This is a genomic window from Brevibacillus nitrificans (genome assembly GCF_003710965.1).
Classification (GTDB): Bacteria; Bacillota; Bacilli; order Brevibacillales; family Brevibacillaceae; genus Brevibacillus; species Brevibacillus centrosporus.
The window spans coordinates 230,686-461,371 of sequence record NZ_RHHU01000010.1 but is presented as its reverse complement, the minus strand read 5'-3'; the positions used below and the strand labels follow the sequence as shown (position 1 = coordinate 461,371).

The 230,686-nt window shown below is 50.2% G+C and carries 202 protein-coding genes, 1 tRNA gene, 4 pseudogenes and 2 other annotated features (2 of these 209 running past the window's edge); of the genes and pseudogenes, 50 read left to right on the top strand and 157 right to left on the bottom strand.

Features of this window, described 5'->3' with window-relative positions; genetic code table 11:
* The 4 genes from EDM59_RS15765 to EDM59_RS15750 form a co-directional block, all read right to left on the bottom strand.
* Positions 1 to 1,803, bottom strand: partial view of a glycoside hydrolase family 3 protein gene (locus EDM59_RS15765; protein WP_122924462.1) — the 5' portion only. It extends 324 nt beyond the left edge of the window; 1,803 of the gene's 2,127 nt are visible here — the first part of the coding sequence; it begins with the start codon at positions 1,801 to 1,803; the stop codon falls past the left edge of the window.
* Positions 1,804 to 1,817: 14 nt separating this feature from the next.
* Positions 1,818 to 3,518, bottom strand: coding sequence for a serine hydrolase domain-containing protein (locus EDM59_RS15760; RefSeq protein WP_122924461.1), 1,701 nt, complete (start codon positions 3,516 to 3,518; stop codon positions 1,818 to 1,820).
* A gap of 11 nt (positions 3,519 to 3,529) precedes the next feature.
* Complete coding sequence (locus tag EDM59_RS15755; protein WP_122924864.1) at positions 3,530 to 4,792, bottom strand: exo-beta-N-acetylmuramidase NamZ family protein; 1,263 nt, start codon at positions 4,790 to 4,792, stop codon at positions 3,530 to 3,532.
* 295 nt (positions 4,793 to 5,087) lie between these two features.
* On the bottom strand, positions 5,088 to 5,918 hold the full coding sequence (locus EDM59_RS15750) for a DUF92 domain-containing protein (RefSeq protein WP_122924460.1): 831 nt from the start codon (positions 5,916 to 5,918) through the stop codon (positions 5,088 to 5,090).
* A gap of 180 nt (positions 5,919 to 6,098) precedes the next feature.
* Between EDM59_RS15750 and EDM59_RS15745 the strand changes: the two genes are divergently transcribed.
* Complete coding sequence (locus tag EDM59_RS15745) at positions 6,099 to 6,575, top strand: GNAT family N-acetyltransferase (protein ID WP_122924459.1); 477 nt, start codon at positions 6,099 to 6,101, stop codon at positions 6,573 to 6,575.
* 88 nt (positions 6,576 to 6,663) lie between these two features.
* Here the strand turns inward: EDM59_RS15745 and EDM59_RS15740 are convergent, their stop codons facing one another.
* A complete protein-coding gene (locus EDM59_RS15740; protein ID WP_122924458.1) occupies positions 6,664 to 7,818 on the bottom strand; it encodes a S8 family peptidase in 1,155 nt (384 codons plus the stop codon).
* Between the two features lie 168 nt (positions 7,819 to 7,986).
* Positions 7,987 to 8,589: a class I SAM-dependent methyltransferase gene (locus EDM59_RS15735; RefSeq protein ID WP_122924457.1), complete on the bottom strand. Its 603-nt coding sequence runs from the start codon at positions 8,587 to 8,589 to the stop codon at positions 7,987 to 7,989.
* 196 nt (positions 8,590 to 8,785) lie between these two features.
* On the opposite strand from EDM59_RS15735, the gene EDM59_RS15730 reads away from it, so the two are divergent.
* A complete protein-coding gene (locus EDM59_RS15730; protein WP_122924456.1) occupies positions 8,786 to 9,163 on the top strand; it encodes a MoaF-related domain-containing protein in 378 nt (125 codons plus the stop codon).
* A gap of 216 nt (positions 9,164 to 9,379) precedes the next feature.
* A complete protein-coding gene (brnQ, locus tag EDM59_RS15725; RefSeq protein WP_122924455.1) occupies positions 9,380 to 10,750 on the top strand; it encodes a branched-chain amino acid transport system II carrier protein in 1,371 nt (456 codons plus the stop codon).
* A 197-nt stretch (positions 10,751 to 10,947) separates the two neighbouring features.
* Here the strand turns inward: brnQ and sigJ are convergent, their stop codons facing one another.
* Both sigJ and EDM59_RS15715 read right to left on the bottom strand, forming a co-directional pair.
* Positions 10,948 to 11,811, bottom strand: a complete 864-nt coding sequence (gene sigJ, locus EDM59_RS15720) for an RNA polymerase sigma factor SigJ (protein ID WP_122924863.1) — start codon at positions 11,809 to 11,811, stop codon at positions 10,948 to 10,950.
* Between the two features lie 58 nt (positions 11,812 to 11,869).
* Positions 11,870 to 13,057: an NAD(P)/FAD-dependent oxidoreductase gene (locus EDM59_RS15715; protein ID WP_122924454.1), complete on the bottom strand. Its 1,188-nt coding sequence runs from the start codon at positions 13,055 to 13,057 to the stop codon at positions 11,870 to 11,872.
* A gap of 173 nt (positions 13,058 to 13,230) precedes the next feature.
* Here EDM59_RS15715 and EDM59_RS15710 point away from each other — a divergent pair, with 173 nt between their 5' ends.
* Positions 13,231 to 14,163: a DMT family transporter gene (locus tag EDM59_RS15710; protein ID WP_183192928.1), complete on the top strand. Its 933-nt coding sequence runs from the start codon at positions 13,231 to 13,233 to the stop codon at positions 14,161 to 14,163.
* Positions 14,164 to 14,326: 163 nt separating this feature from the next.
* The gene (locus EDM59_RS15705) at positions 14,327 to 14,743 is read left to right on the top strand and encodes a VOC family protein (RefSeq protein ID WP_122924452.1); all 417 of its coding nucleotides are present in this window, start codon (positions 14,327 to 14,329) and stop codon (positions 14,741 to 14,743) included.
* 79 nt (positions 14,744 to 14,822) lie between these two features.
* Here EDM59_RS15705 and EDM59_RS15700 read toward each other — a convergent pair whose 3' ends face one another.
* The 7 genes and pseudogenes from EDM59_RS15700 to EDM59_RS15660 all read right to left on the bottom strand — a co-directional run bounded on the left by EDM59_RS15700 (position 14,823) and on the right by EDM59_RS15660 (position 22,315).
* Positions 14,823 to 15,248: an SRPBCC family protein gene (locus tag EDM59_RS15700; protein WP_122924451.1), complete on the bottom strand. Its 426-nt coding sequence runs from the start codon at positions 15,246 to 15,248 to the stop codon at positions 14,823 to 14,825.
* A gap of 65 nt (positions 15,249 to 15,313) precedes the next feature.
* Positions 15,314 to 16,270: a sigma-70 family RNA polymerase sigma factor gene (locus EDM59_RS15695; protein WP_246011072.1), complete on the bottom strand. Its 957-nt coding sequence runs from the start codon at positions 16,268 to 16,270 to the stop codon at positions 15,314 to 15,316.
* A 352-nt stretch (positions 16,271 to 16,622) separates the two neighbouring features.
* The gene (locus EDM59_RS15685) at positions 16,623 to 17,075 is read right to left on the bottom strand and encodes a VOC family protein (RefSeq protein WP_122924448.1); all 453 of its coding nucleotides are present in this window, start codon (positions 17,073 to 17,075) and stop codon (positions 16,623 to 16,625) included.
* Between the two features lie 161 nt (positions 17,076 to 17,236).
* Positions 17,237 to 18,349: a Ger(x)C family spore germination protein gene (locus EDM59_RS15680; protein ID WP_122924447.1), complete on the bottom strand. Its 1,113-nt coding sequence runs from the start codon at positions 18,347 to 18,349 to the stop codon at positions 17,237 to 17,239.
* 2 nt (positions 18,350 to 18,351) lie between these two features.
* Positions 18,352 to 19,391: pseudogene (locus tag EDM59_RS31430) on the bottom strand (GerAB/ArcD/ProY family transporter).
* Positions 19,392 to 19,420: 29 nt separating this feature from the next.
* Complete coding sequence (locus EDM59_RS15665; RefSeq protein ID WP_122924444.1) at positions 19,421 to 20,797, bottom strand: spore germination protein; 1,377 nt, start codon at positions 20,795 to 20,797, stop codon at positions 19,421 to 19,423.
* Positions 20,798 to 21,034: 237 nt separating this feature from the next.
* Positions 21,035 to 22,315 (bottom strand): MFS transporter, encoded by a 1,281-nt coding sequence (locus EDM59_RS15660; RefSeq protein ID WP_122924443.1) that lies wholly within the window; start codon positions 22,313 to 22,315, stop codon positions 21,035 to 21,037.
* Between the two features lie 316 nt (positions 22,316 to 22,631).
* Here EDM59_RS15660 and EDM59_RS15655 point away from each other — a divergent pair, with 316 nt between their 5' ends.
* Positions 22,632 to 23,255, top strand: coding sequence for a hypothetical protein (locus EDM59_RS15655; RefSeq protein ID WP_122924442.1), 624 nt, complete (start codon positions 22,632 to 22,634; stop codon positions 23,253 to 23,255).
* Between the two features lie 43 nt (positions 23,256 to 23,298).
* Here the strand turns inward: EDM59_RS15655 and EDM59_RS15650 are convergent, their stop codons facing one another.
* The 5 genes from EDM59_RS15650 to EDM59_RS15630 form a co-directional block, all read right to left on the bottom strand.
* The gene (locus EDM59_RS15650) at positions 23,299 to 24,663 is read right to left on the bottom strand and encodes a DJ-1/PfpI family protein (RefSeq protein WP_122924441.1); all 1,365 of its coding nucleotides are present in this window, start codon (positions 24,661 to 24,663) and stop codon (positions 23,299 to 23,301) included.
* A gap of 189 nt (positions 24,664 to 24,852) precedes the next feature.
* Positions 24,853 to 26,235, bottom strand: a complete 1,383-nt coding sequence (locus EDM59_RS15645) for a sensor histidine kinase (RefSeq protein ID WP_246011070.1) — start codon at positions 26,233 to 26,235, stop codon at positions 24,853 to 24,855.
* The gene (locus EDM59_RS15640; protein WP_122924440.1) at positions 26,204 to 26,884 is read right to left on the bottom strand and encodes a response regulator transcription factor; all 681 of its coding nucleotides are present in this window, start codon (positions 26,882 to 26,884) and stop codon (positions 26,204 to 26,206) included. Before EDM59_RS15640 ends, EDM59_RS15645 begins: the two co-directional genes overlap by 32 nt.
* Before the next feature lie 2 nt (positions 26,885 to 26,886).
* Positions 26,887 to 27,732 (bottom strand): hypothetical protein, encoded by an 846-nt coding sequence (locus EDM59_RS15635; RefSeq protein WP_122924439.1) that lies wholly within the window; start codon positions 27,730 to 27,732, stop codon positions 26,887 to 26,889.
* A gap of 234 nt (positions 27,733 to 27,966) precedes the next feature.
* On the bottom strand, positions 27,967 to 28,458 hold the full coding sequence (locus EDM59_RS15630; RefSeq protein ID WP_122924438.1) for a GNAT family N-acetyltransferase: 492 nt from the start codon (positions 28,456 to 28,458) through the stop codon (positions 27,967 to 27,969).
* A gap of 167 nt (positions 28,459 to 28,625) precedes the next feature.
* On the opposite strand from EDM59_RS15630, the gene EDM59_RS15625 reads away from it, so the two are divergent.
* Both EDM59_RS15625 and EDM59_RS15620 read left to right on the top strand, forming a co-directional pair.
* Positions 28,626 to 28,937, top strand: coding sequence for a class I SAM-dependent methyltransferase (locus tag EDM59_RS15625; RefSeq protein ID WP_122924437.1), 312 nt, complete (start codon positions 28,626 to 28,628; stop codon positions 28,935 to 28,937).
* 126 nt (positions 28,938 to 29,063) lie between these two features.
* Positions 29,064 to 29,480: a VOC family protein gene (locus EDM59_RS15620; protein ID WP_122924436.1), complete on the top strand. Its 417-nt coding sequence runs from the start codon at positions 29,064 to 29,066 to the stop codon at positions 29,478 to 29,480.
* A 77-nt stretch (positions 29,481 to 29,557) separates the two neighbouring features.
* Here EDM59_RS15620 and EDM59_RS15615 read toward each other — a convergent pair whose 3' ends face one another.
* The 5 genes from EDM59_RS15615 to EDM59_RS15595 form a co-directional block, all read right to left on the bottom strand.
* Positions 29,558 to 30,454, bottom strand: a complete 897-nt coding sequence (locus tag EDM59_RS15615) for a hydroxymethylglutaryl-CoA lyase (RefSeq protein WP_122924435.1) — start codon at positions 30,452 to 30,454, stop codon at positions 29,558 to 29,560.
* Positions 30,455 to 30,459: 5 nt separating this feature from the next.
* Positions 30,460 to 31,815: a tripartite tricarboxylate transporter permease gene (locus EDM59_RS15610; RefSeq protein WP_122924434.1), complete on the bottom strand. Its 1,356-nt coding sequence runs from the start codon at positions 31,813 to 31,815 to the stop codon at positions 30,460 to 30,462.
* On the bottom strand, positions 31,815 to 32,258 hold the full coding sequence (locus EDM59_RS15605) for a hypothetical protein (RefSeq protein ID WP_122924433.1): 444 nt from the start codon (positions 32,256 to 32,258) through the stop codon (positions 31,815 to 31,817). The genes EDM59_RS15610 and EDM59_RS15605 overlap by 1 nt, the downstream gene beginning before the upstream one ends.
* Positions 32,248 to 33,528: a hydroxymethylglutaryl-CoA reductase, degradative gene (locus tag EDM59_RS15600; RefSeq protein WP_122924432.1), complete on the bottom strand. Its 1,281-nt coding sequence runs from the start codon at positions 33,526 to 33,528 to the stop codon at positions 32,248 to 32,250. Before EDM59_RS15600 ends, EDM59_RS15605 begins: the two co-directional genes overlap by 11 nt.
* A 282-nt stretch (positions 33,529 to 33,810) precedes the next feature.
* Entirely contained in the window at positions 33,811 to 34,653 is an 843-nt protein-coding gene (locus EDM59_RS15595; RefSeq protein ID WP_122924861.1) for a helix-turn-helix transcriptional regulator, read from the bottom strand.
* Positions 34,654 to 34,800: 147 nt separating this feature from the next.
* Between EDM59_RS15595 and EDM59_RS15590 the strand changes: the two genes are divergently transcribed.
* Positions 34,801 to 36,150, top strand: coding sequence for an MFS transporter (locus EDM59_RS15590; protein ID WP_246011069.1), 1,350 nt, complete (start codon positions 34,801 to 34,803; stop codon positions 36,148 to 36,150).
* Positions 36,151 to 36,235: 85 nt separating this feature from the next.
* On the opposite strand, the gene EDM59_RS15585 is transcribed toward EDM59_RS15590, so the two are convergent.
* The 14 genes from EDM59_RS15585 to EDM59_RS30840 all read right to left on the bottom strand — a co-directional run bounded on the left by EDM59_RS15585 (position 36,236) and on the right by EDM59_RS30840 (position 50,124).
* On the bottom strand, positions 36,236 to 36,904 hold the full coding sequence (locus tag EDM59_RS15585) for a GntR family transcriptional regulator (RefSeq protein WP_122924430.1): 669 nt from the start codon (positions 36,902 to 36,904) through the stop codon (positions 36,236 to 36,238).
* A gap of 78 nt (positions 36,905 to 36,982) precedes the next feature.
* The gene (locus EDM59_RS15580) at positions 36,983 to 37,537 is read right to left on the bottom strand and encodes a Fe-S-containing hydro-lyase (protein WP_122924429.1); all 555 of its coding nucleotides are present in this window, start codon (positions 37,535 to 37,537) and stop codon (positions 36,983 to 36,985) included.
* 9 nt (positions 37,538 to 37,546) lie between these two features.
* The gene (locus EDM59_RS15575) at positions 37,547 to 38,389 is read right to left on the bottom strand and encodes a fumarate hydratase (RefSeq protein ID WP_122924428.1); all 843 of its coding nucleotides are present in this window, start codon (positions 38,387 to 38,389) and stop codon (positions 37,547 to 37,549) included.
* A gap of 5 nt (positions 38,390 to 38,394) precedes the next feature.
* Positions 38,395 to 39,144 (bottom strand): succinate dehydrogenase iron-sulfur subunit, encoded by a 750-nt coding sequence (sdhB, locus tag EDM59_RS15570; RefSeq protein WP_122924427.1) that lies wholly within the window; start codon positions 39,142 to 39,144, stop codon positions 38,395 to 38,397.
* The gene (gene sdhA, locus EDM59_RS15565; protein ID WP_122924426.1) at positions 39,141 to 40,925 is read right to left on the bottom strand and encodes a succinate dehydrogenase flavoprotein subunit; all 1,785 of its coding nucleotides are present in this window, start codon (positions 40,923 to 40,925) and stop codon (positions 39,141 to 39,143) included. Before sdhA ends, sdhB begins: the two co-directional genes overlap by 4 nt.
* 137 nt (positions 40,926 to 41,062) lie before the next feature.
* The gene (locus tag EDM59_RS15560) at positions 41,063 to 41,707 is read right to left on the bottom strand and encodes a succinate dehydrogenase/fumarate reductase transmembrane subunit (RefSeq protein ID WP_246011068.1); all 645 of its coding nucleotides are present in this window, start codon (positions 41,705 to 41,707) and stop codon (positions 41,063 to 41,065) included.
* Positions 41,704 to 43,062, bottom strand: a complete 1,359-nt coding sequence (locus EDM59_RS15555) for an MmgE/PrpD family protein (RefSeq protein ID WP_122924424.1) — start codon at positions 43,060 to 43,062, stop codon at positions 41,704 to 41,706. Before EDM59_RS15555 ends, EDM59_RS15560 begins: the two co-directional genes overlap by 4 nt.
* Positions 43,059 to 43,982: an HpcH/HpaI aldolase/citrate lyase family protein gene (locus tag EDM59_RS15550; RefSeq protein WP_122924423.1), complete on the bottom strand. Its 924-nt coding sequence runs from the start codon at positions 43,980 to 43,982 to the stop codon at positions 43,059 to 43,061. The genes EDM59_RS15555 and EDM59_RS15550 overlap by 4 nt, the downstream gene beginning before the upstream one ends.
* Positions 43,983 to 45,161 (bottom strand): CaiB/BaiF CoA transferase family protein, encoded by a 1,179-nt coding sequence (locus EDM59_RS15545; protein ID WP_122924422.1) that lies wholly within the window; start codon positions 45,159 to 45,161, stop codon positions 43,983 to 43,985. It abuts the gene before it with no gap.
* Between the two features lie 99 nt (positions 45,162 to 45,260).
* Positions 45,261 to 46,715 (bottom strand): aldehyde dehydrogenase family protein, encoded by a 1,455-nt coding sequence (locus EDM59_RS15540; protein WP_122924421.1) that lies wholly within the window; start codon positions 46,713 to 46,715, stop codon positions 45,261 to 45,263.
* A 27-nt stretch (positions 46,716 to 46,742) separates the two neighbouring features.
* A complete protein-coding gene (locus EDM59_RS15535; protein ID WP_122924420.1) occupies positions 46,743 to 47,831 on the bottom strand; it encodes a zinc-binding dehydrogenase in 1,089 nt (362 codons plus the stop codon).
* Between the two features lie 25 nt (positions 47,832 to 47,856).
* Positions 47,857 to 48,690 (bottom strand): AhlS family quorum-quenching N-acyl homoserine lactonase, encoded by an 834-nt coding sequence (ahlS, locus tag EDM59_RS15530; protein ID WP_122924419.1) that lies wholly within the window; start codon positions 48,688 to 48,690, stop codon positions 47,857 to 47,859.
* A 291-nt stretch (positions 48,691 to 48,981) separates the two neighbouring features.
* Positions 48,982 to 49,545, bottom strand: coding sequence for a helix-turn-helix domain-containing protein (locus tag EDM59_RS15525; protein WP_092266026.1), 564 nt, complete (start codon positions 49,543 to 49,545; stop codon positions 48,982 to 48,984).
* A gap of 75 nt (positions 49,546 to 49,620) precedes the next feature.
* On the bottom strand, positions 49,621 to 50,124 hold the full coding sequence (locus tag EDM59_RS30840; RefSeq protein ID WP_148040843.1) for a hypothetical protein: 504 nt from the start codon (positions 50,122 to 50,124) through the stop codon (positions 49,621 to 49,623).
* A gap of 227 nt (positions 50,125 to 50,351) precedes the next feature.
* Between EDM59_RS30840 and EDM59_RS15510 the strand changes: the two genes are divergently transcribed.
* Positions 50,352 to 50,810 carry an RrF2 family transcriptional regulator gene (locus EDM59_RS15510; RefSeq protein WP_122924416.1) on the top strand — a complete coding sequence of 153 codons (459 nt, stop codon included), beginning with the start codon at positions 50,352 to 50,354 and terminating at the stop codon, positions 50,808 to 50,810.
* Positions 50,811 to 50,864: 54 nt separating this feature from the next.
* Positions 50,865 to 51,833, top strand: coding sequence for an NAD(P)/FAD-dependent oxidoreductase (locus EDM59_RS15505; RefSeq protein WP_122924415.1), 969 nt, complete (start codon positions 50,865 to 50,867; stop codon positions 51,831 to 51,833).
* Here the strand turns inward: EDM59_RS15505 and EDM59_RS15500 are convergent.
* Entirely contained in the window at positions 51,805 to 52,836 is a 1,032-nt protein-coding gene (locus tag EDM59_RS15500) for a LacI family DNA-binding transcriptional regulator (RefSeq protein ID WP_122924860.1), read from the bottom strand. The two genes, EDM59_RS15505 and EDM59_RS15500, sit on opposite strands and share 29 nt — an antisense overlap.
* A 303-nt stretch (positions 52,837 to 53,139) precedes the next feature.
* On the opposite strand from EDM59_RS15500, the gene EDM59_RS15495 reads away from it, so the two are divergent.
* Complete coding sequence (locus EDM59_RS15495) at positions 53,140 to 54,192, top strand: 2,3-butanediol dehydrogenase (RefSeq protein WP_122924414.1); 1,053 nt, start codon at positions 53,140 to 53,142, stop codon at positions 54,190 to 54,192.
* A gap of 169 nt (positions 54,193 to 54,361) precedes the next feature.
* Here EDM59_RS15495 and EDM59_RS15490 read toward each other — a convergent pair whose 3' ends face one another.
* The 4 genes from EDM59_RS15490 to EDM59_RS15475 form a co-directional block, all read right to left on the bottom strand.
* On the bottom strand, positions 54,362 to 55,780 hold the full coding sequence (locus EDM59_RS15490; protein ID WP_425455991.1) for an NAD-dependent succinate-semialdehyde dehydrogenase: 1,419 nt from the start codon (positions 55,778 to 55,780) through the stop codon (positions 54,362 to 54,364).
* A 17-nt stretch (positions 55,781 to 55,797) separates the two neighbouring features.
* A complete protein-coding gene (locus EDM59_RS15485; RefSeq protein ID WP_122924413.1) occupies positions 55,798 to 57,198 on the bottom strand; it encodes a hypothetical protein in 1,401 nt (466 codons plus the stop codon).
* A 14-nt stretch (positions 57,199 to 57,212) separates the two neighbouring features.
* The gene (locus EDM59_RS15480) at positions 57,213 to 58,358 is read right to left on the bottom strand and encodes an iron-containing alcohol dehydrogenase (RefSeq protein WP_122924412.1); all 1,146 of its coding nucleotides are present in this window, start codon (positions 58,356 to 58,358) and stop codon (positions 57,213 to 57,215) included.
* A gap of 220 nt (positions 58,359 to 58,578) precedes the next feature.
* Complete coding sequence (locus EDM59_RS15475) at positions 58,579 to 60,183, bottom strand: sigma-54 interaction domain-containing protein (RefSeq protein WP_122924411.1); 1,605 nt, start codon at positions 60,181 to 60,183, stop codon at positions 58,579 to 58,581.
* 183 nt (positions 60,184 to 60,366) lie between these two features.
* Here EDM59_RS15475 and EDM59_RS15470 point away from each other — a divergent pair, with 183 nt between their 5' ends.
* Positions 60,367 to 60,873: a DinB family protein gene (locus EDM59_RS15470; RefSeq protein ID WP_122924410.1), complete on the top strand. Its 507-nt coding sequence runs from the start codon at positions 60,367 to 60,369 to the stop codon at positions 60,871 to 60,873.
* A gap of 93 nt (positions 60,874 to 60,966) precedes the next feature.
* Here the strand turns inward: EDM59_RS15470 and EDM59_RS15465 are convergent, their stop codons facing one another.
* From EDM59_RS15465 to EDM59_RS15395, 16 genes are all read right to left on the bottom strand, one after another.
* Complete coding sequence (locus tag EDM59_RS15465; protein ID WP_122924409.1) at positions 60,967 to 62,349, bottom strand: amino acid permease; 1,383 nt, start codon at positions 62,347 to 62,349, stop codon at positions 60,967 to 60,969.
* A gap of 165 nt (positions 62,350 to 62,514) precedes the next feature.
* Positions 62,515 to 64,395 (bottom strand): molecular chaperone HtpG, encoded by a 1,881-nt coding sequence (gene htpG, locus EDM59_RS15460; RefSeq protein WP_122924408.1) that lies wholly within the window; start codon positions 64,393 to 64,395, stop codon positions 62,515 to 62,517.
* Between the two features lie 144 nt (positions 64,396 to 64,539).
* Positions 64,540 to 64,710, bottom strand: a complete 171-nt coding sequence (locus tag EDM59_RS31070) for a hypothetical protein (protein ID WP_183192926.1) — start codon at positions 64,708 to 64,710, stop codon at positions 64,540 to 64,542.
* Positions 64,711 to 64,740: 30 nt separating this feature from the next.
* Complete coding sequence (locus tag EDM59_RS15455; RefSeq protein ID WP_122924407.1) at positions 64,741 to 64,941, bottom strand: hypothetical protein; 201 nt, start codon at positions 64,939 to 64,941, stop codon at positions 64,741 to 64,743.
* A 2-nt stretch (positions 64,942 to 64,943) separates the two neighbouring features.
* Positions 64,944 to 65,138, bottom strand: coding sequence for a hypothetical protein (locus tag EDM59_RS15450; RefSeq protein WP_246011067.1), 195 nt, complete (start codon positions 65,136 to 65,138; stop codon positions 64,944 to 64,946).
* Between the two features lie 98 nt (positions 65,139 to 65,236).
* Positions 65,237 to 65,950, bottom strand: coding sequence for a CTP synthase C-terminal region-related (seleno)protein (locus EDM59_RS15445; RefSeq protein ID WP_122924406.1), 714 nt, complete (start codon positions 65,948 to 65,950; stop codon positions 65,237 to 65,239).
* Positions 65,951 to 65,987: 37 nt separating this feature from the next.
* On the bottom strand, positions 65,988 to 67,160 hold the full coding sequence (locus tag EDM59_RS15440; RefSeq protein WP_122924405.1) for a PstS family phosphate ABC transporter substrate-binding protein: 1,173 nt from the start codon (positions 67,158 to 67,160) through the stop codon (positions 65,988 to 65,990).
* Between the two features lie 143 nt (positions 67,161 to 67,303).
* Positions 67,304 to 67,741 (bottom strand): SDR family NAD(P)-dependent oxidoreductase, encoded by a 438-nt coding sequence (locus EDM59_RS15435; RefSeq protein WP_122924404.1) that lies wholly within the window; start codon positions 67,739 to 67,741, stop codon positions 67,304 to 67,306.
* 366 nt (positions 67,742 to 68,107) lie between these two features.
* Complete coding sequence (locus EDM59_RS15430; RefSeq protein ID WP_122924403.1) at positions 68,108 to 69,664, bottom strand: 2-isopropylmalate synthase; 1,557 nt, start codon at positions 69,662 to 69,664, stop codon at positions 68,108 to 68,110.
* 174 nt (positions 69,665 to 69,838) lie between these two features.
* Positions 69,839 to 70,071: a binding site (T-box leader), on the bottom strand.
* Positions 70,072 to 70,165: 94 nt separating this feature from the next.
* Positions 70,166 to 70,567: a DoxX family protein gene (locus EDM59_RS15425; protein ID WP_092266513.1), complete on the bottom strand. Its 402-nt coding sequence runs from the start codon at positions 70,565 to 70,567 to the stop codon at positions 70,166 to 70,168.
* Between the two features lie 247 nt (positions 70,568 to 70,814).
* A complete protein-coding gene (locus EDM59_RS15420) occupies positions 70,815 to 71,855 on the bottom strand; it encodes a FecCD family ABC transporter permease (protein WP_122924402.1) in 1,041 nt (346 codons plus the stop codon).
* A complete protein-coding gene (locus EDM59_RS15415) occupies positions 71,852 to 72,877 on the bottom strand; it encodes a FecCD family ABC transporter permease (protein WP_122924401.1) in 1,026 nt (341 codons plus the stop codon). Before EDM59_RS15415 ends, EDM59_RS15420 begins: the two co-directional genes overlap by 4 nt.
* A gap of 85 nt (positions 72,878 to 72,962) precedes the next feature.
* A complete protein-coding gene (locus tag EDM59_RS15410) occupies positions 72,963 to 73,982 on the bottom strand; it encodes an ABC transporter substrate-binding protein (RefSeq protein WP_122924400.1) in 1,020 nt (339 codons plus the stop codon).
* A 41-nt stretch (positions 73,983 to 74,023) separates the two neighbouring features.
* Positions 74,024 to 75,229 carry an MFS transporter gene (locus EDM59_RS15405; RefSeq protein ID WP_246011066.1) on the bottom strand — a complete coding sequence of 402 codons (1,206 nt, stop codon included), beginning with the start codon at positions 75,227 to 75,229 and terminating at the stop codon, positions 74,024 to 74,026.
* Positions 75,230 to 75,255: 26 nt separating this feature from the next.
* Positions 75,256 to 76,029: an IucA/IucC family C-terminal-domain containing protein gene (locus EDM59_RS15400; RefSeq protein WP_122924399.1), complete on the bottom strand. Its 774-nt coding sequence runs from the start codon at positions 76,027 to 76,029 to the stop codon at positions 75,256 to 75,258.
* Positions 76,030 to 76,070: 41 nt separating this feature from the next.
* Positions 76,071 to 77,909 carry an AraC family transcriptional regulator gene (locus EDM59_RS15395; protein ID WP_122924398.1) on the bottom strand — a complete coding sequence of 613 codons (1,839 nt, stop codon included), beginning with the start codon at positions 77,907 to 77,909 and terminating at the stop codon, positions 76,071 to 76,073.
* A gap of 309 nt (positions 77,910 to 78,218) precedes the next feature.
* Between EDM59_RS15395 and EDM59_RS15390 the strand changes: the two genes are divergently transcribed.
* On the top strand, positions 78,219 to 78,821 hold the full coding sequence (locus EDM59_RS15390) for an NAD(P)H-binding protein (protein WP_246011065.1): 603 nt from the start codon (positions 78,219 to 78,221) through the stop codon (positions 78,819 to 78,821).
* A gap of 114 nt (positions 78,822 to 78,935) precedes the next feature.
* On the top strand, positions 78,936 to 79,058 hold the full coding sequence (locus EDM59_RS31595) for a hypothetical protein (RefSeq protein WP_281274565.1): 123 nt from the start codon (positions 78,936 to 78,938) through the stop codon (positions 79,056 to 79,058).
* A gap of 49 nt (positions 79,059 to 79,107) precedes the next feature.
* Here EDM59_RS31595 and EDM59_RS15385 read toward each other — a convergent pair whose 3' ends face one another.
* The 3 genes from EDM59_RS15385 to EDM59_RS15375 form a co-directional block, all read right to left on the bottom strand.
* Positions 79,108 to 79,347, bottom strand: a complete 240-nt coding sequence (locus tag EDM59_RS15385) for a DUF2798 domain-containing protein (RefSeq protein ID WP_122924397.1) — start codon at positions 79,345 to 79,347, stop codon at positions 79,108 to 79,110.
* Between the two features lie 423 nt (positions 79,348 to 79,770).
* A complete protein-coding gene (locus EDM59_RS15380; RefSeq protein ID WP_122924396.1) occupies positions 79,771 to 80,877 on the bottom strand; it encodes an NADH:flavin oxidoreductase in 1,107 nt (368 codons plus the stop codon).
* Positions 80,878 to 80,971: 94 nt separating this feature from the next.
* Positions 80,972 to 81,553: a TetR/AcrR family transcriptional regulator gene (locus EDM59_RS15375; RefSeq protein ID WP_122924395.1), complete on the bottom strand. Its 582-nt coding sequence runs from the start codon at positions 81,551 to 81,553 to the stop codon at positions 80,972 to 80,974.
* Between the two features lie 248 nt (positions 81,554 to 81,801).
* Between EDM59_RS15375 and EDM59_RS15370 the strand changes: the two genes are divergently transcribed.
* Both EDM59_RS15370 and EDM59_RS15365 read left to right on the top strand, forming a co-directional pair.
* Positions 81,802 to 84,921 carry a GNAT family N-acetyltransferase gene (locus EDM59_RS15370; protein WP_122924394.1) on the top strand — a complete coding sequence of 1,040 codons (3,120 nt, stop codon included), beginning with the start codon at positions 81,802 to 81,804 and terminating at the stop codon, positions 84,919 to 84,921.
* The gene (locus EDM59_RS15365; RefSeq protein ID WP_122924393.1) at positions 84,908 to 85,777 is read left to right on the top strand and encodes an amidohydrolase family protein; all 870 of its coding nucleotides are present in this window, start codon (positions 84,908 to 84,910) and stop codon (positions 85,775 to 85,777) included. Before EDM59_RS15370 ends, EDM59_RS15365 begins: the two co-directional genes overlap by 14 nt.
* 77 nt (positions 85,778 to 85,854) lie before the next feature.
* On the opposite strand, the gene tyrS is transcribed toward EDM59_RS15365, so the two are convergent.
* The 3 genes and pseudogenes from tyrS to EDM59_RS15345 all read right to left on the bottom strand — a co-directional run bounded on the left by tyrS (position 85,855) and on the right by EDM59_RS15345 (position 88,533).
* Positions 85,855 to 87,114 carry a tyrosine--tRNA ligase gene (tyrS, locus tag EDM59_RS15360; protein ID WP_122924392.1) on the bottom strand — a complete coding sequence of 420 codons (1,260 nt, stop codon included), beginning with the start codon at positions 87,112 to 87,114 and terminating at the stop codon, positions 85,855 to 85,857.
* An 895-nt stretch (positions 87,115 to 88,009) separates the two neighbouring features.
* Positions 88,010 to 88,352, bottom strand: a pseudogene (locus EDM59_RS15350) (RNA 2'-phosphotransferase).
* Positions 88,294 to 88,533, bottom strand: a complete 240-nt coding sequence (locus EDM59_RS15345) for an NADAR domain-containing protein (RefSeq protein WP_342769214.1) — start codon at positions 88,531 to 88,533, stop codon at positions 88,294 to 88,296. Before EDM59_RS15345 ends, EDM59_RS15350 begins: the two are co-directional and overlap by 59 nt.
* Before the next feature lie 186 nt (positions 88,534 to 88,719).
* Between EDM59_RS15345 and EDM59_RS15340 the strand changes: the two genes are divergently transcribed.
* The gene (locus EDM59_RS15340; RefSeq protein WP_122924389.1) at positions 88,720 to 89,241 is read left to right on the top strand and encodes an ECF transporter S component; all 522 of its coding nucleotides are present in this window, start codon (positions 88,720 to 88,722) and stop codon (positions 89,239 to 89,241) included.
* Between the two features lie 452 nt (positions 89,242 to 89,693).
* Here the strand turns inward: EDM59_RS15340 and EDM59_RS15335 are convergent, their stop codons facing one another.
* A complete protein-coding gene (locus EDM59_RS15335) occupies positions 89,694 to 90,500 on the bottom strand; it encodes a helix-turn-helix domain-containing protein (RefSeq protein ID WP_122924858.1) in 807 nt (268 codons plus the stop codon).
* A gap of 114 nt (positions 90,501 to 90,614) precedes the next feature.
* On the opposite strand from EDM59_RS15335, the gene EDM59_RS15330 reads away from it, so the two are divergent.
* The gene (locus tag EDM59_RS15330; protein WP_122924388.1) at positions 90,615 to 91,820 is read left to right on the top strand and encodes an MFS transporter; all 1,206 of its coding nucleotides are present in this window, start codon (positions 90,615 to 90,617) and stop codon (positions 91,818 to 91,820) included.
* Between the two features lie 64 nt (positions 91,821 to 91,884).
* Here EDM59_RS15330 and EDM59_RS15325 read toward each other — a convergent pair whose 3' ends face one another.
* Positions 91,885 to 92,388 carry a DUF6022 family protein gene (locus EDM59_RS15325; RefSeq protein WP_122924387.1) on the bottom strand — a complete coding sequence of 168 codons (504 nt, stop codon included), beginning with the start codon at positions 92,386 to 92,388 and terminating at the stop codon, positions 91,885 to 91,887.
* 162 nt (positions 92,389 to 92,550) lie between these two features.
* Here EDM59_RS15325 and EDM59_RS15320 point away from each other — a divergent pair, with 162 nt between their 5' ends.
* Positions 92,551 to 93,306 carry a MerR family DNA-binding transcriptional regulator gene (locus tag EDM59_RS15320; protein ID WP_246011063.1) on the top strand — a complete coding sequence of 252 codons (756 nt, stop codon included), beginning with the start codon at positions 92,551 to 92,553 and terminating at the stop codon, positions 93,304 to 93,306.
* Positions 93,307 to 93,365: 59 nt separating this feature from the next.
* On the opposite strand, the gene EDM59_RS15315 is transcribed toward EDM59_RS15320, so the two are convergent.
* The 8 genes from EDM59_RS15315 to EDM59_RS15275 all read right to left on the bottom strand — a co-directional run bounded on the left by EDM59_RS15315 (position 93,366) and on the right by EDM59_RS15275 (position 107,943).
* Entirely contained in the window at positions 93,366 to 94,181 is an 816-nt protein-coding gene (locus tag EDM59_RS15315; RefSeq protein ID WP_122924386.1) for an ABC transporter permease, read from the bottom strand.
* Positions 94,178 to 95,188 (bottom strand): ATP-binding cassette domain-containing protein, encoded by a 1,011-nt coding sequence (locus EDM59_RS15310; protein WP_122924385.1) that lies wholly within the window; start codon positions 95,186 to 95,188, stop codon positions 94,178 to 94,180. Before EDM59_RS15310 ends, EDM59_RS15315 begins: the two co-directional genes overlap by 4 nt.
* Positions 95,189 to 95,547: 359 nt before the next feature.
* Positions 95,548 to 95,982 (bottom strand): DoxX family protein, encoded by a 435-nt coding sequence (locus EDM59_RS15300; protein WP_122924383.1) that lies wholly within the window; start codon positions 95,980 to 95,982, stop codon positions 95,548 to 95,550.
* Positions 95,983 to 96,814: 832 nt separating this feature from the next.
* Positions 96,815 to 98,053 carry a DNA cytosine methyltransferase gene (locus tag EDM59_RS15295; protein WP_122924382.1) on the bottom strand — a complete coding sequence of 413 codons (1,239 nt, stop codon included), beginning with the start codon at positions 98,051 to 98,053 and terminating at the stop codon, positions 96,815 to 96,817.
* Positions 98,054 to 98,316: 263 nt separating this feature from the next.
* The gene (gene drmB / locus EDM59_RS15290; RefSeq protein ID WP_122924381.1) at positions 98,317 to 100,170 is read right to left on the bottom strand and encodes a DUF1998 domain-containing protein; all 1,854 of its coding nucleotides are present in this window, start codon (positions 100,168 to 100,170) and stop codon (positions 98,317 to 98,319) included.
* A gap of 2 nt (positions 100,171 to 100,172) precedes the next feature.
* Complete coding sequence (locus tag EDM59_RS15285) at positions 100,173 to 103,607, bottom strand: helicase-related protein (RefSeq protein WP_122924380.1); 3,435 nt, start codon at positions 103,605 to 103,607, stop codon at positions 100,173 to 100,175.
* Positions 103,604 to 105,364 carry an NERD domain-containing protein gene (locus EDM59_RS15280; protein ID WP_122924379.1) on the bottom strand — a complete coding sequence of 587 codons (1,761 nt, stop codon included), beginning with the start codon at positions 105,362 to 105,364 and terminating at the stop codon, positions 103,604 to 103,606. The genes EDM59_RS15285 and EDM59_RS15280 overlap by 4 nt, the downstream gene beginning before the upstream one ends.
* The gene (locus EDM59_RS15275; RefSeq protein WP_148040842.1) at positions 105,352 to 107,943 is read right to left on the bottom strand and encodes a DrmE family protein; all 2,592 of its coding nucleotides are present in this window, start codon (positions 107,941 to 107,943) and stop codon (positions 105,352 to 105,354) included. The genes EDM59_RS15280 and EDM59_RS15275 overlap by 13 nt, the downstream gene beginning before the upstream one ends.
* A 735-nt stretch (positions 107,944 to 108,678) precedes the next feature.
* On the opposite strand from EDM59_RS15275, the gene radC reads away from it, so the two are divergent.
* The 4 genes from radC (at position 108,679) to EDM59_RS15255 (ending at position 111,263) form a co-directional block, all read left to right on the top strand.
* A complete protein-coding gene (radC, locus tag EDM59_RS15270; RefSeq protein ID WP_122924377.1) occupies positions 108,679 to 109,287 on the top strand; it encodes a RadC family protein in 609 nt (202 codons plus the stop codon).
* A 138-nt stretch (positions 109,288 to 109,425) separates the two neighbouring features.
* On the top strand, positions 109,426 to 109,878 hold the full coding sequence (locus EDM59_RS15265; protein ID WP_122924376.1) for a helix-turn-helix domain-containing protein: 453 nt from the start codon (positions 109,426 to 109,428) through the stop codon (positions 109,876 to 109,878).
* On the top strand, positions 109,821 to 110,756 hold the full coding sequence (locus EDM59_RS15260) for a hypothetical protein (protein ID WP_148040841.1): 936 nt from the start codon (positions 109,821 to 109,823) through the stop codon (positions 110,754 to 110,756). The genes EDM59_RS15265 and EDM59_RS15260 overlap by 58 nt, the downstream gene beginning before the upstream one ends.
* A gap of 57 nt (positions 110,757 to 110,813) precedes the next feature.
* Positions 110,814 to 111,263, top strand: coding sequence for a hypothetical protein (locus tag EDM59_RS15255; RefSeq protein WP_183192924.1), 450 nt, complete (start codon positions 110,814 to 110,816; stop codon positions 111,261 to 111,263).
* A 93-nt stretch (positions 111,264 to 111,356) separates the two neighbouring features.
* On the opposite strand, the gene EDM59_RS15250 is transcribed toward EDM59_RS15255, so the two are convergent.
* Together EDM59_RS15250 and EDM59_RS15245 are read right to left on the bottom strand one after the other, a co-directional pair.
* Entirely contained in the window at positions 111,357 to 112,499 is a 1,143-nt protein-coding gene (locus EDM59_RS15250; protein ID WP_122924374.1) for a hypothetical protein, read from the bottom strand.
* A gap of 145 nt (positions 112,500 to 112,644) precedes the next feature.
* Positions 112,645 to 114,600, bottom strand: a complete 1,956-nt coding sequence (locus tag EDM59_RS15245) for a hypothetical protein (protein WP_122924373.1) — start codon at positions 114,598 to 114,600, stop codon at positions 112,645 to 112,647.
* Positions 114,601 to 115,005: 405 nt separating this feature from the next.
* Here EDM59_RS15245 and EDM59_RS15240 point away from each other — a divergent pair, with 405 nt between their 5' ends.
* Both EDM59_RS15240 and EDM59_RS15235 read left to right on the top strand, forming a co-directional pair.
* Positions 115,006 to 115,215, top strand: coding sequence for a helix-turn-helix domain-containing protein (locus tag EDM59_RS15240; RefSeq protein ID WP_122924372.1), 210 nt, complete (start codon positions 115,006 to 115,008; stop codon positions 115,213 to 115,215).
* Between the two features lie 134 nt (positions 115,216 to 115,349).
* Positions 115,350 to 116,465, top strand: a complete 1,116-nt coding sequence (locus tag EDM59_RS15235; protein ID WP_122924371.1) for a site-specific integrase — start codon at positions 115,350 to 115,352, stop codon at positions 116,463 to 116,465.
* Between the two features lie 228 nt (positions 116,466 to 116,693).
* Here the strand turns inward: EDM59_RS15235 and EDM59_RS15230 are convergent.
* A tRNA-Ala gene (locus EDM59_RS15230) sits at positions 116,694 to 116,769 on the bottom strand.
* A gap of 227 nt (positions 116,770 to 116,996) precedes the next feature.
* On the opposite strand from EDM59_RS15230, the gene EDM59_RS15225 reads away from it, so the two are divergent.
* A complete protein-coding gene (locus tag EDM59_RS15225) occupies positions 116,997 to 118,964 on the top strand; it encodes a methyl-accepting chemotaxis protein (RefSeq protein ID WP_122924370.1) in 1,968 nt (655 codons plus the stop codon).
* A 183-nt stretch (positions 118,965 to 119,147) separates the two neighbouring features.
* Here EDM59_RS15225 and EDM59_RS15220 read toward each other — a convergent pair whose 3' ends face one another.
* Positions 119,148 to 121,751, bottom strand: a complete 2,604-nt coding sequence (locus EDM59_RS15220; protein ID WP_122924369.1) for an Ig-like domain-containing protein — start codon at positions 121,749 to 121,751, stop codon at positions 119,148 to 119,150.
* 218 nt (positions 121,752 to 121,969) lie between these two features.
* Between EDM59_RS15220 and EDM59_RS15215 the strand changes: the two genes are divergently transcribed.
* Complete coding sequence (locus EDM59_RS15215; protein WP_246011061.1) at positions 121,970 to 122,587, top strand: YdcF family protein; 618 nt, start codon at positions 121,970 to 121,972, stop codon at positions 122,585 to 122,587.
* Here EDM59_RS15215 and dnaI read toward each other — a convergent pair.
* The 3 genes from dnaI to nrdR all read right to left on the bottom strand — a co-directional run bounded on the left by dnaI (position 122,576) and on the right by nrdR (position 125,606).
* A complete protein-coding gene (dnaI, locus tag EDM59_RS15210) occupies positions 122,576 to 123,514 on the bottom strand; it encodes a primosomal protein DnaI (protein WP_122924368.1) in 939 nt (312 codons plus the stop codon). The two genes, EDM59_RS15215 and dnaI, sit on opposite strands and share 12 nt — an antisense overlap.
* A gap of 7 nt (positions 123,515 to 123,521) precedes the next feature.
* Positions 123,522 to 124,976, bottom strand: coding sequence for a DnaD domain protein (locus EDM59_RS15205; protein WP_122924367.1), 1,455 nt, complete (start codon positions 124,974 to 124,976; stop codon positions 123,522 to 123,524).
* A gap of 144 nt (positions 124,977 to 125,120) precedes the next feature.
* Positions 125,121 to 125,606, bottom strand: coding sequence for a transcriptional regulator NrdR (nrdR, locus tag EDM59_RS15200; protein ID WP_092266087.1), 486 nt, complete (start codon positions 125,604 to 125,606; stop codon positions 125,121 to 125,123).
* A 138-nt stretch (positions 125,607 to 125,744) separates the two neighbouring features.
* On the opposite strand from nrdR, the gene EDM59_RS15195 reads away from it, so the two are divergent.
* Positions 125,745 to 126,875 (top strand): HD-GYP domain-containing protein, encoded by a 1,131-nt coding sequence (locus EDM59_RS15195; protein WP_122924366.1) that lies wholly within the window; start codon positions 125,745 to 125,747, stop codon positions 126,873 to 126,875.
* Positions 126,876 to 126,940: 65 nt separating this feature from the next.
* Here EDM59_RS15195 and EDM59_RS15190 read toward each other — a convergent pair whose 3' ends face one another.
* The 5 genes from EDM59_RS15190 to polA form a co-directional block, all read right to left on the bottom strand.
* Complete coding sequence (locus EDM59_RS15190; RefSeq protein ID WP_122924365.1) at positions 126,941 to 127,987, bottom strand: glyceraldehyde-3-phosphate dehydrogenase; 1,047 nt, start codon at positions 127,985 to 127,987, stop codon at positions 126,941 to 126,943.
* Between the two features lie 194 nt (positions 127,988 to 128,181).
* Positions 128,182 to 128,745 (bottom strand): lytic transglycosylase domain-containing protein, encoded by a 564-nt coding sequence (locus EDM59_RS15185; RefSeq protein WP_122924364.1) that lies wholly within the window; start codon positions 128,743 to 128,745, stop codon positions 128,182 to 128,184.
* On the bottom strand, positions 128,742 to 129,350 hold the full coding sequence (coaE, locus tag EDM59_RS15180) for a dephospho-CoA kinase (RefSeq protein ID WP_122924363.1): 609 nt from the start codon (positions 129,348 to 129,350) through the stop codon (positions 128,742 to 128,744). Before coaE ends, EDM59_RS15185 begins: the two co-directional genes overlap by 4 nt.
* 24 nt (positions 129,351 to 129,374) lie before the next feature.
* On the bottom strand, positions 129,375 to 130,202 hold the full coding sequence (mutM, locus tag EDM59_RS15175) for a DNA-formamidopyrimidine glycosylase (RefSeq protein ID WP_122924362.1): 828 nt from the start codon (positions 130,200 to 130,202) through the stop codon (positions 129,375 to 129,377).
* Between the two features lie 44 nt (positions 130,203 to 130,246).
* Positions 130,247 to 132,898, bottom strand: a complete 2,652-nt coding sequence (polA, locus tag EDM59_RS15170; RefSeq protein WP_122924361.1) for a DNA polymerase I — start codon at positions 132,896 to 132,898, stop codon at positions 130,247 to 130,249.
* A 150-nt stretch (positions 132,899 to 133,048) separates the two neighbouring features.
* Here polA and EDM59_RS15165 point away from each other — a divergent pair, with 150 nt between their 5' ends.
* On the top strand, positions 133,049 to 133,831 hold the full coding sequence (locus tag EDM59_RS15165; RefSeq protein ID WP_122924855.1) for a divergent polysaccharide deacetylase family protein: 783 nt from the start codon (positions 133,049 to 133,051) through the stop codon (positions 133,829 to 133,831).
* Here the strand turns inward: EDM59_RS15165 and EDM59_RS15160 are convergent.
* Positions 133,808 to 134,539, bottom strand: a complete 732-nt coding sequence (locus tag EDM59_RS15160; protein WP_122924360.1) for an N-acetylmuramoyl-L-alanine amidase family protein — start codon at positions 134,537 to 134,539, stop codon at positions 133,808 to 133,810. The genes EDM59_RS15165 and EDM59_RS15160 overlap by 24 nt on opposite strands.
* 126 nt (positions 134,540 to 134,665) lie before the next feature.
* Here EDM59_RS15160 and EDM59_RS15155 point away from each other — a divergent pair, with 126 nt between their 5' ends.
* Positions 134,666 to 135,610 carry a DMT family transporter gene (locus tag EDM59_RS15155; RefSeq protein ID WP_122924359.1) on the top strand — a complete coding sequence of 315 codons (945 nt, stop codon included), beginning with the start codon at positions 134,666 to 134,668 and terminating at the stop codon, positions 135,608 to 135,610.
* Positions 135,573 to 135,716: a hypothetical protein gene (locus EDM59_RS31065; protein ID WP_170184525.1), complete on the top strand. Its 144-nt coding sequence runs from the start codon at positions 135,573 to 135,575 to the stop codon at positions 135,714 to 135,716. Before EDM59_RS15155 ends, EDM59_RS31065 begins: the two co-directional genes overlap by 38 nt.
* A gap of 519 nt (positions 135,717 to 136,235) precedes the next feature.
* Here the strand turns inward: EDM59_RS31065 and EDM59_RS15150 are convergent.
* From EDM59_RS15150 to citZ, 13 genes are all read right to left on the bottom strand, one after another.
* On the bottom strand, positions 136,236 to 137,813 hold the full coding sequence (locus tag EDM59_RS15150) for a DHA2 family efflux MFS transporter permease subunit (RefSeq protein ID WP_122924358.1): 1,578 nt from the start codon (positions 137,811 to 137,813) through the stop codon (positions 136,236 to 136,238).
* Between the two features lie 13 nt (positions 137,814 to 137,826).
* Positions 137,827 to 139,050 (bottom strand): efflux RND transporter periplasmic adaptor subunit, encoded by a 1,224-nt coding sequence (locus tag EDM59_RS15145; protein ID WP_122924357.1) that lies wholly within the window; start codon positions 139,048 to 139,050, stop codon positions 137,827 to 137,829.
* A 4-nt stretch (positions 139,051 to 139,054) separates the two neighbouring features.
* Complete coding sequence (locus EDM59_RS15140) at positions 139,055 to 139,714, bottom strand: HlyD family secretion protein (protein WP_092266099.1); 660 nt, start codon at positions 139,712 to 139,714, stop codon at positions 139,055 to 139,057.
* Positions 139,715 to 139,723: 9 nt separating this feature from the next.
* Complete coding sequence (locus EDM59_RS15135; protein WP_122924356.1) at positions 139,724 to 140,152, bottom strand: MarR family winged helix-turn-helix transcriptional regulator; 429 nt, start codon at positions 140,150 to 140,152, stop codon at positions 139,724 to 139,726.
* Positions 140,153 to 140,372: 220 nt separating this feature from the next.
* Positions 140,373 to 141,329, bottom strand: coding sequence for a VanW family protein (locus EDM59_RS15130; RefSeq protein ID WP_122924355.1), 957 nt, complete (start codon positions 141,327 to 141,329; stop codon positions 140,373 to 140,375).
* An 88-nt stretch (positions 141,330 to 141,417) separates the two neighbouring features.
* A complete protein-coding gene (locus EDM59_RS15125; protein WP_122924854.1) occupies positions 141,418 to 142,503 on the bottom strand; it encodes a hypothetical protein in 1,086 nt (361 codons plus the stop codon).
* A 204-nt stretch (positions 142,504 to 142,707) separates the two neighbouring features.
* Complete coding sequence (gene phoU / locus EDM59_RS15120; protein ID WP_092266102.1) at positions 142,708 to 143,364, bottom strand: phosphate signaling complex protein PhoU; 657 nt, start codon at positions 143,362 to 143,364, stop codon at positions 142,708 to 142,710.
* A 124-nt stretch (positions 143,365 to 143,488) separates the two neighbouring features.
* On the bottom strand, positions 143,489 to 145,252 hold the full coding sequence (gene pnpS / locus EDM59_RS15115) for a two-component system histidine kinase PnpS (protein WP_122924354.1): 1,764 nt from the start codon (positions 145,250 to 145,252) through the stop codon (positions 143,489 to 143,491).
* A gap of 15 nt (positions 145,253 to 145,267) precedes the next feature.
* Entirely contained in the window at positions 145,268 to 145,963 is a 696-nt protein-coding gene (locus EDM59_RS15110) for a response regulator transcription factor (RefSeq protein WP_122924353.1), read from the bottom strand.
* A 149-nt stretch (positions 145,964 to 146,112) separates the two neighbouring features.
* Positions 146,113 to 146,883 (bottom strand): enoyl-CoA hydratase/isomerase family protein, encoded by a 771-nt coding sequence (locus tag EDM59_RS15105; RefSeq protein WP_122924352.1) that lies wholly within the window; start codon positions 146,881 to 146,883, stop codon positions 146,113 to 146,115.
* A gap of 189 nt (positions 146,884 to 147,072) precedes the next feature.
* Positions 147,073 to 148,011 carry a malate dehydrogenase gene (gene mdh / locus EDM59_RS15100; RefSeq protein ID WP_122924351.1) on the bottom strand — a complete coding sequence of 313 codons (939 nt, stop codon included), beginning with the start codon at positions 148,009 to 148,011 and terminating at the stop codon, positions 147,073 to 147,075.
* Between the two features lie 54 nt (positions 148,012 to 148,065).
* On the bottom strand, positions 148,066 to 149,349 hold the full coding sequence (gene icd, locus EDM59_RS15095) for an NADP-dependent isocitrate dehydrogenase (RefSeq protein WP_122924350.1): 1,284 nt from the start codon (positions 149,347 to 149,349) through the stop codon (positions 148,066 to 148,068).
* 156 nt (positions 149,350 to 149,505) lie between these two features.
* On the bottom strand, positions 149,506 to 150,618 hold the full coding sequence (citZ, locus tag EDM59_RS15090; RefSeq protein WP_122924349.1) for a citrate synthase: 1,113 nt from the start codon (positions 150,616 to 150,618) through the stop codon (positions 149,506 to 149,508).
* Between the two features lie 365 nt (positions 150,619 to 150,983).
* Between citZ and ytvI the strand changes: the two genes are divergently transcribed.
* Entirely contained in the window at positions 150,984 to 152,114 is a 1,131-nt protein-coding gene (gene ytvI / locus EDM59_RS15085; RefSeq protein ID WP_092266109.1) for a sporulation integral membrane protein YtvI, read from the top strand.
* Between the two features lie 57 nt (positions 152,115 to 152,171).
* On the opposite strand, the gene EDM59_RS15080 is transcribed toward ytvI, so the two are convergent.
* Positions 152,172 to 152,567: an FxsA family protein gene (locus EDM59_RS15080; RefSeq protein ID WP_122924348.1), complete on the bottom strand. Its 396-nt coding sequence runs from the start codon at positions 152,565 to 152,567 to the stop codon at positions 152,172 to 152,174.
* Between the two features lie 55 nt (positions 152,568 to 152,622).
* Positions 152,623 to 153,060 carry an acyl-CoA thioesterase gene (locus EDM59_RS15075; protein ID WP_122924347.1) on the bottom strand — a complete coding sequence of 146 codons (438 nt, stop codon included), beginning with the start codon at positions 153,058 to 153,060 and terminating at the stop codon, positions 152,623 to 152,625.
* A 139-nt stretch (positions 153,061 to 153,199) separates the two neighbouring features.
* Here EDM59_RS15075 and EDM59_RS15070 point away from each other — a divergent pair, with 139 nt between their 5' ends.
* Both EDM59_RS15070 and EDM59_RS15065 read left to right on the top strand, forming a co-directional pair.
* Positions 153,200 to 153,433 (top strand): hypothetical protein, encoded by a 234-nt coding sequence (locus tag EDM59_RS15070; protein ID WP_122924346.1) that lies wholly within the window; start codon positions 153,200 to 153,202, stop codon positions 153,431 to 153,433.
* A 12-nt stretch (positions 153,434 to 153,445) separates the two neighbouring features.
* Positions 153,446 to 154,552 (top strand): GerAB/ArcD/ProY family transporter, encoded by a 1,107-nt coding sequence (locus tag EDM59_RS15065; RefSeq protein ID WP_122924345.1) that lies wholly within the window; start codon positions 153,446 to 153,448, stop codon positions 154,550 to 154,552.
* 38 nt (positions 154,553 to 154,590) lie between these two features.
* Here the strand turns inward: EDM59_RS15065 and nrdJ are convergent, their stop codons facing one another.
* The 9 genes from nrdJ to EDM59_RS15020 all read right to left on the bottom strand — a co-directional run bounded on the left by nrdJ (position 154,591) and on the right by EDM59_RS15020 (position 168,056).
* Complete coding sequence (nrdJ, locus tag EDM59_RS15060) at positions 154,591 to 156,852, bottom strand: ribonucleoside-triphosphate reductase, adenosylcobalamin-dependent (RefSeq protein WP_122924344.1); 2,262 nt, start codon at positions 156,850 to 156,852, stop codon at positions 154,591 to 154,593.
* 466 nt (positions 156,853 to 157,318) lie between these two features.
* Positions 157,319 to 159,073 carry a pyruvate kinase gene (pyk, locus tag EDM59_RS15055; protein ID WP_122924343.1) on the bottom strand — a complete coding sequence of 585 codons (1,755 nt, stop codon included), beginning with the start codon at positions 159,071 to 159,073 and terminating at the stop codon, positions 157,319 to 157,321.
* Positions 159,074 to 159,112: 39 nt separating this feature from the next.
* Positions 159,113 to 160,072, bottom strand: coding sequence for a 6-phosphofructokinase (pfkA, locus tag EDM59_RS15050; protein ID WP_122924342.1), 960 nt, complete (start codon positions 160,070 to 160,072; stop codon positions 159,113 to 159,115).
* Between the two features lie 222 nt (positions 160,073 to 160,294).
* Positions 160,295 to 161,251, bottom strand: coding sequence for an acetyl-CoA carboxylase carboxyl transferase subunit alpha (accA, locus tag EDM59_RS15045; RefSeq protein ID WP_122924341.1), 957 nt, complete (start codon positions 161,249 to 161,251; stop codon positions 160,295 to 160,297).
* Positions 161,218 to 162,162, bottom strand: coding sequence for an acetyl-CoA carboxylase, carboxyltransferase subunit beta (gene accD / locus EDM59_RS15040; protein ID WP_122924340.1), 945 nt, complete (start codon positions 162,160 to 162,162; stop codon positions 161,218 to 161,220). The genes accA and accD overlap by 34 nt, the downstream gene beginning before the upstream one ends.
* A gap of 21 nt (positions 162,163 to 162,183) precedes the next feature.
* Positions 162,184 to 162,366, bottom strand: a complete 183-nt coding sequence (locus EDM59_RS15035) for a glutamate decarboxylase (protein ID WP_092266119.1) — start codon at positions 162,364 to 162,366, stop codon at positions 162,184 to 162,186.
* Positions 162,367 to 162,446: 80 nt separating this feature from the next.
* Complete coding sequence (locus tag EDM59_RS15030) at positions 162,447 to 163,118, bottom strand: FadR/GntR family transcriptional regulator (RefSeq protein WP_122924853.1); 672 nt, start codon at positions 163,116 to 163,118, stop codon at positions 162,447 to 162,449.
* A gap of 96 nt (positions 163,119 to 163,214) precedes the next feature.
* Entirely contained in the window at positions 163,215 to 164,459 is a 1,245-nt protein-coding gene (gene ystJ / locus EDM59_RS15025; RefSeq protein WP_122924339.1) for an NADP-dependent malic enzyme, read from the bottom strand.
* 171 nt (positions 164,460 to 164,630) lie between these two features.
* Positions 164,631 to 168,056: a DNA polymerase III subunit alpha gene (locus EDM59_RS15020; RefSeq protein WP_122924338.1), complete on the bottom strand. Its 3,426-nt coding sequence runs from the start codon at positions 168,054 to 168,056 to the stop codon at positions 164,631 to 164,633.
* A 182-nt stretch (positions 168,057 to 168,238) separates the two neighbouring features.
* On the opposite strand from EDM59_RS15020, the gene EDM59_RS15015 reads away from it, so the two are divergent.
* Positions 168,239 to 168,550 (top strand): YtpI family protein, encoded by a 312-nt coding sequence (locus EDM59_RS15015; RefSeq protein WP_122924852.1) that lies wholly within the window; start codon positions 168,239 to 168,241, stop codon positions 168,548 to 168,550.
* A gap of 186 nt (positions 168,551 to 168,736) precedes the next feature.
* Here the strand turns inward: EDM59_RS15015 and EDM59_RS15010 are convergent, their stop codons facing one another.
* Complete coding sequence (locus EDM59_RS15010; RefSeq protein ID WP_122924337.1) at positions 168,737 to 169,354, bottom strand: DUF2087 domain-containing protein; 618 nt, start codon at positions 169,352 to 169,354, stop codon at positions 168,737 to 168,739.
* A 202-nt stretch (positions 169,355 to 169,556) separates the two neighbouring features.
* Between EDM59_RS15010 and EDM59_RS31425 the strand changes: the two are divergent.
* Positions 169,557 to 169,652 (top strand): annotated as a pseudogene (locus EDM59_RS31425) (hypothetical protein); the annotation flags it as partial.
* A 49-nt stretch (positions 169,653 to 169,701) separates the two neighbouring features.
* Positions 169,702 to 169,833, top strand: a pseudogene (locus EDM59_RS15000) (aminopeptidase); the annotation flags it as partial.
* A 49-nt stretch (positions 169,834 to 169,882) separates the two neighbouring features.
* Here EDM59_RS15000 and EDM59_RS14995 read toward each other — a convergent pair.
* A complete protein-coding gene (locus EDM59_RS14995; protein WP_092266124.1) occupies positions 169,883 to 171,193 on the bottom strand; it encodes a DRTGG domain-containing protein in 1,311 nt (436 codons plus the stop codon).
* Positions 171,194 to 171,402: 209 nt separating this feature from the next.
* Entirely contained in the window at positions 171,403 to 172,560 is a 1,158-nt protein-coding gene (locus EDM59_RS14990; RefSeq protein ID WP_122924850.1) for a DUF445 domain-containing protein, read from the bottom strand.
* A 93-nt stretch (positions 172,561 to 172,653) separates the two neighbouring features.
* On the opposite strand from EDM59_RS14990, the gene EDM59_RS14985 reads away from it, so the two are divergent.
* From EDM59_RS14985 to EDM59_RS14960, 6 genes are all read left to right on the top strand, one after another.
* Positions 172,654 to 174,072 carry a YheC/YheD family endospore coat-associated protein gene (locus tag EDM59_RS14985; RefSeq protein ID WP_122924336.1) on the top strand — a complete coding sequence of 473 codons (1,419 nt, stop codon included), beginning with the start codon at positions 172,654 to 172,656 and terminating at the stop codon, positions 174,070 to 174,072.
* 5 nt (positions 174,073 to 174,077) lie between these two features.
* The gene (locus EDM59_RS14980) at positions 174,078 to 175,169 is read left to right on the top strand and encodes a YheC/YheD family endospore coat-associated protein (protein ID WP_122924335.1); all 1,092 of its coding nucleotides are present in this window, start codon (positions 174,078 to 174,080) and stop codon (positions 175,167 to 175,169) included.
* 2 nt (positions 175,170 to 175,171) lie between these two features.
* Positions 175,172 to 176,545 carry a YheC/YheD family endospore coat-associated protein gene (locus EDM59_RS14975; protein WP_122924334.1) on the top strand — a complete coding sequence of 458 codons (1,374 nt, stop codon included), beginning with the start codon at positions 175,172 to 175,174 and terminating at the stop codon, positions 176,543 to 176,545.
* Between the two features lie 42 nt (positions 176,546 to 176,587).
* Positions 176,588 to 177,898: a YheC/YheD family endospore coat-associated protein gene (locus EDM59_RS14970; protein ID WP_122924333.1), complete on the top strand. Its 1,311-nt coding sequence runs from the start codon at positions 176,588 to 176,590 to the stop codon at positions 177,896 to 177,898.
* A 5-nt stretch (positions 177,899 to 177,903) separates the two neighbouring features.
* Positions 177,904 to 178,380, top strand: coding sequence for a GNAT family N-acetyltransferase (locus EDM59_RS14965; RefSeq protein ID WP_092266129.1), 477 nt, complete (start codon positions 177,904 to 177,906; stop codon positions 178,378 to 178,380).
* 117 nt (positions 178,381 to 178,497) lie between these two features.
* The gene (locus EDM59_RS14960) at positions 178,498 to 179,349 is read left to right on the top strand and encodes a hypothetical protein (protein WP_122924332.1); all 852 of its coding nucleotides are present in this window, start codon (positions 178,498 to 178,500) and stop codon (positions 179,347 to 179,349) included.
* A 124-nt stretch (positions 179,350 to 179,473) separates the two neighbouring features.
* Here EDM59_RS14960 and EDM59_RS14955 read toward each other — a convergent pair whose 3' ends face one another.
* The 21 genes from EDM59_RS14955 to EDM59_RS14855 all read right to left on the bottom strand — a co-directional run bounded on the left by EDM59_RS14955 (position 179,474) and on the right by EDM59_RS14855 (position 203,938).
* A complete protein-coding gene (locus EDM59_RS14955; protein ID WP_122924331.1) occupies positions 179,474 to 179,989 on the bottom strand; it encodes a hypothetical protein in 516 nt (171 codons plus the stop codon).
* A gap of 78 nt (positions 179,990 to 180,067) precedes the next feature.
* Positions 180,068 to 181,753 carry a hypothetical protein gene (locus EDM59_RS14950; protein WP_122924330.1) on the bottom strand — a complete coding sequence of 562 codons (1,686 nt, stop codon included), beginning with the start codon at positions 181,751 to 181,753 and terminating at the stop codon, positions 180,068 to 180,070.
* 3 nt (positions 181,754 to 181,756) lie between these two features.
* Positions 181,757 to 182,686 (bottom strand): hypothetical protein, encoded by a 930-nt coding sequence (locus EDM59_RS14945; protein WP_122924329.1) that lies wholly within the window; start codon positions 182,684 to 182,686, stop codon positions 181,757 to 181,759.
* On the bottom strand, positions 182,680 to 183,750 hold the full coding sequence (glmU, locus tag EDM59_RS14940) for a bifunctional UDP-N-acetylglucosamine diphosphorylase/glucosamine-1-phosphate N-acetyltransferase GlmU (protein ID WP_122924328.1): 1,071 nt from the start codon (positions 183,748 to 183,750) through the stop codon (positions 182,680 to 182,682). The genes EDM59_RS14945 and glmU overlap by 7 nt, the downstream gene beginning before the upstream one ends.
* Entirely contained in the window at positions 183,747 to 183,953 is a 207-nt protein-coding gene (locus tag EDM59_RS14935; RefSeq protein ID WP_092266135.1) for a hypothetical protein, read from the bottom strand. Before EDM59_RS14935 ends, glmU begins: the two co-directional genes overlap by 4 nt.
* 49 nt (positions 183,954 to 184,002) lie before the next feature.
* Positions 184,003 to 185,835 carry a glutamine--fructose-6-phosphate transaminase (isomerizing) gene (gene glmS, locus EDM59_RS14930; RefSeq protein WP_122924327.1) on the bottom strand — a complete coding sequence of 611 codons (1,833 nt, stop codon included), beginning with the start codon at positions 185,833 to 185,835 and terminating at the stop codon, positions 184,003 to 184,005.
* Positions 185,836 to 185,885: 50 nt separating this feature from the next.
* The gene (locus tag EDM59_RS14925) at positions 185,886 to 187,247 is read right to left on the bottom strand and encodes a nucleotide sugar dehydrogenase (protein ID WP_122924326.1); all 1,362 of its coding nucleotides are present in this window, start codon (positions 187,245 to 187,247) and stop codon (positions 185,886 to 185,888) included.
* Positions 187,248 to 187,269: 22 nt separating this feature from the next.
* Positions 187,270 to 188,058 (bottom strand): response regulator transcription factor, encoded by a 789-nt coding sequence (locus EDM59_RS14920; RefSeq protein ID WP_122924325.1) that lies wholly within the window; start codon positions 188,056 to 188,058, stop codon positions 187,270 to 187,272.
* Entirely contained in the window at positions 188,055 to 189,497 is a 1,443-nt protein-coding gene (locus EDM59_RS14915) for a glycosyltransferase family 2 protein (protein ID WP_092266139.1), read from the bottom strand. Before EDM59_RS14915 ends, EDM59_RS14920 begins: the two co-directional genes overlap by 4 nt.
* Before the next feature lie 18 nt (positions 189,498 to 189,515).
* Positions 189,516 to 190,697: a HEAT repeat domain-containing protein gene (locus EDM59_RS14910; protein ID WP_122924324.1), complete on the bottom strand. Its 1,182-nt coding sequence runs from the start codon at positions 190,695 to 190,697 to the stop codon at positions 189,516 to 189,518.
* Positions 190,698 to 190,715: 18 nt separating this feature from the next.
* Positions 190,716 to 192,959, bottom strand: a complete 2,244-nt coding sequence (locus tag EDM59_RS14905; protein WP_122924323.1) for a hypothetical protein — start codon at positions 192,957 to 192,959, stop codon at positions 190,716 to 190,718.
* 499 nt (positions 192,960 to 193,458) lie between these two features.
* Positions 193,459 to 194,676 (bottom strand): sensor domain-containing diguanylate cyclase, encoded by a 1,218-nt coding sequence (locus EDM59_RS14900; protein WP_122924322.1) that lies wholly within the window; start codon positions 194,674 to 194,676, stop codon positions 193,459 to 193,461.
* A 24-nt stretch (positions 194,677 to 194,700) separates the two neighbouring features.
* Positions 194,701 to 195,027, bottom strand: coding sequence for a DUF3870 domain-containing protein (locus EDM59_RS14895; RefSeq protein WP_122924321.1), 327 nt, complete (start codon positions 195,025 to 195,027; stop codon positions 194,701 to 194,703).
* A gap of 40 nt (positions 195,028 to 195,067) precedes the next feature.
* A complete protein-coding gene (locus tag EDM59_RS14890) occupies positions 195,068 to 196,471 on the bottom strand; it encodes an ATP-binding protein (RefSeq protein WP_122924320.1) in 1,404 nt (467 codons plus the stop codon).
* Between the two features lie 432 nt (positions 196,472 to 196,903).
* Positions 196,904 to 197,827, bottom strand: a complete 924-nt coding sequence (gene murQ / locus EDM59_RS14885) for an N-acetylmuramic acid 6-phosphate etherase (RefSeq protein WP_122924319.1) — start codon at positions 197,825 to 197,827, stop codon at positions 196,904 to 196,906.
* A gap of 5 nt (positions 197,828 to 197,832) precedes the next feature.
* Positions 197,833 to 198,807 (bottom strand): N-acetylglucosamine kinase, encoded by a 975-nt coding sequence (locus EDM59_RS14880; protein ID WP_122924318.1) that lies wholly within the window; start codon positions 198,805 to 198,807, stop codon positions 197,833 to 197,835.
* The gene (locus tag EDM59_RS14875; protein WP_092266147.1) at positions 198,794 to 199,618 is read right to left on the bottom strand and encodes a carbohydrate ABC transporter permease; all 825 of its coding nucleotides are present in this window, start codon (positions 199,616 to 199,618) and stop codon (positions 198,794 to 198,796) included. Before EDM59_RS14875 ends, EDM59_RS14880 begins: the two co-directional genes overlap by 14 nt.
* 34 nt (positions 199,619 to 199,652) lie before the next feature.
* A complete protein-coding gene (locus EDM59_RS14870) occupies positions 199,653 to 200,600 on the bottom strand; it encodes a carbohydrate ABC transporter permease (RefSeq protein WP_122924317.1) in 948 nt (315 codons plus the stop codon).
* A 61-nt stretch (positions 200,601 to 200,661) separates the two neighbouring features.
* Positions 200,662 to 201,972, bottom strand: coding sequence for an ABC transporter substrate-binding protein (locus tag EDM59_RS14865; RefSeq protein WP_122924316.1), 1,311 nt, complete (start codon positions 201,970 to 201,972; stop codon positions 200,662 to 200,664).
* A gap of 54 nt (positions 201,973 to 202,026) precedes the next feature.
* Positions 202,027 to 203,064: a serine hydrolase domain-containing protein gene (locus EDM59_RS14860; RefSeq protein ID WP_122924315.1), complete on the bottom strand. Its 1,038-nt coding sequence runs from the start codon at positions 203,062 to 203,064 to the stop codon at positions 202,027 to 202,029.
* Positions 203,065 to 203,077: 13 nt separating this feature from the next.
* The gene (locus EDM59_RS14855; RefSeq protein ID WP_122924314.1) at positions 203,078 to 203,938 is read right to left on the bottom strand and encodes a MurR/RpiR family transcriptional regulator; all 861 of its coding nucleotides are present in this window, start codon (positions 203,936 to 203,938) and stop codon (positions 203,078 to 203,080) included.
* Positions 203,939 to 204,130: 192 nt separating this feature from the next.
* Here EDM59_RS14855 and EDM59_RS14850 point away from each other — a divergent pair, with 192 nt between their 5' ends.
* A complete protein-coding gene (locus tag EDM59_RS14850) occupies positions 204,131 to 205,432 on the top strand; it encodes an amidohydrolase (protein WP_122924313.1) in 1,302 nt (433 codons plus the stop codon).
* A gap of 238 nt (positions 205,433 to 205,670) precedes the next feature.
* Here EDM59_RS14850 and EDM59_RS14845 read toward each other — a convergent pair whose 3' ends face one another.
* Positions 205,671 to 206,366, bottom strand: a complete 696-nt coding sequence (locus EDM59_RS14845; RefSeq protein WP_122924312.1) for a metal-dependent hydrolase — start codon at positions 206,364 to 206,366, stop codon at positions 205,671 to 205,673.
* A 285-nt stretch (positions 206,367 to 206,651) separates the two neighbouring features.
* Positions 206,652 to 206,846: a DUF2642 domain-containing protein gene (locus tag EDM59_RS14840; protein ID WP_122924311.1), complete on the bottom strand. Its 195-nt coding sequence runs from the start codon at positions 206,844 to 206,846 to the stop codon at positions 206,652 to 206,654.
* A 248-nt stretch (positions 206,847 to 207,094) separates the two neighbouring features.
* Between EDM59_RS14840 and EDM59_RS14835 the strand changes: the two genes are divergently transcribed.
* Complete coding sequence (locus EDM59_RS14835) at positions 207,095 to 207,691, top strand: MerR family transcriptional regulator (RefSeq protein WP_122924310.1); 597 nt, start codon at positions 207,095 to 207,097, stop codon at positions 207,689 to 207,691.
* A gap of 66 nt (positions 207,692 to 207,757) precedes the next feature.
* On the opposite strand, the gene EDM59_RS14830 is transcribed toward EDM59_RS14835, so the two are convergent.
* The 3 genes from EDM59_RS14830 to EDM59_RS14820 form a co-directional block, all read right to left on the bottom strand.
* Positions 207,758 to 208,945 carry a M20 family metallopeptidase gene (locus tag EDM59_RS14830; protein ID WP_122924309.1) on the bottom strand — a complete coding sequence of 396 codons (1,188 nt, stop codon included), beginning with the start codon at positions 208,943 to 208,945 and terminating at the stop codon, positions 207,758 to 207,760.
* A 36-nt stretch (positions 208,946 to 208,981) separates the two neighbouring features.
* Positions 208,982 to 210,211 carry a Zn-dependent hydrolase gene (locus EDM59_RS14825; RefSeq protein ID WP_122924308.1) on the bottom strand — a complete coding sequence of 410 codons (1,230 nt, stop codon included), beginning with the start codon at positions 210,209 to 210,211 and terminating at the stop codon, positions 208,982 to 208,984.
* A 129-nt stretch (positions 210,212 to 210,340) separates the two neighbouring features.
* Positions 210,341 to 211,639: a helix-turn-helix domain-containing protein gene (locus tag EDM59_RS14820; protein ID WP_122924307.1), complete on the bottom strand. Its 1,299-nt coding sequence runs from the start codon at positions 211,637 to 211,639 to the stop codon at positions 210,341 to 210,343.
* A 177-nt stretch (positions 211,640 to 211,816) separates the two neighbouring features.
* Positions 211,817 to 212,081: a binding site (T-box leader), on the top strand.
* A 79-nt stretch (positions 212,082 to 212,160) separates the two neighbouring features.
* Here EDM59_RS14820 and trpS point away from each other — a divergent pair.
* Positions 212,161 to 213,150, top strand: a complete 990-nt coding sequence (trpS, locus tag EDM59_RS14815) for a tryptophan--tRNA ligase (RefSeq protein WP_122924306.1) — start codon at positions 212,161 to 212,163, stop codon at positions 213,148 to 213,150.
* Between the two features lie 69 nt (positions 213,151 to 213,219).
* Here trpS and EDM59_RS14810 read toward each other — a convergent pair whose 3' ends face one another.
* The 10 genes from EDM59_RS14810 to EDM59_RS14760 form a co-directional block, all read right to left on the bottom strand.
* On the bottom strand, positions 213,220 to 214,701 hold the full coding sequence (locus EDM59_RS14810; RefSeq protein WP_122924305.1) for a sodium:solute symporter family protein: 1,482 nt from the start codon (positions 214,699 to 214,701) through the stop codon (positions 213,220 to 213,222).
* Positions 214,698 to 214,901, bottom strand: coding sequence for a DUF3311 domain-containing protein (locus EDM59_RS14805; protein ID WP_122924304.1), 204 nt, complete (start codon positions 214,899 to 214,901; stop codon positions 214,698 to 214,700). The genes EDM59_RS14810 and EDM59_RS14805 overlap by 4 nt, the downstream gene beginning before the upstream one ends.
* Positions 214,902 to 214,996: 95 nt before the next feature.
* The gene (locus tag EDM59_RS14800) at positions 214,997 to 216,193 is read right to left on the bottom strand and encodes a Zn-dependent hydrolase (RefSeq protein WP_122924303.1); all 1,197 of its coding nucleotides are present in this window, start codon (positions 216,191 to 216,193) and stop codon (positions 214,997 to 214,999) included.
* Positions 216,190 to 217,569 carry an MmgE/PrpD family protein gene (locus EDM59_RS14795; protein WP_122924302.1) on the bottom strand — a complete coding sequence of 460 codons (1,380 nt, stop codon included), beginning with the start codon at positions 217,567 to 217,569 and terminating at the stop codon, positions 216,190 to 216,192. The genes EDM59_RS14800 and EDM59_RS14795 overlap by 4 nt, the downstream gene beginning before the upstream one ends.
* Positions 217,566 to 218,957 carry a dihydroorotase gene (locus EDM59_RS14790; protein WP_122924301.1) on the bottom strand — a complete coding sequence of 464 codons (1,392 nt, stop codon included), beginning with the start codon at positions 218,955 to 218,957 and terminating at the stop codon, positions 217,566 to 217,568. The genes EDM59_RS14795 and EDM59_RS14790 overlap by 4 nt, the downstream gene beginning before the upstream one ends.
* An 18-nt stretch (positions 218,958 to 218,975) precedes the next feature.
* Entirely contained in the window at positions 218,976 to 219,707 is a 732-nt protein-coding gene (locus EDM59_RS14785) for an IclR family transcriptional regulator (protein ID WP_183192923.1), read from the bottom strand.
* 217 nt (positions 219,708 to 219,924) lie between these two features.
* Positions 219,925 to 221,121, bottom strand: coding sequence for an MFS transporter (locus EDM59_RS14780; protein ID WP_122924299.1), 1,197 nt, complete (start codon positions 221,119 to 221,121; stop codon positions 219,925 to 219,927).
* 254 nt (positions 221,122 to 221,375) lie between these two features.
* A complete protein-coding gene (locus EDM59_RS14775; protein WP_122924298.1) occupies positions 221,376 to 222,056 on the bottom strand; it encodes a queuosine precursor transporter in 681 nt (226 codons plus the stop codon).
* A gap of 174 nt (positions 222,057 to 222,230) precedes the next feature.
* Positions 222,231 to 222,722 carry a ferritin-like domain-containing protein gene (locus EDM59_RS14770; RefSeq protein ID WP_092266170.1) on the bottom strand — a complete coding sequence of 164 codons (492 nt, stop codon included), beginning with the start codon at positions 222,720 to 222,722 and terminating at the stop codon, positions 222,231 to 222,233.
* A 336-nt stretch (positions 222,723 to 223,058) separates the two neighbouring features.
* Positions 223,059 to 223,805 carry a helix-turn-helix transcriptional regulator gene (locus EDM59_RS14760; protein WP_122924296.1) on the bottom strand — a complete coding sequence of 249 codons (747 nt, stop codon included), beginning with the start codon at positions 223,803 to 223,805 and terminating at the stop codon, positions 223,059 to 223,061.
* A gap of 145 nt (positions 223,806 to 223,950) precedes the next feature.
* On the opposite strand from EDM59_RS14760, the gene EDM59_RS14755 reads away from it, so the two are divergent.
* Positions 223,951 to 224,913, top strand: a complete 963-nt coding sequence (locus EDM59_RS14755) for a carbon-nitrogen hydrolase family protein (RefSeq protein ID WP_170184375.1) — start codon at positions 223,951 to 223,953, stop codon at positions 224,911 to 224,913.
* A 46-nt stretch (positions 224,914 to 224,959) separates the two neighbouring features.
* Here the strand turns inward: EDM59_RS14755 and EDM59_RS14750 are convergent, their stop codons facing one another.
* The gene (locus tag EDM59_RS14750; RefSeq protein WP_183192944.1) at positions 224,960 to 226,240 is read right to left on the bottom strand and encodes an NCS2 family permease; all 1,281 of its coding nucleotides are present in this window, start codon (positions 226,238 to 226,240) and stop codon (positions 224,960 to 224,962) included.
* A gap of 245 nt (positions 226,241 to 226,485) precedes the next feature.
* On the opposite strand from EDM59_RS14750, the gene EDM59_RS14745 reads away from it, so the two are divergent.
* Positions 226,486 to 227,355, top strand: coding sequence for a LysR family transcriptional regulator (locus EDM59_RS14745; protein WP_122924294.1), 870 nt, complete (start codon positions 226,486 to 226,488; stop codon positions 227,353 to 227,355).
* On the opposite strand, the gene EDM59_RS14740 is transcribed toward EDM59_RS14745, so the two are convergent.
* Positions 227,336 to 227,992 (bottom strand): FMN-binding negative transcriptional regulator, encoded by a 657-nt coding sequence (locus EDM59_RS14740; RefSeq protein ID WP_183192922.1) that lies wholly within the window; start codon positions 227,990 to 227,992, stop codon positions 227,336 to 227,338. The genes EDM59_RS14745 and EDM59_RS14740 overlap by 20 nt on opposite strands.
* A 114-nt stretch (positions 227,993 to 228,106) precedes the next feature.
* Between EDM59_RS14740 and EDM59_RS14735 the strand changes: the two genes are divergently transcribed.
* Positions 228,107 to 228,577, top strand: a complete 471-nt coding sequence (locus EDM59_RS14735) for an NUDIX hydrolase (RefSeq protein ID WP_122924849.1) — start codon at positions 228,107 to 228,109, stop codon at positions 228,575 to 228,577.
* Between the two features lie 118 nt (positions 228,578 to 228,695).
* Here the strand turns inward: EDM59_RS14735 and EDM59_RS14730 are convergent, their stop codons facing one another.
* The 3 genes in view from EDM59_RS14730 to EDM59_RS14720 are tightly spaced (at most 20 nt apart) and all read right to left on the bottom strand, a layout consistent with a single transcriptional unit that may run on beyond the window.
* Positions 228,696 to 229,451 carry an amino acid ABC transporter ATP-binding protein gene (locus EDM59_RS14730; protein ID WP_122924292.1) on the bottom strand — a complete coding sequence of 252 codons (756 nt, stop codon included), beginning with the start codon at positions 229,449 to 229,451 and terminating at the stop codon, positions 228,696 to 228,698.
* Positions 229,429 to 230,085, bottom strand: coding sequence for an amino acid ABC transporter permease (locus EDM59_RS14725; protein ID WP_122924291.1), 657 nt, complete (start codon positions 230,083 to 230,085; stop codon positions 229,429 to 229,431). Before EDM59_RS14725 ends, EDM59_RS14730 begins: the two co-directional genes overlap by 23 nt.
* A 20-nt stretch (positions 230,086 to 230,105) precedes the next feature.
* Positions 230,106 to 230,686, bottom strand: partial view of a substrate-binding periplasmic protein gene (locus tag EDM59_RS14720; RefSeq protein ID WP_122924290.1) — the 3' portion only. It continues 226 nt past the right edge of the window; only the last 581 of its 807 coding nucleotides appear in the window; the start codon falls outside the window, past its right edge — the gene reads right to left on this strand; it ends in the stop codon at positions 230,106 to 230,108.

Sequence of the window (230,686 nt, the reverse complement as noted above, 5' to 3'; positions counted from 1 at the left end):
ATAGGACCCGATGATCACAGCGTCTGCCTCTTCCACCAGCTTCGCTTGCTCATTGGTCAGTGCTTCGCCTGCGATTTGGATCGTCGCTGTATTGGCGTGGTGTTTTTTCACGGCGTCTGCCAGACTGTCGATGTAGGTCGTCCCTACCACCACGATCTTTTTGTCTTCCACGAGCTTAAGTGGGAGTGCGCCGCTGTTTTTGACCATCGTCACGGAGCGAGCTGCAGCTTCAGCCTCTACTTGCTTGTTTTCCGCAGAGCCGATGATCGCCTTGGCACGCTCGATTTGCGCGTCTGCACCTTCTGGGTTTTCTGCTTGAAAGATTCCCCGCTTCACTTTCAGCGTCAGGATGCGTTTGACGGAATGCTCAATCCGCTCTTCGCTGATCTCTCCCTTTTTCACGGCTTGGAGGACACCCGACGTCACCTCTTCCAAACCGATCGGCATCAGCACGATATCTACGCCCGCCTGCACGGCTCGAACAGCCGCATCAACCGGCCCAAAATGGTCAGCGATTGCCTGCATATTCATGGCATCCGTCGATACGACGCCATCGAAGCCGAGTTCTTCGCGAATCAAGCCTGTGATGACTTTGGGTGACAGCGTGGCAGGCAGCGCAATCTCCGTGCCGTCCTTTTTCGAGATTACTTTGGTGTCATCGATTTTCGGGAAGGTGACGTGCGCCGTCATGATGGCATCGACGCCCGCTTCCATTGCCTTTTTGAACGGATAGAGCTCCACTTTTGCCAAACGTTCTTTGTCATGAGGGACTTCCGGCAACCCCAGATGCGAGTCGACGGCTGTATCGCCGTGACCTGGAAAGTGCTTGGCGGTGGCGGCGATCCCGTTTTGCTGCAGTCCTTTTACGTAGGCAACACCCAAGTCGCTGACCAGCTGCGGGTCTTCCCCAAACGACCTGACCCCGATGACCGGGTTGTCCGGATTGTTGTTCACATCCATATCGGGAGCGAAGTTGGTGTTGATCCCGAGGGCAGCCAGCTCTTTGCCAATGACATCTCCCACTTGCAGAGCCAGCTCCTTCGAACGCGTAGCGCCTAGCGCCATGTTCCCCGGCATATCTGTCCCTTGCTGCAAACGGGTCACGATCCCACCCTCCTGGTCTATCGTTACCAAGAGACCGTATTTCTCTGCTGCCAGCTGATAATCATGGACAAGGCGAACAGTCTGCTCCGTGTTCACCACGTTTTCACGGAACAAAATCACGCCGCCGACCTTGTATTTTTTGACGAGTGCCTCGATTTCCGGCAGCATGTTTGTCACGTCCTTGCCGTTCCATTTGCGGAAATCAGGCATCATCATCTGCCCCACTTTTTCTTCCAGCGTCATACCCGAGATTGCTCTGTCAATGATCTGGTAACGCTCCCCTTTTTGTTTCACGACCGTTACCTTCTGCTCTTCCTTGTTTTTGTAATCGAAGGCGATCCGGTCTTCAAACTTGCCGTCGGTCACGGAGATGAAGGTTCTGCCGGGATGCTTGGCGAAGCTCACGATGCCCTTTTCATCGACGGCAGCCACATTTTTGTTGGAGGTTTTCCATTTCAAGCCTGCGGATGCTTTCTCAAAATGACCGTCTCGGTAAACATGGAGCGCTTGCAGCTGCAGGGTGTCTCCTGCTGCCATGCCCCCTTCTGCTTCAGGAGCGTTCAGACTGATGATCAGATCGACAACATCTGTCCTCTCTTCCGCATTCGTTTTCACAACACTCTGTGAATAGATGGCCTGACTGAGCAGCAAAGCAAGTACCATCAGAACCGCACTGATTTTCTTTCTCCCAACCCTCATGGCTTCATCTCCTCTTATTTTCCTTCACGGGACCATCCATCCGACAACCAGTCGAGATCGATTTCATGACCCGCTCCGTCCTTCACTTCCGGATCATGGACAAACCAGCCCCGTCCATTGACGGTCGCATCAGTCGCATAGCGAAAGCGGATTTGCTTCGTCCCGGAAGGCAGCTCCCACGAGACGTTTTCCCAGTCGCTATCTCCCGTTGCGGCAGGGCCTACCTCGGTCCAGTTCTTCCCGTCCTCAGATGCTTCGACGTAGCCGAAATCAGACTCGTTCTCCATACGGAACCAGGTATCAAAGCTGAGTGTCCCCCCGTCTTCCAGCTCTACCTCAGCGGTTAAGGTGTGTTCTTGTTCATCGCCGACACCTGCAAACCAGGCTCCGTCCTTCCACGGGATCTCAACGGGTATCGCCAAGGCAGCCTGACGGGCTACTCCCCTTCGGACGGGATTGGTGGAAACGGTATTGCGCGTAGGATGGACGCGGTTGGTGAGAACGATGCATATCGTTTCATTGTTGGGACTGACGACGATCGAGGTGCCTGTGTATCCGGTATGTCCCATCGTCCTGCTGTCGCTCAAGGCATCCATATACCAGCCTTGATACAGCTCCCAGCCAAGTCCATGATCATCTCCTGGGAACTCGGGAATCTGGTTTTCTGCCATCAGTTCGACCGATTCCTCGGAAAGAATTCGCTTCCCGCCGTACTTGCCACCGTTCAGCATCATCTGGGCAAAAACCGCCATGTCGCGAGCGGAGCTGAACACTCCCGCGTGACCTGCCACACCGTCCAGCGACCAGGCATTCTCATCGTGTACTTCTCCCCAGACCATCCCTCTTTGTGTCCATGGCTGGAATTCGGTTGCAGCGATCCGTTTTTTCAGGCGCTCTGCCGGATTGTACATCGTATCGGACATGTCCAGCGGCTCCGTAATATGCTCACGGACGTACGTATCCAAGCGCTGGCCTGTCAGCTTTTCCACCAACGCCCCCAGCGTGATCAGGTTCAAATCGCTGTAGACGTAGTTGCTTCCCGGGCGGTTGACGAGTGGATGACGCAAGACGATTTCCATTCTTTCCTCCCTGCTGTCTCCCATTTGGTACAGCGGGATGAACGGTTCAAATCCAGAGGTATGGGTCAACAGCTGTCGGATGGTCACTTCTTCCTTGCCGTTGTCCGCAAACTCGGGAAGGTAGTCAGCGACGGGATCATCCAGGTCGAACCGGCCTTTTTCGTACAGCTGCATGATCGCCGTGGAGGTGAAGAGCTTGCTGACAGATGCCATATCGAAAATGGTGTCCGTATCCATTCGTATAGGCCGATCCAACGGCGTTTTTTTATCATCGGCGTACTGTGCGGAGAAGCCGTACGCCTGCTCTTTTACGATGACTCCTCGGCGTGCAACGAGCACGACAGCGCCGGGCATCACGCCCTCTTCCATCGCCGTTTCGATGAGTGAATCGATCTCTTTTAGCGGCGCGGCGGTCATGCCAGCTGCGGAAGGCTTCCCCGGACGCAGCTTTCCGTTGCTTGTGCCAGGCTTATCCCATGGATGGGAGAGAGGGTGTTTGACTGGCTTGTTTTTTTTCTCCTTCTTCTCGATAGACGGGGCATCCCCATCCCCCCGTTTTGCGGCTGCTGCCGGAACAACCATCGCTCCCCAAGCCATACTCACACATAGACCGGCAATGGCAATCCTTTTTTTCATCGCAATCACTCCTAGTGGTAGAGCAGATACGCCTTGCGCAGCTGCTTGAATGCGTTCAGCTCAGCTTGCCAATCTGCGATGATGTCGTCCACAGATGCTCCTTCGTCGATCGCTTTGCGAACCTTGTCCGTTCCCATCAGCTTGTCGATCCAGTTGTCGCTGCGCCAAGCAAAATCATCCGGGTACAGCTCTTTCAATTCCACCATGATAGCAAGAGCTGTACGTATCGGGTCATACTTCTCGCGATCCGTCACGTAAATCTGCAGTCCGCCGACGTTGATACCGGCGTGCTTGGAGAAGGTAGGGTTGAAGTACGCTTCCCGAAAAGCTACGCCTGGCAGATTCAGACGATTCATTCGCTCCGCTATCTCCCACCCTTTTATGTACGGGGCACCGACCAGCTCGAACGGGCGCGTGGTTCCGCGGCCTTCGGAAAGATTGGTTCCTTCGAACAGGCAGTTGCCTGGATAGACCAGCGCAGTATCAGGAGTAGGCATGTTGGGCGACGGCAGCACCCAAGCCAGTCCCGTCTCGTCATACGGCATGTCCCGCTTCCAGCCCTTCATCTGGACGATTTGGAGATCCGCCTTTTTCCCGATCTCTTTGACCAGGAACTGCTCATTAAATAAAACAGCGAGCTCGCCCACCGTCATGCCATGGCGGACAGGAATCGGATAGATGCCTACGAATGACTCGTAAGCAGGATCGAGAACGCTTCCCTCTACCTTCTCTCCGCCAATCGGATTGGGCCGATCCAGCACGATGAATGGCTTGTCCTCCAAAGCTGCTGCCTTCATGGCGTAGGCCATCGTGGAAATGTACGTGTAGAAGCGTGAACCGACATCCTGGATATCGAACAGGATGACATCGACATCGCGGAACAACGGGGAGATTTCCTGCGGTGTTTTTCCGTACAGGTTATAAAACGGCAGCCCTGTTTTCGGATCTTCGTAGGTGCCAGGGACTGATCCCGCCTGCTCCGTTCCCCGGATCCCATGCTCCGGACCGTATACCGCCACCAGATTCACGTTCTTTGCGAGCAGCGCATCTACATCGTGCGTCAGATCCTGTGTTACTCCCGTCGGGTTCGTGATGAGCCCTACTTTCTTCCCTTTCAGCATTTCGGGCTTTTCAAGCAACAGCTCGATTCCCGTTTGGACAGCGGGACCACTCTTTTTTTCCTTGGCTAAACCAAGATCGGCAGCTCCTGCAGCAGTCAGCGTGCAGAACAAAATGAGTGACGACAAATAGCGAAGCCAGCGAGTCTTTTTCAAAGCACGATCACCTCCACTTTTCGTAGAATACAAGGGATGAACGGCCACTCCCTCCTCTCCTTACATAGTCGAGTCTGGTGCGCTCTCACAGAATCTGGAAGCATCTACCATCGATAATAAAGGTTTCATCCTGATTTTTCGCGGGAATCATTTACCAAATTTTCTAACAAATAAACCGTCATTCTCTTACTTTCCTAGTTCTTTCTATCTACCATGAATTGGAAATCACCACATAAAAAAACCGGAAGACCCAGCATCTCTTGACGCTGCAAAGTCTTTCCGGTTATTTGCCTGCTTAGACGAGTCCGAGCGCGAGTGCCAGCAAGATGGCCGAAACGCCGCCCGCAATCGAGCCTGCGACATTGACGGCATCGTTGTTCCAGCCAGTGCGACCTCGTGTCCGCACAGCTTGCCTGCCGCAGTGACGGTCCTGCTCGATATCGCGACCACACACATCGCAACGGTACATTTGCTGCCAGGTCGCACCAATCCATGAATCTGCCAGCGCCCCGATCATGCCTGCCAAACCGGCAATTCCGGTCCAGGCAAAAGGTCTTAGTCCACTCGCAGCCGTATCCGGAGCAAGTGGGGTCACCGCCAGCAGCAACCAGGCTACGGCACCGATAAAGAATCCACCCACCAGTGAAGCACCCATGCCGAGGCCAGAAACACCTCCCGACGTACCTGGCGGAACAGGGCGTCCTGTCTTGATTGAGATCGGCGGTGTCCGACTCAAGCCACCGATTTCGGTAGCCCACGTATCAGCCGTGACCGCCGCCATCACACCGAGAAAAGCATACCACCAAAGCGGATGGGGATACATCCCATTAGCCGCACACAGCAGCATCCCCAAACCTCCGTTGGCCAACACCTGTCCGGCATCGCGCCTCCCGCCCTTCTCATAGCCGCTCTCTGCCTCTTCTTTTGCATGCCTTTTCCATTTGGACAACAGGGTCGAAGAGACGAAAAAGGCGATCAGAGATCCGAACCAGACAGCGCTTCCCAGTGCGTACATCAACGTACCCACAATCACCGCCGCTGTAAAGCCGGAGCCGGACAGCGACCGCTTTGCATAGGCCATGCCCGCAATCCCGGCGCTGCATGCCAGTCCTATCAACCATTCCAAAATACGCCGCCCTCCTTTGCTATAAACTATTATACCTGAGCGCAAGAGACTAGGACCTTTCTTTCTGATCCTAATCTGACGCTGATTTTTACGAGAAGGGATCGCCTCATTTTTATGTATGACCTGCAGAGAGTATAAGCTAAAATAAACGTTAAAACCTTGGGCGAGGTGAGGGGAGACATGGATATTTCGATCCGAAGTGCACAGCCAGATGATTACGCGTCGTTATTGTCTTTGTTTTGGCAGGTTCATCATTTGCACGTTGTAGAGCGACCAGACCTATACAGAAAGAACGCGACTCCAGTCGGAGAAGAGTTGTTTCATAACCAGCTGAAGGATGATAAGCAGCAGATCTTTGTAGCTACCCTGGGAAATGAAATCGTCGGTGTCGTAGTTTTAAAGGAAGAAGAAATACCCGAAAATTCATTCGTGAATGCGAGAAAGATCTTACTGGTTGATAGCTTATGTGTGGCGGATTCGCATCGAAAAAAGGGCATCGGACGTAAACTGCTGCAATATGTTTTTGACTTTGGAAGAGGCTTGAAAGTAGATAGCATTGAATTGGGGGTAATCGAGGCGAATCAAAATGCGATCCATTTCTATCAGTCTATGGGAATGACAACGAAAAGCAGGAAAATGGAGTTTCGATTAGACTAAAAGCGGCGGCCATAGACTTTCCTATCCGGTCTGCGGTCGCCGCTGTTTCTTTCTTCTATTTACGCTGGCGCTAACTGGCGCAAGCGATTCAGGACCGCACAGCTCTGGCAGCATTCACTCGTCCAAATTTCCAGAAGGTACCCGTTCCCGGGATTGGATCTGAGGTCGTCTGAATGACGCTCTGGATTTGGACATTCGTTTTGCCCTGAGAAGCCAGCAGAGCAGCCAGGCCGGCGACGTGGGGGGAAGCCATAGAAGTGCCACTCAGATAAGCGTAGTAACTGCCGGGATAGGTGGACAAGATATTTTCTCCGGGAGCCGCCACATCCACCCAACGACCGTAGTTGGAAAATCCGGACTTCACGTCATTGGCATTGGTCGAGGCGACAGAAATGACATTTGGGTAGTTGGCCGGGTAGCTCGGTACGACCGACCCGTCATTTCCAGCGGCAGCCACGATGACAGCTCCACTCCTCCACGCATAATCGATAGCGGACTGAAGGGTAGAAGATGTTGCAGGAGAACCGAGGCTGAGGTTGATCACTTGCGCTCCCTGTGCGGCTGCAAAAATGATTCCCCTCGCTACGTTCAGGAGATCGCCACTGCCCGAATCGTCCAGCACACGTACCGGCAAGATCGAAGCGAGCGGACAGACACCTGCGATTCCGTAAGCGTTGTTGGTGACGGCAGAGGCAATGCCAGCCACATGCGTTCCATGGCCGTTTCCATCCATGGGATTAGCGTCATTGTTCACGTAATCGTAGCCTTGGCTGATTTTCGATTGCAGCTCCGGGTGATCCAACTGCACCCCTGTATCCACGACCGCAATTTTGACAGCCGCGCTGCCCTGCGTCACGTCCCATGCCGAAGGGGCTTGGATCGTTTGAGGGCCATATTGATAGCTTGCAAAGTAGGGATCGTTCGATGTCGCGAACGCCTTGAATCGATAGTTCGGTTCTGCAAATTCGATCTCGTCCAAGCCCTGATAATGCTTCCATATCCGCCGCATCTTACGCTTGGAGGTTAGGTGGTAGATCCCGAGCTCTTGTTCACTGCCGATCAACTCGCATTTGGCCTTTCGATGAATCTCTATCATCTGCTCTTCCGTGATCCCGTCATGAAAGCGAACAATCAGCTGGTTGGGCACGTGATCATGCCATTTCTGATCTTCCCTGCGATCCCAATACACATAGAGGGCGCCGAAGAGAGCAGCTGCGAACAGCAGGCCGATCCACAATCCCATATCGCATTCCTCCTTGTACAGAAAATAGTAACTCCTTCCTGTTTATGCGGGAGGAAATCTATGGGATTGGATGCTTACCCTTTTTCGAAAGAATTTCATACAAATGCACTATATTTTTACACGCTAAACATACGGCGAATGATGTTTTTCTCGGTCTCGCCTGCCCCCTTATTTTTGAGAATCAAGAATAAACATCGATGCATCTTGTCCCATGAATATTTTACTTCCACTATAAAAAGTTTTAGATTGAATTTTCTTGTATCCGATTTTACTCATCATCTCGGCTAGCTCTTCTTGGTGAAATCCGTTATGAACAAGATCGGAAACGACTTTCTCATTTTTATCAAAATCTACGATGAGTAAATGGCCTCCTTCCTTCAGAACATCAAACAATCTTGATAGAACGAATTCCACGTCCTTGATATGGAGGAGAACCTGGGCCATAAAAATATAGTCAGCTCGCAAATCCGATATCTCTTCCTTTTCAAAATCAAAGCATAGTGTAGCTACATTTTGCAGATGAGATGCTGAAATTTTTTGATTGATTTGATCGATCATGTTTTGTGAAGTATCCAGAAAAAGCATAGATTGAAATTCGTGCAGCAAATTCATTCCGACAAGACCAGTTCCACAGCCAAAATCAATCGCATTCTTCTTTTTCGCGTCAAGTACGTAGTCACGAATGGCATCAGATGATACCTTTGCCATATGAATTCTTTCCGCAGTATCGTATGTATTCGCGATCATTTCAAACTTATCCGTATTTCCCATTACTCCCTCTCCTATCTGTCTAGCTAAAATCCTTGCATCCAATCCAAATCTATCGAAGCACGAGCATTTCGTCTCCAGTCTTATTCACGTCTACTGTCTGAACCTGCTCGGCTGTGACTCCGTTGGCAGAATTAGGCCATCGCCTCAGAGCATTCACCTATTTTATACATATACTGCTCGGGAAGGAGGCGTTTGTATGCAGCATCCCGATCATCCCAACCTGCCGTATCAATATGATCGGCAGCTGAACCCTGTATATGCCGGGAAGACCTTTCGTTATGATTACGAAGATGGCAATGTGTTTATCATTCATTTCTTCGATCGCACTCATCGCCATGATCTAGGGGTTGCGGGTCCGCATAAAGGATTTAATGGCTATTATACATTCCATTACGTGGAGATCGCTCCTTGCGTTTACTTTATGTATTGGCTGGAGGAAGTCTACACGGTGAGCCAGGTTGCTGATTTTGACAGGATGCGGGTCTACACCCATTATACCTATGAGGAAAAGGGTACTCGCAAAAGCTTATTCCATTCCGGAACCATTACTGAACTTGACCGCTTCTCTTGGTGAACGCTCCCTGCTTTTCCTTTCAAAAAAGCTGCCGAATTCGCTTCGGCAGCTTTTTTTGTTCTCCTAAATACTGAAATTGTAATGTTTCCATAAAGGCACTATAATGAATGTCGTTATTCAGAAGCTGGACGTTCATTGACAGTAAAATTTGAATTTTTTGCAGTCAGCCGTACGGTGTTTCATAGCTTCCAGGTTCAGGCTGATAGGAGGATTTTTATGTTTCAAAAAGTGCCGTTTTCTTTTCTGGTGATTATCGGATTCATGTTGTTTGCCTTGTTTTTTGGAGCCGGTAATTTGATCTTCCCGCCTATGCTCGGTCAATTGGCAGGAACAAATGTCTGGCTAGCCAATGCAGGATTTCTAGTTACAGGCGTGGGATTGCCGCTCCTTTCGATCATAGCCTTTGTTTATTCTGGACAAGACGACTTACGTTCGTTAGCAAGTCGTGTTCATCCGCTCTTTGGTATGATCTTCACGGTTGTTCTTTACTTGGCTATCGGTCCCTTTTTCGCAATCCCTAGGTCCGGCAATGTATCTTTTGAGATCGGGGTCAAACCATTCCTATCTGACCAGGCAGGTTCAATCCCGCTCTTTCTATTTACCATCCTGTTTTTTACCACTGCATGTCTCTTATCTCTCAATCCTGTAAAAATCATCAGTGTGGTCGGGAAAATTTTAACCCCAATCAAATTGACGTTTATCGGATTTATTGTCATTACAGCCGTGATCCGTCCTATAGGAGCACTGCAGGCACCATCGGAAGAGTACACGAGTCATGTATTTTTCAAAGGCTTTCAAGAAGGCTATTTAACCTTGGATGCTCTCGTCGCTTTTGTTTTCGGGATCATTATCGTGAATGCCCTTAAGGAAAAAGGAGTTACGACCCAAAAACAGCTTTTGGCCACGTGTGCAAAGGCGACCTTGATCGCCGGCACGCTCCTCGTACTTTTTTATTCGGCTCTCTCCTATATGGGAGCTTCCAGCGTGGAAAAATTGGGTCATTTAGAAAACGGAGCCGAGGTTTTGGCTAAGGTTTCGAGCTATTATTTCGGTTCCTACGGTGCCATATTATTAGGCTTCATGATTACAGTGGCTTGCTTGACCACTAGTGTAGGGCTCATAACCGCTTGCTCGTCCTTTTTCCATCTATTGATTCCGACTGTCTCTTACAAAAAGTTTGCCGTTCTTTTATCGGTTTTCAGTACACTTGTCGCAAATATCGGACTAACACAGCTGATCAAGGTGTCCGTTCCGATCTTAATGACGATGTACCCGATTGCCATCTCCCTCTTATTCTTAACCTTTCTACACAAAGCCTTTCGTGGTTGGTCTGAGGTGTACCAAGGAAGCTTGCTTTTCACCTTGATCATCAGCTTGTTCGACGGGCTGAATGCGGCCGGCGTGCACATCGCCGTCATTGAAAGCTATTTCACTCAGTATCTTCCCTTGTATGAGGTAGGCTTAGGCTGGCTGCTTCCCTCTATCCTAGGCGGCTTGTGTGGATACCTGTTTCGCGCATTCCGCAAAAGCAGATCACCTCGCCCTCGGACGATCCGGTTGCAGGATGGAAAAACAGACCGATTGTGAATGCGATCAAAGCATGAGAGATCCCGTTGAACTTCGGGTATAGGCGACGCTTTAGCAGAAAAAACAGAACCCTCTGGACACTCGCGTCTAGGGGGTTCTGTTCACTCAAAACGTAATCCATCATGCCAATTTTGGATGGTTGATCAAACGGAAAGCGGATTGAGGTGCGCTTTGAAAAAACGGCTGTCGGCGGCTCTCTAAACCCGAGCAAGCTTCTCTGGATTTCGAACGGCATACATTCTCGCAAGCTTTCCGTGCCGGAGTTGTATCAGGATAGCGGCCAACGTTTCCTCTCCCGAACGAATGATGAATCCCGTCTCTCCGTTCAAAGTAGCCACTTCGAAGCGAAGCTTGCCCTGATAAATGGTCCCTTTGCCCTGGAATCCGTCGAGCAGGACTCGAACCACGTGATCGCGCGTCTGTACCGGATGCCGGAACGCCCTTACTTTTCCGCCTCCGTCAGCGACGAGCATGACATCCTCGGTCAACAGAGACAGCACATGATCGACGTTCCCTTGCTCGAGGGAGGTGAGGAATCGGTTGACCCATTCCAATTCGACTGTTTCAGCGGCGACCGCCTCCTGCTCCGTTATTTCCATCTTGTTTTTTGCCCGGCTCACCAGCTTGCGGCAATTCGCCTCTTGCTTGCCGAGCAGTTCCGCAATTTCCGAATAATCGAAGCCCAGGCCTTCACGCAGGACAAAAACCGCCCGCTCTGTCGGTGTCAGCCTTTCCAAAAGTACGAGCATGGCGTAGGACAAAAGATCGCGGCGGGCAACCGTCATCTCGAGCGTTTCTGTCTCCTGTGTCCGAACCGGCTCGGGAAGCCACGGACCGACGTACACTTCCCGCCTTTTCCGCGCGGACTTCTGCTGATTGAGGCAGTGATTGGTTATCATTTTGCACAAATACGCCTTCGGTTTCTCCAGACGTTCCAAATGTACGTCAAGCGACTTTATGAATACGTCCTGCACCGCATCTTCTGCGTCTGCCGCTGAGCCCGTCAGCTGATAAGCAAGCGTGAACAGCAGCGCCCTATATTGATCGTACAGTTCTTTCATTCGCCGCCCCACCTTCTCCCGTTTGTTGGAAACTGTTCCCTTTTCCATCTCTTCCTTACTATCGTAGCATGCTTCCTCCATCCCATGCCAGTTTCCTGAATTTCCAGGCAGGCTTTCCTGTAATCATCATCGTCAGTCCCCATTTGCGCCCCCACACCAATCCGCGATTTTCCCCCAAGCCGATGCAGTAGAAATCCAATGGTACTGATTTGTGTACGGGCGCGGGGCTGCCCTTTAGATCGGCCATCACGATTTTTCCCAGACGGTCTGCCTGCAGCACGCCTTCTCCGCACCTCATCTGATCTGCCTTGCCTGTGCGCGGATCCACAATTCTTGCGCAGTCCCCAATGCTGTATACGCCGGGCGCCCCTTTCACGCGATAGCATTCATCCACCAGCACTTGACCTTCAGGCGTAAGCGGCAAGCCCATGCGGAGAAGGGCCGGATTCGGGATCAGACCAATCGTCCAAATACATAGGCCAACCTCCAGGCTCTCGCCATTGCTGAGTGTCACCACACCCGCTTCTTCCCGCATCGCCTTGCAATTGTGAAGCACTTTTACTCCACACTCATGAAGAGTCTGCTCCAGCTTCCGACCAACTTTCTGCGGCGCTTCCAGGAACAGCCGCTCCTGCGCGTTCAGCAAATAGACAGCGGTATCCGATGGATTCAGCCCCACTGCCGCCGCTTCCTCCCGCATCGCAAGCGCCAGCTCGGCAGACGTCTCGATGCCGCTGATCCCCGCTCCCGCAACCACAACCGAGAGCAGCCGTTTACGTTCTTCCGGATTCGTCTCACCAGCAGCCTTGCGCAGGTTGGCATGCCAGCGCTCCCGGATGTCCGATGCAGATTGCGGGTCGGTCAAGGCGATGCCACCCTGCGCCGGATCCAGTCTCCGAACGATGCTGCCGACCGTCACAACTAAAAGGTCATAACGAATTTGTGCTTCCTTTTCTTGCGCATCCGTATAGGTAAGCTGTTTCTCACCACTATCTATAGAAGTAACTGTCCCTTGCACGAATTCGACTCCTTCGGCAGCCCAATGCGACCAGGGAACTGTAATCTCTTCCCCGCTCACTGCAGGACGGAACAACAACACCTTGCGTACATGCCCAGGCAGCTTATCGAACAAAACAAACCGAATCCGCCTTCCGTTCGCCATGCCCCGAGTCGTTTCCTTGATTGCTTTGAGCGCATGAAGCCCTGCATGGCCGCCTCCGATGATAATGCATGTCATGTCGTTCATTTCCCTCAGCCCCTTTACGTTTTACACATATAACAAGGTAGGCTTCGGATTTGTGACATCGGAAACGAAAATAAACCTTTTTCACGGACCCAAGGATATTTTTGTGGAAGGAAGAGGCTGGAGGACTTTATACTAAAGAAATCGGAATTTTCAACGAAAGGATGTCTGGGATTGTGCAAAACTACCTGAAATCCCAAAGTGCATTTGAAAATAGTCTCCATAAGTGGAGAAGAATCGCCCAAAGCATATGGAATTCCCACTGGACGGCGGACATCTCCCTGCTGCTTATTGCGATGATCTGGGGCTCCAATTACATGGTCATCAAGGGTGTCGTAGAAACGGTCCCCGTCTTCCAGCTGCTCTTTATCCGGTTCACGCTGACTGCCATTATCATGCTTCCTTTTACCTTCAAAGTGCTTCGTCATGCAGACCGTTCCGCCTGGACCAGCGGCATGATTCTCGGGCTGATCCTCGGCGCTACCTATTTCCTGGAGACTTTTGGCTTGACATCGACCTCGGCTTCCAATGCCGGCTTCATCATTGGGATGTACGTCGTTTTGGTCCCCGTCCTCGATCATTTGATTCATGGAAGGCTGCTGAAAATTTCGTTGGCGGGTGTCCTGCTTCTCTCGATCACGGGGACTACTCTCTTGACGATGAAGAACGGCTTTGACCCCAAAATCGGGGATGTGCTGGTGCTGGCTGCCGCATTCGGGTATGCGATACAGATGATCATGGCGAAGAAGTTGACAGCCGGAAAAACCATGGATTCACGTGCATTGACCGTCATTCAATTTTCCACAGTCGCGATTGTGTCCGGCTTGCTTTCGCTTTCCCAGCCCTCCTCCTGGAGCTATCTGACCCCATCCTTTTGGCTTGCGATCGGGTACCTGGTGGTGTTTGGAACCATGTTTGCCTACTACATTCAGTTGGTCATGATCCGTCGCACTTCTCCTTCTCGGGTGGCACTGTTGATGAGCAGCGAGCCAATGTTTGCCGCCATCTTTTCCATCCTGATCGCTGGCGAGCATCTCTCCGTCTGGCAGTTTATCGGAGGGTTGTGCATCATCACTGGGATTCTTTTGGGCAGGAGATTTCAGGAGTAGAGCTACTGTGGAATATGTCGGGTATCCCAACTCAATCCCAAGATATTTTTCAAAATTTACGCTTCCGCATCCATGAGACCGATGAATTCCCGGATCGGCTGTCGTCTATAGAAACGAAGGCATAAATGAACACAAACTAATTTGACGAAGAGGTGTTTTGAAAATGGCATTAACGTCCTCATTCACAAGCTTCAATCTGCCTGTAAAAAACGTAGAACAATCGAAAACGTTCTTCACCGGACTCGGATTCGAGCTCAACCCGCAATTCCCCGAGAACGAGAATGCGGTAGCCATCGTGATCGGCGACAACCTGCAGGTCATGCTGATCAATCAAGCATTCTTTCATACGCTCACGGAGAAGGAATCCGTCGATACGAGCAAGTATGCGCAGATGACGATCGCATTGGCCTTCGAGAGCCGGGAAAAGGTCGATGAAATCGTGAATACTGCGCTCTCCTTGGGCGGGAAATTGCACGCTGAACCTGAAGAGCATGGGTTCATGTACCATTGGGGCTTCGTGGACTTGGACGGCCATCTGTGGGCCATTAACTACATGAACATGGACCCGGCACAAGGTTAAGGCTAACAGAGAGCACGCTCGTACTAGGGTTCAAAAGGACAGACGCCGGGCATCTCCCCCGGCGTCTTCTTCGCGATGATTAGTTTTGTTCGGTATAAGCTTTGAAATTGTCCATAATCGCTTGCCAGCCTGCTTGCTGGAACTCGACGGGATTGGAGCTTTCCGCGTCGAATGTTTCCATGACCTTCGTCTCATTCCCTTGATCGACGAAAGCAATATCCACTCTTCTTCCGTCTTCCATGGTGTAGCCGATCGCCTCATGCCGATTCACGACATCGTAGACGCCGCCAAAATCAAAGCCCATGCTGCCATCCTTCGCTTCCATCCGTGTCAAAAACTTGCCGCCGACCCGCAGATCGTTTTCGGCTCTCGGCGCATGCCAGTCCTCGGACGCTTGATTCCACTTCGTGATGTGATCCGGCTCGGTCCAATAGCGCCATACCTTCTCTACAGGCGCTTGAATGACAGCTTGTACGGTTACTTTCCTCGGTTGACTCGTTTCCATTTTACATAGACACCTCTCTTCGTTTGGTTGTTCTCAATGATATAGACGTAAGCCAATGACGAAATTCATCGGTCAATTCGCTCAGGCAGCCCAAATCGCGAAAATAATGGCGTATGAATGAAGTTTTGAACGTGCAGGATTTGATTTTCTTTGGTTTCGATGACGTGGATGCCCCAGGGTACCAGGCCAGAGCCCGCTTTACTCGGCATATACTGGGCCAGCGCCGGATAACCGCCATTCACCGTAATGGGCACAAATCGCGAACCTTCGCAATGCCAGCGAGTAAGCGAATAGAAAGCGGACAAATCTTCCTTGCCGCGGATCCACATCTCGAAGGGCGGCATCGACATGCAGCCTTCCTCGTGGAACAACGCAACGAGCGCAGCAATATCGAATTGCTCGAAGGCCTCCACATACCGGGACAGCAGCTGCTGATCCGGTAGAACGTCCATGCTGCTGAGCTCATCCGAGCGAAGCTGCGCCCGGTCCATCGTCTCCCGGGCTCTTTGCAAGGCGCTGTTCACCGCTGCCGGCGATATCGCCAACGCTTCCGCGATCTGCTTAGAGGACCATTCAAATACATCCTTCAAAATGAGTACCGCGCGCTGCCGCGGAGGCAAGGTCTGCAGGAGAGCGATGAAGCACAGTTGAAGGGTATCTCTGCGGACGAGCCGATCTTCCGGATTGCCCCCAAAGTCGGGAGACGGCCAGATCCAGGCAGAGTCCGGCAGCGTGTCGCGCGGCTCGACGATGGCGACGGCTGGATCGAACAGGTCAACAGGAAGCGCGCGGCGTTTGGATTGTCTCAGCTTGTCCAAGCACAGGTTGGAGGCAATCCGATAAACCCACGTTTTGAACGAGGAATCCTGTCTGAACGTGCTCCAGCTCTGCCAGACCCGAATACTCGTCTCCTGAACGGCATCGTCCGCATCGTCCATGGAGCCTAGCATTCGGTAACAAAACGAGGTTAAGCCCGGCTTCAGGCTTGCAAATAATAGTTCGTCAAATGCGGTCTCGTTCATCGCGGCCTCCTTTAACGATCTCCCCGAAGGGCGGTGCGGCATCCGAGTAGTATGCCGTCTTCTTGTTGTAAAGTTTACACTTACATTCAACGGGTCTTCACATTTATTCGGGGAAAGGTCGATCGTATCCTTCCCATTGGTTCAGTGGGAGCCACTGCCCTGAAACGTTTACTGCTGCCTTTCCACGGGCCGCAAGCTTTTTAACAGCATAACGTATGGTAGGTATAGCCATTCGGCGCACAGGAACAGTAAAAAAGCTCGCCCACAGGCAAGCCTTACCCTGCATATTTCCATTTTTGCTTTTGTAATGTTTATGTATTTCAGTAAAGACTTTTGATAAAACGTCACTCCCTTATTTATTCCCGAGTTGTTCCGCCAGCCCGATTAGAATTCCTTCCGTTCCACGAATGTAGCAGAGCCGATACGAGTCCTTGTACTGAACCACTTCGCCAACGAGCTGAGCACCACGCTTAGTGAGTCTGGATACCATTTCGTCAATGTCTTCAACAGCGAACATGACGCGTAGATAACCAAGGGCGTTCACAGGAGCAGTCCGGTGATCTGATATAGGAGGTGGGGTGAGAAATCGCGAAAGTTCAATTCGGCTGTGTCCATCCGGGGTTGCCATCATCGCAATCTCTACGCACTGAGAATCCAGTCCGGTTACGCGACCAGCCCATTCCCCTTCGACAGTGGCTCGCCCTTCGAGGATCAAGCCAATCTCCTCGAAGAAAGAGATTGCGTCATCAAGGGATTCTACAACGATGCCGACATTGTCCATTCTTTGCAATTTGCTTTTTGCCATAGTTTTATCTCCTCAATGTGCACAAATTTAATTATCTGGCCATCCTCATCATTATTCGAATCAAAAATTACAAATTCCTTCCAAACAAAAACACCTTGTCACAGTAGATGAAGAAATAAATTGATGGCGGTTTGAATTTGGGAACGCTAGGTCTTCCGCCGTTAGTGTTGGATTTCTCCATAATTTTTCATTTTCATATTCGCTTTGACCTGGATATCAGCCGTTTCCCATACATCTCGCCATAGAATCGCTTTCCACTCTGCGTGAGTAGTTTGTTGACGTACAAATTGACCAATTCCAAGCGGATCCACTTTTTTCTTTTGTAAAGACTCAACCATTTTCTCCGCTTCTTGCTCAACAAAGCGATTCATATAGGCTTCCAGCTTCCTTTGATTCCTTGGGTATTCTAATTTCATTGGACCGGAATACTCCGTGACCGCACCAGACATGTTCAGCTCAATACTCACTTTCAAATCTGTTCCTGACTTGATGGGATGATGAGCAGTCACGGTGATTTTACGCTCTCCTGAGACATGAAATAGTCCTACCTGTGAGGCTTTTCCCTCATCCTCCTGGATATTCATGATCAAGTTTAGATTATGAATCGAGCCTTGCAGTAAATGAAACGTAGGCATCTGCTCCGATCCTACTATGTCAACCAATTTATCATCTTGAAACAAACCAATACCTGAAAGATATATTTTTTGCGAACCGACTTTTAAAACAGGCATGAAAGGATCGATCGCATCATCATAAAGATCTCTCGTAAATGTAAATAGGTCCGATTCAGGAATGATGGACGTCTTTTCTGTCGTCTGCAAGAGGTCATTAAGAAACAGACTTGTCAGATCATATTGAGGTAATGAGCGGTTGAGGAGTTCTCCGGCGTCCCCATCCACCGCTATCATTTTTACATTGCCTCTAATTGTTGAATCACGTATCAATGTATCGAGTTGTTGGTTTACCCCGAGTCGGGCGCAATCTTTTCCAAAAAGAACCATACGCAAATGACCTTTAACCAGCTGGTAATTATTCTCTCGAGAAATGGTTAATAAGGCTTCGTTATTTGATTTTGCTTCTGTAGTAATGAATATTTGCTTATCTGCCTCGGATCGAGGTATAGCAAATCCAAACTTCAGCTTGCCATCGATGGCTTCCGCTTTCGTTGCATCATAGGAAATCGCCAATATATAGCCTAATTTTTCGAGATAAAAATGATCTTGGCAGCCCGTCAAGCATAGTACGGTTAGAACCAAAGCCCAAGCACGGTGCATGATTACGCTCTCCTTTTCCTACTTGCTTGCTGATGGAATAACAGGATTAGCAAAAGGATTGGACTGAAGAAGGCAAGAGCTATTTCAAAAATATTCACCATCTGATACAGATACTCCGATTGACGCATTACTTTCATTTCAGAAGCAAAAAGGTAAAAAATACTGATGATGGCAAGTGCCAGCCATTTTGTATGCACAGAAGGAAATAATCGTTTCAACAGCAAGAGCGCAGCAAAGCAATAAATAGCTGCTTTAGAAAGACTGTTGAAGACGAACAGGGTAAAGCTCAAGCTCTCGATTCGATTAATAAAAGGAAATTCAATATAGGACAATAAGTTCAGGACAGGATAGGTAAGCTTTTGCAACAGCTCTATACCGAAATAACCGGAGATCGTTACATTCGCCATGAGATAGATGAGGCTAGTAAAAGCTTGTCCAATGAACAATCCTTTCCCAAATCCTCGTCCTTCACAATAAGGTATCAAAACGAGGATCATCTCATAACCGATAAATAGCTGATACACTTCTGCCCATGAATATAACGTCGGGCTGTTTATAGCCTCTTTGAAGAAAAAAGGGGTTATTCGCTGCAAATCCCAATCAGGAAGAAAATAGAGCACCAAAAACGGTATCCAAACCACAAAGAAAAAAAGCAAGTAATAACTCGACTTATCCCGTAAATGCTTTGAATGATAATGAGATAAATGACCGCCATAAATAAAAGCAGAAGAAGCATGGGATTACGTGAAGGAAAGGACAAAATCTGGTACAGGAGAGTGTAGTCTTTCCCTATTGTACTTCCCGTAAAAATCCAAAACAGGATTAACACAATGTAGAGCGGGAATAGGCAAACCTTGGGAAATGAAGCTTCCATAATATCAAAGACAGATTTCCCCTTTGCCTTTCGGGCAACCAGGGCAATAAGAAATAGATTCAGGGAAGCGATCAATCCAAGCAATATGATACCGACCCAGTAATTGGTTCCGATATTTTCCGCTGCAACTCGATCGCCATTGAATATACTTACTCCAAACTCGAGCATGTATATATAAATCGCGACATGAAACCACTTTAATTGCATGGTTCCTCCTTTAAATGCGATGAGCTCATATTGCCTACCCACTTACGGATCTTTCCAAAAGAAATGGGGGCTAAGTATGTCGTTCCCATGTTTGAAATGGAGGCTAAGTGAACAACGATGAGACCAATTCCGATGACAAGACCATACATGCCCCATCCACCTGCTATCAGAATCAGAAGAAAACGAATAAGCCTAACGGCATTGCTCATGATATAGTTCGGAATTACGAAGGAAGCGATTGCTGATACGGCAATCGAGATTATCAAAATGTTACTTGTAAAACCTGCTTGAACTGCTGCTTGGCCGATGACAATTCCACCAACAATCCCAATCGTTTGCCCGATTTTAGTGGGCATTCTTGCTCCGGCTTCTTTCAGCATCTCAATCGTAATCTCCATTAGTAGAGCCTCGAACAAGGGCGGAAACGGAACTTTTCTGCGGGATTCCGTCAAATTCAGCAGCATATTAAAGGGAATGACTTCGTAATGAAAGGTTGTAATCGCTACATAAAGTGGGGTGATAACGAAGGTAATAAATAAACCCAAAAATCGTAGTAGTCTCAGCACAGATCCTATGATCCAGGGTTGGTAATCGTCTTCAGGAGACGAAAAAAAATCGAAGAACGTTGATGGCATGCACAACGCTGAAGGTGATCCATCCACGAAGCATATAATTCGTCCTTGCATGATGTGAGAGCATGTAGTATCAGGGCGTTCTGTTAGCACAAATTGGGGGAATACTGTGTCGGGGTGCTCTCCAAGAAGCTGAGTGACCATTGCTGCACCGTAAACAGCTTTAGTCTTTATAGCGCCTATTCTTTTCTGTACCTCAATCAACAGCTCTTGGTTTACGATGTCTTCTAAATACAGGATGACGATATCCGTTTGTGTAGTGGAACCAACTGTATATTTTACAGTTTTCAGTTGGGCGCTTTTCATCCGATTACGGATAAGACCAATGTTTTGAGAAGCATTTTCGACGAAACCGTCATGGGGACCCGAAATCACTGATTCCACTTTCGATTCGTCAATAGACCGCCCTTGGGTGTGCCGAATATCGACGAGGTACGTGTTATCCTGATAAAGAAGAAATGCTTTCCCTTCTAAAATTCCTTGAGCACATTCAGCGAGATCGCAACAGGGAGTGTAGGGAGCTTTGTTTACTATGTTGAAAATGTCAACCTCTTCGTTATCCGCGAATGGATAAATGATATCTCGTAGTAACTCCTCGTTTCCAATTAAGGAACTCAGATACATTACTTCCAATTGACCTTCTCGATAGAAACGAATAGTGAAGTCCATGCAATTTTGAAAAGTTGCTTTAAGTTCTTCAACCATTCCTTCATCCCCGTTCTTCAAGATCATCATAAGTATTTCCTCAATTTCCGCAGATATCCAGTTGTCAGAATACGATTGTTCTTGACTGAGGCATGGTCGATCTTACCACTTCCTTTGAATGAAAAATCAGCTGCCTTGTAAAATGAGTTTGAGACTAACCGAGTGCAAAGAGTCAGAGGCAGTCCAGGACACAAAAAGTAAGTCCTAGACTGCCTCTGTTTCATTGCCCCCATGATCCCGTTCGTTTCATACTTCCCAAGGCACTCCCTAGCTCTTTGTAGGCACTTCTCTTTCCCATGTTACTTCATGAAAGGATTTCACACGCAGCTGTAAAAATGGGGTGAACAACAACGTACAAGCTGAAGCTAACAATCCAATGCCACCCGCAAGTAAAGCGAACCGTAACCCCATTGTCCCCCCTATCATCCCTCCAAGTAATGAACCAAGCGGCAAAGTACCCCACGAAATAAAGCGAAATGTAGCATTCACGCGACCTTGCAGGGCATCCGGTACCATTACTTGACGTAAACTGACGGTACTAATGCTAAACATGGAGACACCCATTCCGAAAAGAAGCTGTCCGAGCATCAGCATCAACGCAATACGTAATTCTGATCCTCCTGCTAATGGAGCAAGCAAACCGCCACATGCTGCGATCGCAGCGGAACCCACAATGGTGGGACCTACTCCCAGACGACGTACAACCCTTTGGGCAAGCAGTGAGCCACATAGGTAGCCTACTCCTAGCGTTCCATAGATAACGCCAAGAATGCTCGCACTGATGTTGAGTTCTTGCGATGCATATAGAACATACACACTAAAAATAACATTCCACGAAAGGTTAAAGACTGTTGAGCAGCGCACCACTCCCCACAGCAACGGTTTTGTGTAAACCGTATGCAGCCCTTCTTTCATTTCCGCCCACATGTTTTTTTGTTTTTTCTCATCTGTCACGATTGTCTCCAACTTGTGAATCCGGGCGATGAATACAGCGGATACAAAAAAGGATACCGACGTGAACAAGATGGCAAAAGGAGCGGTGATTAACTGTTCCAGACCACCTGATAAGCCCGGCCCGGCAATTTGTGCGGTAGATTTGCTCGTCTCTAGTTTGCTATTCCCATCAACAAGCTGCTCCTTGCTCACTATGGAAGGCAAAAAGGATGTATAGGCAACATCAAAAAAGACAGTACAGATCCCCACCAGGAAGGCTACCAAGTATAGAATGGTCATATTCAGGAATCCAGTTACGGCTGACAGCGGCACAATGAGCAGGAATACACCCCTGAAAAAGTTAGCAGCGACAAGAATAGGCCGCCGAGGAACTCTGTCTATCCATACACCAGCGAGCAAACCGAAAATGATAAATGGTGCATACTCGGCAAAACCAAGCAACCCCATTTGCATGGGACTGGCCCCTAAATAGAGAGCTGCCACTAATGGCATTCCTAATAATGCAACCTGAGTCCCAAACTGTGCTGCCGTTTGCCCAATCCAGAGCCTGCGAAAATCTGCGTTCGTTAACAATCCTTCCACCTTGTTACTCATGTTTGTTCCCCCATTTTTCGTCACAGCTAATTGCCTTTTTTAGTATAGGGGAATGTAAATTTCAAGATCTTGCGTTTTCATTACCCACCTGTAGAATGAGTGATGATTCATTCAGGCAGGACGTGGAGTGAAGTACCCAGCATGGATTGCTCCCACTATAGAGAGGGAAGCAGTCACATCTCTACGTTTTGATCCATCCTGAAATCATTTGGCTCCGTCAATTCACTGACCTCCGCGATAAAAATGGCAAGGGGATTTATGAGGAGATATCGTGCTGTATAATATGGATGGTGATCACTGAAGGAGGTGTTCATGAATGTCGAAACACATGATTCCCAGAGTTGCTGTTCGCAGCGCGGCCTTTGGAGTTCTCTTCATGGCGTTCTTTGGTACTCTGTGGGCCGGGATTGGAATTGGTGGTCTGCAGGGGTGGGGATTCCTCTGGCTTTTGATACTGTCTTTGTTGTTCGGCTTCACGCTATTTATAGGCGGGATCATGTTGATAAAAGCATCAAGAAAGTTATCCAATGAGATGACGGAAGCGGATTCCCGTCGCTTTATGCGAACAGGTACTTGGTTCGGGATTATATTCGGTCTCGAAGGCGTGATGATCGGTATAGCAAGCGCAATCTGTAGCGCAACCAATCATTTTGATTTCTTTTTCCCAGTGATGGCCATTATTGTCGGTGCCCATTTCTTCCCTTTGGCCCACCTCTTCCGAATCAGGTTTCACTATATTGCGGGTTCGCTCCTTTGCCTCCTTGGGGCAGCCACATTGCTTTTGATGCCGGCGAGGGTTCCATTAGGTAATCATCAGATTGTGACCTGGTGGGTATCTGTCGGCTTTGGCTCAGCCCTGATATTATGGGGAACAGGTGCAGTTGTTTTGCTCAAAGGCCGTTGGCTGCTTAACAAGGGCTTGAATGGCCCCAAGCAATGATTCGCAAAATTGGCAATTTGTATCCAGGCGATTTCATTCACTTTCAAAAAAACGCCCCCTTCTTGTGCTTTGATGTAATAAATCGTCTATCAATCAGGAAAGCAGCAAGAAATGCAGCTAAACCAAGAAAAACGGAAATGCCGAAAGCCTCATAGGAAAACGGACTGCCTTCGAAGGTTAAATGGGTGGCACGGTATTCCAATCGCTTGGCACCATAGTTAGCGGTTAGGACGTCTTCTTGTTTGGCTAAATCTTCAAGTGGAGCATCAAAGATAAATCTGTCAGCAGAGCCGTTGTGAATGTACTGTGGCACCACATTGTTACCCTTTTCGTTCCACTGCTTGACATCATCCGCCGCTAAAGACTCCGCCTCCACCCCAGGAACGAACATTCGGTCCAGCTTCGGCGCATTCGACATCTGATATCTGGTGACCAGGTTAAGGTGATACTTCGTAACGATAGGCTGCTTGGCGTCTGAGACGGTGTGCACCCTTGTTGTTCCCGAAGCGGCATACGTATCAAAAATCGTCGCAAGTGCACCGTCATCCATCCCGTTATACAACAGGACCCCTGCGTCTTTTTTGCTCCATTGGAATGCTTGGTTGAACCAAAAAATCAATTCGGTTCGATCCACATAATAAGGGTCTACCTTCGGATTTTTTACAAAATGATAAAAAGGGTAATTCATCTTTTTCGCTATTTTTTCCGCTGTAGATTCGCCCACTTGCTGGGAGATCACATAGAGGACCGCATCGATTCCTGAGGTGAGCGCTGCTGAAGAGACGATGTTCCCGTCCGCTACATAGCGAGCATCCCTCCTCCACTTTGTTTCAGGATAGTTATTGATTTCACCATAATCGAAGCTTTTCCAGTCGGTAGTAGCTTCTTTCCCTTTTAATAGACCTGTATCGGCCAGATTCACCGCTCCAGCGCAAATGCTAAGCAGCTTCGTATCCGCATGTTTGTAAATCCATTCCCGGACTGGTCTATACTTGGCTTCGTCAACCCTAGGCATGGCCGGGATCACCATAAGGTCAGGACTTTTTCCTAATAAGCGATCCAGTTCATCAAAAGAATAGTGCGGCATCAGATCCAAGCCGCCCGAGAGTGTCTTCACATTTTTGTCCGGGGCAACGGCATAGACGTTATAAGCCCCCGTCATCGCGAACATTTCATACGGAACCATAAAATCAAAAACTTCTGTTGTCGGGTTGGATAACATGACTGCAACTGTAGGTTTTTCCGGATGATGCTCAGGGACGCTCACCTCTTGTAAAGCTGGCATCGGAGTTTGCCGAGTGGGGAACCAATATCCCTGATTGGAGTGAATATACCCAAACGCACCGATCCCTCCGAAAAAGATAACGAACGTCATTCCATAGACAACGATACGTAATAATGATCTCATCTCGATTCTCCTCTGATCCTAATTTTTCGTATTTGTTTCCTCACATACCGCAAAATTTTCATGGCAACTCCCCCTTGGATTACGATAAACCAGCTCCATGAACTGAATATGAACCGATAGGATAGGCAAAAAAAAATACCGCCCCCCGCGGGCGATATGTTTCCATGAGAAAAATGGTAGATTGGTTTGCTAGTTCTCACGCGGTAGTGCGACCGTAAAAATGGTGCCAGTACCCAGACTGCTAGACACATGAATTTCTCCGTTATGCATATCTATGATTTGCTTGACGATGGATAAACCAAGCCCATTTCCCTTTACAGAACGGCTACGGGCTTTGTCCACTTTATGAAACGGCTTGAAAATATTCGCAAGCTCTTCTTGAGGGATCCCGATCCCACTGTCTGTGATAGATATGATATTTTGCTGTGCTTTCCCCATCGATTGGATGCGTATCGTCCCATGAGGCGCAGTGAATTTGATAGCGTTGTTCAGCAAGTTAATCCACACCTGATCCAGCTGATCTTTGTCCGCATGAACGGATATGGCCTCAAGATCAACAACTATGTTGATTTCCTTTACGGTCCATAAAGGCTCTAAAGTGATGACAGCCCTCCGCAGCTGCTCATCCAATTGGTAGGTAGTCACCTGTAATGGATGCTGCTCCTGCTGTAAATAAGACAGCTGAAGCAAATTTTTCCCCAAGCGTGACAACCTCTCGCTCTCCTCCTCGATGATCGTCAAATAACGCAGACGGCTCTCTTCGCTCATCTTCTTCTGCTTTAAAGCTTTCGTAAATCCTGAAATGGAAGTTAACGGTGATTGAATCTCATGAGAGACACTCGAAACAAAGTCTTGACGCATTTGATCCAGTTTCGCCAGCTCTTTTGCCATCTCATGAAAACTCACGCTTAATTGACCAATCTCATCCTTGCGATTCATGGGAAGCTTCGCCGAATCAAAGGTCCCTTTTGCCATCCTCTTCGTCGCTTCCGTTAACTGCATGATTGGATTTACTACATAGCGGGCTGCAAGCAAAATCAGAAAGCTGCCAATCAGCAGAACAAGTATATATAAAGCATGAATCCAAGGCATGGTTTCTTGCTCTTGCTCTACTGTATGCTTGTCTAACGTGAGAAACAAAGCGTAGGGTTCATCTTTCACCGAAAAAGGAACCCCTACGATTGGAAGATCCTGTGTTTCTGTATCGATGCTGCGTGCAATGTTGCCCCCTAGCACCTGCTGAATTTGACTCTGTTCCACATGCATGGGCTCTTTTTCTTCAAGCAGGGGCACGCCTTCTTTATCGTATAGCTGGACACTGTAAATCGAAAGACCAGAGAAACCTTGCACAAACGATCCCACATCAGCAGAAGGGTTCGACCGATATGCTTCGATGATGTTTTTGCCGTCTTTTACTAACGTTTCTTCGATAAAGGTATGCTTCCGCCCTTCAAACATCCATGTACTGACCATAAACGCTGCGAACAAGCTCAACATCACAATGAAGATAAAGACCAATACGACGCGGGTATACAGCGATTTAATCCGGACACACCTCCAGACGATAACCAAGTCCCCGGATCGTGACGATGCGAAAATCAGACTCGAAGTCAGCGAACCTCTCCCGAAGCCTCTTGATGTGAACATCCACAGTCCGATCATCACCTCCATAATCGATACCCCAGATGTGTTCTATCAGATGGTTCCTGGTAAATAACTGTCCGGGATTACTGCCCAGTTTGTACAGCACCTCGAATTCTTTCATGGGAAGTGTCATGGTTTGTCCATTGCTGCAGATAACCTGATAACGCTTACGGTCTAACGTAATAGCGCCGAGCTTTATCTCGCTTGCGGTAGAGATACGGTACCGCTTTAGCAAAGCCTTTACCCGAAGAACCAGCTCCACCGGGTCAAATGGCTTCACCAAATAATCATCCGTGCCGAGTTTAAATCCTTTTATCCGATCAGTGGCTTCTCCTTTCGCGGTGATCATCAGGATGGGCATCTCACCAAATGCACGGAGATTCTCGCATAAGACCCAACCGTCCATCTTCGGCATCATTATATCGAGAATCACCAGATCCACGATATGATTTTCAGCGTACTGCAGCGCTTCCTCCCCATTCGATTTCTCGATTATTTCAAAGCCCTCATCCTCCAAATACAAACGGACCAACTCTCGGATATGAGCATCATCGTCTACCACTAATACCTTTGCCAATGTTATTTCTCTCCCTTTATTTCTACTCCAAAAGGAAATGCCCTTACTTTTCCATCCTGTTTGAACTCCGCCCAAATTTTATAGATCCCGGGCTGCACAAACTGCGTCTCAAATACTGGTTCCTCCTGTTGGGCTGGGTGAACATGCAGATACTGCCCTGCACCTTCGTCTACGATCACTACATGACCCAAGGCACCTAAATATGTAGTTAAGTTGGTTCTGTCCAAATCAAACGTTAACGTGACCGGTTGGTTGATCGCAAAGCTGCTCATCTTTAGTGTGACGGTTTCTCCATCGATCTGTTGAGTCAACGTATTGTCCGGCTTCATCCCAAGATTCTGAGCTGATACACTTGGATGGCCGACGATAAATGGGACCGGCGTTACCTGGTAAGCAAGATTTTTGGGCTTCCTATCAATAAATGCCTTATAAAATCCTTCAGGCAGGGTGCTTTTGATTGTAAACTGCCCCTTACCTGTTTGTTCCGGGTGCAAGTGGTAATACTTTTGCAAATGCTCATCCACTACAATAAAATGGAGAATTTTCTCGTGATTTACTTCTAGTTCTTGAACTGGATTTCCCGCCTTATCTTTTACATATATCTTGATTTCCTTTTCATCCGCTTGAACAAACGTATGTACTTCATTACTCCCTTCTTCATGCAAATCAGAACCATGCGCATGGTTCTCCTGCGCGCCGTGACTTTCGTGACTTTCGTGACTTTCGTGACTATCCTCGTTAGCCAAAGCAACAGCTTGTTTATCATCGGCAGTCACTTTTTCGTAAACCGAATAGCCGCCTATGACCAGCGCCACGTACAAAACAGCCCCGATTACCCATTTGTACATTCTAGTATCCCTCCAGAGAATTCCGCTTTAACAGCATAGCGCCACTGTAATACACCTCTGTGAACTCAAAATGAACACAAACAAAAAACCACCCAAAGGTGGCTTCTAATCCTTCATTTTCCCTAAACAGAAGATGACTAGCGAGTATCAAAACGGCTGCCGATTGATCACCAGCATCCGTTACTTGGAGTTTCTTGCACGATCGTTCTCCGTTCGTTGACATACTTTGCACGTCTATGACAGCAATTCTTTACTCATGTTGTACCAAGTAACGCCAGCATGTTTAGAGCTCGAGACACCTTGGTTGATATATCCCAGTTTTTCATAGAAATGAATGATATTCTCTTTACATGTAAGCGTAATTGTTTTACGTTTTTTCTCTCTTGCTTCGTTTTCTAGATGCGCCAGTAGTCTTGCTGCTACTCCACGATTTTGAAAATGGGGAGAAACGGCTAATCCCAAGATGCTTTGATGCCAGCCCGTTGCTGGATTTTCCGTACTGTCCCGAAATAAATCATCGGTTATGAATGCTGTTTCCATTACAGGGCCGTTCACAAAACCCGCAATGACCCCATCCTCTTCCGCCACATAAAAGCTATCTGGAATGAGCGCAATGCGTTTTTCCAGCGTTTCTTTCGTTGCCGCTTCTTCTTTTGAAAAGCATAGCTGTTCAATGGCTACAAGCTGAGGCAAATCTTCCATTATTGCATTTCGTATGTTTAGCATAAAGGGAACCTCCACTTCTTGAAGTGAGCAAAGCAATGGATGAGCACGGATTTTTCAAAGTCTGGATGCAATTTCCTCTGTCTAGAAAATAGCAATCTTCATGGATGGATGTAAAGTCTAATCATCACAACCCGAACAAAAATAAGTTTTTATCGGAGGTGCACCGCGTGAAACAGAAAATCATCGATGCTTATGCAAAGCTTTCGCTCGACTACGAGAAAAATGTAGATACCGAGAGTGGCTTCAATGCGTTTTATGAGCGACCGGCCATGCTGGAGCAGCTACCCGAGAATATGACGGGATTGACCGCGCTGGACGCTGGTTGTGCAGCAGGATGGTATACGGAGCAGCTGTTAAATCGCGGCGCCAGCGTTACCGCGATCGATCTGAGTGCAGAAATGATTGCGGCTACCCGAAGACGTCGCGAAAAGCTACGAACGCCTCATGACCCATCCGCATTTTCTCATCATCCGCGCTAGCAAAACGCAGTAGGAAGAGAAAATAGCAATTTAGAAGAAACATCCACTCCCTTTTTGTGGTTTACTTTCCTTATGAACATGTGCATCCTGTTCCTACAGGAAATTTACCATAGAGGTGATTGGATTATGGCAACGAACAATATTTTCGTCAATCTCCCGGTCAAAGATCTGGAGAAAACAAAAGAATTCTTCTCCAAGATAGGCTTCGAGTTCAACCCGCAGTTCACCAATGAACAAGCAGCTTGCATGGTCATCAGCGACAGTATTTACGCTATGCTGCTGGTAGAGGAGTTCTTCCACTCTTTCATTCAGAGCACAAAGAAAGAAATCGTGGACGCTACTCGCCATTCGGAAGTAATTGTGGCACTGTCCGCGGACAGCCGCGATGAAGTTAATGAGCTGGTGAACCGAGCACTGGAAGCAGGTGCGACTCCTTATAACGAGCCTGTTGACCATGGCTTTATGTACGCCTGGAGCTTCCAGGACTTGGACGGGCATCTGTGGGAAGTCTTTTACATGGATCAAAACCCGACGCAGCAATAATCTCCCATGTCAAAAAGCACAGCAGCCTCGAGGACATGTTTGCCATGCTCCTTCTGGTCGCTGTGCTTTTTTCGTTTTTACTGGCAAGCCTGCATGCTGTGGCTCATTAAGGAACGGCCCATTTTGCCCTGAATGAAGCGCGCTGCTTCCATCAGCTTATCTGGATCGATCCCTGTCTGCATCCCCAGACCATGCAGCATGTACAGCAAATCGTCTGTTGCGATATTTCCTGATGCACCTGGAGCGTACGGGCATCCGCCCAGCCCACCAAGCGAGCTGTCAAAGGTGGTCATCCCCATTTCCAGCGATACGAGGACATTCGCCATCGCCATACCGCGTGTATCGTGGAAGTGCATCGCCAGCTTATCTGCCGGAAAGCGTCGGAGCAACACCTCGAGCACCTCCTGCACCTGCCTAGGCTGTGCGATCCCGATCGTATCTCCGAGCGATATTTCCTGTACGCCCATCTCCAGTAGTGTTTCCGTGACGCGAATGACCTCGTCTACCGCGACTGCGCCTTCATAGGGGCAACCAAAAACGGTGGAAACATAGCCGCGAACCGACTTGCCTGCCGCCAATGCTGCCTTCGTCGTTTCTGCCAGGATCGGATAGGTGTCTTCGCGGGTCTTGTTGATATTTTTCAAATTGTGTGTCTCGCTGGCTGACATGAATATCGATACCTCATCCACGTTGGCGGATAAAGCTCTCTCCAAGCCCTTTGCATTCGGGACCAGAGCCGCGTAGGTGACACCTGGCACTCGCTCGATGCCTGCAGCCACTTCTACTGCATCCGCCAAGGCGGGTATCCATTTTGGATGGACAAACGACGTGACTTCGATATAAGACAAGCCGGTATGAGACATCTGATTGATCCAGGCAATCTTGTCAGCAGTGGGGACAAAGACAGACTCGTTCTGCAAGCCATCTCGCGGCCCCACTTCTTTGATGGTGATTTGTTTCGGATCGAATTTCATCGTCATCAAGCTCCAAGCAGTTTTGACATCATGTAGGTGGAGCCGTAGAAGATCATGAACTGTACCCCGGAGCTGACGCCCAGTACGCGGTTCATCAATCCTCCGACTGCTGCCATAGTCAGTGTAAGAATGACCCCAACGAGTTGTGCTTCATGGAAAGCAAGCAGACATGCCAGACCGATGAACATACCGACGATCGCTTCCTGGCTGATGTTTTTCATGACGAAAACAGTAGCTTTGCGCGCGTAGTTCATGGCGAACGGATACGCAATCAGAGCAGCAATCACCAGACCGATCAGGCCGTACAGGAAGAACTCCCACGGTGTCAGCATGTTGTGCAGGTTGTTCACAGGTTCACTCGTAAAGACAGGCGGTGCGTTGAACAAAGGAGATGCCGGTCCAAGTGCAACTGGGCTGAGCGGAATCCCAAACGCCAGCAGCGGAATGATCGCTTCGGCAATATAGGTGGACTCGGTCACACCGTTCATGGAAGCCAAGCTGGAGGATGCCTTTTTGTACACACCCTTGTTGCGCGAGCCCACGATTTCTCCCATCAGGGAAGTCATTCCCACAGGGCTGAATGCAAAGGTCAACGAAGAGACAAAGGAAGTCGCTGCCGTATGTGCAGTCTGTCTGCCTGTCAAAACACGGAACGGATTTGGAAAATACCCCTTCCAGGATTTCGTTTCCGGTGCGAGGTGATACTCTTTGGCTTTCGAGCGAACCAAGGCTTTACGCGCGCTCGGAGACAGCGAAAACAGAATGTCCGAGAGCATCGGCCCAATCGCGATTCCTAAAAAGAAGCTCGTGCTCAGATGCTTTTCAACTACGCTAAAGCTGAACGTATCAATACTTTTAATGAAGAAGGCAAACGGGATGATCATCAGGACGCTTACCCATTTTCCTTTGGAGAAGTACGCAATCAGGATGGCAGCCAGCGTAAAGATCAGACCGGAAGCCGATTTGAAAAAGTCAGCGAACTGACCCAGGAACTGACCGAACAATACCGCTGTAGGCAGTGCGATGAAAGCGCCGATCAAACCGCCGGACAGCATTTTGCGCAAAGCCACGTGAGGCACGCCCAATCGACGCAGCGATGATGCGTGGTCGATTAGTGGTACTGCTGTCGTATCGCCCGGGATCCCCATCAATGCCGTCGGGATCGCATGCGTAAGGTGCTTGGCCAATACGGCCGCCATGAAGAAGGAGAATACAGCTTCTGGAGGTGCACCGAGCAAAATGACGAGCAGTGTGAACGGAACCATGATAGCGGTTTCATCTGTACCCGAAACTAGGCCGATCAGAGAGAAAATAATGGCACCCGCCAGTGCGAGCAAAATAGATATCATTAGTACGCTCATTACTCAGATCGCCCCCCGCTGCGCTTGAATGTTTCCAAAATCCCCAACTCTTCCATCTCTTTTCTCGTGACAGGGTCGTCTTTAATCAAGTCGTACTCCGCTTTCGGATCTACCTGCATGCTGATCAGAATCTCTTCCAAGTCTTCGGAGCCCGTTTCCTCTTCCGTCAAAATACGGCTAGGTTTAAACAGGTTGGCGCAGATGATCAAGCCGATCACACTGCCCGCGATGCCGAGCAGAAGGGAGTATGATCCGACCATCTTCGCCTCAGCGAACTTGGGGAAAATGCTTTTCCCCAAGAAATAACCGCCGATGCTCAGACAAATGCTGATCACGATTGCCGATAGAATACGGACGGGAACGACTGTGTCCCCTAAAATCTCGATGTATTCTTTCTGCGACGTTGCTTTTTGCTGTTCGTTACGAACCATTTCAGTTTCCATGGACAGCCCCCTCTTGCAATTGTTTGGTCAGCTCCAGAATGCGGTCATAGCGCACATCCTTCTCTTGGATCGCTTGCTTCACGATCTGGTCGATCTGATCATCTTGTGCGCCTGCCATCATCGCAAGGTTTCGTGCATGCAGTGCCATATGACCTTTTTGAATGCCCTCTGCCGCCAGCGCACGCATCGCTGCCAGGTTTTGTGCGAGACCTACAGCTGCGATCGCTCCTGCCAAGTCCTCTGCGTTTGTGATGTCCATGACCTTTAAGCCGAGACGAGCCGTTGGATGAGACTTGGTCGCCCCGCCGACGATTCCGACAGCCATCGGCAATTCGATGGTTCCCACCAGATTGCCCTCACGATTCAGCTCCCAGCGAGTCAAGGAACGATAGCGACCTGTCACAGATGCGTAGGCATGTGCCCCTGCTTCAACTGCGCGCGTGTCGTTACCGGTTGCCAGGACGACAGCGGAAATGCCGTTCATAATCCCTTTGTTGTGGGTTGTCGCGCGGTATGGATCGCACTCTGCAAATTCGTAAGCGCGGATGATATTGTCTACGACTTCTTTGCCACCCAGCTCTTCTGTAGAGAAGACGGCACGTGCACGCACCAGACGGCGGTCTGCCAGATTGGAGATGATGCGCAGCACGACGCGGCCGGAGGTGATCTCCTCGATATAAGGCGCTACGGCCTCTGCCATCGTATTGACTGCATTCGCGCCCATCGCATCCCGCGTATCGACGAGCAAATGAAGCACGACCATCGGCTGCTTCGCCCGTTCAATCACGTGCACCTCGACGTCAATCGCGCCGCCACCCAAAGAAACGAGCGTCGGGTCTTTTGCATTACAGCGATCCAGAATCTCTTTTTTGTTTTCGTAGATTCTCGCCATCGCGCCGTATGGATCCGTCATATCCACAACCTGGATCTGTCCTCGCATGATCGAACCGCTCAAGGAAGTGTGGAAGCCTCCCAGATCGTAGGAGGTACGGGCAGCGTTGCTGGCTGCTGCCACGACAGACGGCTCTTCCGTAGCCATCGGGATGAACCGATCGACACCGTTGATTTTGAAGTTGGTCGCAATTCCCAGTGGAATAGACATTACACCCACGACGTTTTCAATCATCGCATTGGCGGTACGCAATGGAAAAGGAGTTGCTCCCGACAAGATTTGTTTTTCTTCTTCGCTCAGGTGACGTGCCTGCGCGACCTTCTCTAGTCTTTCCTCAGGTGTTAGCTTGTAAAATCCGGATACCCGACTGGTAGTCATCTCGCATTCTCCTACTCTACGTTGAATTATACGGGTACATTGCTCACTTCGCCCGACTCTTTCAAAATGAAACGCTTTCATTCGCAAATAAAAACGTTATCGCAAAAAAGAGTCAAGAACTGACTTTGCGTTCACTTTGTACTCGTGTTTCCCTCTATTCAACTTTGTTGAATGACCATATACTACTACAACTTTTCGCGTCTGTAAATGGGGAGCATTCGAAATTGTTCGATAGGTTCCGATACAAAAAAGCGCGATCATAAAGACCGCGCTTTTCTCGACTTATGAATGGGAAAGAAGCAGGCGTAGCTTGGATGCCGTTTCTCCATCGTCTCTTGGCATGTTGATCGTAACGGTGAGATGAGGGGCATCGGAGAGAAGAAAGGAGACCTGCTCAAATACGAGCTTTCCTACGTACGGATGATAGTTGACTTTCAGCCCCTCTGGACCATTCAAAACATCATGCCTCGGCCACCACTCACGAAACTCTTCACTCGCAAGGTTCAAATCCTCAATGAGCGCCATCCACCAGGGATCTCCGCTATAGCTTCCATAGCAGGCTCGAAAGTGTGCCAACCGATGCCGGGCATGCTTCTCCCAATTTTCCTGCAGCAACTCTCGCACGTAGGGGGAAGTAAACGTCCGCCAAACCGAATTTCTCTCCCGCGCTGACATCGTTTCATATGTTCCGTATATCCTGCTAGCCGCTTGATTCCACCCGACGATGTTCAGTCGTGGATCTGTTACATAGGCAGGACAGATCCCCTGAAGATCCAGGAATTGCTGCAGCGCAGGGCTAATCTCACTAGCTGGCGGTACCGGATCCGCCGGCAGCTGTTGCAGAGCCAGCAAAAAGAAATGTCTGCGCTCAGTGGCGTCCAGCTGAAGGGCGCGGGCGATGCTTTCGATGACCTGCGTGGACACTTGAATATCCCGTCCCTGCTCCAGCCAGGTGTACCAGTCTACGCTGACACCCGCAAGCTGCGCGACCTCTCCACGGCGCAAGCCCGGCGTTCGCCGCCTCCCAGCATGGGGAAGACCGGCCAGCTCTGGCGAAATACGTGCACGCCTCGTTTTTAAAAAGTGAGCAAGCTCCAAGAGTCGTTCTCGATCTCCATGCTCCATTTTTTGCACCTGCCATTCCCTTTTTCAGCTATTACACTAGGAGCGTTACTCCTAGGATAAACGGTCATCTTTTTTGAGTTCCACGCTCATTTTACACTTTCCATGCGGGATCGCGTACTCCCAGCTCACTTGGAAAGGGGACTTCCCTTGGAAAGAGAAACATTATCCAGAGCTCTCCTCCTACTCGGCCTTTCGCTCGGCTATTTTATGGTCCTCCTGGATACGACGGTCGTCAGTGTTGCCCTGTCCGCTATTCACAACGATTTAGGGGGAGGGATCATCGGCCTTCAATGGACAGTCAATGCTTATACGATTGTATTTGCAGGCTTGCTCCTCCTGATGGGGTCGCTTGCAGACAAGCTGGGAGCCAAACGGGTGTATATCGCAGGCTTGCTCATTTTCCTCGTTGCCTCTGCCCTCTCTGCCTTTGTCACCTCGCTCGCAGGACTCATCTTGATTCGAGCCGTCCTAGGAATCGGAGGAGCAGCGCTGCTTCCTGCTTCGCTCACGCTCCTCTCCCACGCCTACCCGGCTTCTGCCGAGCGAGCCCGTGCGCTAGGGATTTGGGCGGCCGTGACCGGACTGTCTATGGCTGGGGGTCCAGTCGTTGGTGGTATTTTCGTAGACATGCTAGGCTGGCGAAGTATTTTTCTTTTGAATGTCCCCCTTGCCCTCATCAGTTTAGCCATCACGATTCGGCTTGTTCGTGAGACAGATCGAAATCCGGGAAAAGGTCTGGACCTGGCTGGCCAAATCACCATCTTTGCCGCAATTACCGCCTGGTCCTTTGGGCTGATGGAGGGCGGAGCGATCGGCTGGAGCTCGCCTGTTATCCTCGCTGCATTTGGTATCGCACTTGCGGCAACTCTCTCGTTTTTGTTCATGGAGACAAAAGTGGCGGCTCCCATGCTCCCCTTGCGATTGTTTCGCAGCGGCAACGTCTCTGTAGGAATGCTCGCCGGTATGGCCATCAACATCGGATTGTCGGGTATCCTGTTTTTGCTTCCCTTGTATTTTCAACAAGTACGCGGATTTTCCGCTCACCTAACTGGCCTCGCTCTCCTGCCGATGACGATACCGCTCGCCTTCAATCCGATCGTTACTGGCCGAATCGTCGGGAGGATCGGAGCTCGGCTTCCCATGAGCGCTGGCCTTTTTCTCACAGGACTGGGAGCATGGGTGCAAGCCTGGTCAAATGGCGGCACGAGTTACGCCCTTACGCTGGCAAGTCTGCTGTTGATCGGTTTCGGCGTGTCGTTTACCATTCCCTCGCTGATGGCAGCCGTCCTCTCATCTGTTTCCAACGAACAGACCGGCACGGCTTCCGGTGCTCTGAATGCAGTTAGACAGCTGGGAGCAACGATCGGTGTCGCGATGATCGGCTCACTCTTGAGTGCGAGCCAGTCATTTCTTTTAGGCATGCACGTATCTTTTGTTGTTCTGACTGTTCTTTTATTGGGGATGGGCATCGTTTCATTCGCCTGCATCGACAGATAGCCCGCTAAGAAAAACGTGAAAACGCCGGCAGAAGAACAGAACAGGCATAGGACCGTTCCCCCCTGGGAAGCCCTATGCCTGCTTGCTATTGGAGCGATTCCTGCAAGCTTTTGACCAGGTTGTCGCCTGTCCGCTTGATATGGCCATGAACCAGTCTGCCAGCTTCTGCTGCATCTCCGTTCTTGATGGCATCCAATATCTGCCGATGCTCTTTGTTTGATTTTTCAGTCTGGTCGCTGAGCATTTGGGGTGTTTGCTGAGGAAAGCCGTTCCACAGCGTTTCGATAAAGGTCACCAAGCGTTTCCATGTACAGCGGCTGATCAAAAGCCGGTGAAATTCAATATTGCATTCGATAAATACGGTGGAGTCCGTCGATTGCTCCATCGCGACCACCAGCTCTTCCAGCTGCTGGATGTCGTCCTGGCTCATATGCTCGACGCTCATTTCCACCGCCATCCGTTCAAACTGAGCGCGAAGACCGTATATTTCCTGTATATCTTCCACAGACAACGATTTGACGATGGCACCTCGATGCGGCTCGATGATGACCAGACCTTCTGTTTCCAGCTTGCGGAGCGCCTCTCGGACTGGCATACGACTAACGCCTAGCGAAGAGGCCAGCTCTTCCTGAACGAGGCGTTCCCCCGGCTGGAAATGTCCTCGCAATATCGCTTCCCGCAGAACGCGACACACTTTGATATGCAGCGTATCCAGTTCGTGGCTTTCCAACCGCAATTCATATTTTCTGCTCATCTATGGCTCGCCCTTTCGCTTTCACTGTATCTGTCATCCAGATGTTAGAATTAGGATAGGGTATCTGCCTTCCTTTGTCTAGTCATTCCGAGTGGAATCAAGCGATTGCTGATACAGATCTCCCCCCACCCCATCATGGATGACGATGACAGGAAATCGCTCCACCTCCAAACGGTAAATCGCTTCCGTACCCAGGTCGTGATAGGCAACCATTTCTGCTGATCGAATCGTCCTCGCAATCAGGGCTCCCGCGCCGCCAATTGCCGCGAAATAGACAGCCTCGGATTGCACGATGGCATTCTTGACCGCCTCACTCCGGCTGCCTTTTCCGATCATCCCTTTTAATCCCTGTGCGAGCAGAGCCGGTGTGTACGGATCCATGCGGCTGCTTGTAGTCGGACCTGCTGAACCGATTACCTGCCCTGGCTTGGCAGGCGTCGGCCCCACATAGTAAATCGTCTGTCCAGCGAGATCCACGGGCAAGCTGCCCCCCGCTTGCAGCGTTTCTGCCATGCGCTTGTGGGCGGCATCCCGTCCCGTGTACAGCATTCCAGTTAGCTCCACCCGATCGCCCGCACGCAGTTCCCTGATCTGCTCTTGATCCAGTGGCAGTATGAGTTGCTTGGCTGTCATCGGCTCCTCCTACAGCGTGACATGCTTGTGGCGGCTGGCATGGCAGTTGATATTGACCGCGACAGGCAGCCCGGCGATATGGGTGGCATACAGCTCGACATGGACGTCCAGCGCAGTGGTGCGACCGCCCATCCCCTGTGGTCCTAGCCCAAGCTGGTTGATTTGCTCCAAAAGTGCCAGCTCCAGCTGTGCCGCGTCTTCCCGTTGATTTCGTTCTCCGATGGGGCGAAACAAGGCGCGCTTTGCCAGATAGGCCGACATCTCAAAATTGCCTCCTAGCCCGACACCAACAACAACCGGCGGGCAGGCGTTCGGTCCCGCAAGTCTCACCGTTTCAAGAACAAACGCTTTGACTCCCTCGATCCCGTCAGAGGGCTTCATCATTTTCAGCCGGCTCATATTTTCACTGCCGAAGCCTTTTGCCGTCATATGAATCGTGCATGTATCACCTGCTGCCAGCTCCACATGGACGATGCCTGGTGTGTTGTCCCCTGTGTTTTTACGCTGGATCGGGTCGTGAACGATGGACGCGCGCAAATAACCATCTCCGTAGCCCCTGCGAACTCCTTCATTGATCGCATCGTACAGGCTCCCCCCGACGATATGGCAATCCTGCCCCAGCTCGACGAGGAAGACGGCCATCCCCGTATCCTGGCACATCGGCACCCGCTCAGACGCAGCGATTTCTGCATTTTGCAAAAGCTGTGACAGCACCTCATCTGCCACCGGTGATTTCTCCCGTTTTCTCGCTTCCTGCATGGCACGTACGACATCGAGTCCCAGATCTACATTCGCCTCGATGCACAGCTGCTTCACGGCATCGACGATTTGTTCATAGGTCACTTCCCGCATCTGTGTCACCCTTTCAAAAGCTTTCGCAGCATGAAGCGGTTTGCATCCCGGTTTAGCTCGGCAAGTGCTGTCGTCAACGGGATTTCCTTTGGACATACCTGCACACAGTTTTGTGAATTGCCGCAGCCTGCGATACCTTCGTTGCTTATGACAGCTTCGAGGCGCTCCTTTGCCATCAGCTTGCCAATCGGATGGCTGTTAAAGTACTTGGCCTGTGCCATCGCTTGCGGCCCCAGATATGGCGAGTGGTCATTGACGTTTGGGCAAGCCTCCAGACAGCAGCCGCATGTCATGCACGTCGCGTATTTGTAGGCTTCCTGCTGCTCATCTGGCGCAATGCGCGGACCTGCCCCCAGCGGATAAGTACCGTCGATTGCGATCCAGCCTTTGATTTTTTTCAGGCTATCAAACATGATTTGACGATTGACGATCAAATCCTTCTCCACGGGAAACGTACTCATCGGCTCGAGTACAATCGGCTGCGTCAGACGGTCGATCAGGGCAGAGCAGGCTTGACGGACCTTGCCGTTGATCCGCATGCTGCAAGCCCCGCACACCTCTTCCAGGCAATTGTACTCCCAAAAGACGGAGCGTACGCGCACTCCATCCACACGTACAGGATTGCGCTGAATTTCCATGAGTGCCGAGATGACATTCATATTTTTGCGGTAAGGGACATCGAACTCTTCCCAGTAAGGCGCCTGATCAGCCGCGTCCTGCCGTTTGACCTTGATGCGAATGAGCTTCTCTGTCATCGGATGATCCCCTCCTGCTCTTTCGCAGGCTCTCCTTCTTTGACCACGTCATATCTTCGCGCTCGCGGTTGAATATGAGAGATGTCTACGTCTTTGTAGTGAAAAATCGGGCCCTCTGCGGTATGTGTCGCCAATGTCGTTTTCAGCCACTTGGCATCATCTCGCTCCGGAAAATCCGGCTTGTAGTGAGCGCCCCGGCTTTCGTCGCGATTGCGTGCCCCCAGTGTGATGATGCGTGCGAGCTGCAGCATGTTTTGCAGCTGGCGCGTGAAGGCAGCAGTCCTGTTCTGGTAGAAAGAAGGATCGTCGACACCGATCCGCTTCCACCTCTCGAGCAGCTCCTGCAGCTTTTCATCCGTCTTATCCAAACGATCGTTGTAGCGGACGACTGTCACGTGCTCCACCATCCAGTCGCTCATCTCCACATGCAGCTGGTACGGATTTTCCGGTCCATCCATCCGAATGAGCTTCGCAAAAGCTTCCTCCTGTTTCTTTTGCTCCCGCTCATAAAAATGCGAGGACAAATCCTCTGCACTGCTCGCGAGGCCAGAGACATAGCGCAAAGCGGCCGGACCTGCGACCATCCCGCCGTAAACAGCGGAAACGAGCGAATTGGCCCCCAGTCGATTGGCGCCGTGGTATTGATGGTCGCACTCTCCGCAGGCAAATACCCCTTGGATATTGGTCATTTGGCTGTAATCGACCGCAAGACCGCCCATCGAGTAGTGCATCGCAGGGAAAATATGCATCGGGACTTTGCGCGGGTCATCCCCCACAAATTTTTCATAGATGTCCAGAATCCCTCCCAGCTTTTCATCCAGCTGCTTCGTCGGCAGATGAGAGATATCCAGGTAGACCATGTTTTCTCCGTTGATTCCCAGCTTCAGGTCGACACAGACGTGAAAAATCTCGCGGGTGGCGATGTCGCGTGGTACGAGATTCCCATAGGCCGGGTATTTTTCCTCGAGGAAATACCAAGGCTTGCCGTCCCGATACACCCACAGCCGTCCGCCCTCTCCCCTCGCCGACTCCGACATCAGCCGCAGCTTGTCGTCTCCTGGAATCGCGGTCGGGTGGATCTGGATGAACTCGGGATTGGCGTAATGCACGCCTTGCTGGTAGGCGATGCTGTGCGCACTCCCTGTATTGATCACGGAATTGGTGCTTTTGCGGAAAATGTAGCCGATGCCGCCTGCCGCCAATATCACGGCATTCGCGCGAAAATGGCGAATTTCCATCGACCGCAGATCCTGTGCCACAATCCCTCGGCAACGCGGCTCGTCATCCAAAATGAGGGACAAAAACTCCCAATACTCGTATTTCTCGATCAAGCCCTCCGCTTCGTACCGCCTGACCTGTTCATCGAGGGCGTACAGCAGCTGCTGACCCGTCGTCGCTCCGGCAAAAGCCGTCCGCGAATACTTCGCCCCGCCCAGCCTGCGAAAATCGATCTGCCCTTCCACCGTCCGGTTAAACTGCACACCCATCCGGTCAAACAGGTAGATGATCTCGGGCGCAGCCTCGCACATCGCTTTCACAGGAGGCTGGTCTGCCAGAAAATCTCCGCCATAAATCGTGTCATCGAAATGCTCCCAGGTCGAGTCTCCCTCGCCTTTTGTGTTGACGGCGCCGTTGATCCCGCCTTGGGCACAGACAGAGTGGGACCTGCGGACAGGCACGAGGGAAAACAGCTTGACGCGCCCCCCTTTTTCCGCGATCTGGATCGCTGCCATCAAGCCAGCCAGCCCGCCTCCAATTACGAGGATATCTTCCTTTTTCATCTCTCTCACATCCTTTTTCTCGTCGCAGTCGACAGGCAAGTACAAGGAGGGCTCGTTCTGCCGTCCCGACACCTGCTCACGAATAAATGCGTGAAACAAAGGCGAGGGTGCTCGCTAAACAAATGCGAGGGAGCTCGCTAGATAAATGCGAGCATGCTCCCCAAGCCGATCAGACTGAGCAAAGCGAACAGCACCAGCAGAATCCTCCCTGCAATCTGCTGGGCACGCGGTCCTGTCGTGATTCCCCACGTGATGAGTCCCGACCACAGGCCGTTGGTAAAATGGAACGTCACAGAAAGAACGCCCAGGACGTAGAAAGTAAAAATCCACGGATGGAGCAGATGCGCAGAAACAGCCTGAAAATCTACCTCTGTACCAAAAAAGGCGCTCTTTAACCGGAAGCTCCAGACGTGGTAGACCACGAACAAGAGGGTCACGATGCCGCTTACCCGCTGCAGCAGAAAGCGCCAGTTGCTGCCGTATCCATAGGTGCGGGTATTTGGGCTGGAAAGAAGCGACACATAGATTCCGTAGCCGGCGTGATAGAGCAAGGGAAGCAATATCAAAAAAACTTCCAGTATCCATACAAACGGAATGCCTTGCAGCGTCGCCACCTGCTTGTCATAGGCAGAAGCTCCTTGCAGTGCGACCGCATTGGAATACAGATGCTCGATCAAGAAAGCCCCAAGCGGCACGATTCCTGCCAGTGAATGCAGCCGCGAGAGAAGAAAATGATTTTGAAGCAACGGGGTTGAAACAGGAAGCGCTTTGCTCGAGCTCACACCCATCCCCTCTCTTTCCCCTGGGCAAAGAGCAGTGCCACATCAGGGACTTGCTCCAGCCGTTCGACCATCTGCAAATCGTGCAAAATGCTATCCTGTGGCAGGTCGGCACTGAGCGCCAGAAATTTCTGAACGATCTCACCGTGCGAAACCGGATTTTCCGGATCTCCCTTGGGGTACTCGGTATGCCTTTGCAATGTCGTCCCGTCCGTGAAAGTCAGCTCGACAGTCGCCTCCCAGGTCTCGGGATAGCGCGCATCCATGACAGGATCGACGGCAACCTCCACACGACTTATCACTTCGCGGATGGCTGGATCGTAGAGCGCTTCCTCGGAAAAGTCGTGCAGACCCGCACTTCCCTTTACTAATGCGAGGGCTGTACCATACTGCAAACTGAATTTGGCGGCATAGACACTCGCGGGATTTGGATTGTCGGTAATCGTCAGTGCGACCTGATACGTCTGGACGCGGACTCGTTCCACTTCTCTCCACGATATGGCATGCTGAGCGATCATCTCGATGATCAAATCGATCGCGTGGTGCGTATGCCGACAGGAAGCGTGAATTTTAAAGGAATTCTCCATGATCTTGTACGTGGAGCCTAGCCCCTGCGTCATTTGCTCGGCGTTTGCCTCCTGTGACATGGCACGGACAAAGCCGCGCTTGCCCTCCAGTATTTTGCTGGCTGCCGTAAAGCCCTTCTGTGCCAAAAGCGCTGCCAGAATGCCGTTCATCGCTGCTTTCCCCGGGTGAAGCTGTTTGGACATCGCCCCATCCTCGATAAACTCCCAAAGGCCAGCTGCCTGTGTCCCCGCGCTCCCCAAAGCGTGCACCAGCTGTTCTTCATCCAGTCCCAGCAGCTTACCTGCTGCCACCGCCGCTCCAAACGTGCCGCACGTAGCCGTGTTATGCCAGAAATAGTAATGCGACGGCGAAACAGCCTCACCGATGCGATAGCACACCTCGTAGCCTGCTACAATCGCCTCGATCAGCTCCTGCCCGCTTTTTTGCTGCCACTGTGCTACAGCGAGCGCCGCCGGGATCACCACTGTCCCTGCATGGATGATGGATGCTTTATGAATATCATCCAGCTCTACGATATGGCTCGCCGCTCCGTTGACCAGAGCAGCATGAGTCACGGAAGACCTGCCGCCGGTCATAAGCGTGGCTTGCTCGGCTCCCCCGAGTTCAGCTGCTACCTGCGCCATCATTTGAACAGGCGGCTTCTTTGCCCCTGCGTATGCAGAACCCAGCCAATCCAGTATGCAGGTTTTCGTAAAGGCCACTACTTCTGGTGGTAACTGCGCAAATGTCAAACCAGTCACATAACGGGCGAACTCTTTGCTTACGCTCATCGCTCTTCTCCTTGGTTGGAATGTAGGGAAAGCTTTCTCTTTCGCGCCTCGTCGACGATTCTTTTTGCCCGTTCATACACAGGCAGATCTACCATGTTTCCGCCTACCTGGATGCTGCCAATCCCCGAAGCTACCGCTGCGTCATAGGCTGCGACGATGCTTTCGGCTTCTCCAAGCTCTTCGCGGCCGGGAGCAAATCCATCTCTTACCGCTGCGATTTGACCGGGATGAATGAGCAGCTTTCCCTCGAAGCCGAGCTGCTTGGCGCGCTTTGTTTCGCGGATCAACCCTTCCAGATCACGGAAATGAGGGTAAACGGCATCAATCGGTGCACCGATTCCGGCTGCGCGGGACAAGACGACCAGCTGCGATCGCGCGTAGAGCAGCTCCAGCCCATCCGTGGTCAGCTCAGCGGATATATCCAGTGCAAAATCGATCGAGCCGAACATCAGCCTCTGGACTCGCTTGCTCGACCTGGCAATCTCATAGGCGTGATGCAGCCCGCGTGCAGACTCGATCAACGGCACGATCTCGAGGGATTCCCGCTGCTGTCCCCTTCGACCGTCGCCCGCTTCGGATGTTTCCCATTCACTCATCCATTCATCTAGCCTGACAATCGCATCTGTTTCCTCTGCTTTCGGCAGGACGATCCCACGCAGCTTCGGAGCAAGGCATGCTTTCACATCTTGCTCGCAGTAAGGAGTATCCATCGCATTCACTCGCACGAAACGAGCTGGCGTGTCCGGAGAGGATGGCTTTTGCAGCTCGGCTTTTACCAAGTCTCGCGCCATCGCCTTTTCTTCTCGTGCGACGGCATCCTCCAAATCGTAAATAATGGCGTCCACAGGTGATTGCGCTGCTTTCTCCAGCTTCCTCGCATCTGAACCGGGTACAAACATCCATGTGCGGGCGCCTCTCATCTACACGACACCTTCCTCTTGCCACTTGCGGATCGTCTGGGCATCAAAGCCGCACTCCAGCAAAATCTTCTCGTTGTGCTGCCCAAGCGCCGGGATCGGTCCCATGCATGGCTCTACGCCCTCCATCGTGACCGGGGGAAGCAAGCTTTGGACAGGGCCTGCCGGAGTCTCCACCTGACGCCAGCGATTTCGTGCCTTTAGCTGCGGGTGGTCCCAAAAGTCCTGCACGGTGTTCAGTCGAGCGTTGGCGATCTTGGCCTGCTCCAGGCGAGCAATGACCTCTTCTGCTGTCAGCTGCAAAAAGACTTCATCGATGATGCCCTGCAGCACGGATTTGTTTTGCAAGCGATCCGAATTGGCCATAAATCTCGCATCATCGAACAGCTTTGGCTGCTGAAGTACCTGGTTGCAAAACATCTCCCACTCCCGCTCGTTCTGGATCGCGAGAAAAACGGTTTTGTCATTCCCGGTGCGAAACGGCCCGTACGGATAAATCGTCGCGTGACTCGCTCCGTTTCGTTTAGGCTCGTTTCCGCTGTAATTCGTATAGTAAAGTGGAAACCCCATCCATTCGCCCAATGCCTCGAGCATGGAAATTTCCAGCACGCTTCCTTTTCCTGTCCTCGAGCGCGCGATCAATGCTGACAAGATGCCGCTGTACGCGTACATCCCGGCAGCAATATCCGCGACCGAGATTCCTACCTTGGATGGCACTTCCTCCGAGCCTGTCACCGAAACGAGGCCCGCCTCACATTGTACGAGCAAGTCATACGCTTTCTTCTCACGATACGGCCCGTTTTCGCCATAGCCAGAAATGCTGCAAATAATCAGCTGCGGGTACTTCTCCTTTAATACGTCGATGCCAAAACCCAGACGGTCGATTGCCCCAGGTCCAAAATTTTGAATAAAAACGTCTGCCTTTGCCAATAGCTGGTCGAGTATTTCCTTGGCTTCCGGTTCTTTGACATTCAAGGTCAGCGATTCTTTGGAATGATTGCACCAGACAAAATGACTCGACATCCCATTCACTGTCGTATCGTAGTGGCGCGCAAAATCCCCCACCTTTGGCCGTTCAATCTTGATTACTCTCGCTCCCAGCTCCGCTAGTTGGCGGGTCGCAAATGGGGCGGCAACTGCCTGCTCCAATGCGACGACTGTGATCCCATCCAATGGGCGCATCCCTATCACCTCTCTCTGTATTCTGTGTCAGGATATTGTATTTTGGATCCAATGGTTGTAAGATCAAACCCCCCGTCTTCCAACGAGGGGTAGACTCGTTTATCCATTTACTTTGATCGCTACGTTCTTCACCTGGGTGTAGTACTTCAGTGCTTCGAGACCTTTTTCTCGGCCAAAGCCGCTCTTGCGATAGCCGCCAAACGTCATCTCGACTCCACCGCCAGCGCCGTAGTTATTGATGAAGACTTGACCGGACTTCACGCGGCTGGCGAGCCAATGCGCCTTGTGAATGTCCGACGTCCAGACACCAGTGACCAGGCCGTACTCGGTACCGTTTGCGATGGCGAGTGCTTCTTCTTTTGTCGTAAACGGCAGCACGACGAGGACTGGACCGAAAATCTCCTCTTGCGCCAGTCTGCCTTCGGGTTTGACCCCATCGATGACAGTCGGCTGGAAAAAGAAGCCGTCTCCTGCCTCTGTGTGTCGCCGTCCCCCTGTACGGATGATCGCGCCATCCTCCTGTGCCACCTGCATGTAAGACTCGATTCTCGCGAGCTGCTTCTCGGAGATGATCGGTCCGATTTCCGCATTTTCCAGGCCTTGGCCGATCCGCAGCGCAGACATCAGCGAAGCTACCTTCGCTACGAACTCCTCGCGAATAGATTCCTCTACCAAAAGTCTAGACCCCGCCGAGCAAGTCTGGCCCGCATTTTGCGTGATGGAACGCACGACCCAGTGAGCGGCTTCATCCAAATCCGCGTCCGCAAACACGATGTTCGGCGATTTTCCGCCAAGCTCCAGCGTCACCGGCTTGATTTGCTGGGCGGCCGTTTTCATGATCGTCATCCCTGTCACGACCGAGCCCGTAAAGGTGATATGGTCAATATCTGGATGCGCAGCCAACGCGGCACCCGCCTCCGTTCCGTAACCGGTTACAATATTGACGACACCCGCTGGAAAGCCAGCTTTTTCACACAAATCAGCGATACGCAAAGCCGTCATAGGGGTATCCTCGGCCGGCTTCATCACCACCGTGTTCCCTGCTGCAACTGCTGGAGCCAGACTGCGCACCGCAATCTGAATCGGATAGTTCCACGGTACGATGTGTGCCGTGACTCCCAGCGGCTCGCGGATGGTGTAGTTCAAAATATCGGAGCGGATCGGAATCGTCTCGCCCAAAATTTTGTCGGCAGCCCCAGCGTAGTACTCGCAATAGCGCGCCGCTACTTCTACATCGGCTAGAGCCTGTGCCAGTGGCTTTCCTGTATCCAGCGTCTCCAGATGAGCCAGTTCGTCCTTTTGCTCGCGAATGAGCTGGCATAGGCGCAGCAGCATCCGCCCCCGCTCGGCAGGCAAAATCTCGCGCCATTCGTTCGACTCAAAGGTCGCCCGCGCTGCTTTGACCGCCCGATCCACGTCGTCCTGATTCCCCCGTGGAAACGTAGCCAATGCCTCTTTGGTCGCCGGATTGATCGTGGTAATGACATCGCCGGATGCGCTGTCTGCCCAGACTCCGCCAATGTACATCTGCAGTTTCGTTTGCAATTGATTCATTTCCTCTCTCGTCCCCTCCCAGTTGATCTATCTGTTGGCTACGATCGTCGCACGCGTGATTTCCCGTGCCGCGGATTTGTCGAGGGCAATGTTGACATCCTCGAGATCAAACTCCGCATCGAGCAGTTCATCGAAAGGATATTTCTCGATGTTTTTCGAAATAAATTGCAAAGCCTTATTCAGGTACCAAGGGTCATAGCGCATGTAGGAGTAAATCGTCAGAGCTTTGCGCGTCATCAGACCTGGATCAAACGGAGTCATCTGGCCCGGCGAGATGTTGCCAATGCTGATGTATTTGCCGCCGTAGCGAAGCAGATTCACACCCTCGTTCAGAGCGGCTGGGACGCCTGTCAGCTCCATGCAGACATCTGCCCCTTTTCCACCTGTCAGCTCCTGCACGGCTTTTACCCGTTTTTCTACCGAGTCGTACTCACCCATATGAATGACGTGATCAGCGCCGAATTGTCTGGCCTTTTCCAGACGGCTCGTCACAGAGTCGATGACGATCACTGTCGCTCCGTACTCTTTTGCTACCGCACTGGCATTCAATCCCAATCCGCCTGCTCCCTGAATCACGACGGTATCGCCATAGCGCACCCCTGTCTTGTCAATCCCGAAATACACTTGGGAAAGCGCGCAGTTGGCACTCGCTGCAGCCGCATCCGGAACGTTGTCAGGCACTTTGTAGAAGTACTGATCTGGCGGCAAATAGTAGTGCGTGCCAAATGTGCCATGGAAATGCGGTGCTTCCTCCGGGTCTTTTACCCAATGCTTGTAAGCGTTTTCGCACAAATTCATTTGCCCCTGCTGGCAAGGTACACACTTGCGGCACGTAATGAAATACGCCGCTGCGACACGATCTCCAATCTGAACCGGATTGCCTGCATAGTCCGTAACTACACCTTCACCAAGCGCTGCGATTTCCCCAACCATCTCGTGTCCCATTACGCCGGATTTTTTCGTAGGGTGATGACCTTGCCAAATATGTAGCTCTGAACCGCACACATTGGTTCGGATCACCTTTACCAAGACTGCACCTGCTCCTGGGTCTGGCAAACCGTACTCCGCAAACGACAGCTTGCCTGGCTCACTCATGACAGCTACTTTCCCTTTCATGCCCAGCCCTCCTTTTTCTATGGAATTACTCGTAGAAGCCTTCTGTCGATTTGATAAACTTCTTGAACTGGTCGTTGTCGTGACCGAACCAGACCTGTGAGTTCGTGCGCTCGGCATACGCCTTGATGCGCTCTACGGTACTCGTAAAGCCGACAGAGTCGTAAATAATTCCTGGTATTTTAATAGGTGGGCCGTAATTTTCGGCAGAGTACACGGCATCTGAAGCCAAAATGATTCCGCCTGTTCCTGGCAGCTCTACGTGCAAGCCGAGCATTCCCCATGCGTGACCTGCACCGAAGTTGAGAATTTTGATGCCATCGACGAGCTGAATTTCCTCGTCTTTCGGGCGGATCGTCTTCCAGTTCAAGCCGTTTCTCACCCACGCATCGATATCCGCCCACACGTAAGCACCCATGTCTTTATTGATAGCATACGTTTTCATCGTGTTAGCCAGCTCATGCTCGTGGACGATGATCGTCGCATTCGTAAACATCTCCAGGCAGCCCGCATGATCGAGATGCAGATGAGAAGCAACGACGTATTTGATATCTTCCGGACGCACTTTCAGCTGTGCAAGACGGTTGATCAGGTAGCATTCCTCGGACATCGCGAGTGGGAACAGCTGCTGAACCCCTTGTGGCCAGCGTCCTTTTTCCCCCATGCCTTCCGGGTTGCAGCCGGTATCAAAAAGAATCTTTCCATCGGGGTGGTCAATCAAGACAGCATAGACTGGAAATTCAATAAACTCAGCAGGAGGATTCGGGTTGAGCACAGATGCCGGATTGTACATCGAGACCATAAAGCCTTTGTCCATTTGCATTCTGCCAGTATCTAGAACGAACAATTTCGGTTTTGACATGAACGTTCATCTCCTTGAAAAGTGATTTCCATTCCTTTTCCCTTCACTCGATCTGCTCTCTTGATGAACCACCTCCAGACATGCTTTTTTTCGGCGCGATAAGAGATCCAAAGATGCGCATATATTGAATCCTGTATATTGGATCCAATTATCACCTAAGCTCATAGTATTTTGAATTAACAGAATTGTCAAGCTTATTCATTCATATTAACCCAACGGCAAAAAAAGCACAGCCTTGTCTTTTGGCTGTACTTTTCTTTGGTAGAATGCTATTTTAGCTGCCCCTACCGATCAGGAGGATGGCTGGATAAACACGCTTAGCACCTTGGCTTCCTCGTCCCCGTACGGCAGGAAGATGTGTGGCTTGCTTCCGGCAAAGTACGCCGTATCGCCTTCCTCGAGGATATGCTTGTCGCCGTCGTAATATAAAATAATCGTCCCACTCACAATATAGATGAACTCTTCTTCCGGATGGGTAAACGGCTCGGTCGTCGGCATATCGACAGGAACCGTGACCAGGACAGGTTCAATTTTGCTAAAGCGGGAACGATTGGCCAGCGTTTCGTACAAATAGCCCATTTCCTTGCTTCCGAGTTTGGATGTACGTTGCCCTTGCGGTGACAATACGAGGTAGTCGTTTCGGTCTTCTTCTAGGAACCATGCGAGCGGCGTTTTCAAATGAATCGCTATTTTTGACAAGGTCGCCACGGCAGAAGCTGTTTGTCCGTTTTCAATTTTCGATAAAAGGCTCTTGGTAAATCCGCATTTGTCCGCTAGCTCTTGCTGGGTAAAGCCCTGGCTCAAGCGCGCCTGGCGAATGCGTTTCCCAATTTTGGTCAGATCGATGACAAACATCCCCTTCTCCACTTGTTCATCTTTGATTATAGCGATTAACGAAAAGCCGATCAACAAGGTTGAATATCGTTCACTCTAAGAAATAATCGAGATCGAGCTAATGCTGCTGCAAGGAACCGCTACCATGCCCGTTGCTGTGCTCACTTGGACCAGCTCAGGGGACAGCGGGGCCGTGATGGTTCCGATAATCGTATTCCCTGTGACCGTCTGGATTTGCACAGTGCGGTTTCCGAACATCTCATACAGCGCATTGGCACAGCTCGCATTTTCCTGGTTTCTCAGCAATTTCGCAATCCGTCTATTGATTTCCTTCCGCAATTTTCGCTCCCGTTTTTTCAGCCGCTTTTTGAGCCGTTTTCTCAGCTGCTTTTCCCGATCCTTGATCCTGCGTTTGATACGCTTTTTCAGACGCTTCAGGTTTTTGTTCAGCTTCGCTTTTTGCTGATTGAATAGGGCGGTCGTTTGCTGGGTGCATTGTTGCGGGCAGCTCTGTGGCTTCTGCTTGGGCTTTTGCTTCGGCTGCTTCTGGCAAGACTTTGTCCCCGAGCAGGGAGCCTTGATACAAGATTGTGTGTTCACCACCTATGCACTCCCTTCCCAACGGTATCGGGCGAGATAGACTATCGACGAATCGTCATTCCATAGCATATTGCGGCTCTCTCCCAAATGCGTGCTTTCTCCTATAGGGCAATGGTGGAATTCCGGGGAAAGGTTAGGAGCGACTTGATAAATGGGTTCGAATCTTCTATTATGGACATTAACGATCCATAATGAAATTTGCTCGATAACGAAAGGCGGCCTCTCTCATGCAATACACCAAAAGCACAGGCTATGCCCTGCATGCCCTCATCCATCTGGCGCAAAAGGATTCTGGCCAGTACGTCGGGATCAAGGAGCTGTCAGCTGCCCTCGACGTCTCGGAAAGCTATTTATCCAAAATCATGTCCAAGCTTCGCCAGGATGGCATCGTTCGTGCCGTAACCGGTGCGAGTGGCGGCTATGAGCTGGCTAGACCAGCTGATCGGATCACGTTTCTCGATGTCACCCAGGTCGTCGAAGGCAGACAGCATCTGTACGAGTGCTTTCACGGGGAAGAATCCACTCCTGATGCCGTCTACGATATGGACAGCGAGGAATGTCTGGTCAAGAAAGTCATGATCGGCGCCGAAATGCACTTGCACAGCTATTTGGAGCAGCACACGATTCAGGGTGTATTGGACGCAGCAGCCCAGAGAGGGAGCCGAGCTGGAAACAAGAAGGCTTGATCTTCTTGTGCTTTTATTGTGGATATTAACGATCCAGAAAGGTGTTGATTAAATATGAATGAGCAGTTGGAAATGGACGTTGTCATTATCGGAGGCGGGCCTGCTGGCATGAGCGCGGCGCTTGTCTTGGGTAGAGCAAGGAAGCGTGTAGCCGTAATCGATGCGGGGCTGCCGCGGAATCGGGTAACACGGGAGTCTCACGGCTTTCTGACGCGCGACGGAATCGAGCCGGGCGAGTTTCGGCGAATCGCGAGGGAAGAAATCGCCGCTTATCCTTCCGTCCGTTTTGTGGATGAGCACGTCGTCGCAGCGGCGGGCAGCGATGGCGATTTTACTGTTACGACTGCACAAGGTTTGGCGTTTCACAGCAAGAAACTGCTTTTTGCAGTCGGCATGAAAGACCTTCCTCTAGATGTAGATGGATTGTCCGAGGTGTATGGAAAAAGCGCCTTTGTTTGCCCGTATTGTGATGGCTGGGAGCTGCGTGATCAGCCGCTCGTGCTCATTGCAAAAGGCTCTCGAGCGCTGCATCTGGCAAAAACGATAGCAGGCTGGACCGATCACTTTACCCTCTGCACCGATGGAGACGATGAGTGGACAGAAGAGGAACGAGAAGACCTCAGACAGCATGGCGTTCCTGTTTTTACCGCTTTGATCCAGCGAATTGAATCACACGATGGAATGGTGAAGCACGTACAGCTAGAAGACGGTACCGAAGTCCCTTGCTCAGGGATCTTCTTTGCCCCCAAGCTTGCGACCGGATCAGACCTGCCACAAAAAATGGGCTGCCAGATCACCGACGCAGGCACCCTTGTCGTCGATGCCCTCGGCAAGACAAGCGTGCCCGGTATCTACAGTGCAGGTGATTCGGCGACAGACAAATACCAGTTGATCTTGGCAGCCGCTCTCGGCTCGATGGCTGCTGCGGCTATGAACGGTGAGCTGCTCGCCGAAGCTTGGGAAAGTGGAAAGGAAGGATACTTCCCGCTTTCCACTACGTGCTTGCTGGGGACTGGCGAATGACCGCCACGCTCGATTCCCGTACAATCAGCCGCGGCTCGAACTGTACGCGTTCATACTCGCCCGCACCGTGCTCGCGAAGCCGCTTCATCAGCAGCTCGGTGGCAAGTCGAGCCACTTCATCCCCCATAATGGAAACGGAGCTGATCTGCGGGCTTGTTACCGTCGTCCACAGGTTGTTGTCAATCCCGACAACGGCCACATCCTCCGGTACTCGAACTCCCAGCTCCTTGAACCGATTCACGATCCCGATGGCCACCATGTCGTTTACGGCATAAATGGCGTCGGGCATATGCTTCAAGCTGTAAAAGTAATCGGCAGCACGCAAGCCCGTTTCAAACGAAAAATCTTCCCCGAAGTAGACGAGGGACGGATCGACCTGTGGCAAAGACTGCTCATAGGCGAAGTACCGTTCCTCGATTTTGTTTTTCGGCGCTCCTGCGTAGGCGATCCTTGTCCGTCCGATCTTGATCAGATGCTCCATGACGAGCCGGCCTTCCTGGCTGGCGAGGCTGACGATATCCGCTTTGACGTTGTCATCCAGCTTTTTTCCGTAATTGATAATCGACACAGGAACGGTCGTCTTGTTGATCAAATCCACCAAGGTTTTCGGATACGCAAGCGGCATGATGATCAGTCCGTCCACATGCAGCTTTTTGACTTCGCGCACAATCTCCAGCTCTGCCCTGGCGTTGCCGGCTGTGTTGATCTGCACGACGCGGTAGCCGTGCTGCTTGGCTGTCTGCTCCACGGACCAAGCGATCTCCGGTATGATCGCGTTGCGGATATCCGGCACCGCCAACGCGATTTGGTGGGTCTGCCTCACCTTCAAGCTCTGCGCGGACGTATTGGGCGTAAAGCCCATTTCCTCAATCACCTGCAGGATCATGGCTTTAGTCTTTTGACTGATGCCCCCGCTGTCATTTATGGCGCGTGAAACGGTGGCAATCCCTACCCCCGCCCGCTTCGCTACATCCTCTATCGTTACTTTCTTCTTTGTGGTCAAGAGAGAGTGTTCCTTTCCATTTTGGAATCGTTTTCGGTCTGACGAAACATCGTCCACTTTTTCTCCCTATTATACCACATTCAAATGCCTGACAGGCGCGGCGAGCCAAGCGCCGAGGCACTTCTCATGCCTGCTGCTCCATTGCCGAAACCGCACGATGGCTTCGACACTTTGCCCCCCTCGTTATCCACAAATCGAATTGACAAGGCAGCAAAGTTATGACATATTTGTTTTCGGAAACGTTTCCTATTCTATTTCTCTGATTACATTTTCTTATGAGAAACCACCAAGGAGATGGCAGATATGAAAGCACTCAGATGGCATGGCCTAAAAGACTTGCGCTTGGAAACGATTTCAGAACCTCAAGCGCTTACAGGAAAAGTAAAAATCCGCGTAGAATGGTGCGGCATTTGCGGCAGCGACCTGCACGAATACGTAGCGGGCCCGATCTTCATTCCCGAGGGCACTGCTCACCCACTGACGAACGAAAAAGCTCCGATCGTGATGGGGCATGAATTTTCCGGACAGGTCGTGGAGATTGGTGAGGGCGTCACTTCCATTCAGGTAGGCGACCGCGTCGTCGTTGAGCCTGTTTTTGCGTGCGGGACATGCCCGGCTTGCCAGCAAGGCAAATACAATCTGTGCGAAAAAATGGGCTTCCTCGGTTTGGCTGGCGGTGGCGGAGGCTTCTCCGAATACGTGGCTTGCGACGAACACATGGTCCATAAAATTCCGGACAGCGTCTCCTATGAGCAAGGCGCTCTCGTTGAACCATCCGCTGTTGCCCTTTACGCAGTGCGCTCCAGCCAGCTGAAAGTCGGCGATAAAGCTGTCGTCTTCGGTACCGGTCCGATTGGCCTTTTGGTCATTGAAGCGTTGAAGGCTTCCGGCGCTTCCGAAATTTATGCAGTCGAGCTGTCTCCAGAGCGCAAGCAAAAAGCGGAAGAGCTCGGTGCGATCGTCATCGATCCGAAAGAGTACGACGTCGTTTCCGAGATTCACAAACGGACAGGCGGCGGTGCCGATATCGCTTTTGAAGTAACAGGCGTGCCACCGGTGCTCACGCAAGCGATCGAGTCTACGAAAATTGCCGGTCAAATCATGATTGTCAGCATCTTCGAAAGAGAAGCGCCAATCAAACCGAACCATATCGTCATGAAGGAGCGCAGCATGACGGGGATCATCGGCTACCGCAATGTCTTCCCTGCCGTCATCAAGCTGATGGAAAAAGGGTTCTTCCCTGCCGAGAAGCTGGTTACCCAGCGCATCAAGCTCGACGATGTCGTGGAAAAAGGCTTTGAAGCCCTGCTGAAAGAAAAAAATCAGGTAAAAATTCTCGTAACTCCGAAAGCGTAGCTTCCCATCGCTTTGCATAGCACAGACTCCCAACGCATCCGCTCTGCCCTTTGACGCAGCGGGTGCGTTTCTTCCTTTTCAGCCTGAATGGGGGACAAAATGAAAAAGCAGCCTCGGTCTTGATCCCGAAGCTGCTTTCCTTATGCAATGCCTACTTTGAACCGCTTGTTTAAATCAAGGCCAAAGAAACGTATTTCACTTCCAAATACTCTTCGATCCCGTGATGACCGCCCTCACGTCCGAGGCCGCTTTCTTTCATCCCACCGAACGGCGCTTGTGCCACTGATGGCCCACCGTCGTTGACACCCACGATGCCGTACTCGAGATTTTCAGAGAAGTAGAAGGCTTTGGTCAAGGACTGGGTAAAGACGTATGCTGCCAGGCCAAATGGCGTATTGTTGGCGCGCTCCACCACTTCCTGATCGTCTGTATACGTGCTGACAGGTGCGATCGGTCCGAAGGTTTCTTCCTGCATGCAAACCATTTCATCGGTCACATCAGAGAGAACCACTGGCTTCATGAAGTAGCCTGTGCTTCCTTCCAATACCGGGCTGCCATGCAGCGTAGCACCTTTTGCCAGGGCGTCGTCGATCTGATGCTGTACCTTGCTTACAGCACGATCGTCGATGAGTGGACCGATCTCGACGCCTGCTTCTGTCCCGTTTCCGACGCGAAGCTCTGCTACGACTTTGGTAAAAGCGTCAAGGAACGCATCCTTCACGTTTTCATGCACGTAGATACGATTTGCGCAAATGCAGGTTTGACCCGCGTTGCGGAATTTGGAGAGCATCAAGCCTTTCACCGCTTCTCCGATGTTGGCGTCCTCTGTGATGATGAACGGTGCCAATCCGCCGAGCTCCAGGGAGACCTTTTTCACATTGTCTGCCGCTTTGCGCATCAGCATTTTGCCTACTGGCGTCGATCCGGTAAAGGTAATTTTCTTCACACGGGAATCTGCCATCCACACGTCGACCAGCTCTCCTGCGTTGGAGGTCGTCAGGATGTTGATGACACCCGCTGGAATACCTGCTTGATGAGCGCACTCTGCGAGTAAAAGCGCCGTAAGCGGTGTTTGCTCAGCTGGCTTGGAAACCGTTGTGCAGCCTGCTGCCAGAGCTGGCGCGATTTTGCGTGCGATCATCGCCGCTGGGAAGTTCCACGGCGTCACGGCCGCTACGACACCCACTGGCTGTTTTTGCACCAGAATCCGCTTGGAGCCGGAAGAAGCGGGAATGGTTTCTCCGTAGATCCGCTTTGCTTCCTCCGCGTACCATTTGATATAGCTGTTGGCATATTGCACTTCGCCTCTCGCTTCGGCAAGCGGTTTGCCTTGTTCCAGCGTCATGACCAATGCGATCTCATCCAGACGGGATTCGATCACTTGATGCCAGCGCTCCAAAAGAGCTGCCCGCTCATACGCTGTCGTTTTCGACCATGTCTTGAACGCTTCCTGTGCCGCATCGACGGCTTGCTTGGCTTCGTCTGCACCTGCATCCGGTACGCTGCCGACTTCCGCAAGCGTAGCCGGGTTGAGTACTGGGATCGTTTTGGACAGCTTGACCCATTCTCCGTTCACATACATGCCCATGTTCATTTCTGATTGTTTCAAGATGCTTTCTCCTCCTTCAAGCTGACTTTTTCGCCTTCATTTGCTGCAAACAGCTTTTCTTTTTCTCCACGCAACCAATCTTTACCGTAAAGCAGGACGCAAAGCAAGATCCCCGCTGCAAATGCCATAGAAGCGCCTTTGATAACGAGCACAGCACCGACGACACCTGCGATTCCGAGGTCACGCTGACTGCGCGCCTGCATGACGCCAATGCGTACGCTTACATACCCTTGAACCAGCAGAGTCAATGCAACAGCGACACCCAAAATCGGCTGTACCAGACTTACGATGGGGAGCAGCAGCAGACCCGTATTGGTCCCCCAACGGAAGGAACCCGCTCCCCCAAAGAAGGAGTTCATTGCCTTTTTCCCTTTTTTGAAACGCTCTACCACAACTACCTGCATCGCTGCCCACAGTGGACCGCACATCGTGATGTCAGGGCCGATGAAGCTCATGATGAAGTTTCGTCCACCAAAGATCATGTGCGCACGGTCCGCATTGTAATCGACTTTCTCATCGGCACGTACGGCATCGGATTCCGATAAAAGCGCTTTCGTTTTCAGCACGTCGCCAAAGACTACGAGATACGTAGCAAATACGGCTGGAATCGCCGTCAAGAAGTACGACCAGTTCGGAAATCCTAATCCAAAAATCGTGTATTGCGACCACAGTGCAGCAAAGTCAGGTTTACTGAAGCCCCATTGAATATCGGGCCATTTCGCTTCACCAAAAAGGGGAGCCACGAATACCGCCAGCAGAATCGCAGGCAGGATTCCCAGGTTACCGATGAGGGCCCAGCCCTTGCCTTTTACTTTCAGAGCTTCAAAATGTTTGGAAAAGACCAGATAAAAGCAAAAACCGATACAAATGGCAATGGTATACGGGAATACATCAAACTTCCCGCCTTTTTCAAAAATAGACGTAATCGCGCCGATCCCCGCCCCGAGGATGATCCCCGACTTGATCGCATTTGGTACAAAGTTCACGACTTTTTTCGCTAGACCAGTTGCCCCAAGGAGAATCGATAATATCCCGAGTGACATCTGGAAGGCGATGAGAGCATAAATGCGCTCTGGACCTTCCGGGAACTGCTCGACGAACAGGACGATCAGCGGAATGGCCGGGGTGATCCAGCCTGGAATGACCGGGTCCCCGAGCAGATGGTGCAGCAAGTACATGAAACCATTTAAAATAACGATGGCCAAGCCGACTTCAAACGGCATGCCCAGATGATCCGCCAAAAGCGTGATCGCACCCAGGTCTACCGCGCACATGAACAGCCCTTGCACATAGTCAGGCCATTCAAACCGGTAGTGAAGAAACGGCAAACGAAGCTTAAACGGACCAGCCGGGATGTAAGGCGCCTCAGCGCCTTCTTTTCTTTGCTTCCATTTCATGGAACTTCCTCCTCTTAGTATGCTGCTCGATAGATGTCTTCCATATCTTTTTTCCGCAAGGTCCGAGGATTGTTTTTCAGGAGGCGAGTCTGTTTCATCGCTTCTTCCGCCATTTCTACCACGGCTGATTCCGGAATATTGAATTCGCGCAAAGACTGCGGGATTTCTACGTAACGGCACAGACGAGTCATCGCTTCAATCGCCGCTTCTGCCGCTTGATCCGCATTTAAACCCTCTACGTTTTCACCCAGCGCTACGGCTACATCACGCAGCTTTTCCAGGCACGCAATCTTGTTCCACTTCATGACATAAGGCAAAAGCAGCGAGTTACTCACGCCATGCGCCATATGATAACGTCCACCGAGTGGGTAAGCCAGCGCATGAACAGCACCTACGCCTGCGTTTCCGAAAGCTAGGCCAGCCATCAGGGAAGCCGTGATCATCGCTTCACGAGACTCGATATTGTCCGGGCACGCATATGCTTTTGGCAGGTGAACCGCGATCAGTTTCATCGCACCGATAGCCAGGGCATCCGTAACAGGAGACGCAAATTTGGAAATGTACGCTTCTACCGCATGAACCAGGGCATCCACACCGCTCGCAGCGGTAACGCTTGGAGGGCAGGTCAACGTCATGATCGGAGAGACAATCGCCACGTCCGGCAGCAGGTAAGGGCTTACAATCCCTTTCTTCACTTGTTCTTTCGTGTCGGACAAAATCGAGATGTTGGTCACTTCAGAGCCCGTCCCTGCAGTTGTTGGAATTGCTACGAGTGGCAGACCAGGCTTTTTGACCAGATTGGTACCGAAATACAATTCGATGCTGCCTTCATTCGTTGACATTACCGAAGAAGCTTTTGCGATATCGATCGCGCTGCCGCCGCCTACGGCAATCAAGCCATCGTAATGGCCTTCCCGAATCATTTGAACACATTGGTCCACGATTTCAATTTCTGGCTCTGGATTTACGTCAGAGAAAATGCCGGCCTTCATCGGAAGAAGCTCTTCCACCTGTGCAACCACGCCTGCTTGGATCAAAATTTTGTCTGTTACAATCAGAGGTCGTTGCACACCCAGTCGAGCGATTTCTTCGGGAAGCTGTTGCAGGGAATCCCGTCCTGTTACCAATTTGTTCGCTGCTACAAATGTTGAGATATTCATGCTGTTCTCTCCTTTCGTCTATGCAGCTATCTATACGCAACTTCCATGCCAACCAGAAAAAATCGTGAACATTTGATGGCTTTTCTGAAAGCGCTACAATAAAAAACGGCGTCCTGTATGGGTTGGTACTACTGGCTTCTAGCCATTTTCTGACAAAATGAACTCGTTCTCAAAAACAGTCACCATCACAAAAAATGAGTAGAAAACGAATCAAAGTCACCTACCTTGATTCGTTTTCTACTCGCAAGTGGAGTTTCTTCATTTTTTGGACGATGGCACTTTGACTGATTCCCAAAGCTTCCGCTGCCGCTCTCGTCGTCCCATGAGCGTAAATCGCATTCGTAATCATGGTCCGCTCCAGCCTAGCGACAGCTTCCTTGAGGGAAGCAGGCTCGGAAGTCGGAAATACCTGCTGCAGAAAGGACGGCAAGTCACCGACATCAATCGAATCATGATAGGTCGTAACGACGAGCCGCTCAACCAGATTCGCCAGCTCCCGGATATTGCCCGGCCATTGGTAGTTGGTCAGCCATTCGTAGCACTCCAGTGTCATCGTCTTGTTTTCCTGATATTTTTCGTTGAATTTGCCCAGGTACGTCTCAAGCAGCGGAACGATTTCTTCTTTGCGGTTGCGCAGCGGAGGAACTTCAAAGGTGACGATGTTCAGCCGATAATACAAGTCCTCCCGAAACCGCCCTTCCCGTACAAGCGTTGCCAAATCCCGGTGTGTAGCCGTAATGATCCGGACATCGACATGACGCACTTCCGTAGATCCTACCCGCATGAACTGGCTCTCTTCCACGACCTTCAGCAGCTTGACCTGCAGCTCGAGCGGCAGATCGCCGATTTCATCCAGAAACAGCGTTCCCCGGTGTGCACTCTCGAGAATCCCTACTTTCCCACTCTTGAGCGCACCAGTAAATGAGCCCGGCTCATAACCGAACAGCTCCGCTTCGACCAGATGTCCAGGAATCGCCGCACAGTTCAGCTCCATGAATGTCTCCTTGCTGCGCGCGCTTCGGGAGTGGATATACTTGGCGATCATGCTCTTCCCTACCCCGGTCTCGCCCTGCAGCAGCACTTTTGCATCTGTCTTTGCCACTTTTTCTGCCAGCTGAAACAACGATCTTGTGGCTGGCCCTACCACGATATTGCCCTGATCGAGTGCGGGTCGCTCGAGGGCGTCTTCCTTCAGGCTTTGCCTCCATAGCTTCTGGCTGTCCAGCTCGTGCTTGAGACGAATCAGCTCCGTGATGTCCCGCACGCTGCTGATGACGTACAAGATTTCCTTGTTAGGAGCCAGAACCGGCGTAGCGGACACGATGATTTTCCTGCCATTCCGAATGGTTTGGATGAGAGTCACAGGCCGTTTCGTGCGGATCGTTTCCAAAGACGCAGATACAGAAATGATGCCCTGCTTGATCAGCACCTCCATATGCACGCCCTTAACCTCTTCTTCACTGATCCCGGTAATCCGCTGATAGGCTTGATTGATAAACAGTGTGATGCCCACTTCATCCGTGATGTAGACACCATCGTACAACGAATTGAAAATGATGCCGCTTATCGGGCTTTGAAAAAAGGCGTGCAGCTGCGATCGTGAGCTCGTCTGTTGCTCCTGATCGTGCAAGGATACCTCGGGGACCACGAATTCCAAAATCGGCCGAGTCAGCTCCCCTCTCTGCATCGCGAGGGAAATCGACTCCACAGTCAAATAGCCGACGAATTCGTCTTCCTCATTATAGACCTCCTGAACTTCCGCACTGCCGGGAGAAAAATGGGCGACAGCTTCTTCTACCGTCATGGAAGGGCGAAGTGGATGCATGTTCTTCTCTCCTAGTTGTCACGAATGGCCGAATCGCCTCGTTATTTTCATGCTTATTATTTTACACTTATCCCATCTCGTTACCATACCAACGATCTGGTGAAAAGTTTTCGATCTACTGACAGCTTTTGTCAGGTAAGAGCCCCTACAATTAAGCTATCCAAGATTCAGGAGGCGAACACAATGAGCAACCATGTTATCACGATGTACGATTATCACGTATGGGCCAATCAAACCTTGATCAATCGTTTGAAGGAAGTACCCCGCGAACTGTACACCCAGGAAATGAAAAGCGTTTTTCCTACGATCGCAAAGACGCTTGTCCATATTTATCTCGTCGACTCCACATGGATCGAAATTATGAAGGGAGCGGAAATGAAGGATGCAATGGCAGCCAACCTCTCTCAAATGGAGCAGCTGGAAGCGAAAACCCTCGAAGAACTGGAAGTATTCTTTCACGAGGTCGCGCAAAAGTACCGGGGGTTCATCAGCGCCCACGACGATTTGGATCAAACCATTGTCCTCGACAATCCTTACACGAGGGTTCGTGAAACGAGCTACACCGAGATTCTTATGAATATCATCACGCACGCTGCCTATCATCGGGGAAACATTAGCGCCATGCTGCGCCAAGCAGATTATGCCTCTACCATGACCGATTATGCGCTGTACTGGTATGCAAATGAATAAGGATCTCGCAACCGCGGAGAATCGTTGAGAATAAAAAGGACAGCTGCAGCTAGGGACTCCATGAAAGTCCCTGACTGCCTCTGTCCCTATTTTTTAATACTCATCATCTGTCTGCGTGCTCAATGGTTTCGCCTTGCTGATCCCAAACGCATAGAAGCTGATGACGACAATCGCCATAAACACGAGCCCCGCAATGAGGGAGACACGCGTCTCATCATTGATCCACATGCCGACGAGAACCAACAGCAAAAAGACAATCGTCACGTAGTTAGTCACTGGGGCAAAGGGCATTTTGAATGGATGCTTGTCCATTTCTGCTCCCTTGGCTTTCCGAAAATTGATTTGGCTGATCAGGATGACAAACCACGGAACCATACCCGGCAGTACACTTGCGCTGTAGACATACACAAACAGGTTTTCGGGAGCAATGTAGCTCAAGATAACACCAACAAACAACCCGATGAGCACGCCGATGGTTCCCAATAACGGTACGCCATTCACAGACAGCTTCGTAAAAATTTTCGGTGCCTGACCGTTTACACCGAGTGTATAGAGCATTCGACCCGCGCTGTAGATGCCGCTGTTACAGCCGGACATCGCTGCGGTAATCACCACGAAGTTGATGACACCTGCAGCAGCGGTGATCCCGATTTTGGCAAACGTCGCCACGAACGGACTGCCAATCGCCTGCAGCTCGTTCCATGGATACACCGTGACAATGACAAAAATCGCTCCGATATAGAAGATCAAAATACGCCAGATGATGCTTTGGATTGCACTCGTCAGAGTTTTGCGAGGCTCCTTTGCCTCACCTGCAGTAATCCCGATCAGCTCGACACCTTGATAAGCCCCGATCACCAAAGAAAGAGCAAAGAAGAAGCCTGACCAGCCACCCGTAAAGAAGCCTCCGTGTGCCCACAGGTTGGACAATCCAATCGCGTTTCCTCCATTGCCAATTCCAAAGAAGATCAGTCCCAGGCCGATGATAATCATCACGACGATCGTTACAATCTTAATCATGGCAAACCAGAATTCAAACTCTCCAAATGATTTTACCGAGAACAGATTCGCCGCTCCCAGAATCACCATGGCGATAATGCCAGGTATCCACGGCGGAAGATCGGGAAACCAGTACTGCATATAGGTGCCAACTGCAATAATTTCGGACATGCCTACGACCACCCACTGAAACCAGTTGCTCCAAGCCGTGAGATAACCGGCAATGGGATGGATGTACTTGTGACCAAATGTTGCAAAGGAGCCCGTGCTCGGCTCTACGTACAGCATTTCGCCCATGGCTCGCATGATGAGAAAAATAAAGATTCCTACAATTGCATACGCCAGCATGACGGAAGGGCCCGTCCATTTAATGGTGCTTGCAGACCCCATAAACAACCCGACACCAATCGTCCCACCCAGCGCGATCATTTGAATATGTCTGGCTTCCAAACCTCTGTTTAACTCTTTGTTTGCCACTTCCGCTCCTCTTCCTCTCTGCTACTTCTAGCTGTTCATTTCGGAAAGGCAGGAGAACCCATCTCCTGATTGCTTCTTTTTAAGGATTCCTAATTATGGGTACAGTTATGCATCAAGAAGTAAGCCCCTTGGCTGACCAAGAGGCTTTTCCTTTTGCTTTTCCCCTTACACCATAATCTTGCAAATATCGTTTGTAAATTCGACTGGGTCCTGCAGCGGCAAGCCTTCGATGAGCAGCCCCTGGTTGTACAAGAGAGCAGTGTACAGATCCAGCTTTTCCTTGTCGTTTGCCAGCGCAGCCTTCAGCGATTGGAATACATCGTGATTGACGTTGATCTCCAGGACCTTGTCCGCTTTCACATTTGGATTGTTCGGCATAGCGTTCAAGATTTTTTCCATCTCGATGGTAATCTCGCCCTCTGTCGTCAAGCAAACAGGATGGGAGCGCAAACGTTTAGACGCTCGCACGTTGCTGACTTTTCCGGCGAGGAGGTTCTTCATGTAGGCAAACAGCTCTTTGTTTGCTTCGTTTTCCGCATCCGTATTTTTGTCATTGTCGTCTGCTTCGATGCCCAAGTCGCCACTCGATACGGATTTGAACTCTTTATCCTTGTACTTCTGCAGCATCTTGACTGCAAACTCGTCGATATCCTCGGTAAAGTACAGGATTTCGTAGCCTTTTTCCAGGACGAGCTCCGTCTGCGGCAGCTTCTCGATCCGTTCGTTGGACTCCCCGGAAGCGTAGTAGATGTACTTTTGGTCTTCCGGCATTCTGGACACGTATTCATCTAGAGTGACCAGCTTTTTGTCCTTGGAGGAGGTAAACAGGAGCAAGTCCTGCAATACGTCCTTGTTCATGCCAAAGTCGCTGTACACGCCGAATTTGAGCTGTCTGCCAAATGCTTGGTAGAACTGTTCGTACTTCTCGCGCTCGTTTTTCAGCATGGTCTGCAGCAGATTTTTGATCTTGCTCTGGATGTTTTTGGCGATCAGCTTCAGCTGGCGGTCATGCTGGAGCATTTCCCGGGAGATGTTCAGCGACAGACTCTCGGAATCGACCATTCCTTTGACAAAGCTGAAATAGTCTGGGAGCAGATCCCCGCACTTGTTCATGATCAAAACGCCATTGGCATACAGCTCCAGCCCTTTTTCATACTCCTTGGAGTAGAAATCAAACGGGATGTTCTCCGGGATAAAGAGAATGGCCTGATACACGACCGCTCCGTCTGCGCTGACATGCAGATGCTTCAGGGGCTTGTCAAAGCCGTAGCGTTTTTCCTGGTAGAACTGCTCGTAATCGTCGTCGGTCAGCTCGCTTTTGTTTTTCCGCCAGATCGGCACCATACTGTTGATGCGCGTCTCTTCGGTTACCTCTTCGTATTCGCTCTCGCTGCCTTCCACAAGCCTGCTGCTGGACACATCCATTTTGATCGGGTAGCGGATGAAATCGGAGTATTTCTTGATGATCGCTTTGAGACGGTATTCGTCCAAATACTCGTCGTAGTTCTCATCCTCCGTATTTTCCTTGATTTTCAGGATGATGTCCGTACCGACAGCGTCTTTAGCCGCCGGCTCGATCGTGTAGCCATCTGCTCCTGTCGATTCCCATTTGTACGCGGTATCACTGCCAACAGCCCGGCTGATCACGGTGACGACATCCGCCACCATGAAAGCGGAGTAGAAGCCGACCCCGAATTGCCCGATGATCGTGTGACCGTCTTTGGTTTCGTTTTCCTTTTTGAAAGCGAGAGAGCCGCTTTTTGCGATGACCCCAAGGTGACTTTCCAGCTCATCCGCTGTCATCCCGATCCCGGTGTCTCGGATCGTCAGTGTCCGGTTATCCTTGTCGGCGATCACTTTGATGTAGTAGCTGTCTTTGTCAAAGACGAGGCTGTCATCGGTGAGCGCTCTGTAGTACATCTTGTCAATGGCATCGCTGGCATTGGAGATCAGCTCGCGCAAAAAGATCTCCTTTTGGGTGTAAATGGAGTTGATCATCATTTCCAAGAGGCGCTTGGATTCAGCTTGAAACTGCTTCTTTTCCATTCGAATCTCTCCCTTCTGGTGTAGACAGGCTTGAATTTTCGTATGTATGCTCGTTGAAAAAGCAATTAGCACTCTCAGCAACAGAGTGCTACTCACTATTTTTTATAGCAGTCCTGTTTTTTTCTGTCAATACGAGGAAGAGGTTCAGGAGTTGTTGTTTTTGCGGTTTTCATCGCGGATCTGATTGATCATCATTTCGAGTTGATGTACTTTTTCCGATTCATCGATTCCCTTGCTTACTGCCGATTTGATAACGAAATGAAGGACATACAAGCCAAACGCCCAGATCAGAACCTGAAAAAGGATTCCCCCCATACCGCTCCCCCTACTTGATAAGTGTCGGGTTTACCCCCGCAGCTCATCAACAGCACTCAGGTAGTTTTCGTATGTTTGTTGTCCAAAAGCGCACAAATCCCCTTGAAAAAAAGTTTGCCATGTATCCGCAGTGGCTTGATCCAGATCAAATCCCCTGGAGTTCATCACCAGCTGAAGATAGGACAGGAAATAGGCTTTGCCAAGGACACTCCCGCTGCTGATTTTTTTCATGGTTACTTCGCACTCACATCCATATTTGCTACCCATTTATCTGCACTGGACTCGTCGTTGTCAAAAAGCACAACATCCTGCAGCTTGATTTCGCTTACCGTGCTGATCGCTTTGGACATCTCATCGGCGAGCTTTTGCATATCGATATCTTGATTCACTTCCACGTCTAGCACGAGAACCATTTTCTTTTTCATCATTCTTCCATCCTTTTTAAGTACAATTTACAATTTCATTCCCACATCATAGCAAACCCACACGCAACTTAAAATACCCACAAGGCTTGCCATTCAGCCGTTTACTCGTCTTTGGTCTGCTGAGTCGCCTGAAAGACAAATTCTTTGATTAACGGATGCACAATTCCTTGAAAGGCAGAGCGCTCCGGCTGAAACAGCGTGCCTATGAAAAAAGGATGCTGGACGTACTCCATGAGCCGTACCTCTCCTTTGGTATCGACCCCGCCGACACAGAGTCCCGCTTCCACAAGCTTTTCTGTAAACGCGGCATTGACCCCGTAGTTACAGGTTCCGTACTGTTCGGCGATTTCCTGCCTTCCGTATATTCTGGCAGTCCGGGAACCTTCCGTTAGGGTAAAGATGTGGGTTTGCTGACTGACGGAGCATGTGAGTGGCGCGACAATCAAGAGAGACGCAGCTGGATTGTCCTCTGCATGATCAGCTTCTGCCAGACCCAGTACGTTGCGGGCGAATTCAATAACCATGTGCTGAAACCCACCGCAAGTCCCCAGAAAAGGAATCAGGTTCTCCCGTGCATACGAGATCCCCTGAAGGACGCCCTCCTTGCTCTTGTAGGGACTTCCGGGAACCGCCCATAGACCATCAAAACCGGAAAGTATTTCTTCTGGGGGTGCTTGCAAAAGTCTAGGCGTCAAAATCCATTCGACCTCCACTTGTTTTCCCAAGTCTTTTGCAGCCAGCTCGATTGCTCGAGGAATGGCTCCATGCGCGACCACCTCGGGATTGTAATCGCCAATCAATCCGATTCGATACATAGCAAAACCTCCTTCTGGTTCTTCTCTTATTTTTCTATCAGTGGGAATCGATCATTGGTGTATACCCTGTCCGTTCGACGAGCGTCTGTCCCTGGGCAGAGCGGATCCACTCGATAAAGCGGCCGACATGTGGATTGCTGCTGCCGGCTGTCACTGCATAAAATTGTGCGGTGAGCGGATACGTGCCGTCTCGAATAGTCTGCTTCTCCGGCTTTACCCCATCGACCTCTAGCAAGCGAATATTGCCGTTCTGCACCATTTCCGTAGCGAAATACAGAAACGAGTACCCGATCGCATGTTTGTAATTTTTATAATCGGCGGTTTGACTGATGATCCCTCCCATCCCAGAAGCTATATCCTCCTTGGGTGCCGTCATCGGCTGTTTGTTGCCCATGACCTTCAGAAGCATCGTTTGGCTGCCGCTGTTTTCAGGGCGTTGAAACGCCTGGATCGCCCCTGGCTTACCGCCGACCTCGCTCCAATCCGTAACACTCCCAGTGTAAATATCCTGTATTTGCTTGGTCGTCAGCCCCGTTACGGGATTTGCAGTATTGACAAAAAAGACAAAGGCTTCCTTGCCAATCGGGGTCAGTGTCAGCTCTACCCCTTTATTTTTCGCCATCTCCTGCTGCTCTTCAGATGGTCCGGCAGCAAAAATGATGTCGACTGTTCCGTTGATGAGGTTCTCGTATGCCTGTGGAGTCGTACTTGCCATGACTTCGCTCTCGTACAAGTCGTAATTTTTTTCAGGATAGACCGCTTGAACAAAAGCGGAATACAAAGGATACAGAGCTGTGGCGCCATCCAGTCGTGGCAGGTCATCCCGCAAGACAAGCGTCGATGGCATCTCCAGTCTCTTGGCTTTGGTCTGCTCGGCAAAAGGCTTGTATTCTCGCAGATCCACATCCTGATCACTCGTCATGGTAATGCTAGCCTCGTAAGCTTGAAAGCCTTCGCGGCCTGCGACTGACAATACCCCTAGCACAATAAATCCGATAATCACCCTGGATAGCAGACGCCGATTTATCGACGTAAACATATAGACAATGACGAGTGTGATACTTCCGATGGTGATGCCGGCCGTCAGCAGCGTATAAAACGTGAGCCCTCCCAAAAGGGCTGAGAAGAACATCACAATCAGGCCTACCACGGCGATCCCGATGCTCAAGAAGATACAGTCTATGATTCTTGCTACAAGACTTCGCTGCATGATTTCCCCCTTCTTTTTTCTCACGCTCCCTATTATACAAAAATTGGAATCTTTTAGGAAATGGTTGCACAAAAAAAACCGAAAGCTCGGTTTAAGAGCTTTCGGTCTTCCTTTTCAAGATACAGCGGGATCAGCAAGCGATCTTACTGGCCTACCATACCACCGTCTACGGTATACAGGGACGCGGTAACAAAGGAAGTTTCGTCGGAGAGCAAAAAGTTCATCACGGCTGCAACTTCCTGTGGTTCTCCATAGCGGCCCAAAGGAGTAGCTGCTTTGTTCGCTTCTTGGTACTGTTCTGCTGCACCGGAGTTAGCCTCGATTTGGCGCATCATACGGGTGTTGATGGTTCCAGGCAGGACGGCGTTGACGCGAATACCGTAGGAAGCGACTTCATTGGCCGCTACACGGGAATTCGTGTCGTCCAAGTTCAACTCTTGTACAACTGCTTTCAAGGCATCCTCGTTCAGATCGACGAGCACCAGATTGACATTGCGTTCAGCCATGCGACGCGCTAGCTCTTTGCCGATGCCGCCTGCTGCCCCTGTGATAACGGCTGTTTTTGCTGTTGTTTGACTCATCGCGTATTCGCTCCTTTTCTCTTGCTTTTTCTTTCGAGCGATAAATCCAGATTTATTCGTTCCTCTTACAGCTCTAGAATACCTCTCGATCAGCGGAGCCCTCCATAAGCATTCCTTTGCCCACTGTCCACTACCCGACACGAGCCATAGCGTACGTCCAGAATCCTTGTGATTTTGTACATTTCGGAGCGAATTGTTCAATTTCCATGCAAGTTCATTTGCCGTATCTGTTGCGATATAATAGAGGAAACCTATCCCGTAGTGAATTAAAGCATTGAACCCTCATCTCCGAAAACGACAAGAAAAAAAGGTTGCTGGCCTCCCTGAGGGGACCAAGCAACCTTTCTTGTGTGAGAACACGCCGTTTTAGGACTGCTCCACGAGGCTCAAGCTCTCGTTTGCCACATCCAGCAGCACGGCATTGATTCCGTTGAGGAACGCCATCGCACTGGCTTTGATAATGTCGGTGTCCATCGCGCGACCCGAGTATGTTTTGCCTTGGTATTCGATCCGGATATTGACGCGGCCGATCGCTTCCTTTCCGCGGGACATGCTGTTGATCTTGTAGTCCTTCAGCTCTACATCAAGGCCCACCAATGTTTTGATGACGCTGTACAGGGCATCGATCGGACCGTCTCCAACCGCGCTTTCCTTGAAGATTTCCTCCCCGCGCTTCAGCTTGACCGTCGCTGTCGGATACATGTCATTCGTCACGACCTGGAAGGATTCCAATTCGTACAGATGGCTGTTTCGCGTGTCCATCGTGCGGTGATTGGTCACCAGATAGAAGACATCGTGGTCGTATACTTCTTTCTTCGCATCCGCCAGGGTGAGGAATTTCGCAAACAGCTCTTCAAACTCCTCCGCATCATTCGTATCAAAGCCCATTTTTTCCACGGCGTTCTTGAAGGCATGGCGTCCAGAACGGGCAGTCAGAATCAGCTCCATGCTGTCTGCGCCGACTTCCTCCGGCGACATGATTTCGTACACCTGTTTATCCTTGAGCAAACCATCCTGATGGATACCGGATGAGTGTGCAAATGCGTTATCACCCGTGATCGCCTTGTTTACCTGGACATCGAGACCTGTCAAGTAGGTGAGCAAGCGCGAAGTACGCAAAAGCTCTTTCGTCTTGATATTGGTTCCGCTTTGGTAGTAGTTCTCCCGTACCTTCAGTGCCATTACGACTTCTTCCAGCGATGTGTTACCCGCACGCTCACCCAAGCCATTGATGGTACATTCCACTTTATCTGCCCCGTTTTTGATCGCAGCGAGTGTATTCGCGGTCGCCAAGCCGAGGTCGTTGTGGCAATGCACGCTGAGGATGACGTCCGGGTTCAGGTTTTTGAGGCGATCGTTCAGTTTTCGGATCAGCTCGCCAAATTCCTCAGGAACCGCGTAGCCGACCGTGTCCGGTACGTTGATAATCGTAGCCCCTGCCTTCACCACCGCTTCGATCGTTTTCCACAAGTATTCAAATTCAGAGCGCGATGCATCTTCGGTAGAATACTGTACGGCTGGAAGCAATGTTTTCGCATATTTGACCGCATCGACCCCTTGCTGCAAAACAGCGTCCTTCGAGCGATTGAATTTCTTTTCCACGTGAATATCCGATGTGCCGAGTACGATATGAATAAATGGATCTTGAGCAGGCTTGATACTGTTGTAAACAGCGTCGATGTCACCTTTCACTGCGCGCGCCAGTGCCGTAATGGTTACGGCATCTCCTACACTGCGAGCGATCTCCTGTACAGCGAGAAAATCCCCCTCCGAGGAAGCCGGGAATCCCGCTTCGATCATATCCACCTGCAGACGTTTCAGCTGTTGGGCAAACTCCACCTTTTGATGTACGTTCAGCTTGGCACCTGGCACCTGTTCTCCATCACGCAAAGTCGTATCCAGCATAATAATTTTTCTAGTCATCTTTCCATCCTCCTCCAATGTCTCGGTTATCTATATGTTCAAGCGGGATTGGTTAAACCCGGTCTTTAACCAATTAGAAAACTTGCTCCGCCAAGCCTTTTGCGGAGCTTAGTTGCCCTTATACTGGATAAGAATCTTACAATTCTTACTGTACAAAAAAACCCCGCCTCTACGTATAGAGGCGAGGTATATCCCGCGGTACCACTCTACTTCATCTCACTAGGAAATGAACTCAATTCGATGGCTAACACCATCTATCCTAAGTAACGGTGGAAATCCGGCTTACCCTACATTGTCAGGCAGCAGTTCATAGACGAGTTCGAAATGAACGATACTGCCGTTTCGCACCAACCAACGGCTCTCTGAAAGATCGGTTCAGATCTACTATTTCTAATCACAACATTTAATTATTTGATAATTGAAATTATATGACGTGATTTTGGGGCTGTCAACCACCTATTTCCATACGGATAGCTCCCTGCTCCCTTTTCCGTGGTGGACTCATCCTTCGTTCTTGGCAAAAGGCACAAGATTGCGGACCTTTTCATGTCTCAGCCATATTCCGCCCCACATCAGCACCGCCAAGTACACCGGGAATAGAGTGTGCGTAAACAGCGGGGCATCCATCCGAATATGGGTAGCAATAACGCCGCCAAAATAGCCGGTTAACAGGACTGCTCCCAGAAACGTCGTGCGTGGAAATAGATACAAAAGAGTAGAGATCAATCCGAGAACACCGATCACCGCGATATGATGCTCGGCATACCCGAGCTGCAGGGTTCCCTCCACAACAGGGGCAGGCTGAACAAACTTCATGATGCTATCGAACAGCATAAACAGGATTACCAGTCCGGACATGATTCGCGCCGTCCACAGGCGGCCTTTGGAAATCGTCGTGTACAAAAAAGATTCCTCCTTTTTCGCGGGAGTTCCCTTTACTCCCTTCCCATGCCTCTATCGTAATGAAAAATTTGACAGGGCGCTTCTTCTCGATTGCGATATTGTGAATGGAGCGCTCGATCCTCCAATCACCCCTGAGAAAGCGTCTGGCTCCCCGTTTGCACTTTTGCGCTCCCACCTGAAACGGGCACACAGAAAAAACGCAGCTGCGATGGGCTGCGTTTTTCCTTTTCCGCTTGAAACCTCGATTCTATTGATTGCGATTTTTGTAGAGCAGGTAAATAAAGAAGGGTGCCCCGATGCTAGCGGTAAAGACCCCGGCAGGAATATCCTGCGGCTGAAACAACGTGCGCGCAACGGTATCCGCCAGCAGCAGCATCAGACTGCCGATCAATGCCGCTACCGGAATCAGTCCCCCATGTGAAGATCCAACGAGCTTGCGCGCAATATGCGGGGCGATGAGCCCGATAAATCCAATCGCTCCCGCAACCGCAACCGCCGAGCCTGCCAGTGCCACACTGATAAACAGCAGGATGACACGATGAAGCTGCACAGATGCTCCCAGCCCTCTCGCCATGTCGTCCCCCAGCTCCTGAACGTTGACATTGCGAGCATACAGAAGGGCGAGGGGAATAAAAATGAGGACCCACGGGAGCAGCGAGTACACATTTTCCCAGGACGCACCATAAATGCTTCCCGTCATCCAAATATACGCCTTGCTGGCTGCCGTAATCGGACTGAGGACGAGCATCAGCATGGTCAGCGCACTGGTCGTCGCGGCTACGCCGATCCCGATCAAGACGAGTCGTGTCGAGGTGACTCCTTTGTTCCATGCCAAAAAATAAATGAGGGCAGATACCAGTGCCGCTCCGCAAAATGCGGCTAACGGGAGCCATCTCACGCTCACGGCACCGGCCGTGTAAGTAATAAAGGCGACAGCCGCGAACGCCGCTCCTCCTGTAATTCCGATAATATCCGGAGAAGCCAGCGGATTGCGCACCACCCCCTGCAGAAGCGCTCCGGATACGCTTAGCGCAGCTCCTACGAGAACGGCGAGGATCACGCGGGGCATACGCAGGGTTCCGATTACCAGCTTGTTATCCGGGGTGCCTTGTCCTAGCAGCGTTAGAACCACATCGCCGAAAGAAATCGTCTTGCTCCCCGCTTGGATGCTCAAGATCAAACCAGCTACTGTGCAGACAAACAATACAGTCAGGATAATTACGGTCTTCCTATCCACCAGAAAGGAAAAACGCCCGGTTTTGCTGCGCATCGTAAAGAGCCGATTCATTGGGCTGCCCCCTTTGCACGATACTCTTTGCGGGCCGTATAGACAAAAAACGGCGCTCCTACCAACGCGGTCATCACTCCGAGCGGCATTTCCGATGGCATGATCAAAAAACGGGCCGCGATATCTGCGATCAACAGCAAGATACCGCCCAGCACCGCGCTATACGGAATGACCCAGCGATAATCCACTCCGACAAAATACCGGGCAATATGCGGAATGACAAGTCCAACGAATCCGATAGACCCCGCCACGGCAACTGAGCTTCCTGCCAAGAGAATGACCGCTGCGGCAATCGCCATTTTGACGAGAACCGTTTTTTGTCCCAAGCCTTTGGCGACATCCTCGCCCGAAGACAAAATGTTAACCGCCTGCCCGAGTGCCAACGCCAAAATACCTGCCGCCAGCATATACGGCAGTACGGGAAGCAGTCCGTCCAAATCCTTTCCCGCTACCGAGCCCGCAAGCCAAAACAGCACGTTTTGCAAGCCCGATTCATCAAGCACCAGCATGCCTTGCGTGAAGGAAGCAAACAGCGCTGACATGGCCGAGCCCGCCAGCACGATTTTGATCGGCGTCATGCCGTCTCTGCCCAGCGAGCCAAGAAAATAGACAGATAAGGCAGCCACCCCTGCTCCGAAAAAGGCAATCCAGATCAGTTGATCCATCGAAGAGACGGGCAAGAAGGCCAAGGCCAGAACCACAAAAAACACCGCCCCGGAATTGATTCCAAAGATACTGGGTGACGCGAGCGGATTGCGCGTCAGAGCTTGCATCAGTGCACCTGCCACCGCCAAATTCCCACCGATGAGCGTTGCGTAAATGGCGCGGGGGAGCCGAGTCGTCTGGATGATGACGTGTGCGTCCGAGGAACCATCGTAATGAAGAAAGGACGCGATGACCGTCTGGAAGCTGATCGGTGTGGTACCCCAGGCAATGCTGGCGACAAATAACAGCAAAAGGAGCAGGATGCCGATCGCAAGCCCGATTGCTTTGGCAAAGGTCTTGTGTATGTATGAACGCACAAAAATCCTTCCTCGCCTTTTTATTTTTCAGAGCAGAAGAAAACTGTTGAAACCATCGCTGGTCAACAGCCTTCTTCTCGGAGCATTATTTCAATTGGTAAAATTCGTACAGATCATCCACCATGCCGAGCGCAGCCAATGGACCCGAACCGTTATTCCATACTGCTGTATCTACCGCAAAGACGCGGTTTTCTTTTACAGCACGCAGGTTTTTCCACAGCGGATGCTCCGTCCATTCTTTTCTCAAATCCATCCGCCCATCATCGCGGGTCGTACTGGTCTGATCAAACAGAATGTCAGCATCCATTTGCGAAATGTTCTCTTTGGAAGTAAGCTTCACTCCCCACTCTTCCCCTTTTTGGTTCATCGGTCGGGAAATTCCCAGCTCATCCAGGACCAGAGCAGAGAAACCTGTGTAAACGATACGCGCATGATCCGGACGGAAGTCGACGATCCCCACTTGCAGCTTCAGCTTGTCGCCCATTTTCTCTTTGAAATCAGCCACTTTTTTCGACCATTCCTCCAAGAACTTGGCCTCTTCCGCCTTTTTGTTCATCGCCTCTGCTGAGAGGCTCAGCGTATCCTTCCAAATATGCACCTCTTCCGTCATGACGGTTGGCGCAATCGCAGACAGCTGATCATAGATTTTCTCGTGACGAGTCTTGGAAGCGATAATCAAGTCCGGATGAAGGGAAACGATTGCTTCCATGTTCGGCTGGTTTTCATTCCCCAGATTCGTTACGCCGTCCATCTTGTCTTTGATGTAGTTGTACCAAGGCTGCTCAATCCACGATTCAACCGCCCCCACAGGCTTGACGCCCAAGAGCAAAGCCGTGTCCGTCGCGCCTTGGAAAAGGGTAACGACTTTCTGCGGGGTTCCTTTTACTTCGGTCGTACCCATCGCATGCTTAATGACTCTAACATCCTGTTTGTCTGCTTCTTTTGCCGGTTCAGGCGCCGGTGTCGTTTGTGCTTGCGCCGCTGGCTGCGTTTGTGCAGGCTGTGCAGGAGCCGCTTCCTGCTGTTTTCCTCCGCATCCTGCAAGCACAGCTACCGAAAGCAGCATGGCGATCCATAACCAAGACCATTTTTGTAAACGAATCACTTGTAGTTCCTCCCCTTATGACTATCATGATTTTTATTTTTTTATTTCTCCGCGCTGGCAAGAAGCTTGGGCACTACCAGCAAGCGCATCCACAGCTGGTTGGCGATCAGCAAGAGCGTCTGCCCGATAAAAATGAGAGACAATCCGAAATGCGTCGCAATCGCCCCCATCAGAAACGTCCCTGCGATCCCACCCAAAAACACCGCGCAGTTGTGGTAGCTGTATGTCCTGCTCTCCATCCCTTTTGGAGCAAACTGACGAATCAGGACGTGCAAGGAAGGCATCATGCCGCCGAGACAAGCTCCTGTACAAAAGCGCAGGGCAATGAATGGCCACAGCTGTTGGACAAACGCCTGCGGGATCGAGAATGTGATCGTGCCGAGAACTGCCAGATTAAACACGCGTTCCGAGCCAAACCTGTCTCCCCACTTCCCCAGCTGGGGGGCCGAAAGCATGTTGGCAATGCCCATTACGGCTGTAGCCACTCCCGCCAAAATGACCACATTGGCCTGGTGAGGTACCAGCTGCTGCACGTACAGCGGAATGAGCGGCAGGGTCCCTACCATCGCAGCTCGAACTAGAGCGGCGGAGACAAATAGGGCACCGATCGGCTTTCTCGCCACAATTTGCCGGAAATCTTGTACAAAATCTGTTTTTTCCTCACTCCGTTCCTTCTTCTCAAAGCTCTCTGTTATCCAAAAAATGACAATAATAGCAGCAAGCAAGATACAGAGGCCGGTGGAGCAAAAAACAGCGCGAAAACCGAATTGTACAGCAAGCAGACTCCCCAGCAGCGGACCGCAGATGGTTCCACCTACCGCACTCGCATGCAAAATACCGAGGGCATATCCGCTCCGCTCCGGTGGGGTGTTCGTAGCCGTAAAGGCGATGGCCGCCGGACTAAAGCCTGTCATCATACCGTTGATCAGCCGCAGGATCAAGAGCTGCAGCGGACTTGTCACAAACCCCATCAGTGTGATGGTAACCGCCATCCCGAGTCCGGAGCGAACGAGCATGGATTTGCGGCCATAGCGGTCAGCGAGCTTTCCCCAAATCGGCGAAAACAGAAAGGCTGTGACGAGATTCGCGGCGTAAATCAACCCGGTCCAGGACAGCACTTCCTTTGGATCCGATAGACCCATCTGCTGCAAATAAAGAGGTAGAAAAGGCGTGACACAGCTCAGGGACGCCATGGTCAAAAATTGTCCGGAGCACAATATGTACAGATTCCGCTTCCATTTTTCCACGTGGATGACACAATCCTTTCCCTATGTCATCGCCTGTTCGCTCTCGGGCAAGCATCGCAATAATCTTCTTCTTTCGCGACCTGATAATAGTAGCAGCATGTTTTTCGGATGCGCGCTGGTCGATTGGAAGCATGGACAGCTGGCTCTTCCCCGTAAAACGGAGCAAATGGATGGCTGTCTTCTCCAAAGAGAGCGGGTGGTGCCAGCTTTACCAGATACGAGAAGTCATCCCGTATGCGCTCGATGATCTCGCCCGTTGCCTCTTTTTCCATCCGCTTTTCGTATAACGAAAACAGTCGCACCGCTGCGTTTTCCCACAAAATCGTCCGAGGGATTCTCGCCAGCTTGGAAAGATTTCGCCAGACTGGGGCTATGTTTTCGGCAAACAGACCCGCCAGGACGCGATCACGCCATTCGTTTCGACACCCGTCTTTCGGGGAGCTAACCGCCAAAGTCCTCATGCCCATATGAGACAGCCACGGATCGCTCGACTGCTCGGATAAGACGAGACTGTAATTCCCGATGGATGCATCCAGCCCTTTGTTGTACATGGTCATCGCGTACAGCGTCGGGGCGACGGTCAGAAACGCATATCGCTTCGCAAGCAAAGAGGCGGTCACCTTTCTAGAAGGCGACGCCATGAACGCCGTCATTTGATCCAAATAGCCTGCGCACTTCTCCTCATCCAGCAAATGAGCAGCCGGATGGGTTGGCGTGAGCTGTAGAGAGGATGCCTCGTTCATGCGAAAATGCTTCTTCAAATACTCCCATTCGTCTGCTTCAAGCAGATCGTTTTTCATGACAAGCTCTCCCTTTTCGGGGACATGGATTCGGCTTCCTTTTACAGCAACGCTTCTGCGATCTGATCCACTACCCGGTTAATGGCAATTGGACCATAGTAACCGATCCACATCGTGGTATTGAACGTGCTCACCTGATTGGCTTTCACCACGCGAAGCCCTTTCCAGATTGCTGACTTCTGGTATTCACGAGTCAGCTCCTCGTTTGAATCGTCCTTCAGAACGAAGAGGTGATCGGCATTCAGCTCTGTCATCGCATCAAGCCCGATAAACGAACTTGTCCTCTTGCTGTCGATTGCCATAGACGGCGCTGCCATTCCGAGATCGCGATACAAGATTTTGGCTGTTCGATGCGCGGTTGTATGCAGTCTGATCATATTGTCCCTGGGGCGAATCAAAGAGACGGTCTTTCCATTCATCTTGGCAGCTAGCGCATCTTTCAAAGAGACGATCTTCTGATTGTAATCATCGATGACTTTCTGCGCTTCTTTCTCTTTTCCAAGCATTTTTCCCAGGACAGGAAGCGAGACTCGCCAATCTTCATTTCTATCCAGCATCACGGTTGGTGCGATGGCGGCAAGCTCGTCGTATACATGCTCATGGATCTGCGTGCAAATGATCAACTCAGGTGATATCTCTGCGATTGCGGCCAGATCAGGCTCATCCTTTGTCCCTAAACGCTTGATTTCTCCAAGCTGCCGCGCCAGATTTTCCGGCAACAAAATCGACGTATCACTCGTACCGAAAACACTGCCGATCGGCAAATGTCCCAACGAATACAATTGATCAATATACTGATAATCCAATACGACTATCTTTTCAGGTGTATGAGCGAGGTCTAGTTCACCTTTGCGATGACTGATTGTTCGGAGTGTAGCTTCTGTCACTCCCCCCTTGGATTGGACCAATCTATGAGCTTCCCTGGTGCCAGGCGACGAGGCTGCGCTTTGATACTGATAATGAATCGCATTCTCGTCAGTAACACTATACATGGGCGTTTTTTGGGACACAATGTACGATGGCGACAAGCCGGATGGATTATAACGACAAACAGCCTGTTCTCTGAACTGTGAGGGGGAAAGCCCGCTGTACTTTTTGAACATCCGGCTGAAGTAATAGCTGTCTGAATAGCCCACTGCCTCCGCGATTTGAATCAAGGGCGCCTGCATCCGCGTAAGCAAATCTTTTGCCCTCTCCAATCGCAGCCGAAGCAAGTACTCCATGGGACCGATTTGCAGCTCTGCTTTGAACAAGCGCTGCAGCTGCCGCGCATTGCAGCCTAGCTGATTTGCCAGTAGATCCAAGGAAATCTTCTGGGCATAATTCTCTTCCATGAATTGGACTGCTTGTTCAAGCAATCTTTGCGAGGTTGTCGTTTCTTTATGTACAGAAAGCTGCTGAAGCGTTTCATAGATAAACTGATGAAACAGCGACTTGGCATGCAGCTTGTCGAGAGCGCTATTTGTAAGCCACTGCTGGTACAGCTTTTCTACTGTAGCCAAGAGAGTAAACGGGGCATGCGGGGCAAATCCAAACGTACTTTGAAAGGGATCACTCGCTCTCTGCATCCGAAGCAGCTCTTCCCTGCATGGCATCGTCAGGCTCGCCTTGTAGAGGATCATATAATACTCGAGCGGTTCGCTTACCTCCACCACGGTAAAGGACGTCCCCTTCCCTGCATGACAAACGGGGGAGAGATCAGTCCCGTAAGCAGTTTGATCCAGCCACAGCTGCGCCCGGCCCCTGACTGTACATAGAAATGTGCTGGCCGCAAGCTTCGACGGGGGAAGAACCTCTCCCGGCGCGAGGATACTGCGGCGAACGTCCACTACCTTGAGAGCCGCGTGATTCCACAGCATCAATTGATCCTGAAAGGACAACTCCCATCCCTCCTACTACGTGCTTCATTGTGCGAATTGGTTGTGATTATTATATATGATAATGATTATCATTAACAACAAAAACATACTGCAAAACGGCATGCATCTTGATCGTTTTCATCCAGTTTCTGTAAGTCGAGATCATGAAGGAAGGCGGCTCGCTCCTCCCCTCGATGCTCGCCGAGCGCATCGAAGACAGCATGCATGCTCTCGATGAAACAGAGCAGCGCCACTTGCTATCCTTATTAAACAAACTCCGGCGGGGGTAGAGCTCTCTCGTTATGTCCATTTCGTTAAGCCCTTGACTATATGCCAGTGAAAAGAGGCGAACAGATCGATGTCGATTGCCATTACAGGTGCAAACGGAAAGCTTGGAACGCACTCATCCTCTCCCACCTCCTCGACCACATTCCTGCCCGGGATATCATTGCCTGCGTACGAAATCCACAAGCCATGCATGCGTATCAAGCACGGGGAGTAGACATCCGTTTCTGCGATTATGACCAAGCCTCCTCCCTTGCCCATGCTTTTCAAGGCGTGTCACAGTCCCTCCTGATCTCCAGCCCGATCCTCGATAATGCTGCACGCTTGCAGCAGCATTCCCAAGTGATCGCGGCGGCAAAGCAAGCATCCATCTCACACATTTTGTATACGGGCTTTGCGTTTCCCACTCCTGGCGCAAGCGCCCTGGCGGATCTTCATCTGGCTACCGAGCAAGCCATTCTCGACACCGGCATTCCTTTCACATTTTTGCGAAACGCCTTGTACATCGACTTTGCCGGCTCTCTTCCGCTCCATTCCGCCGTGGCAAATGGCTGCCCCACCGTCCCTCCTGGCGATTGGCGCTTCCATGCGGTCTCTCGCGCTGATCTGGCCAAAGGGATTGCTGCTGTTCTCGCAGAACCAAAGTAGCATCTCAACAAAACCTACGAGCTCACCGCCTCCCATCCGTGGACATTTCATGACCTGACAGCTGCTATGTCCGAGTTGAGCGGAAAGCCGCTTGTGCTGCAGGAGAATCCCGAGATGAAAAGCTGGCTGTACGGATTTTTGCGGCAGATCAACACGTCCAGCGTCTCCCGTGACCTGGAGCAGTTGCTGGGGCATCCAACCACAGTCCTCAAAGAGAGCATTCGTCCCTTTCTCTAGGCGATTGGACGAAAAAAAACGCAACCTCCACGGGCTGCGTTTTTTCGTATCATTTGCTTTCGACAAATGTGATTTTTCTCATAATATACTTGCGAATTAGCTTTGGAAACATGTATGCGCACGGAAAGGCGAACATGAACGCCGCCGGCCAAGCCTTCAGCCATTTGCCCAACAACTCCGCGTTAAAGCCGAAATTGATCAGCATCATAAAAAAAGAAATAATGCAGGACATCCCCAGCGCCATAAAAAAGGTAAACAGAATTGCTTCGTATTTTTTCTTGATTTTCAATGGTATCTCCCTTTTATCTCTGTATTTTTCTATTGCGTAAGTAAGTATTTCGATGAAATTTACGTGATGAGAGCCGTTTCTCTACCCGCTTCTTTAAAATACCTAACTATCATATCGAAATTTAAATTCCCCATCAAGGAGTTCGTGAATGGCCAAATGCTTCCACCGCCATGACCCGTTAACCTGGGTAAGCCAAGTAAGGAGAAGCTTCTTCTGCATAAGAAAACCTCTATCGAGGCAAAGTCAAGAAGGAGCGACCGCGTTTTAGCGGAAAGTTTTACCGAAGGAATGCCAGAAGCGGACGCTGAGGCACTTCGTCATGCGCTCCGGAATTCATAAGCCTAAAGCTTATAAATTCCTATACGTTGAAAAAACACGCCTGTGTGGGGCGTGTTTCTCATTGTTCGGGTAAAAGCATGACGCTTAAACCAGTGTTTTCAGAGCTTCAGCCTGGAAGGGGATCAGCTCATCCAGTCGATTGTCCCGGATCTTTGCCGCCCAAGCAGGATCAGCCAAAAGCGCGCGTCCAACTGCAACCAGATCAAACTCGCCTTTTTCCAATCGTTCGAGCAAGCCATCGATGTCCGCAACATCTGCGCCTTTTCCTTCTCTAAAGAACTGCATGAACTCTTCATTTAGGCCGACCGAGCCCACGGTAATGACGGGTTTGCCTGTCAGCTTTTTCGTCCAGCCCGCGAAATTCAGGTCGGAGCCTTCGAATTCCGGCTCCCAGAAACGGCGGGTTGAGCAATGGAAAATGTCGACGCCTGCCTCTACGAGCGGCTTCAGCAGCTGCTCCAGCTCCTGTGGCGTTTTCGCCAGCTTCGCATCGTATTGCGCGGATTTCCACTGCGACAGCCGCAGGACAATCGGAAAATCGGGTCCTACCGCGGCGCGGCATGCAGCCACGATTTCCGCTGCAAAACGGGTCCGCTCTACGAGGCCTCCACCATAACGGTCCGTGCGTTGGTTCGTCCGCTCCCAGAGAAACTGGTCGATCAAGTAGCCGTGTGCCCCATGAAGCTCGACGCCGTCAAAGCCCAGCTTCTTGGCATCAGCTGCCGCTTGGGCAAATGCCGCAATGACTTGCTTGATTTCCTCTTCTGTCATGGGCTCCTCGACTTTTTTCCCCTCAAGTGTCAAACCGGACGGACCAATAGAATGAGCTTCCGGGTGAGGAAGGGAGTTCGGCTTGCGCGTCATACCGACATGCCAAATTTGTGGAATGATTTTCCCACCGGCAGCATGGACCTCCTCTACGACCTTTGCCCAGCCTTGCAAAGCTGCTTCCCCATGGAAATTCGGCACATTCGGATTGTCCGTCGCCGCTGGATGGTTGATGAGCGTGCCTTCCGTTACGATCAAGCCTACGCCATTCTCCGCGCGTCTGCGGTAGTAAGCGGCCACATTCTCACCAGGCACACCATTGGGAGAAAAGGCTCGGGTCATCGGAGCCATTACAATGCGGTTCGCAAGCTTCAGGCCTCCAAGCTCAATCGGTTGAAACAATATGTCCAAGGCAGTAGTCATGGGCTTTTCCCTCCAAAATGGTCTTTTATAATGAAGCGGAATACGAAACAAACAGAGTCACATGGAAGATTCACCAAGGAGAGCAGTGACAAGTCTATTTCAGCAATTGGAGAAAGGTGGACACAGAATCCTCCACGAAGGCTCTTTCCGGCTTTGACTTCAGCGTCACCAAAAGTCCTGCCATGTACACAACGAGTGATCGCGATACTGCCGCCGCGTCCAGTTTCTCGGCAAGCTCCCCCGTCTCCATTCCTCTCTCGATTGCCTGTTGAAATAGTTCTTGCAGCTGCGTTTGATTGTGCCTGGTAATACGAGCAAACTCGGGATCATGCGGTGCGAGCTCAACCATCGTATTGATCGAGAAGCAACCACGATTGGGCTTGGCATCATAGGCGGCAGCAATGATGTCTGTAAAGCAAGAACGTATGGCTTCTCGAATCGTCGTCTCCTTCTGAAGCTTTGCTTGATAATAGGCCATGGTGGCTTCGGAATACTTTGCCAGGCAGGCTAGAAAGAGAGACTGCTTATCGCCAAACGTCGCATACAAACTCGTCCGCTGGATACCCATTCGTGCAGTGAGGTCGCTGAGCGAGGTGGCCTCATAGCCTTTTTCCCAAAACACCTGCATGGCAGCATCTAATGCGGCTCGCTCATCGAACTCCTTGTTTCGTGCCATGAATGCTCTTTCGTCTCCTTTTTGTACTGATCGGTACGGAATTATCTTACTGTTCACCATTCGCTGCTGTCAACCAATCGCTGCACTTTGCCGCACATCACAGAAAAGCAGCTGCCTTTTATCATTTACGGCAGGTATTGATTGCTATTCACATTGTTTTTCCTTTCAACCGAAACTGCGCCTATCTTTCTATCGTACACTCTAGTAAAATATACAGAAATTTACATGATGAGAGAGGTGTAAGCACCATGGAATTGATTTCGATCGTCCCCTACCGACCGGAGCTGGCAGCAGCCGTGGCCGACATGTGGAACGCAAGCCGGGACAGCTGGGGTGGCGGCAATTCGATCTCTACCGCTGAGCAGATTCAACAGGAAGAAGCAAGCTCCGATGCCCTGTTTGTCTACCTGGCAATGGAAGGGGAAAGGGTCGTAGGCTATTGCAGCCTGGGAGAATATCGCGAAGATACTGGTGCCCTATACATCCCCCTCCTCAATGTACGCCCGGACTATCATGGAAAAAAGGTCGGCCGCATGCTGCTTGCCCGCGCATTGGAGAAAACCATTGAGCTCAGATGGCCGCGACTGGACCTCTATACGTGGGCGGGGAACACCAAAGCCGTCCCTTTATACAAGAAATTCGGTTTCTTCTGGGAAGACCGGGATGACTCGACTCATCTGATGAATATGATCCCCACTGTACTGCATACCGAGGCGCTCGCTCCGTATTTTGAGCATCTCGACTGGTATCAGGATTCCACCCGAGAGATCGTGGTCGAGCCGGATGGACGGAAGGAAAATGGCTTCGACTACTTCACCTACTCCTGGGCAAAGGGAGACACGAGCTTGCGGGTGGAATTTGAACGGCTTGGCCGTGGCATGCGCCTCATTGAAACCGAGGATTATCTTTTGTCAGCTGAGGTAGAGAAGCTGGAGCTCGTTTTTGGCAGAGCGTATCAGATTCATTACCGCATCGTGAATAAATCAGGCAAGCCGCTCCAGCTTTCCTTGCAGGGAGAATCCAACGAGTCGATCCGCTTTGATTACCAGCAGGAGCTTATCGTAACAGGAGAGACGGCTTTGTCGGCAAGCTTTCTCGTCCATCCAATCACCGAAGAGCAAAGCGTCTGGCGCACACACCCACGGGTCAGCACAAACCTGAAGATCAACGGAAAATCAGCTGTATTCCACGTAGGGATTGTCCCCAAGTTTCCCGCATCTCTCACCTTGCAGCTGCCTGGTCTCGCCTATCCGGGTAGGTCTGTGCAGTTTTATTTGGATGTAGAGAACAATTTTGCGGAAGAGGCTGTGTTTGCTTTTGAACTGCCTTCCCGCTCCTTTCTCTCCATCTCGGATCAGCCGCGTACACTACGCCTTCACGGCAAAGAACGCACCTCCGTTCCTCTTGCCGCAGACCTGCATGATTACGGGTTTTACGGGGGAGACGTACAGATCAACGCACAACTATCAGACGGCACCTCTGTCTCGTTTTCCAAAAAGATCGGCGTTGCCTTTGCCGGGCCGGGTGCTTTGTTGTCTGGCGAAACGGAGCAAACCTGGCAGGTCCATCATGGCTATCATTCCATGTATTTCAGCAAGGACGACAACGAGATTACGATCTTCAGCGGTACGGGAGGGGAGCCGACAACTCTCCTACATCCGAAAGTCGGCAAACCGTATTCCAGCGAGTTTTCGAAAAAACGAGCGGAGCAGATCACCTGCATCCAAGAAAAGGGCGGTATCGGGATTCGTGCTGAATATCAGCCAGGAGCATACCCGCACATTCTCCTGATCGGAAAGACTCTCCTTTTCGGAGATGGCACGGTCGAGCACGGGTTTGAAGTAGAAAATCGGTCAGCCGATCAAATGTCCCCCGAGCTTTGGCTGAATCAAGAGATCTCTCATGATTTAGTGCGCCCCATCTTTCCCTATCAAGGCCGTTATGTCGAAATCTCATCCTCCTATGGCAGTGGCTTGGATTACTGGGATGGAGAGCTGATCAGCGAGAATTGGCTGTTTTCACGGGACGAGACTGCACCATGGGGGATGACTTGGCCTAAAGAGTACCGCGCCGACTTACAAGGCTGGTATATTTCCGTTGAAAAGGAGGTTGGACCTGTAGCGCCGCTCGGTAAAAAAGCGTACGGGCCACTTCATTTCACACATGGCAGCTTTCCCGATTGGAAGGAATTCCGCGCATTTGCCCGAAAAGAAGCTCTGCCCCAAGACGTCTCCTTGACGCCTCATTTGGAGCTGGTTGCCAACGATTACAATCCGTTTATCCATGACGAAGAAATACGCGTCCAAGTAAACGAATACAAGCAGCAGTATTTGGATGGCAAATTGGAAGTATCCTTTGCACATGAAGCTTGTGCTGGTCAAACCCGGCATTTAACGGAGGAAGAGGAAGTAACGGAAAGCAGCTTTTCTCTCGCCACTCCTGATCAGAGCTATGCGCTCGTACAGGTGGATGCCCGATTTGCTACGCATGAGTCTCCACTGCGAAGCGCCATATTTCCAGTCGGGCGTGGTGAAGTAATCCGGGAGAAGGTCGTGGATCAAGGACAAGAGACGTTCCTCGCCGACAACGGACTGTTGCAGCTGAAAGCAGCACCCGCTTTTTATCCGGCGCTCTACTCTCTCGTCATCAATGGGCAGGAATGGCTGGCCAGCTCCTTCCCCGAGCGCCAGCCCAAATCCTGGTGGAACCCGTGGACAGGAGGAATCCGCACAGAGATTGAAGGCTTGAGTGCCTTTTCTCTCGTAAAGGAGGAGCACACCGCCGCCTTCGTCGAACTGACCGATAATCAGCAAAACAGGTGGCAGGGAATCAAGCTGAGCTACACAGTGAACAAACAAGAGAAGCTGCGCAATATGACGTGCCACCAGTACTTCTTGCTGCTTCCCGGGGTCCCGCTTCTCTGCCATACCGTAGAAATCGAACAGAAAACCGGTACCTATTTTGCATCGAAGGGCTGGACGACGGATATTTTCCTGCAGCCGGGAGACGAAGACGCGCCCGTTTGGCTGAAGACGACTGGAGCAGATGGCGTGCAACTCACCTATCAGCTGGCACAGGGCGAGCTGGCTGTAAACGAAGCCTCTGATTATACCGTGGGCAGCGCCTCCCGCAAAGATATCATGCAGATCGTCACGGATTTGGACCACGCCGATTTGAGTGCCTACGCCAACAAAGAGGTGGCTGTCGCCTCGGTTGTACGCGAGCTTGATCTGCCGAACAATACCACAGCCTTTACGCCGCCCGTCTTTTTCCTGTTCGCGGACAAAGAGCTTCCTTCCTCGTCTTTGGATGCTTTGCGAGCGATTCGATTTACGCGCCAAGGGAGGATATCGGATGAAAATCATTGATGCCCATATGCATTTATCCCAGATTGAAGAGTTCAAACGCACTGCGGCTGAGAAGTCGTTCGTCGATTACTCCGTCGCAGGCATCCTGCAGGAGTACGCGGAAAATGGCGTCGTGCTCGGGATCGGCATGGGCCTGACGGAGACGCAGCCGGACGGATTTCCCGATGCAATTTCGGTCACGCCAATGGGACTGGATCTCACGGAGGAGCTTCCCCCTCAGCTCGTTTATTGCCTGGGGATCAATCCGTTCACACTGGATCAGGCGGCAGTGGCGCGACTGGATGAGGACTTGAAGAAGCCAAACGCAGTCGGATTGAAGATCTATTTGGGCTACTATCCCTTCTACGCCTACGACAGCGTCTACGATCCGGTCTACGAGCTGGCTGCCAAGCACCAGGTTCCGGTCGTCTTTCACACGGGCGACACCTACTCGGAGCGCGGACTTTTGAAATACTCCCATCCGCTCACCCTGGACGAGGTAGCGGTGAAGCATCGGGAGGTCAACTTCATGATGGCTCACTTCGGAGATCCCTGGGTGCTGGATGGGGCGGAGGTCGTTTACAAAAACCGCAACATGTTTGCCGATCTATCTGGCCTCATGGTCGGGGACGCAGCCAATTGCCAGCGGCTGAAGGACTCCCCGCTGTTCTTCGCACATCTGCGTCACGCCATCACCTACTGCGATCACTATGAAAAGTTTTTGTTTGGAACGGACTGGCCGCTTGCGCCCATCAAGCCTTACATCCAATTCGTGCAGGAGCTGATCCCCGCAGAATATCATGAGGATGTGTTTTACAAAACGGCTTTGAAGGTGTTTCCAAAGATACGGTCGTTGGTCGAGGACGAGGTCGAGTAGGCTCAGACTCCCTATCCGATCGACAGCAAAAAACCCCTTTGGTCTCCCAAGGGGGTTCTTGCTGTCTCTTCACTGGTCTACAGTATTTTCACCAAGCTGTAGTTTTTCTTACCTTTGCGGATGATGATAAAACGTCCACCAATTGCCAGATCCGGTGTAACTTCGAGAGCCAGGTCGCTAAGCTTCTCACCGTTCATGGAAATCGCGCCATTGTTGATGTCCTCACGCGCCTGGCGCTTGGAGGGCTCAATGCCTAGATCGACGAGCCAGTCGACGATGTTTTTCGCTTCCTTCGTCGCTTCAAAGGTCGGCATTTCCTTAAAGCCTTGCTCAATCTCGTCAGCTGTCAACGATTTGATATCGCCCGTAAACAGCGCTGCGGTAATCCGTTTTGCCTGCTCCAGCATTTCTTCGCCGTGGACAAATCGGGTCATTTCTTCTGCCAGCGTTTTTTGCGCCTCGCGCTTGTGCGGCTCAGTCTGCACTTTTTCCGCCAGCTCCTCGATTTGCTCTTTGGAGAGGAATGTAAAGTACTTCAAGTATTTCACGACATCGCGGTCATCGGTGTTCGCCCAGAACTGGTAGAATTCGAATGGCGTTGTCTTGTTCGGATCCAGCCAGATCGCGCCACCAGCTGTTTTCCCGAATTTCGTACCGTCGGATTTCAGCATCAGCGGAATGGTCAGTCCGAATGCTTTGGATTCGTGTCCTTCTTTTTTGCGGATCAATTCCAAACCGCTTGTGATGTTGCCCCATTGGTCCGAACCGCCCACTTGCAGCTGTACATCCTCATGTTTGTACAGGTGCAGGTAGTCGAGGGACTGCAGGATTTGGTAGGAGAATTCGGTAAAGGAAATCCCGCTCTCCAGCCGGCTCGCCACCACGTCCTTTGCCAGCATCGAGTTGATGCTGAAGTTCTTCCCGTAATCCCGCAAAAACTCAATCACATTGATTTTATGCGTCCAGTCGTAGTTGTTGACCAGGCGGATCTGGTTGTCGCCTTCTGTCACGAACAGCTTTTTCATCTGGGCAGTCAGCGCATCTACGTTTGCTTGGATTTGCTCCAAGGTTTGCAAGGAACGCTCGGATTGACGTCCGCTTGGGTCTCCGATCGTACCTGTAGCGCCCCCAATCAAAATGACGGGACGGTGACCCGCAAGCTGGAAGCGTTTCAGCACCATAAAAGGAATCAAGTGCCCGATATGCATACTGTCTCCAGTCGGGTCTACCCCACAGTACACGGAGATCGATTTTTGGTTGGTCAATTCGCGAAGACCTTCTTCATCCGTCTGTTGGTTGATAGCTTCGCGCCATGCGAGTTCGTCGATAATGTTCACTGCTAAGCACTCCTTCATTTTCATAGATACTTAAAAACCGAGTTAGATTGCGAGAAATGAGAAAACTTGGCTTCGCCTAGCTTTGTGGCGGAGCTTTAGGTGCACTGATACTGGCTAAGAATCTTATAAATTCTTCCTGTATAAAAAAATCGCCCCTAGTCATGAAGACATAGGGACGATTGATTAACCGTGGTACCACCCAGATTGCACGAATGGATTTTGCGCACATCGCGCTCCACTCCTGCCGCTCTCGGCGAGTTATCGTTCGCCATTCCGCTCAGCATTACCCGAGATACTCCAGAGTTGTAATTCGCAGGCTTCGTGTGTACCGGATTCCATCACCCCCGGCTTTCTGAAACAGGGACCAAGCTGCTACTAGGCTCTTTCAACGTATATCGCATATAAGATTACAGACAGTATAGTGAATTCCTGATGTGGTGTCAACTGGTGGGGGAAGACACATCCAATACTCATTTGCCTCTCGTTCGGAACTCCCACATAAGTGCGATAATATATAGTCCCATGAGAATCACGGACGTTGCCATGAAACCCTCAAAATATTGAAAGAATTTTTCCTGTGACCACTGCTCTTCTCCAACAATAAAGGCAGCCAATGTATTCGAGACGGCAATGCCATCCTGTAATCCAGGTAGTAAGCTTTGCACGTAATTCACTCCAAGACACGCGGTAGCAAGCACACAAAATAGGAGACTCAATAAGACAAGCCTTGAGAAAGGGCGGGTAACCCCACATTTTTTAAATAAAACAAGCACAAGAAGCAAGGCAATGCATACGGTCAGGAGAAATCCCACCAATTGTGCCACTTCCTTTTTCAAAAGGTTTGCTTACTTTGGAAGAAGACCTGCCTTTCTTCCTTGCCTTCCCCTTTGCAAATTTACCCATTCGCGGTGACCGATATGTACTTCTGATCGATCTCGTCCGCGAGCCACACCATCTCGTTTCCATGATAGAACTTTACGCCGTCCTCATAGGCCCGCTTTGCATCGATTGTCAAAATGGCAGGACCCGTCCTTGATCTCATGACGTTTTTTATCTGATCGCTCAATCATCGTATGAAAATCCTGCTCGGAAATGTGGCGCCAGACAGGCTGTTCTTGCAAGGAGGAAATCAATTGCTCGATCTCGACCCATCCGTACTCATCCAGCTCCAGCTCGTATTCATGCGGCGCATGTCGCAGAGCGTATGACATTTCCTTGCTTAGTCTTTGATAATCCACCTTGGAAGCTCTCCTTTCTCTGCCTAACTACAAAGTTTTTCACCAAGCGCCCCAGCTGCTTCTGTTCGCGAGGCTCTGCCGCTTTTAACACTTTCTCGGCAATCTTCCTATCGTGAAAAAGAACGGCTTTCCCGTACATCATCGCTTGCTCTGCACAATTGAAGGTGATTCCAGCTTCTATACTTCCTTCGTTGTTTGTTGGCTGTTTTTGGAATGATATTACTATACACGCTTCGCCTTGGGAACCCTATGGAGAAGATTCCCAAACAAATATAGTTATGCACCCTCGTACATAAGTAGCACATACCATATTTATTAATTGGTTGATTATGAGTATGATAAGAGAAAAAAAGAAAGAGGCAATCATATGGGTTCCTTATCTTCGAGAAACACATCACAAACCAAAACCTTGGTTATCAACGCCCTTTTCATCGCTTTAACTCTCGTATTTACCATGTTCATCAACCTGCGGCTCCCGATCATGGGGAACGGTGGCCTCATTCACCTCGGCAACGTGCCTCTATTTATTGCCGCCTTTGTTTTTGGCAAAAGGACCGGAGCCATCGCAGGCGCTTTCGGGATGGGTCTTTTTGACCTGATCTCGGGATGGACGACGTGGGCACCGTTTACCTTTGTCATCGTAGGTGCGATGGGCTATGTAGCTGGCCTCCTGGCAGAAAAGACACCAGGCAATAGAATCTGGGTCTATTCTCTGGCTATTCTCGTTGCGCTGGTCATCAAAATCGTGGGCTATTATTTTGCCGAAGTTATCCTGTACGCCAACTGGATTCAGCCATTCGGCTCGATCCCTGGCAATCTGCTTCAAGTCGTTGTTGCTGGAATTATCGTCTTGCCGCTTGTAGGGCGATTGAAAAAAATAGCAGGGTAACCACCCAACCAACTGAACCAAAAACCGCTCAAGTGATCCTTCCTTCACCTGAGCGGTTTTTTTATCGAGCAACCTGCTACTCCTTATTGATCAACGTGCTTCCAAGCCTTCTGCGAGCACATTCGTAGGTTATCCTTTGTTTGGTGTATACGATTTCTGTTTTTGCTCAACTTTTCACCTCGTCTTCGAATCTCTTCACCGTCGAGATACTCAACAACATAGGCCAGAACCAACACACAGGCAAACAGCCACCATAAATCAGGGGACAGGCTGCATCATATACAGACGAGTGACCCATCTCCGATCAAACGCAAGGATCTGTACTTTGGTTTTTTAACCGTATATATATTGGCAAGAAGGCCTAGCCCGAGTACGAAAAATCATCCCTTAAACAAAAAAACCCTTGTTTCCACAAGGGTGCAGCGATGCGATGTATGGTCAAATGGCCGGTCTTATTTGCCAGAGTTGCGGAATTGCTTTGGTGTGCATCCCACCCCTTTAAAAAATGCCCGTTGAAATTGGCTGACGCTGGAGAACCCGAGGCCAAAGCTGATCTGGGTAACCGAGTCGCCAGTGCCTTTTAGGAGCCGCTTCGCCTCCTCTATTCGCAGCAGGAGCACGTATTGATACGGTGTGACACCCATCGCGACTTTAAAGGATCGGATGAAATGATAGCGGCTTTGCAAAGCCATGGAAGCAAGATCATCCACGCGAATTTCATTTCGAAAGCTCGCATGCATATATTCTAAAACCTTGCCCAAATGCGGATCGGAATGCAAGGTGTGAGCTTTTCCAGCTGGATCAAACACGCTTTTATGATTGCCAATCAACGTGCCACGCAAGTAATAAAGCACCTGTGATTCTACTTCTTCCTGCGCAAGCCGATCTACCCCATCGTATGCAAGAAGCGTGTTGGTCCACTTGCGAAACTTCTCACGCATGAAGCCTGGGTCGAACTTTTGCCGCACATCAAATTCAAAATTCTCTTGTCCGGTAAGCTCCTTCCAGCTATCTTGATTGACCTTGAAAATGAGCACTCCCGCCTGCGGGCCCATCTCAAAATAATGCCGTTCCCTTGGATGCTGAACCAGTCCGCCACCATTTCCCAAGCTGTAAGGGCGATTTCCCAACATGAAGTCGCAATGCCCAAACAACGGAATGGTGATTTGAAACTCGTTTTCATGGACATGGGACTGATTGGAAAATGTTCCTTCTATTTGCCAAAGCTCCAGCTGCGGCGTCGTGATTTGAATAATCATAATCGTCTCACCCTTTTTCATTATAGCAATCATTGCTCGATTTCGTAGCAATAATCGCGACGACGCCTCCTTTCCTCTCCAGTAAGATAGGAGAAAAATAAAGGAGATGAAGAAATGACTCAACCCGCAATAGCCAGACAAGCCGTAAACACGATGCTTTTGGGCGTTAGTTTGGCACATTTGCTCAATGATGCGATGCAGAGTATCGTGCCCGCTGCCTTTCCCATTTTCCAAAAATCGATGCAGCTCAGCTATACCCAAATTGGGTGGGTCGCCTTTACGCTTAACCTGACTGCATCGGTGCTGCAACCTTTCATCGGTTCTTATACGGACCGCAGACCCTTGCCTTTTTTGCTTCCACTGGGCATGGTATTCACGTTGCTTGGGATGATTGGACTTGCTTTCTCACCTGGACTCGGGATGCTGATTGTTTCTGCTGCATTCATCGGAGTCGGCTCATCCGTCCTTCACCCAGAGTCCTCCCGGGTTGCCCATCTTGCTGCTGGCAGTGGCAAAGGGCTCGCTCAATCGATTTTTCAGGTAGGCGGCAATACCGGCCAGGCTTTAGCACCTCTCCTGGTGGCCTATGTCATTTCCCCGCAGGGTCAGTTCGGTTTTCTATGGTTTACATTATTGGCCGTCGTCGGTATCGTCGTCCAGCGCTATGTCAGCAAATGGTATGGGAATCAGGTTCTTTTGCGCACCAGGCAGGATCAACGCTTTACAGGGGATGGCGGCGATGCTCGGCACAGGAACAAGGGATTCGTAGCCTTCGTGCTGGGAATATTGATCATGCTGCTCTTTTCCAAGTTTGTTTATCTGGCGAGCATGACCGGGTTCTACTCCTTTTATTACATGGAACGCTATCACTTGCCGATGGAAAACGCCCAGGTCTCCCTGTTTGCCTTGCAATTCTCGGGAATGGTCGGAACCTTGCTCGGTGGCCCTTTAGCAGACCGTTTCGGCAGGAAAAAGATCATCTGGTTTTCCATTCTAGGAACCGCCCCTTTTTCCTTATGGCTGCCCTATGTCGGCCCTGCCGCTTCTGTCGTGCTCTGCTTGGCGATTGGCGCTATTCTCATGTCCGGCTTTTCCGTCATCATCGTATACGCACAGGAAATGCTTCCGGGGAAAGTGGGGACCATCGCGGGTTTGTTTTTCGGGCTTTCGTTTGGCATGGGGGGTCTCGGCTCAGTAGTATTGGGCTGGTTAATTGACCAGACTGACGTGTTCTTTGTCATTCAACTCTGTGCGTATCTGCCTTTGCTCGGCATGCTTGCTCTATTGCTGCCCAAAGATTCCAAAGTGATGGGGCAGTAAGTACATAGAAAGACCTCACCGTTTTCGGCGATGAGGTCTTCCCTGTTTTTCTGGACGATGACGATCAGGCCTGTTTCTCCTGCTCCTTGAGCTGCCGGATTCCTTGGCGAATCTGCTGTGGCTCTGTGTCCTGAAGCGTATATACGACCGGTGCTGATGGGATATCAAACTTTATGTGAGAGTGGGGAATATCTGTCAGCAAAGTCCCTATCGGAAGCCCTTGCTGATTTCGGACAACATTCCAAAATACGCGCGATCTGTTCTCTTCTGAGCCCCACTTTTCCAGTGAGTTTCGAAAAATCAAACGCTTCGCAATGACAAAATCATCCTCCTTCACGTTCTCTGATACGACGAATCCGGCTGCCTCCAGCTGCTCAAACACCACAGGCATCAGCTGATCCAAAAAAAGCCCGTAAGCTGCATCCTCGATCTCACGAAAAGCGGCAGTCAATGACTCATGCATCGATTCGTACACACCCCTCCATGCAGATGCCAAATATCGGTTGCCCTCCGCACCGATTTCTTCGATTGTCATGTCACCTCGGAAAGTGGGAATGGATTTATTCATGTCCTTGCTCCTCCCTTTACTCAGATTGCTTTCATTGTATTACATGCAAGCAAATTGCAAGGTTTGGCAAAATAGCAAAGAGGATACCGCTCTAATTTACAGAAAACCTTATATACCCATTCAATGTTTGGATATTGGCAGACGCAATCAAGGAGGAATGACATGCCGACCATGCGCCCCAAAAAAATGGCGGAAATGTTTCTCATGAGCGCCAGCACGTTGCGGAATTATGAAGCCAAGGGCATCATTCCGCCTGCAAAGCGCTCTGCGAACGGCTACCGGATTTATACAAGCGAGCATGCAGCCTATTTGGCTTGCATCCAAGCGATGTCTCCTGCGTTTGGGATGGAGACGACCCGTGAAGTATTGAGCTGTCTACGCGAAAACCGTGTAACAGAAGCATTGTGGATCGTGAAGAAAAAAGACGCTTCCTTGTATGAAGAGAAGATCAGGCTGCAGACGTTGATCCAGGATATTCATCTGTATGCCCGCAGCAATCAGGCACCCCTCACTGACGATTGGTTTTCCATCGACGAAGTCTTCCAAAAGACAGGAGCCCCCAAGTCCGCCATCCGCTACTGGGAGCAAGCAGGTCTACTTACTCCTAAGCGGGACCCCGCAAACGATTATCGCCGATACTGCTCCGCACATGTTTTTGCCATTAGACTGCTCCAGGTATTGCAAAACTGCACGTATTCCGAAGACACAGTGAAGCTCAGGAGATCCATTGCAGAGACAGATCATATGGATATTCAGCAGATTCGCAAGCTAGCCGAAGATACCTTGACTTACCTCGATAAAATCAATGGGTCTCAGCTGCGTGGTCTCTATTATCTGTATAAATTGATGCACCTCTCAAAAGCGGATCAGCTGGAAGAAAGCAAACCATGGGAAGACAAGCTAGATACGGATTTCTAGTAGATTCTCGAGCGAAAAAACAAAAAACGCTTGGAAATCCAAGCGTTTTGCACGATAACCTACGTCCGGCGCATATAAGCACGTACCGTCAGCGGCGCGAAGATCGCCACGATAACAGCGGCGCTCACGATGGAAATGATAAACTCGAAGCCAATCGTTCCGTTATTGGCCAGCTCCCGGACGGCGCTGACGAGATGGGAAATCGGGTTGATATTGACAAACCATTGGAGCCAGGTCGGCATGGTTTCCACGGGTACGAAAGCGTTGGAAAGAAACGTGAGCGGAAACAGGACGATCATGGAGATCCCTTGTACGCTCGCGGCCGTTCGGGCAATGACACCGAAAAAGGCAAAAATCCAGCTGACAGCCCATGAGCAGGCAATGACGAGGATCGCAGCGATGGCAACAGACCCCAGACCACCGACTGGCTGGTATCCCATAATGTACCCCATAACAAAGGTCAGCACGGTAGCAATGGTGTAGCGCACAGTATCTGCGAGCAAGGCACCGGCTAAAGGCGCGATACGAGCGATCGGCAGTGATTTGAATCGGTCAAATACGCCTTTATCCATGTCTTCTCGCAGCTGCACGCCCGTGACAACAGAAGTCCCGATAACCGTTTGCACGAGGATTCCCGGAATGATAATCGGCAAGTAATTTTCCACATTGCCTGAGATGGCCCCCCCAAAAATATAGGTGAACATCAACGTGAACAAAATCGGTTGAAGCGTAACGTCAAATAATTGCTCAGGTGTGCGGCGAATCTTCAGCAGACCGCGGTAGGCCATCGTCAATGAGTTGCGAAGCGTTTGACCAAAGCTGGTATGATTTTTTAATGGACGACTCGTCTCTCGCCCTAAAGATGTGCTTTTCATGCTCTGACTTCCTCCATTCTCTCCTGTTGGCCTTGAGCTTTCGTTTCATTCGCAGCAGCCCCATGTCCCGTAATCGTGAGGAATACTTCGTCCAAGGTCGGCTTTTGGACGCTGATTTCAGCGAGTTGAATTCCTCTCGTGCGAAGAGCAATCAGCAAATCCGTTACTTGATCGGCATCCGCCATGGGTGCCGTGATTTTGGCTGCTTCTGCGGTAACACTGGAACGAACCTGGAGGACCTGCTCCACGATTTCCTGGGCACCCGCAATGTCTTTTGCATCATGCACGCGCAGATGCAGGGCCGATGTCCCGACAGATGCTTTCAGTTCATCCACTGTACCTTCTGCCACGACATGCCCCCGGTCAATCACGGCGATGCGGTCGGCCAACTGGTCTGCTTCATCGAGGTATTGCGTGGTGAGCAGCACGGTCGATCCGGTGACCACCAGGCGACGAATTGTATCCCACATTTGCGAACGCGTACGCGGGTCCAGACCTGTCGTTGGCTCGTCGAGGAAAATAAGAGGGGGCTGGGCAATCAGACTGGCTGCCAAATCCAACCGCCTGCGCATCCCCCCGGAAAAATGCTTGAGCGGACGCTTCGCCGCTTCCGTCAATCCGAATTCCTCCAGCAGATCCTCTGCCTTTTTCCGTGCCTCCGATCGTCCCAGCCCGAGCAAGCGGGAAAAAATAATGAGGTTTTCCGTAGCGCTGAGCGATTCATCTACCGAGGCGTACTGCCCCGTCACCCCAATCAGCTGGCGCACAATATGCGATTCTTTCACGACATCGTGCCCAAAAATGCGCGCCTGCCCGGCATCCGGCCGAAGCAAGGTCGCTAGCATGCGAATCGTCGTCGTTTTTCCTGCCCCATTCGGCCCGAGCACACCGTAGATCGAACCCGCCCGCACGTTCAAATCCACTCCGTCTACCGCGCGATTTTCGCCAAACGTTTTTACCAGCCCTCGAGCCTCGACCGCCCATTCCGTGTTGTACGCATTACTCATTCCGGCATCTCCTTACCCCATGTTTTATTTGATACGGATACAATAGCGTGCGAATTTAAACGGAATGTAAACGGGGTGGCAACTTTTCCTTTGCAAAGGAGAAAGGGCTGTTTTATCTTGGGCGTTACAGGCTGATCCTCTTTTCGGCAACAAAAAAACGGCATTTCTGCCGTTTCCATAATTCCTTTATGGTGGAGCCTAGCGGAATCGAACATCTGACCTTTATACTGCCAATGTAGCACTCTCCCACAAGGTTTGTTTCACTGCCCATCAATCCGAAACAAGCTAAACGCCACATAATGGACGAGACACCTGAAACACCCTTTTATTGTAGTGAGAAAGTTATGCAAGCCACATGTTTACCCCGCCAACAAGACTGCTGCTAAAAAGACGACCTGAAGGACTGTACGAAGAGGAAGCTTAGGTACAGGTCTCCCCCCAATCGTTACATGTTCTCTGGCCGCACGCACATTGGCTGGGAACATCGCTACCAGCAGCACTGCCAAGCCTGTGGAAGTCGCCTGAGAGGTGGCAGGGAACAGAATGCCGATGGCTCCGGCAATTTCCAGCAGCCCGGTAGCTGTCACGATCAAACCCGGCTTCGGAAAAATAGGAGGAACCATGCGGATTAGGTCAGGGCGCTTTGCCCCCCAGTGGGCAGAAGCGGTAAGCAGCAGCATAACGGCTACCGCCCCCTGAAGCGAGGTGTGCCACCCTTCGAAATAGGTCAAGCCGATTAACCCGAGAATTTTGAACAGCAGAAAAGCTCCGACAAGCACGTAAAAAGGCACCATTTTGATCTCTCCCTTTAGGAATTTTCTTTTTAAGGAACGTGACGAGCGTCAGACCCTTATTCAATTCGCTGTTGTCCTCAGCCTTTCAGAAGCCTTTCACTGCCAAGAGGTATACGATCAACCATCACAATGAGCGGTAGCCGTAGAGGTGATGCGAAGACTGGCCCCAGAACCGAGAAGTATCACGATACTCCTCAGCGATTTTGCCGCTGTTGATGCAGCGCGGCACCTGTATCGATTCATTTTGAGCTGCAGCAGAATGAGTACAGCTAACCAGGCTAGTTTTATCTTTATGTCAGGCATTTGGGTCTATATGGCAATTATAAATACCGACCGTCGGTTTGTAAATGGATGATTTTTTTTGGGGGGGAGATATTTATCCCTGTGCTTTTCTTCTCGCTTTAAAATTGAAGTGTTTTAAGTTAAGTAGAGATGCTCATAGAACGTTTGAAGCACAACAAAAAAACGGCATCTCTGCCGTTTTTCCTTCGTTTCATATGGTGGAGCATAGCGGGATCGAACCGCTGACCTCTACACTGCCAGTGTGGAGGAGGGGTATGAGGGATAGAAGAAAAACCTCTTGAACACATGTGTGACAAGGCTTTGCAGAGATTTATCACGTTTTTATTCGAGATATCCGAGAAGCTAAAAAATATAAAAGTGTGACCAGTAATGTGACCATTTCAAGTTTAATGCAAAACCATCCGTTAAGTGTGATTATCTCTGTTTAATTATTGATCCCCCAAAATCAAAATACCAGTCATATCAAGTGTAAAGATATTCTTTTTGTTTTCTGTTCTGAATTAACACACTCATTTAACCCGAATGAGGATTAAATTGCTTGCAGCATTCTTCTTATGCTGCATGCTATAGATTCAGCCATTACGGGAGGGACAGCATTGCCAATCTGTGTGAATATAGCTGTTCTGGGTCCTTCAAAATAAAAGTTGTCAGGAAAAGATTGTATTCTCGCTGCCTCCCTCACAGAAAGAGAGCGGAGTTGATTTATATCTGGATGGATATAATAATGACCATCCTTTGCTATATGCGCAACTACAGTGTGAGTGTATGCGAGATCTGCACTTACCACTTTAAACCGATCTAGAAAAGAAGTAAGATTTTGATGAGTACGTAATTCCTCTGGTAGCTCATCGTATTTGAGTCGCTTTTTTTCATTTTTCCAGAGTTCAATTGCTATCTTATATATTTCTCTGTCCCTTTCATTATGGACACGACAAATATGCTGAGTTAGAATATCTTCTTCTGTTCGAATACCGTAATTTTTAAGATAACTCGATGGTTTTTGTTTGTAAAATCCAATGTTTAATTTTTCTCCAGGTTCCAACTCTGGTAAGTCTGATAATACGTCATTTACTTTATAAGAGTGATTGACCAGGTTGAATTTAGGATATGAAAGATTAAGGCCTTTCTTCCATCCAATCAAAATAACCCGCTTTCTTTGTTGTAATACTCCAAAAGATGAAGCGTCCAATGTACGGGCCTCTATATTGTAACCAGCGTCATTCATATACCTTTTCACATCATCAAATAACTTCCCCTTGCCCGCAGTTAAAATTCCTGGTACATTTTCAAATACGAATATTTTCGGCTTGAACTGTACTAAGAATTTAATGTATTGTTTATACAAATAATTTCGTGGATCGTGTTCTTTGCCGTAAGGATCCCTCGCTCGTCCAACTAAAGAGTATGCTTGACAGGGAGGACCTCCAACAATTACATCAATATTTGTAACACCTTTCGCAGACATAATCGACTCGATTTTGGTAAATATTGAATCAATTGTAAAATCGGAAATTTCCTCATTAATAACTGAATCAAGCAAATCGCTAGGAATATTAGACAAGAAGTCTTCCCTCGAACATTTAGCAGAAATATAATCAAAATAAATATCTTTCGACCTGTTTTGTTCAAGAAAATGATATGCTGCTCTTGTTCGCAAAGTTTGAGAAGCATACCGATCATACTCAACATGGGCCACAGGTAAAAAACCGTTTCTGATAAACCCCTCTGAAAGCCCACCTGCTCCAGCAAACAAATCTATGTAATTCATTATTCTCCCTCCCATGGAACATGGGATCTAAAAGCAAAAGCACCCATAGTTTCTCATTTTATAATAGAATAAGTTATTTTACCACTAAAACCTTAATATTAAATCCTTTTGTTACACAAATCCCAAACATCTTGAGCATGTAGTATTTAAGATTTAAAGTCTCTCTATGGTGGATCTTTGTGATATTGTAGACAAATGAGAATAACTATAACCCACCTTGAATTTAGTTACCACTATAAGAAAAGCATTTTTGATAGTTATTTTTAACTTTCATCAAATCCAGCAAAATAACCAATATCAGCGTTTTCATGTGTTCCAGATAATAGAGCTCTGTCTAATTTTTTGTTTGACTCCTCACATGAGGTCTCCGGTAATAGAGCACAACTATGACATGCCGCTAAGTTACACGAATCTGGACCTTGTCCAGCACTCTCCATACATACGGGATCTGAAGAACACCATTTAGCATTGTGCAAGGCATTTATAAGAATATTTTCAAGATTTCCAGGCAATCCTTGGCGGACCAATCCTCCCAGTGAGCCCTCAGAATCTCCAGAGGCAGTATAAATTAATACTCCATGCATAGGATTTTCCTTATATTCATTTTCACAATAAATACGTTCACGTAGCGCTGAGCTTCCATATCCACATTCAAAACTGAACTGATTAATCAGAATATGTGCGAAAGTATGAAGAAGAATAAATTTAGGAGAAATCACTTCCTCCTCCCAACCATTTTTCCTTCTGGCAGCGTTATAATTATCAGCAAGCTTCTGAGCTCTTTCATGAACACTTCTTTTTTCCAACCAAGAATTTAACACTTGTGAATCGAACTCAAAAAAGAGTCCTTCACCTCTTACAACGATAGCAGGAAGCCAATCAATACTCTCTTGAAGGTGTAATGCTTCTTTTTTTTCGTACAGTGGTCTGCCATCTTCCGGGGTCCATCTAGAAAAACCCACCATAGCCCTAGTTTCTCTAAGCTTGTGAAGCAAGGAGATACTTTTAAAATACCTCGTTATGACGTTCCCATACTCGCTACTATTTTTATTAGTTACTGAAAAGTCCTGATTGTCTCCCCCTGCTCCAGACAAGATAGCGTCGTATTCTAACTTACGATACATCTCTTCCGAATCTGAATCATCATTTGCTAGATTTGTTTCGGAATCCCTACTCAATTTTTTTTCCGCAGCGGTCATCAGTTTGTTACAATCAACATTTCTCATTTCAGCAACCATTTCGAACACCGCTTTATTCAACTGACCATCCACCCTGTGGCTTGTTAGCTTATCCCAGTACGTTTCCAAAATCTCCACAACTTTTCTATCCGTTGATTGCTCCCATTGAGGTAAATAAATCGAACTTCTAGTATCAGGAAAATAAACATTCGAAGCCCCTTTTTGAACTACACGAAGTTCAATACCACATTCTTTTGACCCCTTCTCACCTTCACCCAGCCAAGGTCTATGCCCGCTACATAGTTTGATTTTCGACAGAGCTCCTTCATTAAACGCACCAAATAAGGACCTCTTAGCTGTACAACTACAATGTATCAATATACCGGACAAGCTACTGTTACTTCTTCCCGCACGTAATCTGAGATTACAATAAGAGTCGTGATCCCTATCTGTGTGGACCCACTCCATGAATGGAAAATCCTCTATATGCCCCATTTCACAAATTGCTATAAAACGCACTGGGATCAAATACGGACGTTTCCTTTCTGGCAAATTGTGACATGACATCCCATCAGAAAATGATGGTCCTTTACATTTCTGCTGAGATCCAAACAGAGACAACTTTTCCATGGATCCACACCTAGGACAATAGTGCCATCTAGGAAATCTAACACAAGGAATTTTCAAGTTGGGGTTTTTAACCCCTGCTCCAGGTTGTCTATATTCTGGTGGAATCCTGAAATGACTCACGCCAAGTCTTCTTTCCAGTCGTTCCTCTCTGATGATAAATTCTTCACTCCCATTATTTGCGCTTTGATAAATTCTATCCCAAGCATCAAGCCCACAAACCATTAGTGATTCGTCTCCGGGAAAGTTAATCATCTGTCCAACTCCCCATGGAGAAATTAGCTGGGTTCTCCGAATAGTTCTTTTTTGCATGGTCAATTCCCCCCATTTTGTAAATACTCTTTAATTACCTGCGCCTCACAGCTTGAATCCACACTTCTCATAGAAGTTGGGGTCGGCCATGATTTTTCATCCCACTCTTCTAGAGGTGTGTTACCAGCAGGATACATTAATGGAAGTTCTGAAGTAGGAGGAGCAAAATCGCCATATTTTGGCGGCAAATATCTTGACCATTCGTCAATTCTTTCGTCTAATAACTTTTCCGTATTAATTACTTCATCCGGATCAATTTCCGAAACACGATTCATAATTATAGTTTTTATTTCTTCCCACAAAATATCGCTTGGAAAAGGCTGTGGGTACTTTACATTGAAATTGTATTTCGAGTACCTTACGAATCCAACCAGCAGTGCATGTAAAGCTCTTTCCCGTACCGGCGCTGAAAATGGAGTCACGCTTGTTGGTTCTACCTGGCTGTATATTGTTGAGTGATAAGAGTAAAAATGTTCAAAATGAGAACGGTCCCTAGGCTTTGTAGTATTATATATTATGAACACAAGCCCTGGAGCATTTTTTGAACGTCCAACCCTGCTTGTTGCCTGAATGTATTCAGAAGTTGTTTTAGGTTGTCCAGTAACCGTCATCAAGCCAAGTCTAGGAACGTCCAATCCAACAGATATCATATTTGTAGCCAAACAAATATCAACTGGATATGGATGTTTCCCAGTAACGGGATAATCAATCTCAAGGGCCTGCAAAGACTGCGGGATTTCATTGTTTGGTATCCTACTAGTTAACTCGATTGCCCGATTAATAAAGCGTCGCGGATCATGTTCTCCACTTTTATGTATACCTTTGCGCATCCAAACTGCATTCAAATATTCACGAATATCTGCTCTTATCAGTGTAGCTGCATGCCCGAGTTCTCGCAGGCTATTAAAATAACTTACAATACTCCAATATGGATTTCTTTCTATTTCATCTGATGCCGGTACAGACTTAACTCCTTGTAACAACGATGAAATAACTCTGATCTGTGTAGTGGCATGCGATGGTAAAGCTGATGCATGTACCCCTACGTAAATTCTACCTAAGGACTTTTTGTCTTCATAAGCAAAAAATGACTCACCAGCATCAATACACTGAGGAGGAAACTGAAATACATTCTCTTTTCCACAGTTATAAAGCGCATGTGCCTGCTCTTTCGCCCTGCTTATGGTTGCGGTCGATGCAACAATTTTGGCTCCAATTCCGGTCTCAGTATTTCTGCAAAGCTCTGAAATAAGTGTCTCATATAGCCCAACCATAGAGCCTAATGGACCGGAGATCAGATGAAGTTCATCTTGTATTATGAGTTCCGGTGGAGATACTCTAGGCCTCTCCCCCTTGTCTCTATACCCAAACAATGCCCTTGCCTCAGGTTTCCACGGAAGCATGGCAAATTTATCCACAGTCCCAATGACTAGCGTAGGTGGCACATCGTAAATATCCTCATCAATCACTTGAAGGGGAAGATCAAAATTATTTTTCGAAAAATCGCACTCATTGTTGTGACACTGAAATTTAACTGTTGACGGTGTTGGAACTTTTCTGTATCCTCTGATCAGAGTAACTTTACCTGCCGTCACTGGCCCCATCTGGGCACCGCACCACGGGCATTTCAACATGACAAAAGGGTTTTCTTCCTCCTTTCTGTTGCTATTATTTAATTGATTAAAAGCTTTAACTGCATCAGTGCGTTTGTTCGGCGTTAGACTTTCTCCTACCCATAGTCCGATTGTTATTCTTTTTTTTCCTAATTTATCCTCATTCTCTTTACGAATCATTTCACACGCACAAATCAATGACGCTGCCCTTTGAAATTGTTGGGCCGTTAATAATCTTAAAGTATATCGCATCAAAACTGTGGTGCCATCATCATCTTTATCCTTTAATCGTTTCATAAAAATAGTAAAGGCAGTCAGTCCGAGGTATGCCTCAGTTTTTCCACCTCCGGTGGGGAACCAAATAATATCTACTGTATTCCTTTCCTTGTCCTCTGGAGTAGAAATTGATTTTAAGTTCATCAGAATAAAGGCAATTTGAAACGGCCTCCAGTTCCCATATTTTTCTTCCGGCCAATCCGGCCAAGTCTCTCGATGATGTAGATCAGGATAAATAATCTTATCCAGAAAAACAGTCCCATTCCCTTCGTCTTTCCATTCTCGGAGTTTTATCCCATATCTTAACTGTTGCATTAGCATCGCTCTGTTCATTAGTAAAAAAGCTTTCTTAACATAAAAATTGTGTTCAATCAACTCAACACCTTCACGCATACGGTCAAGACATTTCCGACATGCTGCAATATGCCTTTCAGCAGTTTCCTTAAATTCACTATTCAATTCTTTGTCAGCAAATTCTTTCTGCTTATCAATCCATTGACTATATCTATCACAAAGTAATGCCAATTCCCTAGTAACAGATTCTGATGGACTGTAGTCACTCATTGAAAACATACTTAAATCTACATCAGGAATTGATACCGGCACAATTGGCTTCAATTCATACATCGGCATTGCTTCAGCCCTTATTATGCATGCTCTTTTTACTTCCTGTTTTTCTTCTTTTTCTTCCCATGATGGAGCACACCCGTGCCCCACTGCATACGTCTTATGGTTTCTATATAACAAACGCATGGATTTTTCATCTTCGGCATCTGATCCAGAAACTCTTTCAGGATAAGGCAGAAAACACGCTGATCCATCCTTACTTCTAACCGAAAACTCTGATTGAAAGAAACAATTCTCATTTTCTATACGACCATTTGTTGAAGATAAACGGTTGATTAAAGTAAAAGTAAGGAGTTGTGCATTTTCTTTCCTATTATACTGGGAAGTACGGTTTTTTATATGCAAATTAAGCCCTGTCGGAATTCCATCTTTCAACAATGGAATTTCAACCTGTCCTTCATGCAACTTATGCTGTGTAATTGGAACCGTCACATTCAGGGCTTCTCTGAAATATGCTTTTTTTAAAATTGAGGTTCCTTCGTTATCCTGAACTGTATAGTCCCCCTGTTTATATCTGCCTGCTGACACTTCAACAAGCAGTCCTCTTTCTGGAAATTCCAAAAAACAACTTACCCCCATTGCAGAAGGCATTTTAGAATTCGCAAGATTTAATGCATCGTCAGTCGAGTCGGAACTATCTTCCATACTGTTAAAACTTGCCCGCTCTCCTTCTATTTCAAGATCAGGCATATCATTGTTATTAATAGATTCTGTCAGATCATTCATAACTTTCTCTTCTGTAGGATTGTTTGCATCCCTTTGTTCATTTATTGATTCTAGAGGAAACAGAATTCCAGCTCCATACCTTAGCCGAGGTGGCTCACCAATAAGAATCTCTTCTCCGTTTTCCTGTATATGAGGCGAAACAGGATCGGGTCCAATAAGCTCTTTTTTTAATAGATCAATTATGGCACCTCTCATAATACAAAACTCCTTTTGATTAAACTTTTGTAATCTGTCTCTACCCGCTTATCGAGCATCATAAATAATCCCGATTTACCGCGTGACATTCCAACATATAGAAGGGATTTAAACTCATCATCATTTAGGCGATTGATTCCAGTGAGAAGAATATAATGATTTTCCCTTCCTTTAAAACCCTGTATGGTTGAGAAGGTAATTCCTTCTACAGAACTTTTCCTTACCGAATGTTTTGTAAGATCCACTATTTCAAAGGTAGATTTATTAATCCTAGACACACAGGAATTTTGAAATTTAAATGGTGATAGAATAGTGATATGCCGGTTAGGAATTTTCTTCACTTTCAACTCCCGAAGAATATTTTCCACCTTTGTTGCTTCATCGTCGATATCCTTAAAGAAAAAATACTCCACTGGGAGACCATCTATCTTCCCCGGTAAAAATGGCGGTTTTTCAAAACCTGAGATAATAGCTGTTTGCTCCCCTATTATTCTTGTATTTCTACAATTAACGGTTAATCGAAACTTGACAGAAGATGCTCTTGATTCAATCATTTGTTTCATATCATCAGCTGAAATCTCTGAATAAATAGCCTGTCTTTCAAAATCACAGTATATCTCCCAGTTCCCTCCAGCCAGGCCACCTCTTAGCAATGCGTCGAAAATATCGAGATATTCTGGCCTGATAAGATCCTGCCCTTCATCAATAATAATTTTATCAAATTGCTCGATTGTACCGTTGTCGATCGCCTCCAAAGCCATTAAAGGAAGCTCATTCTTAAAATACCCTTCCGTTTTATTTTTACTTAGCAGCCCATACTCAGGTGAAGACACAGCTATTTTCTCCAAAAACCGATGAAATGATGTCACAATCAAAGAGCTACCGCTCTCGGATGACGGAAACTGTTCAGACAACCAATCCCCAAGTAAAGTATTAAAGCATACCAGCAATACCCGCTTCTTTTCATAAAGACTTCTACGTGCCGATTCCATAGCAATCATCGTTTTCCCTGTTCCAGCCGCTCCAAGAAACAAACAGCGCGGATTGTCATTCAATTGATCAAGGCAATGAAACTGTTCTTCTGTGTATTTCATAATTTGCTCTTCAATATCTTCAAGTAACTGAAGTGGAGTAACCACTCTTTCAAAGTCACCTCTCAGGAAAGAAGCAAGTTGATGTATATCCTGCATTGTAGGAAGTGACTGAGCAGTATCAAACCAGGCTTGCCCCTGCATTTTTCTTACTGTATTTCTTGATAATTGATCTATGAATCCACTGATAGGCATACGCCTTGAATCTCGGTCAAATATCTGCCAACTTTCCTGATCCGTCCCTTCTACTTGAAAACGGATATGTGGGAACATCACTCCATAACCGTAAAGGAGTTTTCCTAGACGGCTTTCTGCTCCAAATTTTTTTTTGATTGCAGCAAGTAAGCTGAACATCCCTTCTTGAGCTTGTTCGAAAGGCCCTCTATTTTTTTGTGTAGTTTGTCCATATCTATTTGTGAAATGCCATATGCCTTCTTTTCTTACAATACTCCCTGACTTTACTTCAAGACAGAAGATTCCCAATCCAGGAGCAAGTACTAGAAAGTCAATCTCTCCGTACAATCTTTTTGCATGTTTTGTTAAAGCCAATGAATGGAGAACTATCCAATCAACAGTTCTCGGATCATGTTTGAACAAATCAAAAATTTGGCGTTCCCCGCTACTCTTAATATCCTCAGATATGTACGATGGTATCATTCTTGCCATATGATACCCTCCTTCCTAAGAAGCCTATTTGTCCAATTTATGCCAATATTAAGCCATTCCCCGCGAATTTCTTCCACCTCTAGAATTTGAATTTGACCAAGTCCTTCCAAATTAAACACTATGCTTTTTTCTGCTTTCGAGCTATTCTTGCCTATTCGCCCCTTGACCTCAGTTAGCATACTTTTTTGTAAATAGCTTGCAGCTTGTAAATGTGCACTTCTCAACTGCGATATGGATTCTGAAATTAATGGAAGTTCAGCCGCCAATTGTTCATCTTCCGTAGCTTTTGCAATCACAGCGAGATCAGAGTAATTTCCCGGCCCAATTATACCTTCGTTAAATAACCAATTCCGAACGGTAGCTATATGGCGTATACATCCATGCATGCGTAGAAGCTGAAAGAGCTTATTTAGATCGTGACCAGCTTCTTCGTATTTTGTTATAAGTGCATCCCGCCAACTGGCGGCTCTTGCACGGTGATAATATAGCCCATTTTTTTTCAGTGCCATATCAGCAATATCTCGAATGATATCATTATCAGAGTCCCAAAAAAGCACATAATCACCCTCGTTTAATTCATCAACCGTTTTTTTGGGAATCTCGCGTTGTTCTGTATTCCTTATTAGTAAATCCGTAACAACATGGAGACCGTAAGACGCTGTGTAAAATGAAAATTGTTCCTCCGTGAAACAAACCAGCTTGGCTTGGACTGCCTCTGTCTTACCTCCACTTGCTACTAAGTACGGTGAATAAGACAGATTATTTATCCGCAATTCAAAATCGTCAAGTTCATTAAATTCCTCCATAGTGGCATTGTGAGACTCGATTTTCGTTTCTTTAATTGCTTTGATTGTGGCCTGAGGGAAATCAGTATACCGGATCGTACAATTTTCTTCCCTACTCCATCTTTGTTTCGCATGGTCAAACCACTTCATTTCATATGGGTAGAGCAGCAAGGTTATTTTCGAACTAAAATACGATCGGATAATTTTAGTCATCTTCTCATAACCTAGCCACCCACACACTATTATCTCTGTGGGTGAATAAGATAAATCCGACTCAGCTATTTCCGACACAGTATAAAAACTGATGTTCGCTCCATTTTTATGAGTTATCGAATCTCCCCAAAATTCACGACACTTATCAGATTCGTTCTTTCTATGTACAACTAGCGCAATATTTTCCCAATCATCCGAATCCTGGAGCCGCTCTTTTAATATTGCAATCTTATGCTTCTTTTTATTGAATTTGTTTATATCAATCTTGCGTAACAAGTCTAGCAAACTGGAGAAAAGCACCCTCAGTTCTTCAGGAATCCAAATTCCAGCCTGTATTAGTTGCTGATCAAGAATATTGAGTTCACCTAGAAGTTCCTTCATCCTCGCATCAGTTGGAACTCTTATCATTCGGGAAAATTCAAGAACATTGAAAATTATTTTATTCAGTATATCGTTTATTTGAGCATTGTTTCTGTCGATAACTCTTTCAATTTCCTGAATATAATCCATTGCCTGTTTAACCAATGGAAATTCACATTTCTGCACGTTAATCTCCATTTCAGAAAAGTTATTAATGGCTCTTTGAATTTGATAGTAAACCGAATTTTTACTTACAGTAGAAGTACTATCGGATAAATTTATGTTTGACTTGTTCAAGTGCAAGAATCGAAAATTACGGAATTCAAGTTGCTCAATCATTTCAATCTCTGAATGATCAAGGACGACGATTGCTGGAATGTTATTCGCCAATATTTCATCATCAACAACTTGGAGATTATTAACAAATCCGGACAATCCGTCAAAAATAACTGCTCCTGTTTTTCCTGGGTAGTTTCCCAAATAATAAGATGATCTGAAAAAATCCGAAGCGATCAATGCCACAGGACTAGTTTCCAACTGATATGATGAAAGCGTCGTTACTTCCCCATCTGAAGTCACTTTCCCCCAGTGAAATATCTCCAAGGCTTTTGTATGATTTATCAACATTTTGTTAATTTGCTTTTCTGTTTCACTTACTTTTGAAATAAGCATTACATTTTGAACTGGTCTAATTATATTATTCCCGTTAACATTCAGTAGAGTATTGAGAATATTCGAATTGCCTGCAGAAAAACAAGCGTTTGAGAGTTCCCCTAATTTACACAGTTGCTTTTCACTATGGACAATTTCTAACATTTTAACAGCTTTGAATGGAATCATCGATTTGCCATCTTTGCAATTAACAATAATTTGGTCAGTGGAAGTATTTTTGCCAGCATACTCAACAAGGCAACCATTCAATAAAATCTGTTGTTTCATTTTTATGGAAATATTGTCAAGTGTAACAACCTCATGTTTATCTTTCAATAACCCAAGCCCACTTAATACAGCAATTAGAACAGGACTTTGAAACCTTCTTGGAAACACTATAGCCAGTCTATTGTTAGCTTTTCCAGTTAAAGCATCAAGCGAGAAGCTCGCACTCATTCTAATGAATGGATGAAGATTAATTTCAACAGGGGTATTCTCGTAAGAGATAACAATATCATTTAAGAAATCATAGGGTTCATTCGCCGTATCCATCAGCATCGATTTGTCCAAAGCTCCTCCCCTATTAGAATACGTTTGACGTTTGGATTCTATATAAATAAGCCTAAGTACTTATTGATTTTTCTACAACAAACCATTCACTCCTCTTTGTAATTTTGAATTTTTTTAAGACATCAGCCATTTTGACTAAAGAATGAGGAAGTGCTTTTAGATTCAATTATCTATTCATTATTTCTAAATTACATTCTTGAAATCCATGTTGCTATAATATTCGTTGGAAATTCATTAATCTGTGTTTCAAACTCAGAAACAGGTTAATCGATTATTCCCCTTTTTGTGCAGCCCAATCCAGCGCTTTTATCGCTTGTGTATGTTAATTGTGGCGAGTATATGTCATATAGTTACTCTTTTAATACTCTTCAATAAACTCTTCCAATTGAGGAAAGGTTGGTTGTATTGCATGCAGTTTAATAAAATGCTGCTTTTCCGGTTCACTTAAATAAAGCAATGCCATTTATTTCGCTCGCTTTAATTTTGGTGAGAGCGCAATTAAAAAACAATTCTTACCAAATTCGACAACCCCCTACTTTTTTCCTCCATTCTGAATTCGTATACAACTATAGTCATATCGTATAGACTCCCTAAAAAAATATATATTATATCTCGGAACCTATACATGATAGGTAGTTCTTGCTCGCAAGAGCTCCATCATGCTATAAGCCGAACACGTTTAACGTGTTCGGCTCTTTTCGTTTCCAACTTACCCGAAACTAGGAGGAATGTACTATGCACGAATATCACAATCAAGAATTAAAAAGGCTGATTTCCGAATGCCTTAGAGAACGACCAGACAGCTATGTAATCCAAGAACTATTCCAACAATTTCCGACATCAACAGAGCTAATGGACGTGACAGAACAAGAGCTAACTACCATTAATGGTATTGGAAGAGGCAAAGCCAGACAAATTATCGCTCTTCTAAAACTAGCGAAGGTCCTTACCGTTCCTTCCCAAGATCAATACGCCATTCGAACCCCAAAGGATGTATTTGATCTACTTGAACCTGAAGTAAGGTATCAAGCCAAGGAACATTTTATCTGCTTATTTCTAAATACAAAGAATAGAGTCATATGCAAGGAGATTATTTCTATTGGCTCCCTCAATGCTGCAATCGTCCATCCAAGAGAAGTATTCCGCGCTGCAATCAAGCGTTGCAGCGCTTCTCTCATATGTGCCCATAATCATCCCAGCGGAGATTCGACTCCATCTACGGAGGACTTGATTTTGACAAAACGCCTTCGGGAAGCTGGCGAAATCATTGGAATAGAAGTACTGGATCACGTCATTATTGGCGGCAACCGGTTCTATAGTCTGAAAGAAAACGGGCATCTCTAATCCCATTGCGCCCTACCGCCTTTATCCGCTATAACAGTACACTCCGCATCAATTCGAGACTATAGACACTGGCATCCTCACTATATCCTATTGAGAGCATTTTGAAGAAAGTCTATCGTTTTACTAGGGGTGAGAGACATGGAAAACATGGAAGCTATTGGGGAAAGCATTCGACTCCATCGGCTGAAGAACGGGATGAGTCAAGAGCAGCTTGCTTTGAATGCGGGAATAAATACGTCTTATATCGGTCAAATCGAGCGTGGAGAAAAGAACCCTACAATTAAGGTACTCGAAAAGATTTCATCCGCTCTTGGAATTTCTCTCCTCGCTCTTATATCCTCATACGAATCAACGAGAGGAGGGATGAACCAAGATTGCCGGGATCATCAACCACTGGTTTTTCTTACCCCTGACCACATCAAGCAATGCCTCCTGGAAGTGCTCAGAGATAATACGAACATCGTCATTACTCATCAGGGAAACAGTTTGAAAGCATATACGAATGCTGATATAGAAAAGGGGAATTTTCACACATGTCCAAGCAAGAAATCAGTCAATCAATTGGAAAACCAAGAAAAAAACCGCTCCTAAAACGTTGGTGGTTCTGGCTTTTGTCAGTACTTGCTCTCTTTTTGTTTGTTGGAATTTTATCATCTGGTGGCGAATCTACGGCCTACGAGTTAACCAAAATGACTACAATGAGCAAGCAACAGATTATCGAGAAGTTCGGAAATCCCTCTGAAATTGTTCGTGAGGATGCAGACGGCTACAGCTTTGGATATGATGCGGGATTTATGGTGAGCGGGGTCGAAAAAGGAGCATTAGAAATTTCCATACAGAAAGACATGATTAAATCCCCCACAACAGATACCTTTAAAATCTTTGATGTCACGATCGGTTCTTCCTATGACGAAAATATAACCCGACTAGGTAAGCCAAATTTGAGCACTGTCAAAGATGGAAAGAAAAATGCCATGTATTTAACTAATGAAGACTTCCTTCTACTGTTTTCCACTGATATCAACTCTGATCAAATATCCACCATCGATTTCGTAGCCTATAATGGAAGTGTTCAGTCCCAGAGTCTCGACCTTTCCAAGATGCTAGGGTTAACAGCCTCAGAAGAAGAAATAAAGAAATTATTCGAGGTTAAAGACAAAAGCACGTCTCAGGGTGAAACACTGTACGCCTTGGAAGGTTCTGAACTGGTTATCGACAATCATAATAACGTTGTAAAGCAAATCATCATCCCTACAAAAAGCATTTATAACCTTCAAGGGATTCGGACTAACGACAGCTTGGACAAGGCAACTCAAGTACTTGGAAAACCCCTACATACAAACGAAGGTGTCAAGAATACAACCCTATATAGTTACAACTTTGCTGGTAGCCAGAGCCCGACAATTGTAAATCTGACAGTCAATAATGCTGACAATAAAATCGTGTATATGGAAATCATGTTCAAGTAATGTCAGCGTACAAATTGTTGGAAGTTATACATTCCTATTTCTAAAGGAGGTTTTCATATGTTTTGGGGAACGAATAAGAACATAGCACCTTCATACGGTTCTGTGGTGTATACTGAATTAGGCTTTGGTACTGCGGAACATTCTGGTATTTTCGTTGGTCAGAATTCTATCATTCATCTGAATGGTCAAGGACTCATCGAAAGAGTCTCATTAGAAGAATTCACAAATCATATCACTACGTTCAATCATGAAATCTATGTCCCTTGTTATTCTAATAGAGATTGGTCTATCGGATTCCCTATGGCTGGAGCCCGAGCAACGGACCATCTGGAATCGATTAGAAACTACAATGTTCTGTTGGATAATTGCCATCAATTTTGTGCGGGTTGTTTAACAGGTGATTTTGATAATGCCAATAACTTTTTGTGGATGTTGAAAGACTTAGTACGCAAAGAGCATGGGGAATCGGTTACTTGGCGAAAATGGGATTGGAAAAAAGTATCGTAGAAAGGGAACATAGTAATATTACATCAACAAGAAATCATTGAAGCTTGTAATGACTTGAACACTGGAAGGGGCTATTCACCCCTTCCTCTTTTTTTACACCATAAACAGGGATGGTAAGTAATCAATCCCCCACGAAATCGGTATAGTGACGGGATTGATCCCTAATTCATGTAACCTCTTGATTCGCTTATCAAATTCCTTCTTATCGGATACCGTTTCTTTTACTTTCCAAATACCTCTTTTCTCATTAACTAGATCAAGTGTTGACAATAATGCTTGTCTCGTTAAGGCATTCATTCTTTTGCTTTGGATGATTTCCCTTGCTTTTGATAAGGTATAGTAGTCCCCAAAGCCAATAGTCTTTTTAAAATAATAGTGGAGTAGATTTTTCGCTATGTCATCTCGTAGAAATTGTGAAAAACCTTGTTTATTAAGACCGTTGTCTTTTATTATCCTGTAAACTTTGTTGTAACGGCATTGAACCTCAAAGCGAATGGTATACTTTGCATTTTTATCGTTGCATGGCAACCCATTCTCCTTTAGCTGCTCTCCTTTATCATAGCAATTAATGGTCAAATTCACATGATCAACCTTTGATTGCGACCTGGATGTTTTAAAGATGTAGAAACTATGCTCAGGAGATACATATCGCCTATTTGATTTATGATACCTCATGAATTGCTGGAAACCGTCAGGGATATCGGCCCGTTTGATGAGTTTCATGTACTGCTTGATGTGTTCTGTACAAAAGTTCAAGGCAAAGTCGATCCTTTTGTAACTGTATGAATCCAATAGATGCAGCCGAAATTTGATTTCTTTATTTCTCCGCTTCTTTTCGAACTTATTTTTGATCGGAACAAAAGCCCGCTTAAAAGCTGTATAAATGTCTTTACAATGTTTCATCGACACCAATTTAAGGTATTCATTTTGAAACAACAGCCTCATAGGATTCATGATGATTTCCAAAGCGCTATAACCGATACCTTCGGTGTTTTCTGAATGCCGCATTATTAGGTGCAATCCATTCTCTTGAAGTAGATTGCAATGATAGGAACCATCCTTTTCCTTATAAAACTTTGAGTGGTTGGATTTTGATAGTTGTTTTAGCGTTTCAAATAATGCTGAATAATAGCGAGAGTCCAGCTTGCAAAACATTTGAACGGTATGCTGCATAACAAATCCTCCAAATTCAATCTTGATTTTTAGAGCTTTGTTATGCGCATTTTTGTTTTTCATATAGTCATCTCTACTCGTTGAAAACCTGTATCATAAGAGCAATGAAAATAAGAGTAAAAACAAAAAGGTAATATATATTTATATAAATAAAAAGCATAAAGACAAATCTACCACTGTCTTTATGCCATACTGTTGATTAAATCACTTAGTTCTTCAATGAGCTTAGGTATTCTTCTGCTTTCCTTCGATCCATTCTGAAAACAACACATGATTTTCGCGTTCCTGCAGCTCTATTCCCTGTATAATCATCTTTTTCAGTAGTTCCTATCTTTACTGTACTATTCTTAGGATCATCATTTTTAGGGAGAATTACGGATATCTCTTTAGAGCGCAGCTTGTTATAAATACTTGTCTTATATTTGATAATCGCCGATTTCTGCTCATCTTCATGCAATTCCTGAAAACCGTTAACTGTTGACAGCAAAATCATACGGAAAACGGAGTTATTAATCCAGATAATAGATTCAACCTTTTTATCCATCCATGCGTTGATATCCGGGCTGTCACTTTTATTCTCGTAACTCGGTAATTCAACTGGCAACAATTCAAACAGTTTTTCAAGAAAAATAATATGCTCTTCTTTCATCGCTTCACTATTCTTCTCGTCTGCGGGTTGCTGTTCTACCACCGAGACTGCATTTTTAGTTATACATTCTTGCTGAAAAAGTTGCACCGCTTCATCCACATATGCCTGTGCTTCTTCATTGTATACCTCATGATTGAACACGAGAAGCTCATTTTTCACTGGATTAAGTAAAAAATCGAGTCCAATAAGAAGGCACGAATACATATGTAATTTATCTTCTTCTTGTGGGATATCGTCTTTTTCAATCAGCTTGCGAAAGTGTTTATAGCGCTTACGTAGATACTTTTCGACTTTCTTTTTATTAGAAGTTTCTTCGTGTTGAAATATCCTTCTGAAGAACCCAGTGGCATGAAAAATAGCTGATGATAGAATATCAGAATTTTGCCGCTGCTGTTCTACATGTACGGAACTGATTTCCACATCGCTTATGTCAAGGTTTAGTACAAATTCTTTATCTAGTCGTTTTTCATTTAAGATTAACTGTAGGTTCTCGACAGCGGAGTCTTGCATACTCCGAAGTGACCTCTCGATAAGTTTTGGGCGGGTATCTGTGTTTATTATCAGAATGCCATCCCTGATTTTAGCGGACTTCTTCTCAATCATCTTCCTGTCCATGTCCGAATTAATGTGGTACTTGGAATTCAGGCTGAAGATATTCATCTTTCTCTCATACAAATTACAAAACAGGTTGGCAAAACCTTGGCGATCAAGCGATTTGTTATTACCTGATAGACAGATCATAAACTTTGGAAACTCATCTGAACTATAGTTCATTAAGCTGGTAATTAGAGATAGAAAAGTGTAGGACAATAGTGGTAATGTAATTCTCTTGTCCGTAATGTCCAGCATACTCCACGTTTTCTGGAATGCCTCCTGATGGGTTAGATGTCTAGTTGGATTCATTTTATACTTTGAGTTTAATGACTTACTGTAGAGCAAGTCACACTCATCACTAGGAGAAACAGGAACGTAGAACCAGTCACGTCCTCCCTCGACCCATCCGCTTTGATTTGTATAAACTATATGTGGTCTCTTTTCTAATTGACCGGAAATCTTGTTACACACAGATATATAAGAAGGGTACATCTTGCGAATATTATCACTAATTAACTTATCTCCGAAGAACTCTTGTGCCTTTGACCAACTTCCGACCTTTTCATATTGCTCACTTGCAATATCAAATACGTGGCATTTTATTCCACGCCTTCCTTCCTTAACAAAGCACATTCTAATCCCCAAATCTCGCTTATTAGAGCCATCATCCAAATAGAGTTTATCGATTGGGAAGAAGAAATATTTATTCAAAAAAGGATCGGCGTTCAGCGCGGACGCGGATAGATCATCATATGGATCACCATAGATAACAGTAAAATCATCATCTACAAAGATATCAATGTTGTTATCCTCAAAAGCTTGGTTAAAAGTCGCTCTCATTTTCTCAATATCTTGAATATCAAAGAAAGAGTCACTACTTATATGAAAAGAGTCAGTATACAACTTCATACTTTTAGACATTTTTCATTCTCCATCTGTAATCATTTGGACTTTTAGGTAGCAAGGAAGCAAGGTAGTTAGGTAGAAACCCCATCTTTGTAGCCTTTCTATAGTTGTGCAATTTGTTGATTCTGTATGAGGCATTCTTTGGCAGCAACTATTTGAACACTGTTAAGACTCGAGTAAAAAATGATATGTCATACCTTGTAGTCTTATTTTACCATAACCTTTTGATTACGTGACGTTCATCTTCGCTATAGCCTGGTTTTCACTGCCCTAAGAAATCAGCATTGAACGTTATATAAATCGAACGAACGACAATCAATTAAAAACAACTTGCACTGAACAATATGATAATTGAACTTGTTGAAATGGCAAGTTTCTATCTTTCAACTAACACGTGACCTGGAAAGAAAGGATGAGACTATGTTTGCACAGTATGATGACATCATGTCAGTGGAAGATGTAATGGATGCCCTTAATATTGGCCGCTCCAAAGTATACGAACTGCTGAAGAACGGACAAATAAAATCTATCAAAATGAAAGGCTATCGGATACCAAAAGCAGCCGTCATTGATTTTATTCTCACACAGACAAAAATGAAACTGGAGCGTTACAGAGAATTAGCTGATTAAGTTTCACTTAGATGAGCTGTAACTACTAGTTAATAATCATTTATTGAGTAACAGCTTTGTAAATCGACAGGGGCCAAATGCTCCTGCTTATTTTTGTTTTCCTAAATGACTAACCAAGTGGAGGTTATGCGTAAATGAAAGTTAACAAAGACTCAAAGACAGGTACATACTGGTTTGTTGTCAGCGCTGGGAAGGATGAACTCGGCAAGAGAAGACAAATCAAGCGCCGTGGATTTCGTACAGAAAAAGAAGCTTTGAGAGAAATGAGCAAAATTATGCAACAGGTAGATGAGAATACCTATGTCAAAAATACCAAGCTGGGATACAGTGAGTTTATAGAAGGTGAGTGGCTGGATAGCAAAGCCTTAAAGCTAAAATCTGTTACACTTGCTACCTACAGACACAACGTTCAGAAGCATATCGTCGCATATTTTAAAAAGGTAGAAATCGGGAAAATCACACCGCAGATAATCGAAAAATTCTACGCTCATTTGGTAAAAGAAAAAGGATTATCAGAAACTACCATTTTGGATATCCATAAGATCGTCAAGAGCTCTTTGAAGATGGCTGTTAAGCGAAAGTATATATCTTACAGCCCAGCAGCAGATGTGGAAACTCCCAAGGTCCCTCGGAAGGAAATGCTGGTGTGGAATTTAGAAGAAACCACCCGTTTCCTCAAAGAGACTGAAGGTAGCAATTTATACATGGCGTATCTTCTTGCACTGACAACTGGAATGAGGCAAGGGGAAATACTCGGCCTCAGATGGAAGGATATAGATTTCGAAAATGGAACTCTTCAAGTTCGGCAAACATTGAGTCATGACGGAAAATATTTCTCCGAAGAAACCAAAACTAAGTCAAGCACTCGAACCATTACACTTACTGAAAAAACAATCGAGGAACTCAAAGCCCATAAGAAAAAGGTAGCAAAAGAAAAGCTTGCTGCCGGATCAAGCTACCAAGATTACAACCTTGTGGTTTGTACTAAGACGGGAAACCCGATCAATCCCCGAAACTTGCTCCGTGACTTTTATAAGCTAATGAAAAAGGCAAACGTGCCTAAGATAAAATTCCACGGGCTCCGTCATACTGTTGCAACATTGATGCTCACACAAGGAATAAACCCAAAAATTGTAAAAGAAATCCTTGGACATAGCGATATCAGGGTCACCCTAGATACCTATTCCCATGTTTTACCGACCGTTCATAAAGAGACCGCTAAACAATTTGGCAATTTGTTGTTTGGATAATGACATGAAAACTCGCTCAGTCACATGATTATGGACTGAGCGAGTTTTTTTATGATCGAAAATTATATATCTCTGATCGGTCGATAGATACCCTAATAATGAGCAAAAAAGCCTGAAAAAAATACGCAGTGTGACCAACTGTGTGACCACAGCCCAATACAAAAGAATCATTTTCTTATCAGAAATACAAAAAACGCTCGGAAATCCAAGCGTCTCAACGTTTTTTTATGGTGGAGCATAGCGGGATCGAACCGCTGACCTCTACACTGCCAGTGTAGCGCTCTCCCAGCTGAGCTAATGCCCCATATGTATATTCCCAGCGATTACCGCTCGCTTTTGTGAATTTAGTATAGCATATACTTTCGTACGCTGCAAGCGAAAAAATGGCTCACTTCCCCCGTTTATCCCCCTTTCTCCAAAATAAAGTTCTATAAATACAATTCCGAGTTTTCAGGTTTGAAGTCATCTATATAGCGGGTATGGATAGTAGGAAAAGACAACATAGACATGCTTGTAAGGGGAGCCGATCAGATGAAAACACCCAGACTTACCGTCAAGAGTAAATTGATCACCGCATTTGCCGCAATTCTCATCCTTCCGCTACTTACCCTTGGTTGGCTCTCCTACCAGAGTGCCAAAGAACAGCTGGAGACTGAGCTTTTGACCACTGCCTCGGAAAATGTGCGCCTGGTGGACGAGCTGCTGACACAGACGCTGGATTCCCAGTCTCTCGATGTGGAGCTCATCTCCTCTGAATTGGGCCAAGCCGATTTGCTGGAGTCTACTCGCTCGATTACTCGTAAAAAGCTGCAGACCTTCCATGCTCTGCATCCGGAGATCGGGGAGGTGTATATCGGGGACCAGACGGGTGGCATGCTGACGTCTACAGATACCAAGCTCCCGTCCGATTTTGATCCTCGCAAACGCCCTTGGTACCAGGCAGCCATGCAGCAGCTGCAAACGACGATCATCACGGATCCGTACATCGATGCTGGTACAGGAAACGTCGTGATTGGCCTGGCTCGAACGCTGCCAGATGGCTCGGGCGTGCTCGGTATCGACATCCAGCTGTCTGCACTCGACGAGACGGTCAAGCAAGCGAAAATCGGGGAAAAGGGCTACCTTTCGATCTTTGACAAGAACCAGCAATACTTGATCCATCCCACCGGTAAAGCCGGCACGCCAGCTGCGACCTCCTGGATCGGTTCCCTCTACGGTGAAAAAGCAGGCATCTTCTCCTTCTCAGATGCAAACCAGGCAGCGAAAGCCGTTCACCTCACCAATGAAAAAACAGGCTGGAAGCTCATGGCTGTCATGTACGAGTCAGAAGCTGTCCAAGCTGCCAGCCCTATCTTTTACAAGACCTTGCTCGTTATTATCGTCGCACTGGCGATCGGCAGCCTGGCCGTATACCTCATCCTGAAATCCATGCTTCGCCCTCTGCGCAAGCTGACCGAGGCCGCACAGAAAATGAGTGAAGGCGACGTTACTCAGCAGGTGCAGGTAAGCAGCGACGACGAGCTCGGGACTTTGGCGAAAAGCTTCAACCATATGGCACAATCGCTGCGCTCGCTCCTTCATGCGGTCAACGATAATGTCCAGCAGCTCGCCGCTTCCGCAGAGCAGCTCTCTGCCAGTGCAGACCAGACCAGCAAAGCGACCGAGCAGATTGCCGTTACCATGCAGGAGATGGCTGTCGGCACGGAGCAGCAGGTCTCCTATACCAAGGAAAGCACGGAAGCCGTCGACCAAATGTCTTTGGGGATTACCCAGATTGCCGACTACTCCCAAAAGGTCTCGGAGGCTGCCCGTCAAACGGCCGATCTCGCCTCGGCGGGGAACGGCTCTATCCAGTCTGCTGTGCACCAGATGAATGCTTCGAGCCAGTCCATTCACGATCTGGCTGAAGTGGTAGAGCGGCTCGGTGTACGCTCCCAGGAGATCGGGAACATCGTGGAGGTCATCACCGCCATCTCCAATCAGACCAATTTGCTGGCTCTCAACGCTGCGATTGAAGCAGCACGCGCGGGTGAAGCAGGAAGGGGCTTTGCTGTGGTAGCTGACGAGGTCAGGAAGCTCGCGGAGCAGTCCTCCCTCTCCGCCAAGCAAATCACCACATTGATTGCTTCTATCCAATCGGAGACAGAGCACGCCGTCATCGTCATGGACAAGAGCAAGCGCGAAGTGACAGACGGGATTGAGAAAGTGTACGAAGCAGGCCACTCCTTCGAAAAAATTCAATCAGCCATCGAAGAAGTCGCGGAAAAGATCGGACAGGTCTCCGGCGCCACCCAAGACATATCCGCTCGTACGCATCTCGTCGTAACGCTGATGAACCATATTTCCCAAGTGACATTGTCTGCATCTGACGGTACACAAAACGTGTCTGCCGCAGCCGAAGAACAGCTGGCATCGATGCAGGAGATTGCCACCTCGTCTGTGTCACTGGAACGAATGGCTGAAGAGCTGCAAAGCCAGATCGGACATTTCAAAATCTGATCGCTGCTTTCTTCGACTAGCCAAGCTTATCTGGAGCCTTCCGACAGTTACGATGAGTAAAAGAAAAGCCAGCCAAGCATGAACTTCAGCTCCAACTGTTAGGTATTGTCTAACAATTGGACTTCTGTTCCTACGCTTGACTGGCTTCTTCGTCCACTATGTGCGAATCTAGCTCGCCTATGACTACCTGACTGTTACGACAATCGGTGTTTTCTTTCCACCATAGGTGACGTAGATCGTAGCTTTACCGGAGCCTGTCGCCTTGATGATTCCATCCTTTACGTCTGCCACGAGCAGGCGCGAGGTGGTCCACAGGGCAGGCTTGGTTACGTTTTGCTCAGAGCCGTCCATATAAGTCGCTGTCGCTGTTACCTGCTTGGTCTCGCCTTTGGCCATGACCAGCTGAACGACATCTGTTTTCAAGTATTTCAGCGTGTCTACATCCACGGGGATCGATACGCTCTTGTCATTGTATTTCCCCGTAATGGTCGCTTTCCCGAAAGCACGGCCTGTGATCAAGCCTTTGGATACATCCGCTACCTTGTAGTTGCTCGTTTTCCAATCCGCCAGCGAAGTGACATTCAGAGTGCGTCCGTCCGCGAAGGTAGCGGTCAAGGTAATTTGCGACGTGGTGGTGGATTTGATCGAAGCGTAGCGTTTGTCCGCTTCCAGCTTGGTGACGATCCCTACTTCTACTGGGATCGTGATGGACTTTCCGCCGTATTTGGCGGTGATGGTTGCGCGTCCGTTCGACAAGCCCGTTACACGTCCATTGGCTACGTCCGCGACCTTGATAGCGGAAGATGCCCATTCTGCGTCTGTCGTCACATTGCTGGTATTTCCAGCAGAGTCCGTCGCTGTCAGCTTGATTTCAGCCGATTCGTTCAGGGTGAGAATCAACAGGCGTGGGTCAACCGACAAGGTCGTTGCCTGATCGACTTCCACGGCAATACTTACGGATTTTCCGTCAAACGTAGCGGTAATCGTGGTTTTCCCAGGGCCTTTTGCGGTAATTTTCCCTTGGGTCACTTCCGCAACCGCTGCAGATGCTGATGTCCATGCCGCTTGCTCATTGACGTTTTTCGAAGTGCCATCGGCATAGGCGGCCGTGACATTTACTGTTTCGCTCTTGCCGTTGCCCATGACCAGCTTTTGCTTGTCCACCGTCAAGGTCTGCAGCACACCGACAGAAACCGGAATGGTCACGGTACGGTTGCCGTAGGTGGCCGTAACGGATGCTGCCCCTGTCGCGATCCCTGTGATCAAGCCTTGACGAACACTTGCTACCGCTGGGGCATTGGATGCCCACGTTACTTTTTGCGTGACGTTCTCATTCGTTCCGTTCGGGTAATTCGCAGTGATTGTAACCTGCTTCGCCCCGCCTACTGGAATAGCGACGTTCGTCACGTCGGCTGTCAGGCTTTGCGGTACATCTACGTCGACCACCAGAGTAGCCGTCTTCTCCCCGTATTTCGCGGTAATGGTCGCGGAGCCCGCTTTGTAAGCAGAGATCGTTCCACCTTTTGCAAAGACGATATCTTCATTGTCGGACGTCCAGGTTACTTTGTCGGTAATATCCTCGGCAGCACTCGCTCCCGCAAAAGATGCGTTTACTTTCACAGTTTCATTCGTACCACTTTTCATAACCAAGTACGATGGCACGATGTCGAGTGCGCGCGGCACTTCTACGTCTACCTGAATTTGAACGGTTTTGCCTCCGTAGCTCGCCGTAATGACAGCTTCCCCGGATGCGACTGCATGAATCTTGCCGTTGCTGTAGTAGGCGACCTCTTCCTTGCTGGAGGTCCACTCAGCCTTGCTCCCTACATCTACAGGCGTACCTGCGCTATTCGCATAGGTTGCTGTCAGCTTGATGTCTTCCGATGATTCCCCTACATGCAAAAAGATGCTTTGCTTGTTTACTTCCAGCTTTTGAGTCGTGTCGACATCCACTGTGATGGTAGCTGTCTTCGTTCCGTATTTGGCTGTTATGGTCGCTTTCCCCGCACCATAGGCCGTGATTTTCCCTTTCAGCGCATCGGCTACTGCCGGATTGTCCGAGGACCATTCTGCTTTTGCCGCTACGTCAGGTGCATCGCTGCCATCTGGGTAAATGGCACGCAGCGTGATCTGCTCGGAGCCTCCCAGAAGAAGCGATACCTGGTTTTTATTCGGCTCCAGTCTGTGAGCGATCTCTACGTTGACCGGGATCGCAGTCGACTGGCTGCCGAACTTCGCTGTAATAATCCCCGTACCGGAGCTCAAGCCTTTCACTTGCCCGTTAATAACCGTTGCAATGGTTGTATTGTCAATGGACCAATCAGCCTTGGTCGTCACATCCTCAGATGCGCCATCGCTGTAGAGCGCCGTGAGCTTCAGCTGTGGAGCCGGATCCTCATCGATCTGCACGTTCAGCGTTTGCTTGTCCAGCGTCAGTGCCTTTACCTTTTTCGTGACGGTAACGGCAACCAGGACGCTTTTTCCCATGTATGTAGCTGTCACTGTCGTACTACCAACGGCTTTTGCCGTAATTCGGCCCGCGTAAGCTGCCGCAATATCTGGACTTTGACTTGTCCAATCTGTCGTGATCGTGACTTCCTCGGTCTTTCCGCTCACATAAACAGCCGTAGCCGTCAATGCAGTAGAATCTCCCATTTCCAATGTCACTTCATTTTTCGATAGGACCAATCTGCTGATTTCGTCCGCAGCGTATCCAATTCCAGCGTTTCCAGCCCCGCACAAGAGCAAGATAGCCAGTAACAAGAGCGTCGTTTTTTTCCAGAACATTGCTAGCCTCCCCCGCAAGTATGAAATCTGCTTCTCGTAAAACCCATGCCTCGATTACTATATCGGCTTCTGCGAAAAATAATTTACTAATTATTTGTGTCTGTCATGTGTCAAACCTTGTAACCCTGCTCCGGTTTTACCGTCTTATTCCTTAGGAGAAGCGAGCAAATGGCTCATCGGGAACTCCACACAAAAGCTTTACCAGGAGGAAAAAAATCGTGAAGACACGCAAAAAACCAGGCTGGATGCGAAGGCTCCTCTTTTGCCTAAGCATACTGATCGGAATCGGAGGAATCTGGTCTGGCTATGTCATCTATCAAATCAAAGCGACGATGCAGGAAGCCGTACCGCATAAGGCAGATGTGGGAATCGTATTGGGTGCCGCCGTGTGGGGAGACGGTCCAAGCCCAGGTCTGCGAGAAAGGCTGGAGAAAGCCGTTTGGCTGTACCAGAAGGGGTACGTTTCCACGCTACTCGTCACGGGAGGCTTGGGGGAAGGGAAGCGCCGGACAGAGGCAGCCGTCATGCAAGAGTACTTGATCGAGCACGGGGTACCGGCAGAGCACATCCTCTTGGAATCAAAATCCACGTCTACATACGAAAACCTGCTGTATGGTCAGCAGGTTCTGGCTACTCATCCTATCAAAAACACGTTGATCATCAGTCACGACTATCATTTGTATAGAGCGATGACGATGGCAAAATCCCTTGGATACAACACCGCTTCACCTGTCGGGGTACATTCGCAGGTCCTCGTCACACCGTACCACGAAGCGCGAGAAGTGCTCGCCATTACGTACTGGCACCTCTCGCGCCTCTTCTCCTCAACCCTCTAGGCGCTGGTTCTTGCGTAAAATCTCGTGAACATCTACGAAGTGACGGATGCGCTCCATGATACGAGCTGCCTTGGTCCGTTCGATCCGGTTGCCGTTGGAAATCGACAGATGCTCCTCCAGCTCCTCGAGCGAATAATTGGAGGTGAACAAAGTCGGCAAATGATTGTTTGCCCGCTGGTTCAAGATCACACCCAAAATTTCGTCGCGCACCCACGGCGTAAGATTTTCCGCACCGATATCATCCAGGATCAGTACAGGCACTTCTTTTAACAGCTCCAGCTTGCCCACGTAAGACTGATCCGAGATGGAATCCTTCATTTCGCGAATGAAATCGGGAACATAGACAAGCAAGGAAGCGATATGGTTCTCCGACAGCTGACGTGCGATGGCCCCCATCAGATAGCTTTTTCCTACACCAAAAGAACCGTGCAGATACAAGCCTTTCGCTCGTTCTCCTGTTCCCACCTGGTTGCAGAACTGGATCGCTGCCGCCACTGCCGACCGATTCCCAGCATCATGCTCCAGTTTGTCAAAGCTCGCAGACATCGTTTCCTCTGACACGTAGTAGCTGCGCATCATCCGTCTGCGCTTGAGATCTTCCTCATGGGTGAGCTGCTTTTTACAGGGAGCAATCGCGCTAACGATCGTGGTACTCATCAGATCAAGCTGCGTCCGGTGACCTTTGACCAGGTTCGGACATTCCGTCAATCCCGGGCAGCGCTCGCACCAGTACTGCTCTTTCACAGCCGTGTACACGTTGGAGAGCGAACGCAGGTAATCGTCACGAGTCAACTCGGGATGCTCTTGGGCAAAAGTTTGCAAATACGCACTGGAGCGAAACATTTTGTCGAGCTGTTCATCGGGAGTCAAGAGCTGACGAGGCGTGCGCTTTGCCAGCTCCTTCATAAATTGACCTACAGATTCCATCTAGCGATCACTCTCCTTTCTGACTTTTGCGCATGGATTCCAGCAATTTGCTAAGCTCAGGGTCATCCGAAATCAGCTTTCCTTTGGCTGCTGGCTGACCACTCTTCTCCTGCTCTCTTTGCCATTCTACAGATGCCGGCAGCTTGTCCTGCAAAACGGCTTTTCCATTTCGCCGCACCGCACCTGTATCTTTTCTGGGAGCTTTCGCCTTTTCCACAGACTGCGCTCTTTGATCGGCGCGTTCCACGATTTGCTTGACCGCTTCGTCTACCGTAGCAATCCGCTTCGCCTTCCAGCTGTCCCGGATCGTCTCCATGTACGCCTTTGGCAGTTCCATCTGCATGCTAGCCAGTGTGTGTACCAATAGGGCATTCACGACTTCCGGCTGCATTCCGTCCGTAAAAACGAGCGACTCCGCGCGATCCAGAAAGACTTTGCTCACTCTGCCGCCAACGACTCGCTCCAAGAGTCCCAGCGGCGACAGCACCCGACAGGCACGCACGAACGCTTCACTGCCCGGCTCTGGCAGCTGACCAGGTCCCCAGTCATCCTCGCCTGCGCCTGCACGGTCTGCTGGAGCAGCTCGATACAGCTTGTCCTCCGAATAGCGCTGGATCAAACGCTTGCGCAGCACTTCCGTATCCAGACTGCGATCCGGCTTGTACAGTGTCCAGTCGCGCAGCTCCTGTCCCATGCCCCAGCTGTCCATCTGATAGAAGTGGCAAAGCAAGTACAAAAACTCCATGCTCGAACCGCTCAAAACTTTGGATGCATCTGCATTGTCTGGCAAATACAGGCGCAGCGACGATACACTGAGCGGATGCTGAACCTGTGCTTCAAAACCAGACTTCATCGCAGCAGGCGGGAAGTCCGACTCCATTTTCGTCAAAAACTGCTCCCGCTCCGAACCTTTTTTCACTTCCAGCTCAGAGGGCTTCAACGATTGAAATACTTCATGGAAATCCTTGGTTACATTTTCCACGATGGTATATTCCTGATCCAGCTGTGTCGCAACGGCATCGGCGTATTGCTCCCGCAGCTGCTGGAAGCGGATATTTTCAATTTTATTTAACAGCATGAGAGAAAGGACGTAATCCCCAAAAAACTCGCCAGGTGTCAGCGGCGGCTTTACCAGGTAATCGTAGTAGTAGTCGCGCTGCAGGTTTTCTCTCCGGCGCACCTCCAAGAGTCCCATGGCTTCCAAACGCTCGCGCGCATCCAGCAGCCGGTCCAGGGAGAGAGACGTGGAAAGCATCAAGCTGCGATGTGTCCCTTCGGTTGAAGCGCCGCTCACTTCCTGCACGCCATGGACGAGCAGCTGGTAGAGCGTATACGACTCGACACCAATGATCGGCAAATACAGCTGCGTGACATAGCCCATTTCGGCAAAACTGAGCGGTCTCGCCACCCTCGCCAAAAAACGATCCTTTGGCAACAATTCGTTCCAAACTAAACGACGCATGGGCTCTTCCCTTCCTGACTATTTTCGTTTCCCTATTATAGCATGGCTCCTCCTACTACGTGCTGAAATCCAATGGAAAGCCAAAAACACCCTAGCAAAATAACCGCGAGGGCGTGGTATGAACAGTTGTTTCCCGATGTCTTCTTATTCCTTTGTAAAAGGAGTCTGACTGTTTCGCGCTTGAGAAAGCAGCTCCTCCAGCTCCTTCATGAAGACACTGATGTCCTTGAACTGACGGTAGACGGAAGCAAAGCGCACGTAAGCAACCTCGTCAACGTGGTACAAACGCTCCATGACTTTCTCCCCAACATCGTTACTGGGGACTTCTGCCTGCCCGCAGCTGCGCAGCTCCCTTTCGATGTCGTTCACTACATTTTCCAGCACTTCGAGTGAAACCGGACGCTTCTCGCAGGCGCGCACCAAACCGCGCAAAACCTTCTCGCGACTGAATTCCTCACGTGTGCCGTCTTTTTTGACAATCAGCAAGGGAGTTTCCTCCACCATTTCAAAGGTCGTGAAGCGGCGCTCGCACTGCTCACATTCCCGACGGCGGCGGATGGACTTGTTATTATTGAATGGACGCGAATCTAGGACTCTAGTCCCATTATATTCACAGAATGGACAACGCATCGCAACGATCAACTCCAGTACGGACAATCCTTGATTACAGTGTCCCTCAATTTCCCTGCAGAAGTCAAGTCAATCCTTGTACCTATTTAAAGCATAAGTCGAATGGAGTACAATATGGGTATTGTTGGAGGGATTGGAATGAGGTTAGTATCTTTAAGACAGGTTCGACCAGGGATGAAATTGGGTCGCACCATTTTCACAGAAGATGGAAAAGTGTTGTTAGGTACGGGTATGGTCTTGACCGAACGTCTCATTGCGGGTCTGACAAGATCCAAAATTGACGCTGTCTATATAGATGATCCTCGCACAGCAGACATTGAGGTGGAAGAAGTTATCCGTCCACAGACACGGCAAATCGCTGTGGAAGCCATCGAGAAAACGTTCAAACAGATTACCAACTCAAACAAGCTCGCCCGAAAAATATCCTTAAAAGAAATGGGATTGCATTTTCAGCGTGCGTTCAGCTCGATCCTCGATGACCTCTTGCTCAACAAGCAAATGATCGGACACCTGACCAACATTTCTTCGCATTCTCCGTCAATGTACCATCACGCCGTCAATGTGGCCGTGCTCTCAACTGCTGTAGGCATGTCTCTCGGCTACAACCGGCAGCGTCTGCTGGATCTGGGGGTCGGCGCCATGCTTCACGACGTCGGCAAGCTGAACCTGCCAGAGGAGATGCTGGCCAAGGAAGAGCAATGGACAGCGGAAGAAAAAGAGATTGCGAAAGAGCATACCCGCCACGGATTTAATCTGCTGAGAAAACAGCATGACATATCCCTCTTGTCTGCCCATGTCTGTCTCCAGCACCACGAGAGACTGAACGGCAGCGGCTACCCTCAGGGGCTCCAAGGGAAGCAGATTCACGAGTACGCCCAAATCGTTGGCATTGCAGACGTATTCGATTCTCTGACCTCCCCTCGACCTTGGCGCAAGCGGTACATGCCGCAGGACGCGCTGGAGTATTTGCTCGGTTCTGGCGGTCATCTGTTCGAGCACCATCTCGTCAATGCCTTTATCAAGCATATCGCGGTCTTCCCCATCGGGAGCAGCGTCGTGCTGAGTACGGGCGAGGTAGGCGTCGTCAGCCGCGTGGATCCGGATTATTCCCACCGTCCAACTGTTCGCATCATCAAGGACGGAAGAGGAAACGATGTGCTCCCTCCCTATGATCTCGATCTCAAGGCGAATCTACAGCTGTTTGTTGTTGGGTTCGAAGATGATGATTTATTCCGCATGAGCGATGTATCAGAGACAAACCCGACCTGATGACCTTCCCTGATGGAAAAACCCCTTTGGCATCGTTTGCGCAAAGGGGTTTGCTATTTCTTTGATTAGTTAACGCCAGCAGCAGCAGCTTCTTTGCTGGCAACTTGATTGTGCATTTCGGACACGTGACGCACCAGGTCTACAACGCGGCAGGAGTAGCCCCACTCGTTGTCGTACCAGGAGATGACCTTCACTTGGTTGGTACCCATTACCATCGTGGACAGTCCGTCTACGATAGAGGAGTTATCGTTGCCATTGAAGTCGCTGGAAACAAGCGGCTCGTCGCAGAATTCCAGATAGCCTTTCATGTCGCCTTCAGCTGCCTCGCGCAGAACGCGGTTTACTTCTTCTAGGGTAACCGGTTTTTTCGTATTGATAACCAAATCCACTACGGAAACATTTGGAGTCGGTACACGCAGAGCAAAGCCGTTCAGCTTGCCGTTGAGCTCTGGCAGTACTTTTCCTACCGCACGAGCAGCACCTGTCGTAGTCGGGATGATGGATTCACCGGCAGCACGAGCACGACGCAGGTCTTTATGCGGGTTATCGATGTTGACTTGGTCGTTTGTGATCGAGTGAATGGTAGTCATCAGGCCTTGCTCGATACCGAATGCATCGTTCAGCACTTTTGCCACGGGAGCCAGGCAGTTGGTCGTGCAAGAAGCGTTGGAGACGATATGATGATTCGCATGGTCGTAGATCGAATCGTTCACGCCCATCACGATTGTCGCATCTTCCTCTTTCGCAGGAGCAGTGATGACTACTTTTTTCGCGCCGCTTTGCAGGTGCTTGCCAGCGCCTTCGCGGTCCTTGAACTTGCCTGTTGCTTCTACGACGATTTCTACACCCAGTTCGCCCCAAGGCAGCTTGAGCGGGTCGCGGTCGGAAAGGACAACGGTTGCTTTCCCATCGACCAGGATCTTGTTGTCTTGTACTTCCACTTTATTCTGCAGACGTCCATGAATGGTGTCGTATTTCAACAAATGCGCGAGCGTCTCTGGAGGATAGCTGGCGTTGATCGCGACGATTTCGATGTTGGGGTCCTGAATAGCGCGGCGGAATACCATGCGCCCAATACGGCCGAAACCATTAATACCAATTTTGATTGTCATATATAGAAACCCCTTTCGCAATTGAGTTACGCTTATCTGATACTTTTATTATAATAAGTATGACACAATTATCAATGTGTTTTACTGAAAAATAAATATTTGGACGATTTCCCCCTCCTATTTTTTTGACAGGCTTTCTTTTATCGTGCCCTCCCCAAGACAAAAGCCGCCTCCTTTTTGAAAGGAAGCGGCTCTCACTGCAAATCTTTCCCGTATACTTTTTTATATCGGTCGTGATAGTAAAGAACACGCTGCACATACTGTCTCGTCTCTCCGAACGGGATGTCCTCGATGTGCTCCCGCTGACCGCTCCACTGCTCGTTTGACAGCCATCCACTGACCTTCCCCGGGCCTGCATTGTAGGCAGCGATGACTTTGACCAAGTCTCCCTCATACCGCTCCAACAGGAAATTTAAATACCAGGTACCGATGTGAATGTTCATGACCGGATCGTACAAGTACTGGTTGTCCTTTGGCTGAAAGCCCGCTTGCTGGACAATCCATGCTGCCGTATCGGGCATGATTTGCATCAGGCCCACCGCTCCTTTTTTCGATACACGGTCCGTCTTGAAGCTGCTCTCCGAACGGATCACAGCCAGTATGAGATAGGGGTCCACGTTGTACTTGTTTGATGCTGTAACGATCTCCTGCTGGAACTTGATTGGATACATCCACTTCCAGACCAAAGGAGTATTGAGCAGCAGGAAGACGCTCATCAAAATGAGCAAAATCAACGCTGCCCGCCGTCCTGGCTTCATGACTTCAACTCCGCTCGAATCACAGCAAGCATTTGCTCAACCTGTTTGACTGTTTCTTCTCTCGACGCCGAGTTGTCGATCAAAAAATCTGCCTCCGATTTTTTCTGATCAATCGGAAACTGCGCCCGCAGCCGTTTTTGCGCCTGCTCCTCTTCCAGCTCATCCCTCTCGATCATTCGGGCGAGCTGCATGTCGGCAGGTGCATACACGACCGCAATTTTCTCCACCATGTGCTGCAGTTTGCTCTCAAACAAGAGAGGGATGTCCATAAATACAATATCAGCCCCGCCCGCTTCAGCCGCTTCGGCTTCTTCGCGCATGACGCGACGCACCTCGGGATGGACGATTGCGTTCAGCTTTTGGCGCTCTGTCTCATCCGAAAATACAACCTCACCGAGCTTTTTTCGATCAATCTGTCCATCTTCGAGCAAAATCTCCCGGCCAAAATGACGGACGATCGCTTCGTAGGCTGGCTTGCCTGGCTCTACAACCTCTCTAGCAATCTGGTCCGCGTCAATGACAGGAATGCCACGCTCGCGCAGCATACCCGTTACCGTGCTTTTTCCCGTGGCGATTCCACCAGTCAATCCTAATATCATGCACATCCTCCTCTCCGAGAAAAACGTCATTTACTGTTTCTGGCAAACAGGACAAATATGCGTGCCCCTGCCTCCAACGACAAATCTGACAATCGGCGTACCGCATTGGACACAGGGCTCATCCTTGCGTCCGTACACTTTGAGAGACTGCTGGAACATCCCCATCTCCCCCTGACCATTGACATAGGACTTGATGGAGCTTCCGCCCTGTTCTACAGCCTCAGAGAGCGTGGCAACAATGCTTTCTTGCAGGCGAATGACCTGTTTTTTGGTCAGCTTGCCCGCTGGGGTTTCGGGATGAATACCAGCTAGAAAGAGTGACTCGTCCACATAAATATTCCCCAGCCCCACAATACATTCCTGATTCAGCAGCAGCGGCTTGATTTTTGTCGACCGCCCATTCAGGAGCTTGCTGAAGGCCGCCGCCGTAAAGCCCTCGTCCAGCGGCTCTACTCCCAGCTTAGCCAATGGACCCGCGGTTGTTTCCGTTCCAAGCGCAAATAGATCCATCGTCCCAAATTGGCGTACATCCCGATAGCGCAGCTCCGTGCCATCCGTAAAGTGAAAAACGACATGGGTATGTTTTTCCACCGGCTCCTCTGCTTGATACAGACCGTAACGCCCTTCCATTCGCAGATGGGAGATGAGCACATCCCGGTCCAAAACAAATTGGATGAATTTCGCTCGGCGCTTGATCGCATGAATGGTTTGACCGGCCACCTGCGACTTGAATTCTTCCACATCATCTGGCGTCCGTATGATTCTGCCCAAATGTACACTGACCCGCTCAATGGTCTTGCCCACTACCAACCCGGTCAGCGTACGGACAACCGTTTCTACCTCTGGTAATTCTGGCATAAGGCTTCCTCCTCTCGCTGTATCTCTCTTGGTTGCAAGAACAATTACTTGGCTTCGTACCAGGTGTGCCCGAAGTTGACATCCACCTTGAGGGGAACATCCAGCTTCAATGCGCTCTCCATGACTTCTGGCACAAGCTGCTTCATGATCTCCAGCTCATCCTGCGGAACTTCAAACACCAATTCATCGTGTACCTGCAAAAGCATCCGGCTCTTGAGGCCTTTTTCCTGCAAGCTGTCCTGCATGCGAATCATCGCCAGCTTGATGACATCTGCTGCCGTTCCCTGAATCGGTGTGTTCATCGCTGTCCGCTCGGCAAAAGAACGCAGATTGAAATTGCTGCTGCGGATGTCAGGCAGGTAGCGGCGGCGGTTCAAAAGCGTCGTGACAAAGCCATCCTGCTTGGCCTGCTTGACGATTTCCTCCATCCAGTGCTTGACGCCGGAAAAGACGGAGAAATAGCGTTCGATAAAATCCCCGGCTTCCTTGCGGGTAATATTCAAGTTTTGCGAAAGTCCGTAGTCGCTGATGCCGTATACGATTCCAAAGTTGACCGCTTTCGCTTGGCGGCGCATCAAGGATGTGACCTCGCTCTCTTCCACCCCAAATACGTCCATGGCGGTACGCGTATGAATATCCATGCCTTTTTGGAACGCATCGATCAAGTTCTCATCTCCGGATATATGCGCCAAAATGCGCAGCTCGATCTGAGAGTAGTCTGCAGCGAGCATGTACCAGCCCTCTTCGGAAGGGATAAAGGCTTCGCGAATCTTGCGCCCCTCTTCCATGCGAATCGGGATGTTCTGCAGGTTTGGCTCTGTACTGGACAGGCGGCCCGTTGCTGTCGTCGCCTGATTGTACAGCGTGTGCACCTTGCTGGACTTGCTGTGAATTTCTTTGGTCAAGCCTTCGATATAGGTAGAACGCAGCTTGCCCAGCTGACGGAAGGTCAAGATCGCATCGATGATCGGGTGGTACGGTGCCAGCTTTTCCAATACATCGGCGCTCGTCGAGGGACCGGTTTTGGTCTTTTTGAGAACGGGCAGATCCAACACGTCAAACAGGATTTCCCCCAGCTGCTTCGGTGAATTGATGTTGAAGGTCTGTCCAGCCAGCTCGTAAATCTGCTTGGTCAGCCCCTCCAGCTTGGCGTCCAGATCTACGCCCATTTGCTCCAGACGGTCCCGATTGACTTTGATGCCTTGCTTTTCCATGAGGGCAAGCACCATGCTGAGCGGCGCTTCCAGGTCATTTAACAGCTCGTTCATTTTGTTTTCTGCCAGCTGCTCACGCAAGACCGGCACGCTTTGCCAGATGGCCGCTGCCTTGTGCGCGACATGCTCACTGATGACGTCCTCTTCCGGCAAGAGACGCTTAGCCCCTTTTCCATAGACCTCGTCATCCGGCCGTACCCGCACCTGCGCGTACTGGGAAGCGATCGAATCCAGCGTCGGGTTGCTCTCTGTCGCATTGAGCAGATAGGATGCCAAATAGACGTCAAAGCCGATCCCCTTGATATCCTGATCGTGCCAAGCGAGCCCTACTGTGTCGCGCTTTCCATCAAACGTCCATTTTTCTTTTGTGCTGTCCTCGAGCCATTGGCTAAATGCCTTCCATTCCTTTGCCTGATCCCAAGGAACATACAGATTGACGTCATCTGCCGCCAGCCCAAAACCAATGATCGGGGCATGATGGTAGTTGTCTCCATCCATCTCCACGTAGACCGCCATAGGAGAGGTAAGCTTTTCCGCAAACTTCGCTGCCGATTCTTCCGTAACGACTTCAAAATGGAAAGGAGCAGCGTTCGCGGCTTGACCCTCGCCCTCTACAGGTGCATCTACCTTGATTTTGGACAGGAGCGACTTGAATTCCATCCGTTTAAAAAACTCGCTCAACGCCGTGCCATCATATCCGTCGTACCCAGTCTCCTGCACGTCCAGCTCGACAGGCGCTTCACGCAAAATCGTAGCCAATTCCTTGCTCATCTTGGCCTTGTCTACATTTTCACGCAAGTTTTCCTGCAGCTTTTTGCCCGAGACGCGATCGACGTTCGCCAAGACTTCCTCGACTGAGCCGTACTCGTGCAAAAGCTTCAGCGCCGTCTTTTCCCCCACTCCTGGAACCCCGGGAATGTTGTCTGACGTATCACCCATCAGCCCTTTTAAGTCGATGATTTGCAAAGGCGCAAGACCGTACTTGTCCTGAATCTCCTGAGGCGTGTACAGCTCGATCTCACTGACACCTTTGCGTGTCAACGCCACAGAAACATGCTCCGATACCAGCTGAAGCATGTCCTTGTCTCCGGTAATGACCGTCGTTTTCCAGGCTTGTTCATCTGCCCTTTTCGTCAAGGTGCCGATGATATCGTCTGCTTCATAGCCTTCCAGCTCAAAACGTTGAATCGAGAAAGCATCCAGCAGCTCGCGAATCAATGGAAACTGCTCAGATAGCTCGGGCGGCGTTTTTGCACGCCCTCCTTTATAATCGGCATATTCGCTGTGGCGGAACACGACTTTGCCTGCATCAAACGCAACCATGATGTGAGTCGGTTTCATTTCCTCTATAACCTTCAGCAGCATCGTCGTAAATCCTAACACCGCATTGGTATGCAGCCCTGTCGATGTAGACAAGAGCGGTAACGCATAAAACGCACGATTGGCGATACTGTTTCCGTCAATCAATACAAAATGGCTCAAGCAATCCGACCCCTCTCGTCACAAAACTACTATCTTTAATCGTAACATAGGGTGGACATGGAAGCCAAGCCTAGGGAAGTTCTCGGGTAAAGGTTGCCTAGCTTGAACAGACTAATGAAAAAACAGAAGGAAGGCGATCCCATGTATGTAATGAAAAGGAGGGTTTGCATCTCTCTTTTGAGCGCCATTTTTCTCTTTCTCGGCACCAACGCATGGACGTATGCCGCCAAAACCCCTGAACCGATCTCATCCAAAAAGGTCGTCGCCTTTGTCATCGATGATTTCGGCAATAACATGGCGGGGACAGAAGAGATGCTGGCGCTTCCTGTTCCTCTGACTGTAGCAGTCATGCCGTTCATGCCTAGCACCAAGCAGGATGCCGAGCTTGCTCATCAAAAGGGACATGATGTTTTCGTACATATGCCGATGGAGCCGAACAAAGGAAAGAAATCGTGGCTAGGCCCAGGCGCCATTACAGCTGACCTATCCGATGAAGAGATCAAGAGCAGAGTACAAAAAGCCATCGATGACGTTCCCCATGCGATCGGGATGAACAACCATATGGGCTCCAAGATCACGGCAAATGAGCACATCATGCGCATCATCATGGGTGTCATCAAGGAGCGCGGTCTCATCTACCTGGACAGCAAGACGACGGACAAAAGCGTCGCAATCAAGCTGGCCAAAGAAATGGGAGTCCCGTATGCAGAAAACCAGATCTTCCTCGATGATGTCTACTCCGTCCCTCACATCACGCAGCAGATGGAAAAAATCTGCAAACGGATGACTACCATGCCGATGACCGTCGCGATCGGGCATGTCGGACCGCCTGGAAAGAAAACAGCCTCCGTTCTGCGCCAGTATATCCCGCGCTTGCAGAAGGAGGCCGAGTTTATTACGATTTCCAAGCTAGTTCGTCAATCGCTCCATTAGCCCCTTCCAAAAGCTTTCCTCGATCCTCCCCTCCATTCTCAGATTGCCTGTTAAAATGGCGTATTCGCTCACGGCTGTCTTGATCGCCTGAGCGATTTTTTCTTGCCCTTTGGGGCTGGTCAGCATTTCGCGATCAGCGCCATTACTGATGAACCCCATCTCTACGATGACAGTCGGACAGTAGCTGTGCCGCAAAACGTAATACGTTCCTCCCTTCACTGGCTTCTCGTGGGTACCTGTCAGCTTGTTCAAGGAGTCCTGAATCAGCTGCGCCAGCATGTAGCTTTGTTCATTGCTCTGGTACAGAACGACCGGGCCTCGGCGCCGCTTGTCCTTGGACCAGTTCACGTGCAGGCTGAGCATCATCTGCGGAACGAGCTCTTTCGCCAGGTTTTTGCGCTGCGCAAGATCACGAAGATGTCGGGAGCGCGAATTCAGCCAACGATTGTCATCACTAAGCGCTACGTCTTCCTGACGGTTCAACGCCACGCGATACCCTGCGTTCGTCAGCTCTTGATACAGCTGCTTGGCAATTGCCAAATTGATGTCCTTTTCATGCAAGTCTCCAAATGACGTGCCAGAATCCACACCTCCATGACCTACATCGATCAACACCTGAATGGGTGTTAGTGGAATGGCATTGCTGCGAACGGGAAAACAGGCGGTAACCAAAATCAGGGCTGCGAATATCAGGATGCTTTTTTTCATGCTTGTAGGATTTCCCGTTTAAAAGTAAACCTTTCAGCCAGCTGGGTAAGCATAACATTGTGAATTTTTCAGCCTGACGTTACAATAGAAAACATCGTGATTCTCCTCATATAAGAAGGTGCACTAATGGAACCATCCTCGGAAAAACCAGTATTTCCCCCTTATCTCGCTCTATTCTTGGGGGTTGTCGCTGTATCTACCTCGGCGATTTTTGTCAAACTGTCTCATGCCCCTGCTCCGATCATCGCCACGTATCGGCTGGTGTTCTCCGTCTTGCTGACGCTGCCTTTTCTGCTGTGGAACCGCGGAGCAATGGCGGAAATCGGGAAGCTTAGCCGTAACGTATGGCTTCTCTGTATTTTGTCCGGAGCGTTTTTAGCGAGCCACTTCCTGCTCTGGTTTGAATCGTTAAATTACACCTCGGTAGCCAGCTCTACGGTTCTGGTTACGCTCCAGCCCTTGTTTGCCTTTATCGGAGGTTATTTCTTCTTCGGCGAACGTGTCCGGCTGCTCGCGCTCTCGGGCGGGCTGTTGGCGATTGTGGGCAGCTTCGTCATCGGCTGGGGGGATTTTCGTGTAGGGGGAATGGCCCTGTGGGGGGATTTTCTCGCCTTGCTCGGCGCTGTAACCGTGACAGGCTACTGGCTCGTTGGTCAGTATGTCCGCCAGCACATGTCTTCTTTTGCCTACACTTTGGTCGTGTATTCAGCGACCAGCGTCATTCTCGTTGCTTACGATTTGGTTCTGGGCTATCCACTGGCTGGATATCCGGCTGCTGACTGGGGCTGGTTCTTCTGTCTGGCTCTGTTCCCGACCTTGCTCGGCCACTCCATTTTCAACTGGATCATCAAGTGGCTGAACACCACTACGATCTCCATGGGAATCCTGGGAGAACCAATCGGCACTGCGATTCTGGCATACTTTATTTTGGGTGAAGTCGTGACTCCTCCTCAATGGATCGGTGGTCTGATCATTATTGCCGGTATCTATCTGTTCATTCGCTACAATCAACCCGCCAAAGGAGTGAGCTCTGTTGAACAATCAACCACAACGCCGGAAAAGCTTGCGTGAATGGATAAAGGGACTGAGTGTCTGGTCCAAAATCGGGTGGACGATCCTGCTTGGCTACATCGTTGGGCGAATCGTGTACTGGATTGCGAAAGCCATTACTTCTTAGCATGCTTGAATGAAAAATCAAGAGCCTTTCGTTTGTTCCTTTTTGGGACGCGAAAGGCTTTTTTTGCTGGTTGTCTCAGTGGCTGTAGTGGAGGGGAGGAAAAGAGGGAAAACGTTCTGTTAGTAGGGGCCACTTGCGCTGGGGTCATCCCTGTACGGCTTCATTGCAAAAGCAGAACCCCGCGTCCAAAGTGGTATGTCACGGATGCTTGTTCAGAGGTGGACGCTAACGGCAGGTTCCGCTTTTTTCATTGCGCCTCGGCTGTGTCCCTAATGCCTTCGCTTTTTTCCCTCTTTTCCTCGGCCAGCTAGCCTGTTGTTCGGTTCATGTAAAGCGTGTCCAAGAAGAAGCGCTGGAGCTGCTGCACTGTCTCAAGAAAGGACCAAAGCCAAAAGCCCTCACATTAACCATCAATCAATCTCACAGCCCACTTCATTGATATTGCTCTAATATGATTCACACAAACAAAAAATCAGCCTGCTGAGCATCCTCAACAGGCTGATCTTATCCGCAGCTTTTTTAGGCAGCAGGTTTTTCTTGTTTGGGCGCTTCTGGGCTCTTCTTCTCTGGCTTCTTGTGCAAGAAGTACAACAGGAAGATAGAGAGCGCGATGGGGATGGTGGAGACGAGGAAGGTATCCCCGATTCCCTCTACCAAGGCTTCTTTGGCCATCATCCCGTAGAGAATCGTACTGGCTCCCCCTTGGGCACTGGCTGCGTCTACACCGACCTGCGTATACAGCCCTGAGAGACCCCCGATCAGCTGCGTCGCAACGTCTGTGTTCATGTTGTCAGAGATCGACGCCATGTGGAACGTTTGACGCGCCTGCATGATCACGGTCAGAATCGCAATGGCAAAGGAGCTCATAACCTGTCTGAGTACGTTGGAAAGTGGAGACGCATCACCGACGCGGGTACGTGGTACTGCGTTCATCCCGACCGTCGACAAGGTCATCATACACAAGCCGATCCCCAGACCACGAATGGTCAAAATCATGTTCATCCATTCATGCATACTGTCCGATGCCAGCTTGTGAAGCTCGAATGTCGTTACCGTCATGATCGACAAACCGACGAGACCGATTGGGCCTACTCCGTATTTGTCCATCAGCTTCCCACTGATCGGCATCATGACTGCCATCGCAATCGACTGAGGCATCAGCAGGATCCCTGACTCCATTGCCGTCATTCCCTGAACGTTTTGCAGAAAGATCGGCATCAGGAAGACCCCGCCCATCATCCCCATCATAACGAAACCGGAAGTCAAGATACTGATCGTAAACACCGGAATCTTGAGGAGCCGCAGATCAAGCAGTGGCTGCTCTTTCCCCAGCTCTACCCAAATGAACAAAGCCAGACTCATAATCGCAACGAAGAACAGACCCACGATGAAAAACGACGTCCATCCTTCCGCTTGCCCTTTACTGAACGCGAGCAGCAAGGTCCCGAAGCCGAGAATGGCCAAAAAGGCACCCAGATAGTCAAACTTGAGATCCGGTTTCTTAGGCGTTTCTTTCAACAAGACACTACTCATAATGACCGCAAAAATCCCGAACGGCACACCTACCAAAAACAAAAACTGCCAGCTTAAAAACTCAATCAAGTAACCACCCAGCGTCGGCCCGAGAGCAGGCGCTGTCATCGAGGCAATCCCGAAAATCCCTAAAGCCATCCCGATCTTTTCGCGTGGTACGATCATGTAGATCATGGACATCCCCAGCGGCATGATCATACCGCCGCTGACACCCTGGATTACACGAAACGCAATCAGCGAAGAGTCGCTCCATGCCAGTGCACAGAGCACCGATGAGATAGTAAAGAACGTAAGTGATAAAACGAAGACCCTTTTTGCTCCAAACTTCGCGGACAAAGAGCCACTCATCGGGATCATGACAGCGTTCGCCAGCATGTATCCCGTGAGTACCCACTGCATGGTTTCGGTCGTCGAACCGAAGATGTTCACCATGGTAGGGAGAGCAACGTTAATCAGACTGTTGTTCAGGATCGCGACGAAGGTTCCGGAGAGGATAGCGAGAAGGGACAACCACATTCCGCCGCTTCCGCCTTTTTCCTCTTTCTGTGCCACCGCTTCCGCCATGTCCTCACCCCCGTTAGTTTGCGATCACCTTAGTGCCCTCAGCCAATTTGTCGGTCGGATTCAGCACCACTTGATCGTTGTCATTCACACCTGCCGCAACGGTTGCCCAATCGCCATTTGTACCGCTCACCGTTACTTCTACTTGGTGAACTACATCCTTATCCACGGTGTAGATGTATTGCTTGCCGTCTTTTTGCAGGACAGCTGTCGAAGGTACTTTTGTTCCTTGCTCAGCCTGACCTTGCAGCATGACTTCTGCGACCATACCAGCACGCAGCTGACCGTCTTGGTTTGGCACGCGTACTTTTACAGGGAAGGAGCTGCTGTTGGCATCAGAGATCGGAGACACGAATTCCACGTTTCCTTTCAACACTTTGCCACCCAAGCTGCTGACTTTTACATCGACAGTCGAGCCTACTTTTACGTTGTTGATCTGTTCTTGTGGAACGCTTGCTTCTACTTTAACCTCATCCATTTTCACCAATACCAGAAGAGGAGAGCCTGCTGCGGCCATCTCGCCTGGATCCACGTTGCGTTTTGCTACGATACCTGTAATAGGTGCACGGACGATCGTGTTGTCATAGTTGGTTTTTGCCAGCTCCAGGCTGGAGTTCAAACGGCTAACTTCTGCTTGCAGGGCTGCAACGGTATCAGAGGTAGGGCCTGCTTTCGCCAGATCGTACTGTGCTTGCATTTGGTCCAGCGTGGTGCGTGCTTTCTCCAAATCCAGTGTTGTTTTCTCCAGTTCGGCCGCCGACAATGCGCCGGAGTCAAAAAGAGCTTTCATACGGTTGTACGTGCTCTCTGCTACCTTCAAGCTCGCTTTTGCTTGCTCGACAGTACTTGCGAGCTGCTGCAGCTGCTCGTTGCGGGCACCTGCTTTGGTATCGCGCAGTTTTGCTTGCGCTCCGGCAATCGCTGCTTGCGCTTGAACGATTTGCTGCTGATATTCCGATGCTTCCAAGGTCACCAGGACGTCCCCTTGTTTGACCACGGAGCCTTCATTTGCATTGACTGCTGCTGCTTTACCGGAAACCTTGGAAACCACTTGGATTTCTTCTGCAGCTGTGATTTTACCGCTGGCAATGACACCAGTTTGGGTAGAGGTGACTTTCCATGTTTTTACGACCCGCACACTTTCATCTGTCGTTCCAGATGAAGCCTCGCTACAGCCAGCTGTGATCAGCGAAACGGCTGTCAGCACGGCGCCGATTGTTTTCCAATGCTTGTTTTTCATATCCTTACATCTCCTTCACATGCACTTTGATCTCGACGTTCAGACCTGCTGCCAGATGCAAGCCAGCAGTGTCATCAATGGCAATCTTGATTGGGATACGCTGGGTGACTTTCGTGAAGTTACCGCTTGTATTGGTCGCAGGCAACAAGGAGAAAGTAGAGTTAGTCGCTTTCCCGATTTCCATCAGATGTCCACTCAGTTGCTTTCCTGGGTAAGCATCGACGGTAAAGTCAACCTTTTGGCCCAATTTCAAACGCGCGATCTCAGTTTCTTCCAGGTTTGCGGAGATGTACAATTTGTTCTCATCGATAACGAGAGCAACGGAAGTACCTGTGGATACAACCTCACCCTCTTTTGCTTGTGTCTTAATCACTGTTCCTGTAATAGGCGCACGCAGCACGCTGTTTTCCAACAGGTTCGTTGCAATGTTCGTAGTATCTTGTTGGCCGACGATTTGATCGGCTACTACAGTATCGCCTTCTTTTACAGCGAGTCCGGTCAGCTTGCCTGTCATTTTTGGCATGACACGATAAATATCTCCTGTAATACGAGCGTCTTGTGTGGTCACATAATGTGCGCCTTGATACCAGTAGTAGTAACCGATGCCGCCACCACCCACCACGATCAGGAGCAAAATGACATACAATACCAGTTTTCGCTTCATGGTTTCTCCTCAGCTTTCTATCTCTTCTAGTTTGGTAACCAACGCTTCTAAAGAGTTAATAATGTTATTGAGTTCTTCATCGGAAAAGCTGTTAAAATGCTGCTTGTAAATTTCACCGGATAAAAGATCAACCTTTTCGAACAGTTCTGTTATCTTCTCCGTTTTCCGAATCCAGACAACCCTGCGGTCATTCTCATCCCGGACCCGTTCCACCAATTGCTCTCTCTCTAGGCGATCAATGATTCCAGAAACAGTGCTATACGAAAGGTCAACGGCTTTACTGATCTGCCCGATTGTTCTTGGTTCTATCGAGATTTGCCGAATAACAACGAGTTGTGGTACAGTTAGCCCGTATTTGCACAGCTCTTTCGTCGCCATTGTGCCGAAAGTTTTATTTAAACGTTTCAGCAAGTCCCGGATATGCAATGGTCTATTCATGATGCACTCCTTTCCTACATAATGTTTCGTACACGAAATTTTATCACACGAAACACTATACGACTTTTTTGGTTCCGTGGCAACTATTTCTTTTGTTTAAATTTTATCTAAGTAATAAAATCTCACTTCGCTCTTCCGCCAAAAGTCGCGTCCTTGCTCCATTGGAAACGCTTTTAGCCTTATGGAGGGGAAAGTGCAATGAAAACGCAAAAACAGCACCTTACTCAGGTGCTGTCGGTTCATTCATGATGGGTGGGGTCTGCAGTGGTGGTGCTGCCGGTCCTTCCTCCGGAGTCTTGCGGCTTACACTCGGTACGTGACGCGGTTCGTACTCGATCTCTGGAAAGGAATGCACAGAGACATACATACTCCCGCCATACGCCTTCGCCCGGATTAAGACGGGATAGGCGTATTTGTTTTGAAAGACGAAATCAGGACCATACCAGCTAACGGTAGCATCCCGTCCTGGCCGCACATAAGCGACGTGCCGGCTATGGGAATAGCGCTGGACGATTTGCAAGCCAGCCTTGTCCACCGCATTAAAAAGCGTGGAGGAAACCTGGCAGATGCCTCCACCGATTCCTTCCGACAGCTCTCCCCTGACGATGACAGGGGCTTGGAGATAGCCTTTTGCTTTCGTACGCTTGCCGACCACCTTGTTAAAGGAAAAGATCTCGCCAGGCAAGACCACCGTGTTGTTGATTGCCTGTGAGGCTAGCGCGATATTATGTGAACGGTTTCGGTTGCCCGAATTAAAGTAGGTCGTATACTGTCCAATCACTTTTTTGCGCACCTGTGTCATCAGGGCTTGATCTACCTTGGGGTAAATCTCCTGGTAGGTAGCTTTGAGCGTTCCTGAGCCTGTTCCGTAATAATATTCATAGAATTGCTGTAGAAAGTCCGTCTCATTCAGCTTTCGTCCCTTTTTGTCCGGAACGACAGCGCCACTTTCGTTGATCGTCGCATTGATTGGCTCGACGTACACTTTCTTTCCCAACCGTTCGATCGTCATCCTCAGATGATTTTCATCAACGGTAGACACGCCCTCCCATGGCACGGTGTAGTCGGATCGATCCAGCATCGCGACCGTCTCCCCTTCCATCTCTACTTGCAAAAAAGGAATGGGATCGAGGGGATTGACCAGCATCAGCAAAGCCAGAGTCCAAGCATAACCCATCCGGCTGCTCACCTCCTATGTGTAGTATGAGCAGCCTTTCGGGTTTCATGCGATTATTTGGTTGGGGGGCTCACTGCTCGTCAAAGACTCACATTCTCGCCAGTCGACTCATGATGGCCTGGGCTACTGCTTTTAGCCGTTGCTGATCGGTTGCTTCGATGTAGATGGCGTTCAATTGATCGCGCAGCTCCTTCGCCACAGCAAGTGCAGCTGTCCCTTCTTTCATTTTTTGCGTGTACCGGGCTTTGATGTCGAACAGTTCATCTGCGTACTTCTCGTCTATTCCGGGGGTAATCGCTCGCTCGTACATGTCTACAACTTCATCGGATGGCTTGCTCGGGAAGTATTCATGTGGGGCCGTACTGTCGAAGAGCGCCACGCTCTTTTCCGGCAAAATCACCATGTCCAAGCTGTGCGGATCCAGACCACAGTGGTACACTTCTACGTCCAGGCCTTGCTTCTGCGCTTCAGCGACCAGCTTTTTCAGCATGGTTGATTTTCCTGAGCCGGGGCGGCCTTTAATGAAGTATCGTTTATCCAGATGATCTGTCAGCTTCATGATGTGATCGACTGGTCCCTGCGGCGTGGCTGCACCCAGATACATTCGTCTGACATGGGCGGTCTTGTTCAGAGGCTCTCCGGTAAAAAGCAAGCCCTTCAGTTCCTCCGTAACCTGATCGGCTTTTCCGCGATCCAGGTTTTCAATGTAGGGAGCCTCCCATTCGTCGTGGATTCGCAGCGCCTCCCCATAGGCCGCATACGCCTCCTGGCTTTTTTTGTCGATGCCATCGAACCACCCTGCGATCTGAACCGCGTAGGGAGTCAGCAGGTCCACGTTCAATGCGGTCTGCAGGTTTACATGAATCTCAATGACTCCCGGCGCCTGCGGCCGATATAGCCTCGGATAGCTGCTATCCATGATGGCGACCTTCCAGTCGTGCAAGATGACGCCATCGTATTTTCCATTTTCAAAAGGGGAATGAATCCACTCCACCTGCTCTATTTTTCTGCCCATCTCTTTGCCGATGCTCTCGATGATGGGAGACGTAATGCCCTCAACGACCCCAGACAGGTAGTAAATCCGTCCGATGCCCTCCAATACCGAATCGTAAAACGTCCGGTACCCTCGCGCTGTGTTTCCTGCAGCATAAATATGTCGCTCTCTCTTTGTCAAAGCCATTCCCTCCTGTACTTCCTGATGCAAGTGAAATCCCTGTATTGTATGCATCAAGACACCATTAGGCATCTGCCTCCTTCCGTCAACGTTAGAAAACTTGGCTCAGGCAAGCCTTTTGGAGGAGCCTTCGTTGCGCAAACAAAAAAGCCGATGCAAGCGAGGCTCGCAACGACTTGTTTCATCCATGACTCTCTTTATTGTTTATTTGTTCAAATCCGTCATTTTGCCCGTGGACATGTAAATAATCCACTCGCATATATTCGTCACGTGATCGGCAATCCGCTCCAAATATTGGGCAACCAGAAGCAGATGTGTCCCTTGGGAGATCGCCGTACCATTTTTGGTCATGACTTCCATCAGGTCGCGGAAGATCGTCGAAAACAACTTGTCGACGATATCATCGCGTGCTGCGATTTCTTCTGCCGCGTCTTTGTTGCGTGCGATATACGCATTCAAGCAATCACGTACCATCGCTTTGACGTGATCCGCCATCAATGGAATATCGATGAGCGGCTTGACGTACGGCTCTGCCATGAGTCGTCGTGTCGTCTTGGAGATCGAAACTGCGTGATCGCCCATCCGCTCCAGATCCGTCACCAGCTTGAGCATCGTCCCCAAACGGCGCAAATCGCTCCCCACCGGCTGCTGCAGAGCGATCAGCCGAAAGCATTCGCTTTGGATTTCCTGCTCCAGCTCGTTGATCACGTGGTCGTTGCCAATGACCTGTTCGGCCAATTGTACATCCCGTTCGACCAGGCTTTTGATCGATTTATGAATCGCTTCTTCTACCAGCGTTCCCATCGTCATCAGCTTGCGGTGCAGGACGTCTTGCTGCTCTTCAAAAGCATGTCGTGACATATCCTCGTCCCCCTTTATTTGCTTATCGCACATCCATTTCGCATGTGTTTTTATCTGTCACGACAAATAGTACAAGGGGATTGTATAGAGTCGGTGAAGGCAATATGATCTTTGTGTAAAGGTTTTACAAAAACGGCAGTGTGACCGTAAATGTCGTTCCCTGCCCTTCCCTGCTTTGCACACTGATCTGCCCATGCAAATTCTCTACGAGGTGTTTGACGATCGCAAGACCCAGCCCTGTTCCTCCAGAGTCGCGGCTGCGCGCTTTGTCTACCCGATAAAACCGTTCAAAAATACGTGGAATGTCCTTTTCTGGAATCCCGATGCCCGTATCGGATACCTCGATCAAGACTCGCTGTGCATTTTGTTCCGTATGGATGGTGATGGCCCCTCCCTCGGGGGTGTAGGCGACCGCATTCGAAAGCAGGTTGAGTACGATCTGCTGCAGACAATCCCGATCGGTCATGAGCAAAATCTCAGGCGTCTGATTCGGCAATGCGATCGACAGCTGCTTACGCTGTGCCTGATCATTCATGATCGCGACAGCTGACGTGATGAGCTCCTGCAGATGAACCTGATTCATTTGCAGCGGCAAACGTTTTTGCTCAATCTTGGACAGATCCAAAATATCCCGGATCATCCGGTAGAGCCGTTCACTTTCATCGGAAATAATCTGCAGGAAGTTGCGGCAGGTCTCTTCATCCTGCATCGCTCCCTCGAGGAGAGTCTCCGTAAAGCCTTTGATGGAGGTAATGGGCGTGCGCAGCTCATGGGAAACATTGGCGACGAAGTCACTGCGCATTTTCTCCAGCCGGCGAATTTCTGTAATGTCATGGAGCACCACGACTACTCCTCGCGCTTCCCCTTTGAAGTTGATGTAGGGGGCGAAGTTGACATCCAGCACACGCTCCTGCGGGTAGTAAATGTGTACTTCTTCTCGGAACTTTTCGCTGTTGTCCAGACAGCGGTCGATATATTTGCTAAGCCCAAAGCTTTTACCAGCCTCGATGTGCAGCTTACCCACGATTTCGTGACCCGCCGTCCCGAGCAGCCTCTCTACGGCCGGATTGACCAGCATGATCCGCCGCTGTTCGGAAATGAAGATAACCCCGCTCGTCATGTTCGTCAGTACCCCAGACAGACGCTGCTGATTTTCCGAAATCTCGTACATCTGCTGTTCCAGACTGGAGGCCATGAAATTGATGGCACCGGCTAACTGACCAATCTCATCCTTTGCCTTGATTCTGACGCGGCTCTCGTATTGACGCTGCGTAATATTGCGGGCTACCCGGGTAATTTCCTCAATCGGTCGAATAATAGAAAAAGAAATGCGAGAAACGACAATCGATCCCACCACAAGCGTAACCAAAAGCCCTGTAAGCAAGCTGTACCACATGTTGTGGATGGTATCCGTAATATCCTTCATGGACATGGCGGAGCGAACCGCACCCACGATCTGCGTGTCTTGGATAATGGGAACAGCTACATACATCATGTCGTGACCAAGTGTTTCACTGTAACGTCGCGAAATGCCCGTCTCACCCTTTAAGGCAGCGAGAAACTCTGGCCTGTCATGATGATTTTCCATCTCCTCGGCATAAGTGGAATTGTCGTACAGCACATTTCCCTTGGTGTCGATCAGTGTAAGCCTCACTTCATCGGTAGGGGCCACCTGCAGAATGCGCTCCTCCAGTGTCGCTTTGTCAGAAAGAACATCTGGAAATTGAACCGCCTGGGCGATCAGCTTTGACTCCCGTGACAGCAGCTCATTTAAGGATTGCAGGTAAGAGTTCTCCAAAACCTTCGCAAAATACATCCCCATCAGCAGCAGGACCAGCGATATCAAGCCGAGTATGGTCAAGGTTAGTTTGATTCGAAAACGAGTCAAAAGTATTGCCTCCCGTTACCCTTCCAATTTATAGCCCAGTCCCCGAACTGTTTTGATGTAGCGCGGATTCTTCGTGTCGTCCTCCAGCTTTTCACGCAAATGGCTGACGTGCACGTCTACAATACGGGAGTCGCCGATAAAGTCGTAGTTCCAGACGGCATTGAGCAGCTGATCCCGGGTCAATACACGTCCATGGTGGCTGGCCAAATAATGAAGGAGCTCAAATTCCTTTGGCGTCAGCTCGACTTTGTCGTCTTTGCGAAACACTTCGTATTTTTCCGGATAGATGCGAATATCCCCGAACTGCAGGACGATATCTTCTTGGGTAACGGACACTTCGGGAGTCGCCTGAATCCGACGGAGAATCGCCTTCACCCGTGCAACGACCTCACGCGGACTGAAAGGCTTTGTCAGGTAATCATCTGCCCCCAGCTCGAGTCCCAAAATTTTGTCCAGCTCATCATCTTTCGCTGTCAGCATCAAGATCGGCGTGTTTACCCGATCTTGGCGCAAGGTTTTGCACACGTCCATGCCATCCATTTTGGGCAGCATCAAATCAAGAATAATGAAGTCAGGCTGCTCGCTTTTCACCATGTCCAAAGCCTGTTTTCCGTCAAAAGCGGTTACCACCTGAAATCCGGACTTCTCCAAGTTGAATTGCAACAGCTTCACGATGGAAGCTTCGTCATCCACTACTAATACTTTAATCATGTAAAATTCCCCCTAGAGTGGTACCTTGGTGCTGGCATTGCGGAAGCGTATGATATCGTTTTTCTTCTCTCTACCTTCTCAGTCTGCCAAATCGGGGTTACGAAAGACAAGTTATTTTTTTGTAAAGGCACCTTAACAATCCATTTACGTTATGTCGAAAAACGGGGCTTTCGCTTTTCGGCAAATGCAAGACAGCCCTCTGGAAAATCGACGGGATCCACAAAGCTCCATGGCTCCTCCTGCTTCCACTGGCTCAGCTGAGCCGCTTTCTTGACCGCTCGCAGAACGGCGCCGGACTGCTCCATGATCGTACCCGCGAGGCTTAATACTGCTTTGTCCAAGTCCTCAGAAGGGAGCAGCTGGTTCAGCAGACCGATTCGCAACGCTTCCTGTGCCTCTATTACCTTTCCTGTATAGATCAGTTCAGTAGCGCGGCTGGGTCCAATCAGCCTGATGATTCTCCGCAGAAAGGACGGGCCAATGGTTATACCCAGCTTGCCTACCGGTATGCCCATTTTGGCATTCGCCGTCCCTACGCGCATGTCACAAGCCAGTGAGAGGATAAAGCCTGCCCCCATCGCTGGGCCATCCACCACTGCCACGACCGGCATGGGCACATTTTCAAAAACACGGATGGCTTCTTCCATCTGTTGAAAGGTCTGCTCTGCCTCTTCAATCGACATCTCACAAAACTCTTTGATATCTGCCCCCGCCGTAAATTGGCCCGGTGTGCCGCGCAGCAGGATCACTTTTGCTTTTGACGATTGGCCCGCCAGTCGCCCCAGCCGAGCCAGCTCCCCCCACATATTTGCGGTCAGCGCATTGCGAGCAGCCGGTCGATTGATGGTGATGATGGCTATCTTTGACGTCTCCTGCAGGGTTATTTTCCCATCGGGTACGCGTTTGATGTGGACTCTCATGACAGGCAATCCCCTCTCCCTGTTCAGATTTTCACGTCATTGTAGTTTATTATTCCTCCGGGCGTATTAGAAAACTTGGCTCCGCCAAGATTTATGGCGGAGCCTTGGCTACAAATTTTTATATACTCTTTCCTGTATAAAAAGACGCCTTCCAGATGAAAGGCGCCTTTTGTATAGCGTTTGTGATCCTTATTTCAAAACAGCCAGTACGTTGCGTACGGAGTCAGCAGACTTATCGAGAGCTACTTTCTCCTCAGCAGTGAGTTCCAGCTCAAAGATTTTCTCGATACCTTTTGCACCGAGCAGAGTCGGTACGCCCAGGTACAGATCTTGGTAGCCGTATTCGCCTTGCAGCAGTGCGATGGAAGGCAGAATGCGCTTCTTGTCCTTCAAGATTGCTTCCGCCATTTGAACCAGGGAAGCGGCTGGAGCGTAGTACGCCGAACCGTTGCCCAGCAGGTTGACGATTTCGCCCCCGCCAGTGCGTGTACGCTGTACGATTGCATCCAGACGATCTTTCGGAATCAAGGTTTCCAGTGGAATACCACCCGCGTAGGAGTAGCGTACCAGCGGAACCATGTCGTCGCCGTGACCACCCAATACAAAGCCCGTCACGTCTTCTACGGATACGTTCAGTTCCATCGCCACAAAGGTACGGAAGCGAGCGGTATCGAGTACGCCGGATTGACCAATGACGCGCTCTTTCGGGAAGCCGGACGTGGTGTAGAATGTGTAGGTCATCGCGTCGACCGGATTGGATAGAACGATAACAATGGAGGCAGGAGCATGCGTTTTTACCTGCTCCGCTACGGATTTCATGATGCCAGCGTTTGTGTTTACGAGATCATCGCGGGACATACCAGGCTTGCGTGCGATCCCAGCTGTGATGATAACCAGATCAGCATCCTTGATGTCTGCATAGTCAGCCGTACCTGTAATGGTTGCATCAAAGCCGAGTACCGGAGCAGATTCCATCATGTCCAGTGCTTTACCCTTTGTCGGGTTTTCCAATTGAGGAATGTCAACCAGAACGACGTCACCCAGTTCTTTTTGAGCCAGGATGAATGCTGTAGTTGCACCTGTAAAGCCGCTACCAATCACCGCAATTTTTTTGCGTTGGAAAGCCATGAATAATCCCCTCCAAATGTGTGGTTTCTTATCCAATCAAGTACAACTTCTATCTTACATGTTTTTGATCAAAGCGTCAGCAAACTCGGAGCATTTCAGCTCAGTTGCGCCATCCATCAGACGTGCGAAATCATAGGTTACAGTTTTCGCAGAGATGGTTTTTTCCATGGAGTTGATGAGCAGGTCAGCTGCTTCGTTCCAACCCAGGTGACGGAGCATCATTTCTCCGGACAGGATCACGGAGGATGGGTTTACTTTGTCCAATCCAGCGTATTTAGGAGCTGTACCATGCGTTGCTTCGAAGATCGCATGACCAGTCAGGTAGTTGATGTTAGCACCTGGAGCGATACCGATACCGCCTACTTGAGCAGCCAGAGCGTCAGATACGTAGTCACCGTTCAGGTTCAGGGTAGCTACTACATCGTACTCAGCTGGACGAGTCAGGATTTGTTGCAGGAACGCGTCAGCAATCACGTCTTTTACGATGATTTTGCCAGCTGCTTCTGCTTCTTTTTGTGCTTTGTCAGCGTCGCCGCCTTCAGCTTTGATGCGATCGTATTGTGCCCAAGTGAACACTTTGTCGCCGAATTCTGCTTCAGCCACTGCATAACCCCAGCTTTTGAACGCGCCTTCGGTGAACTTCATGATGTTACCTTTGTGTACCAGGGTAACGGATTTGCGTTTGTTGTCGATTGCGTAGTTGATCGCTGCACGAACCAGACGCTCTGTACCGTCTTTGGAAACAGGCTTGATACCGATACCAGAAGTTTCTGGGAAGCGGATTTTCTTCACGCCCATTTCTTTTTGCAGGAACTCGATCACTTTTTTCACTTCTGGAGTACCTTCAGCCCACTCTACGCCAGCGTAGATGTCTTCGGTATTCTCGCGGAAGATGACCATGTCAGTCAGTTCCGGGTGTTTTACAGGAGATGGAACGCCATCGAAGTATTGAACAGGACGTACGCAAGCATACAGATCCAGCTCTTGACGCAGCGCTACGTTGATGGAGCGGATACCGCCGCCAACTGGAGTCGTCAAAGGACCTTTGATTGCGATCAGGTATTCACGAACAGCTGTGAGGGTATCTTCTGGCAGCCATTCGTTGTATTGGTTGAAGGATTTTTCACCAGCGAATACTTCGAACCAAGCGATTTTCTTTTCGCCTTTGTATGCTTTTTCTACAGCTGCATCCAGAACGCGTACAGAAGCATTCCAGATGTCAGGACCGGTACCATCGCCTTCGATGAAAGGAATGATTGGATTGTTAGGTACTACCAGTTTGCCGTTATCAACAGTGATTTTTTCGCCGGCAGTTGGTTGCGTCAGGTTTTTAAACACAGGAACCCCTCCAGAGTTGAAATAGTTGTAATAGGAATATTTCCAGACGTAGGGAGAACTACCACGATTGGTGGTAGTTCTCCAGCAGGAACAGGACAGATCCCTGTTCCTCACGCTCGGAAAAGCAATGAATGTAAGCTGCGCTAAATGATGGGTTTAGCGGCGGTCGATCGGCACATAGTGCTGATTCACAGGACCCGTGTAATCCGCGCGTGGGCGAATCAAACGGTTGTTTTCATACTGCTCCATGATGTGTGCAGTCCAACCGGACATACGGCTGATTGCAAAGATCGGTGTGAACAGATCGATTTCCAGACCCAGAGAAATGTAAACAGATGCGGAGTAGAAATCTACGTTTGGCTTCAGGCCTTTTTCGCCAGTTACCATATCGTCGATTTTTACAGACATCTCATACAGCTCAGGACGTCCGATTTGGGTAGTCAGTGCTTTGGACATTTGTTTCAGCCACTTCGCACGTGGGTCACCGTCTTTGTATACACGGTGTCCGAAGCCCATGATTTTTTCTTTGTTGTCCAGCTTGCTGCGTACATAGCCTTCTACTTTGTCCATGCTGCCGATTTCTGTCAGCATTTTTGCTACTGCTTCATTCGCACCACCGTGCAGAGGGCCTTTCAGTGTGCCGATTGCAGACACGATGCCGGAGTAGATATCCGTCAGAGTGGCAACGGTTACACGCGCTGCGAAAGTGGATGCGTTCAGCTCATGGTCAGCATGCAGGATCAAAGCTACATCCAGCGCTTTTACAGCTGTTTCTGTAGGCTCTTCCCCTTTGAGCATGTACAGGAAGTTTTGCGCGATGGTGTACTCAACTTTTGGAGCAACTGGCTCAAGGCCATTGCGCAGGCGTGCATAGGCTGCGATCAGGGTAGGAGTTTGAGCCATCAAGCGGATTGCTTTTCTGTAGTTGGCTTCAGTAGACATGTCCTGCGCTTCTGTATCGTAGAGCGCTAGCGAAGAGACAGCTGTGCGCAAAGCAGCCATTGGGTGAATGCCTTCTGGGTAGTTGCGGATGCTCTCGATCACTTCCGCAGGTACTGCGGCAGACTCGCCCAATTGCTTTTTCAAAGTTTCCAGCTGATCACGCTTCGGTAACGCTCCATGCCAGAGTAAGTATACAACCTCTTCAAAAGTTGCATGTTCTGCTAGCTCATCGATGTTGATCCCGCCGTAGCAGAGAACTCCATCTACGATCGAACAGATTGATGATTCGGCTGCAACGATGCCTTCCAGTCCACGGGTTGCTGTCATAGAACTCCCTCTCCTTTTCCACTTAAGTAATAATGCCTGACCAGTCGTCGCTTGTCCCGCTGACTGGAACACGCAGTGACGTAAAGCTATATGAATTTTGCAGGCAGCGGTTTCTTTCATCCACCACTCTTGTATAGAATGTCATCCACGCAGTCAGAAGTCCGTGCATGGAGAGAGAAAAGAATCCACTCAAGTCGACCCAATTATAAAAGATTATTGCAGTTTTGTGAATAAGGTTGGCGAAAAAATGTTTCAAAGGGTGAAACCCGGTTTTGTTTTTTCGTTAACTTGCTCGACCTATCAGCATATTGCATAATAGTTACATAAGTATTCGCCCTCACGAATGGGTCAGAAAGGAGAACACTTTGAATCAGCAAAACTGGGTGGAGAGATTGTTCCAAATCATTCGGTTTTTATGGGTTTGCGTGCTTGTCTATCTGGTAATCTGGGTCTTCCAGTTTGCAACACCCTTACTTTACCCATTTCTAATTGCTTTAGTCATTGCGCTCCTGATCAACCGGCCTGTTACGTTCATGACGAGGAAGTTCAAAATCCCTCGTTGGCTGTCCGTGACGATCTCGCTTCTGCTCCTCATGCTTCTGGCCGTAGGTGTGGTTACTCTGGTCGTGACAGAGACAGTCGTAGAAATTGGTGAGCTTGCGAAACGTCTTCCTGGTTTTGCGGCTGAGCTGTCTGATTATCTGCAGCGAACGATTTCCCAGGAGTTTCTCATGGGGCTATACAATCAAATCCAATGGATCTACACGCAGCTTGATCCTGACTTCAAGTTAAAAGTGGATGCTACGATCGGCAGCGGGATCTCGACAATCACACACACCGGGCAAGATCTGATTGTGACGTTCCTGAATGGTCTTAAAAATTTCCTCGTTTCCTTGCCGAACATGGCAACCGTATCCGTCATTTCCCTGATGGGTGCCTTCTTTATCTCCAAAGACTTTCATTTGTGGGAAGCACGCTTTCGCCGCATTTTGCCGAAAGGATTCAACAGCCGGATCGATCAAATCTTTCGAGATTTACGCAATGCGTTGGTCGGCTTTTTGAAGGCACAGCTGACACTCATCTCCCTGACAGCCGCCATCGTTATCATCGGGCTCTTAATCATGCGTGTGGAATACGCCATTACGATCGGACTGATTACCGGGCTCGTGGATTTGCTGCCTTATCTGGGTACCGGGACGGTTTTCGTTCCATGGATTATTTACCTGTTCTTCAAAGGCAACTACACACTCGTGATCGGTCTGTCGATCCTGTACGCCGTCGTCCTGATCTTCCGCCAAATCATCGAGCCGAAAGTCGTTGCTGAAAATGTGGGTCTCGATCCGCTGCTGACGCTGGTTGCCCTGTTTGTCGGTCTGCAGCTCTTCGGATTTTTGGGACTTATCATCGGACCCGTCGCGCTCGTGATGATCAACGCCTTGGTCAAAGCGAATGTCTTTTCGGACGTATGGGGATACATCAAGGGCAAGCATACATAAGCAACGAAAAACCGCTCCGGGCATGACGCCTGCGAGCGGTTTTCTCACTTCCTATCTTTATCTGCGAAACAAAAGCTGGATTTTCCCAGTGGAAATCATGGACCACAGCCATTTTTTCAAGAAGTGCCGGATTATCAGACGCGTGTACGGGAGCAGCAGGATCACTCCCACAACGTCAGAAAAGAACCCAGGTGATATCAACAGGATACCGCCTGTCAGCACAAGAGCGCCATCCAGGAGCGTCTCCGTGGGCATCTGCCCCCGCGAAAGCTCAAACTGGAGAGTGCGAATGACCGCAATCCCCTGCTGCTTGGCGAGCCATGCCCCGACGACGCCGGTCAGGATCACCAGAGCGACGGTGTTCCAGCCGCCAATCACATTCCCTATGGAAATCAGCCCCCACAGCTCGATTGCCGGAATCACAATGAACAGAACCACAAGAATACGGAACATGATGCCCACCACCCCTTTCTGCTGAATAGCTTGGACAGTCTGGATAGCGCGCAGCCTACCCGACAGTCACACCAGCATGCTGATTCGCGAGCCATTCGTATAAATCTGGCTCCGTACGCGACAATCGAATCGGCTTAAACTCAGCATTCGTAAAGACATGCAGGGTCCTGCCTGTCACCAGTACTTCCAAATCATCCACCCTCACGATCTCATAGGAAAAAGTAAGGCGAACCGGACTGATCTCAGACACATGCGTGCGCACTTCGACCTCATCGTCATACTTTGCCGGTCTTTTATAGGAGATGTCAGCGTCGGTCAGCGGCAATAGGATGCCTTTCTCCTCCAGCTCACGGTAGGTCACGTCCGCATGGCGAATGAATTCGGTACGTCCGACCTCAAACCAGTTTAAATAATTCGTATGGTAAACCACACCCATTCGATCCGTTTCGCCGTAGCGGACACGCAAGCGATGGGAATGAACTACGGGATTCACTTTCAATCGCCCCCTTCTCTTCCCCCTTATTGTACCATAGACAAGCGGTTCTTTTGACTCACTACGTATGTCCATTTTGCCGTTTCGTCCATACTGGTACGTATGACTGCTATTTCCCAAAAGAAGGCGGGGTGGGCTCATGTGGGGAGTTTTTGGGATTTTGTTGGTCGGCGTCTTCCTTGCTTGTCTGGAAGTGCCCTCCCTCAGACGTCCTGGCTACCGCAAAGATTTGATCGTCTTTTCCGTCCTGCTTATTTTCGGTATCAGCCTCGCCTGCGCCAAAGTGCTCAATGCCCCTATCCCGAATCCTGGTGATTGGATCGCCGCCCTCTTTCGCCCACTGAGCGATGCTTTTTCCCCACTACTACACTAGGAGGAAGTCCGTTTGCCGACTACTGTCAAGATCACGGTCCGTCAAATGATGATCATCATCATCATGTTCACGATCGGAACGACGATTCTCGTGGCTCCCTCCACGTTGGCACAGGCTGCGGGACAGGACGCCTGGATCAGCGCTTCCTTCGGTGTCCTGGTCGGTTTGGGCATTGGCTGGCTGTACGCCTCCATCGGAATGCTTTACCCGGGACACAATTTGCTAGAGATCCACGAGCTCATATTAGGAAAATGGCTGGGAAAGCTTGTATCGCTTCTGGTTGTCCTGACGATGCTCCTCTTTTGCTCGCAGGTTCTCTATTACATTGGCAACTTTCTTGCTACGCAATTTTTTCCGAATACCCCTATCCAGTTTCTGATTCTCTTGTTCTTGATTATTCCTGTTGTATCCCTGCGCTTGGGGATCGAACCTTTTGCCCGTGCCGCTGAAATCTTATTCCCCTGGTTTCTCTTTTTGTTCTTCTTTCTCGTGCTATTCATCCTGCCTAAGGCGGAAATCACCAACATCCAGCCTGTTTTGGAGGCAAGCCCCAAAGATTTAGTAAAAGGTGTTCTCTGGTTCATCAGTATCACCTATTTGACAGCACCTGCCCTGTTGATGTTTTTCCCGATTTGCATAAACGACACGTCTACCTTCAAAAGGGGATTTATCCTAAGCAACCTGATCGGTGGATTCATGCTTGTGTTGATCATCCTGCTGAGTGTTCTCGTACTTAATCCGAATATTACCGTTTTGTACAACTACCCTAGCTTCATTCTCGGGCGCCAAATCAATATCGGTGACTTTTTTCAACGAATGGAAGCTATCGTTGCCATTATCTGGTTTCTCACGATCTTCGTGAAGCTGACGATGTACTGCTTCTCTGCTATCACAGGTTTGGCCCAGCTGCTCAAGCTGCGATCCTACCGCTCGATCATCTTGCCCACAGGTGTGCTGATCGCCACAGGGGCGCTGATTGTGTATCCCAACAACGCTTACATGCAGAGGTGGGATATGGACACCTGGATTCCTTACAGCTTGCTGCTGGGCATCCTCTACCCACTCCTTCTGTATATCATCGGGAGCATACGAAAAAAACAGGGACGGACCAAAATCTAGTCCTTCCCTGTTTTCCTTTTCCTCATATAGCTAGCAGTTTAACGAATAGGGCAAGCGCCACCCTCGCAAGATTCAGCAGTCGACAGGTCGGCATCTCCACCGGTTTCGAATTGCTGCAAAATCGCTGGGTCAAACGGCTTCATCGTTTGCTTCAAAGCCTCGTATTCAGCCTGTGTGCACTCCTCGTAAGGAGCGAGCTGGTAGTTTCCTCCATCCAGCTGCAAGAAGGAAACCCCCACGAAGTTGTCCCAGTTGCCGTAAACGATCTCTTCCACTTCGCTCCACTCTTCTTTGCGAACCGTGATGGTGTTGGAAGAATTGTGCTCGGTGTATTCCTTTTGGAAACGGAAGTAGGTATCGAACTGGCGTTTTGCGCTCACTTCGTTCTTCGTTTCCTTCGCACCGGAAGCAACCGGGAAGTCGATAACCAGCGTGCGGGCATTTGCCATGCGCTCTTCATGCGTGTCACCCGGCGTACCAACCTCTGGATTCACTGTCCAGCCAAGCGCTTGCACGGCTTTTGCCAGCGGATCTTCCGCATTGATACGGATGCGGCGGATGTAGTAAGGCGAGTGAGACCAGTGCAGACCGCTGGAGACGCCGCCTGCTACCTGCGAAAGCGTACCCTCTGGCTTTACTGTCGTTACCAGCAGTGGCGAGTTCACGCGCAGCTCATATGCATAACGGTTGGCTTCATCACGTGCAGCGTCTCCCAAGAGGCGGAGCAGCTCCAGCTCTTGCTCTTCGGTATAGCCCAAGGAAGCCAGGGCGTCTTTTACACCAGTCAGCGAGGTACCGAGCAAGCGGTCACGCTGCTGTACCGTATCCCAGTGCGGCAGCTCCAGTGTCACCAGTGTCATGCGCAGTCCGGCACGCGCCGATTTGCGTTGAGCCTCCAAAAGGCCGTCCAGATCCAAATATTTGGAGCCATCCGGGCTGGTCTTCACGAACTCAGCCAGATTGACGGTGGTCAGGTTGCAGACACCATACGAATCCAGCAAAATTTCCGCGCAAGGGTTCAGGCCTTCTGCGTTAGGACGGCGGCGATTGGCTTCTTCCAGATTGACGAAGCCAGGCTCTCCTTCCAGCTGCATCAGGGTGAATACGAGATGCAAAAACTCGCGGGTCGGTTGCTTGGTGAAAGCGATCGAGTTGTTCGACATACGGCGATGGTCCAGTCCATGACGACCGTCCCCAACTTTCTGGATGCTGTCAAACCATACAGGCTTGTGCTCGCCCAGCAGTTCCCCCACCCGGCGATGGTGTGCCAGCTGATCTTCTGTCCAGAAGCCGTTGATCCCGTATTTCGCCATCATGCACTCATAATCGTCATGGTCAAACAGGAAGATCTCCGCTGTACGGCGCACTCCGCCAACCACAACGTTTGCTCCAATCAGATTGCCGATGTCCAGGATGTGGATCGGGCGAATTTTGCCGTAGCCCTTTTCATCGCTGCCGATCGGTGCCAGATGTTGATCGATCTGGTTTTTCAGAACTTTATCGATGCCCTCAAACATTTCGCGAAGCGGCTCATGTCCACTCGCGGTCCCGCCAAAGCGCTGCAGACGCTCTCCTTTTGGACGGACGCTGTTGTAGGAGATTTTCACGGTATGAATATGCTCATAGGTCTTGTCAGTCAAGATTTGCAGGTACAAGCGAAGCGATTCTACCCAGCCTTCTTTGCTGTCACCCACATAAATTTTGGCAAAGCCGTTTTCCAGTACGTTCAGCTCAGAGCGCTCCAGACGTTGGTGCTTCGGCAGAGGCTTGTACTCAGAAGACAAGAGAGACACATTTGTGCGGATCGGCGTCAGTCCCTCTGCCATCTCCTTCGTGCACTTGAAGCCTACTCCAGTGCCTACCAGCAGCAGATAGAACAAGTCTCCGAGGTCATCCCAGGACTTGATGTTCAGGAAGGAGCAGTTGAAGTTGGCTAGTGGATACAGGTCTGCCACGCCATTCTCTGCGCCTCCAACCCACAGTGTACGACCGGAAAGAAACTGGCGAAGGTTGAACATGTTGTCAAACAAGCCTTCCGCTTCTTTTTCCATCAGGCGCGAATCTGGGCGCAAGCCGATTTTGTTCAGATGTTGATAGGCGAGCTTGATATTGTAATCCACCGAGCGACGGCAGGTTTCCTTCCAGGTTTCCCGTCTTCCTTTTTCCGGTATAAAGCGAGAATAAGTACGGTAATAAACAAACTGCCCAAGCGGACTCATATGTTCAGGAAAATCTGGATATTGTTGCAAGAAATCATCCGTCAGAAAACGGGTTCTGGTAATCAGCTCAGTGGCCAGCATATCGGTTCCTCCTCTAAATGGTTCCTCTCTAGTTAACTATCTTTATCTAAAAAACTCAATAGTTTTACCTACATATAGTACGAAATAATTTTCGACAACACTAGATATAGTATTCCCGATAAAAAAACACTTGACACAGATTTCCCAGCGATGACGGGAGTATCTCCCTTTGCAGCCCCTATATGTATCGGTTTTCCTAGCTGTGACAAATATGATTCTTTTACCCCAAAAATAGGGAGACCCTTGTCGAACCGTTCAAAATCTGCATCTCGTGAACGCTCCTTTAAGAGGCAACCAAACGATTTTACCAGATTGCCCCCGGCTTTTCATTACCTAAAACCAACCGTTATCTGGTAAATACCAGCAAATCAGGCGCTCGTTTTCCTCGCAAAGCGCATGACAAAGAGGGTGACGAATAGTCACCCTCGAATCGGCTAAGCAACAAAATGATTCTTATTACCTAAAACTAAAGTACGCGTGCATGCCCAGAATAAATATGTCCTCGCTCGGAGTCAACGGTCACGACTTGACCTTCCTTCAGGATCTCCGTAGCAAATGGCACCCCAACAATGACCGGAACGCCCACGTTGAGTCCTACGATCGCCGCATGAGATGTCAAACCGCCCTCTTCCGTAATGACAGCGGCCGCCTTTTTGAAGGCATCAATCATGTCAGAATCCGTCCCGATGGTCACCAGAATGGAGCCTTCCTCCGTTTTTGCCAAAGCTTCCTCTGCCGAACGAGCCAGCACGATTTTCCCTGTCACGACTTTGCGCCCAATTCCTTGGCCCTTGGCTACGACATCGCCAATGACGTGGATCTTCATCAGATTCGTAGTACCTACTTCACGAACCGGTACACCCGCAGTAATGACCACGAGATCGCCATGGCGTACAAAGCCTGCTTCCAGCGCTTCCTGTACAGACATGTCCAGCATTTCGTCTGTCGTATTCGCCATTTCACCCAGGACAGGATATACCCCGTTGATCAGCGACATGCGCCGAATCACGCTGGCATGCGGAGTCACCGCGACAATCGGTGCCTTTGGACGGAATTTGGCTACCATGCGCGCTGTATGACCGCTCTCTGTAGCCGTAATAATCGCAGCAGCATTCAGGTCCAGTGCTGCATTGGAAACCGCCTGACTGATGGCGTCCGTGATCGTGACTTGCTTCAGCTGTGCTTGTGCGTACAGGATCTCCCGATAGTTGAGCTCCTGCTCAGCGCGCACAGCGATACGGTCCATCGTTTCCACCGATTCTACCGGATATTTCCCCGCAGCCGTTTCCCCGGACAGCATGATGCAATCTGTTCCATCAAAGATCGCATTCGCTACGTCACTCGCTTCCGCACGAGTCGGGCGCGGGTTGCGCTGCATCGAATCGAGCATTTGTGTCGCCGTGATGACCGGCTTTGCCAGCTCGTTACATTTTTTGATCAGCTTCTTCTGTACCATTGGCACTTCCTCAGCCGGAATCTCTACCCCGAGATCCCCGCGCGCAACCATGATTCCGTCTGTGACGACGAGAATTTCATCTACATTGTCTACGCCTTCCTGGTTCTCGATCTTGGCGATGATATCGATTTTGGCGTTGTGGCGTTCCAGGATCGCGCGGATCTCCAGGATGTCAGATGCTTTACGCACGAAGGAAGCCGCGATAAAGTCCACCTGCTGGGCAATCCCAAACTCGATGTCCTGTGCGTCCTTTTCCGTAATTCCCGGCAGATTGATTTTCACACCTGGAACGTTTACGCCCTTCTTGCTTTTCAGCGTGCCGCCGTTCTTGATGATGCACACGATGTCTGTGCCTTTTACTTCTTTTACAGTCAGCCCGATCAGACCATCATCAATCAGGATCGTATCGCCTGGGTTGACATCCTCCGGCAGCTCGCCATACGTGATGGACACGCGCTCAGCCGTTCCCGCTACCTCTTCCGTTGTGAGAATTATGGTATTTCCTTCGACTAGCTCCACTGCATCAACAGCCAATGTACCCGTACGAATCTCTGGTCCTTTCGTATCGAGCAGGATCGCAATCGGCTTGCCTGTTTCCTCAGCTGCCTTGCGAATATTTACGATCCGTGCCGCGTGTTCTTCATGAGAGCCATGTGAGAAATTGAGCCGAGCTACGTTCATCCCGGCATGGATCAGCTTTTTCAACGTCTCGACCGACTCGCTCGCCGGACCAATGGTACATACAATTTTCGCTTTTCTCAACATAGGATTCTGCCTCCTCTTTTACCTAAAACCTGTCCTGTGCTAAATGGACAGCGTACGTGCCAGCTGATAAACGGATAAGTCCAGTTGGTGCTTCTTCGCCAATGCTTCATGGAAATCGACATCGACAATTTGATTGTTTTGGATTCCTACCATGCGGTCCCGTTTGCCTTCCAAGAGCAAGTCAACTGCTGCCGCTCCCATACGGCTTCCCAGCATGCGATCTGTCGCCGTCGGAGAACCGCCGCGTTGGATATGCCCAAGTACCGTTACGCGAGTCTCCCAGCCGGTTGCCTTGGTGATGGCATCCGCATAGGAGGAAGCACTTCCGACACCTTCTGCTACGATGATGATGGAATGCTTCTTGCCGCGCCTTTGACCAGCATGGAGACGCTCCAGAATGTCCTCCATATCCTGCGCTTCCTCCGGGATGATAATGGACTCAGCTCCTGCAGCAAGCCCTGCCCACAGAGCCAAATCTCCGGCATCGCGACCCATGACCTCAATGATATAGGTGCGCTCATGCGAGGTAGCCGTATCGCGGATTTTATCGATCGCTTCCACAATCGTATTCAATGCGGTATCAAATCCGATGGTAAAGTCCGTGCACGGAATGTCGTTGTCAATCGTCCCTGGAACGCCAATCGTCGGAAAGCCTTTTTCCGTCAGCTTTTGTGCCCCGCGAAACGATCCGTCTCCTCCGATGACAATCAAGCCTTCGATCCCAAACTTGCGCAGCTGCTCTACAGCCCTCTGCTGTCCAGCCTCTGTCTTGAATTCCTCGCTGCGTGCCGAATATAGAATCGTTCCGCCCCGTTGAATAATATCCCCAACGGAACCGAGCGACATCTCTTGAATATCCCCACTCATCAGTCCCTCATATCCATGGTACACGCCGTACATTTGTACCCCGTGATAAGCAGCTCGTCGAACAGCCGCCCGTACAGCAGCGTTCATTCCCGGAGCATCGCCACCGCTGGTCAGAACCGCAAGCTTTTGCATGGAATCCACCTCTCCAATCGTGTCATCTTTAGCATGTCATGAAACGGCAACAGTATGTACCATATAGGGTATGAATCACACTGTATCATTTCACTTCTCATATCTGTTATACTAAGAAAAAGATATGTGTCATACTTTTCAAAAGATCTGATGATTTCTTGATTCGACTACGATTGTAGCAGATTTCCCTTGCAGAAAAAAGCCAAAAAACGCCCCCTGCAATCACAGGGAGGCGTATTCACCAATCTGTTTAAACTTTTCGTAACGATCCTGTATTAGTTCATCCGGAGTCATTTTACCGAGCTGTTCCAGTTGGTCTACGATCGTGGCTTTGACCAGACTCGCCTGCTGAATCAAATCGCGATGCGCTCCTCCAAACGGTTCTTCGATGATGCCATCGATCACACCCAGCTCAAGCAAATCAGGCGCCGTAATTTTCATCGTCTCAGCTGCACGCATGCCCAAGCTGGAATCTCTCCACAAAATGGCAGCGGCACTCTCCGGAGCAATCACGGAGTAATAGGAATTCTCGAGCATAAAAATACGGTTGCCCACACTGATCGCGAGCGCTCCGCCACTACCGCCTTCCCCGATGACAATGCAAATAATCGGTACGCGGAAAGTAGCCATTTCACGCAGGTTGCGAGCAATCGCTTCACTTTGGCCGCGCTCTTCAGCAGCCTTGCCGGGATAGGCACCCGACGTATTGATAAAGCAGATGATCGGGCGACCGAATTTGTCCGCCTGCTCCATGATACGGAGCGCTTTGCGGTAGCCTTCCGGATGCGCCATCCCAAAATTCCGCTTGATGTTATCCTTGGTATCTTTCCCTTTTTGATGCCCGACGATGGTTACTGGGCGTCCATCCAGCTTGGCGATCCCGCCTACAATGGAATGGTCATCCCCGTATAACCGGTCTCCATGCACTTCGATAAAATCAGTAAAAAGTAACTGTATGTAGTCCAGTGTTGTCGGACGCTCCGGATGGCGAGCCAGTTGTACACGCTGCCACGGTGTCAGGTTTCCATAGATTTGCTGAGCAAGATCTTTTGACTTTTGCTCCAGTCGCTTGATTTCATCCGAGAAATCAATGCCTTTTTCCTCGGTAAAGCGACGCAGCTCCTTGATCTTGTCCTGTAATTCGACTAATGGCTTTTCAAAAGGGAGTTCTCCTGCCATGCTTCCACTCCTTCCCGCGACGTGTGCATCTCTACCAGTTTGGCTAGTGTAGCACGCATATCTTTGCGGTGCACCACCATATCGAGCTGACCGTTCTTCAACAAGAATTCCGCTGTTTGGAAGTCTTTCGGCAACTCCTGGCGAATCGTTTGCTCAATGACACGACGTCCGGCAAAGCCGATCATAGCTCCTGGTTCGGCGATATTGTAATCTCCCAATGAAGAAAAGCTTGCAGACACGCCGCCATACGTTGGATTTGTCATAACCGATACGAACAGCAGACGCTCCCGATCGAGTCTGGACAAAGCCGCACTTGTTTTTGCCATTTGCATGAGGCTGAGTACGCCCTCTTGCATACGCGCACCGCCTGAAGCAGAGAACAAGATGAACGGCAAACGACGAGCGATTGCTTGTTCGATCGCTCTAGTAATCTTTTCACCTACGACAGAGCCCATACTCGCCATACGGAAGCGGGAATCCATTACCCCAATCACAATCCGGTTGCCGCCAAGCACACCTTCACCGGTAATGATCGCTTCATTCAGGTTCGTATTTACCTTGTCCTGCTCAAGTTTTTCCAAATACCCTGGGAAACCGAGGGGATTGGCTGTAGTCAAATTCGCATCGAATTCCTCTGTCAGTGCGCCTTCATCCAAGAGAGACGCCAGACGCTCAGGTGCAGACATGGAATAATGGTATTGGCACCCTTTACAGACGCGCAAATTTTTCTCCAGATCCTTGGAATAGTGAATCGTCCCGCAGTGAGGACATTTATTCATCAATCCTTCAGGGACTTCCTTTTCTCTCGTTCCCGCTTCCTTAGAAGGGTCGGTGGAAGCTGGGACACGTGCGAGTGTCTCCGAAGGGACTGTAGCAAACTTGCGCTTTTTCCCAAAAAGATCTTTTAGCACTGGTACACCCCACCTTTCTCTTCAGTGAAGGATCGTGGCGAGTACTTCCTGGACTTCTTGCAGCTCGCCCTCCGGCACCAAAATCTCGTATTGCTTCGAGACTTTTGCCTCGCGAACCTTTACCAGGAATCCTTCATCTGTCAAACGTTGTTGAATCCGTTCTGCGATTCTTGCGCTAGGAGCGATGTAGATGACAGTCCACACGCTGGCTTCCTCCTTCATCGTCCAATACAGGTCTGCATCATCATATCACAGCCTTTGCGCCTGTCGCAAATGGGGGAAAATCATAGCTTGCTGTTCTCCAAATGATGCCTCATTTTTTCAACGGCCGCTGTCGCATCGCCTGCGCGGATCGCTTCCATAATCTCGCGATGCTCCGCAACAGCCATCTTTGCCCTGCCCTCGCGTGACAATGACTCGATGCGAACACTGTTGCTGTATTCGACAAGAGGTGCCCAGATCCGATGCAGGATCGAATTGCGGCTGGAGCGGCAAATAACGCGATGGAACAGGTAGTCTTCTTCCGTGGGTACTTCCCCCCGCTCGACCCGTTCCTCGGCAATCGCCAAAATGCGTTCCATCTCTTCAAAGTGCTTGTCAGTCGCTCGTCTGCAGGCGAGCCGCACCGCGTCCAACTCCAGGATTCGGCGCATCTCGATCAGATCCTTCTTTGTCTTGGCATCCCGCAGGATGAAAAATCCGAGGATGTCGATCAGCCGATTGTGCCGGTAACTCTTTAAGAATGTGCCTTCCCCTCTGCGAGTCTCGATCAATCCGAGAAGCTCCAAAGCTCGGAGCGCTTCACGGACAGAGGAACGACCTGCACCCAGCTGCTCCGACAGTTCCCGCTCGGACGGAAGCTTGTCGCCGGGACGCAGATTTCTCTCTTGAACGATCTCATGAATCTGCAGGAGAATCCCTTCGTATACCTTTCTCTCTTGGGATGAGTCGAGCACCATTCGTCCTCCTTACGTTACACTTACTGTGAAGTGAAGCACCCTCCGGCGGCGCCTGGAAACACGGTGTCTCGGAGGGTGATCTTTACACGATTCCTATACTTGCTGGTAGGAGATCGCTGCCAGGCTCATGGTTTTTTGTTTCACATCTTCTGGATCGACAGTGATGCGAGCTACGCCGCTTTCCATTGCCGCTTTTGCTACTGCTGCAGCTACATTTGGAGCCACGCGAGCATCAAATGGAGCCGGGATTACTTTATCGGCAGACAGCTCTTCTGGCGTGATCAAATCTGCGATTGCGTACACAGCTGCCAGCTTCATTTCTTCGTTGATGTTGGTAGCACGAGTATCCAAAGCACCGCGGAAGATTCCTGGGAAGGCCAGTACGTTGTTTACTTGGTTCGGGAAGTCGGAGCGTCCGGTACCCACTACTTTTGCACCTGCCGCTTTTGCTACATCCGGCATAATTTCCGGAACCGGGTTTGCCATCGCGAAGATGATTGCGTCGCGGTTCATGGAGCTTACCATCTCAGCGGTTACAGCGCCCGCTACGGAAACCCCGATGAATACGTCGGCACCTTTCATCGCATCTTCCAGGTTGCCTTGGATCTTGTCGTGGTTCGTGATTTTTGCCATTTCCTCTTTTACCGGGTTCATCCCGAACGGACGGCCTTCATATACGATCCCTTTGGTGTCGCACATGATTACGTCTTTCACACCCATGGAAACGAGGAGCTTGATGATGGCGATACCTGCTGCACCAGCACCGTTTGCTACGACGCGGATGTCTTCGAGCTTTTTGTCCACCACGCGCAGGGCGTTGATCAGACCTGCAGCGGTTACGATCGCTGTACCGTGTTGGTCATCGTGGAATACGGGAATGTTGGTTTCACGCTTCAGGCGCTCTTCTACTTCAAAGCACGCTGGAGCCGCGATGTCTTCCAGGTTTACGCCGCCAAAGGTAGGCTCGAGCAGCTTCACGGTTTCTACGATTTTGTCTACGTCTGTGGTATTCAGGCAGATTGGGAAAGCATCCACACCTGCAAAGGATTTGAACAGAACGGCTTTCCCTTCCATAACCGGCATAGCAGCTTCTGGACCGATATTGCCGAGGCCGAGTACAGCAGTCCCGTCGCTTACTACCGCTACGAGGTTGCCTTTCATCGTATATTCATACACTTTTGACTTGTCGTCAAAAATATCTTTGCATGGTTCGGCAACCCCTGGAGAATAAGCAAGGCTCAAGTCACGTGCATTGCGAACTGGCACTTTTGTGACAGCCTCCAATTTACCTTGATGTTTTCTGTGAAGTTCTAATGCTTCCTCTCGCAGATTAGACACTCATAACCACTCCATTCACGTTTATCTTTTTCTAGTACTGCTTCTAAAACCGCCTGTTGCTTTCCAATAATCGTCCAGTGGTCTGACCACTTTTCAAGTTATGTTCTCAATATATAGCAAACCCGTTCTTCTGTAAACCTGCCGAAAACGGCGAAAAAGGGAGGACATTCTTCATCCTCCCCCCATTATGGGCATTTTTTTCGAGATTACGCTGTCACGTCCCACAATTTCTCGCGCTAGCTCCAAAAATGACTCGTCCAGCTCGACAGCAATCGTCTCTGGTAAGCGAATTGTCTGTCTTTTTCCCTCGTAGAACAAAATGACAGGAATCGTTCCTTTTTTTTCGACAAACAGCTGTTGAAGCTGCTGTAGCGTCGAATCTCGCTCCTGCGCCTCTGAAATTTTGACAAAAAGCACAGTCTCCTCTGTCGGCTTCGGAATGGCATCGGCTGACCAGAAGCGGGATGCCAGAAGCTTGACCAGGTCATCCTGATGATCGATGCGCCCCTCGACTATCACCATGCTCTCTTTGGTCAAAAGCTCGGCATGCTTGGCAAACACCTGCGGAAACACGACTACTTCGACCAGTGCCGTTTTGTCCTCGATGGTGATGAAAGCCATCGGGTCTCCTTTTTTCGTCTGGATGCGCCGCTCCTCCGTAATCATCCCGAATACCTTCACCGTTTTTTCCCGGGGCAGCTCCCCCAGTGCGGAGATCGCCGTCACCTCCGAGCGAGAGGCCAGATGCGCGTACTGATCCAGAGGATGTCCGGAGATGTAAACACCGAGCAGCTCACGTTCTTCCTTTAGCTGCTGGGCGCGCGAGAATGGCGGAACCTCCGGGTATTCCGAAAGCTCCCGCACCGGGGCAGCGTCTTCCCCTGCGAAAAGGTTCATCTGGTCGGCATCCCGCTCCACGCGTTTGCCATTTGCTTTGCCCACTGCTTCATCGAGCAGAACCAGAAGCTGACTGCGGTGTCCTGGCAGCGAATCCAATGCGCCGCAAAGTGTCAACGACTCCACGACTCGCCTGTTCACGAGTCTGCCGTCTACACGCGCGCAAAAATCAAACACATCGCGATAGGGTCTGCCCTGCCTCTCCTTCACGATCGATTCGATCGCACTGTACCCGACATTTTTGACAGCTGCCAGCCCAAAGCGGATGGCATCCTGCTCGACAGTAAAATGCGCCTCGCTGCGATTGACGTCAGGTGTGAGTACTTGCAAATGGAGACGACGGGCTTCCTCCGTATACTCTGCGATGCGCGTCTGGCTGCCGATGGACAGAGACAGGAGCGCCGCCATAAAGGCCAGCGGATAATTGGCTTTCAAATACGCCATCTGATACGCGATGATGGCATAGGCGACCGAGTGAGCCTTGTTGAAGCCGTAATCGGCAAAGCGCACAATCAGGTCGTAGATTTCGTTGCCCAGCTCATCTCCATAGCCTTGCTTGACGCAGCCCGCGACGAATTTCTCCCGCTGCTCGGCTAAAAGATCCCGTTTCTTTTTCCCTACGGCCCGGCGCAAAATGTCCGCTTCCCCCAGACTGAAGCCCGCGAGCGTGGAGGAAATCTGCATGATCTGCTCCTGATAGATCATAAAGCCATGCGTCTCACGCAAGATCGGCTCGAGTACAGGATGAGCGTAGTGGACCTTGGTCTGGCCGTGCTTCGCCGCGATGTACTGCGGGATGATCTCCATCGGTCCCGGACGATACAGGGCCAGCACAGCGATAATGTCGTCCAAGCTCGTCGGCTTCAAATCGCGCAGCACGTTGCGCATACCAGAGGACTCCAGCTGAAAGACACCCGTCGTCTCCCCACGCGTCAGCATGCGATAGGTCTCGGGATCATCGGTCGGGATGGTCTCGAGATCGACGTGGATGCCTTGCTGCGCAAGATTGCGCAAGGTTTCCGAAATGATCGTCAGGTTGCGCAAGCCGAGGAAGTCCATTTTCAATAGCCCGACCTCTTCTAAAATCTCCATCGGGTACTGCGTGAGCGCCAGACCTTCGTTGCCCGTCTGCAAAGGCACGTATTCCGTCAGCGATTCACGGGAAATGACCACTCCCGCAGCATGCGTGGAGGCATGCCGCGGCAGCCCCTCTACTCCCCGCGCCGTCTCAATCAGCTGAGCCGCCTGCTTGTTCTCCGCACACACCTTGGCGATGTCCGGATTGATTTGCATGGCACGCTCGATCGTCATGCCTGGCGACTGCGGAATCATTTTCGCCATCCGGTCAATCAGCCCGAGCGACAAGCCTAAAGCACGCCCTACATCCCGAACCGCCGCACGCGCCGCCATCGTCCCAAAGGTAATGATTTGGGCAACCCGGTCATGGCCGTATTTTTTCGCCACGTAATGAATGACCTCGTCCCTGCGCTCCACAGCGAAATCGATATCAATATCCGGCATCGTGACCCGCTCTGGATTGAGGAACCGCTCAAACAGCAGGTTGTAGCGCAGCGGGTCAACATTGGTGATCTTAAGCGCATAGGCAACCAGGCTGCCCGCTGCCGACCCCCTGCCCGGACCGGTAGAGATTCCGTGCTGATGAGCGTAGCGCATGAAGTCCCAGACGATTAAAAAGTAATCGGTAAAGCCTGTCCCCGTAATAATGGCCAGCTCGTGGTCCAGACGCTCGCGAATTTGCGGCGTCAGCTCTTTGTAGCGCTCGCGGCAGCCCTGCTCGCAAAGCTCACGCAAGAAAGTCGTCGAATCCTGCCCCTCTGGCAAAGGGAATTTCGGCAAAATATGCTCGCCAAACGACAGCGTTACCTGGCAGCGCTCGGCGATCCTAGCGGTGTTTTGCAGAGCCTGCGTGGCAAAGGCAAAAGACTCTGCCAGCTCCTGCCCGCTTTTCAGATAGTACTGATCCGTTTCGTAGCGAAAACGGTTTTCTTCCGTAACCGTCTTCCCTTCTCCGATCGCGAGCAAAATGTCGTGGATAGCGTGGTCTTCTTTGTGGATGTAGTGAACGTTGTTGGTGACGACCAGTGGAATGCCGGTTTCTTCGCTCAGCCGGACAAGGCGCGCATTCACCCTTTTCTCCGGTTCCAGCCCGTGGTCCACCATTTCCAGATAGTAGTGGTCAGGTCCATATGTCTGGCGATACCACAGTGCCGCTTCCTTCGCTCCTGCAGCATCTCCTGCCAGCAAGAGACGAGCTACCTCTCCCTCGCGGCTGGCTCCAAGTGCAATCAGCCCTTCCGTGTGACGGGCAAGGGCTTCTTTATTCAGTCTCGGAAGAATGTAATTTCCTTCTGTCTGTGCGATAGTCGCCAGCTTGAGTAGATTCCTGTAGCCCTGATCATTTTCCGCCAGCAGGATCAGGTGGCTGGGAGCAGGTGCGTTGCGTACGCGATCTGACAGATTCCCCTCGATTACGTACACCTCCATACCGATGATCGGCTTGATCCCGGCTTCCAGGCAGGCTTTATAAAAAGGAATGGCTCCGTACAGATTGGCATGATCCGTAATGGCGAGCGCGTGCATCCCCAGTTCCTTTGCACGTGCTACCAGCGGTTCAATCCGTGCCGCACCGTCCAGCAAGCTGTATTCCGTGTGGACGTGCAGATGGACAAAGGTGTTCATCTTTGTTCCTTCCTCTCTCAATTCCGCTTCCGAATCGTTGTCTATTCCTCGCTTCGCCTTCCATTATACCCAAAAGCGAACAGGCTGTGGGAAAATAAGAACAAATGTTCCTTGTGTATTTGCCACACTTCCTTTCTTTTGGTAGGATAATACCAGATTGGTAGAGAGGATGTATGCAGGATATGTGGTCCGCCTTTTATTTGACTGGCGTGCTAGCTTCGCTTGTCGCCAGCGTTTATTTCAGCATTCATGCCCGCAGACAGGGTACTCATCCGCTTGCTTCCCGCATGATATTGGGAAAAATGAATATCGCCCTGGGGCTTTTGGTTACTTTGTTTGGGATCAATCAGTTTACCTTTGAAGAGCTGGATACGATCCGCATCGTGGTCGCTCTCGTGATGCTTGTCGTGGGAGTGATCAATCTTTATTTGGGGACGCGCAATTATTTCCGTTTTAAGACGCTTTGGCTCGCTGAAATGAAAAAAGGCGTATAGGGCTGCTGTCAGCACCTAGCGAATGGGAAGAGAGCTGGAAACATCTTTCCTCCGTTTCCAGCCGTTTCGTGTAGCAGACTGTTTTTCGGTACGCTATAATGACCCTTGTGTGATATCTTATTGCTTCAGACAACCCGAGTGCAGTGCCGACGGTTGTCCTTTTTTATATTCTCCCTGTCGGCTCGCTTACGGCTTCGCCCACAGCTCCTCCGGGTTCAGCTCGTAGATTCCGTTTTCCCGATACATATATTGATTCATGACAAATTCGCGCCGAATCGTGGCAAAATCCTCATGGAACGTCTTGATATACTCGTTGATTTCCTTTTCCTGATACTTTCTTCCTCTCTCCAGGCCGCGGACCATGTGCTCGAAAACAAACAGCTTTTTTTTGCGCTGGGCCGGGATTTGCTTCAGCTTTCCATCCGAGGTAATAAAGCTTCGAATCACCTGCAGTGCCTCTTGTGCCATGCTCTCCCTCCTCTGCTCTGCTGCCGAAATATCATCCTGCAACTCATCGACACTCTCGTCCTTTGCCTTTGCCAGCAGATCCAGAATAGCCTGCGACTGTCGCTTCATATTGGCTTCATGCAGATAAAAATAAATGGTGTTCTTGTCCCTTCTCTCGTACACCGCTCCGGCCTCACGCAGTTTTGCCATATGGTGGGTAATCGTCGGGGCAGTCACGCCCATTTTTCCTGCCAATGCCTGGCCATGCAGCGGTCCGTTCGCCAAGACGGCGAGGATGCGAATGCGCGTCGGATCGGCCAGCGCTTTATGAAAGGTCACCAGCTTATCTAATTGCATTTGTTATCACCTTTTTTCATTTTTCCCCAGCCATCATACTGGACTGTGATTTCAAGTGAGTCTTTGTAATCACTAACTAATTAGACATATATTTAATTAGATGGTACTCATTTTCTCCCTTCTTGTCAATGAACTGGAAAACTGAAACAATCGTGCAAGCTACTCCGTATTACGGGTTGTCATTTATTTTTTGAAGAGAGGTATGCCCATGAATTCATTGGAACAACAGCTGCACAAATACGCGGAGCTGGTCCTGAAAGTCGGGGTAAACCTGCAGCCGGGGCAAGTCCTGTATCTAGGCGCTCCATTGGAATGTGCAGAATTCGCCCGCATTATTGTCCGTAAGGCGTGGTGCCAACGACAGCGGGGTGCACGAAGATTTCATGGTCGGATCGGATCAGCTCGATATCGACGGCGAGCTGGCAGATGGTACACGGGAGCCGTTGTTTCGCCAAGGAAACTGGATATTCTCTACTTAAAGCAAAAAGCCATCCAGACGAGTTTTCTTCGTCAGATGGCTTTTTCGTATTATCTCTCAATGATTTGCGCAGTCACCATTGCCTGGCCCACTAGCTGATCCCCTTGGTAGACCATTACTTCTACTTTCCCAAAGCGACGGCTGATGTCGAGCAGACGAGGCTGCACTTCGATCTGGCTCTCCATTTGCACGGGCTTCAGGAAATAGACCATTACGTTTTCGGGAACCATATCGCCTCGGCGGTGCTGACGCAAAAGATTACAGGCCGCCTCCACCATTACCGTCGTCATGATTCCGCTCGCGATCGTCCCGAGATGGTTGGTCATCTGCGGGCTGACCTCTCCCAAATAAAGAAGCTCATCTGATTTTCGCTCTTCCCGGAAATGGGACATGATCAGATTCGGGAACGTCTCGCTCATCTGCGGCTGCTTGGCAGTGTACTGCAAAGCTTTTAGCACGTCATTTCGGCTGAGGACCCCGACCAGCTTGCGGTGATTGTCTACGACAGGCAAAAGCTCGATTCCTTCCCACACCATCATGTGCGCAGAGGAAGCTACTGATACGCGTGGAGACGTCGTGATCGGGTTTTTGGTCATCACTTTATCGATCGTCGCGGTTTCTTCATGTCCGATGATATCTTTGGACGTCACAATCCCGATCAGGCGCATTTGCTCATCCACGACCGGAAAACGGGTATCCTGGTAAAGCTCCGTGTACTGATGCCATTTTGCCACAGGATCGGAAGGCAAAAGGACGGGTGTTTCCGCCAGTGGCTTGAGCACATCCTCAACCATGACGATCTCCTTTTTGATCAGACGGTCGTAAATGGCCCGGTTGATCATCGAAGCTACCGTAAACGTATCGTAGCTGGAGGAAATGATCGGCAGCGCGAGACGATCAGCCAATTGCTTGATTTCCTCGCTCGTGTCGAAGCCCCCGGTAATCAATACCGCTGCCCCTTGCTGCAGCGCAATTTTATGCGCCTGATAGCGATTCCCTACAATCAACAGGCTGCCTGCATCGATATAGCGCATCATCGCTTCGAGCTGCATCGCACCGATGACGAATTTATTCAGCGTCTTGTGCAAGCCTTCTCGCCCGCCCAAAACATGCCCGTCTACAATATTGACTACCTCTGCAAAGGTCAGCCGCTCTATGTTTTCCTTCTGTTTTTTCTCAATTCGCACCGTTCCGACGCGCTCAATGGTACTGACGTATCCCTGGGTCTCTGCTTCCTTGATGGCCCGGTATGCCGTACCCTCACTTACGTCCAGGTCTTTGGCAATCTGTCGTACCGAAATCTTTGAGCCGATCGGAAGGCGATCAATATATTGCAAAATTTGTTCGTGTTTCGTTGTCAAGTCGCGTATCCCCCTTCCTAATCTCCCACCCGTTCCATCTCTGGCTCCTTGGAACAATATACCCGAAGGAGAGGCAAAAAAAAAGGGTAGCTTTTTCAAGCTACCAAATCAGAAAGTATATCATTAAGGGGGTTTTCATCGTATGTTTATCTTATCCTTCTTATATTACAGGAATATTACAGGCGGTTTACAGTTTCTTTTCAGTTTTGCTAACCCAGCCAAATCGCTAGGAAGCTTTGAATCAAACCAATGATACCGCCCAAGATAAAGCCCAGAATGGTAATCATGCGGAACTCTTTTCCTGAGATACCTACTACCATCTCCTCGATCCTCTCAATCGGGAAGCCTTCTACCTGGCGCGTCACGATCTCTCGAATCGCCAGTCTCTGGAAGATTCGCTCCACATTCTTTTCCAAAGAATCTACCATCCACCGCGCCATGCGTGGAACGAGTGAAGTGGTTACCGCCTCTTGAATGGGGGAAGTTAAACGCGACACGGGCTCGTCGACAATACGCAAGCTCTGCTCCTCCAGCTTTGCAAACACAGCACGGGACCAATCCTCGACCTGCTGCGTTCCAATCCACTTCACGATTTCACCCACGTTTTTATCCAGCAGCTTGTCCGCTTCGCCACCGAGCATCTCACGCAATTTCTGGGATAGCTCCGGACGCGCTAACAGATCGTCGAGATGCGGCAGCAGTTTGCCCAAAATCTTGTCGTCTCCGAGGAACATCCCAACCAGGCCGCCGAACATCCCCCCACCGCCGCCAAGCAGCCCACGAATCATCGACTGCAGCGATTGCTGGCCTTCTGGAGAGTGCAAAAATTCACGGAATCTTTGGAGCAAAAGCTGGCTTACTGAATCCAGCGCGCTTTCCAGCCGTTCTTTGCCTGCTGCTGGGATTAGCTCCCGCAATGTTTTTTCTTCATACTGATAGAGCTTACGATTGACGAAGGACTGCCAATGCAAAAGCACCGGCTGGCGAACGGATTCGCTCCACGCGCCATCCTCCTGGAACAATTGCGGAGCGGCCGCTTGCAGAAACTGACGCAGGCTTTGCTCGTCCTGCATCCAATTTTGCGCCACCCGATTGAGCCAGTCCGCCAGCTGATTCTCAAGCCCGCTCTGGGTAAGGGCACGCCTGACCCCTTCCATCGTCAGCAAGTGCTCTTCTACTAATCTGCCCATTTGTATGGCGATGTCGTCTCGCCGACTCGGGATTAAACCCGGAGTAAAGGGAACGCGCCAACGCCCGATATACCAAGGCTTCAGCGGTCGGAAAAGCATTCGGATCGCCAGTTCATTCGTCACTCCACCAATGACGGAACCGACTCCAACGTTTATCAATATCATCCAAAAGTTCATAAACACTAACAACCTCTCTTCTCTGCAAGGAACCAAACCATTTCCCTACTCATACCATAGACTAACTTCATGCCTGATGGGAAGGGGATAACCATGTCTTACGTTCCAACCATCGTTCAAGCATACGAGCCAAAGTCGGAAGTAGACCTTTACCTGCCCCAGGCGCACATGCGCAAATGGAATCTCTCTTCGCCCACCCTCACCGTCCAATTCGGAAGTAAACAAGTTCGTGCCCGCGTAAGCAGTATGGATCGTACTAACCGTACGTTGATACGCCCTTCCATTGCCCAATCGCTCCATCTGCCTACGGGAATTCCCCTGCTTGCCCGATACCAAGCGAACCAGCAGTCCCTTGTATTCGGCCCTTATGTGGGTGTTCTTGTCTCGACCTACAACGCGCAATTCCCTCAGTCCCCTTTTGGACCCCTGACTCCGTTCTTCAATGAAGTAGCGGATATTTGCCGAAAACGCGGTGGCGTCATCTGCGCGTTTCGCTTGCAGGATGTCAACTGGGATGCGGGAATTGTCCGTGGTCTCACGAGAGTTGGCAGCGTCTGGCGACAAAGAGTTTTGCCGCTTCCCCAATGCATCTACAACCGTCTCGTTTCCAGGCAACGGGAACGAAGCGAACAGATGACCAATTGGGTGCAGCGATGTAAGGACGCTAACATCCCGTTCTTTAATGAGCAATTCCTAAATAAGTGGCACGTGCATTCCGCTTTAGAAAACCAGGAAGCTGCCGCCGATCATCTCCCCAGTATGGTCCGCTATCAGAGCCTAGATGATGTAAAGAATATGCTGTCCGCGCATCGCGTGGTTTACGCAAAACCGGCGAACGGCAGCATGGGTCGGGGAATCATCCGGCTGCGCCGAACAGATCAAGGCTATCAGCTCGCCAAACCAGGAGGACTCACCAAGACCTTCTCCAGTATACAAGGGCTGAACCAGTATCTCTCCAAACAGACAAAAGGCAAACCGTACTTGCTACAGCAAGGTTTACCACTGATTGGCATCCAAAATCGGCCAACTGATTTTCGCGTGTTGGTCCAAAAAGATCGAAAAGGGGAATGGGCGGTCACCTCAATGGTGGCGCGTTTGGGGCAAAATCGGATCGTCTCCAACATTTCTCGAGGCGGCTCCATGCTGCCTCCCCAACAGGCTCTGCGCCTTTGCGGTCCATGGGTAAGCGGGAATCGCCCCACACCGCAGACACTCAGAGCTGTCGCTTTAAAGCTGTCCGTGCTGCTAGAAGAAGCACTTCCAGGGAATTACGCGGAATTTGGGGTCGATCTCGGTGTAGATGTCCGGGGGCATGTGTGGCTGTTGGAAGTTAACAGCAAACCATCCAAGACGGCCAACACCGTACCCCTTCCAGAAGGTGAGGAAGAACCTCCCCGCCGCGCAAGGCCATCGGTTGTGCGGATGCTTGAATATGCCGCATATGTAAGTGGTTTTCCCCGGGCAGCTAAACCAAAGCCAAAACCAGCAGCCAAGAAAATCAGGCGAAGGTGACCTTCATGAGAGCAAACCAGAGAACCTTAGGCATCATGACTCGCTGCCAAGGCTCCCACTTTATTGACAAAGGCTATTACAAAAAGCTGACGCTCTTCGGACGCAAGCAAGGCATCCGTGTCTTTGTGTTTTCCCCGCGCCGGGTAAACTTTTCCTCCCGAACGGTAGCGGGCTTTGAATACAGAAACGGCGCCTGGCAATCGGACACATTCCCATTGCCAGCGTTCGTTTACGACCGATGCTTTGTCGGCCCAGCTTATGGCAACTATAAACCATTTGTGGAAAAGTTGCAAAACGATCGCAACATTACATTTTTGGGGCACGGCCTGTCCGGTAAATGGCAGGTGCATCAAATGCTCATCCACTCGAAACAGCTCTCTCCTCTGCTGCCTCCCACCGAGCTTTTCACGCACTCCGCTCTACAGGAAACACTGGATCAATACGGATCCGCCATCCTCAAGCCAATGGCGGGAACCCATGGGATCGGTGTCGTACGCGTCAAGAGGCGCAAGGGAGATTTTGAAGTATCAGGGAGAAGCAAAGAGAACCAGCCTTTCCGCCGCATCCTCCAGGGAGAGGCCGGCCTCAAACGCTTTGTCTCTACCTTTACAAATGGACGCAAGTTTCTCGTACAGCCTTACCTCGAGCTGCATACACCCGATGGCTCACCATTCGACGTCCGTGTGCTGGTGCAAAAAAACGGGGAAGGAGAGTGGGAAACCACCGGCCGTGCTGTGCGGATCGGCGATAAACGAAGCATTACCTCCAACCTGCACGGTGGGGGCAAGGCCGTCCCGCTCGCCCCCTTCCTCTCTCGCCATTACAAGCCAGCGCTGCAGACGCGGATCATGCAAACCATCGATCAGGTGGCCATTGAGCTCCCCCGTTTTTTAGAGCAGTCCCACGGCAGACTGGTAGAGCTCGGGATCGATGTCGGGATTGATACAGCAGGCAACGTCTGGATCATCGAAGTGAACAGCAGACCTGGCCGGACTGTATTCACCATGATCAACGATCCTGCTGCCCAATTCCATTCCATCACCCAGCCTGTTCGTTATGCTCACTATCTCATGAAAGAGCGTGTAGGAGGTTACTAAGCATGGAAACAACCCGAGTGCGACTCCGCTTCCTTCCTCATCCCCATGTCTACGGGATCATCCTGCCGATCAATCTCATGCAACAGCTGCAGCTGAGACCCCGCCAACGAATTACGATCACGCTGGGTAAAAAGGAAGCAGTCGCCGTTGTCCTGAATGACAAGCGAAATCCCGATAGCAACGTCGTGAAAATCACCAGCCTGCTGCAAGAGGAGCTGAGCATTCCCCACGGCGGCTTAATCAATCTGAAGCGCGAAGGAGAAACGCTCCGGATCGGACCTGCGATCGGCATCGTCACCACAGGCGTTCGCAGAGATCCCCGAAATCCGATTGGACCTAGGACCTCGTTCTTCCAAAAGCTCTTGCAGGCACAGGAAGGCAAAGGCGTGTTTTACTATATTTTTTCTCCCCACGATGTTGACTGGAGCAAAAACGAAGTCGTTGCCTGGTTTTTACGCAAAGGCAAGAACGGCAGCTACGTCTGGCGAAAAATGAAGACTGCCATGCCTGATGTCATCTATGACCGCGTTCCCTCTCGTTCTGCCGAAAAACACGAGGCCGTACGTGATTTCAAATACAAGCTGGCAAACTACCCGAACACCCCGATGTTCAATCAGGGCTTTTTCAACAAATGGGGCGTTCACCAGCTTTTGTACCCCAATCCAGAAGTCAACGAACACATTCCAGAAACCTATACATCCCCATCCCTGCAAACGGTTCGCAATCTGATCAAAAAATACCCGATCGTCTATCTGAAGCCGAAAAACGGTAGTCTTGGATACGGAATCGTCAAGGTCGTGCGAAGTGGCGGCGGATACGATGTGTCTTACCACAACGGCTCTGGCAACGTCAAACGGCATTTCACCAAGCTGTCGGCTTTGTATCAACATGTTTTTCGCAGCCGTCGTGTCAGCTCCTACCTCGCACAGCAAGGGATCTCCCTGATGACGTACCAGGGGCGCCCTTTTGACTTCCGTGTTCATCTTCATAAAAACCAGCTGAATCAATGGGTCGTTTCCTGCACAGCCGCCAAGGTCGCAGGCTCTGGAAGCGTCACTACCCATGTGCGCACAGGAGGTACCGTCATTCCTGGAGATGAATTGCTCCAGCATCTCTTTGGCAGACAAAAAGCGATGATGGTGGAGCGTATATCGGATGCCTCTATCCGCCTCGCCACAGCCATTGAAATGGCGAAGGGCATTGATCTGGGCGAGCTCGGACTCGATATGGGTATCGATACGCATGGTCATGTCTGGATGTTCGAAGCCAACTCCAAGCCAGGGCGTTCTATCTTTAAACACGCAAGGCTCAAGCAAGCGGACTATGAATCTCGCAAGCTCCTCGTCGACTACAGTTGTTATCTTGCGAATTTTTAATCCATGCGAACACGACCGTTTTTTCAGGAAGGAGGAACACCCATGCCTAAACTGAGCTCCGGGTGGTTAACCATCCTCCCAAGCGGCAAATGGTTTCTGCAACTTCCACGGCAAGCCCTAGCCAATCGCCCCAAAAAGCCGTTAATCGCCAGTCTCGGACCATTCGCTCACCAGAAACGGCTGCATACGGGTCTGCCCAATCAACAGCCTGGCCGCATCCGCACACGGATCAACTGGAAGATGGTCAATAACTCCGTGCGACTCGGGCCATTGATCGGTATTCTGACTGTCGGCGATGGGGCAGCATTCTTGGGAAATCGGGATAACTTCAAAGACATTGCCCTCTCCGGTAAAAAATGGGGAGCACTTGTTTTCGTATTTACGCCGCAAGGGATCAACTGGGAAAAAAAGAAGGTCCGCGGTTATCTGTATAACGAGCGACAAAACCTCTGGCAGGAACTGATTCTCCCGTTCCCGCATGTCGTCTACAACCGCATACCCACCAGGAAAGCGGAACAGCGGCCGGAAGTACGCAAGACCCTTTCCCGGATCAACGACTTGCCAAATGTCACCCTGTTCAATCGCTGTTTTTTTGATAAACAGGAGCTTTTTCAAATGCTTGCCTATTACCCAAGCGTCCATTCCTATTTGCCAGAGACGAAAAAACTCGATAATCTCGCTCGCTTCCGCACTTTTTGCACCGAGCATCGCTTCGTCTACTTAAAGCCGGTGCGCGGGAAAGCCGGAGAAGGAATCATGCGGATCGAGTACAAGAATGACATGTGGCGACTGGAGCGCTTAAAGGATCAAAAAGCGATCATCCGCCGATTTAGGAATTTGGAGGATCTCTGGAAGCACGTCAAAGGTCATACCCGGGAAAAGCGGTATATCATGCAGCAAGGAATCAAGCGTGCCAGGTATATGGGCAAACCTTTTGACGTACGGGTTCTCGTCCAAAAGGATGGAAAAGGAGAATGGGGCGTCACAGGGGTGGGCATCCGAAGATCCGGATCCCAAAGCATTACCACCCATGTCCCTCGTGGAGGTTCCATTCACTCCCTGTCCAGTGTGCTGCAAGCACTCTTCTCGACCGATCCGGAGAAAATGGAGTCGACGATCCACCATACCGCATTGACGATCGCGCAAGCACTAAACGAGGAGATTAAGGATTTGGCGGAAATGTCCATGGATTTGGGGCTGACAGAGGACGGGAAGCTCTGGTTTTTTGAGGCAAATGCGAAACCCGAGAAATTCGACGAACCTACGATCCGCCGCATGTCACTATCCAATCTCATCCATTACGCACAGTATGTATCCCGCCTGCCAAGCGGGCGAGGAGTAGTAGCGGGGTAACGAACATGAAGCTGAAATACATTATCATGCCGCCACAGGCATTGGCCGAATCCCAGACGACATTGGTCCGATTTACCCGCCAGGAAGGGGACCGCCGGATTACCAAGCACGCCATCAACTGGCTCACACAGCTCACTCCCAAACGGATGGCGGAGCAAGGGACTACCTTGGCTCTCGCAATGAATGGCAAACGGGTTGTCGGATTGTTCGCTGTCTCTCGCTGCGGTCTCGGCCAGTCTTTTCTGGTCGTCGACAAGCGATATCGCAACCGAGGAATCGGGAAGGCGCTCACGGCTCATCTCTGTCAAAAGCTGCCGAAGCTCTATGTGCGAGTCGCTCTCGACAACGAAGCCAGTCTCGCCTTATTTCGCGGGATGGGGTTCGAGCCGGTCAAAGCAAGCATCGGTCCTACGGGAAAGCCAACGCTGTGGCTTGCCTTCGGGCATTGGAATCCGAACGATTTGCAGGAGCATGCCGGTTGATTCATCCGGCATGTTTTTCATGCTTTCCCACTCCAAAAATTGAATTTTCTTGTTTTACCACTTCATGCATGAGTTGGCCATCCATGGAAATGATATGGTTCAGGAGGTGGTCTTCTCATGACCTACAACAACAATATCATGCACTCACAACAACTACATATTCCAGGAGCAATGGGCCAAGCTAGCGCCATGTTCCAGCCTGGCTACGCCAACACCAACACGCAGGAAGTCCAATACTGGAATCAGGGTGGTCAAACTTCGCATGCCCAAATTCCTTCCTACGGCATGTCCTATGGCGGCGGATTGGGTGGCACGCAAGCGATGTTCCAGCCTGGCTATGCAGGCACCAACACGCAAGAAGTTCGTCCGTTTAACCAAGGCTACTCCACCCCTAGCCAGCAAGGTTACCAACAAACGCAAATGAACAGCTACCAGCAAGCGCAGCCAATCAACTATCTCCATCCAAACCAAGGAACAAACTACGTGCAGGCGCAATCCACTTATCAGCCTGCGTTTGGTGCTGCTACGAACTCCATCTTTTCACCAGGCTTTGCCGGCACGAACGTCCAAGAAGTGCAACAACGCAACAACACGGGCTATGCGGGCATTTCCAACTATCAAGGCCAGGCTAACTACACCAACCACACTGGATATTCTGCCCAAACAGGAGGCGGCATTTTCTCTCCTGGCTTTGCAGGAACCAACGTCCAAGAGGTTCGTCAGCTCAACCATGGCGGCACCGCAACCTCCGGGCTCATGAATGCCGGATACAGCGCTGGATACAGCCAACAACCACAGCAACAAATGAGCCAGCAGCCTTACCAAAACTATGGCAATGCGATGGGGATCGGTTCCCAATCCATCTTCTCCCCTGGCTTCTCTGGCACAAACGTTCAGGAGGTTCGCAGCCTGAACAACGGCGGTCAAGCAACTGCGCATACGGGCTCTATTTTCCCGGGAAGCTTCTAGGGAAATCCACTTAAAAACGGGGCTGCGCGGGTCAATAGCGCAGTTTTAGAAACTTGGCTCTGCCAAGCTTTGTGGCTCAGTACAAAAAAGGTGTGGCTGTCTTTTCCGACAGCCACACCTTTTCCTATTTTCGCGCCTGCAAAATCGCCTCGTACAAGGCATGCAAAGCTTCCAAGCTCCGTTCATCTACAGTAAAGGAGATTCCTTCAAACCAGTAGGCATCCTCCTTCACGCACGTCCATTCCGGTCCGCTGTGCATCAGCTGCGCTTCGATACACACCGCTGTCTGATCCAGCTGGGATCGAACGCTTACATGCCTTTCCAACTCGGTACGAAAGCGCGCAAGCACCGCCGCCTGCCTCTCGTCCTGCTTAGCCAGGCGGAACAGCGCCATTTCGATTTGCAGCCAGCAGGTCACATAAAAGTGAAACTCGAGAAACAACGTATGCATGGCCGCTCGAAGCTGGGCGTCATCGCCGCCTGCTTGCAGACGCTCCCATGCAGTACGCACCTCGCTTTTTTTCTCCTGGATCAAATCGTAATGACTGACAGCACCCCGATAAAACTTGCGCACGATGTTGTACAGCATCTCTGGTGTGCGCGGTGGAAGTGAGCTGTGACGGTTGGATACATCCCGCATGGCTTCTGTCGCCTCTTTCTCTGCACTCATTTTTCTTTATTGTACATGAAATCGACTCACCGTTGCGCTATGCGTGAATCAGTCTTTGCCGTTTTTCCAATACTCATAGGCATGCACAGCTTGACCCAGGTAAGAGGAGTAGCCTCCCAGAAGCTGCGCCACTAGCTGCAGCTGCTGGTTCATCTCCCCCATGCCTTCTTCAAAGAAGGTGACAAACTCTCCTTCGTGACTCTCTTTTGTCTCTACGGCTACGACCAGCTTCTTTCCTTTGCTCTCGGCGTACTTCATCTGGCTTTCCACCAAATTCACGATTTGCTCTGCCTTGTCGCGAAAGGCCATCAAAGTCGTATGATCCAGCTGATCGATCATCCAGTGGGAGAAAGGGACATCCGGATTTCCCGGTACAGCGGTATTGTCCAGCCACGCAGCCAAATCGACGCTGGTCTCCAGACCGTCTTTCTTTGCCTCGGCCACAAAGGACTCGATATTCCCCATCCATTGACGCAGAACTTCTTCTTTGTTTTCTTGCCAGCGCGGCAGCACGTACGGCTCGATGTCCAGATGCACCCCGCGAAGCTGTTCATCCGAATCCGCCTGCGCGTTGTACGCTTTCACCCAGTTGACCAGCTTCAGGATCTTGCTTCTATTCTCCTTTAGCGCCCAAATAGGGTGTCCTCCTAAAGCGTGCACTTCGATTCCAGCTGCGGTTGCCTTCTTGAGAAACCTCTGATACATAGCCGGTGGCTGCTGCATGTCGATTCGGATATACAGCAGGTTGATCTCATTCGCTTCGGCAAAGGCGAGGATCTCGTCCTCCTCTGATTTCAAGGTCTCTGCCCGCCAGATGTAGGTTCCCCGATACTGGCTCGGAGCTGGTGGTGGAGCCGAAATCGTTCCGCTGGCTTCCTGCCAGTACCGATAATCGTGAATGGCTGTGCCGCTGTAAGACGGATGCTCACCCAGCCTGTCCGGAAGCTGATCCAGCATCCGATTCATTTCGCCAGCACCCTCTTGTGCGAAAGAAGCGTGGTCATCCTCGATTTCCTTCATATTGACGGCGATGAGAACTCTTCGTTCCAGCTTGTCTGCCTGCTCCATTTCCTCGTCTACCAAGGATAAAAGCCCATTTGGCCCGTCGAGCTTGTCCCGATAGGCCATGATGCTAATCGTATCGAATCGGGAAATCATCCATTCGGAGAGAGGCAGATCGGGATTGTCAGGCGTGGGGATGTCATCCAGCCAAAAAGGAATCGCCACACTTGCCTCCAAATTCCCGATCTCGTTCAACTCAGCTGCAAATACCTTCACGTTTGATTGCCATTCCCGGATCACACGCTCCTGCTCCGTCTCCCATTGCGGCAGCAAATACGGCTCGATATCCAGCTGAATCCCCTTTACTCGCTCTGCTTGGGCCACAGATTCATTGTACTGCTTCACCCAATTCACAATCTTCAGCATTCTCTTCTGGTTGCTGACCAGTGCCCAAGCTGGGTGTCCCGCGACCGCATGGACCTCTACACCCTTCGCGGAAGCATCCCGGATAAAGGAGCGGTAGTAGTCATAAGGCTTGTTCATATCGATGCGCAAATAGATCAAGGTAATGTCGTTCTCTTCGCAAAAGGTCAGGACCTGCTGCTTGTTCTCTCCGACCGTCTCGGACTGCCAGATCCACGTGGCTTTACTCTTTTTTTCCGCAGGGGAAAATCCGTATAGAAAGCCGAGCGTAAGGCAGAGAACGCTCAGATAGATGCGCGCGGCTTTCAATCGTCATTCCTCCTCTCGTCTGCTCGCATGAAGCCAGCTCTCGTAATCGTGGATCGCGCTGCCAGCAAAGGAAGGATTCTTTTCCAGCTCCTCTTGCAGAATCGCCAGCTGCTTCTCCATCTCTACCGTGCCATCTGCATGAAAGCTGGTATTTGCACCTTCCTTGGATTCCAAAATGTTGACACCCACCACGACTGAGCCGCTTTTTCGAGAGTTGGCATCCGCCACAACCCTGTGAACGATGTCAATAATGCCATTCGGCCCCATGGCGTGATTTCGGTAGGCCATCAGTGTAATACTGTCCAGTCTTTCCACCATCCAGTTGCTGACCTTTTCCTTTTCTCCCGGAACCATCACAGAATCGATCCAAAAGGGAAGATCCGCACCGACCAATAAATCCGAGTCTTTCTTCGTCTCGGCGACCAAGTAGACAACGTTTTTCATCCATTGCTCAACGACAGCATCCTGGTCCTTTTTCCAATCCGCTAGCAGATACGGCTCGATGTCCACGTGAATGCCCTGAAATCGTTCATCCGGCTTGGCGGAATGGTTGAAGGCTTTCACCCAGGACACGAGATCGCCGATGCTGCCGCGACTAGCGGTCAATGCCCAATTCGGATCGCCGCCCAAGGCTTCCACCTGAATGGAGGCCTTTTTCGCCGTGCGAATGAAATCACGGTAAACCTGTGGGGAAACCGTAGTCGGCTCGATGTGCACATAAATCAGATTAATCTCGTTTTGCTTGGCGAAAGCGACAATCTCTTCGGTATGCGCAGGCAATATCCGGGCATTCCAAATCCAGGTCGCTTTCGTATAGGCAGGTTCAGGACGTAAATGCAGCATACTCCCAGCGACGACTGAGACACATAGGACAATCAACAGCCATACCCAATTGCGATGTATGGCTGTCCTTGCCCAACGCAGAATCAGCATCTTCCTCCTGTCATCTGCGCTATCGGTGCTTGACTGTCGTCGCTTTTCTGCCATTCCTGAACCTCGCCGCCTACAAAAGCATACGGACCGACGATCGTATTCATCGGAACCTTGCTGCCTACTACGGTAGAGGAACTCACCTGCACGCGGCTGGAAATCACACTGTCCAAGATATGGGCGTTTGGACCGATCGCGCATCCATCTGCAATCCGCGTGCGTCCACTCAGGTAAGACCCCGGGTAAATGACGGTATCCAGCCCGATCACCACATCTGCCTCAATATACGTCGCTGCCGGATCAATGATCGTCACCCCATTCTTCATGTGGCGCTCGTTGATTCGCTTACGCAGCTTGCTCTCCATCTGAGACAGCTGGATGCGGTCGTTAACGCCTGCCCCTTCATCCGGATCGGCAGCGGCATATGCTCCGATCAGGCAGCCTTGCTCCTGCAGGATCGCCAGAACATCCGGCAAATAGTATTCTCCTTGCGCATTATCGTTGGATACTTGCGGAATGGTCTCAAACAGCTTGCGATTGTCGAAGCAAAAGATGCCTGTGCTGATTTCGCACACCTTTTTTTGGCCCAAGGTAGCATCTTTTTCTTCCACAATCCGTCGGACATTTCCGCTCTCGTCCCGGATGATCCGGCCGTAGCCAGTCGGGTCATCCACGATGGCGGTCAGCACCGTTGCAGCCGCTCCCCTCTCCTGATGATAGGAGAGGAGCTGATTCAATGTCTCTTTTTGTACGAGTGGCGTATCCCCATTCAGTACGATCGTCATGCCGTCCTGATTTTCCAAAACCTCCCGGCACATCCACACCGCATGCGCCGTTCCCAGCTGCTCTTGCTGATGGGCGTACTGGACGCGGTCGCCGAGCTGATGCATCACGGCTTCTGCCCCGTGACCGATCACGACGACCGGCTTGTGGAAAGCTAGGTCTTCTACTGCTGCGACAACGTGCTCGATCATCGGCTTGCCGCACACGGGGTGCATGACCTTGTACAAGCTTGACTTCATACGCGTTCCTTTTCCTGCTGCGAGTACGATTGCATGTATGTTCATCCGATTCCCTCCGTTCCGTCCAGCTCGCCTTTTCGATAAGGGCGAAGCTGAACGTCATGCTCGAAGTAAGGCTTTAATTCGTAGGTTAAATTGTCAATCATCATTCCCAGGTTGATGTCTTTCCTCTGCACGCCCAGCTGATAGGCCTGGAGCATGATCTCCAGCAAAACTTCCTGATTCAACGTCCGATTCGAGGTGCTCATTTGCCAGATCCTCCTTTTCGTCCTTCATTGAGAGTAAGGACGAGAGTGGCTATTCGACTGTTACACTTTTGGCCAAGTTTCGTGGACGGTCCACGTCATTTCCCAGAGCAACCGAGGTGTAGTACGAGATGAGCTGCAACGGAATCACACTCAGGACCGGGGTAAGCAGCGATTCCGTCGAAGGGATCAGGCACACATCATCCACCGATCGATGCAGCTCCACGTTGTCTTCGAGTGCGATTCCAAGCACATTTGCTCCACGCGCCTTCACTTCCGTAATATTGCTGACCATTTTCTCGTGAAGCTCCGCTTGCGTAGACAACGCAATCACTCGTGTCCCCTCTTGGATCAGGGCGAGTGTTCCGTGCTTCAGCTCTCCGGCTGCGTACGCTTCCGAGTGAATGTAGGAAATTTCTTTCAGCTTCAACGAGCCTTCCAGAGAGACCGCATAGTCCAAGCCACGGCCGATGAAGAACAGATGACCCTCGTCCTTGATCGAGTGAGCGAACGAGTGGATGCCCTCTGCGTTTGCCAGCACCTGCTCCACCTGATCCGGCAGCTTTAGCAAAGCGCTGATCAAAGTCTGTCTCTCCTGTGCAGGCAGCGTCTCTTTTTCCTGCGCCAAATAGAGCCCGAGTAGATAAAAAGCGATCAGCTGCGAGGTATACGCTTTTGTCGATGCTACGGCGATTTCCGGACCGGCATTCGTCGTGATCAAATGGTCGGCTTCCCGTGCAATGGAGCTGCCTACGACATTGGTAATCGCCAGAATGCTCGAGCCGTGGCGTTTCGCTTCCCGCAACGCCGCGAGTGTATCCGCCGTCTCTCCCGACTGGCTGACGACGATCGTGAGGCTCTTGCCTTTGAAAAGAGGACGTCTGTAGCGAAACTCGGATGCTACATCTACCTCTACCGGAATTTGCGCCAAGCTCTCGATGACATGCTTGCCGATCATTCCCGCATGATAGGCTGTGCCGCAAGCTACTATGTAAACCTTCTCGATCTCTTTGATTCCTTCCGTGGACAATCCCAGATCCGGGAACAAAATGCGTTGGCCCCCCTGGTCGATGCGTCCTGTCATCGTATTGCGCAAAGCGCGAGGCTGCTCATGGATTTCTTTGAGCATGTAGTGCTCGTAGCCATCCTTTTCCGCCTGCTCTTTGTCCCACTCGATCCGCATCAGGTCACGCTCGATCCATTCCTTTGTATCCAAACTCATGACTTGGACCGAATCCTTGGTCAAGATAGCCAGATCGCCATCCTCGAGGACGTAGACATCGCGTGTATGCTCCAGAACGGCAGGAATATCCGATCCGATGAAGTTTTCGCCCTTTCCTACCCCGATAATCAACGGGCTCGCGAGCCGTACCGCAATCAGCTTGTCCGGCTCATATTCCGTCATGACGCCCAGTGCGTACGCGCCGCGAATCTTTGCTGCCACCTTTTGTACAGTGGAAACGATATCTCCGTCGTAAGCCTCGGCGAGCAGATGGACGATGACCTCGGTATCCGTCTGCGAGGTAAAGACGACGCCTCGCTCTTCCAGCTCCTGCTTGAGATCCAAGTAGTTTTCGATGATGCCGTTATGCACGATCGCAAATTTTCCGGACTGGTCAAAATGCGGGTGCGAGTTCTCATCAGACGGACGGCCATGTGTCGCCCAGCGTGTATGTCCGATCCCGATCGCTCCCTGGAGAGCGGATTTCCCGGCTTGCTCCTCCAGCACATCGATGCGTCCTTTGGCTTTGCAAATCGAAATATTCTCCCCGTCGCACACGGCTATTCCTGCTGAGTCATAGCCGCGGTACTCCAGTTTTTTCAGTCCATTGATCAAGATGGATTGTGCTTCTCTGTTGCCGATATATCCCATAATTCCACACATGTTACGCAATCCTCCCTTTCCCAAGCTTCCTAGTGAAAAGCTTCCATGCTTTACGCGAGCATGCTGACGACTTCTTTTTCCTGACGGATCGCAACTGGATTGCCCAGCTTGTAGATGTTCGGGTTGGTGATTCCGTCAAAGGCATTGCGGGTATCAATGATCGCCACTCCCAAATCAGCGAGCGCCTGATAGTCAAAAGAGCGATGGTTCGTGACCAAAACCATGCAGTCGTACTTCTTGAAGGCTTCCGGATCGTTCTCGATGGACTGGACGACTCGCCCTTCCTTGTCTCGGAAGCTTTGGGCATACGGGTCAAAATAATCGACCTTCGCCCCGTTTTTCGCGAAGAGCTCATAGATCTCCAATCCCGGTGACTCGCGCAGATCGTCAATGTCTGGCTTGTACGCCATACCCAGAATCAGAATGCGAGAGCTGTTGATTGCTTTCGCGTAAATATTGAGTACCTGACCCGTCTTGTTCAGGACATAGTCCGGCATATTGTCATTAATCGACTGTGCGATTTCAATAAACTGGCTGTGGAAACGGAAGCCTTTTGCTTTCCAGGACAGATACATCGGGTCGAGCGGGATGCAGTGTCCCCCGATTCCCGGACCCGGGTAGAACGGCATAAAGCCAAATGGCTTCGTGGATGCCGCTTTGATCACTTCCCATACGTTGATCCCCATTTTGTCGCACATCATCGCCATTTCGTTCATGAATGCGATGTTGACGCTGCGGAACGTATTTTCCAAGAGCTTGGACATTTCCGCCACTTTCGGGGAGGAAACCGGTACGACCGTTTTGACGAGGTTGCCGTACAGCATCATACCCAGCTCGATGCATTTCGGAGTGGTTCCCCCGATAATTTTGGGTGTATTGTGTGTCGTGAACGAGCGGTTGCCCGGATCGACGCGCTCTGGCGAGTAGCAGAGGAAGAAGTCTACCCCTGCCTCGTAGCCGAGCTTTTCAAACTCCTGCTGGATCAATTCCTCTGTCGTCCCCGGATAAGTGGTGCTCTCGAGTGTGATCAGCAGGCCCTGTCTCATATACGTCTTGATCTGGTCGACGACATGGATGATATACGAAGTGTCCGGGTCCTGATTGGGACTGAGCGGAGTCGGCACGCAAATGCTGACGGCATCCAGGTCAGCCAGAACACTGTAGTCCGTCGTAGGAAGGAATCTCCCCTGTGCCATGCACTCCTGCAGCGTTTCATTGGAGATATCCTGAACATGCGAGATTCCTGCCTTCAGATTCTCTACCTTTCTCGCGTCAAGATCGATCCCTGTTACGGGATAGCCGCTTTTGAGCGTTTCGATAGCCAAAGGCAGTCCCACGTAGCCCAATCCGATAATCCCTACTTGTGCGGTTTTCATTTGAATCTTTTGTTTCAGTTCCTCGTATCTTCCCATTGTTGTCCCACTCCTTCTCTCTTTAGGAAATCAGTCGTTTTACGCGCGCCTCCAGCTCCACGGGGGAAAAAGGCTTCGTAATATAATCAGAGGCGCCCAGTGCAAACGATTTTTGAACATCCTCTTCCAGACGTTTGTCTGTCAAAATCACGATTTTACTTTCGCGGTCACTCTCCGCATGCTTGATGCGCTCCATCAGCTGATAGCCGCTCATCACAGGCAGATTCAGATCGGTGATGACCAGATCCGGCATGCTTTCCTCGTACTTCTGCATGCCTTCCACCCCATCGCTCGCGACGATGACCTGGTAGCCTTTGCGCTTCAGATAGATGGTCAAAAAGTCGTTCACCGTTTGATCCGGGTTGACCAAGAGAATACTCGTCGGATCTTTTTCACTGCCTCCCGATACAGGGTCAAAAATGTGGATCTCACCCTGGCTCTTTTGCTGCTCGAGGTTCTGCAGCATTTTCAAGAGCATCTGTGGAGTCGTGCGGGCGTTTTCGGGAAAGCTCGCAATCGCCACGCTGCCTGCCAGCAGCTGCTTCTCCCGTAAATAGTCTTTGACCCGCAAAGCGTGAAAATGGGTGGTTCCCAGCTTTTGCTCTTCCAGCAACACACCGAGTATATTTTTTGTCCTGTCATAGTTGTAATGGGCCACAGCTGCAGGAGGTTCCTGCTCAAAATGGTTTTTCAGACCTGCCAGATCATCCTTCGAGAGATTGCTGCAAGCCACGAAAATAATCCCAGACGATGTCTGTTTCGCTTCCATTTCACTCAACAGCTGAAAAAAAGCGGGTACGAGATTACTCATCCTCTTGCCTCCAAGCTCGAGATATTTTTGTTGCCCTCCGCCTGCCAGCTCTTGCGCGTCATCGTTCCCCACGAATTGTTGTTTCGCAGAAATTCGATGTGGCCCAAAAATCTCCAGATGACGCCCACCTGGCGATAACCGAAGAACATCAAGATGGTATAGAAAAGCATTTTGACGATATCCCGAATTCGTGGATAGCGGCGAAACGCGATTTCTTCAAGGAGCAGCGCACCGACTCCCAACAGTACGCCGTAGATGACATTCAGCAGTCCATACAGCACCAGAACGTTTGCATTCGTCATGTCCAGGAGCGTGTAACCGATCAGAGCCAGCAGCCCTGTGATGCGGAAGTACGGATTGAGCGTCTCAAACAGGATATTGAAAGGCAAAGTAAGCATCCCGAATAACTTGTATTTCGGACGCAAAACCATGTGTTGTCCGTACTCGATCATGTTTTTCAGATTGCCGCGCCCCCATCTGCGACGTTGACTTCCCAAGATTCGGAACGAGTCCGGGGCTTGTGTCCAGCAGACCGCATCCGGGCAGAAGGCGACGCGATAAGGGAGTTTGTTTTCCAGCATGTATTTATGCAGCTTGATGATGATGTTCATGTCTTCACCCGGATAGCCTTCACGATAGCCGCCGACTTTGATGACGTAATCTTTGCGGAAGACGCCAAAGGCCCCTGACACGATAATCAAGCCGTTGATCGCACTCCAACCGATCCGTCCTCCGAGAAACGCTTTGAGATATTCGACTGACTGCATCATCGGCAAAAACTTGTCGGGCAAACGGATGTCGCTGACTACGCCGTCTTCGATTTTGCAGCCATTGGCGATCCGGATATCGCCGCCAATCGCGACCGTCTCTTCCGGATTTTCCATGTAGACCTTGGCGATCCGAATCAACGCATCCTTTTCCAGCAAGGAATCGGCATCGATCGAAGCGATCAGCGGATAGTGAGAAAGGTTGATCCCTGCGTTCAGCGAGTCTGCCTTTCCCCCGTTTTCCTTGTCGATCAAATAAAGATTGGGATAAGCCGGGTTGTGGTAAATCCCTCGGATGTTCGACGTTTGCAGCAGTGGCTGTATCGGCATATGCGCCGATGCTTCCAGCTTGAACTCACGAGTCAGCACCTGCAGCGTATCGTCTTTCGAGCCGTCATTGACGACGATCACCTCGTAACGCGGGTAGTTGAGTGCCAGCAGCGACCGAACATTTTCAATGATCGTCAGCTCCTCATTGTACGCCGGTACGAGAATCGAAATCGGTGGAACATGCTCCGAGCCTGACAGCTTCTGAAACCTAGAATAGACGGAGCTTTTCAAGATCCCGAGGATGTTCTTGAAGGAGAACATCATGATGATGAAGTACAGCGAGTTAATCGCAATTACATAGTAGACGGCGAACATGCCGTAGTAGAGCAAAAAATCCCGCATAGCTTCCTCCCCTCCTGCTTATCTTTGCATCGCCTGCACGGGCGAGATCGTTTTTCGTCTCGAGCTCTGATAGAGATGCAGCTTTAGATTGTATTGCAGCTGTTTTTCCTGATCGGCAAGCTCCAGCTGCATTTTCGCTTTTTCCAGCTCCTCCAAGGCAACTTGATGGGCGATTTCCAGATGACTCCCAAAGCGGCCCTCCTGCAGAATCTCGCAAAGAGCCTGAAAGCCTGCGACTTGGAGCTGTGCCAAGGAGTAGGCACTGTGATGGCTGACCCACCAGTTGGAATCACCTACTGCCTTTTTCAGCAAAGGAATATGGGCGGATAGCCCGTGTGCACCGATGGCTTTTGCTGCCGCTGCGCGAATCTCCCAATCCCGGTGCGTCAAAAACTCTCGCACGCGCTTTTCTGTCAGTAGGCGGGAATCCTTGCACAGCAGCTTGACTGCTTTGATCCGCACCTCTTTTTCCTGGGCATGTACGAGCTTGTGCAAATAAGGCTCCACATCGGATGGATTGTGCACCGAAAGGCCGATCAGCCCGATCTCGATCAGATCAGCATCTGTCTCCTGCAGCAGGGCGATAAACAGCTTCCCTGTATCCAGCTCGGATTCACTCAGGATATCGACGATCAGCTGATGGCAGTTTTTTCGATGCTTCACAAGCTGCCGGACCATGTCCCCCAAATCGTTTTGGCTACGCGCGCACTTGGCGACCGCTCGCGCCACAATAAACAGGCTGGGATCGTACTCGAGCTTTTCCAAAAGCTGCAGCAAGCCAGGTACAGCCCGCTGGGAGCGCATGACTCCCAGATTGTAGGCCGCATCCACTCGCGTCCACTTCCACGTCCCATCCAGACGCTTCAAATCAAGCTCTACCAGACCCATATCCTCGCAAAGCGCTGCGAGCTTTTGGCGATGCACGCCCGTGAAGGACTCCATCAGCTCAAACAGCTTCTTCTGGATGATTCGCTTCTCTTTCTGCTCCAATTTGCCATAGGGTGTATGCAGGCGCTCTTCCTCTTCTCCATGAGCCTGCAGGTAGACAAAGTAATCCTCATATTCTGCCAAAATGCGCTTGGTTCGTTTCTCTGCCGCTATATTGCGCAGCTTCAGTCCGAACAGAACGATCAAACCTAGCGTGGTTACGCCACACAGCACGTACAGAAATACGTATGCCGTCGCGAATGGTGTTTGCACCTCTTTCACACTCCTCTATCACTTTTGCAAGATGGACGGCTTGATTTCGCGATAAGCTTTTTGCAGGATCGAGTAGCTCTGTTTCTTACGTTCGTGATAGCGTACTTGCTCCCATGTCGGCCACGAATAGAGAGGAAGCTCGGTGACGCGAAACGGAGTCGGCGACTCTGGCAGACTCGTCGTCTGCAGCTTCTCGCGATTGACAATCCACGGCAAGACACGAATCCCTTTCGTCGTCACTGTTTTGAACGTCTTTCCTTCTCCCTGATAGCTCATGACCGTAAGCGAGCTCGGATCCGTAAAACCGAGGAGCATCCACGGCACGCGCATCTCCACGACCTTGCCTTTTGCTTGCCACGCTGCCAACGAGTTGTAATTGGGATCTTCGGAATTGGACGTCCCTCGCAGCAGCTTCCCTGCGTCTACTTCTTCCATCGGGTAGTATTTTTTGCTGTCTGGCGGCTCCATCGCAAGTCCCACCGCCAGCTTCCACGGTTTGAACACCCCGGAGTCATCTCGCTGCTCCTCTTCTTTGAGAGGAAGCATTCCGTACGCTTTTCCGTAAAGCCGCGTGTGGAAATCGTAGTTGGAGGCGATCCGTGCCTCGCTCTCGTCGTCCTTTCCCAAGCGGATGAGCGTCTCCAGCCCTTCATCGAGCTTGGTCCCGCCGAGCTCCGGTGCGTGGCGATTTCCGCCTGGCGTCGTGTCTACCCCGAAGTAGAGCTGTTCCTTTTGCGAGTCAAACGAATGATCTAGCTGCGCCATCAGATAGACGTAGCCTTCGTCGTGCGCCATCCATATTTCCTCAAAACCTGGAAGGGAGAGGTTGAGCTTCTGCTTTTCCTCTGGCTGCAGCTTGTCCCAGTCCGATCGATCCCCATCGATGTTCAGCACACCGTCCTTGTTCGGGTACATTCCCAAAATCCCAAACAGCGATTCGTTCGTCAGCACGTTGATCCAAAAGGAACGGCGATCCTCTGGCAGCTCATAGCGCATCGTATTCCAGGTCTTTTTAAACCACTCGTCCTGCCATGCAAAAACGATCCCTCCTGCATAGCCTTCCTCGCCGATTTCCTTCATCAAGGCTGCATTTATCTCGCCTTGCTCCTTTTCGGTATGACCCCCTTGATCTCGCCCGAGGTTGCCCAAATGTGCGATTCCCCAGGAGGCAGGAACACCGAACTCCGTCACCAGAATGGGCAGATCTTTGTGATAGACTTTCAATTGGCGCAAATAAGCTTTGTAGGTATCGATCTCTCCTGCCTCGTTCTTCACCTGCTGCAGCGCCGTATCGTGTCTGAACAAGTCTGGATAGTACGGATAAACGTGATAGGAAGCGAAGTAGCCCGCCTCCCACGAAGCCGCCTTTACGTGCGTAGGGTCTACACTGACCAGGTCTTCCTGGTAGAGCGGCTCTCCCGGATGAGACAGCGGATCGGTTGTTACCCAATTCGTGAAGGTCATCGGGTGCTGCCAGCCTTGCTTGCTCTCCTCTTTTGCAACCGTATCTACCATCTCGGCCAACCATGCTTCAAATGCAGTAGACTGCTCCGTCGTTCGGAAATAGGCACCTTGATAGGATGCTGACTTGGCATGGAGCTTGTTCGTATTCTGCACCATCACGGGATCCCATTCCGTTCCTGTGTGCCAGCCGATGAGATACGGCCCCGCATTTGCCGTGTATTTCCCGCTTGCCTTCCCTTGTTTTTCGGGCAGTGTAATGTCTCCGTATACCGCCCCTACTGCATCCTGAATCTCGTGGCGAAACTCCTCCCGAATCTCAGGCAGGTAGGCGTCCTTTTTTTCAATGAGCATTTCCTCTGGGCTCCAAATCCCTTGCATCAAATAGAGAGGCTCTCCCTCCTTTTGGCGATTGTAGGAAACCAGAGCTTCATAGAAAGCAGGAGGATGAATTGTATACACCCGGATGACGTTGGCTCCCATCTCGTCAATCATGGCGAACCAGCGCAGGTAATCTTCTTTTGTAATTGGCAGCTCACCGGGATAATGACCGGGTAACGATGCCCCTAAATTCACCCCTTTTACAAAAAACGGCTGCCATTTTTGATCTTGATAAACTTCAATCTGGTCTCCCGTGGTGCGGAATTTCATATGGAACCCGCTTGCTGACTCCATACTCTCGACGCGGCTGCTATCCCAATACCACCAGAGATAGCTTATGCCTGCCACCATCAAGACGGTGAGACTCACCCATTTCACGCGACTTTTCTTTTGTTTCACACCCGTCAACCTCCGATTCATCGCCTAGCGCTTCTGATCAAATCAGCGGGCCTACCGACATAGTCATTGTAAACATAGGGACAAAAGCCTTCCCATAGACTGAAATCACTATTATGCTTTTGTAAAACTTGTAATCAAAATGTAATAATCCATCGCAATAACCCAAATTGTCCTACGTTTTTTGGAGGTAAGTCCTGCAACCTCCCCTGCCATCCGTACCAGAACTTTTTGTAATTAGGTACATATGCTCGATCCTTTTTTTTCCTGATCCCAAGGAAAAATGGTAGGTTGCTACCAACTAAAAAAATGGTTGTAAAGATTTCATGACCCCCTCTGTACGCTCTGTATGAACCTTTTTATCCGAACGCAAAAAATCCGCTGCCTTTTCTGGCAACGGATTCTCCTTCTTATGTGAGATTTACTTGTACGTCCTACCTAATTTGAAAACCTTCCCAGCATACGACCAGTTCGCAAGGCGCATCTCCCCCTATGCAAAGCTGGCAGGATCTGTGATTTTCGTCTAGGAACCGATGGCAAATACGGATGTGCAGTTCTTTCCTCTGCGCTTGGAGCGGTATAAAGCCTCGTCGGCAGCTCGCTTCAAGCCGTCAGCCGTGTTTGCATCAGCCGGAAAACGGGCGATTCCCACACTCACGCCAATCGGAATAATGCCGTCCTCCAGCACGAGTGGATGCGCGTGCAGATAATCTCGAATCGCCTGTACCTTTTCCTCTGCCTCTTTCAGGGTAGCTCCTGGCGAGAGAAGCATAAACTCATCGCCCGCATAGCGGTAGGCGGAGTCCCTGCTGCCCAGGTTCACCTTCATTGCCTCCGCGATACGCCTGATCAGCTCGTCTCCGGAATGATGGCCGTACTGATCGTTTACCGATTTCAGGTTATCGGAATCAAGCATGATCAATGCAACAGAGGAATCGTCCTCGCCAAGCAGCTTTTCCAGCTCATTGTGAAAAGCTCGGTAATTACAGATCCCCGTCAGCTCATCCATGAACGACATCTGATACACGCGCTCGTACAATCTCGCTGTCTCGATCGCACTGGCTACCTGGAAGCCAATGATTTTGAGCAGCTCCTCATGCTCCTTTTTGTACGCGAACTCCCGATAGGACTGCGCGGAAATGACACCCTTCACCTGATTCCCCAGCATGAGAGGAACAAAAATACACGTGCTGGTGTCAATTTCCGGGCTGCCCCAGCGAATCATCTCCGGTTCGCTCGGCTCCTCTGCCCTGGATCGGATGTGAATGGTCTGCCTCGTATCGATGACATGAGAGATCATTCCTTGTCCGTACGGAACGGTGATCGGCCCGTAGTTTATCCCGCTGTCGATGCTGATCGGTATGCGAATCTCGCTGTCTCCCTCATCAAAAAAGGCGATGAAAAAAGCGTCCGCCCGCATGACTCTGGAGACCAGCTCAAATGCTTTCCATAAAATCTTGTTCTCTTCAAATGTTTTCGCAAAGATGTGGCCGAGATCGTGCAAGATTTTCATGTGCTCCGATATCCACAGCATCTCGGTCACTCTACTTTGCAATTCTTTGATCTGCTTCATGACTGTACCGTGAAGACGGCTATCCTCTTCTGAGAGAAACGCTTCCAGCTCGCTGGCGACCGCTTCGATCTCCCGGCAATCCACTTCTTCGATACGGCTCAGCCATTCGCTATAACGTTCCAACAACTGCCGTGCATATGCTTCTCTTACAGCGAAGTCGTCATGCATGTACACCCCTCCGGCTTGGGTAGCTTACATTTTTTTCTCATGATATCGCTCGACAGCAGCACGGATCGCTTGCAAAACAGCCCCCTGACCTGGTGCCAGAAATCGCTCCTGCACGACTTGCGTTATTTCCTGCATGCCTCCTGCTACTGATTTTCCTAGCAGCAGCGCAACGAGAAACTCGCTTGTCTTGTCCATGACAAATGTAAAGCTAGCATCGCAAATCACATCATGATCCGCGTCAATAATGAGTACACAGCCTATCATGGTGGAAACTTCATAGAGGGAGGTTCCTTTTGGAATTTGGGCAAAGCCCGCTGTCAGAACTGTCTTTTTCCCAGCATGATCAGCCATTTGTGGCTCCTCCCTCCCCATCTCTCATCCCCTGTTCTGCTTATCCGTGAACAGGCAAGGACACTTCAACCGTAGTCCCTTGTCCGAGAACACTCGTCAGCCGCAGGGTCCCCCTGTGGTTTTCAATAATTCTGCGGCTGACCATCAAGCCGAGGCCCGTACCCGATTCCTTGGTGGTAAAAAAGGCCTCGCCCAGCCTCGCCAGCTGATGAGAGGGAATCCCTACTCCGTTGTCCTCGAAGCGGATCACGGCTCGGGTGTCCTCGCAGCGCAGGCGCACGACAATCTCTCCGCCTCCCTGCATCGCTTCTATCCCATTTTTCAGAAAGTTGATAAAGGCCTGCTTGAGATGATTCTCATCACAGCGAATCATCGGCATTTCCGTCTCAAAGATCACTTGAATCATTACTTTTCGCAAAATCGCTTCTGTCTCCAGCAACGCCACCACATGACTGACCAGGTTAGATAAATCACGAGTCTCGAATGCAGCTTCGTGCGGCTTTGCCAAAACCAACAATTCATTGACGATCAATTCAATCCGAGCAAGCTCAGAGCTCATGATGGAAAAATATTCAGCCTTTCTCATTCCATCTTTCTGCATCAATTGAACGAATCCTTTTAAGGATGTTAAAGGATTGCGTATTTCATGTGCAATCCCCGCAGCCAGCTGGCCTACTAAAGCAAGCTTTTCCGAGTTTTGCAAAAATTCTTGCGCTCTTTTCCGCTCGGTAATATCGCGGATTAACAAATAACAAGACGGCTTCCCCGATATGACTGCGTACGTCCCGAGCACCTCCGCATCGATCATGATCCCATCCATGCGAATCAACTCTATCTCGAGAGGATGAACCGTCTCCCCACGCTCGGTCCGCTTTATCATATCATCTACAACCGGGATGTCATGCGGGTGAAACAGCGAGAAAAAGGGCGTCTGCAGCAGCCTGTTCAAATGCGGAGCACCTACCAGCTTCACCCCGACCTGATTGGCATACTGCAAGCTGCCCGAGCGATAAATAAACACGCCCTCCTTGGATAAATCCGCAGATGCACACGACTCGCTGTCATTCCTCGTGCCCATGATCTCCTGGACAATCGCAAAATACCCGACAACTTCGCCATCTGTTTGGAACGAATCAAAAGTGATGCGCACATGAACCGCATAATCAGCCTGATGCGCCAAATACGTACAAAATGGCCGCGGCTTTCCCTCCATGGCAAACTGGATCTGTAATCTCACCATTTCCCTTTCTTCGGGGATCGCTAAACTCCAAAAGGGCTTGCGTTCCCATTGCCCTGGATCATATCCTGTCAAAGACTTACAAGCAGGGTTGCCGGTAAAAACCATGCCTGTCCGATCTAATAGAAAGGCTGCCTGGCCCAATTGGTCAAAGAAGGAGCGATAGAAAAGACCGCTCCTGATGCCGCTCTCCAACAAGTCTCTCATCGTTTCCCTCCTCCTGGGACAAGAAAACGGCTACCCCAATGTAAAGGAAATAGCCTTACCCGCTCTCAATCCAGCTTTCATACCCAATATTACCCTATTCCCTGTGCTGTTTCCATCCCTTCCCATCGGAAAATATGCTGGAATCATTTTCGATAGACATAGAAAATGCCAGATTTCCAGATCAGACCGTCCAGGAAACGTCCTATTAAATAGGAAGAGAGTTCTTCTGAACGGCGAGAAGCAGCGTTATCGCTCCCAAAACGCAAAGAATCGGCTCAGCAAAAAAAGAGAGCGGCCACACCAAATTCAAATCCCATCCCTGTCATAGGCTGTGGCCTCTTCTATTTTTCCTGCGCCGATGCTCAAAGTGATGAATGAAGAAACCGAACACAAGTATCATGGCATTCGCTAACCTCTGCGGCGATGACAGGATCAGGCGGATCCTTGCTCGCCTAACACATCCTCGATGGCGGGACGAACCTTGCTGCCTGCCCGCTGCAGTCTTTCCGCTGCCTCCGCGCGAGGCAAGCCTGATTTTTGCATCACGATTGCCAGCTTGACGTCCCCCATTGCCTCTGTAATCAGGCGCTCTGCTTCTGGATAGTCGACCCCTGTGACCTGCATGACAATATGTTTGGCTCTTTCCTTTAGCTTGTGATTGGTCGCCTGCACATTGACCATCCAGTTGCCGTATACCTTGCCTACACGGACCATGCTTGCGGTCGTCAGCATATTCAGAACCATCTTGGTGGCACTGCCCGCTTTGAGTCGGGTCGATCCGGTCACGACCTCGGGACCTACTGACAGATTGATGCAAACATCCGCCTCCTGATTAATATCGGAATCGGGATTGCACGAGAGAGAAATCGTGACAGCAGATCGTGCCCTCGCCTCGGCCAAAGCGCCGATGACATATGGGGTTCGACCGCTCGCTGCTATGCCGACAACAACGTCGCCTGCCTGCACACCTCTCTCCCGAATGTCCTCCTGGCCGAGTGCAAGCGAGTCCTCCGCCCCTTCTACTGCGATCGTGAGCGCTGCGGGACCTCCTGCGATAATTCCCTGTATGAGAGCAGGATCTGTGCCAAAGGTTGGCGGGCATTCCGCTGCATCCAGCACACCGAGTCGGCCACTCGTGCCGGCTCCGATGTAAAACAGGCGCCCGCCGTTGTTCAACGCCTCGGCAATCAGCTCCACCGCTTGCGCTACTTCCGGCAGCACTTGCTGTACAGCCTGCGCCACTTTTTGATCCTCTTGATTCATCAATGTCACGATTTCGAGCGCGGACATCTGATCCAACTGCTCACTTGCAGCATTTCGCATTTCTGTCTGGAGTTGGTGCAAGTTTTCTCCCACTGCCTTCACTCCTCTTCTGATACCCTTCCACTCAGCTGCAGCTGGTGTTGGATGTCTGCATGTATGCTCCATCCTGCCCTCTTCATGGCAGCGACCAGAGCACCTACTACTGGCGGCACATTTGAAATTCGGGCTTCAAAGGTCACTTTTTGGAGCAGCTCTTCGCGCAGTCGCGTATTCGCCGTGAGCAGCCCTCCTGCGAGCACGACAGGCAACAGGCTCTCTACTTTGCTTTGGCAGGCGGAGGCGAGCTGTAACAAATCATCGGCTGCCAAAGAGATCAGCTCGCAAGCAATCGGATCGCCAAGTCTCGCCGCTTTTTCCACCAGCGTGCTGGTATCCGCCAGTTCCTTTCGGGGATTGCTCCCTCCGTAAATGCAGGCAATCAGCTCCTCGGGACGGCTCACTTGGTAATGCTCGAGATAGAGCTTAGTGAGAAGCGTCCCTGCTCCACGGCCATCCGACGCCCGCATCACGGCAGTTGCTGCCCTGCGTCCCAAGTCAAAGCCGCTCCCCTCATCTCCGACCAGATAACCCCAGCCACCTGTGCGATACCTCTTGCCTTGCTCCGTAACCGCATAGGCGATCGACCCCGTGCCTGCGATCAGCACGATCCCCGGCTCCCCCCAGGTTCCCGCGTAAAGAGCAGCTACTGCATCGTTGTCGAGCAGCAGTCTCTCCCTCCACTCGGCTCCAAATTCCGCCTGCAGCCGCTTCGTGATTTCTGGACGGTCCGCTCCTGCAAGTCCGAGATAGACCGCTGCTACCTCTTCTTTTTTCACCCCTGCGCCATTCATGACCTCGCTTATAAGCTGGCGAATCGTAGACGCTACATCCTCAAAGGAGCGAGAGAGCGGATTGCTCGCTTCGCCGTCAACGATTGCCTTGATTTCCCCTTTGTCATTGCAAATAGCGGCTCTCGTCTTGGTCCCGCCGCCATCAAGCGCGATAAACCACTGCGATTGCTTATTTGACTGCACCAGCTGTCAACCCCTCCATGAACTGCTTGGACGCCATGAGGAACACGCCGATCATCGGCAACGCAGACAGCGTGAGACCCGCAAACAGCAGGCTCCAGTCCGTTTCATACTCGCCAAACAACACCATCATGCCAACCGGAATCGTTTTTAAGGTATCTTCCTGGATGAATATCAAGGGAAAGAAAAAGTCGTTCCAGGCGTGGATGAAGTTGATGATGACAACCGTTGCCAGCGCAGGACGTATCAGCGGCAAAAGCACCCGCCAAAAGACTTGAAAGTTGTTGCAGCCATCGATTCGCGCCGCCTCCTCCAGCTCTACAGGCAGCGTCCGGAAAAAACCGGTCAAAATGAAAACCGCCACTGGAATCCCGCTCGCCGTGTAAATGAGGATGAGCGACCAGAGGGAATTGAGCAAGTTCAAGCTTTTCATCAATAGAAACAACGGCACAATCCCCAGCTTGACCGGAATCATCAGTCCCAGGAGAAACACGAAGTAGAGCGCGGCTGTCCACTTGAAGGAGAAGCGCGCCAGGTAAAAAGCAGCCATGGCGGAAAAGATCGTGATCAACAGGACAGACATCAGGCTGACGAAGATGCTGTTCCACAGAAAGTCAGCAAAAGGAACGACTTCCCACAGCTTTTGGTACGTCTCAAAGCTGAATGCTTTCGGCAGCGACAACGGACTTGTAAATATTTCCATATTCGTTTTGAACGAGGAGGCAACCATCAAGACGATCGGATATAGTGCTACCAACATAAACAGATACGCGACCACGTATTGCACGGCTTTGCCACCCATGCTCGTTTTCAAATGGATCTCCCCCTTTCTCGCCAAGCAGTACGTCTCAATGCTGGACCTCACGCTTGCGCATCAGGTAGACGGAGATCGCCGACACCGATGCTACGATAATGAACAGTACGACAGCCAGCGCCGAGCCAAGACCGAGGGCGGTTTCCCCTGCACCACCACTGCCTCCGAACGCCATGCGGTAAAAATAGACAGCCAGTGTGTCCGTGGAATAATATGGTTCCCCCATGGATCCTTGCATCGCGTATACCAGTTCGAAGGCTTCGAAGGCCTGAATAAACGTAAAGACAGTCATAATGGTGATCGAAGGCATGCACAGCGGCAGAATGATCCTCCAGAGCATCGTCAAGCCTCTTGCACCATCCAGCCTCGCTGCCTCGATCAGCTCCTCCGGAATAGATTGCAGCCCCGCCAAAAAGATCAGCATGGCAAAACCGACACCGAACCAGCAGTTGACGAGAATGATGGCCATCAGAGCCGTATCCGGGTCTCCCAGCCACGGCTTCGCCCAGTCCGCGAGCCCGACGCTCGTCAGCACGCTGTTTAACGCACCGTAGTTCGGATTAAAGATCAGCTTCCACAAAAATCCGATGACGATCACAGACAACAGGCGCGGCATGAAGTAGGCGATCTTTAAAAATCCTGCACCGCGAATTTTCCGGTAAATAAAGAAGGCTAGCATAAAGCCAATCCCGTTTTGTACCACCATCTCCACCACGAAATACAGGACGTTATGGCTCAATGCATTCCAGAACATTTCATTGAAGGGCTCCACCGTGAACAAGGTTACAAAGTTTTTTAGACCAATGAACGCACCGCGCTTGATCCCTTGCCAGTCGTATAGGCTGTAAACAAAGGCAGAAAAAATCGGGTAAACCAGAAAAACGAGATAAATGGCCAGAGCCGGAAGCGGAAACAGGTGGATCAACCAGCTTCTTCGTCTCTTTGGCCGGATGGATTGACTGTCTGTAGCGATGGTACCCACCCCTTTCTGTAGAGACGGAGGGAAAAGCCAGCTCTCCCCTCCGCATCCTACTCAAGCACCCTTATTTTTTAAACGGTTCAAACCACGTTGCGGCCGATTTCTGTACTTCATCCACGACCTGCTCCGGTGTCAATTTGTTCAGGTACATCCCCTGAAGGGCATTCTCCAGCGTTTTCTTGGTTGTCGGATTGCCTTCCGAGAAATGAACGATCATCAAGTAAGGAGTCGCGTTTGTTTGCGTCAGCTCTGTCAGTCGGTTTACGAGTGGATCCTCTGCGGATACTCCCGGAATCGGGCTGATCATCTTGAACTGGTTCGCATACAATTCACCAAACTTTTTGGTAGTCATAAACTCCATGAATTTCAACGCTTCCGCCTTGTGCTTCGACTTTGCGTTCACCGCGTAAGAGCCATCTACCCATGTCGTGATGACCTGTTTGCCATCATCTGTAGGCATTGGGAAAAAGTCCAGCTGCAAGTCCGGATTCAGCTTCTTGATCCCTTCCATTTCAAAGCTTCCGTTGATAAACATGGCAGCTTTGCCAGTGGCAAACAAAGTCCGCATATCATTTAGCTCAAGCCCAACAAAATTTTCCGGGAAATAAGGAATCAGTTCCTGCATGCGTTGAATAGACTTGAGGAATTCTGGGCTCTTCAGGTCGCTTTCGCCCTTTAACAATTTATCCATGTAGCCATTTGTAAAGCTCGCGGGTGCAATGACACCGTGGCTCAGGGAAAGCAGCCAGCCTTCTTTTGCCCCAAAGGAGATGGGGATGATGCCTTTTTCTTTCAGAGCTTTTGAGGCAGCAATCAGCTCATCCCAGCTCTTCGGCACACTCACACCGTTGTCGTCAAAGATTTTTTTGTTGTAGAAGAACTGTGTAGTACTGAGCGTCAGCGGAACTCCGTATACTTTTCCATCTTTGCCTGTCGCACCCGCTAGTACCTCTTTTGGGATGTTGCTGATGCCTGGAAGGTTGTCGAGCGGCTCCAAATATCCGGCTGTAGCCAAGGCAGCACCTGTCGCATACGGGCGGAGCTGCAGGATGTCAGGACCGCTGTCGCTTTGCAGGGCCGTGTTTAAAATCGTGTTGTACTCCGTTGCCTTGAAAGGCTTGAAATCGATCTTGATATTCGGATTCTCTGCCTCAAATGCAGCAATGAGCTTGGCATAGCCCTCCGTGTCCTCCACGCGCCAGCTGTGCATGGACAATGTAACCTGCTGGCCTCCCCCTGCTTGATTCCCTCCTGAGTTGTTTCCTGGATCACTTGATGGCTTCGCCTCGTTTCCTCCGCCACCACTGCAGCCTGTCAGTGCCAGGGCAGCTGCGAGCACGACAGATGCTGCTGTGTGTAACCGAAATCGCTTCATACCTAACCCTCCCCCATTTTTCTCATGCCTTGTTGTGACTCATGCTCTATCAAGTCAAGCCCGCTTTAGGTGGGCTGTGACTGCATCGTGAATCATTGGCCGCAGCCGCCGCAATTGATGATCGCGCCCTAGATGTACTGCGTTTGTAAGAAAAATGACGGCCCACTCGTGTACAGGGTCGATCCAGATGCTCGTTCCTGTAAATCCGGTGTGACCGTAGCTGTCCGGATGAAAGGTAGAACCACAGCTGAGTGGAAGGCTGGGATCGTTGGACTGCCAGCCGTACCCTCTGCGCTCTGTCCCAACAGGTGTCTGGCAGCGAATAGCAGCCTCTCGCCACTCTTTGCTGATGATGGCGCGAGCTTCGTCCATCCAGCTTTGTGCGTACCGAACCAAATCGTCTGCGGTCGCAAACAGCCCAGCATGTCCGGCAATTCCGCCCATCACGAAGGCCTTCTCGTCGTGAACCTCTCCGACGATGTACGCCCCCGTGAGTGAATCAAATTCTGTATTGGCAATATTTTTTATAGATCGATTATTCGGACAATAAAGAGTGTGATTCATCCCAAGCGGCGCGAAGACGCGCTGGGTCACAAACTGATCAAGCCGCTCGCCCGTTACCTTTTCAATCAAAAGGCCGAGCCAGATCATCCCCAAATCACTGTAGATGACCTTTTTTCCGGGTTCTTGGAGAAGCTGTTGCTGATACAGCAGGTCTGGCAGCAGAATTTGGCTTTTGCGTGTACGCTCCTCGAGGTCGGCAGGAAGACCGGACGTATGGGTAAGCAGCTGAGCGATAGTGATTTCCTTTTTGTCACGGGGGCAATCGGGAAAGAAATATCCGATCGGGTCCTCCAATCGGATCTTCTCTTCTTGCAGCAAGAGCAAGAGGGCTGGCAGCGTCGCCGTTACCTTCGTCAGGGAAGCCAGATCGTACAGCGTGTCTCTTGTGACTGGCTGGCTTTTATCCACACTGGTAGTGCCTACATCGCAGGAGAAGGCTAGCTCACTCCCCTGCAAGACGCGCAGGGCTGCTCCTGGAAGCCACCCTTTGTCCACCCACTCCTGCAGCAATTCCTTCACATCGTCCATAGCCTCTTCCCCCTCAATTGGATGAGCGTTTTGTCCGACTCACAGCTACGCGCGTTTTCTCCAACAGCGGAATGACGTCCTCCTGCTTGCGGCTGACCATGGCGATAAACAAAATGTCGATTACATTCAGCTGAGCAATCCGCGACGCCATTGCGCCGCTGCGCACGCTTTTCTCGACCGAGCTGGTAAATAGCCGAATACTTGCCAAATCCGCCACAGGCGATGAGCCGAACTTCGTCAGACTGATGATCGTCGCCCCCTGTTGCTTTGCCTCCGTCAGTGATTGGATAATATCCTCCGTTTGGCCGGAGTAGGAAATGCCGAATGCCACGTCCTGCTCCGTCAAATTGACGGCAGAAGTCAATTGGGCATGAAAATCGGAATAGGCTTCGCACCACAGATTGATGCGGGAAAGCTTTTGTTTGATATCGTCAGCGATTACCGCAGATGCCCCTACACCGTACACGTCAATCTTGCGCGCCCGGGATAAAGCGTCAGCCGCCCGCATGACTTCTTCACTGGACAGAACAGACAGGGTATCCTGGATCGATTGGATATTATTCCAGCTCACGGCCTGCATGATGGAATCGACCGAGCCCTCCATCATGATTTCCTGGTAGCTGCCGACTGCGGATGTCTGCTTGTTCAAATCACCTGCAATACGCAGCTTGAGCTCCTGGTAGCCTTTCATATTCAAGGATCGAGCCAGTCGAATGATGGTCGCTTCAGATACGCCGCTCAGCTCCGCCAGCTTTTGCACAGACAGTTTTACTACGTCTTCTGGATGAGCCAGAATGAACTGAGCCACTTTTCTCTCAGATGGCTTCAACTCGTCCAATATCGCTTGTAGACTGACAAGACCCCCATTTAGCATAAATGACACCGCTTTCTCCAGATCTTACCTCTCATTTTATGAAGCAATATTTCTTTAGTCAACCATTATCTAATAAACAATATTTCAAAAGCAGGAAAATAATGACTTCTCTGTCGATTCTCCCTCTTGACCTTTCCGTCGCGTGAAGCTTTACGCTCAGTAACAGAACGTGAATGAAGGAGGATTTTTCATATGAATCGCAGGAAACGTTTCGTCATCAAAGGGTGCCAGATCCTCACAATGGTTCAGGGAGACAAGCCATTCGTTGGAGACTTGCTCATCGAAGACGGGTACATCACCCGCATCGCAGCATCCATCGATGAACAGGCGGATCATGTCATCGACGGGATTGGCAAGGTCGCGATGCCCGGGCTGATCAACGCCCACAACCATGCCGGGATGTCCTTGCTGCGCGGCTTTTCTGATGACTTGAAGCTGATGGATTGGCTGGATAAAAAAATGCTTCCCGCCGAAGCTCGGATGACCAAGGAAGACATCTATTGGGGAACCATGCTCAGTGCGGCGGAAATGATCGCTTCCGGCACAACTGCCTTTGCTGATATGTACGTACAGATGGATGCTGTCGCACAGGCTGTCGTGGACAGCGGTATGCGTGCTGCGCTGACTCGCGGGCTTGTTTTTCTGGAGGATGACGGTGGACAGCGTATGAAAGAAGCCCTCGATCTCATTGAAAGCTGGACAGGCGCTGGCGACGGACGCATTACGACCATGCTCGGCCCGCATGCTCCCTACACCTGCCCCCCTCAGCCTTTGAAAGAAGTGATCGATCTGGCGCGCAGCCGGAAGATCCCGATCCACATTCATCTGGCAGAGACGGTCGAGGAGGTGGAAAAAATCCGTGAACGGTATCAAAAGACGCCAACGGAATACTTGCATGAGCTGGGTCTTTTCGCAGGCAATCACGTCCTGCTCGCCCACGGTGTTCACCTCACACACGCGGACATAAAGCTCTTGTGCGGCATGAGCGGCGGGGTGTCGCATAACCCCGTCAGCAATCTCAAGCTGGCTTGCGGCGTCGCTCCCATCCGCGAGATGATCGAGCAGGGAATTACGGTCGGTATAGGGACAGATGGAGCTGGAAGCGCAACGACGCTCGACATGTTTGCCGAAATCAAGGCTGCCGCGTGGATGCAAAAGCTGGACGCCGGTGATCCAACCGTCCTGCCCGCTGAGCAAGCCTTGCGCATGGCGACGATCGAAAGCGCCAAACTGCTCAGGATCGACTCGGAGATAGGTACATTGGAGGTCGGAAAACGCGCTGATCTCATTCTCATCGACCTGAACAAACCGCATTTGCAGCCTGTGCACGACCTCTACTCCCTGATCGCCTACAGCGCCACCGGAGCCGATGTCGACACGACCATCGTCAACGGTCAGATCCTCATGCAAGGCCGCCAGCTTCTCAGCCTGTCCTGGGAGGAAACCCGCCTGGAGGCAGCAAAGCGGGCGAAACGTTTAGTGGCGGGTTTATAGATCAGATGCCCTAGGAGAACCCTTTGGCGAGCTCATGCTTATCCGTATTAGAAAACTTGGCTCCGCCAAGCTTTGCGGTGGAGGCTTAGTACCCAAAGGGCACAAGTCTCGCTAACTCTCTTCGTTCGAAGTCTCACTATGTTGCACTTATACTGGCTAAGAATCTTATCCATTCTTACTGTACAAAAGAAGCCGCCTTCCTCTCGCAAAGGAAGACGGCTTTTCACGCTCGCGTGCCTTACGACAAACGCAACGATTCTCCTGGCTTCAATGCTTTCCCGCGAATATCCTTCTCCGCCAGCTCCGCTACAAACGCTTCGCCGTCTTGCTTGATCGGCGGGAAGGTATCGTAGTGAATCGGAATCACATAATCTGCTTTCACCCACTCTGCAGCTGTCAGTGCATCTTCTGGACCCATCGTGAAGTGGTCGCCGATCGGCAGAAAGGCAAGATCGATATCGTGGCGATCACCAATCAGCTTCATATCGCCGAAGAGACCTGTATCCCCTGCATGGTAGACCGTTTTGCCACCGATTTCGATGACAAAGCCACCTGGCATTCCCATGTACACGATCTGCTTTTGATCGTCCAAAATAACCCCTGAGCTGTGGAAGGCTTGGGTCATTTTTACTTTGCCAAACGGAAGCGCAACGGATCCCCCGAGGTTCATCCCGATCGTTTTGGCGCCTTGCCAAGCCAAGTAGGTCGCCAGCTCATGCGTCGCCACGATCGTCGCATCATTGGCCTTCGCCAGCTCGACCGCATCCAGAATATGATCCTGGTGACCGTGAGTCAGCAAAATATACTGCACCTGGATGTCTTCCAGCTTTGTTGTCGCCTGACCATTTCCCGTAATGAACGGATCGATCATGATGGAGTGTCCTTCTGCAGTCAATTGAACGGAAGAATGTCCGTGAAACCTTACATCTAACATCGTTTCCCCTACCTTCTTCGTAGTCTTTCAATCTCCCTACTATGTTACCACGAAGGGGCTGGGGAATAAAATCCACTGCACAGGCGCAAATGTGCCGCCATCTCGCTATCCCTTGGCAAAGGCTTTGTATTAGAAAACTTGGCTCCGCCAAGCTTTGTGGCGGAGCCTTAGCTGCACATATACTGGCTAAGAATCCTATAAATTCTTCCTGTACGAAAAAAGCTGCCGATTGCTCGACAGCCCGAGGGACCATGCAGGCTTTGTCAGCATGCGTGGCCTACTCTCTTAGCAGTTAGGGTCGTGTTCGGTTACCGCAATAATTTTGGAATCGCGAATAATGGTCCGGCGATTATTGTCATGCTCGCGGAGGATCAATGTCGTCGATTTCACTTCAACCAGTCGTCCAAAAAAATTGCCGCGTACCGTTTCTACTTTTACATTTTTTCCTTGAAGCTTCTTCACCTGGTCTTTAAATGCCATGGTCAATCCCTCCTTCTACAGCATCCTATGTACATTTGGCGCAGCCCTACTAGAGCAAAAGCGGATAAGGAGTGAAAATGTACTTGTACCCCTACATCATCTGTCCCGATCCCACGACTTTCATCGACAGGCCGCCACCATTTGTACGAACACTGCAGGAATTTGTCGCACGATTCGTTACAGGAAAACCACCATCTATCCAGAAACCGTATGGAGGATGGAAGGAAGAAAGACTGGAGGGATGAACGATGGGAAACGTCATTGAGCTTGTGGCACGAGAACGCACGTACAGCGGCAGAGAGGTTGCCGAAATGCTGGGGATTGGTGCAAGCACGCTGCGAAAGTGGAGCATGCTGCTTGAACAGCATGGCTACTGGTTTTTGCGAGACAGCCAAAACCGGCGGGAGTACAGACAGATGGACGTTGCCGTACTGCAGCGCTTTTACCGCTTGACCAAGGATCAGCTCTTCCCTCAGGAGCAAGCGGCCCTCATGGTCGTCAATCATGTAGTGGATTCTCCGGCGCTCGCACATCAAGAGACCGCTGTTACACTCGCTCCTGCGTTGAGTGTTCCTGCCTCCGTTCCCGCTCCTGTTCAAACCAGCCACTTGGAGGAAAAGCTGCATGCCCTTGCCGCTCACGTCCAGCAGCAGAACGCAGCCCATCACGCTTTGGTAGAGCGTGTAGAAAAGCAGGAGGCCTATATCCGCTCCAGCCTGAAGGAACGGGATCGACGTCTGCTGAAAGCGATGAACGATATCATGGACGCCAAGGTACAGCTCGCCAAAATGAAGGACGAGCAGCGCAAAACCTCGATCTGGCACAAGCTGTTTCGCATGCAATAGCCATCGGACAAGAAAAAACCTCCCGTCGCAAAGGACAGGAGGCTGATCATAACTGTTGCTGCGTGTTTATTCGGCTTCCATCACGATTTTTCTCGCAGCATGGACGAACATTTTTACGCCTACCGCAAGCGCATCCTCGTCGATCGTAAAACGTGGATGGTGGTGTGGATAGGTGATACCTTTCTCCTTGTTGCCCGCTCCTACGTAGAAGAAGCAGCCCGGAGCTTTTTGCTGGAAGGCCGAGAAGTCTTCCCCGCCCATGGTCGGGCGCATATGATCCACCCACTCAGCTCCCAGAGCTTCTATCACGACGTCTTCCATCAGCTGGGTTACTTCGGCATCATTGATGACGGGACGATAGCCAAATTCATAGGTGAATTCATAGGTTGCACCATGCGCCTCGGTAATCCCTTTGATTACACGCTCCATGAGCTTTGGCACGGTCTCGCGCAATTCCTTGTCAAAGCTGCGCACCGTTCCACAAATTTCTACAGCTCCCGGAATGACGTTGTGCGTCGTACCGCCCACGAACTTGGTCACAGAGAGCACCAGATTGTCCAGTGGGTCGGTAGTACGGGAGACGATATGCTGCAGGTTGGTTACGACTTGCGATGCAATCGCGATGCTGTCGATGGTTTGATGCGGAAGTGCTGCGTGTCCGCCTTTGCCAAACACGTTGATCCAGAACGTATCAGGGGCTGCCATCATCGGTCCAGGGCAGATCCCGATGGTTCCGTACTCCATCGTCGACCACAGATGGGTACCGATCACCAGGTCAACGCCGTCCATGACACCTGCTTGCACCATCTCTTCAGCGCCGCCCGGATAGATTTCCTCTGCGTGCTGAAAGAAAAAGCGCACTTCCCCTTTGATTTTGTCCTGCATGCCAGACAGGATCTTGGCCGTTCCGAGCAGCATGGAGGTATGCCCGTCATGGCCGCACGCATGCATGACACCCGGGTTTGTGGAGATGAAATCGAACGTGTTTTCCTCCGTAATCGCAAGCGCGTCAATATCCGCGCGCATCGCCAGCACCTTGCCCGGCTGGGAGCCGATCAGACGTGCCATGACACTGTTTTTGGTCGGACGTGAGAGCTCCAGATTGTCAAAGGTCGACAAGGTATCATAGATGAACTGCGCCGTCTTCTCTTCATGAAAGGACAGTTCTGGATGCTGGTGCAAATAACGCCGCCATTCAATTACTTGTTGCTTGACCTGCTCTACCGCTTGGTTTAGCTCTGCTGCTACTGTCATTTCCTTCTCCTCCTCCAATTGCCCCTCGTTTATCGCTTATTTCCCACTCGCCAAAGTAAGCACGGTACGATACAGGACTTGTGCCCCGTTCCCACAATCTTCTTTGCTCGTATACTCCGCCGGATTGTGACTGATGCCATCCTTGGATCGGGCGAAGATCATCCCCACGGGACACAGCTCGGTAAGCTGCATGCAATCGTGTCCAGCCCCGCTTGGAAGGGTAATCGTCTCGAGTCCCTCCGCCTCACACGCAGCCTGGATCGCCGCCCGAATTTCCTCTGAGCACACAGCTGGATTGATCCGCTGCAGCAATTCTACTTGCAGCTTGACACCACGTTTGGCACAGATCGCTTCTGCTTCGGCCATGATCGCTTGCTCCACCTGATCACGCACCTGAATATCCACATCCCGCAAGTCCAGCGTAAATTCTACGCGCCCCGGAATGATATTGACGCCTCCCGGGAAAACCTGCAGCTTTCCGACTGTTCCGACACTGATTTCCTGACGAGCTGCCTGGCGCTCGATGACCAGCATCACTTCTGCTGCTGCTGCCAGCGGGTCTTTTCTCATGTTCATCGGCGTGGCACCTGCGTGACCGGCCTCGCCCTCCAGAACAAACTTCAGCCAGAGCGGACCTGCTACCCCACTGACGATGCCGACAGACAGATCGCGGCTTTCCAGTACTTTGCCTTGCTCGATGTGCAGCTCTACATACGCCTTCACGCTGCCAGGCTCTCTCGCTGCCTTGCCGACCTGAGCAGGGTCAAGACCAACGTTTGCCATCGCCTCGGCAATCGAAATCCCTGCCTCGTCCCGACTGACCAGCTCGTCCTCTTTCAGAAGGCCCGCAATCCCGCGGCTGCCGATCATTCCGTAGCCAAAGCGGGTACCTTCTTCATCTGTAAAAGCAATCACTTCGATGGGATGCTCGGTCTCGACGCCCTGCTCATTCATGGTTTGCAGCGCTTCGACACCGGAGAGCACGCCGAGCGGTCCATCGAAGTTTCCTCCGCTCGGTACCGAGTCCAGGTGAGAACCGACCAATACCACAGGTGCATTTGGATTTGTTCCCTCTTTGCGGCCGATCAGATTGCCTACCTCATCTTCTCTCACGGAGAGTCCCGCTTCTTTCATGAATCCTGTAACCAGGTCTTTGGCTGCACGCTCTTCCGGTGAAAAAGACAGCCGCGTGATTCCTCCCACTTCCTGAGTACCAATGGAACTCAGCTGCATCAATCGGTCCCACAAACGATCCGCATTGATCAAGATGAAGCACCTCCTCTAACGTCTATTCTTAATAACGGTTGATTTTCGGTTATGTCCTTTAATTGTATAGTAGTCTGTCTATTTTGAAAAGAAAAACCCGAGTGGCGGATTCGGATATTTTCTAGAAAGCTACCACGTAATCCGGTAAACTTTGCGAGGACGTCCCCGCGGATTCGGGCTTTCTTCTCCAACCACCTGTGCGAGCCCTTTGGATTCCAGCTCCATGAGGATTCGGCGAGCGCTGCGCGGCAAGATTTGCATAGACTGCGCGAGCTCATGGGCATTGATCTCCATGGTTTTTCGCTTGCGGAGAATCGAGTCCAGCTTGGATAAGGTGAGCACGCTGAGTGACGTTTGTTCGCCGAGCTTCCGCAGCCGTGCAGAAACACTGCTGTAGGACAGCTGCTCGCTGCTTCCCAATGGGCCAACAATGCTCTTGTCGTCAAAAAACACCATCCAGTTGGCAGACCCTCTCTCTTTGGCATGGAGCAAGGCCGTTCCTGCATGGATTTCCGCTTCGTTGGCCGTCTTGCCAATCCCGATCCCGCATGTGACCGCGTCCGCCTCGATTCCAAAGCCTTCCTCCAGATCCGGCATCGTCGTAAAGCCAGTCGTCGCGTTCTGCAAAATGCCTCGGGTCGTAAAGATGGCATAGCGTCCCGGTCCCGCTGTTTTTAAAGAGCCATGCAAATGCTTGGCGTAGCGCAGCAGCTTTTCCATCGTCTTGATTTCTGCATTTTGCCAGTCGTCTGTCGCAAACGTACCACCTGCCAGCTCGCGGAACGGGTCGATCTCCATCATCTGCACCGCGATCTGTGTGTCTTTGAAGTGCAGCATTTCATTGGTTCTCAGCAGCATGTGGATCACTGCCTGTACACCTGAACGAGTCGGAAGGACACGCTGCACGGGTACCCCCCTTTCCCGTAGCTCCAAATCAGCCGTACGCAAGCAGGTCACCGCCGCACGGGTCTTGCCTTCCTTCCACAGCTGTTCATGGTAGTCGGCGAGCTCGCCTGCCGTAATCACGCCATCGTAATGCTTGAGCCAGCGATGCCCGCCCTCGATCCCTGCTTCCTGCAGAAACAGATCCAGTTCATCGACAGAAAACGTGTCGAAGCTGACATCCTGAACTCGGATATTTTGTTGATGAGACAAATAAAGCAGTGTCCGGTACAGGCTTGCCCCCATATGCGGGACATACGCCATGGGGACCTTCACCTTTCCCCATGCTTTCACCAAGCTGTACGGTACTTTACCGGAAAACAGCCACATATCCGCATCGTGAATGTGCGGCTCTAGTAAATCAACGATTTCTTCTTCCTTCCAATAGACGATTTTCAGACATTCCAGTTCCGAAAATTCTCGTGTGACAGACTCGATAATCTCCAAGGAATCGTCCGCGCCCAAGACCCCTAGACGTAGCTTCAAGGCGTGCCCTTCTTTCCTTCGATGTTTCTTTTACGATAGCAGATATGCCAGGCTGTGAAAACAGACTGCCTTCTTCGTGGTTTGCCGCATCAAACTTACTTTTCTTGGGTATCCTGTTCAAGTACCCCTTGCTTTTTTCAAAATCACTCGGTAAAATGATTGCTCAAAGGGTAACATTTGATGGCAATGAGGAAGAAGAGTAGGCATTTGATGAGACTTCAGAGAGCTGATGGTTGGTGCGAATCAGTGTCAAGTGGATGTTGAATGGGCTTCCGAGCTCCAGACCGAACCCGCTTTTTTGCAGGCGACAGTAGGCTCTGGCGTAATCGTCCGTACGTTATCATCGGACACCGTATCATAGGTACGGGTTAAGAGATTTTGCGCATGTCTTTTGGTGTGCGTGAAATAACAAGGGTGGCACCACGGTTCATTCGTCCCTGTCCAGGGCGGATGGACCTTTTTGTATTGATTTGAGCTTTTTTCCAAACGACTACGGGAAACAAGAAAGGAGCTTCACCACTATGAAAACCATTTTCTCCGGCATTCAGCCCAGCGGTATTCTGACCTTGGGCAACTACCTGGGCGCCATGAAGCATTTCGTACCCCTCCAGGAAGAATTCAACTGCTTCTACTGCATCGTGGACCAGCATGCGATCACGGTACCGCAAGACCCTGCCGTGCTGCGGGAAAACATCCGTCGTCTGGCTGCGCTGTATCTGGCTGTCGGCCTCGATCCTGAAAAGGTGACCCTGTTCATCCAATCCGAAGTGCCTGCTCATGCCAAGCTGGGCTGGATCATGCTCTGCACCTCCTACCTCGGCGAGCTGGAGCGCATGACCCAGTTCAAAGACAAATCCGACGGGCGCGGTGAGTCCATTCCTGGCGGTCTCCTGGCTTATCCGCCACTGATGGCAGCAGACATCCTTTTGTACGACACCGACTACGTGCCTGTTGGCGAAGACCAAAAGCAGCATCTGGAGCTGACCCGCGACCTGGCGACCCGCTTCAACAACCGCTACAGCGAAGTCTTCAAGATCCCCGAAATTCGCTTGCCGGAAACAGGCGCACGCATCATGTCCCTGCAAGACGGCACGAAGAAAATGAGCAAATCCGACTCCAACGTTGGCGGATTCATCTCCATGCTGGATGACCCGGATACCATCACGAAAAAGATCAAGCGCGCGCAGACCGACTCTGACAGCGCGGTACGCTACGACAAAGCCGAAAAGCCTGCCGTATCAAACCTGATGACCATCTACTCGCTTTGCTCTGGCAAGTCGCTGGAAGAGATCGCGTCGATGTACGAAGGAAAAGGCTACGGTGCCTTCAAAGGCGATCTGGCTGAAGTCGTGGTAGAAACCCTGCGTCCGATCCAGGAACGCTACAATCAGCTGATCCAGACCTCCGAGCTGGACGATATCCTCACAAAAGGGGCCGAAAAGGCGAGCGAAACAGCAAACAAAGTGCTTCATCGCGTGGAAAAAGCAATGGGGATGGCACGCCTCGGATAATCGGGGAGAAAACGAAAAAGACGGGCAGAGACATCTCTGAAGCCCGTCTTTTCGCGATTCGGTCAGTCTTTACTTCGTTGTTTCCGAAACCGTCATCTGTCCCGGCTCGGTTACTTTTCTCGTAGCGAGGCTCGCCACCAGCATCACGATAATATTGACCACCAGGGCGAATACCCCGTTGTTCAAATCCTGAATCCATTGCGGCATTCCTGCGAACAGCATCGCCATCGTCGTTTTGGTAAAGGTCATGTAGACCACGATCCCTACGCCAAAGAAGATCCCCAGAAACGCTCCCTGCTTGGTAATGACATTGCGTTTCATCAAGCTGCAATACAGAGCGGGTGCGAGCTGTGTCACGAGCGAGAAGGACGTGAGGTACAGCGTTGCCAGTGTGTTGTTTTCACCGAGAGCCATTCCTCCACATACGAGAGACAGGAGAACGACAAACACTTTGGCTACCTTGGCCGAGTTCTTTTCCTCTGCCTGCGGTCGAATGTAACCGTATACATTCTTCGTTAGCATGGTTGCCGTCGACATCAGCATCATGGAGCCGGGTACCAGCGTGGACAACAGACCTGTCGCACCGATGATACCGACAAACCAAGGATCAAAGGTCTTCATCGACAGCTTCAGCAGGGCATAGTCCCCATCTGCCCCCACCAATCCCGGCACTTCCACAATCGCGGTGAATCCGACGAAGTAAACGAACAGGATCATCAGGGCATACAACGGAAGCAGAATCGCATTGGTTCGGAAGGTTCGAGCACTTTTGGCGGCAAAGATCGTCGGTGCATTGTGCGGCCACATGAAATAGCCAAACGCACTGATCGCGACAGTCGAGATGAACCAGCTGAGGCTCATGCCTTTATCAGGAAAGGTTAGAATGCCTTCCTTTGCTGTATTCACGGCTTCAAACATCTGTTGAAAGCCGCCGTGGTAATGAACAGGCAAATAGATGCCAAGGAACAGGATCACGAAGAAGATGAGAAAATCTTTGACGGTAGATGTCCAAGCCGATCCGTGAATACCGGAAATCATCACGTACACGACCAGCGCTACCATCCCGATCAGAATCGCGACACTAGGAGATATCGCTCCATAGGACGTGGCGGATACGAGAATCCCCATCGATTTAAACAAGAGGACAATATACGGAACCAGCGCTACAACCCCGACGATCGTTACGAACACGCCCAAAATCGGGCTGTCGTATTTCGAGGCGAAGAACTCCGATTGGGACACCAGATTATGCTTTTTGGCATATTTCCAGATCGGAGGCAAGAGCCAGTAGGAGGTCATCGCACCCAGGGTCGTAAAGGCGATCAGATAAAAGCCGACTGCCCCTTTCGAGTAAGCAAGACCGCTGGTACCGAGCAAGGTAAAAACCGAGTAGGTTTCACCCGCAAGCAGCAGGAAGACAAACAAGCTCCCGAAGCCACGGCCACCAATCGCCCACTGCTCCATCCCCATGTCCTTCCCTCTGCGCGCCATGATGCCAAGAAGCAAGCTCACCAGCAACGCACCGAAGATGATCAGCATCGCACTATTCATTCGGCTTCCTCCTCTTGCTTATTGATCGGGTCCAGCTTATAGATGATGCCCATGATAACCGCTGTCATAACGGTCCAGAAAAAGAACCAAAACATCAAGAATGGAAGTCCGAATACGTATGGCTCCACTTTATTGACAAAACCAGTGCCCACGAGAATAGCCAGAAACGGCAGCACTCCGAGCAGATAGTATGCTTTCATGCAGTAAGCCCCCTTTTTCGTTGCGGGTATCTGGAGTGAGCGGCCGTACCACCGATCTTTGACAAGGAGTGGTACGACCTTCCCTCTACACGAGCTTATTGATATTTCTCGATCAACAGCTGCAGTGTTTCTAGCATGACATTGGCGCCTGCCTCGATATCCTCCCACGAGGTGTACTCCTCTGGATGGTGGCTCACACCGTCTTTGCTAGGAACAAAGACCATCCCGACATCGGTAAGCGCTGTCATCGAATTGGCGTCGTGATTGGCGCCGCTAAACATGTATTGGTACGACTCGCCGCGCTTCTGGCTGGCTTCGTCGATACACGCCTGCATGGAGTTCGGCAGCGATTGCGGATGCTTTTCTACCGCGATCTCGATCTGCGCCTCGATTTGATCGTTGGCCCATGCTCGAATCTGCGCTTCGATGCCTTTCATCTCTTCCCAGCGGCTGCCGCGGATTTCGATCATCAGGTCGGCTTGCCCGGGCACGACATTCGCCAGATTCGGTGAAAGAGAAATCTCCCCTACCGTCGCGACGATATCGCTATTGGCAGCGACAGCCAGACGGTTGACCTCCTGGATCAAGCTAGCGGCATCCACGAGTGCGTCTTTACGCAAATGCATCGGTGTTGTACCCGAATGGCTGGCTCTCCCCATCACTTTTACGGATAGTCTCAGGATTCCCGCAATGGCAGTCACGATGCCGATTTTCTTTTCATTCGTTTCCAGCAGGGCGCCTTGTTCGATGTGCAGCTCCACGTAGCAATGATAGTCATCTCGGCTTCGTTTTACCGCCTGCACATCCTCCCAGGAAAAGCCCACCTGTGAGAGCTTCTGCTCAAAATCCTCCGAGCGCTTCACCAAGCCTGCTACTGCCCGGCTTCCGAAGGTTCCTCCGAGAAGGTTGGCTTCTTCCCCGACGAAGGCGATGAGCTCCAAAGGAACTTTTGGCTCACATCCACTCTCGCGCATCGTCTCCAGGCATTCCAGCCCAACGATGACGCCTAGCGCTCCGTCGTACAAACCGCCTTCAGGCACGGTATCCAGGTGAGAGCCGAATGAAATCGCCGGTTTTCCTGAATCCCCCCATCTGCCAAAGACATTCCCCACTCGGTCTTGTGTGACAGTAAGTGATTGATCAGTCAGTTTCTCTTTTAACCAATCGAGCGCCTTCTTCTCTTCGGCGGAGTACGCCAGTCGCGTATAGCCTTTTTCGCCTGCATTCGCGATGGCGCCAACTGCGAGCAAATTGTGTTTTAAGCGCTCCAGATTAATCTTCATCGCTTTCATTGTGATCCAGCTCCCCTCTTTCCCGTCGATGCGGCAAGTCGCTCGAGCCACTCACCAAAATCGTTCACATCCGGCAAAGCTAGAGCTTGATCGATGATTTCGTTCGTTTGATCGCCGCTGCAGACGCACACAGCCAGCATGCTGGCAAATTTGCCGAGCAGCTCTTCTCGTGGAAACGGCTGATCGTAGTTGCCGGAGGCCGCATCGACAAACGTGCTATACGTGACTCCCTGATGGTCGGTGACCGTGACGCGGGCAGCCCGCTTGTTTGGCAGCATCGCCGTCATTTCGGGGTCTTCGGTTACCTCGATCCGCTGCGCCAATTCCCGCACAGACCTATCGGAGAAAATCTCTCCCGCGAACGAATCGTAGAGAGAATGCCCATGCAGGATCGCCGATAGCAGGAACGGAATGGAGAACTTCGCGGACAAAGCGTTCACCGGGTTCGGATCGTTCAAGCGTGCTGCCAAGCTATAGGTCTCCACTTTTGCCGAAGCGATCTGCGAAGCATCCAGCCTCTCTTCCTTTTGCAGAGCGAGCAGAGCATCGATCGCAGAATGCGAGAAGCGGCAGGACGGGTACAGCTTGAAGTAGTTTTTGTCCAAAAGGGGCGGTGCCCACAGATCCGACTCGAACAGCTCGTAGCGGATTCCTTTGGACAGGATCGTTCCCCACAGATGATCGACGACGTGCTCACTGCTGCAAAAGCCCGCCTCTTGGAACGTCCATGCCTGCAGGGCGAGAAAGCTCCCGACACCGGTATACAGATTGCGGACGGTCATTCCGGTGACAGCTGCTTCCCACGAAGTAGCGATCGGCAGGGAAGCAGCCAGAAGTGCAGCCTCTACGATTGCCTGTTTGTCCTTTTTCATCAGCAAGCCAGCCGCAACTGCGCCCCCGACATTTCCCCAAGTACCGTGCGGATGCATGTCGTCGTTCATGTTGCTGGCATAAGCCAAACGAGAAGCGACTTCGTAGCCGATGACAAAGGCACGTAGGATTTCCATCCCTGTCGCTTTCTGTTCCCACGCCGTGATGAGAATGGGTGCCAGCATGTGAGCGGCGGGATGTCCTTTGGCAAACTGGTTGCCCTCATCGAGCTCGTTGCTCACAATCGCCGTGCCGTACAGCATCGCCGCATGTTCCTTCGTCGTGTACAGCCCTGTACCCAGCACCGGAATCGAATGCTTCTCATCCTTTTGCGGCACACCTGCTCGCGCAAGATACCCCTGCAGCTCTGGCGCGGTGAATCCGAAGCAGGAGGAAAACATCGTATCTGCTACCATCCAGGTCGCCCGCTCTCTCGTCGCTTGCGGGATGTCTTCGATCCGTTTGTCCAGAAGCTCGCCTAGCTTGTGCGTGAATCGGCTGATCATAGGCCGCGTTTCCCCCCTACAGGCGCCCCTTTATAGGCAGACCCTGGGACAAAGGAGCCAAAGCCCGGCTCAACCGTTACTTGCTCGCCATCGTATACCGTCGTTCCGCGGACGATCGTTTGAATGACTTTGCCTTTTACCTCTTTTCCGTGGAAAGGAGAGATTTTGGAGTGGGAGCGGAATTGGTTTTCATCTACTGTCCAAATCGCTTCCGGATCGATCACGGCGAAATCCGCGTCGAAGCCTACTGCGATTTTCCCTTTGCCCGGAATTCCGAATACTTCGGCAGGGTGCTGGGACATCACTTTCGCGAACTGTACTGGTGTCATGGTGCCTTTGGCTACCGTGCTGTCAAACATGAGCGGTGTCATGATCTCTACACCCGGCATGCCAGAGGATGCTTTGAAAATGTTGTCTTTACCCGGATCTTTATGCTCTGCTCCCCACGGTGCGTGGTCAGAGGAGATCAGCTCGATATCGCCTGCCTCCAGATGCTGCCACAGTCCTGCTACTTCTTCCGGATGGCGCAGCGGCGGATTGTTTTTCGCTTTTGGCCCAAACTCATCCAGAGCGTTTACATCCAGCAGCAGGTACGGGTAGCAGGTCTCGCAGGTCACTTTTACGCCTTGAGCTTTAAACTGCTTGATCAAATCGATGGTACGCGGATGGCTCACATGGACGATGTGCAGCTTGACGCCTGTCCAGTACGCGAATTCCATCAGCTTGAGCACAGCACTCGTTTCCGTCAGTGGCGGGCGCGTCTCGTTGTGCGCCTTTGGATATACCTTGTTCGCCTGTTTGTATTCATCGATCATATCTACGATAATCTCGTCGTTTTCCGAGTGGAACGCTGCCCGCAAGCCTGTCTGTTCGATCAGCTGCATCGCCTTGAGGATCTCTGGGTCAGGAATGCGCGGGAAGCGGTAGGCATCCGTCTCGAAGGTCGACATTTTAAAGGCAACCGCTCCTGCTTCTGCAAGCGGCACGATCTGTTCGGTACCGCCTGTTTTGGAGATGGTTCCCCACAAGCAGATGTCGACAACGGCTTCTTTTTCGAGCTGTTGTACCTTTTTTTCAAAGATTTCTACATTGGAAATGGGATTCGGCAGGTCGTAGGGCATGTCTAAAAAAGTCGTGATGCCTCCTGCTGCCGCGGACATGCTTGTCGGAATGAAGCCCTCTTTCGGATTACTGAAACAGTGAACGTGCACATCGATGGCACCTGGGAACACATAAGCGTTTTCAAAATCGAGTACCTTGTCTCCCTGAAGCTGCTCTCCCGCAGGCTGGATGGTCGCGATCTTGCCATCCTTTACCCCGATCTGTCCCGAAATCACGCGGTCTTCGCCAACAATCTTGCCTCGTACTACCAAATCGTACTTTTCCATTCTGTCTCCCACCTATCTTTACAGATAGCGCTGGATCGACTCCACAGCTGCTTTCAGCATGGCAACCAGTTCTTTTCCGTCCTTCTCGAGCATTCGGTCACGCGGTCCCGCGATGCTCAGCGATGCGGCTACTTGCTGATTGGAATCTAGGATGGGTACACCGTAGGACACGACTCCTTCATCGATCTCGCCGTCCGAGAAGGCATAGCCCTTGGCTCGTATATCAACGAGATCTGCTCGCAAGGCAGCCAGATCCGTAATCGTCTGATCGGTGTGCTTACGGACATGTCCCGCTGCGAACAAGCCTTCGAGGACTTCGTCTCCCAAATAAGCCAGCAGCGCTTTGGAGGAGGCGCCGCCGTACAGTGGAACGATTTGTCCTTGCTCCGAGGAAACCTTGATCGGCTGATGCGAAGGGACGGCCTCGAGACAAACTGCCTGCAGATTGGAGTGGACCAAAAGAATCGACGTCTCTCCTGTATCTTTCGTCAGCGATCTCATGACGGGCTGGGCAATTGCGGATATATTCATGTCCAAACGAACGATTTTTGCCAGTTTCAAAAAGCGGTAACCCAAGCTGTAGTGGCCATTGGCCGATTCCATGACGTAGCCTTTTTCTTTCAGCAGCCGCAAATGACGGTAAACAGAGCTCTGGGGTTGTCCCAATTTGTCAGCGATCTGCGGAACGCTCAACGCTCTTGTATCAAAATCGAATAAATCCAAAATGTCTAATGTCTTTTCAGCGCTCATCGGTATGTGGTTCCTTCTTTCTTCTAGTGATCTCCCTCCTAACAGATTAGCACATGAGCGGATCATGTACCATTATCAATATTTGATAATTGATTATCAGTTATTAAATTTTATGTATTTACTATAGCGTACAGGGAATCTAAAACACAACTCATTTTTTCATTTGCCAGACAATAAAGAGCAAAAAAAAAAGCCGCCATCCTTGTCGGATGGGGCTTTACGCTGCTTTTTTGTTTTCCCCTCGGAGCGGGATTCTCCATTTTACGATGGCCGCCCCCAGCATGAGGACTAGACCTGAAAAGACAAACACATAGGACACGGAGAAATGACCAGCGATAAAACCGCCGATCAAAGGCCCTGTCAAGTTCCCGAGGAATTGAAAGCTTGAATTCAAACCATAGGACCTTCCCGAAATGAAGTCAGGCGAACGCTTTTTGATCAGTGTCTGAATCGAGGGAAGCATCCCCCCGAGCAGCAGCCCTTGGCAGAATCTCCAGGCATACAGCGGATAAATGGAATGCGTCCAGACCTGTTGAAAAATGACTAACCCTGTACAAAACATGATAATGGGGAGAATCTTGCTCTGCCCAAACCTGTCCCCCAGCCTCCCCAGTATAGGGGAACCGATGATGTTGGCGATGCCTGTAACAGAGGTGACCAAGCCTGCGAGAAACGCCAGATTGTTCACATCCCCTACAATCGATCGCACAAAGATGGACATCATGGAGCTGGTGCTCATTGTCGCTGTCTGGATGGCAAAGGTCGCGAAAAACAGGATCGTCAGATTGGGATTGGCCAATACTTCGCGAAACGTGCCTGTTTTTCGTACTTCCCCTGCTGCGACCTCTACCCGATCAGGAGGGAGCAGCCACTGCACCAGAAGCACAGTTATGATCATCAAGCCCCCCGTGACAGCAAAGACGGTATGATAGCCGAACCAGTCGGACAGAGCCCCCCCAAACAGCGGTCCGATGATCCCGCCGCTCATTCCGCCCGTATAAAGAAAACCGATTGCCTTTCCGAGCTCCTCCCTCGGTGTCGTCTTGGATAAGTAAGAGTAAGATACCGTGATAAAGCCGGAGAAAAATCCGAATACAAAGCGCAAAACCAGCAAATACAGCGGAGTCGTGGTGAAAAACATCAGGATGTTGACGATCCCCATCCCAATCCCTGCTCTTACCAGATTTGTCTTTTGACCGTATTTGTCCGCTACAGCCCCCCATACCGGTGCCATAATCGCCGCAGACAAAAAAGTGGCCGAGAAAATCATCCCGGTCCACATACTGACTTCCTTCCCATGAGGGACTCCCATATCCATCAGGAACAGCGGGAGAAAGGGCATAATCATACTCATCGAGCCTGAAATGATAAAGTTGCAGATCCAGAGGATTCTCGCATTTCTTCTCCAACTCATGGCGCATCCTCCCTTTATTGTTAGAATATACCGAAAATTACATCGTTCTTGTTCTGCTCATCCATTCCCGATGCTTGCTCATAGGGACCCGTAGCGGAGGCAGCTCCACGTGCAGCATTATATACCTAAGTAATTAAACTGTCCAGTTAGGTCCACCATAGATCGATCCGGTATATGAATATCATTTGTTAAAAAAGCACGCTTGCCTGCGAGGAGGAGACCAGCGTGCCTTTTTCTCCCAAACGGAGCTGCTCTTACTCCTCGGGTACTTTCATATTGCGCGCGATATACAGGATTGGCGTCGATGCCGCAGATACGAGGAATTTGATCAAATACGTAGTCAACAGGATCTCCCACCATACATCCATCGGGTACACGCCCCAAAAAGCGATGGTGCAAAAAATGATGGAGTCAAGCAGCTGACTGACCAGCGTGCTGCCGTTATTCCGAATCCAAAGCTGATTGCGTCCGGGACACTTTCGTTTCAGCCAGGAGTAAATTTTCACATCCACGAACTGACTGATAAAATACGCGCACAGACTTCCCAAAGCTACTTGCGGCATGAGCCCGAATATCGTTTTCAAGGCTGGCTGGGAAATATCCGATGCTTGCGGCTCGAACAGCAGAACAAGCTGCATGATGATCGTCGTCGCAATCAAGGTAAAAAATCCAAACCAGACGACTTTCTTGGCGGCCTTCTCGCCGTATTTTTCATTCAAAAGATCGCTTGTCAAATAGATCGACGCATAAATCGTGTTTCCCAGCGTCATCACCAGTCCGAACATCTCGATCGTTTTGACAACTTGAATATTGGCTAGCACAGTAGCCATTCCAAGCCACGCATACAACCCCATTCTCCCGAACAGGCGGTAGCAGAGCAGAAAGAGCCCGTAGTTTACCAGGGCAAATCCCACTCCCAACAGCACATTAAACATAGATAATGCCTCCTAGTTTTGATAACGCGGGAGTTTACGAACCGCGGCCCTTTTTGGGCATTTCATCATTGTACTTTTTTTCATATGCCTTGGCAATCCTGATCCTTCATCGATCCAGAAAACAAAAAAACAAAAAAAGCCCGTAACAGCTATTTGCCGTTACGGACGACTCCATCATTTATTTTTCGCGTACAGCCAGTTGTAATAACTGGCATGCTTCATCTCATCGGTCATGATTTCGAAAATGGTATCACGATATTGAACGGGAATGTATTTGTAAATCACTCGATATTTCTCAAACGCCTTCAACTCACCCATCAGTGCTTGCTCAATCCCATCCAGATAGCTTGCTGGCTTCTGAAAGGTTTCACCCTCTTCACTCACCCGCGGACGCTGGCCCGTCAGTTGCGTGTAAATTTGCCGGAAGTAACTATTGTGCTTTCGCTCGTCATTTCGGATCCCTGTAATGACCTGCTTTTCTTGTTCGGTAGGAGCAACGCTGAGCAAATAGTCGTAAAAAAGCTCGTCATGTCGTTCACCAGCAATCGCTTCTTGGATAAGTCGAAGAACGGTTTGCATCCGTTCCTGTTCTTGGCCGTGGTCATCGTGCTGCATGAACGGTTGGTAGGAAGCGTAGGCATAAGGGCCGTACCAATAGCCATTCATCGGAGAACACCCTTTCTTTTTTAACAAGTTATTCGCCTATGATTGAATGGGAGCCTGACCCGTTCCTGTCCCTTTTTACCAGATGCTTCATCTTGATGCAAACTTAGCCAATCTTTCCACTTTTTCAAAGTCTTCGTGGTACTCAAAAAAGCCGATGCGATTCCCCCAGGGATCGGCGAAGGTGGCCCCCTCTCCATATCGGCGACACGGAGCTGTATGGTCATCTCGTAGATCCTCAAGTGAACGCCTCCTCTCTTTCTTAACCAATTCGTTACAAATGAGCCGATTCCTTGAATAATAGAAAAACCTCGCCGGTGCATAACCGTGGCGAGGGCTTCAACTGTTTTCCGCATGTATTTTATAGCACAAGCTCGTACGATTCGTGACGTTAAACTTGCGGTAAATGCTTTGCAGATGCTTTTTCACTGTATTGATACTGACAAACAGCCGCGCAGCGATCGCTTCGTTTCCATAGCCTTTCTGCACGAGCGCAAGCACTTCCTGCTCCTTGGCGGTCAACTCCCTCTCCTGTCCGGATTTGGCGGAAGCCCCCGGTTTGGAAAGCATGAGGGGAGCCATGCTTCGGCTCAGGAAACGGGCGATAAGCTCGAGGCACATCCGCTCTCGTTCTTGAAACGGGCTTTCTTTTTGCGAACGGACAAACGCGATACTGCCGAGCATCTGCCCATCGTTTATCAGGTAGGCCACCATCTGATGATAATAGTTGTGGCGAGACATAAACTCATGATAGTATTCGCTTTCCTTGTACTCATTTTCAGACAGCACGTCATGAATGCGCAGAACATGGTGATCACCTAAGCGTTGAACAACCTTGTGCGGCATCAGTATATCGTGCTGGTAGCAGGAGGAAAGGTAGCTGTCCATGGCGTTGTCATCGATATTGTGCATGACGGGCCGGATGAGCTCGTCATGCTCATTGACCATCCAAAAGTTTGCCCTGTACAAGCCAAAGCGTCTTTCAAAGGACTGCAGAGCTCGATGGCGGAAATCTTCGACAGAGCCAGCCATATCGTCCATGAAAGCAAGCACATTTTGGTAATCCCTGTTTGAGAACGCTTCCATAAAGAATCACTCCCAGCCACAAATCTTCCCTGTCCCTGTATTATAGCAAATTTTCTTCGAACAAAAGATTACCCGATCGGGTAATTGTTCGAAGCAAACCCGTTTTTCCATAATGGAGGTAAGCCTATCGACGAGGAGTGACACTATGAGCTATTTAAATCTGGCACTGGTTCAAATCGCTTCCCCTAGCACAAACCCTGATCTGGAGGCACGAAAACGAGAAAATTACGAGAAGCTTGCCTATTATGTCGATACGATTGCCGGGATGAATCCGGCGGTTGATCTGATCGCTTTTCCCGAATTGTACCTAAACGGTCTAGACCCGGTGAACTGGCTGCAGATGGCAGAGACCATCCCCGGACCACTGACAGATTTGCTTTGTGAAAAAGCCAAGCAGCATAAAAAATGGCTCGCCCCCGGCTCTTTGCAGGAACGCGCTGAGAATAGTGATGAAGCCTACAATACCGCCATTTTGATTTCTCCCGAGGGAGAGATCGTCATGAAGTACAGAAAAGTGTTTATTCCTTATCCGCTCGAGCAATCAAAGCCCGGGAGCGATTTTCCTGTCTACGAGATTCCCAATATCGGCAAGGTCGGCTTCATGATCTGTGCAGATGGTCACTATCCCGAGGCTGCGCGCAATCTCGCGCTGAAGGGCGCGGAGGTAATTATCAAGCCAACCCTGCAAGGGGATTGGATCGGGGGAACGAGAAACAACCTTCCGATCGCTATCACCCGTGCCATCGAAAATCAGTGCTTTGTCGTCAGCATCAATCATCCGAACCCAATCGGAATGGGCCACTCGGTAGCCGTAGACCCTGAGGGCAGAATTATCGAGGAGCTCGGCGACTCCGAGTCCTTCACGATCGTTTATCTGAATCTGGATGAAGTGCGCCGTGTCCGGGAAAACGGATCGCTCGGCATGTTCGGCTTCCTGAAAATGCTCAAGGGCTTTAAGGAATCCGGCATTGAGGTGGATGAATGCTATGCCGCCGACCTTACAAAGGCAGCTGTCTATCAGACTTTGCAAAAGCCATACCCGAAAACACCTGCTGACATCGAGAAGTATCGAGGCAGCGAAGAAAAAGTGCAGCCTGTACGCAGCTAGTTCTCCCAAAAGAAACCACTGGTGAAAGAAATCACCAGTGGTTTTTCTACGTCAGGACGGGCAATACCAGATTGAGCAGGAACAGCCCGGAAATGACGTACATGAGAGCAGGTACCTCTCTTCTTTTGCCCAAAGCCAGCTTCAAGAGCGGGTACGCGACAAACCCAAAGGCGATACCGTCCACAATGCTGTAAGACAACGGGATGATCGCAATGATCAAAAAGGCGGGGAAGCCCTCTGAGAAGTCCTTCAGATTGATGTTTTGCACGTTTTGCAGCATCAATGCACCGATGATGATCAGGACCGGAGCGATGGCGCCATCCGGGATCATTTTCACCAACGGAATGAGTCCCAGTGAGCCCAGCAGAAGCGTGCCTGTCACGAGCGAGGTGAGCCCTGTCCGTCCGCCTGCAGCGATCCCGGCAGCACTCTCGACTGTCGCTACGGTTGGGCTGCTTCCCAGCATTCCCGACAACGCCGCAGATACAGCATTTGCCTGAAGCGCCCTGCGAAACTTCTGTGGCTGTCCCGCCATCGCCGTATGTCCATGGATCAACCCGATATTTTCAAAGACGATGACCATCGCCAGCGAAAACGTCGCGATCCAAAATGGCAGCGTCCAAATTCCGCCAAAAGAGAAGCCGGAAAAGACATTTGCGTATTCGGCAAAGGAAAACGAGCTGCCACCGCCTGGCGTAACGATCCCAAACAAAAAGCCAAGCCCGGTACCTGCCGCAATTCCGATCAGGAAGTTACCTGGCACGTTGCGTACAAACAAAATCAAGGTAATGACCAGAGTCGCCAGTGTTACAATCACATGCGGACTGGACAACTCCCCCAATGCCACAAAGGTGGACGGGTTCGTCACAATCAAGCCACCCTTTTGCAGACCGATAAAGGTGAGAAACAGGCCAATCCCGACTGTAATGGCCTCTTTGAGGGAAGCTGGAATGGCGCGGGAGAGTACAGTCGCAGCCCGGGTGAATGCAATCACGGCAAACAAAATTCCCGAAACAAAAACCGCAGCCAAAGCTTCCTGCCAGGAGAGCCCCATCGTATGGCACAGCGTATATGTGAACAACGCATTGATCCCCATCCCAGGAACCAGTATAATCGGCGCATTCGCCCAAAAGGCCATCAGCAGCGCCCCGGCAAAGGCAGTGAAAACGGTAGCGAGTATGCCTGCCTCCATAGGAATCCCCGCATCCTGCAAGATCGAAGCGTTTACGGCAACAATGTAGACAATAGTGACAAAGCTGATAAAGCCAGCCATTAATTCTCGTCTGATCGTCGTGTCGCAAGCGCGCAGGTGAAAAATATTCTCCATCCACGTACGCACAAATCGTCCCTTCTTTCCGTTGTATCTTTTCTTAGAAAACTTGGCTACGCCAAGTCTATTGGCGTAGCCTTAGTTGCGCTTATACTGGATAAGAATCTTATAAATTCTTACTGTACAAGTCATGTGATGCAGATTATGCTATCATAGCGAGATCAATATGAAAAATATCCAGTAACTCTGTTTTCCATATCAAAATCATATAGTAATGTACTTGGTTGAAAGAAGGGACACCTATGGATATACGTCAGCTGCGCTACTTTATTGCCATCGCGGAGGAAGGACAGATTACGGGTGCTGCCAAGCGCCTCAAAATGGCTCAACCGCCTTTAAGCCAGCAGCTCAAGCAAATGGAGGAGGAACTGGGTGTCATACTGGTGGAACGCTCCGGAAAGCGCATGGAGCTCACGGAAGCTGGCCATATTCTTTACCGGCAAGCGCTCAGCATCGTTCATCAGATGGAAGAAGCGCTCTTTGAAGTAAAAGAAACAGGCGAAGGAATTCGAGGGAGCCTGTCCATTGGTGTCAGCGCTTTATCCGCCTACTTCCTCCCCGAGCAAATCCGCCTGTTTCAACAACGATATCCACGCATTACCTACAAAGTCTGGAAGGGCGACACCCAGCTGCTCAATCAATGGCTGGAGCGTCGGACGATCGAAGTCGCCATCGTGCGCTTGCCTCATTCCCTGACGAACTGCACCACGATTCCGTTGGAAGAGGAATCGTTCGTGCTGATTGTGCCAGCGGATACCCCGCACGCCTCCCTCCAGCAGATCCACATGCGGGATCTCGCCGAGGTCCCGCTCATCATGCCGAGCATCCCTGGTCTCGGGATTTACGATCTGATTGTGAAGGAATTTTCCCGGCTTGGCGTCGAGCCGCATGTCATCTGCGAGTGCCCTGACATTTCTCTCATCGTCAGCATGGTCGCGGCCAAGGTCGGTGCCTCTATCGTCCCTCGTTCGGCATGGGAGACGCACCGCAGCGAGCAAATCCACGCCATCGAGATCGTCGGAACCTCCATCACATCGTCTGCCGCTGTGGTCTGGCAAACCGGACGACATCTGTCCAAGGCGGCCAAGCGCTTTATTGAGATGTTTTCGTAACAAATACGCGATTTGCCTGTGCCTGCTCGATCATGCGCATCGCTTCTGCGACTTCTCGATCCCCTTCACTGCCTGTTTCCAAGCGGGAGATGATGGCCAATCGATCCTGCTGGCTGCGGTTCTGGCTCAGCTTGTATTTCGCCTCCATGCGCTCGACCTTGATTTCAAAACAAGTGATCCCCTTGAGCAAACCATCCATGAGCTTTTCCGGCACGGCATCCCATTTAACCGGTGCTGCTTGCCCTTGCTCATACTTGATCAGCAGCGCTTGCATCATCTCGGTGATCTTCGCCTGTTCGCGAACGATCCGTGCATGTCCGTAGGCGTGTACCGCCATATAGTTCCAGGTCGGCACGTTTGGCTGGCTGTACCAAGAGGAAGATATGTACGCATGCGCTCCCTGAAAAACAGCCAGGACCGAAGCTTCCGCCTGCTCAAGCATGTCGCCAATGGAGTTGTTGCGCGCAATATGTCCTGTCAGGTACAGCTCCTCGCCCCGTTGCTCTACCTCCAGAGGAATATGGGTTGCTTCCGGCTCTCCGCCTCCTGCCGAAATCAGCAGGGAGAACGGATGCTGCTGCATGAAAGCAACCATCTCATCTCGCTGTGTTACTTCAAAATGTGCTGGTGTATACATCCTAGCGTTCACTCCCTTTTTCCCCATCGTAGCATGCAGACAGCTTTCTGCTAGGGGCAATTTCGTTGGAATGGGCAAGGTCAATTCATGATTTTCGAAGGAGGCATGTGCGTCATGGATCTTGTTTTTCGCACTCACGAAGGCGTTTTCAATTATCGGGTAGCTGCCGTATGGATCCGCAATGGACGAGTCCTGTTGCATCGTCTGCACGCGGAGCAAACCTGGTCTCTTCCCGGTGGCAGAGTCGCGATGGGCGAGGATTCTCGCCAAAGCCTTTCCCGGGAGCTGCTGGAAGAGCTGGGGATCAAGGTCAAGGTCGGCGATCTCCTGTGGTCGGTAGAAAACTTCTTTACCTACGCCGAACAACCGTACCATGAATTCGGTCTATACTACCTGATCGACTCGGAGGATACACCGATTCCCGATACGGACGCTGCCTTTTATGGAGCAGAAGGCCCGCGCCTGATTTTCCAGTGGACTCCACTATCCCAGCTTCCCCAGACAAGCCTGTACCCTGCGTTTCTACGGACAGCGCTCACAGACCTTCCCGCCCATCCACGGCATCTCGTTGTGCGAGAGCCTTAGCCGAGGACTAGAAAAGCTTGGGCAGCACTCCCTCTTTGACAGTGGGTATTTCCGAGCATACAAAAAGCCGGGTTCCCTTCCCTTGGGAATCACCGGCACTCTTGACTTGTCCCTCTCCCTACCCTACATGGGAGTAGCGGGAGAGAAACTGCTGCAAACGCTCTGATTTTGGCTGTTCAAACAGCTGTTTGGGCGGACCGGACTCCACGATATACCCGCCGTCCATAAAGATCACCGTGTCGCCGACTTCTTTGGCAAAGCCCATCTCATGCGTGACGATAATCATCGTCATGCCTTCCTCCGCGAGCTGCTTCATGACCGCCAGCACCTCACCGACGAGCTCGGGGTCCAGCGCGGAGGTAGGTTCATCGAACAGGATCACCTTTGGCTGCATCGCCAGAGCACGAGCGATGGCGACCCGCTGCTTCTGCCCGCCAGACAGCTCATGTGGATACTGGTTCTCTTTTCCTTCCAGCCCTACCTTTTTGAACAGCTCCATCGCGCGCTGCGTCGCCTGATCCTTTTTCATTTTCCGAACAATCGTGGGACCCTCGATGACGTTCCCGAGAGCGGTCTTGTGTTCGAACAGGTTGAAGTTTTGAAAGACCATGCTGGCATCCGCACGCAGCGAGCAAATATCCGCGTCGTTCTTGTGCTTCTTGCTTTTCCGGTCGAAGTGAATCTGCTTGTTGTCGATGATGACATCGCCTTCATCGGGCATCTCGAGAAAATTGATCATCCGCAGCAAGGTACTCTTTCCGCTGCCGCTCGGCCCGATGATGACCACAACCTCTCCTTTTTTGACGTCAAAGGAGATATTTTTCAAAACTTCCGTCTCGTGAAACGATTTCTTAATTCCTTTTACTTGAATCATTGCTCATCCTCTTTTCCAGGTAACTCACGAAACGCGCCAGTGGGTAGTGCAGGAGCCAGTAGATCACCGCGATTAGGGTGAATATTTCCACATTTCGGAACGTACTGACTGCAATGTTTTCACCCGTGTGCATCAGCTCATTGACGGTAATAACCCCTGCGAGGGAAGAGTTTTTCAGCAGCAGGATCGCCGTGTTTCCGATGGCAGGCAAGACATTTTTGATCGCCTGCGGGAGGATGATGCGCCGCATGGCAGTCGAGTAGTTCATCCCGATGGCGTACGCTGCTTCCAGTTGCCCCGCGCCAATCGACTTGATCCCTGCCCGATAGATTTCCGCCAGATACGCTCCTTCATACAAGGACAATCCGATGAGAGCTGCCCAAAACGGAGAAAGATCCAGCCCAAACTCCGGGAAAATAAAATAGATGTACATCAGCTGAACGAGCAGCGGTGTTCCTCGGATGATGCTGATATAGACACTAGCCAGCTTTTGAAGCATGGCATTGCGAGAGATACGGGCAAAAGCTGTGAACAACCCGATCATCAAGGATACGATCAGTGAGAAGAACGTTAATTCCAGTGTTACCAGCGTACCTTTTACAAATAATGGCCAATATTCCAGTATCGTCGTCATGATTTGCCTTCCCCGCTATTCTAGAGGTCCCATTTTCGAATAATGGAATCGATTTCCCCGTTTTCTTGGAGTTTTTTGATGACCTTGTTCACTTCTTGGGTAAGTGAATCTGCACCTTTTGGAAGTCCTAAACCAACTTCACCGATCCATTGCGATTGATAGCCTTCCACCAGCTTGATCTTCAGCTGCGGATTTTGCTTGATCAAATAGAGGATGATCGGCTTGTCCTGAAAGAAGGCGTCAATCCGTCCGTTTTCAAGCTCTGTCACCATGTCCTGTGTAGACTTGTACGTGACAACTTCGACTCCCTCCATCTTTTTCAGGTTATTGTAATAGAGGCCACCCGCAGATGCCGCTACTTTTTTGCCTTTTAAGTCTTCCAGCGTTTTGATCGTGGTGTTGTCAGACTTGACGACAAAGCCTTCGCTGATTTTGTAGACCACATCCGTGAAATTCATGACCTGCTTCTTTTCCTCGGTAATGACGCAGCCGCACGAGATCATATCGATCTTCCCGGCTTCAAGAGCGGGGATAATATTCGCGTAAAGCATGCCCTCTGTCTTGGTTTTCAGGCCCATTTCCTCTACGACTCTTTTAGCAA

Bases quoted from the DNA above. Each gene is read 5' to 3' on its own strand.
- EDM59_RS15760 (WP_122924461.1), bottom strand. From the start codon at position 3,518: ATGAAAAAAAGGATTGCCATTGCCGGTCTATGTGTGAGTATGGCTTGG.
- EDM59_RS15745 (WP_122924459.1), top strand. From the start codon at position 6,099: ATGGATATTTCGATCCGAAGTGCACAGCCAGATGATTACGCGTCGTTA.
- EDM59_RS15740 (WP_122924458.1), bottom strand. From the start codon at position 7,818: ATGGGATTGTGGATCGGCCTGCTGTTCGCAGCTGCTCTCTTCGGCGCC.
- EDM59_RS15735 (WP_122924457.1), bottom strand. From the start codon at position 8,589: ATGGGAAATACGGATAAGTTTGAAATGATCGCGAATACATACGATACT.
- EDM59_RS15730 (WP_122924456.1), top strand. From the start codon at position 8,786: ATGCAGCATCCCGATCATCCCAACCTGCCGTATCAATATGATCGGCAG.
- brnQ (WP_122924455.1), top strand. From the start codon at position 9,380: ATGTTTCAAAAAGTGCCGTTTTCTTTTCTGGTGATTATCGGATTCATG.
- sigJ (WP_122924863.1), bottom strand. From the start codon at position 11,811: ATGAAAGAACTGTACGATCAATATAGGGCGCTGCTGTTCACGCTTGCT.
- EDM59_RS15715 (WP_122924454.1), bottom strand. From the start codon at position 13,057: ATGAACGACATGACATGCATTATCATCGGAGGCGGCCATGCAGGGCTT.
- EDM59_RS15705 (WP_122924452.1), top strand. From the start codon at position 14,327: ATGGCATTAACGTCCTCATTCACAAGCTTCAATCTGCCTGTAAAAAAC.
- EDM59_RS15700 (WP_122924451.1), bottom strand. From the start codon at position 15,248: ATGGAAACGAGTCAACCGAGGAAAGTAACCGTACAAGCTGTCATTCAA.
- EDM59_RS15695 (WP_246011072.1), bottom strand. From the start codon at position 16,270: ATGAACGAGACCGCATTTGACGAACTATTATTTGCAAGCCTGAAGCCG.
- EDM59_RS15685 (WP_122924448.1), bottom strand. From the start codon at position 17,075: ATGGCAAAAAGCAAATTGCAAAGAATGGACAATGTCGGCATCGTTGTA.
- EDM59_RS15680 (WP_122924447.1), bottom strand. From the start codon at position 18,349: ATGCACCGTGCTTGGGCTTTGGTTCTAACCGTACTATGCTTGACGGGC.
- EDM59_RS15665 (WP_122924444.1), bottom strand. From the start codon at position 20,797: ATGATGATCTTGAAGAACGGGGATGAAGGAATGGTTGAAGAACTTAAA.
- EDM59_RS15660 (WP_122924443.1), bottom strand. From the start codon at position 22,315: ATGAGTAACAAGGTGGAAGGATTGTTAACGAACGCAGATTTTCGCAGG.
- EDM59_RS15655 (WP_122924442.1), top strand. From the start codon at position 22,632: ATGTCGAAACACATGATTCCCAGAGTTGCTGTTCGCAGCGCGGCCTTT.
- EDM59_RS15650 (WP_122924441.1), bottom strand. From the start codon at position 24,663: ATGAGATCATTATTACGTATCGTTGTCTATGGAATGACGTTCGTTATC.
- EDM59_RS15635 (WP_122924439.1), bottom strand. From the start codon at position 27,732: ATGTACAAATGGGTAATCGGGGCTGTTTTGTACGTGGCGCTGGTCATA.
- EDM59_RS15630 (WP_122924438.1), bottom strand. From the start codon at position 28,458: ATGCTAAACATACGAAATGCAATAATGGAAGATTTGCCTCAGCTTGTA.
- EDM59_RS15620 (WP_122924436.1), top strand. From the start codon at position 29,064: ATGGCAACGAACAATATTTTCGTCAATCTCCCGGTCAAAGATCTGGAG.
- EDM59_RS15615 (WP_122924435.1), bottom strand. From the start codon at position 30,454: ATGAAATTCGATCCGAAACAAATCACCATCAAAGAAGTGGGGCCGCGA.
- EDM59_RS15610 (WP_122924434.1), bottom strand. From the start codon at position 31,815: ATGAGCGTACTAATGATATCTATTTTGCTCGCACTGGCGGGTGCCATT.
- EDM59_RS15605 (WP_122924433.1), bottom strand. From the start codon at position 32,258: ATGGAAACTGAAATGGTTCGTAACGAACAGCAAAAAGCAACGTCGCAG.
- EDM59_RS15600 (WP_122924432.1), bottom strand. From the start codon at position 33,528: ATGACTACCAGTCGGGTATCCGGATTTTACAAGCTAACACCTGAGGAA.
- EDM59_RS15595 (WP_122924861.1), bottom strand. From the start codon at position 34,653: ATGGAGCATGGAGATCGAGAACGACTCTTGGAGCTTGCTCACTTTTTA.
- EDM59_RS15585 (WP_122924430.1), bottom strand. From the start codon at position 36,904: ATGAGCAGAAAATATGAATTGCGGTTGGAAAGCCACGAACTGGATACG.
- EDM59_RS15580 (WP_122924429.1), bottom strand. From the start codon at position 37,537: ATGACAGCCAAGCAACTCATACTGCCACTGGATCAAGAGCAGATCAGG.
- EDM59_RS15575 (WP_122924428.1), bottom strand. From the start codon at position 38,389: ATGCGGGAAGTGACCTATGAACAAATCGTCGATGCCGTGAAGCAGCTG.
- sdhB (WP_122924427.1), bottom strand. From the start codon at position 39,144: ATGACAGAGAAGCTCATTCGCATCAAGGTCAAACGGCAGGACGCGGCT.
- sdhA (WP_122924426.1), bottom strand. From the start codon at position 40,925: ATGAAAAAGGAAGATATCCTCGTAATTGGAGGCGGGCTGGCTGGCTTG.
- EDM59_RS15555 (WP_122924424.1), bottom strand. From the start codon at position 43,062: ATGAGCGTAAGCAAAGAGTTCGCCCGTTATGTGACTGGTTTGACATTT.
- EDM59_RS15550 (WP_122924423.1), bottom strand. From the start codon at position 43,982: ATGAGAGGCGCCCGCACATGGATGTTTGTACCCGGTTCAGATGCGAGG.
- EDM59_RS15545 (WP_122924422.1), bottom strand. From the start codon at position 45,161: ATGCGCCCATTGGATGGGATCACAGTCGTCGCATTGGAGCAGGCAGTT.
- EDM59_RS15540 (WP_122924421.1), bottom strand. From the start codon at position 46,715: ATGAATCAATTGCAAACGAAACTGCAGATGTACATTGGCGGAGTCTGG.
- EDM59_RS15535 (WP_122924420.1), bottom strand. From the start codon at position 47,831: ATGAAAGGGAAAGTAGCTGTCATGAGTGAGCCAGGCAAGCTGTCGTTT.
- ahlS (WP_122924419.1), bottom strand. From the start codon at position 48,690: ATGTCAAAACCGAAATTGTTCGTTCTAGATACTGGCAGAATGCAAATG.
- EDM59_RS15525 (WP_092266026.1), bottom strand. From the start codon at position 49,545: ATGTTTGTCATCGATCTGACCAAAATTGGGAAACGCATTCGCCAGGCG.
- EDM59_RS15510 (WP_122924416.1), top strand. From the start codon at position 50,352: ATGCAATACACCAAAAGCACAGGCTATGCCCTGCATGCCCTCATCCAT.
- EDM59_RS15505 (WP_122924415.1), top strand. From the start codon at position 50,865: ATGAATGAGCAGTTGGAAATGGACGTTGTCATTATCGGAGGCGGGCCT.
- EDM59_RS15495 (WP_122924414.1), top strand. From the start codon at position 53,140: ATGAAAGCACTCAGATGGCATGGCCTAAAAGACTTGCGCTTGGAAACG.
- EDM59_RS15490 (WP_425455991.1), bottom strand. From the start codon at position 55,780: ATGGGCATGTATGTGAACGGAGAATGGGTCAAGCTGTCCAAAACGATC.
- EDM59_RS15485 (WP_122924413.1), bottom strand. From the start codon at position 57,198: ATGAAATGGAAGCAAAGAAAAGAAGGCGCTGAGGCGCCTTACATCCCG.
- EDM59_RS15480 (WP_122924412.1), bottom strand. From the start codon at position 58,358: ATGAATATCTCAACATTTGTAGCAGCGAACAAATTGGTAACAGGACGG.
- EDM59_RS15475 (WP_122924411.1), bottom strand. From the start codon at position 60,183: ATGCATCCACTTCGCCCTTCCATGACGGTAGAAGAAGCTGTCGCCCAT.
- EDM59_RS15470 (WP_122924410.1), top strand. From the start codon at position 60,367: ATGAGCAACCATGTTATCACGATGTACGATTATCACGTATGGGCCAAT.
- htpG (WP_122924408.1), bottom strand. From the start codon at position 64,395: ATGGAAAAGAAGCAGTTTCAAGCTGAATCCAAGCGCCTCTTGGAAATG.
- EDM59_RS31070 (WP_183192926.1), bottom strand. From the start codon at position 64,710: ATGGGGGGAATCCTTTTTCAGGTTCTGATCTGGGCGTTTGGCTTGTAT.
- EDM59_RS15455 (WP_122924407.1), bottom strand. From the start codon at position 64,941: ATGAAAAAAATCAGCAGCGGGAGTGTCCTTGGCAAAGCCTATTTCCTG.
- EDM59_RS15450 (WP_246011067.1), bottom strand. From the start codon at position 65,138: ATGATGAAAAAGAAAATGGTTCTCGTGCTAGACGTGGAAGTGAATCAA.
- EDM59_RS15445 (WP_122924406.1), bottom strand. From the start codon at position 65,950: ATGTATCGAATCGGATTGATTGGCGATTACAATCCCGAGGTGGTCGCG.
- EDM59_RS15440 (WP_122924405.1), bottom strand. From the start codon at position 67,160: ATGCAGCGAAGTCTTGTAGCAAGAATCATAGACTGTATCTTCTTGAGC.
- EDM59_RS15435 (WP_122924404.1), bottom strand. From the start codon at position 67,741: ATGAGTCAAACAACAGCAAAAACAGCCGTTATCACAGGGGCAGCAGGC.
- EDM59_RS15430 (WP_122924403.1), bottom strand. From the start codon at position 69,664: ATGACTAGAAAAATTATTATGCTGGATACGACTTTGCGTGATGGAGAA.
- EDM59_RS15420 (WP_122924402.1), bottom strand. From the start codon at position 71,855: ATGAATCGGCTCTTTACGATGCGCAGCAAAACCGGGCGTTTTTCCTTT.
- EDM59_RS15400 (WP_122924399.1), bottom strand. From the start codon at position 76,029: ATGAAAAACGATCTGCTTGAAGCAGACGAATGGGAGTATTTGAAGAAG.
- EDM59_RS15390 (WP_246011065.1), top strand. From the start codon at position 78,219: ATGCCAGTGAAAAGAGGCGAACAGATCGATGTCGATTGCCATTACAGG.
- EDM59_RS31595 (WP_281274565.1), top strand. From the start codon at position 78,936: ATGAAAAGCTGGCTGTACGGATTTTTGCGGCAGATCAACACGTCCAGC.
- EDM59_RS15380 (WP_122924396.1), bottom strand. From the start codon at position 80,877: ATGACTACTGCCTTGGACATATTGTTTCAACCGATTGAGCTTGGAGGC.
- EDM59_RS15375 (WP_122924395.1), bottom strand. From the start codon at position 81,553: ATGGCACGAAACAAGGAGTTCGATGAGCGAGCCGCATTAGATGCTGCC.
- EDM59_RS15370 (WP_122924394.1), top strand. From the start codon at position 81,802: ATGGAATTGATTTCGATCGTCCCCTACCGACCGGAGCTGGCAGCAGCC.
- EDM59_RS15365 (WP_122924393.1), top strand. From the start codon at position 84,908: ATGAAAATCATTGATGCCCATATGCATTTATCCCAGATTGAAGAGTTC.
- EDM59_RS15340 (WP_122924389.1), top strand. From the start codon at position 88,720: ATGGGTTCCTTATCTTCGAGAAACACATCACAAACCAAAACCTTGGTT.
- EDM59_RS15335 (WP_122924858.1), bottom strand. From the start codon at position 90,500: ATGATTATTCAAATCACGACGCCGCAGCTGGAGCTTTGGCAAATAGAA.
- EDM59_RS15330 (WP_122924388.1), top strand. From the start codon at position 90,615: ATGACTCAACCCGCAATAGCCAGACAAGCCGTAAACACGATGCTTTTG.
- EDM59_RS15325 (WP_122924387.1), bottom strand. From the start codon at position 92,388: ATGAATAAATCCATTCCCACTTTCCGAGGTGACATGACAATCGAAGAA.
- EDM59_RS15320 (WP_246011063.1), top strand. From the start codon at position 92,551: ATGCCGACCATGCGCCCCAAAAAAATGGCGGAAATGTTTCTCATGAGC.
- EDM59_RS15315 (WP_122924386.1), bottom strand. From the start codon at position 94,181: ATGAAAAGCACATCTTTAGGGCGAGAGACGAGTCGTCCATTAAAAAAT.
- EDM59_RS15310 (WP_122924385.1), bottom strand. From the start codon at position 95,188: ATGAGTAATGCGTACAACACGGAATGGGCGGTCGAGGCTCGAGGGCTG.
- EDM59_RS15300 (WP_122924383.1), bottom strand. From the start codon at position 95,982: ATGGTGCCTTTTTACGTGCTTGTCGGAGCTTTTCTGCTGTTCAAAATT.
- EDM59_RS15295 (WP_122924382.1), bottom strand. From the start codon at position 98,053: ATGAATTACATAGATTTGTTTGCTGGAGCAGGTGGGCTTTCAGAGGGG.
- drmB (WP_122924381.1), bottom strand. From the start codon at position 100,170: ATGCAAAAAAGAACTATTCGGAGAACCCAGCTAATTTCTCCATGGGGA.
- EDM59_RS15285 (WP_122924380.1), bottom strand. From the start codon at position 103,607: ATGAGAGGTGCCATAATTGATCTATTAAAAAAAGAGCTTATTGGACCC.
- EDM59_RS15280 (WP_122924379.1), bottom strand. From the start codon at position 105,364: ATGGCAAGAATGATACCATCGTACATATCTGAGGATATTAAGAGTAGC.
- radC (WP_122924377.1), top strand. From the start codon at position 108,679: ATGCACGAATATCACAATCAAGAATTAAAAAGGCTGATTTCCGAATGC.
- EDM59_RS15265 (WP_122924376.1), top strand. From the start codon at position 109,426: ATGGAAAACATGGAAGCTATTGGGGAAAGCATTCGACTCCATCGGCTG.
- EDM59_RS15260 (WP_148040841.1), top strand. From the start codon at position 109,821: ATGTCCAAGCAAGAAATCAGTCAATCAATTGGAAAACCAAGAAAAAAA.
- EDM59_RS15255 (WP_183192924.1), top strand. From the start codon at position 110,814: ATGTTTTGGGGAACGAATAAGAACATAGCACCTTCATACGGTTCTGTG.
- EDM59_RS15250 (WP_122924374.1), bottom strand. From the start codon at position 112,499: ATGAAAAACAAAAATGCGCATAACAAAGCTCTAAAAATCAAGATTGAA.
- EDM59_RS15245 (WP_122924373.1), bottom strand. From the start codon at position 114,600: ATGTCTAAAAGTATGAAGTTGTATACTGACTCTTTTCATATAAGTAGT.
- EDM59_RS15240 (WP_122924372.1), top strand. From the start codon at position 115,006: ATGTTTGCACAGTATGATGACATCATGTCAGTGGAAGATGTAATGGAT.
- EDM59_RS15235 (WP_122924371.1), top strand. From the start codon at position 115,350: ATGAAAGTTAACAAAGACTCAAAGACAGGTACATACTGGTTTGTTGTC.
- EDM59_RS15225 (WP_122924370.1), top strand. From the start codon at position 116,997: ATGAAAACACCCAGACTTACCGTCAAGAGTAAATTGATCACCGCATTT.
- EDM59_RS15220 (WP_122924369.1), bottom strand. From the start codon at position 121,751: ATGTTCTGGAAAAAAACGACGCTCTTGTTACTGGCTATCTTGCTCTTG.
- dnaI (WP_122924368.1), bottom strand. From the start codon at position 123,514: ATGGAATCTGTAGGTCAATTTATGAAGGAGCTGGCAAAGCGCACGCCT.
- EDM59_RS15205 (WP_122924367.1), bottom strand. From the start codon at position 124,976: ATGCGTCGTTTAGTTTGGAACGAATTGTTGCCAAAGGATCGTTTTTTG.
- nrdR (WP_092266087.1), bottom strand. From the start codon at position 125,606: ATGCGTTGTCCATTCTGTGAATATAATGGGACTAGAGTCCTAGATTCG.
- EDM59_RS15195 (WP_122924366.1), top strand. From the start codon at position 125,745: ATGAGGTTAGTATCTTTAAGACAGGTTCGACCAGGGATGAAATTGGGT.
- EDM59_RS15190 (WP_122924365.1), bottom strand. From the start codon at position 127,987: ATGACAATCAAAATTGGTATTAATGGTTTCGGCCGTATTGGGCGCATG.
- EDM59_RS15185 (WP_122924364.1), bottom strand. From the start codon at position 128,745: ATGAAGCCAGGACGGCGGGCAGCGTTGATTTTGCTCATTTTGATGAGC.
- coaE (WP_122924363.1), bottom strand. From the start codon at position 129,350: ATGTGCATGATATTAGGATTGACTGGTGGAATCGCCACGGGAAAAAGC.
- mutM (WP_122924362.1), bottom strand. From the start codon at position 130,202: ATGCCAGAATTACCAGAGGTAGAAACGGTTGTCCGTACGCTGACCGGG.
- EDM59_RS15165 (WP_122924855.1), top strand. From the start codon at position 133,049: ATGAAAAGGAGGGTTTGCATCTCTCTTTTGAGCGCCATTTTTCTCTTT.
- EDM59_RS15160 (WP_122924360.1), bottom strand. From the start codon at position 134,539: ATGAAAAAAAGCATCCTGATATTCGCAGCCCTGATTTTGGTTACCGCC.
- EDM59_RS15155 (WP_122924359.1), top strand. From the start codon at position 134,666: ATGGAACCATCCTCGGAAAAACCAGTATTTCCCCCTTATCTCGCTCTA.
- EDM59_RS15150 (WP_122924358.1), bottom strand. From the start codon at position 137,813: ATGGCGGAAGCGGTGGCACAGAAAGAGGAAAAAGGCGGAAGCGGCGGA.
- EDM59_RS15145 (WP_122924357.1), bottom strand. From the start codon at position 139,050: ATGAAAAACAAGCATTGGAAAACAATCGGCGCCGTGCTGACAGCCGTT.
- EDM59_RS15140 (WP_092266099.1), bottom strand. From the start codon at position 139,714: ATGAAGCGAAAACTGGTATTGTATGTCATTTTGCTCCTGATCGTGGTG.
- EDM59_RS15135 (WP_122924356.1), bottom strand. From the start codon at position 140,152: ATGAATAGACCATTGCATATCCGGGACTTGCTGAAACGTTTAAATAAA.
- EDM59_RS15130 (WP_122924355.1), bottom strand. From the start codon at position 141,329: ATGGGTTATGCTTGGACTCTGGCTTTGCTGATGCTGGTCAATCCCCTC.
- phoU (WP_092266102.1), bottom strand. From the start codon at position 143,364: ATGTCACGACATGCTTTTGAAGAGCAGCAAGACGTCCTGCACCGCAAG.
- EDM59_RS15110 (WP_122924353.1), bottom strand. From the start codon at position 145,963: ATGATTAAAGTATTAGTAGTGGATGACGAAGCTTCCATCGTGAAGCTG.
- EDM59_RS15105 (WP_122924352.1), bottom strand. From the start codon at position 146,883: ATGAGAGTCCACATCAAACGCGTACCCGATGGGAAAATAACCCTGCAG.
- mdh (WP_122924351.1), bottom strand. From the start codon at position 148,011: ATGGCTTTCCAACGCAAAAAAATTGCGGTGATTGGTAGCGGCTTTACA.
- citZ (WP_122924349.1), bottom strand. From the start codon at position 150,618: ATGACAGCAACCCGTGGACTGGAAGGCATCGTTGCAGCCGAATCATCA.
- EDM59_RS15080 (WP_122924348.1), bottom strand. From the start codon at position 152,567: ATGTTCCGTATTCTTGTGGTTCTGTTCATTGTGATTCCGGCAATCGAG.
- EDM59_RS15070 (WP_122924346.1), top strand. From the start codon at position 153,200: ATGTGGGGAGTTTTTGGGATTTTGTTGGTCGGCGTCTTCCTTGCTTGT.
- nrdJ (WP_122924344.1), bottom strand. From the start codon at position 156,852: ATGCTGGCCACTGAGCTGATTACCAGAACCCGTTTTCTGACGGATGAT.
- pyk (WP_122924343.1), bottom strand. From the start codon at position 159,073: ATGTTGAGAAAAGCGAAAATTGTATGTACCATTGGTCCGGCGAGCGAG.
- pfkA (WP_122924342.1), bottom strand. From the start codon at position 160,072: ATGCAAAAGCTTGCGGTTCTGACCAGCGGTGGCGATGCTCCGGGAATG.
- accA (WP_122924341.1), bottom strand. From the start codon at position 161,251: ATGGCAGGAGAACTCCCTTTTGAAAAGCCATTAGTCGAATTACAGGAC.
- EDM59_RS15020 (WP_122924338.1), bottom strand. From the start codon at position 168,056: ATGAACACCTTTGTCCATCTGCACGTCCACACGGAATACAGCTTGCTG.
- EDM59_RS15015 (WP_122924852.1), top strand. From the start codon at position 168,239: ATGTGGTCCGCCTTTTATTTGACTGGCGTGCTAGCTTCGCTTGTCGCC.
- EDM59_RS15010 (WP_122924337.1), bottom strand. From the start codon at position 169,354: ATGCAATTAGATAAGCTGGTGACCTTTCATAAAGCGCTGGCCGATCCG.
- EDM59_RS14990 (WP_122924850.1), bottom strand. From the start codon at position 172,560: ATGAACTTTTGGATGATATTGATAAACGTTGGAGTCGGTTCCGTCATT.
- EDM59_RS14985 (WP_122924336.1), top strand. From the start codon at position 172,654: ATGTCTTACGTTCCAACCATCGTTCAAGCATACGAGCCAAAGTCGGAA.
- EDM59_RS14980 (WP_122924335.1), top strand. From the start codon at position 174,078: ATGAGAGCAAACCAGAGAACCTTAGGCATCATGACTCGCTGCCAAGGC.
- EDM59_RS14975 (WP_122924334.1), top strand. From the start codon at position 175,172: ATGGAAACAACCCGAGTGCGACTCCGCTTCCTTCCTCATCCCCATGTC.
- EDM59_RS14970 (WP_122924333.1), top strand. From the start codon at position 176,588: ATGCCTAAACTGAGCTCCGGGTGGTTAACCATCCTCCCAAGCGGCAAA.
- EDM59_RS14965 (WP_092266129.1), top strand. From the start codon at position 177,904: ATGAAGCTGAAATACATTATCATGCCGCCACAGGCATTGGCCGAATCC.
- EDM59_RS14960 (WP_122924332.1), top strand. From the start codon at position 178,498: ATGACCTACAACAACAATATCATGCACTCACAACAACTACATATTCCA.
- EDM59_RS14955 (WP_122924331.1), bottom strand. From the start codon at position 179,989: ATGCGGGATGTATCCAACCGTCACAGCTCACTTCCACCGCGCACACCA.
- EDM59_RS14945 (WP_122924329.1), bottom strand. From the start codon at position 182,686: ATGCTGATTCTGCGTTGGGCAAGGACAGCCATACATCGCAATTGGGTA.
- glmU (WP_122924328.1), bottom strand. From the start codon at position 183,750: ATGAACATACATGCAATCGTACTCGCAGCAGGAAAAGGAACGCGTATG.
- EDM59_RS14935 (WP_092266135.1), bottom strand. From the start codon at position 183,953: ATGAGCACCTCGAATCGGACGTTGAATCAGGAAGTTTTGCTGGAGATC.
- glmS (WP_122924327.1), bottom strand. From the start codon at position 185,835: ATGTGTGGAATTATGGGATATATCGGCAACAGAGAAGCACAATCCATC.
- EDM59_RS14925 (WP_122924326.1), bottom strand. From the start codon at position 187,247: ATGGGAAGATACGAGGAACTGAAACAAAAGATTCAAATGAAAACCGCA.
- EDM59_RS14920 (WP_122924325.1), bottom strand. From the start codon at position 188,058: ATGAGTAATCTCGTACCCGCTTTTTTTCAGCTGTTGAGTGAAATGGAA.
- EDM59_RS14915 (WP_092266139.1), bottom strand. From the start codon at position 189,497: ATGCGGGATTTTTTGCTCTACTACGGCATGTTCGCCGTCTACTATGTA.
- EDM59_RS14905 (WP_122924323.1), bottom strand. From the start codon at position 192,959: ATGAATCGGAGGTTGACGGGTGTGAAACAAAAGAAAAGTCGCGTGAAA.
- EDM59_RS14900 (WP_122924322.1), bottom strand. From the start codon at position 194,676: ATGCATGACGACTTCGCTGTAAGAGAAGCATATGCACGGCAGTTGTTG.
- EDM59_RS14895 (WP_122924321.1), bottom strand. From the start codon at position 195,027: ATGGCTGATCATGCTGGGAAAAAGACAGTTCTGACAGCGGGCTTTGCC.
- EDM59_RS14890 (WP_122924320.1), bottom strand. From the start codon at position 196,471: ATGAGAGACTTGTTGGAGAGCGGCATCAGGAGCGGTCTTTTCTATCGC.
- EDM59_RS14865 (WP_122924316.1), bottom strand. From the start codon at position 201,972: ATGAAGCGATTTCGGTTACACACAGCAGCATCTGTCGTGCTCGCAGCT.
- EDM59_RS14860 (WP_122924315.1), bottom strand. From the start codon at position 203,064: ATGGACGATGTGAAGGAATTGCTGCAGGAGTGGGTGGACAAAGGGTGG.
- EDM59_RS14855 (WP_122924314.1), bottom strand. From the start codon at position 203,938: ATGCTAAATGGGGGTCTTGTCAGTCTACAAGCGATATTGGACGAGTTG.
- EDM59_RS14850 (WP_122924313.1), top strand. From the start codon at position 204,131: ATGAATCGCAGGAAACGTTTCGTCATCAAAGGGTGCCAGATCCTCACA.
- EDM59_RS14845 (WP_122924312.1), bottom strand. From the start codon at position 206,366: ATGTTAGATGTAAGGTTTCACGGACATTCTTCCGTTCAATTGACTGCA.
- EDM59_RS14840 (WP_122924311.1), bottom strand. From the start codon at position 206,846: ATGGCATTTAAAGACCAGGTGAAGAAGCTTCAAGGAAAAAATGTAAAA.
- EDM59_RS14835 (WP_122924310.1), top strand. From the start codon at position 207,095: ATGGGAAACGTCATTGAGCTTGTGGCACGAGAACGCACGTACAGCGGC.
- EDM59_RS14830 (WP_122924309.1), bottom strand. From the start codon at position 208,945: ATGACAGTAGCAGCAGAGCTAAACCAAGCGGTAGAGCAGGTCAAGCAA.
- trpS (WP_122924306.1), top strand. From the start codon at position 212,161: ATGAAAACCATTTTCTCCGGCATTCAGCCCAGCGGTATTCTGACCTTG.
- EDM59_RS14810 (WP_122924305.1), bottom strand. From the start codon at position 214,701: ATGAATAGTGCGATGCTGATCATCTTCGGTGCGTTGCTGGTGAGCTTG.
- EDM59_RS14805 (WP_122924304.1), bottom strand. From the start codon at position 214,901: ATGAAAGCATACTATCTGCTCGGAGTGCTGCCGTTTCTGGCTATTCTC.
- EDM59_RS14800 (WP_122924303.1), bottom strand. From the start codon at position 216,193: ATGAAAGCGATGAAGATTAATCTGGAGCGCTTAAAACACAATTTGCTC.
- EDM59_RS14795 (WP_122924302.1), bottom strand. From the start codon at position 217,569: ATGATCAGCCGATTCACGCACAAGCTAGGCGAGCTTCTGGACAAACGG.
- EDM59_RS14790 (WP_122924301.1), bottom strand. From the start codon at position 218,957: ATGGAAAAGTACGATTTGGTAGTACGAGGCAAGATTGTTGGCGAAGAC.
- EDM59_RS14785 (WP_183192923.1), bottom strand. From the start codon at position 219,707: ATGAGCGCTGAAAAGACATTAGACATTTTGGATTTATTCGATTTTGAT.
- EDM59_RS14780 (WP_122924299.1), bottom strand. From the start codon at position 221,121: ATGAGTTGGAGAAGAAATGCGAGAATCCTCTGGATCTGCAACTTTATC.
- EDM59_RS14775 (WP_122924298.1), bottom strand. From the start codon at position 222,056: ATGTTTAATGTGCTGTTGGGAGTGGGATTTGCCCTGGTAAACTACGGG.
- EDM59_RS14770 (WP_092266170.1), bottom strand. From the start codon at position 222,722: ATGAATGGCTATTGGTACGGCCCTTATGCCTACGCTTCCTACCAACCG.
- EDM59_RS14760 (WP_122924296.1), bottom strand. From the start codon at position 223,805: ATGGAAGCGTTCTCAAACAGGGATTACCAAAATGTGCTTGCTTTCATG.
- EDM59_RS14755 (WP_170184375.1), top strand. From the start codon at position 223,951: ATGAGCTATTTAAATCTGGCACTGGTTCAAATCGCTTCCCCTAGCACA.
- EDM59_RS14750 (WP_183192944.1), bottom strand. From the start codon at position 226,240: ATGGAGAATATTTTTCACCTGCGCGCTTGCGACACGACGATCAGACGA.
- EDM59_RS14745 (WP_122924294.1), top strand. From the start codon at position 226,486: ATGGATATACGTCAGCTGCGCTACTTTATTGCCATCGCGGAGGAAGGA.
- EDM59_RS14740 (WP_183192922.1), bottom strand. From the start codon at position 227,992: ATGTATACACCAGCACATTTTGAAGTAACACAGCGAGATGAGATGGTT.
- EDM59_RS14735 (WP_122924849.1), top strand. From the start codon at position 228,107: ATGGATCTTGTTTTTCGCACTCACGAAGGCGTTTTCAATTATCGGGTA.
- EDM59_RS14730 (WP_122924292.1), bottom strand. From the start codon at position 229,451: ATGATTCAAGTAAAAGGAATTAAGAAATCGTTTCACGAGACGGAAGTT.
- EDM59_RS14725 (WP_122924291.1), bottom strand. From the start codon at position 230,085: ATGACGACGATACTGGAATATTGGCCATTATTTGTAAAAGGTACGCTG.